This is a genomic window from Streptomyces sp. NPDC001663, assembly GCF_042893105.1.
Classification (GTDB): Bacteria; Actinomycetota; Actinomycetes; order Streptomycetales; family Streptomycetaceae; genus Streptomyces.
In genome coordinates, this window is record NZ_JBIAUR010000010.1 from 1 (window position 1) to 226,521 (window position 226,521).

Sequence of the window (226,521 nt, forward strand, 5' to 3'; positions counted from 1 at the left end):
GTGCAGGTCGTCGTCCTCGACGTGGATGGCCTTGTCCGCGCCCATCGACAGCGCCTTGCGCAGCGCGTCCTTGGCGTCCTCCGGACCCACCGTCAACACGGTGATCTCCACGTCGTCGTCGGAGTTCTCGGAGATCTGCAGCGCCTGCTCGACCGCGTACTCGTCCAGCTCGGAGAGCAGACCGTCCACGTCGTCCCGGTCGACGGTCAGGTCATCGGCGAAGTGCCGGTCGCCAGTGGCGTCGGGCACGTACTTCACAGTGACAACGATCCTCAAGCTCAAGACTCTTTCTCCTTCATCAATCAATGATGATCACTGACCGCTGCGCCGCAGCCGCACGCGGTACGAGTAGTGCTCGGGCAGGAAGTGACTGATGGCCAGCTCCACGAGCTGACCGGCGACCGTCTGGTAGACACGGTCGATGCGCAGCAGCGCGCGGCCCGGTTCACAGCCCAGGTGCTTGGCGATCTCCGGGGTGGCCTCGGCGACGGTGATGCTCTGCTCGGCCTCGGCGATCGGTTCGGGCAGCCGCTGGTCGAGCAGCCCGATCACGGTGAAGGCATTGGGCGTACCGGGCAGCATCAACTCCTCGACCGACTCCAGCAGTTGACCGACGGCGGGCGGCAGCCACACCGACGTGTGGCAGAACGCCATGTCCTCGTGCAGTCGTAGGAAGGCCAGCTTGTGCACTCGATCGGTGTGCAGGCCGAGCCGTCCGGCCGCATCGACGTCGACCCGGCGGTGCAGGGGCGTGACGACGTCCATGCGGGTGTCGATGGACAGCCCCATCAGGTCGTCCACCGAACCGAACTGCCGCAGGTACTGCTCCTCCCGGGGCGTCGCGAACGTGCCGCGCCCCGGAATCCGGTACACCAGCCCCTCCGCGACGAGATCCTGGAACGCCCGCCGCACGGTCTGCCGGCTCACCCCGTACGTCTCGGCCAGCTCGGCCTCGGTGGGCAGCCGGACCCCGTCGGGGTAGTCGTGTCGCAGGATCGCCGCCCGCAGCTCCCGCGCGAGCCGCAAATAGGTGCTCTCCCGCGGGGCTTCCCGCTGCGACTGCCGCTGCTGTGTCTCCTGCTGCGGCTGCTCAGCCATCGAGACCTTCCCTCGCCACCAACTGCGCCGCGATGACGTTGCGTTGGATCTCGTTCGTGCCCTCGCCGACGATCATCAGCGGGGCGTCGCGGAAGTACCGCTCCACGTCGAACTCCGTCGAGTAGCCGTAACCGCCGTGGATCCGCACCGCGTTGAGCGCGATCTCCATGGCCGTCTCGGACGCGAACAGCTTGGCCATGCCCGCCTCCATGTCGACCCGGCGTCCGGCGTCGGCCTCCCGGGCGGCGTACAGCACCAGTTGACGGGCGGCCGTGAGCTTGGTCGCCATGTCGGCCAGGTAGTTGCCGATCGACTGGTGACGCCAGATCGGCTTGCCGAAGCTCTCCCGTTCCTGGGCGTAACGCAGCGAGTCCTCCAGGGCCGCCCGTCCCACGCCGAGCGCCCGCGCCGCGACCTGGAGCCGACCGGTCTCCAGCCCCTTCATCATCTGGCCGAAGCCCTGGCCCTCCGCACCGCCCAGCAGCGCCTCGACCGGCACCCGGTAGTCCTCGAAGGACAACTCGCAGCTCTCCACGCCCTTGTAGCCGAGCTTGGGCAGGTCACGGGAGACGACCAGGCCCGGCCCGTGCTCGGCCAGGAGAATCGAGATACCCCGGTGGCGGGGCTCGGCGGCCGGGTCGGTCTTGCACAGCAGCGCGATCAGGCCGGAGCGGCGGGAGTTGGTGATCCAGGTCTTGGCTCCGTTGACGACGTACTCCCCGCCCTCGCGGCGCGCGACCGTCGTCATCGCCTGCAGATCGGAGCCGCCGCCGGGTTCGGTCAGCGCCATCGTCGCGCGGACCTCTCCCGTGGCCAGGCGGGGCAGATAACGCTGCTTCTGGTCCTGAGTGCCGTACAGGAGAAGGAGTTTGGAGACGACCGTGTGTCCGCCCATCGCTCCGGCCAGGCTCATCCAGCCGCGTGCGAGTTCTTCGGTGACGAGAACGAAGCAGGGCGTGGAGACGGGGTTACCGCCGTACTCCTCGGGGATTGCCAGTCCGTAGATGCCGAGTTCCTTCATCCGCTCAATGAGGTTCTCGGGATAGGTGTTGGAGTGCTCCAGTTCCTGGACGACGGGCTTGACGTCCTTGTCGACGAACTCGCGCACGGTGCGGACGACGAGTTGCTCGTCATCGGGCAGGAGGTCCAGGGCGCTCATCGGAAGGGGCTCCACATCGTCGTGGTCAATCGGCGTGGTCAGATGACGGCGTCGGCGCGCAGCGCCTCGATGTCGTCGCGGGTACGGCCGAGTTCGGCGAGGATCGCGTCGGTGTGCTCGCCCACGTCCGGTACGGGATCCATGCGGGCGGGCAGTCCGGCGAGGTCGGCGGGCGGGAGCAGCGCCTGCATCGTGCCGCCAGGCACGCCCACCTCGGTCCAGCGTTCGCGCGCGGCCAGCACCGGGTGGTCGAGGAACGCGGCGACGTCGTTGACCCCGGCACAGGCGATGCCGATCTCCTCCAGGTCCTTCAGCGCCTCCTCGGCATCGGAGTGGGCGAGGCGTTCGGCGACGATCGCGTTGAGTTCGTCGCGGTGGGCGGCGCGGTCGGAGCCGGTGGCGAACCGCGGATCGTCCGTCAGCGTCGGCCGCTCCAGGAACTCAGCGCACAGGGCGGCCCATTCGCGTTCGTTCTGGATGGAGAAGAGAACCTGCTTCCCGTCGGCGGTCGGGAAGGCGCCGTACGGTGCGATGGTCGCGTGCTGGGTGCCGAGGCGGGCGGGCTGGGTGCCGCCATAGCGCGTGTAGTAGGCGGGTTGGCCCATCCACTCGGCCAGCGCCTCGAACAGGGACACCTCCACGGGATGCGTCCGGCCGGTGGTGGCCCGCGTGTACAGGGCGGTCAGGACACCGGTGTAGGCGTACATCCCGGCGGCGATGTCGGCGACGGAGATCCCGACCCGGGCGGTCTCGTCGGCCGTTCCGGTCAGCGAGACCAGGCCGGTCTGACACTGCACCAGCAGGTCGTACGACTTGCGGTCGGCCCATGGGCCGGTCGTGCCGTAGCCGGAGATCGTGCACGGGATCAGCCGCGGGTAGCGGTCGGCGAGTGCGTCGACGCCGAGGCCCAGGCGGTCGGCGGCGCCCGGCGCGAGATTCTGTACGAACACGTCGGCGCCGTCGAGGAGTTGGTGCAGGATCTCCTGGCCGCGCGGGTCCTTGAGGTCCAGGGTGAGGGACTCCTTGGAGCGGTTGAGCCACACGAAGTAGCTGGAGAGGCCGTGCACCGTCGTGTCGTAGCGGCGCGCGAAGTCGCCCTCGCCCGGCCGCTCCACCTTGATCACCCGGGCGCCGAGGTCGGCGAGCTGCCGGGTGGCATACGGCGCGGCCACGGCCTGCTCCAGGCTGACCACCGTGATGCCCGACAGGGGAAGCTGCTGCACCGTCATGCCTCCTGGTCCTCGTACGGGAAGCCATCGTGCGGGATGTTTTCGTGCGAGTAGTCCTCGTGCGGGAAGTGCTCGCGCAGCACCTCGCCCGCGCCCGCCCACGTCAGCCCCTCCAGCAGCGCCGGCACATCCGCACCGCAGGAGGCGGCCTTGGCACCCAAGTCAGCCTCGGACAAAGGGCGTTGAGGCGCACCCGGCGGCAACTCCAGTTCGGTGTACACCTCGCTGCCGTCGGCGAGATCGACGCGCAACGCGACCCGGCCGTCCAGCAGAGTGCCGGTTTCGCCGGGCAGCAGGTCGGCCCGGACCAGACCGAGGAGCTTCTGTGCTTCGGGCCGCAGCACTGCCGCGTCCGTGAAGCTGTCGAAGCCGGGATAGTCGTCGAGCAGCGCCGTGGCCACCGCGTACGGCAGTGAGAACTTGCTTTCCAGACCGGTTCCCGGACGGTCGTGGATGAGCGGCTGAACGGTTCCGGCAGGCGTCGTAACAGTGACTGCCGTGATCTCGCCGCGGATCTGGTCACGCACCGTGCGCAGGGCGGCGATGGGCCGCTGCATGGCGTAGCAGCAGGGGAAGAGCTTGACGGCCAGTCCGCCCGGGACGGCGGGGGAGGCCGGGAAGTCGCCGGCGGGTGTGCCGCCGACCCGCTGCAGCCAGGCGTCCAGGGCCCGCGGATCCGCGGTCGCACCCGCCCGCGCCAGCCGCGCGGCCCGTACACCCGCATCCGCCGCGAACCCGACCTGCAGCGACTTGCCGTGCGTCCCGAACGCCTCCTGGACACCCCCGGCCGCGGGCACGGCGAGCGCCATCGCGGTGGCGAGCCCCTCCGCGTCCAGGCCGAGCGCGACTCCCGCCGCGACGGCGGCGGCAGGCGCGCCCGCCGTGCACGTGGCGTGCCAGCCGCCCGCGTAGTGCTCCCAGCCGAGCATCGCCCCCAGCCGCGCCATGACCCCCGCGCCCGCCAGATACGCGCGGGCGTCGCCGCCCACCGCCAGCACGGCCGGCACGGTGACCACGGAGATATGGGTGGTGGTGTCGGTGTGCAGGTCGTCGAAGTCCAGGACGTGCGCCATCGCCGCCCACCGGGCCGCGTCCGGCAGCGGAGCGGAGACGGCGCGCAGGGGATGACTGCGGGCGGCCAGCGCCACGGCGACGGTGTCGGCCAACGCCCGCTCGGCGAGCGCCAGGTCGTCCGGCGTCGGACGGTGGTCATGGGCCCACTGGGCGAGGGCCCGGGCGACGGTCAACGGTCCCCCAGGGGTTCGATGCCTGCTCCTCGTACGGCCAAGAGGTTCCCTTCCTCGGATTTGTACGACCGAGAGCGCCTCTCCGCCAGATTTGTACGGCCAAATCCGCGAGCCTGTCAACGGCGAACCCGCCACGGTGACCTGTGTCTTACCGCACTGCCTCGACGTGGCGAAGACGACATCCACACAATGCCGATGCTTTGTACGCAGCTTTGTACGCAACAATCCGTACGCCACCACGCGGCACCTCGTCAGGCACGCCCTCGGGAGTCCCGTTGCCCCACTCCGATTCCGCCCCTGTCTCTTCTACCCCCGCCGACTTCGCCGTCCTCGAAGAGATCGCTCACACCTGGCGGCCCGACGACGCCCGTACGACCGACCCCCTCGACCCGGCCCCGACAGCGGCCCTCTCCGCCGTACTGGACCTGCCCGCCCCCGCGGCGCTCGACGGTGAGCCGCTGCCGCCGCTCTGGCACTGGCTCCACTTCCTGTCCTGGCCGCGGCACACCGAACTCGGCCCCGACGGGCACCCGCGGGACAGCCGCTTCCTGCCGCCGCTCCCGCAGCGGCGGCGGATGTTCGCCGGCGGGCGGCTGGAGGTGTCCGCGCCCCTGACCCTCGGCCGCCCGGCGGAGCAGCACAGCCGGGTGAGCCAGGTGCGGCCGAAACGGGGCCGCAGCGGCAACCTGCTCTTCGTCACCGTACGCAGCGACTACCGGCAGGACGGGCGGCTGTGCCTGACCGAGGAACAGGACCTGGTGTACCGCAGCGGCGGCCAGGCACCCACCCTCGCAGTGCCCCTCCCGGAATCCGAGAACGGGCCTCTCGCCGACGCGTCCCCCTGGCAGCAGACCTGGCGCACCGACCCCACCCTGCTGTTCCGCTTCAGCGCCCTGACCGCGAACGCCCATCGCATCCACTACGACGCCCCGTACACGACCGGCGTCGAGGGCTATCCCGGCCTGGTGGTGCACGGCCCACTGCTGGTGCTCGCCATGCTGGAGCTGGTGCGCCGACAGCAGCCGGATCGGGAGGTCCGCACCCTCTCCTACCGGCTGCTCAAGCCCGTCTTCTGCGGCGAGCAACTCCTGGCCTGCGGCGGCCTGGAGGATGACGGATCGTCGGCACGGCTGCACATCGCGAGCCACCGCGAGGAAGCCCACGCCGGGGCGGATGTGGGCTTCGCCTGAGGGACGGCCTCCAGGACCTCTCAGGACCTCTCAGGATCAGGACACCTCAGGACCCGTCAGGACTCCCGGCTGGGATCGCACAGCACCATCACGGCGCGGGCGACTAGTTCGCCCGCGCCGCCGAGTTCCTTGCGGTAGCGGCCTGTTATGCCTCGTACGGTCTCCGCGAAGGCCGGATCGGCGGCGCGGGCGTGCGCCGGGTGCGGGAGGTCCTGGGTCATTGCGCGCCGGCGTGCCAGCAGCGCGATGATCTCGTCGTCGAGGCGGTCGAGCTGGTCGAGTGACAGGTCCGCCGTCAGGCCGGCTGCGTGGTTCGTCGTCACGGTGGATCTCCGTTCGCCTGCGGGAGTGGCGTCGCGGCTCCCGTCCGTCCTCATCGCAATTGGTCCTTCATCACTTTGCCCGTGGCGTTGAGCGGCAATTCCTCGCGGAACTCCACGGATCGCGGGACTTTGAACCCGGCCACGTGCGTCGGGGCGGCCACGACCGCGGCCTCCGCGACTCCGGACAGTGGGAGGAGCACTTCCTCGACCTCCACCGCGCTGATGTTCTCGCCACCCCGGATGATGACGTCGGCCTTGCGGTCGGTGATGGTCAGGTAGCCGTCCTCGTCCAACTCGCCGATGACGAGGAGATGTTCACGATCAGGCCCCGTCGACCAGGCGGCTCCCGGACAGGCCGGTGATCTCGACGCCGGTGGTGGGGGTGAGTTCGGCAACGGTGACGGGCATTCGCGGGAGACCCTTCTCTCGATTCCGTCAAGCATCTTCTCTGTGAATGAGAATGATGTTTCCGAAGTCAGGCTACTCCGTCGGCGTGCACCTGCGCCATCTCCGCGGCGGGTGTGATGCGGCGCAGGAGGAGAAGCGGCGTGGCCAGGAGAAGGGCACCGGCGATCGCGAGCGCCGTACGCGGTCCGGTGAGGCCGGCCAGCAGCCCCCACAGCGCGGTCAGGGCGGCGGTCGTCGCCTTGCCGGTCACCGACCAGGCCGCGAGGACACGGGACACCCGGCCCGTGTCCGTCTGCTGGAGCCGGTAGGTGGAGTACACCGGGTTGAAGACGGCACAGGAGGTGATCACCCCCAGCTCCACGACCATGACGAGCACCAGCCCCGGGACGCCGGGCCGGACGAAGGCGAGGCCGATCGGCCAGCACGCGCGCACCACCCCGGAGGTGACCAGGACCCGGTGCTGCCCGTACCGCGTCACGAGCCGGCGGGCCAGCCGCGAGCCGGCCAGGCCGCCGAGACAGGGCACCGAGAAGGCGAGCCCGTACTGCCAGGGCGCGAAGCCGAGATCGCCGATCATCAGCACGGCGAGCAGGGGCATCGCCACCATGATCAGGCCGTTGACCAGAAGCACGTTGAAGAACAGCGGGCGCAGCACCGGGTGGGTCAGGATGTACCGCCAGCCTTCGAGCAGGCCACCGGCCGATGCCGGGCCGGTCCGTGCCGGGGGTTTCTCCGTCCCGCCGACCTGCCGGATCCCGAGGGCCGACAGCAGGTAACTGACCGCATCGGCCAGTACGGTCGCCACCGGCCCGAGGACACCGATCGCCGCCCCGCCGAGCGGCGGTCCGAGCACGGTGGCGGTCCATTGAGTCGCCTCGAAGCGCGCGTTCGCGGTGAGCAGGTCGTGCGACGGGAGGAGCGACTTCAGGAAGGCCCCGCTGGCCGCCATGAAGCCGATGTCGGCTGCGGCGACGACCACTGACACAACCAGCAGTTGTACGAAGCTGAGTCCGCCCAGTGCGAAGGCGGCCGGAATGGTCAGCAGCGCCGCGAACCGGATCAGGTCCATCCCGATCATCACGGGCCGTTTGTGGCGGAACTCCACCCACGGCCCGAGCGGCACCGCCACCGCGGCCCCCACCGCTAGCCCCGCGGCCTTCAGCAGCGCCACCTCGGTCGCGCCGGCGTGCAGAACGATCACCGCGATCAGCGAGAACGCGTCGAAGGCGAGCTGAGTACCGAGCGTGCTCACGGTGTACGCCGCCCACAGCCACCCGAACCGCCGCCCCAGTGATCGCCCGGCCCCCATGCCTGCCTCCCCGCACCGCCCGAATACCGACCGGCGACATCAAAGCCGGTCACGAGGCAACGGATCAAACAACCGACGCGCGCGGCACCCCACAACCAGAAGTTGTGAGAGAGGCCGGTGCCGGAGGTTGTAGAAAGGGCCCGTGGATCTCGACGCAGTACGCACCTTCGTGGCCGTCGCGGACGCCGGACAGTTCCGGGAGGCCGCCCTCGCCCTGGCGGTCACGCAGCAGGCCGTCTCCAAGCGCGTCGCCGCGCTGGAGCGGGAGCTCGAGGTACGGCTGTTCACCCGCACGGCACGCGGAGCCCGGCTCACCGTCGACGGGCAGGTCTTCCTGCCGCACGCCCGCGAACTCCTGCGCGCCGAGGAGCGGGCGGCCGCCTCCGTGCGCCCCGGCCGCCGGGCCCTGCGCGTCGACGTCATCGGCCGTCGGCTCGCGCCCGCCGACCTGGTCCGCGACTTCCACCGCGCCCACCCCGAGGTCGCCCTCGACGTCGTAACCCTCTTCGACGCCGACGCGGCCCTCGCCGCCGTACGCACCGGCACCATCGACGCGTCCTTCCGCGCCCTCACCCGGCCCGCACGCCAACTCCCCGACGGCATCGAGGCGGCCCGCGTCCACGACGAACCCGTCGAGCTGCTCACCGGCCCCGCCCACCCGCTCGCCGCCGCCCGCACACTCACCCCGGCCCAGCTGGCCGGACACCGCATCTGGATGCCGGGCAACGTCGCCGGCACCGAGTGGGCCGCCTTCTACGACGACCTGGCCGCGGCCTTCGGGTTCACCATCGAGGTCACCGGCCCCGACTTCGGCACCGAGCCGCTTCTCGACACCATCGCCGACTCCCCGCTGCTCGGGACCTTCGTCGGCGAACAGACCCGCGTGGTCTGGCCCGCCGACCACGACCTGCGCCGCATCCCCCTGCACGATCCGACGCCGGTCTACCCCCACTCGCTGATCTGGCGCGCCGACAACCCGCACCCGGCCCTTACCGCACTGCGCACCCACCTCGGCACGATCCGGCCCGAGCGCGACACCTGGACCCCGAAGTGGGCCCAGCCGTAAGCCTGAAGCGGGTCCAGCCGTAAGAGGGCCATTCCCCAACCGGAGTTACGTCACCGCCCCGGCCGCCTTCAGCGCCAGAATCCGCTCCCAGTCCAGTCCCAGCTCCAGCAGGATCTCCTCGATCGGCGCCGCGAACTCCGGAGCCGCCCCCAACTCCGGTGCGGCGACATCGAACTGCACCGGACTCGCGTGCGGCGACGTCGAACTGCACCGGACCCGCGGCGAGCTCGTCGGCCGTGCGGTACAGCCCGGACAGCGGGTTGGTGGGGGAGCCGTGGGCGCCGAGCGGCGGCGTCACCATCGGCCTGTCCAGGTGCACGGAGAGGGCGATCCCGTGCCCCAGGGCCCACACGCCGCTGCCGAGCAGGGAGACGTCCACCACCGACGCCTCGCCGGTCCGCTCCCGCTGCAGCAGAGCCGCCGCGATGCCTCCGGCTGGGTTCGCGCCGGAGATGGTGCCGGCGCCTGGCCGACCGCGCCCGTACCCACGGGGTGAAGCTGATCGACGCACCGGTCAGCGGAGGCGGTTCGGCGGCGGCCGAGGGGCGGCTGGTGGTGATGGCCGGGGGAGAGCCCGGCACGGTCGCCTACTGCCGGCCGGTCCACGCGACGTACGCCGACCCGGTCGTCCACATGGGCCCGCTCGGCACCGGACAACCGGCCAAGCTCCTCAACAATGTGCTCTTCACCGCCAACTTGGCGACCGCCACGGACACTCTCGCCCTCGGCCGGGACCTCGCGAAGGGAAGCGCCGGGAGCTTCGCGCTGAACCGGGTCGTCTCCGCGGGCGGCACCCTGGAACGCCTCGCCGCCCACGCCGAGCCCCTGCTCCGCAAGGACGTCCGGCTGGTCACCGATGTCGCGGCGGCCGCCGGTGCCGAGCCGGACATCGTCCCGTCGGCCGCCGGCGCCGCGCTCGCCCTCATGAACCACCAACGCTCTGCCGTCAGTTGAGGGTGTCGGGGTCCGGTCCGGTGCGCAGGCCGCGATCCAGGCCCGCGATCGCCGCCATCTCCTCGTCGCCGAGGCCGAAGTCGAAGACGTCGATGTTCGCGCGGATACGGGCGGGCGTCACGGACTTCGGGATCACCACGTTGCCGAGCTGAAGGTGCCAGCGCAGCACGACCTGGGCGGGCGACTTGCCGTAGTGTTCGGCGATTTCGGTGATCGCGGGGTCGGTGAGCACCGCGCCCTGGGCGAGCGGGCTCCAGGCCTCGGTGACGATGCCGAGCTCCGCGTGCAGTGCACGCAACTCGCCCTGCTGCAGGCCGGGATGGAGCTCGATCTGGTTGACGGCCGGTACGAGCGAACTGCCGTCCAGCAGCCGACGTAGATGAGCGGGCTGGAAGTTGGAGACACCGGCGGCACGGATCAGCCCCTCGGCCACCAGCTTCTCGATGGCCTGCCACGACTCGCGGTACAGATCGCGGGCCGGAGTGGGCCAGTGGACGAGATACAGGTCGACGTACTCCAGGCCCAGCTTGGCGAGGCTCGCTTCGAAGGCCCGCAGCGTGGAGTCGTAACCCTGGTCGGCGTTCCACAACTTGGTGGTGACGAACAGTTCGTCGCGGTCGATGCCCGAGGCGGTGAGGGCGGCGCCGACGCCGGCTTCGTTGCCGTAGATCGCGGCGGTGTCGATGCTGCGGTAGCCGGCCTCCAGGGCGGCGGTGACCGCGGCGCCGGTCTCGGTGTCGGGGACCTGGAAGACGCCGAAGCCGAGCTGCGGGATGCGGACGCCGTTGTTGAGCGTGAGGGTGGGGACGGTGGGGGTCATGTGCGGAAGTTCCTTGCGGGGGAGGGAGGTTGGGTCAGTGCCGTGCGGTGACCGGCGAGCTGTCGGCCGGAGCGGACGTGGCAACGACGCGGCCGGCAGCGGACCGGCTGCGGCGGTCGAGGAAGGCGGCCAGGAAGGACAGCAGCAGTGCGGCTCCGGCGAGGAGGGCGCCGATCCAGTTGGGCGAGGTGTAGCCGAGCCCGGCCGAGATGACGACGCCGCCCAGCCACGCGGCCAGCGCGTTGCCGAGGTTGAAGGCGCCGATGTTGGCCGCGGACGCCAGCGTCGGCGCGGCCGAGGCCTGGTCGAGCACCCACTTCTGCAGCGGCGGCACGGTGGCGAAGCCCAGCGCACCGATCAGCGTCAGCGTGATCGCGGCGAGGACCTTGTTGTGGGCGGTTGCCGTGAACAGCAGCAGTGCCAGGGACAGCGCGCCGAGGGCCGTGAACAGCATGGGCATCAGGGCCCGGTCGGCGAACCGGCCGCCGACCAGGTTGCCCAGGAACATCCCGACCCCGAACAGGACCAGCAGCCAGGTGACCGCTCCGGCCGAGTAACCGGCGACCTCGGTCATCATCGGCGTGATGTAGGTGATCGCGGCGAAGACACCGCCGAAGCCGAGGATCGTCATCGCCATCGCGATCCACACCTGGACGTTGCGGAAGGCGGCGAACTCGCTGCGGATGTCATTGCTCTCGGGCCGGCCCGTCTCGGGCACCAGCTTGGCCACCCCCAGGAGGCCGACGATGCCGAGCGCGGCGACGGCCGCGAACGTGACCCGCCAGCCGGCGGCCTGGCCGATGTACGTACCCAGCGGGACGCCGACGATGTTGGCGACGGTCAGCCCCGTGAACATCAGGGAGATCGCGGAGGCCTTCTTCTCCGGAGCGACCAGGCCCGCCGCGACCACGGACCCGATCCCGAAGAACGCACCGTGCGCGAGCGAGGAGATCACCCGGCCGATGAGCATGACGCCGAACGCGGGGGCGAGCGCGGACAGCGTGTTGCCCACGACGAACAGGCCCATCAGGAACATGAGCATCTTCTTGCGGGAGAACCTGGTTCCCAGGACCGTCAGCAGCGGTGCGCCGACGACGACGCCCAGGGCATAGCCGGAGACCAGCCAGCCGGCGGTGGGGATGGAGACGCCGAAGTCTCCCGCGACCTCGGGCAGCACGCCCATGATCACGAACTCGGTGGTGCCGATCCCGAAGGCCCCGATGGCCAGGGCCAGGAGGGCGAGAGGCATGGGAAGTACCTTCCAGCAGATTGCGTGTGACGCTTACGAGCGTCGACAATAGTTGCAGACGCGGGATAAATGCAAGCGGAGTGAGTGTCTGAAGCGGGTAGGCGTCGTGCGCAAGCATTTGGGCATACGGCAGCCCCCGCGACGATCGTGCTCGCGGGGGCTCGGTGTCAGACGGGCACGCTCAGCGTCTCGACCGCCTTGACCAGCGGTGCGAGCTCGGGGTTCCGGGCGGCCTCGTCGAGGGCCTCGCGCAGGGCAGCCTCGTTGGTCGGGCGGGCCTCCTCCAGGAGCTTCAGGCCGGCCTCGGTCACGTTGGTGTAGATGCCGCGCCGGTCCGTGGGGCACAGGTACCGGGTCAGCAGCCCGCGGTCCTCGAGGCGCGTGACCAACCGGGTCGTGGCGCTCTGGCTGAGGACGACCGCGTCGGCGACCTGCTTCATCTGCAGATGGCCGCCGTCCCCGTCGTGCTGCCGGCTCAGCACGTCCAGCAGGGAGTACTCGCGCACGCTCAGGTCGTGCCTGGCCTGCAGGGCGCGCTCGATGTGCGCCTCGATCCGGCCGTGCAGCAGCGAGAGGGCGGACCAGCCCGAGGCGAGCGCGGTGAGCGCCGGGTCCGTCGCGGTCATGGGCTGGGTCCTCCGTCCGGCAGTGGCTGGGATCCAGGATATGGCATCTGTGAAATTGTCGGCGGCTGCAGGTATTCCGCGTATACAAGTGGTGTCCTGTCGCGGACACCGGGCTGCGGCTGGTACACCCGAGGCATGGCAGACGGTGAATCCGATGGTTTTGTGGCAGGGCAGACGGCGCTCGTGGTGCCCGTGCCGGAGGCGGAGCCCGCGGTGCGCATCTGGCGGGACCGCTTCGACCCCGCGGCCCGCGCCGGTGTCCCGGCCCACGTCACCGTGCTCTTCCCCTTCCTGCACGCGTCCCTGGTCGACGCCGGGACCTGCGCCGTCCTGGACGAGATCTTCGGACGTCATGAGTCCTTCGACGTGCGGTTCGAGGAGTGCGGACGGTTTCCCGGCGTCCTCTACCTCGCGCCCGTCCCGGACGCGCCGTTCCGCCGGCTCACCGAGGCGGTCGTCGACCGCTGGCCCGAAGCCCCGCCGTACGGCGGCAAGTACGAACCCCACCCGCATCTGACCGTCGCCCAGGGGCAGGACGAGTCCGTGCTGGACGAACTCGAGGCCGACCTCCGCCCCAGCCTCCCCTTCGCGGCACGCGTGCCGACGATCGACCTCGTCGTCCACAACGGAATCGACTGGCAACACCGGGCGTCCTTCGCCCTCCGGTAGCGGGTTCGGAGCCGCCCGCGCCCTCGAAACCCCTTGGCCGCCACGCCTGTTGGGCCGGTATGGTCCGGACCCCCGATCGACCGCACCGGCGGCCGACTCGCGCGAGAGAGCGATCCCATGACCAGCCCGCGACCGACCACGACACTCTGGCGCCCCACCGGACCCATGGAGCTGGACCTGGTCCGCGAGTTGGAGTGGCGCGCCTGGCCGCCCCGGCTGCCCGAGCAGCCGATCTTCTACCCGGTCCTCAACGAGGACTACGCCGTCAAGATCGCGCGGGACTGGAACGTCAAGCACGACGGCGCAGGCTACGTCACCCGCTTCGAGGTCGACACCGAGTTCCTGAGCCGCTACCCCGTACAGCAGGCGGGCGGGGAGACGATCCTCGAGCTGTGGGTCCCGGCCGAGGACCTCGACGAGTTCAACGCCCACATCGTCGGCGAGATCCAGGTCGTGCACGAGTTCCGGTGACCGCTAGGCCCGCGCCAAGTGCCGCATGGTCAGCGCCAGTTGGAGCCGCAGCCGGCCCTGCGGAGTGCGCAGCGGCCAGCCGAGCAGGTGCTCGGCCTGGGTCAGCCGGTCCTGGAGTGTGGAGTGGTGCACGTTGATCTCGCCGGCCGCCGCCCGCTGACTCGCCGTGTGCGCCACGGCGTGCAGTGTGGCCAGCAGCCCGGGCACCGCAGCGGCAGCCGCTTCGAGGGCGCGGACGTCGGGCGGCGGCTCGGCGCCGGGTGCGACGAGATCGGCGAGGAACGCGATGCCGCCGAGCTCGTCGGCGTACACCACCCGCGAGCCGGGATCCTGCGCAGTGCCCTCAGCCGTGAACCGCAGGGCGGTGCGGGCCTCGGCCCAGGAGCGGGGCAGGCCGAGCACCGGCACGGCGGGGCCCACCCCCAGGCGCCCGGCGGGCAGTTCGGCCGCCGCGGCAGGCGCCACCATGATCCGGGGCCGGCCGTCGCTCGGTGCCAGGGCCCGCATCCGTACGGCAGAGTCGGCGGGGTCGACGCCGAGGCGGCGGGCCGCGTGCAGCCGGGCCGGTTCGGGCACCGTGGCGTCCAACAGCGTCTCCACCAGCGCCGGGTCGTCGGCGGGGGAGGCCGGGGCGCGGCCCCGGGTGCGGTCCAGGACCAGCCGGATGGCACCTGCCGCCCGCTCCAGGATCACCGCGTCGACCACGCTCGGCTCGGACGCGGCACGCTCCAGCCACAGCGCCGGGAGGCCGCCGGGCTCCAGCGCGGCACACGGCCAGTCCGGGTCCGGCGCGGTGTCGGTGTCCTTGCGCGCACCGTCGGGCTCGACCCGCACCCGCACACGCCGGCCGGCATCGACCAGCCGCGCCGGACACCCGGCCAGCACGGCCGCCCCGCGCACCAGGGCCTCCAGACCGGCCCTGCTCTCGGCCAGCCGATCGAAGTAGGAGATGACCTGCACCGCGGCCCCGGCATCCGGATCCAGCGCGGTCAGTCGTCCCGCCAGCTCTTTCATACGCACATGGTGCGGTACGGGTCCCGGGATGGGGAGCCCCCGCCGGACCCCTTCGTTCCGGATCACACCGGGTGGCGGCCGTCGTGGATGGTGAGGACGTGACGCGTGGCACGCGTCAGGCAGTGCAGCCACTCGGCCACGTCTCCAGCAGCGCTGACACCGCCGCCACGCGCCGGGTGTCCTCCGCATCTGCCAAGCCGTCGCCCGCGAAACGACGGACGACGGCTATCCCGGTCCCGGACGAGGATCCGGGCCCGGCTCGTGAACCGCGTACCTCACCCGCCGATAAGCCTGCGCAACCACGCCAGATGTGCCGTCCGGGCCGCCTGCGACAGGGCCGCCTGCGGGGCGAAACCGTCGAAGCCGTGGAAGCCGCCCGGCCAGACGTGCAGTTCGGCCACCCCGCCGGCCTGCCAGATCCGGGAGGCGTAGGCGACGACCTCGTCGCGGAAGGTCTCCGCGGAGCCGACGTCGAGGAAGGCCGGGGGCAGGCCGGTCAGGTCCTCGGCGCGGGCGGGTGCGGCGTAGGGAGAGACGTCCGGGCCGCCGCGCGAGGCGCCGAGCAGCGCCGTCCAGCCGGTCTCGTTGGCCGTACGGTCCCAGACGCCCAGGCCCGCCATCTGGTGGGAGGACGGGGTGTCGTTGCGGTCGTCCAGCATCGGGCACATCAGCACCTGGCCGACGAGCTGCGGGCCCTTGCGGTCCCGGGTGAGCAGGGCCAGCGCCGCGCTCAGCCCGCCGCCGGCGCTGGCGCCCGCGACGACGATCCGCTCCGGGTCCGCGCCGAGCTCCCCCGCGTGCTCCGCCGTCCACACCAGACCGGCGTACACGTCCTCGATCTGCGCCGGATACGGAGCCTCCGGTGCCAGCCGGTACTCCACCGACACGACGACCGCGTCCAGCTCCTTCGCCCACGCCAGCGGCACGTCCACGCCGACCCGGTTGTTCCCGATGATCATGCCGCCGCCGTGCACGTGGTAGACGACGGGCCGCGGACCGGAGTCGGACCGGGCGGCGGGGCGGCAGATCAGCAGCGAGATGTCGGGCGCGCCCTCGGGCCCGGGCACCGTACGGTCCTCGACCTCGAAGAAGCCGCCCACAGTCAGGTCGAGCTGGGCCAGCAGCTCGATGCCGGGCCCCTGACGCACCAGGTCGATCTCGTCGAGGGTGAGGCCGGGGCGTACCACCTCCTTGATCAGCTCCAGGGCGGCGGCGAGCTCGGGGTCGAACGGCGGCGGAACGTGGGTCATGGTCTCTCCTGCGGGGCGCGGCGGCTCTTGTCCGCCATGGTCGCTGCATCTGCCGCCGCCGGGACCGCCGCCGTCCGGCGGAACCTGCCCGCCGAACGGCGGGTAGCCGCTCAATACCAGCTCATGACCTTTTGTTCACCTGTGCGGGGTGGCAGAGATCGCTTTCCACGACAACGCTTTCGAAACCCCCACTCGCACCAGGAGCACCACCCGTGAACGTATCCCTCACCGTCTGGCTGCTGACAGTCGCCGCCCTGTGCGCGCTCGTCGCCGTCGACTTCTTCATCGGCCGCAAGCCGCACGACGTGTCGGTCAAGGAAGCCGGCATCTGGACGATCGTGTGGGTCGTTCTGGCCTGCCTCTTCGGTGTCGGACTGCTCGCCTTCGGCGGTGCCGGGCCCACCGGTGAGTTCTTCGCCGGGTACATCACGGAGAAGTCGCTGAGCGTCGACAACCTCTTCGTCTTCGTCCTGATCATGGGGAAGTTCGCGGTGCCGACGCAGTACCAGCAGCGGGTGCTGATGGTCGGCGTCCTGGTGGCCTTGGTGCTGCGGGCCGTGTTCATCGCCGCGGGTGCCGCGATCATCTCCGCCTTCTCCTGGGTGTTCTACCTCTTCGGCGCCTTCCTGATCTGGACCGCGTGGAAGCTGATCCAGGACGCCCGCAAGGAGGAGCACGAGGAGGAGTACCAGGAGAACAAGCTGCTGAAGGCGGTGGAGAAGCGGTTCGGCGTGGCCGACCGCTACCACGGCACCAAGCTGTGGATCAAGCAGAACGGCAAGCGCGTGATGACGCCGATGCTGGTCGTGATGCTCGCGATCGGCTCCACCGACGTGCTGTTCGCGCTAGACTCGATCCCGGCCATCTACGGGCTGACCCAGGACCCGTACATCGTGTTCACCGCGAACGCCTTCGCCCTGATGGGTCTTCGCCAGCTGTACTTCCTCATCGGTGGACTGCTCAAGAAGCTGGTCCACCTCAGCTACGGCCTGTCGATCATCCTGGGCTTCATCGGCGTCAAGCTCGTGCTGCACGCACTGCACGAGTCCGGGGTCCACGTCCCGGAGATCTCCATCCCGGTCTCCCTCGGCTTCATCGTGCTCGTCCTGACGATCACGACGATCACCAGCCTGCGGGCCTCGAAGAAGCAGGAGACGCAGGAGGGGCAGGCGAAGCAGGAGGCGGCCGAGGCCGCGTAGCGCGGGCTCAGTCCGTCTCGGGGGCGGCCTTCGCGCGCATCATCACGCAGTCGAACTCGACCACCCGTCCGGTGGCCGCCTCGCGTGTCACCGGGTACATGCCGGTGATCTCGAAACCGCTGTCCTCGTACGTCGCCACGGCCTCGCTCATCTTCGGGCTGCCCTCGTACAGCCGCAGCACGGCGACCTCGGACTGCAGGCCCACGAAGTCCCCGACGCGGTCCCCGGCACCGGCGAAGACCTCGAGGTCGTAGCCCTGGGTGTCCATCTTCAGGAACGGGCGCGGCTCGTCGATGCCGTCGAGCGCCTCATCCATCACGTCGTCCAGACGACGGATGCGGATCTCCTCGGTGCGGGTCTTGGTGAACCGCTGGTAGCGGCCGCGGCCGTAATCGCTGGGCGGCAGCAGGGAGTTCATGGTGTTCCAACCCGTGTGGATGGAGCTGACCGTGTCCTCGCGGCCCAGGCCGAGGTGGTGCACCCGCCACTCGGGGTCGTCGGCGGCGGCCTTGGACAGCCGCTCGAAGGCGTCCGCGGTGGGCTCGAAGGAGACGATCCGGCCGGTGTAGCCGAACCGGCGCAGCCTCCTGGCGTACTGCCCGGCGTTCGCCCCGACGTCGAAGACACAGTTCACACCGTAGAAGCCGAGCATCGCGGCGACGTGCTGGGTGCACAGGTACTCGGCGGCCGCCAGCTGCAGCTGGCGCTCGTCCCCTCCGGCCTGCTCGTCGAGCAGCAGCCGTGCGCCGCTGTCGCCGAGCGGGACGCTCTGCCACCGGCCCGGGGCCTTGGTCCGCGCCACCACCCAGGTGTCCTTGCCGGCGCCCGTCACCGCATACCTGCCGTCGTCTCTCGTGAGCAGGTCGGCGCCCGGCCCGAGCGGGGTCCGGGTCCGTCCGCCGCGCCGTGAGACCACCGCGGCACCCGGTCCGAGGTCGGTCACCTGCATGCCCAGTCGGGGCATCAGCTTGAGCAGTCGTCGGTAGAGGGTCTGCATCCGGTCACCCTTCCAGACGTGACCGGAAGTGGTCCTCGCTTTGAACGAACTTGGTCTTGCCTGTGAACTCGCGTTGCCGCCAGGTGCCGGGCGAGCGCCACCGCGGTCAGCGCGGCGACCACCCCGCACACCCCGGACCAGCCGAAACGCGCGTAGGCGCGGGCGCCGAGCCAGGAGCCCGCCGTGCCGCCGAGGTAGGCGCAGGTCATGTACGCCGTGGTGAGCCGGCTGCGGACGTCCGCGCCGAGGCCGTAGATCCGCACCTGGTTGGCGACCATCCCGGACTGCATCCCGACGTCGAGCAGCAGGGTGCCGGCCACCAGCGCGGCCATGCCGCTCACCCCGCCGAGCCCGCCAAACGCCAGGACCGGCGCCGAGACGCCCACCACCGCGAAGCAGACGAGGTTCACCGCATCCGGTCCCCGCCGGTCCACGATCCGCCCGGCGACCGGCGTGCACAGCATGGTCGCCGCATTGACCAGCGCGAGCAGCCCGGCCGACCGCGCACTCAGGCCGTACACCGGACCCGTCAGCAGCAGGGCCACGCCGGTCCACACGGCGGAGAAGCCGGCGAACACCGCGGCCTGGTAGAGGCTGGAGCGGCGCAGCTCGGGTTCGGTGCGCAGCAGGCGCAGCGGCTCGGCGAGCAGGGCCGGGTAGCGGTGCCTGGCGGGCGGGGGAGTGGCGGGCAGCGTGCGGGACAGCAGGGCGGCGACCGTCAGGGAGAGCGCCGCGGACAGGGCGTACGGGGCCCGCCAGCCCAGCCAGTCGCCGAGGGCGGCGCCGAAGGTGCGCGAGAGCAGCATGCCGGCGATGGAGCCGCTCAGCAGGGTGCCGCCGACCACTCCGCGGCGCTCGGCGGGCACCAGACCGGCGGCAAGCGGGCCGGCGAGCGGGGCGACCACCGTCGTCACACCGACCAGGACACTTGCGGCGGCGAGCGGCAGCAGGGCCCGCGCCGCGCCTGCGGCGAGCAGGCCGAAGCCGGTCAGCGTGAGCAGGGTGACGATCAGCCGGCGCGGGGCCAGCCGGTCGCCGAGCGGGACGAGCAGGAAGATCCCCGCCGCGTACCCGAACTGCGTCGCCGTCACCACCGAGGCGGCCGCACCGGGGGAGACGCCGAGACCGGTGGCCACCAACGGGCTGATCGCCTGCGGGAAGTAGACGTTGCCCACGGCGACCCCGCAGGTCAGCGACAGCAGCAGAATCAGCCGATGCCCGGCGGTAGGCTGCCGGGAGTTGTGATCCGTCATGTGCCGAAGTCCACGGCACCGACCGGTAGTTGCCAAAGGATGTAGCCGGAGGCTTAATGATCAGCTTCCTGCTCGAGGTAGAGGACCTCGCGGACACCCGGTTCGCGATCTCCCCGTTGCGCGAGGTCATGGGCAGCCTGCGAGCCCTCCGCGCCCCGGCCCTCTTCCCGCTGCACGTCCCCTGGCGCCGCTCCGTCCTCGCCCGGCTCGACCCGGCCGACGCCCGACTGCTGACGGCCCTGGTCGGCGAGACCCTGGCCCTGCCCGACTTCCTCACGCCCCGCCCGACGACCTTCGCGCCCACGATCGAGGACCAGTTGGCCGTCGTACGCACCACGCCCGAAGAAGTCGTACGACGCGACCTGTATGCGGCACACGCACCGCACCCTCTGCCGCAGGCGCTGCGACAGATCGTCGCACCCGGCGATGCACCCGTTGCCGAGTTGCTGGAGGAGGTGTGCGAACTCCTGTTCCGTTACTGGGAGTTGGCGCTGCTGCCGGACTGGCCGCGGATGCGGCTCGTGCTGGAGGCCGACATCACCCACCGGGCCCGGCAACTGGCCACGGGCGGCGCCCAGTTCCTCTTCTCCGACCTGCACCGCAACGTGCGCTGGCAGGACGGGGTGCTGCGCATCGACCGGATGATCGGCCGGCACCGGGTGGATGCGGCCGGGCGCGGGCTGCGCCTGGTGCCGTCCCTGTTCGCGCACAAGCCCGCGCCCCCGCTCGGCGCCGAAGAACCTCCCATGCTGGCCTACCCGAGCCGCGGCGCCGCCACCTTGTGGGAGGCGGCCCCCGACCCCGAGTCCTCGGCGCTCTCCGCGTTGCTCGGCGCGCCGCGGACCACGGTTTTGCGGCTGCTCGCCGAACCCCTGCCCACCGTCGAGATCGCCCGTCTGCTCGGGGTGACACCCAGCGCCGTGTCCCAGCATCTGAAGGTGCTGCATGCGACGGGGCTCGTCACCCGGGCCCGGGATGGGCGCCGCGTGCTCTATCGGCGCAGCACGCTCGGCGACCAACTGGCCGCCGGCGCTTGACTTCGAGAGCGCTCGAAGATTTAGCGTCACCGGAGACGGTGACAGTGATGGGCCGCGCGGACGGAGACGGGCATGCGAGTGGGCGTACACATCAACCGGTTCGACAACAGCGGCGGAGCGCCCGCACTCGGCGCCGAACTCGCCGCCGCGGGCGCCGCCGCCGAGGCGGCCGGGGTCAGCTGGCTGTCCGTCATGGACCACTACTTCCAGATGGAGTTCAACGGCGGCGCCGAGGACCCCATGCTGGAGGCCTACACAACCCTCGGCTACCTCGCCGCACACACCTCCACGATCCGGCTGGGCGCGCTGGTGACCGGCGTGACCTACCGCCACCCCGGCCTGCTCGCCAAGATCGCCACCACGCTGGACGTGCTGTCCGGCGGCCGCGCCACCCTCGGCATCGGGGCCGCCTGGTACGACCGGGAGCACGAAGGGCTCGGCGTTGCCTTCCCGCCGCTCGCGGAGCGCTTCGAGCGACTGGAGGAAGCGCTGCGGATCTGTCTGCAGATGTGGGACCCGGAGGCGAACGGCCCCTTCGAGGGCAAGCACTACCGGCTGGCCGAGACGCTGTGCGTACCGGCGCCGGTCAGCAGCCCGCACCCCGAGATCATGATCGGCGGCAGCGGCGAGAAGAAGACCCTCCGCCTGGTCGCCAGGTACGGGGACGCGTGCAACCTGTTCGCGACCTCGCCGGAGGAGGTCCGCCACAAGCTCGGCGTGTTGCGCGGGCACTGCGACACCGAGGGGCGCGACTACGACGCGATCCGCAAGACCGTCGCCTACTCCGGCGACCCGGCCACCGAGGGCGACCTCGGCGCCTTCACTCGCGACATCGGCGGCTACACGAAGCTCGGCATCGACACCGTGATCCTGTCGCCGCGGCTCGGCGAGACGTCCGCGTGGATGGAGCGCTTCGTCGCCCCGGCTGTCGAGCGGCTGGCCGAACTGGACTGATTCCGGGGCGAGTTCAGGCCTGGTTCAGGCGGCGGGGCGGCTGCGGGAGACGATGCGCATGCCGCAGCCGTCGACCATCCGGACCTGCAGCGAGCCGCAGGCGCAGCGGGTCCACAGCGTGCTTCCCGCGGCCGTGGCGTGCCGGGACACCACCTGGAAGGGCTCGGCTCCGTCGGGCCAGCCGCAGTGCGGGCAGGCGGTGCCGGTGGTGCTGGTCATGGCGGCAAACTCCTCATGGTCGGGTCCGGTTGACCGTCGCGACACCACCAGGGTGCGGCACAGGATTCGTACACGTCCAGGTTGACTTTCTGGACCTCACCTTGAAGCGTGGGCTTCATGATTGACCTGCGCCGACTGCACGTCCTGAGGGCGGTGGCCCACTACGGCACGGTCACCGCGGCCGCCCGCGCCCTGCATTTCACCCCGTCCGCCGCCTCCCAGCAGATCCGCCAGCTCGCCCGCGACCTGCACGTCGACCTGCTCGAACCGCAGGGCCGCGGGGTCCGGCTCACCCCGGCCGCCGAGAGCCTGCTGGCGCACGCCGACGCGATCGAGGCCCGGTGGCAGCAGGCCGAACTCGACCTGCGGGCCGATCACAGCGACCCGGCCGGACCGCTGCGCGTGAGCGGCTTTCCGGTGGCCGTCTCCGTGCTGCTCGCGCCGATGGCCGCCCGGCTGCAGGAACGTCATCCGCGGCTGTCCGTCCGCATCCAGGAAACCGGGGTGCCGGAGAGCTTCGACCTGCTCTTCGAGAGCGAGACCGACCTGGCCATCGTCGAGGCCACCCCGCACAACCCGCCGCTGAGCGACGCCCGCTTCGACCAACAGCCGCTCATGGACGACCCGTTCGACCTCGTCGTACCGGAGGATCATCCGCTGGCCGGGCGCGAACGGGTCGACCTCTCGGACGCGGCGCACGAGACCTGGATCGCCCCGGTGCCCGACAGCCCCTGCCGCCCGCACGTCATGTCCGCGTGCGGCGAGGCCGGATTCAGCCCGGACGTCGTCCATCACGCGCTGGACTGGAACGTCACCGCCCACCTCGTCGCCAACCGGCTCGGCGTCGCCCTGATCCCACGGCTGGCCCACCTCACCCCGCACCTGCCGATCGCCCGCGTGCGCTGCACGGGCAACCCGCACCGCAAACTGCTCACCTGCACCCGCCGCGGCGGCCGGGAACGCCCCGCGGTCGCGGCCGCGCTGCAGGAACTGCGGGAACTGGCGCCGACTGCGGTCGCCTGACGCACAGGATTTCATGCGGCACCGGCTCCTCAGCAGCCCATACGTGACTAGGGAGCTGTGTTGGCTCCCGAGACGACGACGGTGGCCCCGTCCGGGAAGCGTTCGGGGTGGGCGAGCAGCGCGGCCAGAGCGGTGGCTCCGCCGGGTTCGGCCACGATGCGCAGCCGCTGCCACAGGAGTGCGCGGGCGGCGGCGATGTCCTCGTCTTGGACGGTGAGGGTCTTCATGCCGAGCGAGAGGCCGACCGCGGTGGCTATGCGGCCCGCCCGGCGGGCACCCAAGCTGTCCACGGCGATCCCGCCGACTTCCACGTCCACTGGTTTCCCTGCCTCCAGCGCCGCTGTGAGCGAGGGCGCTGAGCACGGTTCGGCTGCGGTCACGCGGTTGCGTCCATCCAGCGCCAGGGCGACCCCCGCGTACAGGCCTCCTCCACCGCACCCGACCAGCACGGGCTGCCCTTCCGGTACCTGCTCGGCGAGCTCCAGGCCGAGCGTGCCCTGCCCCGCCACCGTCTGCGGGGCGTCGTAGGCGTCGATGTGGAAGGCGCCCTCGTGGCGGGCATGGTCCTGGCTGGCTGCCAGTGCGTCGGCGTAGAAGCCGTCGATGCGGCGCAGGCGTGCGCCGAGCGATTCGATGATGTCGGTCTTGGCCCTGGGTGAGAAGTCGGGCACGAACACGGCGGCGGGCAGGCCCGCTTCGCGCGCCGCCCAGGCCACGGCGGCCCCGTGGTTGCCTCCCGACGCGCAGCAGACGCCCGCGGTCGGGGCGCCGCCTTCCGCGGCGCGCAGGAGGGCGAGGGTGTTGGATGCGCCGCGGACTTTGAAGGAGCCGGTGTGCTGGAGGAATTCCAGCTTCAAAGTGACGGGGATGGGCACGTCCAATTCCCCGGCCGCCAGCTGTATCACGGGAGTGCGGCGCACTACGTTGCGGATCCGTCTGGCTGCAGACGCGATGTCGTTCAAGGAGGGGATGCTGACGGGCTGTGCATTCATGGGCGGTGTCCAAGGGAGCCGGATTACCTCTGAACGAGGATGGACATGACGGTCAATCGTCAGGCGTGGCACGCGACGAGGTGAACGTGTTGGGCAGGTCGGCCGAGGGGGATGCGCTCGGACTGTCGTTGGTCAGACGTCCTCCAGACCTGAACCCGTGGATCCTTCGAGCTCAAACGAGCGGCGGGCGCTGAGCGGTCGGCACCGGAGTACGGTGGCGGTACCGAGCGCACCTCGCACGCCGTCATCCATTTCGGCGTCGCCCTCGGGGAACGGCAAGGCCGGAGCACATCGCGTCCGGTCGGAAATGAGCCGCCCCACATGAGCCTGATGAGCCTCGCAGTACTCGCCTCCTCCCACAAGGAGAACGAGTTCCGACTGCCTCTGCACCCCAGCCACCTCGACCGGATCGCCCCGGAGCTGCGCGAGAGGATCTTCCTCGAACAGGGCTACGGCCGACGCTTCGGCGTCCCCGACGACGCGCTGCGCCCCCTCGTGGCCGGCCTGCGCTCCCGCGAGCGACTCCTCGCCGAGTGCGACGTCGTACTGCTGCCCAAACCGATGCACGACGACATCGCCGCGCTGCGCGAGGGCCAGGTGCTGTGGGGATGGCCGCACTGCGTGCAGGACGAGAAGATGACCCAGATCGGCATCGACCGACGGCTGACCCTGATCGCCTGGGAAGCCATGAACCACTGGACCTCCACGGGCGCCTTCAGCGTCCATGTGTTCCACAAGAACAACGAGCTCGCCGGCTACTGCTCGGTGCTGCACGCCCTGCAGCTCGGCGGGCTGACCGGTAGCTACGGGCGCCGCCTGCGGGCGGTGGTCATCAGCTTCGGCGCCACGGCGCGCGGAGCGGTCACGGGCCTGGGCGCCATGGGGGTCACCGACGTCACCGTGCTCACCCAGCGCGCCGCGGCAGCGGTGGCGTCACCGATGCCCTCGGTGGTGATGGGCCACTTCGAGGAGCAGGAGGACGATCCCTCGCGCCTGCGGGCAGTCACCGCGGCCGGTTCCCAGCCGCTGGCGGAGTACCTGGCCGGGTTCGACATCATCGTCAACTGCGTCCTGCAGGACACCGACGCGCCGCTCATGTTCGTCACCGACGAGGAACTCGCCCTCTTCCGGCCCGGAACGTTCTTCATCGACGTCGCCTGCGACGAGGGTATGGGCTTCGCATGGGCCCACCCGACCACCTTCGGCGAGCCCATGCCCACGGTGGGGTCCGGCTGCCACTACTACGCGGTGGATCACAGCCCGTCCCACCTGTGGAACTCCGCCACCTGGGAAATCAGCGAGGCGCTCCTTCCCTACCTGCGCAAGGTCATGAGCGGCCCCGCGGTCTGGGACACCGATGTCACGATCAGAAAGGCCATCGAGATCCGCGACGGCGTCGTCCAGAACCCGAAGATCCTTTCCTTCCAGCACCGGTCAGCCGCCTACCCCCACGCACCCGAAGTCCCGGCGACTCCGCTGAGCTCAGAGGTCTAGTACGCCGGCGCGTTGAGGATCTCCCACTCCGCACCAGAAAGATCCTTCGAGTAACGGATACGCGGCCCGCGTACCCCAGCCCCCGAAAGCGCGCCACCACCCCGCTACGCAGAAGGGCCGGAGCTGGTCGGCTCCGGCCCTTCAGTGGTGTGTCCGCGCAGGTCAGGCGGCAGCGACCTCGCCCGTGTGGCCGTGCAGGCTCGCGATCACCTCGGTCAGCTGCGCGGCGACCTCGGCGTCGTCGGCCGGGTGGGTCTCGGCGAAGCGGACCACGGAGCCGGGGATGGAGAGCTTGACGTCCTCCAGCACCTTGGCGCCGGCGATGCCGAGGGCCTTGCGGGCCTCGTCCTGCGCCCAGACGCCGCCGAACTGGCCGAACGCGGTGCCGACCACGGCGGCGGGCTTGCCGCCGAAGGCGCCGGCGCCGTACGGGCGGGACAGCCAGTCGATGGCGTTCTTCAGGACGGCCGGGATGGTGCCGTTGTACTCGGGGCTGAAGAGCAGGAAGCCGTCGGCGGCCTGCGCGGCCTCACGGAGCTTGGCGGCGGGGGCCGGGACGCTGCCCTCGACGTCGATGTCCTCGTTGTAGAACGGGATCTCGGCGAGACCCTCGAAGATCTCCACGTTCGCACCCTCGGGCGCGAACTTGACGGCCGCCTCGGCGAGCTGGCGGTTGTGCGAACCGGCGCGGAGGCTGCCGACGAGCGCGAGGATACGAACAGACATGCGAACTCCAAGGGGGCTGAAACATTGCCGTAACGATCCGGACCGAGGTCCGCTTAAACTTTCTAGCACCCTAAGCGGACCGCGGTCCAGTTTTGTTCCCGATGCTTTACGCTGTCTTCATGTCCGCCTCCCTGCCGCCCTTCCCGAAGCCCCAGGAGCCCTTCGACACGCCCCAGTTGCTGGAGGTCGGCCCGGCGGCCCCCGACGAGCCCTGCCTGCGGGCCGACGCGGCCCGTAACCGCGCCCGGCTGCTGGAGGCCGCCACCCGCCTGATCGCGGAGCACGGAGTGGCCGGGGTCACGATGGAGGCCGTGGCCGCGGCGGCGAAGGTGGGCAAGGGGACCGTCTTCCGGCGCTTCGGCGACCGCACCGGACTGCTGACGGCGCTGCTCGACCACTCGGCGAAGAAGCTGCAGGCCGACTTCCTCGGCGGGCCGCCACCGCTGGGTCCCGGCGCGCCGGCGATCGACCGGCTGCGCGCGTTCGGCGTGGCGGTGCTCTATCGCTCGGTCGAGCAGCTGGACCTGCAGCTGGCCGCCCAGCCGGAACCGACCCGCAGGTTCTCCCACCCCTCGCTGCGGGCGCTGCACACGCACGTCCTGGTCCTGCTGCGGCAGATCGTGCCGGACGCGGACTGCGAACTCCTCGCCCAGACGCTGATGGGCTATCTAGACCCCGCCCTGATCCACCACCTGACCAGGCAGTGCGGGATGCCCATGGAGCGCTTGGAGGCCGGCTGGGTCGACCTGGTCGACCGCGTCACCGGCACCCGACCCGGATGCTGACCTCGGCTCAGCCGTGGCTGGCGAACATGTCCAGCAGGGCCTGCGGGGCGTCGGCGCGGAACAGCATCGCGCCGCTGTGCGCCGACTCGGCGGCGAAGATCTCGCTGCGGGGGAACATCTTCTCCTCGTAGGCCGCCAGGGCCGCCTCGGCGTCGCCCGGGTGCGTGGCCAGGGCCAGTCCCAGTTCCGCGCCGTCCAGCAGCGCCAGGTTGGCACCCTCGCCCGCGAACGGGGACATCAGGTGCGCGGCATCCCCGAGCAGCGTGACCCCCGGGACACGCTCCCAGCGATGCCCGACCGGCAGGGCGTGGATGCGCCGCGGGACCAGCGCCCCGTCGGCGTCGTCGACCAGCGCCCGCAGGCTCTTGTCCCAGTCCGTGAAGTGCTCCAGTACGGCCGCCTTGGCCGCCCCGGTGTCGGTGAAGTCGATGCCGTCGAGCCACTCCTCGGCGGCCTCCAGTGCGACGTAGATGTGCAGGCTGCCGTCGGTCTCGCGGTGCGCGAGGAAACCCCGGCCCGCCCCGAGTGCGAACAGCATGCCGCCGCCGACCACTTCGGCGCTCAGCGGATGACGTACGTCCGCGTCGCGCAGGTCCACCTCGACGAACGAGACGCCGGTATACACGGGTTGGGCGTCCGAGAACAGCGGACGGATCCGCGACCAGGCGCCGTCGGCGCCGACCAGCAGGTCCGTGGTGAACACCGTGCCGTCCGCGAGCGCCACCTCGTGCCGACCACCGCCGAGCGGCCGCGCCGCGGTGACCTTCGCGTCCCAGCGGACGGTGCCCTCGGGCAGTGAGCCGAGCAGCAGGTCGCGCAGGTCGCCGCGGTCGATCTCGGGGCGACCGCCGGTGCCGTCGTCGGCCTGCTCCAGGCGGACCACCGCGTCCTTGTCGAGGACCCGCATGGCCTCGCCGCCCGGATGCACCAGCGCCCGGAACTCCTCGTACAGTCCGGCCGCGCGCAGCGCCTCCTGCCCGGACTCCTCGTGGATGTCGAGCATGCCGCCCTGGGTGCGGGCGGCGGGGGAGGCGTCCAGGTCGAAGAGGGCGGCCTCGATGCCGTGCACCTGCAGCACTCGGGCGAGTGCGAGGCCGCCGAGACCGGCGCCGACGACGGCTATGGGGTGATGCGTGGTCATGTCGTACTCCTTCAGGTCGGTCGGGTAGGGCGGTCCGCCGGATCAATCGGGTACGGCGGTCCGCTCGATGCCGGCGATCAGCGCCCGCAGCCCCCACGACAGGCGGGTTTCGGGCGCCCCCGACAGCAGGTCGCCGCGGAGCGCGGCGATGTGCGGATGGGTGCGGTCGGAGATGTCGCGGACGGCGCGGCGCAGGGCGTCCCAGTCCTCCTCGGACTGGCCTTCGCCGGAGTGTTCGGCGGCCGTCGCGGTGGCGTGCTGCAACAGCAGGTCCACGCCCCACGCGGCCTGCGCGGGCGGAACGCCGCCCTCGTCGAGCAGGGCCAGCAGCGTCTCGATCAGGTTCAGGTAGTGAGGGCCGCTCGGCCAGGCCGTCAGCGCGGAACGCGCCAGGCTCGGGTGCTCGAAGAGCATCGCGGTGTACGCCGTGAGCACCTGCTCCAGCCGCTCCCGCCACGAACCCCCGGCCGGGGCCGGCCCGACCGTCCCCAGCAGCTCGTCCAGCACGGCGGCGTGCAGCTCCGCGGTGTTGCGGACGTACACGTACAGCGAGGCCGGGCCGGTGTCGAGCTCCTGGGCCAGGCGCCGCATGGTCACCTTCTGCAGCCCCTCGGCCCGCAGCACCGCAACGGCGGCGGCCACGATGCCCTCCCTGGTCAGAGCGGGCTTGGCGGGGCGCTCACGGCGGCTGCGCGGGGTGTCGGGGCGATCTGTCATGCCTCCACGTTAACGAACATGTTCGCTCCGAACAAGTTCGTGACGAACATGTTCGTAAAATACCCGAAGGGTTGATGCCCGCCACCTGGCCGGAGGCTGCCGCTCGCTACGGCTTGATTGCGAAGTTCCCCCACCCGGAGCCGTCGGCGAAGGTTCTGCAAAGATGCCGTACGTCATGGTGCAGATACCGAAAACGCCCGCGTCCTCGTCGCCCGCACCGAGCTCCGTGCCCACGAGTGCCGATGTGGCCCGCCTGGCCGGCGTCTCGCGCGCGACCGTTTCCTACGTCCTCAACAACACCAGTGCCGTACGGATCAGCGAGCCCACGCGGCGCCGGGTCCACGAGGCCGCGAAGGAACTCGGGTACGTGCCGCACGCGGCCGCCCGCAGTCTGCGTGCCGGGCACAGCCGCATGGTCCTGATGCCCGCGCCGACCTTCCCGGTCGGGCCGCTCTACAGCCAGTTCCTCAGCGATCTGCAGGTCGCGCTCGGCCGCCTGGACTACACGGTCGTGCAGCACGGCAGCGTCGGCCTGCACGGTGACGAGGCCGCCCGCGCCTGGGCCGAGCTGCGCCCGGTCGCCGTCCTGGTGCCCGGCGGTGCCGGCCTGGTGGGCCCGAAGGGCGTGACGGTGCTCAAGCGCTCCGGCGCCCGGGCCGTCGTCACCCTCGGCCCCGACTCCGTCGAGGGCGCCCACGCCCTGCTGATGGACCACGAGGCCGTCGGCCACTGCGCCGGCAGCCACCTCTTCGACCGCGGCCGGCGACGCGTCGGTGTCGTCGTGCCCGAGGAGGAGGGCCTGGAGGCATTCTCCCTGCCCCGTCTCGACGGCGTGCGCCGCGCCCTGCACGGCACCGACGCCACCGTCACCGAACTGCCCCTCGCCTACGAGGAGGAGTCCGCCGCGCGCCTCGCCGCCCGCTGGCGCGAACTCGACCTCGACGCCGTGTTCGCGTACAACGACGAGTACGCGATGCTGCTGATGCGCGCCCTGCAGGACCAGGGTGTGCGCATACCCGAGGACACGGCCGTCATCGGCGCCGACGACCTCATGCTCGGCCGGCTGCTGCGCCCTAGGCTGAGCACGGTCCACATCGAGCTGCCGTCCGGCCGCGACCTCGCCGAACTGGTCGACCGCGCGGTCCGCAACCCCGGCGCCGCGCCCGAGACACACAAGGTGCTGGGAGCCACGATGGTCCACCGCGACTCCAGCTGAACCCCGGGAGGCGGGCATGCGCACGACGGTCGGCATCATCGGCGGCGGCCCCGCCGGACTGCTCCTGGCCCGGCTGCTGCACCGCACGGGCATCGACTGCGTCGTCCTGGAGGCCAGGAACCGGGAGTACGTCGAGCAGCGCCAGCGCGCCGGAATGCTGGAGCAGGGCACGGTTGACGCGCTGCGCGCCTGCGGCGCCGCCGAGCGGCTGGAGGCCGAGGGCCTGGTCCACCAGGGCATCGAGCTGCGCTTCGAGCGCGAACGCCACCACATCGACTTCCCGGCCCTCACCGGCGGCCGTACCGTCACGATCTACGCCCAGACCGAGATCGTGAAGGACCTCGTCGCCCTCCAACTGGCCGACGGGCCACCGCTGTTGTTCGAGGCCGAGGCCCTCGAGATCGAGAAACCGGAGAGCTCCTCACCCGTGGTGCGCTTCCTGCACGAGGGCCGCGAGCAGACCCTGAGCTGCGACTGGGTGATCGGCTGCGACGGCTTCCACGGCATCTCCCGCGACACCTTTCCGCCCGAGGTCGGCCGCTCGTACGCGCACGACTATCCGTACTCCTGGCTCGGGATCCTCGCCGACGTGGCGCCCTCCTGCGACGAGCTGATCTACGCGCGCGGGGAGAACGGCTTCGCCCTGCACAGCATGCGCTCCCCGCATGTCTCCCGCCTCTACCTGCAGGTCCCCAACGGCACCGACCCCGACGACTGGCCCGACGAGCGCATCTGGGACGAGCTCGCCGCCCGCTTCGCCATCGACGCCGACTGGACCCTGCACCGCGGCCCGATCACCGCCAAGGCCGTGACCCCGATGCGCAGCTACGTCCACGAGCCGATGCGGCACGGCCGGCTGCTGCTGGCCGGTGACGCCGCCCACATCGTGCCGCCGACCGGCGCCAAGGGCCTCAATCTCGCCGTCTCCGACATCCGCGTCCTCGGCCGCGCCTTCGCCGAGTGGCACCGCACGGGATCCGAGCAACTCCTCGACACCTATTCGGAGATGTGCCTCGAGCGCGTGTGGCAGGCCACGCGATTCTCGTACGACATGACTAAGATGTTGCACGCTCAACCAGATGGGGATGTGTTCGAGAACCGACTGCAGCTCACACGGCTGCGCCGGATCGCCGCATCCCGCCACGCGGCGGCCGAACTGGCCGCGAACTACTCGGGACTTCCGCTCATGATCTGAGTCCCGCCGGTGACGAAACGGAGAGCCGTCATGCCGTTGCTCGACCCGAAGACCTGGCAGTCCCGTCCCCTGTCGGGACCGGAGTACGCCGTTACGGAGCCCGCCACCGGGGACACCCTCGCCACCGTCACCCTCGCCTCGGCCGCGGACGTCGGCCCGGCCGCCACGGCCGCCCGCGCCGCCCAGGCCGAGTGGGCCCGCCTGCCGCACTTCGTCCGCGCCGGAGTGCTGCGCAAGGCCGGCGACCTGTTCGCCGCGCACGCCGACGAACTGCGCGAATGGCTCGTCCGCGAGCCCGGCAACATCCCCGGCAAGGCCGACTTCGAACTGCACGTCGCCGCCCAGGAGTGCTACGAGGCCGCCGCCCTCGCCTCCCGCCCGGCCGGACAGATCCTGCCCAGCGAGGCACCCCGGCTGTCCTACACCCGGCGCGTCCCGGTCGGCGTGGTCGGCGTGATCTCCCCGTTCAACGCCCCGCTGATCCTCTCGATCCGCTCGGTCGCCCCGGCCCTCGCGCTCGGCAACGCGGTCGTCCTGAAGCCGGACCCGCGCACCGCGGTCTCCGGCGGTCTCCTCATCTCCGCTATCTTCGCCGAGGCGGGCCTGCCCGAAAACCTCCTGCACGTGCTGCCGGGCGGCCCCGACGTCGGTCAGGCCCTGGTCGCCGACCCGCAGATCCCCGTCATCTCCTTCACCGGCTCCACGGCGGCGGGCCGCGCGGTCGGCGAGGCGGCCGGCCGCCACCTCAAGCGCGCACACCTCGAGCTCGGCGGCAACTCCGCCCTGGTCGTACTGGAGGACGCGGACCTGGACGCGGTGATCTCGACGGCTGCCTGGGGTTCGTTCTTCCACCAGGGCCAGATCTGCATGACGACCGGGCGCCACCTCGTCCACCAGTCCCTGTACGAGGAGTACGTCGAGCGGCTCGCCGCCAAGGCCGACTCCCTCGCGGTCGGCGACCCGCACCGCGAGCAGGTCCACCTCGGCCCGATCATCGACGACAACCAGCTCGCCAAGGTGCACGGCCTGGTGCAGGCCAGCACGGCCGGCGGCGCCAAACTGGCCGCGGGCGGCACCCACGAGAAGCTCTTCTACCGGCCGACCGTCCTGGCGGGCGTCGATGACCACACACCCGCCTACGCCGAGGAGGTCTTCGGCCCGGTCGCGCCCGTACGGTCCTTCGCCACCGCCGACGAGGCTGCGGCCCTGGCCTCGGCGGGCGAGTACGGCCTCTCCCTGGGCATCGTCACCCGGGATGCGGCCCGCGGCCTCGACCTCGCCGAGCGCATCCCGACCGGCATCGTCCACATCAACGACCAGACGGTCAACGACGAGGCCGTGGCACCCTTCGGCGGCGTCGCCGCGTCCGGCACCGGCGCCCGCTTCGGCGGCGAGGCCAACCTGGAGGCCTTCACCGACGTGCGCTGGACGACGGTGCGCGGGGACGTGGCGCCGTACCCCTTCTAGATCTTCCGGATCGGGGGGTTTACTGGCCGTTCTGCTCGGCCTGGGCCTGCTGTTCCGCGACCGCCTTGCGGACCTCGTCCATGTCCAGCTTGCGCGCCTGTCCGATGACGTCCGTCAGGGCGGCCTCGGGCAGGGCGCCCGGCTGCGCGAACACGGCGACCTGGTCGCGGACGATCATCAGCGTGGGAATCGACTGGATACCGAAGGCCGCGGCCAGCTCCGGCTGCGCCTCGGTGTCCACCTTGCCGAACACCAGATCGGGATTGTCCTCGGCGGCCTTCTCGTAGACCGGGGCGAACTGACGGCACGGCCCGCACCAGCTCGCCCAGAAGTCGATCAGGACGAACTCGTTGTCCGTGACCGTCTGGTCGAAGTTCTCCTTGGTGAGCTCCACGGTGCTGCTCATGGCGTGTTTCCCTCTTCCTGGTGTCGGGGGCGAAGCCGTCGGCACAACACGGACGGCCGGTCACGTATTCCGCGTCCCTACCCGTGTGGCCACGGAGCACACCACCCACCGGACCGACCGTCGCAGTGCAGGCTCTTTGGCGTTATTGTCCCGCTATGGACGGGCTCCGGTGGTCTGCATGACAGCAGCGGAGGTGCACCGGCAGCAGGCGGCTCGACGCCTGGTGGACCACGTCGTCGTCGACGCGGTCGAGCAGACCGGTGCCCATGCCGGGGGGCTGTGGCTGCTGCCGCCCGGTGAGGTCGTCCTGACTCTGGAGAACATCGTCGGTGTGCCGCCGGAGTTCGCCGCGCCCTGGCATCGGGTTGCCCCGACCCATGCGGTGCCCGTCACCGATGCCATCGCTACTCGGGCCGTGGTGGCAGTGGACAGTCAGCAGGAGATGGCCCGCCGTTACCCGCGCGCCGCCCTCGTCCTGCCGTACAACTTCGCCCTCGCCGCCGCGCCGGTGGTGTACGAGGACACGGTGCTGGGAGCCCTGCTGCTGATGTGGCCCGGCTCCCGGCAACGACCGCTCAGCCCGCCGGTGCGGGACCGGATGGAAGCCGCGTGCTCGCTGCTGGCCACCGTCCTGCACTGCGCCCACAGCGGGCCCGGCACCTTCGAGCCGTCGGACGAGCCACGCGCCCTGGACACCGCGCCGGGCAAGGCGTCCCCCGGTGACGGGGCTGCCGCCGCCTTCTCACGGCGTCTGCCCGAGGGATGTGTCTCCCTTGATCTGCACGGTCGCATCGTCCACCTGAACCCCGCCGCGGCCGACCTGCTGGGCAGTGACGCGTCGGCCCTGATGGAAACCCTGCCCTGGGAGTCCGTGCGCTGGCTCGACGACCCCGTCTACGAAGACCGCTACCGCACGGCGGTCATCAGCAGGCAGAACACGCTCTTCACCGCCCGCCACCCCGACGGGCGGTGGCTCGACTTCCACCTCTACCCCGACGACACCGGAATCAGCGTCCGCATCACCGGGGCCCAACCCGGCGACGACGTCCCGGCACCGCCGGCCTCGGCCCCCGCCGCGGCGACGACCCGAGTCGGATCCCTCTACCACCTGATGCACCTCGCGGGCGCACTCACCGAAGCCGTCAGCGTGAACGACGTGGTCGCCCTGGTCGCGGACACCGTGCTGCCGGCCTTCGGCGCTCAGGCACTCGTGATTCTGGCGGCGGAGGGCGGGCGCCTGCGCATCGTGGGCTACCACGGCTACCCGCCCGAGACCATGCAGCGCTTCGACGGCACGCCCCTGACGTCCGCCACACCCGGCGTGGCGGCGTTGACGAAGGCCACCGCCGGATTCTTCTCCGACCGCGCGGAGCTGGAGGCCACCTACCCGGCGCGCGTCGGCAGGGACGACGGGATGGCCGCCTGGGCCTTCCTGCCCCTGACGGCCTCCGGCCGCCCCGTCGGCACGTGCGTCCTGGCCTACGACCGCCCGCACGTCTTCCCGGCCGAGGAACGTGCGGCCATGACCTCACTGAGCGGCCTGATCGCCCAGGCCCTCGACCGAGCCCGCCTCTACGACACCGAACACGCACTCGCCCAGGGCCTGCAGCAGAGCCTCCTGCCACGCGCTCTGCCCACCGTGCCCGGACTGGACGTGGCCGCCCGCTACCTGCCCGCCACCCACGGCATGGACATCGGCGGAGACTTCTACGACCTCATCCGCCTGGACGAGCACACCGTGGCCGCCGTCATCGGCGACGTGCAAGGGCACAACGTCACCGCCGCCGCCCTCATGGGACAGGTGCGCACCGCCATCCACGCGAACGCCACCGCAGATGTCGCACCGCACGAGGTCCTCGCGCGCACCAACCGCCTGCTGACCGACCTCAACACCGACCTGTTCACCAGCTGCCTGTACGCACGCATCGACCTGGCCGCACACACCGCCACACTGGCCAATGCCGGACACCTGCCACCCGTGCTCACCGCGCCGGACGGTTCGGCGACCACCCTGGACCTCGATGCCGGTCTCCTGCTCGGCATCACCAAGGAAGCGGCCTACTCCTCGCGCGAAGTCCCCCTGCCCCCGCGTTCCCTGCTCGCCCTCTACACCGACGGACTCGTCGAACGCATCGGCACCGACCTCTCCACCGGCATCCAAGCCCTCGTCCACATCCTCGGCACGCACCACGGGCGTCCGGCCGAAGACGCAGCACGTCGCATCACGCAGGAACTCTGCTCCGACAAGGACCGCGCGGACGACGTCGCCCTGATCCTCCTGCGCCCGGACAGCCGGCACTCGAAGGCGTCGCTCGCCGCAAACACCTAGTGGCGCTCGACGAAGGGCCGACGGCAGCCGGACACGCGTACCCAAGCTCGCCAGAACCACGACAGGACACCAGACTGACCCCATGACGGAATCGGAAACCATCGCGTACGACGTCGTGGTGCTCGGGGCGGGACCCGTGGGGGAGAACGTCGCCGACCGCACCCGTGCGGCCGGCCTGTCCACCGCGGTCGTGGAGAGCGAGCTCGTCGGCGGCGAGTGTTCGTACTGGGCCTGCGTTCCCAGCAAGGCCCTGCTGCGCCCGGTCATCGCGCGTGCGGAGGCCCGCCGCGTGCCCGGGCTGCGCCAGTCGGTGCAGGGGCCCCTCGATGCGGCCGCCGTGCTCGCGCACCGCAATTACTACACCTCCGACTGGCACGACGACGGCGCGGCCCAGTGGCTGGACGGCATCGGCGCCGACCTCCACCGCGGCCACGGCCGCCTGACCGGACCGCGCACGGTGACCGTCACGGGCTCGGACGGCGGGCAGAAGGTGCTCACCGCCCGGCATGCCGTGGCCGTCTGCACCGGTACCGACGCCGTGCTGCCCGACCTGCCGGGCTTGGCCGAGGTCAAGCCGTGGACCAGCAGGAACGCGACGAGTGCGCAGGCCGTGCCCGGTCGTCTCGTGGTGGTCGGCGGGGGAGTGGTGGCCACCGAGATGGCCACCGCCTGGCAGGGCCTCGGCGCGCAGGTCACCGTCCTGGTCCGCGGCAAGGGCCTGCTCAACCGCATGGAGCCGTTCGCCGGGGAGCTGGTCGCCGAGGCGCTCACCGAGGCGGGCGCGGACGTCCGGACCGGTACGTCGGTCGAGTCGGTCACCCGCGAGAACGGCACCGTCGTGGTGGTGACCGACCAGGGCGACCGCATCGAGGCCGACGAGATCCTCTTCGCCACCGGCCGCCGCCCGAAGACCGGCGACATCGGCCTGGACACCGTCGGCCTGGAGCCGGGCGGCTGGCTACCGGTCGACGACAGCATGCTGGTGTCCGGCAGCGACTGGCTGTACGCGGTCGGCGACATCAACCACCGCGCGCTCCTGACCCACCAGGGCAAGTACCAGGCCCGGATCGCGGGCGCCGCCATCGCCGCCCGCGCCTCCGGCGTACCGATCCTGGAGTCGGACCCCTGGGGCGCCCACGCCGCCACCGCCGACCATCACGCCGTCCCCCAGGTCGTCTTCACCGACCCGGAGGCAGCCGCCGTCGGCCTCTCCCTCGCGGAGGCGGAACAGGCCGGACACCGGGTGCGGGCCGTTGACGTCGACATGACCTCCGCATCCGGCGCCGGCCTGTACGCCGACGGCTACCGCGGCCGCGCCCGCATGGTCGTGGACCTCGAGAAGGAGATCCTGCGCGGTGTGACCTTCGTCGGTCCCGGTGTCGGCGAGCTCATCCACTCGGCGACGATCGCGGTCGCCGGCCAGGTCCCGATCGCCCGGCTGTGGCACGCGGTGCCGTCGTTCCCGACGATCAGCGAGGTCTGGCTGCGGCTGCTGGAGGCGTACCGCGACAACTGACGCCCTCGCCAACTGAACTCCGCGGCAAGGGACTTCATTGACTGAAGCCTGCTGCGCGGGGATTCACGCGGACACCACCAACTCCAGATAGTCCTCGCTCCACAGGTCCTCCTCGGACTCCGGCAGCAGCAGCACGCGGTCCGGGCGCAGCGCCGCTACGGCGCCCTCGTCGTGGGTGACCATGACGATCGCGCCCGGATACGTGCCCACCGCCGCCAGGACCTCGGCACGGGAGGCCGGGTCCAGGTTGTTGGTGGGCTCGTCCAGCAGCAGCACGTTCGCGCCGGAGTGGACCAGACCCGCCAGGGCGAGGCGGGTCTTCTCCCCGCCGGACAGCACACCAACCTGCTTGTCGGCATCGTCCCCGCCGAACAGGAACGAGCCCAGCACACGCCGCACTTCACCGTCCGTCAGATGCGGGGCGGCGGCCGCGAGATGCCCGGCGACGGTCAACTCGGCGTCCAGCGTGTCGTGTTCCTGCGCGAAGTAGCCAACCCGCAGTCCGTGTCCGGTCACCACCCGGCCGCTGTCGGGCGCGACCTGACCGGCCAGGATCCGCAACAGGGTGGTCTTTCCCGCTCCGTTGGGGCCGAGGACGACCAGGCGGCTGCCGCGGTCGACTGCCAGATCCACCCCGCCGAGGACGCGTTGGCCGCCGTAGGACTTCGTCAGGCTGATCGCACCCAGTGGGATCCGCCCGCACGGCGCCGGTTCGGGCAGCCGGATGCGGGCCACCTTGTCGGCGCGCCGCACCGCTTCGAGGTCGGCGAGCAGGCGGTCGGCGCGGCGGGCCATGTTCTTCGCGGCCACCGCCGTCGACACGCGGGCGCGCATCTTGTCCGCCTGGGCGTGCAGCGACGCAGCCTTGCGCTCGGCGTTCGCCCGCTCCCGCGCCCGCCGCCGCTCGTCGGCCGCGCGCTGGGCGAGGTAGGCGTCCCAGCCGGTGTTGTGGACGTCGATCGTGGCGCGCTGCGGGTCCAGGTGGAAGACCCGGTTGACGGTGTCGGCGAGCAGGGAGGTGTCGTGACTGATGAGGACCATCCCTGCCTGACAGGTCGTCAAGAACGTGCGCAGCCAGGCGATCGAGTCCACGTCCAGGTGGTTCGTCGGCTCGTCGAGGAGCAGCGTGCCGTGGTCGGCGAACAGGATGCGGGCCAGCTCCACGCGGCGGCGCTGCCCGCCGGAGAGGGTGCCCAGCGGACGGCCGAGGAGGTCGTCGGGCAGGCCCAGCCCGGCGGCGATCCGAGCGGCTTCGGCCTCCGCCGCATACCCCCCGCGGGCCTGGAAGTGGGCCTCCGCGCGCACATAGGCGTCCATCGCCCGCTGCGACCCGTCGGCCATCGCGGCCTCGGCACGCCGCAGCGCGTGTACGGCCAGGTCGAGACCGCGCGCGGACAGGATGCGGTCGGTGACGGTGACCGCCGGGTCCGCCGCTCGCGAGTCCTGCGGCAGATGACCGACCTCGCCGGTGCGGGTCACGGTCCCGGCGGCCGGACGCACCGCGCCCGCCAGGGTGTTGAGCAGGGTGGTCTTGCCGGCGCCGTTGCGGCCCACCAGGCCGATGCGGTCGCCGGGGGAGACGTGGAAGGAGATGCCGGACAGCAGCAGACGCGCGCCGACGCGCACGTCGACACCACGAACGGTGATCATGGGAAAACACTCCGAAAATCAGCAAGAGGACACACGGGTGGCGTGGAAGCGGGTCCTCAGCTAAGAAATTCGGGGCGTAGACATGCGGCCAGGCTAGCGAGGGGCGCTGCGCGAGCGCCTCTCATTTACGGCAGCACGAGGCCTACGGGAGTCCTGGGCTTCACAACAGCCCGGCGCTTCAGGGCAGTTCGAAGCCGAGCGCCTTGGCCGCCTCCTCCGGCGTCGGCTGCGTCCACCGCTGCACCATCGCCTCGTTCGACGACAGCGAGCGCAGCTCCGCCCGGTCGAGGTACAGCGTCCCGTCGAGGTGGTCCGTCTCGTGCTGCACGATCCGCGCGGGCCAGCCGCTGAACACCTCGTCCACCGCACGCCCGTGCTCGTCCTCGCCCGTCAGCCGCACCTCGAGCGGCCGCGCCACGACCGCCTGCCAGCCCGGCACGCTCAGACACCCCTCGAAGAACGCGACTTTGGCCGCGCCGACGGGCTCGTAGGACGGGTTGACCAGCACCCGGAACGGCTGCGGCACCCGCCCGCGGGCCAGCCGCACCTCCTCCGGCACCGGTGCCGGGTCCTCGATCACCGCGATCCGCAGCGGCACCCCGACCTGCGGCGCGGCCAGCCCCACACCCGGCGCCTCGTGCATGGTGACGCGCAGTGCCTCGACGAAACGGGCCAGAAGTGCCGGGTCGAGCTGGCCGTCGAAGCGCTCGGTGCCCCGCCGCAGGACCGGGTCGCCGGCCGCGACGATGGGCAACGGGCCGCCGGTGGCGAGGAGTTCCTCGACCTGCTCGGCAAGGGGTGCGTGGTCACGGGGAGTTGCCATCGGGCCAGCATGCCATGACCGTCGGCGACAGACGTCTTGACGTGTGACACACGCCACTTGCGCCCCCGGGAACTCGGCGCCCTCCGCGCCCGACTACTGGACCGCTACGCCCCACCACGTCCCCGTCCCCCGGAGAAGCCCGCCGATGTCCACCGCTCCCTCGACCACCAAGGACGAGGTCCCGCAACCGGCCGCCGCACCGGCGCCGTCCCCCAGCAGATGGGCGCCGCTCCGCCCGCTGATCCTGCGCCTGCACTTCTACGCCGGAGTGCTCGTCGCCCCGTTCCTGCTCATCGCCGCCGTCACCGGTTTCCTGTACGCCGGCGCGTTCCAGGCCGAGAAGCTCGTCTACGCCCACGAGATGACCGTCGCGAAGGTCGGCGACACCAAGCTGCCGATCTCCGAACAGGTCACCGCCGCCCGCAAGGCGCACCCCGAGGGCACGGTCTCGGCCGTACGGCCCTCCCCGGAATCCGACGCCACCACCCGCGTGATGCTGTCCGGCGTCAAGGGCGTCAACCCCGACCACACCCTCGCCGTCTTCGTCGACCCGTACACCGCCAAGGTGCGCGGCGCCCTCGAACAGTACGGCTCGACCGGCGCACTGCCGCTGCGCACCTGGATCGACGAACTCCACCGCGACCTGCACCTCGGCGACACCGGCCGGCTATACAGCGAGTTCGCCGCAAGCTGGCTGTGGGTGATAGCGGGCGGCGGCCTGGTGCTGTGGTTCTCCCGTCGCCGCGCGCTGCGCAAGGTGCGCGGCACCAGCGGCCGGCGCCGCACCCTCGGCCTGCACGGCACCGTCGGCGTGTGGGCGGCCGCCGGGTTCATCTTCCTGTCAGCGACCGGCCTGACCTGGTCGACCTACGCCGGCGCCAACATCGACGAACTGCGCACCTCCCTCGGCCAGGCCACCCCGTCCGTCTCCGCCACGGCCGGCGGCGAGCACGCGGGCCACGGCTCCTCCGCCTCGGCGGGGGCGGGCGAGCACGGCGTCGGCCTCGACAAGGTGCTCGCGGCGGCCCGGGCCAAGGGCCTGTCCGACCCCGTGGAGATCGTGCCGCCCGCCGACGCGAACTCCGCGTACGTCGTCAAGCAGGTGCAGCGCAGCTGGCCCGAGAAGCAGGACTCGGTCGCCGTCGACCCCGCCACCGGCAAGGTCACCGACGAACTGCGCTTCGCCGACTACCCGTTGCTCGCCAAGCTGACCCGCTGGGGCATCGACCTGCACACCGGAGTCCTCTTCGGCCTGGTCAACCAGATCGCCCTGATGGCCCTCGCGCTCGCCCTGATCCTGCTGATCGTCTGGGGCTACCGCATGTGGTGGCAGCGCGGCCGCGGCTCCGCCTTCGGCCGGCCGATCCCGCGCGGCGCCTGGCAGCAGGTGCCGCCGCAGATCCTCGTCCCGGCCGTCGCGGTCATCGCCGTACTCGGCTATTTCGTCCCGCTGCTCGGCATCCCGCTCGCGGCCTTCATCGTCGTGGACGTCGTCCTCGGCGAGATCGCCCACCGGCGGCGACGTACCCCCGAATCCGGCCCGGCCGTGCCGTAGCACATCGGCACGGGACGGCGACACGGCCGGGGCCCGGCTCCTCCACGGAACCGGGCCCCGGCCGTCGTATGCGCGGCCTCGCTCAGACCTGCTCGAAGTCACCCGCGAGCGCGGAGGCGATGCGCAGGTGCGACTCGGCCTCCTCGTGTCGCGCCTGCCGCTGCAGGGTGCGGCCGAGCATCAGCCGGGCGTAGTGCTCCACCGGGTCACGCTCGACGATGAAGCGCAACTCGCTCTCCGCACGCTTCAGTTGGGCCGAGTGGTAGTAGGCACGCGCCAGCAGCAGCCGCGGTCCGGTCTGCTCCGGCACCTCCTCGACCAGCCCGCCCAGCACGCGCGCCGCCGCGGCGTAGTCCTTGGCGTCGAAGAACATCTGCGCGCGCTCCCAGCGCTCCGCCGGTGTCCCGTGGTCGTAGTACGTCATCTCCACTCTTGACCTCCTTCGCTGCACTCAACCGAACGAGGTCGTTGAACATTCCACTACGGCGGGGAGGGGCCCTCAGGCCGTCAGTGCGGCCAGTTCCGCGTCGGCCCGCTCGGCTATCAGGGTCAGCACGCGGCCGGCCGCCGCCAGGTCCTCCGCCGGGATGCCGGCGTAGATGCGGGCGGAGATCGGCGAGGTCTCGCCGGTCACCGTGGCGTGGAACTCCCGCCCGGCGTCGGTGGCGTGGACGCTGGTCCCGTCGGCGGCCACCAGCCCCTTGGCGATCAGTTCATCTATGACGCCCTGCACTTCGGACGTGTCGGCCTTGAGCGCGCCGGCGACCTGCCCGACGAGCGCCTCGCGCTCGACGGGTCCGTCCGCGATCGCGAGCGGGCGCAGGGTGATCTGCTGCTGGAAGGTGGCGCCGTGACGAGCCAGTACGTGCTCCAGGACGGCCCGCCCGGCGTAGTGGGCCAGGGCGATGACGCGGGGGTCTACGGCGGGTGCGCTGCTGTATGTGGGCGTGGGTGCGGTGGTGGTCATCACTGCTCCTTCTCGCTCTCACTGTTCTCGCTGAACGGATCAAGAGGTGCGTCGAGCAGGGTCGCCAGATCGCGGGTGAACTCCCGCGCACGCGGGCCGTCGAGGCCGCCCAGCGGCTGCATCAGCTGCTGAAGAAGTCCCTGTACGACCTTGATCGCGCGCCCGGTGACCTCGCGGCCCTGCTCGGTGAGGGCCAGCTGCACGGCGCGCGGGTCCCGGGGATCCCGGGTGCGCTCGAGAAGGCCGACCGATTCCAGACTGCGGGCCAGCTTGGACACGTACAGCGGCTCGAGCCCGGTGTGGTCGGCGAGGCGGCGCTGGCTCGGGCGCTCCCCGCCGCGCTGCATGCCGTACAGCGAGGCCACCAGCGAGTACTGCGCGTGGGTGAGCCCGAGCGGGGCCACCGCGCGGTCGACGGCGACCCGCCACTTCATCGACAGACGCCACACCAGGAAGCCGGGCGTCGCCTTCTCGGAGCCTCTGCTCATAACGGATACAGTACATGGCTACTATGTACATGGCTACTATTTATTCGAGAGGCCGCGAGACAGGCCGGGCTACGGCCTGACGCGACACCCCCGGCAGGGCTAGGTTGGCGCCATGAGCAATCTTGATCGCGAGGCGGTTCCCGCCGTGTGCGGCGGCCGTGGCTTCGTGGTGGCGGAGCCGGTGCGCGAACTCCTCAGCCCTCGCCGCGTCAAGCTCGGCGAGTCGACCGAAGTCCGCCGCCTGCTGCCCAACCTGGGCCGCCGCATGGTCGGCGCCTGGTGCTTCGTCGATCACTACGGACCCGACGACATCGCCGACGAGCCAGGCATGCAGGTGCCGCCGCACCCGCACATGGGCCTGCAGACGGTGAGCTGGCTGCACCAGGGCGAGGTGCTGCACCGCGACTCGACCGGCAGCCTGCAGACCATCCGCCCGCGCGAACTGGGGCTCATGACCTCCGGCCGGGCCATCAGCCACTCCGAGGAGAGCCCCCGCCCGCACGCCCGCTTCCTGCACGGCGCGCAGCTGTGGGTCGCCCTCCCCGACAGCCACCGCCACACCGACCCGCACTTCGAGCACCACGCCGAACTGCCGCTCGTCACGGCACCGGGCCTGAGGGCCACGCTGATCCTCGGCAACCTCGACGGCGCGACCTCGCCCGGCACGACGTACACCCCGATCGTCGGCGCCGACCTGACCCTCACCCGTGGCGCGGACGTACGCCTGCCGCTGGAGCCGGACTTCGAGTACGCGGTGCTGTCCATGTCCGGCGAGGCCCACGTCGACGGGGTGCCGGTCCTGCCGGGTTCCATGCTCTACCTCGGCTGCGGCCGCACCGAACTCCCGCTGCGCGCCGAGTCGGACGCGGGCCTGATGCTCCTGGGCGGCGAGCCGTTCGATGAGGAGCTGATCATGTTCTGGAACTGGATCGGACGGTCCCAGACGGAGATCGAGCAGGCGCGGCAGGACTGGATGACGGGCTCTCGGTTCGGAGAGGTGAAGGGGTACGACGGGGATCCGCTGCCGGCTCCTGAGCTGCCGCCGCTGCCGTTGAAGCCGCGGGGGAGGGTGCGCTGAACCACTGACATAGGGCCGGCTCGCGGTTGTCGGGTAGCAACAAGACCGAGAATCGTGGTCAGCTGACCCGGCAGCGGTACCTGCTTCGCGCCGACCGGTCTGAGGATCGGGCGGGCATCAGCAGGACATTGGCGGCCGACTGTTTCACTTGCTGTGCCGAGCGGGCGCCAGCGAGGCCAGTCCCGTGTCGATGAGTTGGGCTGCGCGTCGGACGTCGGCGCTGACCATGTCGTGCAGCTGCTCGGGGGTCTGGACGCGGTTCAGGTGCCTGCGTAGCGCCTGGAACTGGATGGGCCACAGGGCGAGCAGGGCGGTTGCGGCGATCTGTGGTTCGGGGTCGTCCGGGCTCATCTCATTGCGCCGAGCCAGGACTTCGGCGGCTACGGCGACCTGCTGGTCGGCCATGTCGCGCTGATAGGCCCGCAGGGACGGGGTGGATCTGATCAGCAGGCCGAAGCGCAGAAGCATGTTCTTTGCCTGGTCCAGGTCGTCCTGTTCGGTCAGCCAGGATGTGATGGCCGCCAACTCGCCGGACAGGATCTCCAGCACGGCCTCGACCGGCGACAGATCCGGATCGGCCAGCGTGGTCCGCAGGGAGCCCAACGTGGCCTCGCCCAGGTCCAGAACGAGGGACTCCTTGGTGGGGAAGTAGTTGAACACCGTCTTCTCCGACACCCCGCAGGCTTCGGCGATCTCGGAGACACGTACGGCGTCAAAGCCCCGTTCCATGAACATCTCGGTGGCCGTGTCCGACAGCTGCCGGCGCAACAGCCTCTTCTTGCGCTCCCGTAGTCCCTCGGCGGCGGGTTCCGCGTCGCGACGGCGCAAGGCCGTCCAGTCCACAGTGCGCATGCTCATTGGTGCAGCGTAGTCCAGTTCCAATAAAAGTTCAGTTGCTGTAAGTTTTCATTGACTGTAAATATGTGCTGCGCTTGACGCCCATGCCCGAGGAGTCCGCCATGAGCATCATCCACATCGTCCGCGACTACCCTCACCCGCCGCAGAAGGTCTGGCGTGCGGTGACCGATCCAGAACTGATCCCGCTGTGGACGGCCACCGGCGCCGGTGCCCGCCCGGAGGGTTTCTCGGCCACGGCCGGCACCACGTTCAAGTTCATCGCGAAGCCGAAGCCGGGGTGGAGCGGCGTCGTGCTGTGCGAGGTGCTGGAGGCATGTGAGCCCTCGCTGCTGCGCTACTCCTGGCAGGACGAGGGCGGCGGCGAGGTGACGGAGGTCGCCTACCAACTCGCAGCGCACGATGGCGGGACGCGTTTCACGTACCACCACACCGGTTTCACCGGCGCCGGAGGATTCTTCATGGCCAAGATCCTCGGCACCGTCCGCACCAGGATGCTCACCAAGGGCCTGCCCGCCGTGCTCGACGACCTCGAGGAGGACGGCACCCTGCGCCCGGACAGCGCCTTGCGCCCCAAGCGGCACTAGCGGTAGGCGGGCGGACATAGGGAGAGCGGCTCTGCTGGAACGACAGGTCGCTCCAGCCGTCCGCGCCTCAGCCCGTGCCACCGGCCTGTCATCCGGCGCTACGAGCATGCCGAGCCAGGTGACTTGGTGTAGCACTGCATGAACGCCCCGCCTGCTGAGGTGAGTTCGGATGGCTCGCGAGGAGTAAGCCTGCGTGGGTGTCTCCGGCCCGTTCGGAGGGGGAGCGGGCAGGCGTTCTGGTGAGGGCGCACGATTGTGGAGCCGATGTGATGACCCGGTCGGGGGCGCACTCGGCGTCTGCCCGCCCGAGCAGAGTGGTGAAGATCCGTTCCCGCGTGCCGGTCGACTGCCCCATGCTCACCGATGAAAATCGGCCGAACAGGGCATGATCACGGCCTAGTTGGCGGCGCCGAAACGCCTCAGGGTTCCCGGTGCGGCGACCCCGAGAACACGCGTTACCACAGGTCACAGGGTGCGCCTTCGTCGCCACGGCACCCGCAGTCGGTCGCCGATCCTTGGCCTCATCTTCAAAACGTAGGCACAAATTCCACACATCCCTCTCTTCAGACGGGGCTTGATGGTCTAGATTGACCGTGCCTCACATGCTGGGACACGAGGCGACAAATGGGGATCTATGGGTCCGCCGCTACGGACAGCCACTAGCTGCGTCTCCGGCGCCTGACGTGGGGGTGATGGATTCTTGGAGCCCGAGAGGGGCTTTGGGTGCGGGAGCACCCGAGGTTTCGACGGGTTCCCACGCAGCTCAAGCGCCTGGCAGGACATGCAAGTCTGCTGCCGCCAGGGTTGGTTGTTCACATAGTTCTGAAAGAGCCGCATGCGCGGGGGGCGGGGGCCTCCCGAGGGGGGAACAGCACGGCGGGAGGCGGGGGCCTCCCGAGGGGTGGACCAGTGCGGGGGGCGGGGGCCTCCCGCAGGGGGCGAAACAGTGTTGGGCGAACACGTCGTACCACTGGGGACCTTGGGGGGTTCTGTGCGGCAGGGGGGAATAGTCGGCCCTTTTCCGTCGGCGCGCGGGCGTCTGGCGAACGGGGCGATCGGCCAGCCAGCGATCGACTGGGAGCATCGGTACCGCCGTACCGTGATCATCAGCGACACCATGGCCACCGCCTTCGTGGTGGCGGCGATCGGCGACTTCTTCGGGGCCCGGGACGCGGCCAACTGGCACGAGAAGTGGGGAATACTCGCCTTCGGCACCCAGCTGCTGGTGCTGGGAGCGCTTGCGGTGAGCCGGTCGTGGTCTCCGGCCGTGCTCGGCCAGGGCGCCGAGGAATTCCGCCGGCTCGGCCGCTCACTGTTCACGGCGACCGTCGTCCTGGCGCTCGGCGGGATCGCCCTGACCTCGCGCAACATCAAGCTCTGGATATTCGTCGCGGTCCCCGCGATCGCGCTCGTCACCATGACCGCGCGGTATCTGCTCCGCCTGTGGCTGCACAAGCAGCGCAAGGAAGGGCGGTGTCTTAGACCGGTGCTCGCTGCCGGGAGCCCGGACACCGTGTCCGACCTGATCACCCGGACCCGCAAGTTCCCGCACATCGGCTGGCGGGTGGACGCGGTGTGCACGACCGACGGTCGCGGGCGCGACGGTGACGAACTCGACGGAGTGCCGGTCGTCGGCCAACTGGCGGACGTCGCCAAGCACGTCCGCCACGACGGCTACCGTGTCGTCGCGGTCACACCGGACCCGCACTGGTCACCGGAGCGGCTGCAGCGGCTGGCGTGGAACCTCGAAGGCAGCGATGCCGAGATGGTCGTGGCCCCCGTGCTGATGGAGGTGGCCGGCCCACGGCTGCACGTCGACGCGGTGCTCGGGATCCCACTGCTGCGGGTCAGCATGCCGACCTTCACCGGGGGCCGCCGGGCGATAAAAGAGGTCGTCGACCGGGTGGGCGCGGCGGTCCTGCTGGTGCTGTTCGCGCCGCTGATGGTGCTCGTCGCGCTGCTCGTACTGGTGGACAGCCGGGGTGGGGCGTTCTACCGCCAGCGCAGGGTCGGCAAGGACGGCCGCGAGTTCACCATTGTCAAGTTCCGCACCATGGTCACCGGCGCCCACGGAGCACGTGCCCAACTGGCCGCCCGCAACGAGGGCGCAGGCCTGCTGTTCAAGCTCCGCCGGGATCCGCGGGTGACCCGCGTGGGAGCAGTGCTGCGCCGGTACTCGCTCGACGAGCTCCCGCAGCTCTTCAACGTGCTGACCGGATCGATGTCGCTCGTCGGACCGCGGCCTCCGCTGCCGGAGGAGTCCGCCGCGTACGGCCCGGACATCCGGCGGCGGCTGCTGGTCAAGCCCGGGCTCACCGGCCTGTGGCAGATCAGCGGACGCAGCGACCTGCCGTGGGAGGAGGCGGTCCGCCTCGACCTGCGGTACGTGGAGGACTGGTCGCTGGCCCTGGACACAGTGATCTTGTGGAAGACGCTGCGTGCCGTGCTGCACGGGCAGGGGGCGTACTGATGCGCGGGGGTCGTCCGACCGGCGCGTGGACCGCAGGCCGAAAGGGCCTGCCTGGGGGGAGAGACGGGGCATGAGAGTCAGCGTTTTCGGGCTCGGCTACGTGGGCTGTGTATCGGCCGCGTGCCTGGCCAGCATGGGGCACGAGGTCATCGGGGTGGACGTCAACCAGGTCAAGGTCGACCTGGTCAACGACGGCAAGGCCCCGGTGGTCGAGGAGCGGATCGGTGAGCTCATCGCCGACGTCGTGCGGACCGGGGCGTTGCGCGCCACCGGCGACGTCCGCGAGGCGATCATGGGCAGCGAGATATCGCTGGTCTGCGTGGGCACACCGTCGGAGCCCAACGGCAGCCTGTGCACCACGTACTTGGAGCGGGTCACCGAGGAGATCGGCGCCGCGCTGGCCGAGCGCGGTGGGCGGCACACCGTCGTGTTCCGCAGCACCATGCTCCCGGGCACCTGCCTGAACCTGCTGGTGCCGATCCTGGAGAAGTACGTCGGCGGCACGGCCGGGGTCGACATCGGGGTCGCGGTCAACCCGGAGTTCCTGCGCGAGGGCACGAGCGTGCGGGACTTCTTCGACCCGCCCAAGACCGTCATCGGCGAGCTCGACCCGGCAAGCGGCGACGCGGTGTCGGCGCTGTACGACGGCCTGCCCGGTGAGGTGTTCCGGGTGCCGGTCCCGACCGCCGAGGCGATCAAGTACGCGGACAACGCGTTCCACGGCCTCAAGATCGGCTTCGCGAACGAGCTGGGCGCGGTGTGCCAGGCGCTCGGGGTGGACTCGCACCAGGTGATGGACGTCTTCCTGGCCGACCGCAAGCTGAACATCAGCCCCGCCTATCTGCGGCCCGGCTTCGCCTTCGGCGGCTCCTGCCTGCCCAAGGACCTGCGCAGCCTGGTCCACGCGGCGCAGCGGGCCGACGTCTCGGTGCCGATCCTCTCCCACGTGCTGGCCTCCAACGCCGACCATCTGCAGCGCGCGGTGGACCTGGTCGAGCGCACCGGCAAGCGTCGGGTGGGCCTGTTCGGCCTGTCCTTCAAACCCGGCACCGACGACCTCCGCGAGAGCCCGCTCGTCGAGCTGGCGGAGCGGCTCTTCGGCAAGGGCTACGACATCAAGATCTACGACGCCAATGTGAGCCTCTCCCGGCTGCTCGGCGCGAACCGCGAGTACATCGAGAGCCGGCTGCCGCACCTCGCGCAGCTGCTCGCGGACTCCGTCGACGAGGTGCTCGAGCACGCCGAGGTGTGCCTGGTCGGGACCAAGGACCCGGCCGTGGTGTCGTCGCTGCCCCATGAGGGCGGACCGGTGATCGTCGACCTCATCCGCCTTCCCGACGCCGATGTGCGCCGGGCCGAACCGGGGTACGTGGGCCTTGCTTGGTAACGCAACAAGCGGCGACGGGCCGGCCCGCCGCGCGCTGATTCTGGTGGAGAACCTGTCGGTGCCGTTCGACCGGCGGGTGTGGCAGGAGTGCACGACGCTGCGCGACGCGGGCTGGGAGGTGCACGTCATCTGTCCGCGGGGGGAGAAGCGGGACACGGAGGCGGAGGCGGTCATCGACGGCGTGCGGATTCACCGCTACCCGTTGCGCGCGGCCACCGGAGGACCGGCCGGCTACCTGCGGGAGTACGGATCGGCCCTGTGGCACACCGCCCGGCTGGCCCGCAAGGTCGGCCCGGTCCACGTGGTCCACGCCTGCAACCCGCCCGACCTGCTGTTCCTGGCGGCACGGTGGCTCAGGCGGCGCGGCGCGCGGTTCGTCTTCGACCAGCACGACCTCGTACCCGAGCTGTACCTCTCCCGCTTCGACCGGGGCAAAGACCTGCTCTACCGCGCCGTGTGCGCGCTGGAACGGCGGACCTACCGGGCCGCGGACATCGTGCTCGCCACTAACGAGAGCTACCGGGACGTCGCGCTGAGCCGTGGCGGCAAGCGGCCGGAGGACGTCTTCGTGGTGCGCAGCGCGCCCCAGGTCGACCGCTTCCAACCGGTGCCGCCCGAGCCGGAGTTAAAGCGCGGCAAGCCTCATCTGCTGTGCTACCTCGGCGTCATGGGCCCGCAGGACGGCGTCGACTACGCCCTGCGCGCCCTTGCGAAGCTGCGCGACGAACTCGGGCGCACCGACTGGCATGCGGTGTTCGTCGGTTCCGGCGACGCCTTCGACGCGATGGTGGAGCTGTCCCGGCAGCTCGGGCTCTCCGAACAGGTGCAGTTCACCGGGCGCATTCCGGACGCCGATCTGGTGCGCTACCTGTCCACCGCGGACGTATGCCTTTCCCCCGACCCGCGCAATCCGCTCAACGACGTGTCGACCATGAACAAGGTCCTGGAGTACATGGCGATGGGCCGGCCGATCGTCTCGTTCGACCTCCGGGAGGCGCGCGTCTCCGCCGGTGACGCCGCCGTCTACGCGCCCGCCAACGACGAGGCCGAGTTCGCGGGGCTCATCGCGCTGCTCCTCGACGATCCGGACCAGCGGGCCCGGATGGGCAAGATCGGCCAGGAGCGGATCGGCGGACCGCTCTCCTGGCAGAACTCGCAAGCGCAACTGCTCGCCGCCTACACCGCTGCCTGCCGGGACCATGCTCCGGTGTCGGCGGGTGGGCCGCTCCGTACGGGGAAGAGGCCGCTCCATTGAGTGAGGACACGATCCGTCTGGTCACGATCGGACGGATTCTCCGTCGACGGTGGCGGCTTCTCGCCGCACTCGCCCTTTTGGGCGCGCTCGTCGGCTACGGCACTTCGGTGCTGGTGTTTCCGCCGCGGTACACGGCGTCGGCATCGGTACTGCTGCCGGGGCTGTGGGAGGAGCGCGAACTGCTGACCCAGGTGGACATCGCGACCAGTTCGGCGGTGGTCGACCGCGCGGCCACCACGCTCGACTGGAAGGGCGTCAGCGGCGTCGAACTGCAGGACCAAGTGAGCGCCAAAGCTGCCGATGGGAACATCATCAAGATCTCAGGTACGGCCGACACCCCGGAGCGCGCGCAGCGGCTCTCCGACCAGGTGGCCCAGCAATTCGTCACCTTCGCCGCGCGGATCGCGGGCGGCAGTGCCGATCCCCAAGTGGCCACGGGGACCGAGGCACTGCGCAAGAAGGTTGCGGAGACCAACCGCCGCATCACCGACCTGGCCAATGCGGCCGATCCGGGGCAGACCGTGGAGAGCGTGCAGGCCCGCACCGAGCTCGAGAAGCTGCGCACCTCGCTGCAGGACGCCATGAAGAAGCTGGACGAGGCCGACCCGGCGACCAACAAGGCCAGCATGGTCGTCATGGGGCCGGCGGCCCGGCCGACCGGCGCGGCAGCACCGACGCGGGTGCAGCTCATCGTCGGCGGGGCGCTGCTGTTCTTCCTGGTCGCGATCATCGGCCATCTCGCCGCCGCACGGGTCAGCCGTCGGCTGCGCACCGAACCGGAGATCGCCGCGGCGCTCGGCTCGGCGCTCCTCGGCACCATCGACGTGCCTGGTGAAGAGCGCTCACACCGGCCGGAAAGCCGTGGCACACGGGCCCGGATCCGCCGGCTTCTCGACGTCGACACCCGGTGGGACATACCGACCCCACTCAGGTCCGGCGACGAGGCCGACAGGCGGATCCGCTACCGGCGGGTGTGCGCCCGCCTCCGGGACCAACTGCCCGCTCCCCGGCGGCTGCTGGCCGTCGTGCCGGAAGGCGACGAGGTCGCCCGCCGGGCCGCCGGGCAGCTCGCCGCCGAGGCCAAGGGCGATCCGCTGCTGCGGGTGGTGGAGGTCTCGGTGGACCGGCCGATCGTGCCGGACCGCGACACCGAGTCCGGTGCCGTGGTCGTCCTCAGCGCGGGCAGCTGGACCGCGGAGGAGCTCGCCGGCATCGCCGAGGCGTGTGCGGACGGCAGGCACGAGATCGTCGGCATCGTCCTCGCCGGCACGGTCCGCACCGGTCCGACGCGGACCGTCGAGCGTCCTTTGGACGATGCCACGTTGACGTTCGCGGTTCGCGGCCATGCGACGGGAGGTTCAGCGTGACGACGAGTACGACGTCGGAGTCGTCGGCCGCCACTCCGCTCATCGACCTGCAGGCGCTGGTGGTCGCGGTCCGCAGGCGCCGCCGTCTCTGGTGCGCCATGGCGCTGCTGGGACTGCTGATCGGCGCGGCGATTGCGGTCCTGCTGCCGCCACCGCCGGCCGCGTCGACAAAGGTGCTGGTCGCGCATGCAGAGGACCAGCCGAACGACACCGGAACGCTGATCCGCACCGACGTCCAACTGCTGGGCACCACACAGATCGCCGACCAGGCCCTGCGGTCCCTCAAGTCCCCGGAAAAACCGGAGGACTTCATGCGGGACTACCGGGGCACCGGATTGTCCAACAACGTGCTCCAGATAGACGTGACAGGTGCCACCGAGAAGGAAGCGGTGGCCCGGGCCAAGGCACTGGCCGATGCGTTCGTCGCGGACCATGCGAAGCGGATACGGGACATCGCCAACGCCGAGGCCAAGGGCCTGCTCGACCAGCGTGACCGCATGCAGGACGAGCTCACCGCGGTCAACAAGGAGATCGGCGGCCGATCGCCGGACAGCGACCCGAAAGCGTCGGCGAGCATCGAGTCGCTCTTCGCCCGCCGGGCCGATCTCACGTCACGGATCGCCGACTTCGGCCAGCGCGCCGAGGAGGCGCGCATCGGCACGCCCCAGCTCATCGCCGCCACGCAGATCGTGGACGCCCCGCGCGCGGTGCGGCACTCCCTGCCCAAGGCCGTCGTCACCGACGCCGTGATCGGACTCGTCCTCGGGCTCTTCCTCGGGCTCGCGCTGGCCGCGGTCGGCGTGGTGGTCGCGGACCGCCCCGTGCTGCGCCGGGACATCGCGGCGAACCTCGGCGCCTCGGTCATCACGGAACTGCCCCGCCGGTCGGGCAGGCTGTGGCAGCGCCGACGGACCCGAGTGAAACGCGAACGGCTCACCGCGACCCTGGCCCGCACCGTGCGCGGCTCCACGGAACCGCTGTCGCTGCTGGAACTGGGCTGTGCGCGCAGCACGAGCGTGATCGCACTGGGCCTCGCCCGGGCACTGGCGGCGGACGGGCCTGCGGTCATCGTCGACGGCCTGCCCGGCCCGCAGCTCGCCAAGCGCCGCCAGAAGCCGGGAGACCCCACCGTGGTCAGCGGTGAACGTGCCGCGACCGTGTCGCCCGAGGAGCGCCGGATCGGCGTCGGCTCGGTGGCGCCCGGCACGGCGTGGACCGACCTCCAGTACCTCGGCACCCAGACCGTGCTCGTCGTGCGGGCCGGGCACGGCAGCGCCGCCTGGCTGCACACCGTGGCGCGGCAGCTCGCGGACCAGCGCATTCCGGTGATCGGTGTGGTGCTGATCGACCCCGATCCGCGTGACCGGACCGACGGCACGCTGTGGGACGGGCTGCACACCGCGCTGCGCGGCCGCAGCGAGATACCGGCCCAGCAGAACGGGACGAGCCAACGGCGCACGGCACGGCTGCCGGTGTGGGCCGCACAGGGTCCGGACAACGACCAGGAGGTGCGGTAGCACATGTGTGGCATCGCAGGCACTTACCGATGGCCGGACGGAAAGGCCGTGACCGACCGGCTCACCGACACCCTCGCCCACCGCGGACCGGACGGCGCGGGCCGCTACGGCCACCCCGTCGGTGACGCCGAAGTACAGCTCGGGCACCGTCGGCTGGCCATCATCGACCTGTCCGAGACCGGCGCCCAGCCGATGGTCTCGGACGGCCTCGCCCTGACGTACAACGGCGAGCTGTACAACGCGCCCGAGCTGCGTGCCGAGCTGGCAGCCGCCGGGGTGCGCTTCCGCGGCACCTCCGACACCGAGGTGCTCCTCGAGGCCTGGCGGCGCTGGGGCACGGACTGCCTGCCCCGGCTGCGCGGCATGTTCGCGTTCGGCATCTTCGACGAGCGCACCGGTGAACTGGTGCTCGCCCGCGACCAGTTGGGCATCAAGCCGCTGTTCCTGCTCCGGCGCGGCGCGGGCCTGGTGTTCGCCTCCGAGCTCAAGGCGCTCGCCGCCGCGACCGGCGGGTCGCTGGAGGTGGACCACGCGGCGCTGGTGGCCTCGCTCCTCTACTACTGGGTGCCGGACTCGCGCTGCGCGTTCCGCGAGGCGGAGAAGCTGCCGCCGGGGAGCTGGCTGCGGATCCGGCCCGACGGCCGGGTGGAGCGCGGCAGTTACTGGAACCTGAAGGACGTCGCCGCCGAGGGCCAGGAGCGGGCCCGGGCAGGCGAGCAGCCGGACCTGGCCGCCATCGTCGAGGAGTCGACCCGGCGCCACCTGCTCTCCGACGTACCCGTGGCGACCTTCCTCTCCGGCGGCCTCGACTCCAGCTATCTGACCGCCCTCGCGGCCCGCCACCAACCCGGGATCTCCGCCTACACGATCGGATTCCGCGCCGAGGACGCCAAGTTCGAGGCGATGCCGGACGACCTGCGCTATGCCCGGCAGGTGGCCGAGCAGTTCGGCGTCGACCTGCACGAGATCGAGATCGCCCCGAACGTGCTCGACCTGCTGCCGCAGATGACGTACAGCCTGGACGAGCCCATCGGCGACCCCGCAGCGATCAACACGTACCTGATCTGCTCGGCCGCCCGGGAGGCCGGGGTCAAGGTGATGCTCTCGGGGATGGGTGCCGACGAGCTGTTCGCGGGCTACCGCAAGCACCTGGCCAACCTGCTCGCGCTGCGCTACCAGCGCGTCCCGCGGCCACTGCGCCGCGGGGTGTCCGGGGCCGTGGACCGGCTGCCGGTCGCCACGTCCCGGCGGGGGTACCGGTCGGTGCGCTTCGCCAAGCGGTTCCTCTCCTTCGCCGATCTGCCGGAGGAGACCGCGTTCCGGCGCAGCTACACCATGTACGACCAGGACGAGCTGCTGGCCCTTCTCGATCCGGACCTGGCCGGGACGGTCGAGGACGTGCTGACCGAACATGCGGACGTCTACCAGGACAACGACCTCGACGACTTCGTCAACCGCATGTGCCTGACCGACGCCCGGATGTTCCTGCCGGGCCTGAACCTCACGTACACGGACCGCTCCAGCATGGCCGCCTCGACCGAGGTGCGGGTGCCGTACGTGGACGTCGAGGTGGTCAAGGCGGCGTTCGCCGTGCCCGGCAATCGCAAGATCGCCGGACGGCAGGGCAAGGCCGTCCTCAAGGAGGCGGCCACCTCGGTCCTGCCCCGGGAGATCGTGTACCGGCCCAAGGGCCTGTTCAGCGCCCCGCTGCGGGCCTGGATGAGCCGGGACCTGGCACCGCTGGTGCGCGAGGTGGTCAACGACGGCGAGCTCGTGCGCTCCGGGTTCCTGCGCCGCGACGCGCTGGCGCGCATGGTCGCCGAGGACGCCGCCGGGCAGCAGGACTTCTCCAAGCATCTCTGGCATGTGCTGACCCTCGAGTACTGGTACCGCGACGCGACCTCCGGGACCGGCCGGAGCGCTCGCTCGGCGGCATAGAAGACGGCGTAGAAACAAGGGGACTTCGGTGAAACAGGTTGTACAGAACTACAAGAGCGGCGAGCTGGCGGTGCTCGACGTTCCGGTGCCGGGATGCAAGCCGGGCGGTGTGCTGGTCCGCAGCGCCTTCTCGCTGATCTCCACCGGCACCGAGCTCATGAAGGTGTCCGAGGCCGGCATGTCGATGCTGGGCAAGGCCCGCTCCCGGCCGGACCAGGTGGCCAAGGTCATGCAGAGCGTGGCCACCAACGGGCTGCCCGCCACCTACCGCAAGGTGATGGGCAAGCTGGACTCCTACACGCCGCTGGGCTACTCGCTGTGCGGGGTCGTCGAGCAGGTCGGCGCCGGCATCGACGACGTGAAGGTCGGCGACCTCGTGGCCTGCGCCGGCAACGAGCACGCCCTGCACGCCGAGCTCAACTGGGTGCCGAAGAACCTCTACGCCCCGGTGCCGGACGGCCTCGCGCCGCAGCACGCGGCCTTCGGCACCGTCGGGTCGATCGCGATGCAGGGCGTCCGCCAAGGAGAGCCACAGCTCGGCGAGGTGGCGCTGGTCATCGGCCTCGGCCTGATCGGGCAGCTGGTGGTGCAGCTCCTCGTCGCCTCGGGCGTCCGCGTCGTCGGGGCCGACCCCGACCCGGTGCGCTGCGAACTCGCCGAGCGGCTGGGCGCCGCGGCCTGCGGCGACCCCGCGTCCCCGGCCGTGGAGGCCGCCGTCGCCGAACTCACCGACGGACACGGCGTGGACCAGGTGTATCTGGCCGCCGGCGGCGGCAGCAACCAGCCCGTCGAGCTGGCCGCCCGGCTCTGCCGGGACCGCGGCCGGGTCGTCGACATCGGCAAGTGCCGCCTGGACCTGCCGTGGAACGCGTACTACGAGAAGGAGCTCGACGTCCGGTTCTCGCGCTCGTACGGCCCAGGGCGCTACGACCCGGAGTACGAGCTCGAGGGCCGCGACTACCCGATCGGCTACGTGCGCTGGACCGAGCGCCGCAACCTGGCGTGCTTCCTCGACCTCGTCGCCCGCGGCCGCGTCGACGTGGAGCCCCTGGTCTCCCACATCGCCGACTTCGACGACGCGGTCGAGACGTACCAGCGCCTGAAGGACGGCGAGTTGAAGGCCGTGGCCGTGCTGTTCCGCTACCCCGAACACGCCGGGGAAGCGGAGGAGGCGGGGGCCCCGGCGGTGGCCGTGCCCGCGGTGAACGTGAAGCCGAGTCCGGCCCGGGCCGCCAAGACGCCAGTGCGCCTCGCGTTCGTCGGCGCGGGAAACTACGCGACGTCGATGCTGCTGCCGCACCTGGCACAGCGTGAGGGCGTCGAGCTGTCGACCGTCGTCACCACGACAGCGCTGTCCGCGGCCAACGCGCAGCGGAAGTTCGGCTTCGCCGAGGCGACCACCGATCTCGACGCCGTGCTCGGCGACAAGTCCATCGACGCGGTGTTCGTGGTCACCCGGCACAGCTCACACGCCGAACTCACCCGCAGGGCACTGCTGGCCGGCAAGACCGTGTTCGTGGAGAAGCCCCTGGCCCTCACCGAGGACGAGCTGGCCGGCGTACTCGCGGCGGTGGAGGAGTCCGGCAACGACCGGCTGCAGGTGGGCTTCAACCGCCGGTTCGCGCCACTGCTGCAGGAGGCCAGGAAGCGGTTCGGCGCCCGGACCGGTCCGGCGAGCCTGCGCTACCTGGTCAACGCGGGCCGGCTGCAGCACGGCAGCTGGTACCTCCAACAGGGCACCGAGGGCTCGCGGTTCGCCGGCGAGGGCGGACACTTCATCGACACGGCGAGCTGGCTGCTCGAGGCCGACCCGGTCTCGGTGTACGCGACCGCCACGTCCGGCAACGAGGACCTGCAGGTCGTCCTGCGCTACCCGGACGGGTCCACCGCCACCATCAGCTACGTCACCACCGGCGCGCCCGGCTTCCCCAAGGAGACGCTGGACCTGGTCGCGGACGGCAAGGTGCTGCGGCTCGACGACTTCGTCCGCGCCTCGGTCTACGGCCCCAAGAAGTGGGTCAGTTCGCGGCTGCCCAAGGCCCGGGACAAGGGACAGAACGCCGAGCTGGCCGCGTTCATCAAGGCCCTGCGGACCGGCGGGCCGATGCCGGTGCCGCTGGAGTCGCTGGTCGCCACCACCGCGGCCACCCTCGCCGTGCAGACCGGCCTGGCCGGCGGCGCGCCCGTGACGCTGGAGCGGGCGCGATGACCATGAGCGCGGGCTGGTACCTGCGCCGGCTGTCCCGGATGGGACCGCAGGAGGTCGCGGGCCGGGTGGGCGACACGGTGCGCAGGCGGCGGTGGCGGTCCGCGCGGCCCAACTGCCCGAGCGTGACCGGCGCCCGGTTCACCGCGGTCCTGCCCGCCGGGACGATCGCCGCGGTACCGCCGGACGCCGCGAAACGCCTCATCGCCGAGGCGGACCGGCTGATGTACGGGCACGCCGAGTTCTTCGGGGTGGTCCGCGACGACCTCGACGACCCGGACTGGTGGTGCGACCCGAAGACCGGGCGCCGGGCTCCGTGGGGCTACGCCTTCGACGTGCCGTACCGCAACGAGGACGCGGTCGGGGACATCAAGCAGATCTGGGAGCTGTCCCGGCACCAGTACCTCACCCAGCTCGCCGCCGCCTACGCGATCACCGGGGACGAGCGGTACGCCGAGCGCGTGGCCGAGCACCTGAGGTCGTGGTGGGCGGCCAACCCGCCGCTGCGCGGCGTGCACTGGATCAGCGGCATCGAGCTCGGCATCCGGCTGCTGTCCTGGGTGTGGATCCGCCGGCTGCTCGAGGGCTGGCCGGGCGCGGCCGAGCTGTTCGAGGGCAACCCGGTGGCGCTGAACCAGATCTGGCACCACCAGCGCTGGCTGGCCGCCTTCCCCAGCCGGGGGTCGTCGGCGAACAACCACATCATCGCCGAGGCCGCCGGGCAGTTCGCCGCGGCCTGCGCGTTCGACTGGTTCCCCTCCTCGGAGCGCTGGCGGGCCGACGCGCTGCGGTCGCTCGAGCGGCATCTGCGCGGCAACACCTTCCTCTCCGGCCTCAACCGTGAGCTGGCCTCCGAGTACCACGGCCTGGTGCTGGAGCTCGGTCTGGCCGCGGTGGCCGAAGCGGATGCCGCGGGTGTGCCGGTCCCCGCGACCCTCCGCCTGGTGCTGCTGCGGATGACCGACGCGCTCGCGGCCGTCGTGGACAACCGGCTGCGGCCGCCGCGCCAGGGCGACGCGGACGACGGGCACGGTCTGGTCGTGGACGGCGCGGGCACCGACCGCTGGGGCTCGCTGCTTGCCACCGGGGACGCCGTGTTCGGCCGACTCGCATGGTGGCCGGCGGTGACCGGCACCGATGTGCGCACCCCGCTGCTGGCCGCGCTCATCAAGCCGTACTCGAAGAAGGAGACCGCACCGGCCGTGACCCGCCCGGCAAGCCGACCGGGCCACTTCGCCGACGCGGGGCTCACCATCCTGCGCGGTCCGGGAGAGATCTGGTGCCGCTGCGACGGTGGTCCGCACGGCTTCCTGTCCATCGCCGCGCACGCCCACGCGGACGCGCTGTCCGTGGAGGTCCGGCACGACGGGGTCGACGTGCTCGCCGACCCGGGGACGTACTGCTACCACGGGCAGCCCGAGTGGCGGCAGTACTTCCGGTCGACCCTCGGCCACAACACCCTGCAACTGGACGGCGCTGACCAGTCCGTCTCCGGCGGCCCGTTCCTGTGGACCCGGCATGCCAACACCCGCGTCCTGGTCGCGGACGCGACCGACGCCTCCGACGGGGGTACGGCCCGCTGGAGTGCGGAGCACGACGGCTACCAGGACTCGGTGCACCGCCGCCGGGTGGAGCTGACGGCCGAAAGCCAGGAGCTGCGGGTGGTCGACGAGGTGCGCGGCCCGCGCCGGGCCGTGCAACTGGCGTTCCACCTCGGCCCGGCGATCACTGCGGACCTGGTCGGCGACCGGGCCGAGCTCACCTGGACCCGGGACGGCGAGGCACGTTCCGCGGTGCTCGACCTGCCAGGGGAGCTGTCGTGGCGGGCGCATCGCGGCGAGACCGACCCGCCGCTGGGCTGGTACTCCGCCGGATTCGGGCGCAAGGAACCCGCCACCACGCTGGTCGGCACCGGCTTCACCGACGGCACGGAGGGCTTCACCACCGTGCTCAGGTTCCGCGGCTAGGGGGGCGAGTGGGGAGCAAGATGCGGCACTGGGCGTTGGCGGCGGCACCGCTGGCGCTGGCCCTGCTGGCGACCGGCTGTGAGAGCGCGTCGGGCGCCGGGGCGGAGCCGAAGGCCAGGTCCACCACGTCCGCCACGTCCGCGAACCGATCCCTGGCCCGGGTGTGCGCCAAGCCCGCGGCCGGGCCGACGAAGGCACCGGCGGGCGCGGTGACGGTCGACCCCGCGAAGGTCGGCGACCTGGCAGCGAAGACCAAGAGCAGCCCCCCGAACACCACGTTCTGGCTTCGACCGGGCAAGCACACGCTCGACCCCGACCGCTACGCCCAGGTCATCCCCAAGAAGGGGGACCGCTACCTCGGCGCGCCGGGCGCGGTGCTCGACGGCCGGAAGAAGAACCAGTACGCGTTCGCCGGCACCGCCGGCAACGTCACCATCCGCTACCTGACCGTGCAGGGTTTCGTGGCGCCGCCGGACGAGGGCGTGGTCAACCACGACTCGGCCGACGGATGGGTGATCGAGCACGCGACGATCCAGAACAACTCCGGCGCCGGGCTGATGGCCGGTGCCCGCCAGCAGGTCCGCGCCAACTGCCTGCGCGACAACGGCCAGTACGGCATGAACGCGTACAAGGCCACCGGCCGTATCAGCGGCCTGGTGGTCGAGGGCAACGAGATCGTGGGCAACAACACCGGCGACTGGGAGCGGCGGCGCAAGGGCTGCGGCTGCACCGGAGGCATCAAGTTCTGGGACGTCAACGGCGCCGACGTGAGCGGCAACTGGGTGCACGACAACCGCGGAACCGGGTTGTGGGCGGACACCAACAACAACGACTTCCTCATCGAGAACAACGTGATCGAGGCCAACGACGGTGCCGCGCTGATCTACGAGATCAGCTACAACGCGGTCATCCGGAACAACACGATCCGGCGGAACAACTGGGTCGAGGGCCGCAAGGCGGCCGAGAGCGGCGACAGCTTCCCGTTCGCGACCATCTACCTGTCCGAGTCCGGCGGCGAACCACGGATCAAAGCCCGCACCGACAAGATCGAGATCTACCGGAACAAGCTGGAGGACAACTGGTCCGGGATCACCCTGTGGGAGAACGCCGACCGGTTCTGCAACAGCCCGGCCAACACCTCGTCCGGTGACTGCACTCTGCTGGTGAAGGACATCAAGCGCTGCGCGAAGCCGGCGATCGCCAAGGCACCGCTCTACTCCGACTGCCGGTGGAAGACCCAGCGGGTGGACATCCACAACAACCGCTTCGTGCTCGACAAGTCCGTCCTCAAGTGCACGGAGAAGTGCGACCGAATGGCGCTCCTCGCCAACTACGGAACCTATCCGGACTGGTCGCCGTACAAGGGCGAGCGGGTGGCCGACGCGATCACCACCAAGCAGCACAACCGCTGGCACGACAACGTCTACATCGGACCATGGAAGTTCATGGCCCAGGACACCAGCCGGGTGCTCGACTTCGGGCAGTGGCAGACCACGCCGTACCAGCAGGACGCGGGCAGCACCCTCGACCTACGGGCCGGTGGTTGAGATGGGCGTGGACCTGACGCGCGGACCGGACACTGCGGGAACGCAGCCCGGCGCCGCCCCGCGTCCTGCCGGCACACCGAGGATCGTCGGGATCGTATGGGGGCTGCTGGTCCTCAACACGCTCGGCTCCGCCGGGGCGAAGACCATCGTCCCGCTGCCCCGCTCCCTCATCCAGATGGTCACCATGGGCGCGCTGGTCGCCGCGTTCACGCTGGCGCTCGCGGTCAATCTCCGGTTGCGCATCCGGGCCAGCGCCTACGTGTTCCTGCTCACCCTGCTGCTGGTGACGAGCGTGATCTCCAGCGCGAACCTGGAGTCCGGGTTCGGCGCGCTGTTCCGCTGCTTCCGGCTGACTCTCTTCGTCGGCACGCTGTGGCTGCTCAGCCGCTGGTGGGACGGCAGCCTGACGTTCGTCCGGCACCACATCCGGATGTACTTCGCGGTGCTCGGATCGGTGGCCGCCGGCCTGGTCGTCTCACCGGGCGCGGCCCTGCCCGACCTCTACGGCGGACGCCTTGTCGGCGCGTTGTGGCCGCTCACCCCGCCGCAGATCGGCCAGTACGCCGCGGTGATCATCGGGCTCACCGTGCTGCTCGTCCTGGGCCGCCGGACCGACCGGGCCAGCGCCGTGCTGGTCATCGTGCCGTCCTTCGTGCTGCTCGCGCTGACCCATACCCGGACGGCCACGCTCGGCCTGTTCATCGGGTTGGCGTTGGCGATCGGCTCGCTCATCCTCACCAGCGCCGCAGCCCGCCGGTTCTTCACCTGGGCGGTGCTGATCGCCGTGGTGGCCGCGGTGGGGTTCGCCTCCGCGCTGCAGTCGTGGTTCCTGCGCGGGCAGAGCAAGGAGAACTTCTCCAGTCTCACCGGCCGGGCCAAGGTCTGGGACGCCCTGCTGGCTGCGCCCCGGTCGACCTCGGAGCAGTTGTTCGGCGTGGGCCTGGGCGACAAGTCGTTCGGCGGGCTGCCGATCGACAACAGCTGGCTGGCCGTCTACAACGAGCAGGGTCTGATCGGCGTCACCCTCGTCGCGTTGATCATCATCGTGCTGGGCGGCGTCGCGTTGCTGCGGCCACCGTCGCTGCAGAGGGCCTGCGCGATCTTCCTGATCAGCTACTGCGCGATCGCGTCGTACACCGAGGCCGGGCTCGGCGACGCCTCGCCGTATCTGCTGCATCTGGCCCTGGCCGCCTCGCTGTTGGCGGCACCCGCCGAGGCCGCGCCTCTCTCGACGCCCGAAGCCCCTCGACGACACATCCCGCGCTGGGCCCGTAGATCGGAGGTGACCTGAGCATGCACATCCTCGTGGTGCACAACCGCTACGCCTCGGCGCAGCCGAGCGGCGAGAACAAGGTCGTCGACCAGGAGGTGGAGCTGCTGCGCGCGGCCGGCCACCGGGTCGAGGTGTTCGAGCGGCGCAGCGACGACATCGCCGCCCGCTCCCTCCTCGGCAAGGCCGCGCTGCCGCTCCTTGTGCCGTGGAACCCGGCGGTGCGCACGGAGCTCGCCGCCAAGCTGCGCACCGAGCGGCCGGACGTGGTGCACGTCCACAACGTCTTCCCGCTCCTGTCGCCCGCGGTGCTGGCCGCCTGCGCCGACGCCGGGGTGCCCGCCGTCGCCACGCTGCACAACTACACCCAGGTCTGCCCGCCCGGCACGCTGCAGCGGGACGGCCGGCCGTGCACCGAGTGCGTCGGCTCGACGCCGCTGCCCGCCGTCCGGCACGGCTGCTACCGCAACTCCCGCCTGGCGACGGTGCCGCTCGCGGTCAGCCTGTCGGTCAACAGGCGGCGGTGGTGGTCCGGCGTGGAGCGGTTCTTCTGCATCTCCGCGGCGCAGCGCGACGTCCTGGTGCGCTCCGGCATGCCCGCCGAACGGCTGGCGGTGAAGCACAACTTCGTGCCGGAGCCGGGCACTTGCCGAACAGGCGGGGGAGAGCATGTGCTCTATCTCGGCCGGCTCGCGGAGGCCAAGGGCGTACGGCTGCTGATGGCCGCGTGGGACGAGATCGCGGCGAGCGGCGGTGTGGGCGTCCCGCTCGTGATCGCCGGCACGGGGCCACTGGAGCGAGAGGTGACCGCCTGGGCGGCCGGCCGGGAGGACGTGCGCTACGTCGGCCTGCTGGACCCGGCGGAGTGCCAAAAGGCCATCGCAGGGTCGGTGGCCGTGGTGGCTCCCTCGACGTGGCTGGAGGCGTTCGGCCTGGTGGTCGTGGAGGCGATGGCGGCCGGGGTGCCGGTCGTCGCCGCCGGCCACGGCGCCTTCGTCGAACTCGTCGAGGACGGGGTGAGCGGGCTGCTGCACCGGCCGGGCGAGGCCACCTCGCTCGCGTCCTGCATACGCCGGATCACGGCAGATCCGGACCGCAACCAGGAGATGGGCCAGGCGGCCCGGCGCCGTTACGAGCAGGGCTTCAGCCCGGCCGTCGGCCTCGAGCGCCTGGTGGAGGGGTACCGCACCGCGATCGCGGGTCGGACGGAAATAATGGGGGGCAGTAAATGACACGATGCCGACTCTGCGGCTCGGCGGCGCTGGCGAGCGTCGTCGATCTGGGGGCGACGCCACCGTGCGAGAGCTTTCTCGCCGCGGACCAACTGGACCAGCCGGAGCCCGCGTACCCGCTGCACCTGCAGGTCTGCACGGACTGCTGGCTGGCGCAGATCCCTCCGCTGATCACGCCGGAGGAGACGTTCAAGGAGTACGCGTACTTCTCCTCGTTCTCGACCTCCTGGGTGGAGCACGCGCGCACGTTCGTCGCCGACGCCGTAGAGCGGGTGGGTCTCGGCCCCGACGCCTTCGTGGTCGAGGTCGCCAGCAACGACGGGTATTTGCTCAAACACGTGGTGGACCGCGGGATCCGCTGCCTCGGCATCGAGCCGTCGGTGAACGTCGGCGCCGCGGCGCGCGACGCGGGCGTGCCCACCCTCACGGAGTTCCTGTCCCCGGACACCGGCTCGGCCGTCCGCGCCGAGCACGGCCCGGCGGACCTGGTCGTGGCCAACAACGTGTACGCGCACATCCCCGACGTGGTCGGGTTCACCCAGGGGCTGCGCGCCCTGGTCGCCGACGACGGCTGGGTCTCCATCGAGGTGCAGCACCTGCTGACCCTGATCGAGGAGAACCAGTACGACACGATCTACCACGAGCACTTCCAGTACTACACGGTCGCGTCCGCGATCCGCGCCCTTGCCAGCGGCGGACTCGCGCTCGTGGACGTCGAGTTGCTGCCCACGCACGGCGGCTCCATCCGGCTGTGGGCCCGGCCGACCGAGGTGGCCGGCGAGCCGACCCAGCGGGTGACCGACGTACTGGCCCGGGAGAAGGCCGCCGGGCTGCAGGAACTGTCCGGGTACACCGAGTTCTCCGCCCGGGTCGCCAAGGTGCGCCGGGACCTGCTGCGGTTCCTCATCGACGCGGCCGAGCGCGGCGAGACGGTCGTCGGCTACGGCGCCCCGGGCAAGGGCAACACCCTGCTCAACCACTGCGGCATCCGACCCGACCTGCTCGCGTACACGGTCGACCGCAACCCGTACAAGCACGGCAGGTTCACCCCGGGTACGCGCATCCCGATCCTGCCGCCCGAGCAGATAGCCGCCGACAAGCCGGACTACGTCCTCGTCCTCCCGTGGAACCTGCGGGCCGAGCTGGTCGAGCAGCTGTCCTTCGTGCACGACTGGGGCGGCCGCCTCGTCTTCCCCATCCCGGAACTGAGCATTGTCGAGGTCAAGCGATGAAGGTCGTACTGTTCTGCGGCGGTTACGGCATGCGGATGCGGAGCGGCGCCGCAGACGACGTACCCAAGCCGATGGCGATGGTCGGCCCGCGCCCGCTGATCTGGCACGTCATGCGCTACTACGCGCACTTCGGGCACACGGAGTTCATCCTGTGCCTCGGGTACGGGGCGCACCACATCAAGAACTTCTTCCTCAACTACGAGGAGACGACGTCCAACGACTTCGTGCTCCGGGGCGGGAAGACCGAGCTGCTGTCCACCGACATCGCCGACTGGACGATCACGTTCGCGCAGACCGGCATCGAGTCACCGATCGGGGAGCGGCTGCGCCGGGTGCGGCACCACCTGGACGGCGACGAGATGTTCCTCGCCAACTACGCCGACGTGCTCACCGACGCCCCGCTGCCGCAGATGATCGAGAACTTCGCCCGGCGCGACGCCGGTGCGTCGATGATGGTGGTGCCGCCGCAGTCCTCGTTCCACTGCGTGGACCTGGGCGAGGACGGCCTGGTGGGGGGCATCACCGCGGTGAGCGACATGCCGCTGTGGGAGAACGGCGGCTACTTCGTGCTCCGCCAGGAGGTCTTCGACCACATACCCGAGAACGGGGACCTGGTCGCCGACGGATGCGCCCAACTGGCCAAGCAGGGACGGCTGGTGGCGCACCAGCACCGCGGCTTCTGGAAGCCGACCGACACCGTCAAGGAGCGGGCCGCGCTCGACGAGGCCTACGCCCGGGGCGACCGTCCGTGGGCCGTGTGGGAGCGCGACACCGCCGGAGCGAGAGCGTGATCCGGCTCGGGGCAGGCCCCCTGGACCGGATCGTCGCGGTGGGCGCGCACTGCGACGACATCGCCATCGGCGCCGGCGGCACGCTGCTGACGCTGTGCCTCGCGCGAGCGGGTATCCGCGTCGATGCGCTGGTGCTCTCCGGCGGCGGCACCGACCGGGAGCAGGAGGAGAAGGCCGCGCTCGCCGCCTTCTGCCCGGGCGCCGACCTGCGGCTGACCGTGCTCAAGCTGCCGGACGGCCGGATGCCCGTGCACTGGGACGAGGCCAAGGCCGCGGTCGAGGAGCTGCGCGGGCAGACCGAGCCGGACCTGATCCTCGCCCCGCGTACCGACGACGCGCACCAGGACCACCGCGGCCTGGCCCAGCTGATACCCACCGCGTTCCGCGACCACATGGTCCTCGGCTACGAGATCGTCAAGTGGGACGGCGATCTCGGCCGTCCGTCGGCGTACCAGCCGCTGTCGCCGGAGATCGCCGAACAGAAGGTGCAACTGCTGCAGGAGCACTACCCCTCGCAGCGGCACCGGCCCTGGTACGACCGGGAGGCCTTCCTCGGCCTTGCCCGGATCCGCGGCATCGAATGCCACGCCCGCTACGCCGAGGCGTTCGCGGTCACCAAACTCACGCTCAACCTGGGGAACTGAACTATGCGCGTACTGCTGACCGGCCACCAGGGCTACCTGGGCACCGTGATGGCCCCGGTCCTCAAGGCCGCCGGGCACGAAGTGGTCGGCCTCGACGCCGGCCTGTTCGCCGACTGCGTGCTGGGCGAGCCGCCCGCGGACCCGTCCGGGCACCGGGTGGACCTGCGCGACGTCACGGCCGAACATGTGGCCGGGGTGGACGCCGTGATCCATCTGGCCGCGCTCTCCAACGACCCGCTGGGATCGCTGGCGCCGGAGCTCACCTACGACATCAACCACCACGCGTCCGTACGGCTGGCCCGGCTGGCCCGCGACGCCGGAGTGCGGCGCTTCCTGTACGCGTCCACCTGCTCGGTCTACGGCGCCGCAGGCGGCGACGACCTGGTGACCGAGGACGCCCCGCTGCGCCCGGTGACGCCTTACGCGGAGTCCAAGGTGCGGGTGGAGGACGACCTGCACGCGCTGGCCGACGACGACTTCACCCCGGTGTTCATGCGCAACGCCACCGCCTTCGGCTACTCGCCCCGACTGCGCGCCGACATCGTGCTGAACAACCTGGTGGGCCACGCCCTCCTGTCCGGCGAGGTGCTGGTGCTCTCCGACGGCACCCCCTGGCGCCCGCTGGTGCACGCCGCCGACATCGCACGGGCCTTCGCGGCCGCGCTGACCGCGCCGCGCGAAGCGGTGCACGACCGGGCGTTCAACATCGGCAGTGAGACCAACAACGTCACGGTTGCCGAGATCGCCGAGCAGGTCGCCGAAGCGGTGACCGGCGCCAAGGTGAGGATCACCGGCGAGAACGGTGCCGATCCGCGCTCGTACCGGGTGGACTTCTCCCGGTTCCGCGCCGCGATCCCCGGCTTCGACTGCGAGTGGTCGGTGAAGCAGGGCGCGCTCGAACTCGCCGACGCCTACCGGAAGTTCGACCTGACCCGGGAGGACTTCGAGCGACGCTTCACCCGCCTCGCCGTGCTGCGCGCGGCGTCCGAGGCCGGCGCCGTCGACGACACCCTGCGGTGGCGCCGATGACCGCAGTCGGCGAAGAGATGCACGCCCTGGTGCAGCGGCTGTACCCGCTATGCCGGAGCATCACCGGCGACGGTGTGCGCGCCACCCTGGACATCGTCGGCGAGTACGTCCCGCTGCAGGTGCACGAGGTGCCGACGGGGACGCAGGTGCTCGACTGGACGGTGCCGCAGGAGTGGAACATCCGCGACGCCTACATCGCCGACACCGCCGGTAACCGGGTCGTCGACTTCGCCGCGTCCAGCCTGCACGTGCTCGGCTACAGCGTGCCGGTGTCGGCCACGATGCCGCTGTCCGAGCTGCGCGAACACCTGCACACCCTGCCGGACCACCCGAGTTGGGTGCCGTACCGCACGAGTTACTACAAGCCGGAATGGGGGTTCTGCCTGGCCCAGGAGACCCTGGACGCGCTGCCGGACGGCGAGTACGAGGTACGCATCGACTCCACGCTCGAAGACGGCCACCTCACCTACGCCGAGCACGTGGTCCCCGGTCAGGTCCCGGACGAGGTGATCGTCTCCTGCCACGTCTGCCACCCGTCGCTGGCCAACGACAACCTGGCCGGCATCGCGGTGGCGACGTTCCTGGCCCGGACGCTGGCACAGGAGACGCCGTACTACACCTACCGGTTCATCTACGCGCCCGGCACCATCGGGGCGATCACCTGGCTGGCCCGCAACGCGGAGCGGGTGGAACGGGTCAAGCACGGCCTCGTGCTGGCCTGCGCCGGAGACTCGGGTCAGCTGACGTACAAGCAGAGCAGGCGCGGCGACGCGGAGATCGACCGGGTGCTGCGGCATGTGCTGGCTGCATCCGAACGCCCGCACCAGGTCAACGAGTTCACCCCGTACGGCTACGACGAGCGGCAGTACTGCTCGCCCGGGTTCAATCTCGGCGTGGGCTCGCTCAGCCGGACCCCGTACGCCGGGTACCCCGAGTACCACACCTCGGCGGACAACCCGGACTTCGTCTCCCCGGAGGCGATGGCGGACACGCTTGACGTCTGCCGCGAGGCGTTCGCTGTCCTCGACCGCAACCGGCGCTACCTCAACCTCAGCCCCTACGGCGAACCACAGCTGGGCCGGCGCGGGTTGTACGACGCGCTCGGCGGCCGCAGCGACACCAAGCAGGCCCAGATGGCCATGCTCTGGGTGCTCAACCTCTCCGACGGCGAGCACAGTCTGCTGGACGTCGCCGAGCGGTCCGGGCTGCCGTTCGACACCGTGGCCGTCGCGGCCGACGCCCTGCACGGCGCCGGCCTGATCAAGGCATGACGCCCATGACCACCCAGGGGGAGAAGACGACGACACCGGCCGGGTCCGCCAAGCGGGCCCTCGTCGGCCGGCTGTCCTGGGGACTGGCCGACCAGGCGGCCTCCAGCATCAGCAACTTCGCGGTGGGCATCTACGTGGCCCGCTCGCTCGGGGTGACCGCGTTCGGCGTGTTCAGCCTGGCCTGGGTGACCTACGGCGTGGTGCTCAACGTCTCCCGCGGCCTTGCCACCGACCCGCTCGTGGTGCGCTTCAGCGGCGTGCCGGAGGCGTCCTGGCGCGGGGCGGTGGCCCGGTCGACGGGTACCGCACTCGGCGTCGGTACCGCCCTCGGCGTGGTGTCCGTGGTGGCCGGGCTCGGCCTCGGCGGCCGCGTGGGGCCCGCGTTCGTCTGCCTCGGCGTCATGCTGCCGGGGCTGCTGCTGCAGGACGCCTGGCGGTTTGCGTTCTTCGCCGCCGGCGCCGGGCGCAAGGCGTTCGTCAACGACGTCGTGTGGGGCATCGCGCTCGTCCCGGCCATGGTGGTGGCGGCTCGCGTGGGCAGCGTGGCCGCCTTCGTGCTCGCCTGGGGCGCGTCCGCCACGGTGGCCGCTGTGTACGGCTACTTCCAGTCCGACATCGGGCCCCGGGTGACCGAGGCGCGCGGGTGGCTTCGCGAGCAGCGTGATCTCGGCTACCGGTACCTGGTCGAGAACGTCAGCCTCAGCGGCGCGAGCCAGCTGCGGGCCTACGGACTCGGCGCGATCGTCGGGCTCGGCGCGGTGGGTGCGGTGCGGGGCGCCGAGCTCCTGATGGGTCCCTTCCTCGCCGTGCTCATGGGTCTCTCGCTGGTCACGGTCCCGGAAGCGGCACGCGTGCTGCGGCAGGCCCCGCACCGCCTCGGCAGGTTCTGCCTCCTCCTCGGTGGCGGGCAGGCCGGTGCCGCGCTTTTGTGGGGCGCGGCGCTGCTGCTGATGCCGGACCGGCTCGGCGAACTCGCCCTCGGAGACGTCTGGCACTCCTCCGCGCAGCTCATCGTGCCGATCACCCTCGGCGTCGCGGGCGCGGGCCTCGGCACCGGCGCGGCGGCCGGGCTGCGCGCGCTCGGCGCGGCCCGACGCAGCCTGCGCTGCCAGCTGTTCGCCTCCGCCTGCTACGTCGGCGGCGGGCTCGGCGGGGCGGTCATGGCCGGCACGGTCGGCTCGGCCTGGGGCGTCGCCGCGGCAACCGTCAGCGGCTCGGCCGTGTGGTGGCTGCAACTGCGGTCCGCCCTGCGCGAGCGCCGCCAGAACTCGATCCCCGAAGTGAGGACCTCATGACCGCCCAACCCAGGCTGAGCATCGGCCTGCCCGTGTACAACGGCGAGGAGTACCTGGCCGAGTCGCTCGACGCCCTGCTCGGCCAGACCTACGAGGACTTCGAGCTGGTCATCTCCGACAACGCCTCGACCGACGGGACCCAGGAGATCTGCCGCAAGTACGCCGCGCGGGACTCGCGCATCCGGTACCTCCGGCTGCCCCGCAACATCGGCGCCACGCCGAACCACAACCATGTGTTCGCCGAGTCCCGCGGCGAGCTGTTCAAGTGGGCCTCGCACGACGACCTCTACGGCCGCGACCTGCTGCAGCGCTGCATTCAGGCGCTGGACGAGCGGCCGGACGTGATCCTCGCGCACGCCGACCAGGCGGTCATCGACGGCGACGGCCAGGTGAAGGTCCCGTACGAGTACACGCTCGCCACCGACTCCCCGCACGCGCCGGAGCGCTTCCGCAGTCTGCTCTTCGAGCCGGGTGGCGACGACTTCTACGGGGTGATCCGGGCCGACGCGCTGCGTCGGGTGAAACCGATGGACAGCTACCACCACGCGGACCGCACCTTCGTCGCCGAGATCACCCTGCACGGGCGCTTCCACCAGGTGCCGGAACTCCTGTACTTCCGCCGCGACCACCCCACCCGCGCCGAGCGGGCGAACCCCTCCAAGCGCTCCCGGTGCGTCAACCTGGACCCGCGCCGGGCGGGCCCGCTGCACCCGACGCCCCGGCTGCTCGCCGAGTACATCTGGGGCTTCGCCTCGGCGATCCGGCGGGCGCCGTTGTCCCCGGCCGACCGGCGCGCCTGCTACCGCCACCTGGCCGCGTGGATGACCAGCCGGGTCCGGCCGGGCGCCGGCGAGCGGGTCGAGGACCGCGCCCCGGTCGACCCGGGCCTGCTCACGGTCTCCGTCGACGCCCTGGTCGCCGGCCGTGAGGGGAGGCAGGTATGACGTCCGCGGACGAAACCCCGGTGCGCGTCGGGGTGTTCGGCCTGCTCGGCTCCGGCAACCTCGGCAACGACGGATCGCTCGAGGCCGTCCTCGGCTACCTCCGCGCCGAGCACCCGGAGGCGGTCGTGGACGCGCTGTGCGGCGGGCCCGAGGCGGTGACGACCCGGTTCGGGATCCCCGCGACGCGGCTGCACTGGAACCGCGCGGAGTACCGGACCGCGTCACGTGCGGGCGCGATCGCGTCGAAGGGGCTGGGCAAACTCGTCGACGTCTTCCGCACCGCTGCCTGGGTGCGCCGGCACGACGTGGTGATCGTGCCGGGCATGGGCGTCCTGGAGGCCACGCTGCCGCTGCGGCCGTGGGGATTCCCGTACTCGCTGTTCCTGCTCTGCGCGAGCGGCCGGCTGCTGGGCACCCGCGTCGCGCTGGTCAGCGTCGGCGCCGCCGAGATCCGCAACCGGCCCACCCGGGCCCTGGTGCGCTGGTCGGCGCGGCTGGCCGCGTACCGCTCGTACCGGGACGCCCAGTCCCGTGACGCGATGCGGGCGATGGGCGTGGACACCGCGCGCGACGAGGTCTACCCGGACCTCGCCTTCTCCCTGCCGACGCCGCCGGCGAGCGCGCCCTCGGACTCGCCCGGCACGGTCTGCGTCGGCGTCATGGACTTCCACGGCGGCAACGACGACCGCGCCCGGGCCGAGGAGATATACCGGCGCTACCTCGACGGGACGATCCGGTTCGTCCGCACGCTGGTCGAGGAGGGCAGGCCGGTCCGGCTGCTCACCGGCGACGAATGCGACGCGTCGGTGGTCGCCGCGATCCTCGACGCGGTGGACTCACCACTGGTCACCGCTGCCGAACCGGCCTCACTGGCCGACCTGATGAAGGAGATGGCGGCTGCCGACACCGTGGTGGCGGTCCGCTACCACAACCTGATCTGCGCGCTGAAGACCGGTACACCGGTGCTCGCTCTCAGCTACGCGGCCAAAAGCGACGCGCTCATGACGGAGATGGGCCTCGGCGCGTACTGCCACCCGGCGCGCGAGGTCGACGCCGACCGGCTGCTCGAGCAGTTCCGAGCGCTGGAGAAGCGATCGGCCGAGCTGCGGCAGACCCTCACCGAGCGGAACCAGGCCGTCGCCCGCCGACTCGACCACCAGTTCAACTCCTTGACCACGGCCCTGTTCCCTGCGGCCGACCACGCCCCCACCTCGCGGAAGGCTCCATGAAAGCGACCGAAGTCCCGGAGATCGCCGGCGTATACCTCTTCGAACCGACGCCGTACGCCGACGAACGCGGCTTCTTCTGCCGCACCTTCGATGCGGACGCGGTCCGCTCGGTGGGCCTCGACCCGAACGCCTTCGTCCAGGACAGCGTCTCCCGCTCGGTCCGGGGCGTGCTGCGCGGCCTGCACCTGCGCTCCGGCGCCGGCGAGGCCAAGCTGGTGCGCTGCTCGTACGGGAAGATCTTCGACGTCGTCGTCGACCTGCGGCCGGACTCGCCGACCTACCTGGGCCGGGCCTTCTTCGAGCTGTCCGGCGACACACAGACGACCCTGTACATCCCGGCGGGGTGCGCACACGGCTTCCAGGCGCTGACCGAAACCGCCGACACCTCGTACCGGATCGACCGCCCGCACAATCCGGCCGAGGACGTGACGATCGCCTTCGACGACCCGGAGCTCGCCATTCCCTGGCCACTGCCGGCCACATCGATGTCCCAGCGGGACCGGGAGGCGCCGAGCCTGGCCCAGGTCCTGAAGCAGAAAGAGAGCTGAAGTCAGCGTGGACACCGAAGAGACCGTAGAAACCGAGGAGTTCCTCCTGCCCCGGTCGCGGGCGGCGAACGAGCGGCTGCACGCCCTGATCCCCGGGGGCGCGCACACCTACGCCAAGGGCGACGACCAGTACCCCGAGAACCTGGCCCCGGTCATCAGCCATGGCCGCGGTGCCCACGTGTGGGACATCGACGGCAACCGCTACATCGAGTACGGCTCCGGCCTGCGATCGGTCAGCCTCGGCCACGCCCATCCGCGCGTGAACGAGGCGGTACGGCGGGAAATCGACCGCGGCAGCAACTTCGCCCGGCCGTCCATCGTGGAGGTCGAGGCCGCGGAACGGTTCCTGGCCACGGTGCCGACCGCCGAGATGGTGAAGTTCGCGAAGAACGGCTCCGACGTCACCACCGCGGCGGTGCGGCTCGCGCGCGCCGTCACCGGGCGGCCGCGGGTCGCCATCTGCGGCGACCATCCGTTCTTCTCCGTGGACGACTGGTTCATCGGCACCACGCCGATGTCCGCGGGTATTCCGGAGGCGACCAACGAGCTCACCGTGGCGTTCCCTTACGGGGACCTGGCCGCCACGGAGGAGTTGCTCACCCGGTACCAGGACGAGGTCGCCTGTCTGATCCTCGAACCCGCCACCCACACCGAGCCACCGCCCGGGTACCTGGCCGGCCTGCGCGAGCTGGCCGACCGGCATGGCTGCGTACTGATCTTCGACGAGATGATCACCGGCCTGCGCTGGTCCGAGGCGGGCGCCCAGGGCCTGTACGGCGTCGTTCCCGACCTCTCCACGTTCGGCAAGGCGCTCGGCAACGGGTTCGCCGTGTCCGCGCTGGCCGGGCGTCGCGAGCTGATGGAGCGCGGCGGGCTGCGTCACTCCGGCGAGCGGGTGTTCCTGCTGTCCACCACCCACGGTGCGGAAACGCACTCCCTGGCAGCCGCGATGGCCGTGCAAACCACCTACGTCGAGGAGGGCATCTCGGCGCGGCTGCACGCCCTCGGCGAGAGGCTGGCCGCCGGTGTCCGCGACGCCGCGGCGAGCATGGACGTCGGCGACCACATCGTCGTCCGGGGCCGGGCCAGCAACCTGGTCTTCGCCACCCTCGACGAGAACGGCCAGCCGTCGCAGGAGTACCGCACCCTGTTCCTGCGCCGGCTCCTCGCGGGCGGGGTGCTGGCCCCGTCGTTCGTGGTGAGCAGCGCGCTCGACGACGCCGACATCGACCACACCGTCGACGTGGTGGCCCAGGCATGTGCGGTGTACCGGAAGGCACTGGACGCCGCCGACCCCACGCCCTGGGTGGGCGGACGGCCGGTGAAGCCCGTGTTCCGCCGCCTGGCGTGACGTCAGCGACGCTCCAGCCGACCGGCGTCCGCCGTCCGACGGACCAGCCGGTCGGCTGTCCGGTCGACCAGCCATGCGGTCGCCGGTATCACCGCCAGGGCGGTGCACCAGCCGCCGAGGACGTCGGTCGGATAGTGCGCGCCCAGGGCGACCTGCGCCCAGCCCATGGCGGCGCCGGCAACCAGCGCCGCGCCGAGCACGAGTGACGTGCCGGCCGTCCTGCCCAGGCCGAGTCGGCCGGTCGCGAGCAGCGCCACCATGAGGGCGAGCGCGGTGAGGAAGGCGGTGTGCCCGCTCGGGTAGGACAGGTTGCCGGGGCCGTGGATGGTGCGTCCCACCAGGTGTTTGAGCACCGTCGCCGTCCCCACGGTCACCACGACGCCGGCAACGACGAGCACCGCCGCGCGAGGAGGCCGAAGCAGCAGGCAGCCGCCCACGACGGCCACGACCAACATCACCGATCCGGCGGGATTCCCCAAGAAGTCCCAGAACAGAGCGACGCCCCGCCACGGAGGCCGCACACTGTCCGCCGTCGGCGAGACGATCCACCTGTCCACCCTGCCGGGCTCGCTGTGGCCGGCGTACAGGACCCCGAGCACGACGACCACCAGCGCGGCGAGGGCCGCGATCAGCCCGAGCCACGGGCGCAGCGACGGGGGCAGCACCGCGGGCGCCGGTCGGCCGGTCACACGTTCACCGCGTCCGGTCGACCTGCGGAGGTGACCTGACGGTGACCGCGTTGGCGGAGCCGATGATCGCGCACGGCTTCAGCGAAAGCCCGCACTACATCGCCGAACTGTGCTTTGCCGACTTCCAGGCCCGCTCCTACCAGGCGATCCAACGCGAGCCCCTCCGTCGTGTCCGACCCACCCTCCAGCGACCATAACCGGCTGAAGCCATATCTATCATCTTGGCTTACAAAAACACGAGCAGTGTCGAAACAACTCCGCAAGGAAACAGTGGAGTTGAAGCAGGCCTACAAGATCTTGGCGAGGGCCGAGCAGCCCGGCAGCCATCTCGGCAATGCGGAGTGCCGTCATCGTCGGCGTCGCAGACGTCCCACGGTCGAAATCGCCCCGGAACCCCGTGACTTCGCCGTGCGCAGGATCTTGACCCAAGCCTGCCGGCCGCGTAGGTTCCCCGCGTCGGAAAGCGGTTACTACCGCATTACATCGACCCGTGCAGCGCGTCGGGCACGAACCTCGAGGGAGAGGTCCCAGCACCATGAGAGCTTCGGAACACCCGGAAGAGCACGCCGTCGCCCCGACCGACCGCTCGGGCACGATGTCCCGCCGCGGGATACTCAGGGGCGCCGTCGTCACCGCAGGCATGGCGGCGGCGGGGCTCGGCAGCTCCCGGGCGGTCTACGCGGCGACACCCGGCCGCTGCCCCGAGGCCACCGCACGGCTGGGCGGCACGTCCGTCACCGTGTCGGTGGTGGACGGAGCGCTGCGCTGGTCCGCCGCCCGCGACGGCCGGACAGTGATCGGCGCCTCGGCCCTGGGCCTCGCGCTGGCCGACGGGTCCGTCCTCGGCAGCCGCGTGGACGTGCTGGACGAGCGGCGCCGTACCGTCCGTACCCAGTGGTCGCCGCCGTACGGCCGCAACGCGAAAGTCACCGACCACTTCCAGGAGCAGAGCTGGCTGCTCAGGGACACCGCCTCGGGCCTCCGCTTCGGCGTCCAGATCCGCGCCTACAAGACCGGCGTCGCCCTGCGCCACGTCCTGCCCGACCCGCAAACGGCCGCCGTGGCCGCCGAGTTGACGACGTTCGTCTTCCCCGACGACACCACCGTGTACAGCGCCCGCGACGAAGACCCGTACGTCCCGGTCGCCCCCGGCGCGATCCCCGTCACGGGCGCGGCCGGCACGGACTCCGGCCCCCTGACCGACCTGCCGCTGGCCGCCACCCTCCCGGACGGGCTCATCGCCTGCATCTGCGAGTCCGCCCGGCTGGACTTCCCGCGTCTGATGCTGAGTTCGGTCGACGGGCAGCCGAACACCCTGTCCGCCTTTCTGATGGAGCACACCGCGCGCGGCACCGCTCCGGTCGAGACGACCGCCGCGGTCACCACCCCGTTCGCCACGCCGTGGCGCGCCGTGGTGATCGGGTCCACGCACGCCGAACTCGTCGACAACGCCGAGCTGGTGCTCAACCTGGCCCCCGCGAACGAGCTCGACGACACCTCGTGGATCAAGCCCGGCAAGGTGTTCCGCTGCGAACTCACCACCGCCGCCGGCCTCGCGGGCGCCGACTTCGCCGTGGCCCGGGGCCTGGAGTTCATCGAGTACGACGCCGGCTGGTACGGCCCCGAGTTCAGCACCCTCGACGCGACGAAGCCGATCGCTGCCATCGACCTGCCGTCGGTCGTCTCGTACGCCACCGGCAAGGGCCTCGGTGTCTTCCTCTACGTCAACCAACTCGCCCTGTCCGACCCGGACTCGCTGTTCGCCCTCTACAAGAGCTGGGGCGTCACCGGTATCAAGCTCGGCTTCATCAACGACGGCACCCAGTCGATGACGAACCTGATCACCCACTGGGCGCAGACGGCGGCCAAGCACAAACTGCTGATCGACATGCACGACGACATCCGGCCGTTCGGCTACGAGCGCACCTACCCGAACTGGATCAACATGGAGGGCGTGCGCGGCAACGAGCAGTTCCCGACCGCCACCCACAACGTGACGCTGCCCTTCGCCCGCAACATCGGCGGCCCCATGGACTACACGATCTGCTACGGCCAGTCGCGCAACAAGACGACGAACGCGCACCAGATGGCGATGGCCGCGGTCTACTACCAGCCCCTCAACTTCCTTTTCTGGTACGACAAGAACCTGTCCAAGTACGACAACGCCGCCAACTGGCCCGGCCTGCCCTGGTTCAACTCCGTGCCCACCGTCTGGGACGAGAGCAGGACGCTGGCCGCGTCGATCGGCGAGTACATCGCGGTCGCCCGCCGCAGCGGTTCGAGCTGGTACCTCGGGGCGATGACGAACGAGACGGCCCGCACGCTGTCGCTCCCGTTGACCTTCCTGGACGACGGGGTCACCTACACGGCGACGGTCTACGCCGACGGCACCCCGGGCACCAGCCCCTACCGGACCCCGGTCGTGGTCGGCACACAGACGGTGACCTCGGCGACGACTCTGGACGTCGCCATGGCCACGGCGGGCGGCCAGGCCGTCGTCCTGACACCGAGCTGACCGGGGTGCAAGGGGGCGCAGTGGCGGGAGATGCCGGAAGAGTGCGAGCCCTGGCCGACCGTCCATGGACGCTTCCGGGTCTGGTGCAACGGCCGGTGTTTTCACCAGCATGCCGGAGGGGCTGATCGCCGAAGACCTGGGGCTCGCCGACCGACCGTCCGTGGCCCGGCCTGCAAGTCGAGAACAGGAGGCTCAGCGGGCCAGCAGGCCCTGGATCGCCGCCGCGATCTCGTCGGGTGCCTCCTCGGCCATGAAATGCCCCGCTCGGGTCAGCCGGTGGTCCAGGTCCGGCGCCCACGCCTTCCACACCGCGGCAGCGTCGTAGCCCAGCTGCGCGCCCCAGTCCTGCTGGACGACCGTCACGGGCATGGCCAGCTGCGACCCTGCGTCGAGGTCCGCCTGGTCGTGCATGACGTCGATCCCCGCCGAGGCCCGGTAGTCCGCGACGATCGACGTCACGGCCTCGGCGCTCGCCCGCAGGTATTCGGCACGCACATCCTCCGGCAGGGCGGTCGCGTCGTTGGCCCAAGCGTCGAGGAACGAGCCGAAGAACATGTCCGCACTGTTGGCGATCAACGCCTCCGGCAGGCCCGGCGGCTGCGCCATCAGGAAGAGGTGGTAGCCGACCGCCGCCGAGGCGCCGTGCAGGACGTTCCACATGTCGAGCGTTGGCACGATGTCGAGGATGCCCAGGTGCGTGATGGTCTCAGGGTGGTCCAACCCCGCCCGGAAGGCGACCAGGGCGCCCCGGTCGTGGCCGACGAGGGCAAAGCGCTCGTGGCCGAGCGCCGCCGCCAGGATCACGACGTCGGCGGCCATGGTGCGCTTGGCGTACACATCGGAGTCGGTGGCCGCCGGCTTGTCGCTGGCGCCGTAGCCCCGCAGGTCAGGGCAGATCACCGTGTGCTCGGCGGCGAGCCGCTCGGCAACGTGTCGCCACATCAGGTGGGTTTGGGGGAAACCGTGCAACAGCACGACCGGGCTGCCGCTGCCGCCGACAGCGGCGGTCAGCTCCACACCGTCCGCGCCGGGCAGGCGGATGTGATCGAAGCCGGGAATGGTGAGCGTCATGAAGGGCCGTCCTTTCGGGTCGGGGACTGACCGGATCAGCCTGTGCGACGGCGATCAGCAGCCGATCAGTACGGTTGGGCGCAGCCGACCCCTGGCCCAGAGGATGAGGGCATGCGAATCGACGTGCTCGGTGCCGTGCGGGCCCTCCGCGACGACGGCAGCCCGGTTGACCTGGGCGGACCCCGCCATCGTGAGGTACTCGCCCGGCTCGTCGCGGCGGAGGGACGGATGGTTACCACCGACACCCTCGTCGACGACCTGTGGACCGATCCACCGGCCCGCGCCGTGGGCGCTTTGCGTACGTTCGTCGCCGCGCTGCGCCGCGCCCTCGAACCCGACCGGCCGCCCCGCAATCCGCCCCGCGTAATCGTCACCGAAGGTCCCGGCTACGCGCTGCGCCTGCCGCGCGAGGACGTGGACGTCCATCGGTTCCAGGACACCCTGGCCCGCGCCCGGCGCAACCCCGACGCGGTGGCCGACCTCGGCGCGGCACTCACGGCCTGGTGCGGACCCGCCTACGCCGATGTGCCCGGCTCCGCATGGGCGCAGCGCGAGCGGACCCGGCTGGAGGAATTGAGGTTGGAGGCGGTGGAACTGCGCGCCCGCATCCTCCTCGACTCCGGGGAAGGGGCCGATCTCGTCGCCGAACTGGGGGCCCACGTCGCCGAACATCCGTGGCGCGAGCCGGCTTGGGGGCTGCTTGCCCGCGCCCTGTACCGCGCGGGTCGCCGGGCCGACGCGCTGGCCACCCTCCGCCGCGCCCGCGCGATGCTCGTTGATCAACTCGGACTCGACCCTGGTGCCGAACTCCAGCGTCTGGAGACGGACATCCTCAACAGGTCCGCGCCCCTCGAAGGCGCACGTATCACGTGGAGCGGCCCTGGTGTCCGGCTCGGCCCGCGCACCACCGTGGATCTGGCCCGAACCCTCGCACTGGCGGGTGGCGACGCCCTCGTCCACTCCCGGCGCGACCGCCTCGCCGCAGTCCAGGCGGCGGAACGCACGGGAGACCTCTCCCTGACCGCCCGGGTCATCGGTGCCTACGACGTGCCCGCCATCTGGAGCCGGGCCGACGACCCCGAGCAGTCCCGCGCCGTCGTCGCGGCCGCCGAGCGCACGCTCACCGCGCTCGGCCCCGACGTCCCCGCCGACGTGTCCGCCCGCCTCCTGGCCACGATCGCCGTCGAGAGCCGCAGCGCCGATCTGACCGGGACCGAGCTGAGTCGCGCGCAGCAGGCGGCACGGCAGGCCGAGGCGCTGGCACGGGATCTGGCCGATCCCGCCCTGCTGGCCTTCGCCCTCAACGGGGTGTTCCTGCAGTCCTTCAGCCGCCCCGGGCTCGCGGCGGTACGGGACCGGATCGGCGCCGAGATCCTCGACCTGGCCACCCGGCACGAGCTGCCGAACTTCGCCGTACTCGGCCGACTCGCCCGCCTGCAATCCGCCTCGGCCCTCGGCGACCTCGACGCCGCAACCTCGCACGCCAAGGCTGCCGAACACCTCGCCGCCACCACCGAGGCGCCCCTTGTCTCCGTCCTCACCGGGTGGTTCCGGGCCCGGGCCACGGCCGCCCGCAGCACCGAACCCGGCGGACCGACCGCCGCCACGGCCGCAGCGCACTACCGCGCTGCCGAGAACGCCCTCCGGACGGCCGGAATGCCGGGGCTGCACCGCGGCCTGTTCCCGCTCGCCCTACTGGGACTGCGCCTGCTGCACGACCGGCCCGCGCCCACTGACCCGCACCTCGACTGGGGCCCGTACCGGCCTTGGGCGCGCCCCCTCGTGCTGCTCGCCCAGGACCGGAGCGAGCAGGCCCGTGCCGCCCTCGCCGCAGTGCCCGAACCACCGCGTGACCACATGCAGGAGGCCATGTGGTGCCTGACCGCCCGCGCCGCCGTACGCCTCGCCGAGCGCGGAATCGCCGCACACGCCGAGGCTGCCCTGCGCAATGCCTGTGCAGAACACGCCGGCGCCGCCAGCGGAATGCTGACCCTGGGCCCGGTGGCGCGGTACCTGGCAGAGGCGGAGGCATGTGCCGGAGCGGGGTAGGCGACAGCAATCCGCAGGGCGCCGTGGCAACCTGGGCGACAGCCCTGGTAGTCCCTGCTGTGGACGGCATCGTGGGGGTCGGCGGGCCGTCTGCAACTGCTTGGTGACAGGCGTGACGCCTGGTGATTCGCATTAAACCCCTGCCGACGCGGGCGGGGTCAGGCTGCTCGGCGGAGCCTGCTTCCCCCAGGGGCGCCGGAGATCGGTGACCAGCGGCCGGGCGAGCCGGAGTTGGGCACAGGCGGCGATCACCAGCCACGTCCACCGGTCGGCTGCCTCCGAACCCCTCGCGGGTCCCCTACGAAGAGATGCCCGGCCTTCTGGTCCGTCCGCCGTGCTCTTCCGCGTCCTTCGCGCCGGCGCCGTCGGGGAGTGTCGCGCGATAGCCACTCTGGGCCATCTCGGCCACCATTGCGGCGAGATGCCCGCAGGCCCGCGCGATCTCCTTCTGGGTCTGGGTTCGCTCACTGACGGTCGCCGCGACGAGCAGGGCGGTCAGCGAGGAGGAACCGTTGAACGCCTGCAGGGTGATCATGTTGGTGAGCAGGTCGTGACCGGCGAACGGGCCGGACTCCTGCGCGGCGGCGATGACCGCGAAGGTCGACACGGCCAGGGCGCAGGGTGCTGCCCCGGCCAGTTGGAAGCGGAAGGCCGCCCAGATCAGCAACGGGAAGCCGAGGAACATGAGGGGTGCGTGGCTGGTCTCCAGGAAGCCGACGCAGACTGTGGCTGCGAGGAGCAGCAGCCCCTCCACCCAGCGGGCAGGCGGAACGTCCTTCGGCAGGCGCGCCGAGCGCAGAACGAGCAGGACCGGCGTCACCACCAGCACGCCCATCGCGTCGCCGGTCCACCAGACCGACCACGTGGGCCAGAACTGGTCGGCACTCAGCACACCGGCGAGGGCCAGGGTCCCGCTGCCTGTCGTCGCGCTGACCAGCATCCCGGTGAACGCACCGAGAAAGATCAGTGCGAGGGCATCCCGTAGACGGTCCAGTTCGACGCGGAATCCCGTACGGCGGAGCAGTAGGTACGAGCAGAAGGGCGCGAGGGTGTTTCCGGACACGATCAGGAGCACGGCCCAGACCGACGGCCCGAGGGAGGCGTTGACCAGGAGGGCGCCGAGCGCGATCCCGGGCCAGACCCGCGGGCCGCGCAGCAGCAGGCTCGCCAGGGCGATACCGGTCGGCGGCCACAGTGGGGTGACCTGGCCGCGCACCAGTTGCTGAAGGAGCCCCAACTTGGCGGAGCCGTAATACAGCGCGGCAACGACGCAGATGTCCAGGGCAGCCGCACCACCGCGCCGGAGCTGTTCACGCCGTGCGCGAGTCATCGGGCGACCTCCGCATCGACACCGTGCAGAGGTCCATCATCCGCCGGTTCCTCGAAATCCTCCACGGTGCCGTTGTGCTGGTCGTTCGGCAGGGCCGCCGGCGGAGGCGGGGTGCGCAGGGCGAGGACGGCCATGTCGTCGTGACCGTCGCTGGGGTGGTGGTCGGCCAGAGCCTGAACGAACTCCTCCAGGGGAAGTGCTGCGTATGCGGTGGCGAGACTGGTGAGTTCGTCGAGACTCGCGTCGATGGGCCGGTCAGGGCGCTCGATGAGCCCGTCCGTGAAGAAGACCAGCGTGGCGTCCGGGGGCACGAAGCGGGAGTGGTCGGGGCGGGGTTGTTCGGCGTCGACCCCGAGCGGCAGCCCGGGCTCGGCGAACAGATATTCCGCTGGGTGCCCAGGGACGATCAGCAGGGGTGGGACGTGGCCTGCGCTGCTCCAGTGCAGGCGCCAACCCGGTCCGTCCGGTTCGATGCGCGCCAGGGTTGTGGTGGTGACGGGATTGTTCGTGATGGCCTGCAGAGTGCGGTCGAGCTGGGTGAGAACGGCGCCGGGCGGGCCGACCTGTGCGAACAGCAGTGCGCGCAGCATGTTGCGGATGGAGGCCATGGCGGCCGCGGCTCGCAGATCGTGACCGACCACGTCGCCGATGACGACCGCGACGACGTTGCCGGGCAGCGGGATGGCGTCGTACCAGTCCCCGCCGAGGCGACTGGGCTCGGCAGCGGGCCGGTAGACGGCGGCTGCGCTGAAAGGCCGCAGGTCGGGCAGCGTAGGCAGCAGAAGGCGCTGGAACTGCTCGGCCCCGACGCGCACCCGTTCGAACAGGCGGACGTTCTCGATCGCGATGCCGGCTGCGCTCGCCAGGGCGACGACGACACTCTCGTCGTGGGCGTCGAAGGGCTGTCCGTCGTGCCGCTCGGAGAGGTAGAGGTCACCGTAGATTTCGCCGCGGACGCTGATGCCGACGCCGAGCAGGGTGCGCAGGCGCGGGTGGTCGGGCGGAAATCCGGCGGACGCCGGATGGGTCGCGATGTGATCCACCCGCAGGGGCTCGGGGTGGCGGATCAGGTGCCCGAGAACCCCCAGACCGCGAGGGAATTCGGTCCCGGCCAGATCGGCGCGTTCCCGTTCGGACAGACCGGCCGCGATGAACTGCTCCAAGTGGTCGCCCGACTCGTCGAGTACTCCCAGGGCCCCGTAGCGGGCGCCCACCAGGTCCATGGCGGTGGTCACGATGCGGTGCAGCACCGCGGGCAGCTCAACCTCCCGGCTGATGGCCACCACCGCATCCAGCAGACCCTGCAGCCGGTCCATGGCGGCCAGCAGAGCACGCAACTGCTCGTCGATCCGGCCCAACTCGGTGCGCAGGCGTACATGCAGGTCGGGAAGGTGAGGCTGCCTCGGAGATTCACCCTCCCCGATTCCTGACATCACGAGCATCCGACGGCGGGAGGCCCAGTCCGGGTCACCTTCAACCGGCAGTCATCGCTCCGCATCGACGGCGTCGAGTCCGCCCACACGGTTGAGCGGTCCATTCCGGCCTCCTGGCACGTCCCTGATCCCATCGCGGCCACAGCATGGAATGACGAAACGGGCTAATCGGTATTTTCTCGGAGATTAGGATGGCACACTCGTGCAGATCGAGTGGCTTTCGAGGCGGAGTACGGAGCGTCAGGGAACCGGTGGCCCTGGTGTCGGCCTCAGGAGGAATGGCCCTGGGCCGCCGTCAGCCGGAGCCGCCCGGCCGCGCCGCCGACGCCAGGCTCGGTTGGAGGCGCCGCGCCGCGTTGAGGTGGTCGTCGGTCCAGATGATGCGTACCGCCGTGTCGGAGGCGCGGCCGTCGGATTCACGGAGGTCGCGGCGGAGGGAGTCGACCAGGCTCGCCTCGGCCGTGGGGTTGCGTGGCAGTGGGTCACGGATGGGGGAGTGGCCGGTGAGGCTTACGGCCAGGTCCTGGTACCAGCCGGTCACCCGGCCCGCCGCGCCCAGCAGTACCAGGCGTGCTTCGGCGCGGTCCGTGCCCTCGTGCCGTTCGCCCGCCCGCTGCCACAGTCCCAGTACCGCGTCGGCGGCGAGGCGCAGGCCCACGATGCCGGTGACCAGCGTGGTCATGCCTGCCAGCGACATGGGCTTGGCGCCGCGTTCGGCGAGGAAGCTGCGGAAGGCGTCGTCCAGTCTGCGCGCGGCGGCCGCCGCCTCGATGCCCTCGTCCAGTGGCGGGTCCGCCGGGGACGGGTGGGCGCCGCAGCGTCCCACGGCGTACTCGACGGCCCCGGCGAGGTAGCGGGCGCTGTCGGTGTACGCCTCGGCGAGGGCCCGGTGGACGGCGGCTGCGGCGCCGCGCGGCCAGAAGAACAGGCCCACGAGCACGCTCACACCGCAGCCGAGCGCGATGTCCTGGATCCGCAACAGCACGATGTGCCAGTCGGGGTGCCGGTCGATGTTGAAGAGGATGACCAGCGTGATGGTGAAGGCCGCCTGACCGGCGGCGAACGACACCGCGGCCGGTGCGATGCCGGCGATCAGCACGGCGACCGGCAGCAGGAACCACAGCACGGTGCCGTGCGGGCCGATCAGCTGCAGCAGCCCGGCGCCGATGACGGACCCCACGAGCGTGCCGCCGAGCGCACGCAGTGCGTTCTGTCCGGTGTTGAGGGCGTTGGAGCGCAGTACGGACAGGGTGCCCAGGAGGATCCAGAAGGAGTGCTGTACACCGGTCACCGTCGCCAGGGTGACCGCGATGCCCAGGCCGGTCGCGCCGCGCAGGCTGTTGTGCAGCCAGACCGACTGGAGACGCAGATGCGCGACGGCCCGTTCCCGGGCCGAGGCCAGCGGCTGGGCCGCGCCGCCGGGTTCGAGGCCCAGCAGCCGCTCCGGCCAACTGCGTCGTTCCGCCGCCGACGCCAGGTCGACGTTGCCCGCGATCTGGAGCGTGGCGAAGCCCAACTCCTGGGCGCGGAACGACAGATCCAGGGCTTCGAGGAAGGCCCGCACCTCCGGCTCCGTGTGAGGGCGGGGCAGCTGCACCGGCAGCAGATCGGTGGCGCCGCGCTCCATGCTCTCCATGGCCGTGCGCAACTCCTCCATCGCCGTACGCAGCGCCTCGGGCGATCCGTGCGGTGCGTCCAGCAGGTCGGCGGTCCGCTCCAGGACCGCGGCGGCCGCCAGCCGTACCGTGCGGGCGGCGGGATCGCACAGCAGGCGGCCGTCCGGCGAGGGCGCGCTGTCGGACACGATCGTGCTCAGCCACGTCAGCTCGTCGACCAGCCGCACCAGGGCCCGTGAGCTGGTGGACAGGCCGGTGGGCCGGTAGGGGGTGGCGTCGAAGGCGCTGCGCAGGTCGGTCGCCGCGGCGGCGGCCTCGTCGGCGGATTCCTTGCAGGCGCGGACGGCATCCGTGTCCGAGGTGTCCGCGAGGCGGGTCGCGTCCGTGCGCAGTTGTGCCGCCGCGGCTCGGCAGACCCGGGCGGCGGGTGCGCTGAGCGGGTCCGCGGCGGGGCGCGGCCACAGCAGGGAGATCGCGAGCAAGGAGGCGGCCGAGGCGAGGCCGGCGCCGGCCAGCCGCTCGGGCAGTTCGGACAGCGGCGCGGGCGTGGTCACCGGGAGGACGAAGGCGAGCAGCAGCGCGGTCGACGCCCCGGCGAGCACGGAGCTGACCACCCCCGAGAACAGCACCACGAAGCCGATCAGCACGGTGACGGTGATCGCACTCCAGGTCGCGCGAGCCGCGAGCGTACCGAGACAGATGAGCACCAACCAGGCCACCGCCAGGCCCAGATGGGCCCGCAGCCGCTGCACCATCGGGCCGGTGAACTCCACCAGCAGCAGCATCGAGAAGGTGCCGAACGCCGCGAAGGTCGCCATGGCCGGCGCATGGAACGCCTGACTGCACAGGGCGAACAGCGCGGGCATGACCAGGGCGGTGCGCCCGGCCCGGCGCGTCGCGGCCAGCTCCGGGTCGTGCGCCCGCAGCCATGCAAGGACGCGCCCGAGCAGATGGAGGCCAGGTGCCTGCATACGCTGCGACCTTCCGTCGGCGGTGCGCCCGCGTGGTGCGTCGATGTGCCGAGTATGCGTCGCCCACACGGTGATCACGAGCCTGCCGCGAGGATGGCCCGACTCCAGGTGGCGTATCGCGGTGGCGCTGACCGCACCCGCCTCGGCGAGTTCCGTGAGCGTCACCAGGTCCTGCCGCCGCATGGCCACGATCACCGGGCGGAGCTTCTGTCCGACGTAGACGGACAGCAGCAGGCCGCGCATCCACCGGTCCGTGCGGCCGCCTGCTCGAAGGTCAGGCCCGCCGGCTTCGGAGCGAGCTGCTCGGCCTTGCCGCACGCGTACTCGGCGAAGGAACCGTCGCACCGGCCGAAGACCTCGTCCCCGGGCTTCAGCCAGGTCACCCCCGCACCGACCGCCTCCACGACCCCCGCGCGCGGTGGGCGGGCCGGCGCAGGCCGGTCTGCCGGTTGAGGCGGGCGAAGTACGGCCGCCCGGTCATCAGGTGCCAGACACTCGGGTCGACGCCCGCCGCGCCCACCCGGACGAGCACCTCGTCGTCGCGGGGGATTGGCAGATCGATGTCCCGCAGGTGCAGCCGGTCGGGAAGCAGTCAGGATGTCCAGTGTCACGGCCATCAACTGGCCCTCCAGAACCTGCTGTTCCGGCAGGGAGGCGACAGCGCCGGTTCGGCCGGAGGCGGTGGTGACACGGGCGTGGGCCGCGCCCCATGATGGGTGGCGATGGGGGGTTCGGTGCAGGTGTCCCGTGTGCGCCGCCGCGGCCGGGTGCCGCGCGTGGTGCCGGTGGCGGCTGCCCGCGCGGGGCTGTTCTCCGTGCTCGGTACCGCGGTCGCGGCCACGGTTCATCATCTGGCGTTCGACTCCAACCCCTCGTGGCCGGTGCGAGGCCTCTCCGCCTGTCTGCTCTTCGGCGTCGCACTGCCCGGCGCGGGTCATGACAAGCCGCTGGTACGGCAGTTGGTGCTGGCGGCCGGCTCGCAGGCTGCCGTGGGCTACTGGTTCGTACGGTCCGACGACTCGATCTCCGTTCCGGCGCACGCGCTGTGGCCGTCCTCCGTGCACGCGGGATGGCCGGTCGTGATCGCGCACGTGCTGCTGACGGTGCTGTGTGCGGTGCTGCTGCACGGAGTGGACACCTGCCGCCGGCAGGTGCTGCGTGTCGCCGGGCGCGAGTGGGAGAACCTGCGCGAGCTGCTGTCCAGGCTGTTCACCCCGGCCCATACTCCCGCCGATCTGACCACGACCTCCGGCGCCGGGCGGCGCGCCTACGCGGGATCCGCGCCCGGAGTCCCGCGTCAGGTCCTCCTCGCTGACACGGTCGTCCGGCGCGGCCCGCCCGTCTTCTCCCCGCTGCCGCGCACGCGGCGGCATTCGGTGTGCATCTGAAGTTCTGACCTGATCTGACCAGGCCTTTCACGCCATGCCGCGGCGCGGGCTGCCCAACAGCGCCGCGCCAGGGGGGATTTCCCATCATGTCCAAGACCAACTTGCCCAAGACTGTCGTTGTCATCGGGGCGGGCCCGTACGGCCTGTCCACCGCCGCGCATCTGAAGGCGCGCGGTGTGAGTGTCAGGGTGTTCGGTTCGCCGATGGCGAGCTGGGCCGAGAACATGCCCGCGGGCATGCTGCTGAAGTCACCGCCGAGTGCGTCGATGCTGTCCGCGCCGCGTCCGGGGTACACGCTGGACGACTACGCCCGGCAGACGGGCGAGACCCGGCTGACCGGCCACGACCAGGTGCCGGTCGAGATGTTCGTACGGTACGGGCGCTGGTTCGCCGAGGAACTGGTGCCCGAGGTGGAGCGGGTCCGGGTCCTCGGCGTCGACCGGCAGTCCGACGGCTTCCGCCTCAAGCTCGCCTCAGGAGAGGAGCTGCGGGCGGCGGCCGTGGTCGTGGCCAGCGGGATGGACGGCTTCGCCCACATCCCGGAGCCGCTCGCCGAGTTCGTGCCCGAGGGACTCGTCTCCCACAGCTCGCAGCACGCCGACCTCAAGGCGTTCGCCGGGAGCGACGTGGTCGTGGTGGGCGCCGGGCAGTCCGCGCAGGAGAGCGCCGCGCTGCTGCACGAGGCCGGGGCGCAGGTCCAACTGCTGGTGCGGGCACGGAAGTTGGTGTTCGGCGCGGCGCCGACCCCGCCGCCGCACTGGCAGCCCGACACCCCGCTGGGCCGGTCCTGGGGGCTGTACGCGGTCGTCCACCAGGCGGCCGCCTTCAGGTTCCTTCCGGCGGCCACGCGGCTGCGGCTGGTGAAACGGGTGCTCGGTCCGTTTGGGTCGTGGTGGCTGAAGCCGCGTCTCGACGGAGTTGTTCCGGTACGGCTGGGGGAGCACATCACCGGTGCGCGGCGCCACGGCGGCGGCATCCTCGTCACCACCCGGGACGAGGAGGGCCGTACACACACTCTCGAGGCGGACCACGTCCTGGCCGCGACCGGCTACCGGGTCCGCCTGGACGGCCTGGACTTCCTGGCTCCCGAACTGCGCGCCCGCCTCGCCCGCACCGCGGGCTTCCCGCATCTCGACGCGGGACTGCAGTCCTCCGTGCCGGGCCTGTACTTCACCGGCATCCAGGCCGCGGCCACCTTCGGGCCGCTCATGCGGTTCACCTGCGGGACGGCGTTCGCGGCACCGCGGCTCGCTGCGGCGGTCGCGGGGAGGGTGGGGGCGAAGTAGCCGCGGCCCGCGGAAACGGGCCGTGCCCTGCGGAAAGTGGCCGCACTCTGCGGGATGGCCCGCGCTATACGGGGATGGCCCGCGTTCCGCGAAGATAGGCCGCACCCAGCGGGGGACGAGGCCGCGCCCTGCGGGGAGGCGCTTTGTCCGCACGGGACGAGCCGCGCCCTGCGGGGACGACCTTGCACTACCGGGGACGGGCCGTGCCCTGCGAGAAGGGGCCGCGCCCTGAGGAGACGGGCCACGCTCTACGGGGATGTTCCGCGCCCTACCGAGACGGCCCGCGCCCTACGAGAACGACGAGGCCGGCAGCTCCAGCCGCAGTTCATAGCCGCCCTCGTCCGTAGGGCGGGCGGTGACGCTGCCGCCGAGGACTTCGGCGCGCTGGCGCAGACCGGCCAGACCGTGGTGGGCGCCGGGGAGAGGGAGGGCGGGGCGGTCGGGGGCCGAGTTGGTGACCACCACCTGCATGGTCCCGTCCGTCTGACCGATCCGGATCGCGGCCCGGGCACCGGGGGCGTGCTTGCGCACGTTGGTCAGGGCTTCCTGGACGGTGCGGTAGACGGCGCGCTGCACCGCGGGCGGCAGGTCCTCGGGCAGGTCGGCCCGCAGTTCGGCCTCGATGCCGCTGCCGTCGACCAGGTGCGGCAGGTCGGCCAGGGACGGCTGCGGGGTCAGTTCGGTGGGGCGACTGCCGGCGGCGCGCAGCACGCCGACCATGTGCCGCAGCTCGTCCAGCGTCTGCACGGCGAGCCGCCGGATGTCGGCCGCGGCCTGTTTCGCCTCCGGGTCCCGGCCACCCACCTGGAGTGCTCCCGCCCGTACCGCGATCAGGCTGACCTGATGGGAGACGACGTCGTGCATCTCCCGGGCCAGCTGGGCGCGTTCCTTCGCCAGCACGCTCTGGGCGAGCAACTGCCGCTCGCTCTCCCGCGCTTGGGATATCTCGGCCAGCCGCGCCGCGAGTTCGCGCCGGGCCTGGACGAGCTGTCCGAGGAAGACAGGCGCGGTCGCGGTCGCCAGGCTGTAGGTGACCTTGACCAACTCCCCGGGGTCCGTCAGATCGGCGGGCTCCGGCGAGGGCCACGACCACACGGTGGTGTCGCTGACCGTGAACACCAGCGCGCAGCCGGCCAGCAGGACCCGATGGCGGGTGAGCGAGGCCAGCGTGTACAGCGCGGCCAGGGTGGCGAACACCGCGTCCGTGACGAGGGTGGCCGGCAGGGCGAGGAGGAAGGTGAGCAGCGGGAGGCGGCGACGCAGCACCAGGGCGACGGCGGCCAGCAGGGCGCAGGCCATGGCCTCCGGGTCGTGCATGTGGACATGGACCTTGACGTCCAGCAGGGCGACCGCGACGAGAACGGCGTCGAGCAGGACGGCGGGCGGGCGACGGGGATTCATCGGCCCTGCGCCTTTGGGGGCGGTTCCTTGAGCAGGCCGGCGCGCTCGGCGAGCAGAGCGGCCTGGACGCGGCTGCCCACCTCCAACTTGGTGAGCACGGCGCTCACATGGTCCTTCACCGTCGCGGTGCTGAGGTACATGCGCTCGGCGATCCCGGAGTTGGACAGCCCCTCGGCGACGAGGACGAGCACGGTCCGCTCGCGGTCGGTCAGCCGGTCGACGACGAGGGCGGCCGGGTTGTGGGGGTCGGCGTCCAGATAGCCGTCGACGACGGTCCGGGTCACCTTGGCCGAGAGTACGACCCCGCCGTCGGCCAACGAACGTATGAGGTACGGCAGTTGCTCCGGGTCGGTGTCCTTCAGCAGAAAGCCGGCCGCACCGGAGCGCAGGGCGGCTGCCACGTACTCGTCCATGTCGAAGGTCGTGAGTATTGCGACCACCGGCGGATCCTGGATACGGCGCAGCTCGGCCAGGACGGTGAGCCCGTCCACGTCCGGCATTCGTATGTCGAGCAGTACGACGTCCGGACGGGCCTCCCGTACGGTACGGACCGCTGCGCCGCCGGACACGGCCGCCACCACCTCGATGCCGTCCGCGGTGTCGAGGATGTGCCGGAAGCCCGTACGGACCATGGCCTCGTCGTCGACCACCAGAACCCGGATCATGTGTGCTCCGCTCGCCGCCGGACCACTGTGGGACCGCTACGACGTCGGGGGCGGCCCACTGGTTCCTCGAGGTTTCACTTGTCCCACCGGAGGGTTGTACTCCGCCGGTCGGCGGGGGTGACTCCGGCCGGTTGCCGGATGGGCTCGGACCCCTGCCGCACCCAACCCTGAAGGGCATGACACAACACGCGCCGTCGGCCCCGCCCCATCCGCCCCTGGAACAGCCCTCGCACCAGCCGGACGCGCCGCCCGCCGTCCGCGCACCGTCGACGGGACGGCTCGTGGGCATCGATCTGGCCCGCGGACTCGCCGTGTTGGGCATGTACGCCGCCCATGTCGGACCCGACCCCACCATGGGCGGCCCGCTCGGCTTCGTCCTGGAGCTGGCACGCGGCCGTGCGTCCGCGCTCTTCGCGCTGCTCGCCGGGTTCTCCCTGATCCTCATCACTGGCCGTCCGGAGCCCCGTACCGGACGAGCGGGCCGGCAGGCGGTGGGCAGGATCGTCATCCGCTCGATCGTCCTGATGGCGCTGGGCTTCGCCCTGACGGCGCTGGACACCGACGTCGACGTGATCCTCTCCTTCTATGGCCTGCTCTTCCTCCTCGTCCTGCCGCTGCACCGGCTGAGCGCGCGCACGCTGGCGGCCATCGCCGTCGCGGGCGCGCTGATCATGCCCCAAGTGCTGTACGTGATACGGCAGTCCATTGAGGGCGGCGACTGGGCGGACACCGTCATCGCCGGGGATCCGCTGGCCCGGATCACCGGCACGGACGGCTTCCTGGAGCTGCTCTTCACCGGCGAATACCCGGTGCTGACCTGGATGTCGTTCATGGTCGCGGGCATGGCGTTGGCCCGGCTGGACCTCACCCGGGCCAGGACGCTCGCCCGACTCTCCTACGCAGGCGGCGCGTTGGCGGTGCTCGGATACGGCGGCTCCTGGCTCGCCCTGCACCTCGTCCCGCACGCTTGGGGCACCGTCGCGGCCGCCACCGACGGCGCCTCGCCGGCCTCCGCCTGGTGGTCCGACACCGTCGGAGACATCGACGACGGCACCCCGGCCGCCTGGCTGCTGGTCGGCGCACCGCACAGCCAGACGACGTTCTCCATCCTCGGCAACACGGGCGTCGCGCTGATCGTGGTGGCCGCCTGCATCTGGGCGACGGCCCGGCTGCCTCGCCTCACCCGCCTGGCCACGCCCGTCATCGCGGTAGGCATGATCTCGCTGACCACTTACGTGCTGCACATCCTCGCCATACGGGTGGTCGGCATGGAGGAGGAGACGGCTCCGGCTCTGCTGGCACTGTTCCTCTTCTCCGCCACCGCCATGGTCCTGGCGGTCGTGTGGACCCGGCGATTCCGCCGCGGCCCGCTGGAACACCTGCTGCATGCCACGACCCGCCTCGCCGACCGCGTCACTTGACGCCGGAGTGCGCGTCCACGCCTGACGAAGTCGAGCCGGACGTGCTGCCCCTCCTCGCCCAGGTGCGGGTGCGTGGTCGGGTCCTTCATTGGGCGGCAGACGGGGAGCCGGGCATGGCCCGCATCGCGGCGGCGGACATCGTGGTGACCGGCGCGTCGGGCAGCCCATGGTGCGGCAGTACGGCGAGCACGGCGCACAGCGTGACGAGCAGGGCGCCGACCCGGCGGACGTTACCGCCGGGCTGCGATCCAGGGATCCTGCCTGCCGTCCTGGTGAGTGCCCGTGCCGAGGCCGTCCGGCGGCGCGCACCCGCCCCTACGGCGTACCGTCGTGAGGGTGGACGTCAGTGCCGACCGTCTCATGTCCCGCGTCGCGCATGAGCTCGGTTCGAGAGCGGACGAGCTGATCGCCGAGGTGGAACGGTGCCTGCGGTCCGAGCTTCCCGAACTGTGGGAGGACCCGGACCTGGGCCGCCTCACCTCGAAGAACGTCGCCGATCACATCGTCGCCGCGTTGTTCGGCCTCGAGCGCGGGGTCGAGCCGAGCCAGCTCGAACCGCCGCCCGCCGACGAGGATCGCGCGCGTCGGCTGGCCCGGCACGGTATTCCCTTCAGCATCATGCTGCGGGCGTTCCGGCTCGGCGAGGGCATCTTCCTCGACCGGATGCTCGCGGAGATGCCCCGGTTCACCGACGACGGCGAGCTGATCAGTGCGGCGGCGCGCCGGTTGGTCGCGACGGCGACCGGGTACGTGGACCGCACCTCCGAGGAGGGTGTCGCGGCGTTCCAGGAGGAGCGGGACCGTCGGCTGCAATGGCGGCTGTCGATGGTGAACGCGGCGAGCATCCGCATCGGGACCACCCTGGACATCGCCCGTACCACGCAGGAGCTGGCGGACCTCGCCATCGAGGACTTCGCCGACCTCGTCACCGTCGACCTGCTGGACTCCGCGCTCGACGGACACGACACCCTGCTGGACGACACGCCGGCGCAGGGCCCGCTCGTGCTGCGCCGGATCGCTCAGGAACCGGCCGAGGACGGCCCGGAACCGACGATCGCACCGCAGCAGCTGCACACCTGCCCGGCCGGCTCACCGTCGGCCCGTGCCCTGGTCACCGGGCAGCCCACGCGACACCACGCCAATGGCCCTGGAGCCGTCCAGGAAATGCACTCGACACTGGTCGTACCGCTCCGCGCCCGCGGCACCACCCTGGGCGTCGCGCAGTTCTGCCGGCACCGCAACCCCGACCGCTTCGACGACGAGGATCTGCTCCTCGCCCAGGGGATCGCCACCCGGGCGGCGATGGCCGTCGACAACGCCCGCCGCTACACGAACGCGCGTGCCACCGCCCTCACCCTCCAGCGCAGCCTGCTCCCGCAGCACACCGCGGAGCAGTCGGCCGTGGAGGTCGCCTGCCGCTATCTGCCCGCCGGCGCCCGGGCGGGGGTGGGCGGCGACTGGTACGACGTCATCCCGCTGTCCGGTGCCCGGGTCGCCCTGGTGGTGGGCGACGTGGTCGGGCACGGCATCCACGCGGCCGCCACCATGGGACGCCTGCGGACCGCCGTACGCACTCTCGCCGACATCGACCTGCCGCCCGACGAACTCCTCACGCACCTGGACGACGTCGTGCTGCGGCTGGCCGCCGAAGCCACCGCAGAACCGGTCGGCGAGACCGACGGGGAGATCGGCGCCACCTGCCTGTACGCCGTCTACGACCCCGTCTCCCGCCACTGCACCCTGGCCCGCGCCGGGCATGTGCTGCCCGCCGTGATGACCCGGGACGGAAACGTCGACCTCCTCGATCTGCCGCCCGGACCGCCGCTGGGCCTGGGCGGACTGCCCTTCGAGGCCGCCGAGGTCGACCTGCCCGAAGGCAGCCTGATCGCCCTGTACACCGACGGCCTGATCGAGGCACTCGACCATGACGTCGACGCCGGGCTCAGCAGGCTGCGCCAGGCCCTGGCGAAGTCCGTCCCGTCCCTGGAGGCCACCTGCGACACGGTGCTCGAAGCCCTGCTGCCCGCTCGCCCGGACGACGACGTCGCCCTGCTGCTGGCCCGGACCCATGCGCTCGGCGCCCGCCAGGTCGCCACCTGGGACCTCGCCGCCGCCCCGTCCGCCGTCGCCCGCGCCCGGACGAGCGTCTCCGAGCAGCTGAACGCATGGGGGCTGGAGGAACTCGACTTCACCACCGAGCTGGTGGTCAGCGAACTGGTCACCAACGCCATCCGCTACGGCCGTCCACCCATCCAACTGCGCCTCATCCACGACCGTGCCCTGCTGTGCGAGGTCTCCGACGGCGGCAGCACCACCCCCCACATGCGCCGGGCCCGCACCTTCGACGAGGGCGGGCGCGGCCTGCTCCTGGTCGCCCAGCTCGCCGAGCACTGGGGAACGCGCCACGCCCGGCAGGGCAAGACGGTCTGGGCCGAGTTGAACGAGTCGGGCGCGTTTCCGGAACTGGCCTTCGCGTAGGGCGAGTTCGGCGAAACGCTCAGAGGGTGTGCGGCCGCCCCGGCAGCCGTGCGAGTTCCTCGTCCGAAGCCGGCTCCCCGGAGGCGGGCAGCAGCTGCGGGATGCCGTCGACCACGGGATAGCGGCGGCGCAGCCGCGGGTTGTAGAGCGCGCAGCCAGGCTCGTCCAGGACCAGCGGGCCCTTGTCGAGCGGACAGACGAGGAGCCTGAGCAGCGGGTCGTCGGACTTCATCATCAGCGATTCCCTTCAACGGCGTGCGTCGTGACGCGGCAGGGTGAGCAGTACGGCCAGGGCGAGCGCGGTACCGCCCAGACGCAGGGCGAGTCGCACGGGGTCCTCGGGGAGCGGTTCACCGAAGGCGACCGTGCCGCTCGCCACGCTGAACACGCAGGTCACGGTGGTGCACACGGGCACGATCAGTGAGGCCCGGCAGCGCTGCAGCGCCGTCTGCGACAGCACGAGGCCGAAGGCTCCGGTGAGCAGCAGGAGGTAGGGGTAGGGCGAGGCGAGCAGGAGCGGTACGGCACCGACGAGGTCCGGGGCCTGCGCCAGACGTCCCGACATTCCCTTGATCGCGAGCGAACTCACCCCGTACAGCAGCCCGATCGCCACGCCGTATGCCACACCCGCCGGCGGCGGCCGGTGCTGTCGCCGGGCCCGCCGCTCGGCCGCGCCGTACACCACCAGGCCGAGGACGAGCGCCGGTGCGCACAGAGCGAGGAGGGTGCCGACCGAAGCCGTACGGCCGATCGGTGAGCTGTCGGCGTGCAGCGAGGCCGCCACCATCAGCAGCGCCAGGCCGATGACGGCGACACCGCGCCGTTCGCCGGCCGTGAGGCGCTCGCCGAGCACCGCCGAAGAGAGCAGGAGCAGCAGCACCAGCCCGGACACGAACAGCCCCTGAGCGGCCGCGATCGGCAGGACGCGGTACACGGCGAGCTGCGCGGCGAACCCGAGGGTCAGGGCCGACGCGCCGCCGACCCACAGCGGGCTCGAGGCGAGCAGCCGCACCGCCCGGCCCGGCTGTCCGGCCGACAGCGGCGGCAGGCCGGCCAACGCCCGCTTCTCCAGCACGAACCCGGTGCTGTAGAGGACGTTCGCCAGCAGCGCCGCGGCCACTCCCCACACCATCGCTGCTACCTCCTGATCGCGTGCACGAGGAGGATGGACGAGAGGGACGGCAGCCGGCAGGCCAGGCGGTCGAGTGGGCGCAGCGGACGCGGAACCCCGTGGAAGGGAGCCCCCTCCAGCTGTACGACCTCGAAGCCCGACGCGGCCACGAACTCCCGCAGGGCCCGCGCCGTGAACAGCCGCAGATGGCCTACGACTTGGCTGCCCGGTCTGCCGTGCACCCGGCGCAGGCTCACCTCCGAGAAGACGGGCTGGACGCCGGCGAGCAACAGCGCCCGGTTGTACCAGGCGGCGAGGTTGGGCGTGGAGAGCATCAGATGCCCGCCCGGCCGCAGTACCCGGTGCAGCTCGTCGAGGGCGCCGTCGGGGTCGACGAGATGCTCGACGACCTCACTGAACAGCACCGCGTCCGCGCTGCCGGACGCGAACGGAAGCCCGCCGCCGGAAAGTTCGCCCCGCACCACCCGCGGCAGCCGCCGCGCCGCCCGGCGCAACGCGTCCTGCGACCAGTCGACGCCCACGATGCGATGCCCGGCCAGCACACCCGCGGCGACGGCAGCCGCCGAACCGTCCCCGCAGCCGACGTCGAGCACCGTGGCGGGCGGAAGCCCCGGCCGCACGGGCCCCAGCGCGCGGGCCAGCATCCGGGCCTGCCGCAGGCTGCGGTCCGCGCCGGAGGCGACCGGGACGGCCGGATCCTCGTAGAAGTCCCGCAACCCGGGGGCCTTGGCGGTAGAGGTGGTCATGGCGCGCTCCGGGGGCCGTACGTCAGGGAGAGGCACTCCTCGAAGAGACGAGCCAGGGTGTTGGCGGCGTCGTCGTCGAGGAGGCCGCGCGACCAGCGCAGCGTCAACTGCAGGCGCCCGCCGGTGGAGGCCGCCGCCACGCTCAGTCCGCGGGGCATGCGCGCGGGCGCCGAGAACCACACGGCCTGGGCCCGCCCGGCCTCGCCGAAGTCCAGCGGATACGGCACGCGCCCGATGTTGCTGAGCAGCAGGGTCGACGTCCAAGGGGCGACGGCCCGCCGCACCCCGCGGGTGAGCGCGCCGCGCACGCCGACCGGAAGCAGCGGAGCCGTCAGGAGAGCCGCCCCCGGTCCCAGCGGTGCGCGCTGCAGCGACTTGAGCGCCCGGGTGCGCTGCGCGGTGGTGTGCAGCAGCCGGGCCACGGCGGCCGGATCGGGTCGCGGTGCCAGGAGCAGCCGTTCCTCTTCGCGGTTCGCGGGCGACACCGGGACTTCGACCAGGCGGGTCCCGTTCCCGATGGGCATCGCGATGTCCAGGGAACGGTCGTCCACGGGCATCGTGATCCGGACCGGTCCGTAGCGCCTGCCCCGGGAGTGGTTCCAGCGGCCGGCCATCAGCGAGGCGGCGACCAGGAGTTGGTCGTTGACGGTCCAGGGAGCGGCCAAGTCCGGGGCGGAGTCCGGACGTTGGGGCAGCGGTAGTTCCCTCAGCAGCATGCCGTTGCTGCGCGCGACGGACCCGGCCGCCAGGGACCCCGCGGCAGCCAGCCGTGCGGGTCGGGCCCATCCGGTACGGCGCAGGATGCCGCCCCCGTGGTGTTCGGGGCGCGCCCGGCGGACGGGAGCGGGCACGCCCGTGACGGGGCCCTTGCCGCCGTAGAGCGCCGCGGTCGTGGCGAGCAGGCGCAGGCCGGCCGGTGCGTCGAGGGCGGTGTGGTGGAGGGTGAGGAGCAGGACGGTTCGTCTGGCGCTCGGGTTGATCACCTCCAGGCGCACGGGCGGCGACTGGGACAGTGGCGGGCACAGCGCGAGCGCCCGGGAGCGGGCCCGGGCCAGGGCGTCGGTCCCACTCCCGGCGAAGCTCACCGGATCCACGTCCGGCGTGCCGGTCAGCTCCCACTCGTAGGACCGCCGGTACCAACGGTGCGGCGCCTGGCGTACGAGGCTGCGCGGGTGGAGCAGCAGCGCCCGGTGGAAGGCGTCCCGCAGCTGCCGGGGGTCGAGGCGGCCGGGCAGATGGACCTCGATGTGGACGGTCTCCGGCTCGACCTCGCTGAGACAGTGCCGGGACACCTCGTCGACGGTGGGGAACGCCAGCCGTTGCGGAGCCGGCCATCTGCCGTGCCCGGTGCGGGGGTCGGTCCCGAGGGCAGTCATCGCGCACCACCCTGCTCGCCGCGCCGCGGTCTGCCGCTACCGACCGTGACGGCGGCCGCGGACAGCGCCACGAGCGCCAACACCTGGGCGAGCGCGCCGAATGCACCGCGATCCGCGGAGACCGGCATGCCCGCCCCCGTGGCCGCGGCGATGCCCGCCCCCGCCATGGCCACCGCCGCGACGGGGACCAGGACACCGGGCCGCCACCAGGCCACCAGCGCGAGCGCGGGCACGATCAGGGCGAGGGGCCCCGCCACGAGCGCCATGACGGCGGTCAGTGCCACCGTGCCGAGGAACAGCCCTGGGGGAACTTCCGTGTCCCCGGCGGAAGTTGGAGCCTTACGTCGCCGCCCCACAAAGGCGAGTGCCACGAGTGCCGCGACACCGACCGCCCCACCGGCCAGCCCGGCCTTGTACAGTCCGGCGGGCTCGTACTCCATGTGCACGGTGCCGGACTGGCCGGCCGGGATCAGCCAGGCCTGCTGCCAGCCGTCGAGCCGGACCGGCGTGAGCTTCTTGCCGTTCAGCGTGGCCCGCCAGCCGTCGTTGACGTTCTCGTAGGTGCGCAGGTACGACGCCTCGCCCGACCCGGTGGACACGGAGACGGTGCGGCTGTCGCCGGTCCACTTGTCCACGGTGACCGCGCGGCGCGCCGTGCCGGAGACGGCTCGCGGCTCGCCCTGGGACAGCGTGACGTCCGTGATGGCCAGCGGTCCGGTGTCACCGGCCTCCAACCGGTGCTTGCCGGAGGCCAGTTCCAGGCGGCCGTCCTTCGCCGCGCCCGCGCACAGCTCCACCGTCACCGGCCGGCGCTGTGTCAGGTCGCGGACCAGGCCGGATGCCTTCGTCGGATGCAGGGTGCCGTCGACGTCGAGCGCCGGGCCCTGCCCGCAGGGCAGCGAGAACCGCGCGCCCGGCTTCGGCTGCGGCACCCGCAGATCGGCCAGCGCCGGCACGTACAACTCGCTCAGTCCCACCGGCAGTTGGAGCCGCCCGTCGGCCACGGGGTTGTAGAGCGTGAGCGGTGCGGTTTTGGTGATCGTGATGTCGAGGCGGTCCGTGGTGATGGCCGGGAACCTGGCGAGTCCGTCGGCGTCGACGCCGGCCGTCGCGGCGCCGTACGGCGAGCTGATCCGTATCTGCTCGGGACGGGCGGACAGACCGCCCGCGGCCCCGAGGACCATCTCGTCGATCTTCTTCTTGCCCGGCCAGCGCAGATGGATCACGGGCCGGTCCCCGGCTATCCAGGCTGTCGTCAGGTCCCCGTCGACCAGGTTGCGTGGCCTGAGCGAGAGGCCGGTGCGGCTGGTCGAGTCGGCGGAGACGGTGATCCTGTTGCGCTGTCCCGGTGCGATCCGGTCCAGCAGCCGGTCCAGGGCAACGCCGGGCACGGGTACGGCCTGTGCCGAGACGGCGTACGCGGCCGGGTCCGAGGTGTCGAACTGCCGGTGCAGGCCTGCTTCTTCCGTGGCCGCCGCAAGACCGCCGGGGTCGGTTCCGCGGTGCATCGAGTACACCTGATCGTCGGCCTCGGTGTGCTTGGCGTCGTTCGGGAGCGCCAGGAGCCGGGTCACCCGCACGCCTGGAACCGACACCTCGGAGAAACCGGCGCCGGACAGCCCCGGGTGGGCCGATTTCGCGGCCAGGATCTCGATCTTCAGCCACTGCGCCCTGCCCTCGGGCGCGCGGACCGACTGCCGGGTCCCGTCCGGGCGCAGGGTGCTGACGGCCGAACCCCGGTCCGTCTCGATCCGCACCCGTGTGGGCGCGGGCCGCGTTGCGTCCGCGGCCAGCGGAGTCAGCCGGATCGACGACGGCACCTCGGTCGGCTCGGCGAAGTCGACCCGCAGCCACTGCCCGGCCGCCCTGCCCGGGCTGCCTTCGGCCCAGGCGGTGTCCGGGTCGCCGTCGAAGGCGTTCACCGGGTCGTACTGCGGCAGTTGGAACAACCAGTTGCCGCTGCTGGAGGCGGTCACCGACGCCGCGCCGCGCAGCACGGCCGTCGTCTGGTGGTCGGCGCCGCGCACCGGCAGGATCTGCTTCGGCAGCTCGCCCGGGTCCTGCAGAGTGCCCGACGGGTTCTGCTCGGTCGGGGTGTACGTGTACGAGGTGTTGGAGTTGACCAGGCCGAAGCGGGTGTCCGCGCGGCGCATCCCGTCGGCCACGGCCTTGACCGCGGGTACGCCGACTCCCGGGTGCGCGTCCCCTGCCAGCACGGCAGGGCGGTCACGCAACGCCGGGTCGGCGGACAGCTGGAGCAGCGCCTCCGGCCCGCCGCTCACGACGGCCGTGTCGCCGGCCGCGCTGATACCGACGCGGCCGGGCTGCCCGGCGGCGCCTGCGGGCTCGTAGATCTCGACCGCCTGCAGGCGCGGGTAGAGGCCCTGCACCTGGACGGGGGTCTCGGAGGGGATGCGTCCGGCGGTCACAAGCGGGCCGAAACCGACCGCCTTGCGGTAGCCGGAGGCCTCCAGAGTGCGCCGGACGGTCTGCGGCGGGACGTAGCCGATCTGGTCGGGGTCGAGATCATTGCGTACGACGACGTCGTACAGTCCCGCCCGGGCCAGATACGACCTGAGGCCCGGCACCTCACCGCCGGACGTCAGCGCCTGCTCGACCGCGTCCAGCGCACGGCGCGAACCGGGGGTGTCGAAGGGCACGAAGTCGCGTTGCTCCCAAGGGGACTTGGCCAGTACGTCGAAGGGCTGGTCGATGGGGGAGCCCCAGGTGTAAACGCCGTGCGCGGTGGCCGGGACGACGAGTGCACGGCTGTCCGCCGAGTGCGCGTCCAGCCAGTCGGCGGCCTGCTGCCAGTGAGCGGGCAGCTTGGTGAAGCCGCCGGGCTGGAGGATGCTGCCGTTCACATACGGCCACGCCAGGCCCGGCAGGACGAGCAGTGCGGCGATCGCGGGCGCGTACCGGCGGGCACGCTGCGCCCGCGTACCCCGGCGTTCGGTGACGACCGCCGTGAGGTGGGTCAGGCCGAGGGCCAGCGCGAGGGCGAGGCCGGGCTGGAACTTGTAGATGTTGCGGAACGGCCGGAGCCAGCCGTCCAGCCACGCCTGCACGGTGTGATGGAAGGGCGCGCCGAGGGAGCCGCCGTAGCCGGCGAGGGCGATCAGGGCGACGGCCAGCACGGTCAGCAGCAGCCAGCGCCGCTCCGGCAGGTCCCGGCGGGCCAGCCCCGCAAGGCCCAGCGCGGCCGCGAACGCCGAGCCGAGCACGGTGACGACGGAGGCGGCGACGGTCCAGCCGGCCGGCAGCCAGGCCTCGCCGAAGTTGAGGTACGCCACCCAGTTGCCCGCCCCGCGCAGCAGTTCCGTCGCGGACATCGTGGCGGTCGTGGTGTCCGCCTGCTCGACGTACGGCATGAAGTCCACGCCGTAGACGCGCAGAAGCAGCAGCGGCACGGTCCACCATGCGGTGGCCAGCAGCACCCCCGGCAGCCACCAGGCGAGCAGCGCGCGGCGCCGCGGGCCCTTCGGCCGGCTGAGCAGATACAGCCCAACCGGCAGGAGCGAGGCGAGAGTTGAGGCGGCGTTGACCCCGCCCATGAAGGGGATGAGGAGGGCCGAGCGAGCGGCGGCGATCCGCGGGCTCGCCGTCGCGGAGGTCAGCGGGAGCAGCACCCAGGGCAGCAGGGCCCCGGGCAGCGCGGCCGCGGACGTGGAACCGACGACGATGGTGAAGGTGGGCCACAGCGCGTACGCCACCGCGCCCAGCAGCCGGGTCGCGGGCGTGCCCACCCGCAGCCGCTCGGCCAGCCGCAGCGCACCCCAGAACGCGGCGGTCACGACGACCGACAGCCACAGCCGCTCCGCGAGCCACACGGGCATGTGGATCAGATGCATCAGCGTGTAGTACGGCAGCATCGGGAAGGCGTAGCCGACGTTCTGGTCGGCGATTCCGCCGAACCCGGCGCGGTCGTGCCAGAGTTGGCCGAGATCGCCGAGGAACCGCAGCGGGTCCACGGCCACGGCGAGCTTCGTCTCGAAGGTCGTCTTGCCGGGGGACACCGCGAGGAAGGCCGTCAGTACGGCTGCCCAGAACCCGAACAGCAGGCGTCGTCCGCGCGGCGGGACGGGTGGGGCCGTCGGCGCGGGTGCGGGGGCCGGGTGTGCGGGTGCCTGGACCGTGGTGCTCATGAACGTGCCTCGCTGGAGCGTGACTTGCGCAGGATCAGCAGGAGATTCCAGGTGGCGATCTCCCTCAGCCCGGGGATGCGGGTGATCGCGCTCGGGAAGAACGGCCAGTAGCGGGAGCGCGCCGAGACGACCCGCACGTCCTCGCGGCCGCGGACATGGCGCAGGGTGGGGCCGATGTGCAGGGGGAAGAGGTTCTCGCCGACGGTGTGCTTGGCCTCGCGCCCGGTGCGCCGCCGGTAGCGCTCGCGCGCCCGGTGCGCTCCGAAGTAGTGCCAGGGCGCGGTCTCGTGACCGCCCCACGGGGAGAGCCAGTTGGTGAAGGAGAGGTAGATGAGCCCGTCCGGCCTGGTCACCCGGACCATCTCGCTGAGGAAGGTCTCCGGGTCCGCCACGTGCTCCAGGACGTTGGAGGAGAAGCACACGTCCGCCACGCCGTCGGGCAGCGGCAGCAGATAGCCGTCGGCGACCACCGCGCCCTCCGGCGGCTGGCCACGCGAGGACAGCTCGCGCAGATCGGGCTCGAAGAGAAAGCCGTGAGCACCCCGGCGCCGGAACTCCTCGGTGAAGTGCCCACCCGCACCGCCGACGTCGAGAACGATCCGGCCGTCCAGCTCCGCGTGCCGCGCCACCTGGGCGACCGCGTCGCGTGCAAGCAGGGTGTAGCAGCGATCGGGGTCGGACTGCTCCCGCATGAAGGCCCGGAACAGCGCGAGCGAACGGCGCAGTGAGGGGTCCCGCAGCGGGCGTTCGGCGAGCTCAGTCATGGCGGCCCGCCTGGCGCGGGGAGGGGATGGTCGGGAGGAGCGGGCCTGTGGCCGGGGCGGGGAGGGCTGGATCGGGCGCGGTTGGCGGGCCGGTCAGCTCGGCCGGATCGGACGGTATCGGTGGGCGGGACGGGATGGGCGGGCCAGGGGTTGTCGCCGGATCGGACGGTATGGGCGATCCCGGTGATACGGGTGACTCGGCGGGCGTGGACAGGGCCGTGCGCCAGGCCTCGGCGGGGGTCGGTCGGCCCGTGGCGTCGGCTTCCGCGGGCTTGGACAGGGCGGTCCGGCAGGGTTCCGTGGGTGTCGAGCGGCTCGTGCCGTAGGTCTGCGCGGGTGTGGAGCGAGTCGTGTCGTGGTCCTCTGGGGGCGTGGACAGGGCGGTCCGGTAGGCCTCCGTGGGTGTGGAGCGGCTCGTGCCGTAGGCCTCCGTGGGTGTGGAGCGGCCCGTGCCGTAGATCTCCGCAGGTGTCGAGCGAGTCGTGTCGTAGTCCTCTGGGGGCGTGGACAGGGCGGTTCGGTAGGCCTCCGCGGGCGTCGAGCGGCTCGTGCCGTAGATCTCCGCAGGTGTCGAGCGACTTGTGCCGTAGCCCTCCGCGGGCTCGGACACCGCGGTACGGCAGGCCTCCGCGCGCATCGACCGGGCTTTGCCGATGGCCTCCGCCAGCGTCGGCCCGCCCATGCCGCATGCCTCCGCCGCCACCTCGCCGAACTGCCGGACCGTGCTGCTCCAGCGGAACTGTTCCGCACGTGCCTGGGCCGCGCGGCCCATGATCGAGCGGCGTTCCTGGCTGAGGGCGAGGCTGCACCAGGCGGCGGCGAAGGAGCTTTCGCCGCCGGCCAGGACGCCCGTCACCCCGTCCACGACGGAGTCGCGGAGCCCCGGGATGTCGAAGCCGACGGCCGGGGTCGCCCGTGCGGCGGCCTCGGTGACCACGAGGCCCCAGCCCTCCACCAGGGACGGATGCAGCAGCAGCCATGCCTCGCACAGCAGCCGGTGCTTCTCGGCCTCCGAGACCCGGCCGGTGAACACCACATCGGGCCCGGCCATGGCCTCAAGCCGCTCCCGCTCGGGGCCGTCACCGACGATCACGAGCCGGCCGCCGGTCACCGGACGCACCCGCTCCCACAGCCGCAGCAGCAGGTCGATGCGCTTGTACTCGACCAGCCGCCCCACGGCCACGAACAGCGGCTCGGCGGACTTGGGCAGCAGCGGTCCGGGGTCCTCGACGCCGTTGTGGACCACTCTGATCCGCTCCGGTGCCACGCCGATGCCGCGCAGCGCCGCCGCGGTGGAGTCGGACACGGCGACCATCAGGCTGTCGCGGTGCGAGCCCGACAGCGCCCAGTGCTCCAGCCTGCGGCCGAGGCGGGCGACCGGGCCCGGGTAGCGCATGTCCCACAGGTCGGTGTGCACGTGGTTGACCAGGCACAACGTCGGGCCCTTGTGCCACAGCGGAGCCAGGTACGGCATGCCGTTGCACACCTCCACCAGCAGATCGCAGTCGCCGACCTGACGGGCGTACGCCCGCCTGGCGCGCAGGAAGTGACCGGCGTCCCCGCCCGCCGACACCACGCGGTAGTCGCGGTACGCGGCCGGCCCGCCGCACAGCAGGGTGACCTGGTGGCCGGCCGCGGTCAGCCCGCCGGCGACGCGGTCGACGAGCAGTTCCGAGCCGCCGGCGGCCGGGTTGCCCAGGTCACGGCGGGCAAGGAAGACGATCCGGCGGGGGAACGGGGACGGGTCGGCGGCGGTGACGTCGGCGCCGGGACGAGCGGTACGGGGATGAGCGGGGGCGAAGTGCTCCTGGCCGGGGACCAGGGAAGGAGCGTGCTGGGGCATCGGTGCTCCAACTCGTCGGTGGGGGATCTACGGGGCGGCTCAAGGGGAAGCCGGGCGTCCGGGAAGACACGCTGGGTGGTGACGTTGTGTGACGGTTGGGCCGGTCCGGGAGAACGCTGGCTTACCGGTAGGTAACGTCAGTTTTCGGAAAGGCAGTTCGATCTGGCTACGCACGTACGTGACAATTTCCGGCCGTCCGTGGGCCCGGATCAGTCATCTGTGTGAGTCCTGTCGACGGCCTGTGAGGCGCCGCCCACCGCGGGACGCCGCCGCCCGCGGACCAGCAGGATCACCCCCGCGGCCGCGAGCACACCGCCCGCGACCGTGCCGAGCGCGGGCGCCGTCTCCCCGAGGACCTCCAGCCGCCGACTGTCCCGGGACGTCTGCGCCACCTGGGCGCGCCGGGTCGCATCGGTGAACTCCAGCCGGTCGCTGGCCAGCAGCGTGACCGCGTCGTGCCGGGCGCCGGGAGCCCGAAGCGTGACCTTCGGTGCGATCCGCGCGTTCATGATCCGGCCCGTACGGCGCTCCACCGCCAGCTCGATCCCGGCGTCGGCGTACCACTCCTCGGCCCGCACCTGGTCCTGTCGCGGCCGCCCCACCAGCGTTCCGGGCACCTGGCGGAAAACGCCCGTCGGCTTCGGTGCCACGGTGCCGGCGAAGACGTAGCCCTCCTGGCCGAGAACCGTCGTGGTGCCGGTGAACTTCAGCGGTACGGCCGCGCCCAGCACGTCGTCCCACCAGGTGTACGTACGTCGCCGCACGTCGAAGGGGAACTTCAGGTACGCGTCGCCCCGGAACGACGGCTGCTCGCCGCAGCAGTGCACCGGCAGGTTGGTGCGCCGGTCGGTGACCCAGCGCTCCGTGGTCCACTGCAGTGACCTGCGCGGATCCCGCAGCGGCAGGGTCTTCGGGGTGTCGATCTGCGTGGACACGTTCCACACCGCGTTCCCACTGCGCTCGCCGGCGGCCACATCGCCCACGATCCGGCGGGTGATCGTGATCTGCTTCCCGTCCACCGTGGCCAGGGCCGATGCGTCGAAGTAGCTGCCCGTCCCGGTGAGGACCGAGGTCGTGTCGACGTCCACCGGCGTGCGTTTCGCGCGCGGCTCCACGTACTGGCCCAGCAGCTGGCCGAAGACCAGCACGAACACACCCAAACCGAGCAGAGCGAGCGGCAGAACGGAAGCTGTACGGCGCATGAGGGCACTCCGGTGGCAGCGGAAAGATGCGAACCGTGCGACAGTGCGGGGGACGGTCCGGCTCACCCGGGGCGAAAGCGGCCTACCGGGGAGTAAGTAGTTATGACCGGCGAAATTAAGCCGCTATTGACTCACTGTCAACACCGACTTAATACTGATCGTGCCGGACCGGGCCGGAACGCTGGGTGACAACCTCATCGACCGAGAGGCTCCTCGTCCCCATGCAAAGAATCTTCGCCGCCCTCCTGACGTGCGTACTCTCCGCCGCTCTGGCCGCGGCCGCCGCCGTCGGCCTCGTCTCCGCCCTGAACGCCACTCCCGAGCAGCCGAACGTGCCGCTCGTCACCTTCCCCGACCTGGCGGGCGACCGGGCGGCGCCCGCACCCTTCGATGCACGCCACTGATCGCCAGGAGGTGCTGCCCGTGCCCGCGCCCCCCGCCTGGCACAAGGTGCCGCCGGAACAGGTGCAGCGGTTCGCCGCTCTGGCCATGCAGCAGGTCCCGGCCATCGCGCAGGACATACTGCGCGCCATGCGTGAGGAGTACCCGGGGCTGGAGCTCACCACCGACGAAAAGGGCGAGCCGAAGGCGCTCCTGGCGATCCGGCTGGCCCTCGAGAACTTCGTGGCCCGGCTGACGGCCGACATCGAACGGCCCCGTGAACTCCCAGAAGTTTTCCGGGAGTTCGGCCGCACCCAGGCCGAGCGGGGACGGCGCTTCGACTCCCTCCAGGCGATCTACCGGCTGAACGTACGACTGGCCTGGCGCAGCCTCGCCGAGCTCGGGCAGAAGGTCGACATGCCCCCGCCCGCGATGTACGAACTCGCCGAGTCCGCGTTCGAGTACCTCGACGAGCTCGTGTCCCATTCGCTGGACGGCTACGCCGAGGTCGCCGCGGGCCAGGCCGGGGAGCGCCTGCGCCGCCGGCGACTGCTGATCGACCTCCTGCTCACCGAGCACCGCACCGACCCGACCCCGGCCCTCGCCGAACGCGCCGCCGCCCTCGACTGGCCCCTGCCGGACGAGGTCGCCGTGGTTGTGCTGCTCCGTCCCGCCCAGCAGCTCGTCACCCCCGCCCTCGGCGAGGAGGTCCTGCAGGACATGGAGGGCGAACACCCCCGCCTGGTGCTCCCCGACCCCGACGCACCCGGCCGCATCGAGCGGCTGCACCGCGCCATGGGCGGCTGGTCGGGCGCCATCGGCCCCAGCGTGCCCGTCACGCGGGCCGCCACCTCACTGCGCTGGGCGGCGGCGGCCGTCGACATGATCCAGAAGGGGCTGCTTCCCCAGGACCGGCTGCTGCGCTGCAGCGACCACACCGAAGCGCTCGTCCTGCTCCCCGCCGAGGAACTGATCGACGACCTCGCCCGCCGCCGGCTGGCCCAACTGACCGAAGCCGGACCGGAACACGCCCGCCGCCTGGCCGAGACACTGCTCGCCTGGCTGGAGACCCAGGGCGGCGCACCCGAGGTGGCCGCCCGGCTCGGCGTCCACCCTCAGACCGTACGCAACCGTCTGCGCCAGATCCGGGACCTGTGGGGCGAGGACCTGGACGACCCCGACCGCCGCTTCGAACTCGAACTGGCGCTGCGGACACGGCGGTTGCGGGGGGACCTGTCCGCCCCGGGCGACTGACCGGCACGGCTCCGGCTCGCCGAGCCTGCACGACTGCCGGTTCACCGCCGGCTCCTGGTGCCCGGGCCCGCTGTGCGGTGGTGGGTGCTGACACCGCCGCCCGAGACGACCGAGAAGAACACCGAACTCCCGGACGATCGCGCCCAGTTCGCGTCGGTCTCTCCGCTGGATGTTCATCGACACGCCCGGTGCCGGGAACCGAGCCGTCCGGCATCGATGACCGGGATCAGGCGGCGGCCGCGGCCTCCGCCCGCGCCACCAGGTCCAGGGCGATGTCGGTGATCATGTCCTCCTGGCCGCCGACCATGCCACGGCGGCCGACCTCGACCAGGATGGTCCGCGTGTCGAGACCGTGGCGGGCGGCAGCGGTCTCCGCGTGGCGCAGGAAGCTCGAGTACACGCCCGCGTAGCCGAGGCTGAGCGTCTCGCGGTCCACTCGCACCTCGCGGTCCTGCAGCGGTCGTACGACATCGTCGGCCGCGTCCATCAGCGGGAACAGGTCGCAGGCGTGCTCCCAGCCCATCAGGTCGGCGACCGCGACGAACGCCTCCAGCGGGCAGTTGCCCGCGCCCGCGCCCTGTCCCGCGAGGGAGGCGTCGACGCGTACGGCGCCGTTCTCGACGGCGACCACGCTGTTGGCGACGCCGAGGCCGAGGTTGTGGTGGGCGTGGATGCCCAACTCCGTTGCGGGGTCGAGGACTTCGCGGTAGGCGCGGAAGCGGTCGCGGACGCCGTCCATCGTCAACCGGCCGCCTGAGTCGGTGACGTACACGCAGTGGGCGCCGTAGGACTCCATCAGCTTGGCCTGGCGGGCGAGTTCGGCGGGCTCGGCCATGTGGGACATCATCAGGAACCCGGCCACGTCCATGCCCAACTCGCGGGCGGCGGCGATGTGCTGGGCGGCGATGTCGGCCTCGGTGCAGTGGGTGGCGATGCGCACTGAGCGGATGCCCAGGGTGTGCGCCTGCCGCAGATCGTGCAGGGTGCCGATGCCGGGCAGCAGCAGTGTGGTGGGCACCGCGTGCTGCGTGACGTCGGTGACGGCCTCGATCCACTCCCAGTCGGTGTGGGCGCCGACGCCGTAGTTGATGCTGGAGCCGGACAGCCCGTCGCCGTGCGCGATCTCGATCGCGGCCACCCCGGCGGCGTCGAGTGCGGCGGCGATGGTGCGGGCCTGCTCGACCGTGTAGCGGTGGCGGACGGCGTGCATGCCGTCCCGCAGGGTCACGTCCTGGACGTAAAGACGGGTCATCGGGAGGCCACCTCCGTGGCGACGGGGAGGGCGGACATGCGCTCGGCGGTGCGCAGCGCGGCCGAGGTCATGATGTCGAGGTTGCCGGCGTAGGCCGGGAGGTAGTGGGCGGCGCCCTCGACCTCCAGGAAGACGGACACCTTCAGGGCGTCGCCCGCGCCGGGCGCGAGGGTGCGCAGCGGGTCGTCGGACGCCACCCGCTCGAACTGCACCTTCTGCTTGAGCCGGTAGCCGGGCACATACGTCTGCACCCGGCCGACCATCTCCTCGACGGACGCGGCGACGGCCTCGGTGGCGCATTCGGAGACCAGACAGTGCACGGTGTCCCGCATGATCAGCGGGGGTTCGGCCGGGTTGAGCACGATGATCGCCTTGCCGCGCGCGGCGCCGCCGACCTGCTCGATGGCGGAGGACGTGGTCTCGGTGAACTCGTCGATGTTCGCCCGGGTTCCGGGGCCGGCCGAGCGTGAGGCGATGGAGGCGACGATCTCGCCGTAGTGCACCGGGCTCACGGAGTTGACGGCCGCGACGATCGGGATCGTGGCCTGGCCGCCGCAGGTGACCATGTTGACGTTCGCCGCGTCGAGATGGGCGTCGCCGTTGACGGGCGGGACGACGTACGGGCCGATGGCGGCGGGGGTGAGGTCGACGAGGGTGCGGCCGAGCGGGCGCAGTACGTCGTCGTGGTGGCGGTGGGCGCCGGCCGAGGTGGCGTCGAAGACGATGTCGACGTCCGCGAACTCGTCCAGTTTCACCAGCCCTTCGACTCCCTCGTGGGTGGTGGCGACCTTCAGGCGGCGGGCGCGGGCCAGGCCGTCGGAGTCCGGGTCGATCCCGGCCATCGCGGCGATCTCCAGGCTCTCCGACAACCGCAGGATCTTGATCATGAGGTCGGTGCCGATGTTGCCCGACCCGATGACGGCGACTTTGGTCCTGCTCACTGCTGGTCTCCTTCCGGGGCGAACCCGACTCGCACGGAGCCCAGGTCGAGGATGTGCGCCTCGAACACGTCACCGGGGGCGGCCGGAGCCATCGGGCCCAGGGCGCCGGTCAGCACGAGGTCGCCGGCGCGCAGCGGGTCGCCGCGCTCCGCGAGGGCGGAGGCCAGCCAGACCGCCGCGTTCAGGGGACTGCCCAGGCAGGCGGCGCCGGTGCCCTCGGAGGCGGTCCCGCCGTTGCGGGTCATGGTCATCGTCACGGCGCGCAGGTCGACGGCGGTGAGCGGCACGGGCGTGGCGCCGAGGACGTACAGGCCGCAGGAGGCGTTGTCGGCGACCGTGTCGACGAGGGAGATGTCCCAGCCGGCGATACGGCTGTCGACGATCTCCAGCGCGGGCAGGGCGAAGTCGACGGCACGCAGCACGTCGACGATCGTGCACTCCCGGTGCGGCAGATCGCGGCCGAGCACCAGCGCGACCTCGGCCTCCACCTTGGGCTGCAGCAGCCGCCCGCCGGGCACCTCACCGCCGTCGGGCACGGCCATGTCGGCGAACAGCGCGCCGAAGTCGGGCTGGTCCACGCCGAGTTGGCGCTGCACGGCCGGAGAGGTCAGGCCGATCTTGCGGCCGACGATGCGGCGCCCGGCGTCCAGCCCGCGCCGGACGTTCAGCTGCTGCACGGCGTACGCGGCCTCGAGATCGCCGGAGTCGAGGAGACCGCGCACCGGAGCGCAGGCGACCTGGGTGCGGGTGGCCTCCTCCAGCAGGTCGGCGGCCTTGACCACGGCCGGTGGGGCGGGGTTCGACACGGGATGCCTCCAAGGGGCAGGAGAAGCGGCGGCTCGGAATCGATATAGACAGTCGGCTCGTGAACACACAAACTTTGTTCCGTGACACGGAACAGTGCGAGCGGCAGCATGCTGGAGAAGGCGACGATCATCCTCGATGCCTTCAGGCCGAGCGGCGGTCCGTTCCGCCTGTCGGAACTCTCGGAGCGCACGGGCATCCCCAAGCCGACGGTCCACCGGCTGGCGGCGGACCTCGTCCGGCTGGGCTGGCTGGAGCGCTCGGGGCCGCAGTACCGGCTCGGCGCGAAACTGTTCGAGCTCGGCTCGCTCGTCCCGCACCGGCTCGACCTCCGCGAGACGGCTCTGCCCTTCCTGCAGGACCTTTTCGAGGCCACCCGTGAGACGGTCCACCTCGGAGTCCGCGAGGGCATGGACGTCGTCTACCTGGAGCGCATGCACGGCCACGAGGCGCTGCAACTGCCCTCCCGCATCGGCGGCAGCCTGCCCCTGAGCTGCACCGGGGTGGGCAAGGCGCTGCTCGCCTTCTCAGGCCCGGAGCTGACCGAGGAGCTGCTGTCCGGGCCACTGCCGAGCCTGACGCCTTACTCCATCACCGACCCGGCGCGTCTGCGGATGACCCTGGAGAAGATCCAGGTCTCGGGTCTCGCCTACGAGGAGCAGGAGGCCGCCCTGGGTGTGAGCTGCATCGCGGCTCCGGTCTTCGCCGGCGGCACCACGGTCGCCGCCCTCTCGGTGGCCGTCCCCCGCGCACGCTTCAGCCCGGCCCAACTCGCGCCCGCGGTACGGACGGCGGCGCTGGGGCTGTCGCGGGTGCTGCGTGGGGGTGGCTGACAGGTCGTCGATCGGCCGGGTGCCCCTAACCGCAATACGGGCCACTGCTCGCCGCCATGCGGGTGGCGGCATCGAACACGAGCCGCGCGTGCAGCTCGAACATCCCCACCAGGTCGACGGCGTCACCGTTGACCTCCCGGTGCACGAACAGGCCGTCGGCACCGGCCACGGCGTAGGCCGTGAGAGTGCGGACGTCCTCCTCGTTCAAGCCGGGGAACAGCCCGCGGGTCACTTCGGCGATCCTCCGGCCGGCGATCTCGCGGACCTCGAGGAACACCGTCCGCCCGCGCGGCTCCGTCGGCCGCCGCTCCAGCGCCAGCATGAGGCCGAGGCGCAGGAAGTCCGGCGCGTCGACCAGTGAATTCGCCACGTTCGCCGCCATGGCGGTCACCCGCTCCAGTGGAGTGCCGGTCTCCTCGCCCGGCAACTCCACGGCCGCGAGCCAGCTTTCGAAGCTGCGCTCGATGACCGCGGCGATCAGATCGTCCTTGTCCTGGAAGTGCCAGTAGATCGAGCTCGCGGGCAGTCCGCACTTGGCGCTGACCGCCGCGATCGACGTGCCCTCGTACCCGCGCTCGCCCGCGATCTCGACCGTCGCGTCGAGAATCCGCTGCCGCGACTCCACCCCGTTGGCCCGCTTCCTGCGCGCCGTCTGCGGCCTGGTCATGCGATGCGCCCTCCCGTCGTGCCGGCACTTGACCGTCTCCGGGAGCGAGCTTACCGTATCGACCATTCCAATTGGAGTAAGCGCTACAGCAAGAGCCGATGATGAGCGGGACGACAGTGAGGTGGCCTGGTGAGCGAAGTCAGCGCCAAGGACAGAGCCGACGACAGCGCGTACGACGTGGCGGTGATCGGCTACGGGCCCACGGGGGTGACCGCCGCGAACCTGCTCGGCGGGCTGGGCCTGCGGGTCGTGGTGATCGAGCGCGACGCGGAGGTCTTCTCCCGGGCCCGGGCGATCTCCACCGATGAGGAGGTCGTACGGATCTGGCAGCGCATCGGCCTGGCCGACCGGCTCAAGCGGGACATGCTGGCCGAGCGGCCGCTCGACTTCGTCGACGCCCGCGGCCGGACCTTCGTCAGCGCACATCCCTCGCCGCGCGGCCACGGCCACCCGCCGCAGATGTTCATCTACCAGCCCGCCCTCGAGCAGGTCCTGCGCGACGGCGTCGACCGCTACCCGAACGTGGAGATCCTGCTCCGGCACGAGTGCCTGCGGCTGCGCCAGGACGCCGACGGCGTCGAGCTCACCGTGGTCTCCGCAGTCGACGATTCCGTGCGACGCCTGCGTGCGCAGTACGTCATCGCCGCCGACGGCGGCTCCAGCCTCACCCGTGCGCAGCTCAACGTGGGCTACGAGGGCCGCACTTACGAGGACCGCTGGGTGGTCATCGACACCGAGATGCTCAAGCCGTGGCCGGACCACGACCGGCTGCGCTTCCGCTGCGACCCGGCCCGCCCGGCGGTCGACTGCCCGACCCCGCTCGGCCACCACCGGTGGGAGTTCCCGATCCTGCCCGGTGACGACGAGACGTACCTGACCACCGACGACGCGATCCACTCCATGGTCGCCAAGTACGGCATAGGCCGGGACCAGATCAAGATCCTGCGCGCCACCGTCTACAGCCATCACGTCCGCTTCGCCGCCCGCTTCCGTGTCGGCCGGGTCTTCCTGGCCGGTGACGCCGCCCACGCCATGCCGCCGTGGATCGGCCAGGGCATGGCGGCCGGCGTCCGGGACGCGGCCAACCTGTGCTGGAAGCTCGACGCCGTGCTGCGCGGGCAGCTGCCCGAGTCGGTCCTCGACTCCTACGAGGCCGAGCGCAAACCGCACGTCAAGGAGGTCACCAAGCGGGCGGTGTTCGTCGGCCGGATCATCACCGAGCGGCGGCGCGCGGTCACCCGGGTCCGCGACTCCGTGCTGCCGGTCCTGAACCGTGTGGCGGGCTTCAGCGACTGGCTGCAGGACTCCAACTGGATCCCCGTCGCCCACTACGCCGACGGCTTCCAGGCCCGGCCGCGCACCAAGGCCTCCGGCCACCAGATCCCGCAGCCCTGGGTGACCGGCCCCGACGGCGAACGCGTACGGCTGGACGACGTGCTCGGCGGCCGCTGGCTGCTCCTGCACCTCGGGCTGCCCACCCCGCAGCCGGCCTGGGAGCGCCTGGGCGTCGAGTCGTTGGCCGTCCTGCCGGTGGGCTCCCGGCCGGCCGAGGGCGCGGTCGTCGACAGCGACGGCGTCCTGCTGCCCTGGCTGACCGAGCACCGCGCGGCCACCCTCGCCCTGCGACCGGACGCCTACGTCTACGCCGCCGCACCCGCCGGAGCCCAACTCCCGCCGCCGCCCGCCGGATTCGCCCCGGCACCGCACCCGACCGCGACCACCACCGCCTGAGGACACCATGACCACGTACGCCGCACCGCCGTCGATGCAGGAGTCGCTGCTCGACGTCGCAGGCAAGAAGATCTTCGTCGCCGAGACGGGCGACGGCCCGCCCGTCCTGCTCCTGCACGGCGGCGGCCCCGGCGCCTCCGGCGTCTCCAACTACGCCCGGAACATAGGGGCGTTGGCCAAGGAGTACCGAGTCATCGTGCCCGACCTGCTCGGCTACGGCCGCAGCACCAAAGGAGTCGACGGCGCCGACCCGTTCGGTCACCTCGCCGACGGAGTACGCGGCCTGATGGACCAACTCGGCCTGCAGCGCGCCCACTTGGTGGGCAACTCCTACGGCGGCGCCGCCGCGCTGCGCCTCGCCCTGGACGCCCCCGACCGCGTCGACCGTATGGTCCTGATGGGCCCCGGCGGCATCGGCACCACCCGCGCCCTGCCCACCCCGGGACTCAACAGCCTGCTCAACTACTACTCCGGCGACGGTCCTTCGCGTCTGAAGCTGGAGAAGTTCATCCGCAACTACCTGGTCTTCAACGCCGCCGACGTCCCCGACTCCGTGATCGACGCACGCTACGAGGCCAGCATCGACCCCGAGGTCGTCGCGGCCCCACCGCTGCGCCGCCCGTCCGGCCCGAACGCCCTGCGCACCCTGTGGAAGATGGACTTCACCCGCGACAGGCGCCTCGACCGGCTGCCGGTGCCGACCCTGGTGCTGTGGGGCGCCGCGGACAAGGTCAACCGGCCCGCCGGCGGCCGGATGCTGGCCGACCGCATGCCCGACTGCGACCTGTACGAGGTGGCCAACACCGGCCACTGGGTGCAGTTCGAACGCGCCGAGCTGTTCAACCGCCTGTGCGCCGACTTCCTGGCAGGCCGCCGATGAACGCGGACGTCTTCGGCTCGGTCCACCTCGGCTACATCGTCATCGAGACCAACCGCTTCACCGACTGGCGCCGCTTCGGCACCGACGCCGTCGGCATGCACCGCGACGACCTCGACACCGACGTCGTACGCTTCCGCCTCGACGACCAGGAGTGCCGCTTCCTGCTCAGGCGCGGCCCGGCCGAGGACGTCGTGGCCACCGGCTGGCACATCGACGACCACGCCACCTTCGAGCAGATCGAGGCCCGCATACGGGCCCACGGCGTGCCGGTGCTCGAAGGCACCAAGGAGGAGGCGGAGTTGCGCGGCGTCGAACGCCTGCTGCGCTTCCCCGGCCCCAAGGGCATCACCCAGGAGATCTACACCACGCCCAGGACATCGGCGGAGCCCCTGCGGATGCTCGCCTCCGGCTGGGTCACCGGCGACTCGGGCATGGGCCACGTCGCCATCACCTCCGTCAAACCGGCCCTGATGCGCGGCTACTTCAACACCGTCTTCGACGCCCGCCTCACCGACTACATCGACGAGACCATCAGCGGCATCAAGCTCAAGATCCGCTTCCTGCGGGTCAACGAACGCCATCACTCCATCGCGATCGCCGCCGTCCGCGGCCTGCCGATCGACCCGATCCGCACCCGCGTCCAGCACCTCAACATCCAGGCGGCGAGCCTCGACGACCTCGCCCGCAGCTACGAGCGCGTGCACGAACTCGGCTTCGACATGGCCCTGTCCGTCGGCCGGCACACCAACGACAAGGAACTCTCCTACTACGCCCGCACCCCCTCGGGCTTCGAATGGGAGGTCGGCTGGAACCCGATCGTCATCGACGAGACCACCTGGCAGCCCAGCACCCACCAGGGCATCAGCATCTGGGGCCACACCCCCGTGGGCCAGACCATCATCGACAAACTCGACCAGTTCCGCCTCGGCGCCCGCTCCCTGGCCCGCCCGGAGAAGACGGTCCCGGCGCTCAGCGGGGCGGGCATTCCCGACGACTGACAGGTCCTACGACCGCCAGTAAGTCGGATCAGTCGGCGTCGGAGTCCGAGTCGGCGACGAGGTGGGTGAGGCGGTGCAGGAGGGTGACGAGCTGGGTGCGTTCGGCAGGTGTGAACGCCTCGTAGGCGCGGCTCTGGCGCTCCCGCAGCCGGGCCCGGAGCGCGGCGAGCAGCTCGGCTCCTTCCTCGGTGAGGTTGACCAGGACCCGGCGTTCGTCCTGGGGCGACCGGCGTCGCAGCACGATGCCCTTCGCCTCCAGCTGCTGCAGCATGCGAGTGGCGGTGGGGACGCTCACGTCGGCGGCGCCGGCCAGTCGGCTCACCGGGATGTCCGCTTCCGCGGCGAGCGGTTCGAGCAGTGCGACCTGGGCCAGGGAGAGCCCGCCGAAGCGCTCGGCGCCGGCCGAACGGGCCCGCCGCATGGCGACGAAGAGCGCGTCGGCCGCCCGCGCGAGCTCCTCCGCGCCGGCGTCGACGTCCGCTGTGACCTGCTCGACATTGTCCTTCTTGCTCATGAGGGGGTAACTTACCAGAGCAATGGTTAGCCACCTAAATATTAGGAGGCGAGGGAACGTATGTCCTCTCCGTATCGCATCGATGTCCACCAGCACCTCATCCCGCCGGCCTACCGCGAGGTGATGGACCGGCACGGCGCGACGGCCGCCGGCTGGCCCACCCCCGCCTGGGACGCGGCGAGCGCGATCGCGACGATGGACCGCCGGTCGATCGCCACCGGCATCCTCTCGATCAGCTCGCCCGGCACGCACTTCGGTGACGACACCGAGGCCCGCGCGGTCGCCCGCAGCGTCAACGAGTACGCCGCGGAGCTGGCCAAGGACCGGCCCGACCGCTTCGGCTTCTTCGCCTCGCTTCCGCTGCCGGACGTCGACGGCGCGCTCGCCGAGGCCGCGTACGCGCTGGACGAACTGCACGCCGACGGTGTGGTGCTGCTGTCCAACGTCCGCGGCCGCTACCTCGGCGACAAGGCGTACGAGCCGCTGTGGGAGGAGCTCGACGCCCGCGGCGCAGTGGTCTTCATCCACCCCGACGCGCCACCGCTGCCCATGCTGGAGGGCATGCCAGGCCCCCTGCTGGACTTCCCCTTCGACACCACCCGCACCGCCGTGCACATGACGCTCAACGGCGTGATGAGCCGGCACACCCGGATGAAGGTGATCCTCTCCCACGCCGGAGGCTTCCTGCCGTACGCCGCCTGGCGGTTCACCGGCGGCGCCCAGTTCAACCCCGGCACCACACCTCTCGGCATCCTCACCGATCTGCAGCGCTTCTACTTCGACACCGCCCTGTCCAGCACGCCGGCGGCCCTGCCCTCCCTGCTGGCCTTCGCCGCCCCCGGACACATCCTCTACGGCAGCGACTTCCCCTTCGCCCCGGAGGAGTCCGGCGTCCTGCTCGACTCGATGCTCGACGGCCACGAGGGCTTCGAACCCGGCCAACTCGACGCGATCAACCGCGGCAGCGCGGAAGTTCTCTTCCCGCGCCTTGTGGGAGCCTGATCGGGCGGGTGTAATTCCGGCGCGGGCCGAGCAGTGCAATGGGGCGAATTCCAGAGGCCTTTCGCGATCGCCTGAATTCACGATGAAACGATCACGGCAGAGGTGTGCTCGGCGGCCGCCAACTGCGCTCACGATCATTGCCGGGACCGATTGTCAGTGGCGCGTCCTACTCTCGCCGTATGACCTACAGCGTCTGGCACAGGGGCCTCGGCATCACGCTCGACCTGACCGAGGCGGATCTCGGGCACCCCGAATACCCACGGCTGCTCGACGAGATCTACGGCAATTACCAACCGGATCTTCTGTACTGCCTGGAAGCCCATGAGGACGAAGGGTTCATCTGCCCCGGCTTCATGGCCATCCGCAAGGTCAACGGCCGCCCGCACGCCATGCATGTGGCAAAAGGGGAACGCCCCGAGACGAAGGCCGAAAGCGATCTCCACAAGGCGCTCGGGGAATACACCGCCCAGGTCGCCACGGGGGAGGGTTTCCGGGTGAGTCGTCAGGAAGGCGCGGCGCAGGGCAAACACCGCACAGACCTGACCGTCCAGGGCGCCGACAGTCACCGGCTCGGCTACGAGATACAACTCGCCGCCATAGCGGGCGGTTCCGTCGACGAGCGCACCCGCGTCGCGCTCCGGGCCGGCGTCACCCCGCTGTGGCTCGTCAACAACGAGAACGCGATCCCGATCGACCGCGCGCCCTGGGCCCGCCTGAACGTGCAGAGCTGGCGGGACGTCACCGACCGCGCGGCCCTGCCGGTGCGCGGCGGCGTCAAGCAACTGCACATGTCCCGCTGCGACTGGAGCAACCCCGTCCCCTGCCCGCAGCAGGGCGCCGGTCGGTGCGGCGGCAGGCACGGCCTCTGGGAGCCCGTGCGCGGTCTCTACTACGACGACGTCATCCGCCGCACCGCCACCGGCGAACTCGTCTCGCTGTACATGCCGCACCCGGCCGGCCGCCGCGGCTGGCACATGTGGGTCACCCCGACGGACAAGGAGGAGTTCCTCGAAGGCCGCCCGGAACCCCTGCCGGGGCAACCGGTCGCGCCCCGGCTCGGCGAGAAGGATCTCAAGTCCGTTCTCCGGCAGCCCGATTGGGCCGCCGGCGATGTCCTGGAGGCGGGCATACGGACCGAGCTCACCCGCGCGCGTGACGACGAACGGCCCATCGACGCCTCGCTGTGGCACACCGAGCCGGGCCCGTCCGAGTTCTCCCGGCCCTTCACCGTGGGCGAGTTCGTCATCCCCGGCGACCTGGTCGCCGCCCGGCGCACCTTCACCAGGGCGCTCGAGCACTGCGCGGACATCGCCGCGCGCCTGCCGAGCGGTGCGGACATCGCGGCGGGACGCGCCGAGATCGCCGACGACCAGCGTGAACGCCTGGCCGACGCGCGCGAGCGGTGCCGGCGTCTCGCCGAGGAGATGCACACCCATCCCTGGTGGGAGACGGTCGGCGACCGGCACGCGGCGCGGGAGGCACTGACACACGCGGCGACTCACGATCACGTGGCATAGACGTTTCGTCCAAGTGCTGGACTTGTGGCCTAATGGAGGGAAGGGTGGATCAGCGCTGGATCGTGCAAGGACGGGGGCTTGATCGTGCGGGGACCAGGAGTGCGTCATGGCGGCTGAAGCGGGCCTCGATGCCGAGCGGGATGCGATCATCGCCGCGCTCAGACCCGTCGTCGACGGGATCGTCGCGACCTTCGGGCCGGTGTGCGAGGTGGTGCTGCACGACTACCGGCGGCCGGACAAGTCGGTCGTCGCCGTCGCCGGCTCGGTGACCGGGCGGGACGTGGGCGGCGCGATGAGCGAGATCGGAATGCGCGTCCTCGCCCGCGGCGACCAGGCGGCCGACGAGCTGAACTACGCCACCCGCACCCGGGCCGGCAAGCCGGTCAAGTCGTCCACGATCGTGCTGCGCGACTCCACGGGATCCGTGTTCGGCGCCCTGTGCGTCAACGTGGACCTCGGCGCGGTCGGCGAGGCGCACGCCCTGCTCGGCGCACTGGCCGGCCTCGGCCCCGCGGTCGCCGAGGCGCCGGTCACCACCTTCGGCAACGACATCGACTCCGTCGTGGACGCCATCCTCGACGGCCACCGGCTCAGGGAGCACCAGTCCTGGGCGGGGATGGACCGCACCGAGCGCCTCGAGCTGTTCCGCAGCCTCGACGACCAGGGCGTCTTCGCCGTGCGCCGCGCAGTGGAGCAGGTCGCCGCCCGGCTCGGCATCTCCCGCGCCTCCGCCTACAGCTACCTCTCGCAGGCCCGCGCCGCCACCGACCCGACCACCGCAGGAGGACACGCGTGAGCACCACCACCCCGCCGGTCACCCTCGACGACATCCGCGACGCCGCCGACCGGCTCAAGGGCGTCGCGCACCGTACCCCGGTGCTGCGCTCGCGGACCCTCGACGCGCTCGTCGGCGCCGAGGTCTTCCTCAAGTGCGAGAACTTCCAGCGCATGGGCGCCTTCAAGTTCCGCGGCGCCTACAACGCGGCCTCCCGGCTCACCCCCGAGCAGCTGGCCCGCGGCATTGCCGCCTACTCGTCCGGCAACCACGCCCAGGCCGTCGCCCTCGCCGCCCGCGAGCTCGGCACCACCGCCGTCATCGTCATGCCCGAGGACGCCCCCCGCTCGAAGGTCGACGCCACCCTCGGCTACGGCGCCGAGATCGTGACGTACGACCGCTACACCGAGGACCGTGTCGCCGTCGGCGAGGCCCTGGCCGCCGAGCGGGGCCTCGCGCTCATCCCGCCCTACGAGCACCCGCACGTCATGGCCGGGCAGGGCACGGCGGCGCTCGAACTCCTGGAGGAAACAGGGGAGTTGGACGCGCTGATCGTGCCCGTCGGCGGCGGCGGGCTGATCGCCGGGTCCGCCACCGTGGCCAAGGGCCTGCACCCAGGGATCCGTGTGCTCGGCGTCGAACCGGAGGCCGGTGACGACACCAAGCGGTCCCTGGAGGCGGGCCGGCGGGTCAGTATCCCCGTGCCGCGCACCATCGCCGACGGGCAGGCCCTGCACACGCCCGGCGAGCTGACCTTCTCCGTCAACCGGCGGCTCGTCGACGGGATCGCCCTCGTGTCCGACGAGGAGATCCGTGACGCCATGCGGTTCGCCTTCGAGCGGCTGAAGATCGTCGTGGAGCCGAGCGGGGCCACCCCGCTGGCCGCGCTGCTCGCCGGGCGTGCGGGTGCGCTGCCGCGCCGGATCGGGGTCATCGTCTCCGGCGGCAATGTGGATGCGGACCGCTTCGCCCGGCTGTGCGGCAGGGACGCCGAGCAGACGGGCTAGAGGGCCGTCAGGACCAGAACTCGTTGCCCTTGTCGATGTCCTCGACGCACTCGTCGAGGTCGCTGATCTTGTCCCCGACGATCCGGAAGACGATGCCTCCGTTCTCGTCGATCCGCTTGTCGCCCCGCTGGGCGGTGAAGCGGTGCATGGAGACGGCATGGCCACGGCCGTCCACGAGGATGGTGCGCAGCTCGACCTTCATGGTCCCGCCCGTCTCCTCGAAGAGCCGGCGGTAGTAGTCGAGGGCCGCGTCGACTCCCTTGAAGTCGCCGGACAGCGGGTGGCTGCCGGGGACGTGGTGCGTGGCGTCACTGGTCATCAGCGAGCGCAGGGTGTCCATGTCACCGCGCGAGAAGGCTTCGTAGCCCTTGCGGACGAGTTGAGCGTGGGGGTGTTCAGCCACGATGATCGCCACCTTTCTGGTGGTTCGGCGATGGCGGCCTCCGCGCCCCATTCTCCGCTCGTTCGACCGACTTGTCCGCTCAACGGCGTTTTACGCCTTCTCTCGGATGGCGGCGCCGACTGGACGGGCGGACGATGGTGTGGTGGGCGGGGCTCGCAAGGAAGGGAGCCGTCATGCTTGAGATCAAGGCCGTCGACAAGCCCGACGAGCGGCGCGACTTCCCGCGCGGACACCTCGAAGCGTGCCATATGACCGGGCTCGACTTCGCCGTGGGAACCTTCGAACCGGGCTGGAAGTGGTCCGAGTCCGTGGGTCCGATCGCCGGGACGGAAACCTGCCAGGTCCACCACAACGGGTACTGCGTCTCGGGGCGCATGCGCGTACACATGGACGACGGCGCCGAGCAGGAGGTCGGACCGGGCGACGTGTTCGTGATATCGCCGGGGCACGACGCCTGGGTGGTCAGCGAAGAACCCTGCGTGGTCTACGACTTCGCAGGCCAGATGGCGACGGAGTACGCCAAGGCGAAGGGCTAGGACGACATCCCTGCTGCCGGTCCGCTCAGACCGGCAGCAGGTGTGCGATCAACGCGCTGAGCTGGCGGGCGTTGCGGCACTCGTGCATCTCGACCAGTTCGGCGTACTCGGGTGCGGCGGAGTCGCCCGTGCCCCACTGCGCGTGGGGCTCGGGGTTCAACCAGTAGACGCGGCGCGCGCGTTCACCGATGTGCCGTACGGCCGCCAGGTTCGGGTCGCTCATGTTCGTACGGGCGTCGCCCAGCACGAACACCGTGGTGCGCGGGCTCACCGCGTCGCCGTAGCGCTCCGCGAACTCGCCCAGCGCCACGCCGTAGTCGCTGCTGCCGTGCCAGCCCGTGAGGGTCGCCTCCGTGCGGATGCGGGCGCCGAGCCCCTCCGGATCGGCCGTGCCGTGCTCGAGCAGCCCGGTCACCTCGTCGATCCGGTTGACGAAGGCGAACACCCGGATCTTGCTGAACTGGTCGTGCAGCGCCTGCACCAGCAGCATCGTGAAGTCCGAGAACCCGGACACCGAGCCCGACACATCGCACAGCAGGACCAGTTCGGGCCGGACCGGACGGCGCCTGCGCAGCACCGGCTTCATCGGCACCCCGCCCGTCGACAGCGAACCGCGCAGCGTGCGCCGCAGGTCGATGCTGCCGCGCGAGGCACGGCGCCGGCGCGCCGCGAGCCGGGTGGCGAGCTTGCGGGCCAGCGGCTGAACCGTCCTGCGCAACTCGGCGAGTTGGAGCTTGCCGGCGTAGAGGAAATCGACCCGGTCGGGGGTCGTGGCCACCGCACGGCGGGCGAGCTCGTCCCGGTCGCGCCGCTCGGCGACCCGGCGCCGCGCCTCCACGGCCACCTGCCTGCGGAAGGTCTCGATACGCCGCCGGATCTCGTCGTCGAGCAGCCGGTCGCCGAACCCGGAACTCCCGTTCCGCGCCCGGACGTCGTCGCGGACGCGGGCGAACAGCGTCTGCGGACGGAGCCGGTCGAGCGTCTGGTGCGACGACCAGCCGTCCGACCCGGGCGAACCGTAGCCGCCGAACCCGTCGACCGCCTCCGCCGCCAACTGCCCCATCAGGACGGTGTCGCCCGCGGCCAGCGCTGCGGCGAGCCGGTCGCGCAGGTCGTCCCGGTCCCCGGGCCCGGTGTCGGGACCACCGACGCCCCGCGGAAAGTACAGGTCGAAGACCGGGTCGAACACCTGCCGTTGCGCGGGGCCGTGCAGCAGCGTCGCGGCCAGCCCCTCCCGCAGCAGCTCACGGTCCGCGAGCCCCAGCTCGGCCACCGCCTGCGCCGCATCCACGGTCTCGCCGGTGCCGATCCGCATGCCGTGCGCGCGCAACGCGCCGACCAGGGACGTGAGCCGATCCGCGACACCGGGCGCGGTCATACGGCGTCCAGGTCCAGCTTGGCTGATGCCTTCAGGACGTCGTCCTGGTGCTTGAGCAGGACGCCCAGGCTGTCCCGTACGACGGTCTCGTCGAGCGTGTCGGCGCCGAGCGCGAGCAGCGTGCGCGCCCAGTCGATCGTCTCCGCGACCGACGGCACCTTGCGCAGGTCCATCGCCCGCAGCGCACCCACCACCCGGACCACGGAAGTGGCCAGCGCCTCGTCGAGCCCCGGCACCTTCAGCCGTACGATGCGACGCTCCAACTCCTCGTCGGGGAAGCCGATGTGCAGGAAGAGGCAGCGGCGGCGCAGCGCCTCGGACAGCTCGCGGCTGGCGTTGGAGGTCAGCACGACGAAGGGGCGGCGGGCCGCGGTGATCGTGCCCAGCTCCGGGACGGTGACCTGGAAGTCGCTGAGCACCTCGAGGAGCAGGCCCTCCACCTCGACGTCCGCCTTGTCGGTCTCGTCGATCAGCAGCACCTTGGGGTCGTCGCCGCGGATGGCGGTCAGCAGCGGGCGCGGCAGCAGGAACTCCTCGCTGAAGATGTCCGTGCGCGTCTCGTCCCACGTCTCGTCACGGCCGGCGCTGATGCGCAGCAGCTGCTTGGCGTGGTTCCACTCGTACAGCGCCCGGGACTCGTCGACGCCCTCATAGCACTGCAGCCGCACCAGCCGCGCCCCCGCGACCTCGGCCACGGCCTTGGCGAGCTCCGTCTTGCCGACCCCGGCGGGGCCCTCCACCAGCAGCGGCTTGCCCAGGCGGTCGGCGAGGAAGACGGTCGTGGCGACCGCGGGCGAGGCGAGGTAGCCGGTGGCGGCGAGACGCGCGGAGACGTCGTCGACGGAAGTGAACAACGGGACCTCCCAGGTGGGCGACGATGTCTGGCCACCTATCTAAGCGCTTGTTCAGCGTCCTTGTCACCCCGGGATCCGGGAGCCCACCCCGGGTATACCGATCGGTTTCCGCACCTGACCTGGCGCGGTACCCTCGCCGTATGGCCACGACAGACAAGGCGTCCCCCAGGGACCGGCTGCTCGACGCGGCGGCCGAGCTCTTCTACCGCGACGGCGTCTCCATCGGCGTAGAAGCGCTGTGCAGGACGGCCGGAGTCTCGAAGCGGTCGATGTACCAGCTCTTCGAGAGCAAGGACGAGGTGCTCGCGGCGAGCCTGGAGCGGCGCGCGCCCGGATACGCGGCGCAGCTCACGGCCGGTGCGGACGAGGCCGACACACCGCGGGAGCGGATCCTGTACGTCTTCGAGCGGGCCGAGAAGCTCTCGGCCGAGCCCGAGTACCAGGGCTGTCCCTACCTGGCCGCACTCGTCGAGCTGAAGAACCCCGAACACCAGGCGAGCCTCGTCGCCCGCGCGGCCAAGCAGCAGCTGCAGGACTCCCTCCGCGCCCAGGCGGAACTCGGCGGAGCCCGGGATCCCGAGCTCCTCGCCCGTCAGCTGATGCTGATCTTCGACGGCGCGAGCGCCCGCGCCGGCGCCCGCATCGAGACGCTCGACGGGCTCACCACCACGACCGTGACGACGCTGCTGGACGCGGCGGGCGTGCAGTAACGGAAGGGCGGCCGCCGAAGCAGCCGCCCTCCCCGAAGCAGATCGTGCTCATGCGGCCAGCGCCACCGCCTCCACCGCCGGAGCCCGCAGCACCCGCCGGGCCGTGACCAGGCTCGTCCCCAGGGTCACCGCCACGGAGACCGCGATGACCGCCAGGTAGATGCCGATGCCCTGGTGCGGCAGCACCGAGTCGGCGCGGACGACGGTGAACGGGACGATCCCCGCCAGCGCCGCCACGGTCCCGAGGAGCGCGCCCGTCACGGTCACGATCACGCCCTCGGCGGCCACCGTGCGCAGCACCTGCCCCGGCGTCGCCCCCGCCAGGCGCTGCTGCCCGAACTCACGGCTGCGGTAGGTCGTCGCCGCGTACAGCGAGTTGACCAGCATGACGCAGACGAAGACCACGATGATGCCGACGACCGTGAGGTTCAGGGTCTCGAGGTTCTTGGTCTCGACGGACTTCTTCAGCCCCGAGGCCTCGATGGCGTCGCTCTCCACCGCCTGCATGTACAGCGTGGCCGTGGCCATCGCCGTGAACAGGATCAACGGCATGAGGATCCCCGCGAGTTGGTGGACCCGCTCACGCAGATTCCGCACCGCCAGCCAGCCGCTTGCACCGGTCGGCTGCAGCCGGTCCAGCACGCCCGTCAGCAGCCGAGGCGACAGCAGAGCGAACCCGACGGACAGCAGGATCGCCCCGTACGCCGGCGGCGCCATCAGCGCCGCGTCCTTCGCGGAGAACGCGAACGTCGAGGTCACCGCCGTACCGCCCACGCCCAGAGCGGCGTACGCGAGCAACGTCCGCGCCCGGCCGCGCTGTTCACGCCGGCGCGTGGCCCGCCGTACGGCCAGGAACGCGGCACCCGCCGCGGCGAGCAGGGTGACGCCGACGCCGGAGTCCAGCGCGAACACACCGAAGGAGTAGTCCACGGACCGCGCCACCTGCCCGCTGTCGTGGAACGCCCCCAGCAGCGCGTGCCCGCCGAGCATCGCCGGACCGATCGCCAGCACCGCGCCGATGAGCGCCACGGCCACCGCCTCACCGACGACCATCCGCTTGATCTGCGCCGGAGTCGCCCCCGAGCAGCGCAGCAGCTCCAACTCCCCGGTCCGTTGCCGCACGTTGACCGTGAGCGTCGAGGCGACCGCGAAGAAGACCAGCAGGGTGCCGTAACCGCCGACCACGCTGGCCGAGGTGGTCAGGGTGTCGCGGCTGACCGCGTCCACGCCGGGCTGCCCCGCCGTGTCCTGCAGCGAGTTGAACATCATGATGATCACCGCGCCCAGGAACGCCGACAGCAGCGTCGAAAGGAACCGCCCGGGCCGTTGCCGTATCGAACGCATCGCCAGAACGAACATCCCTCACACCCCCGCCGTCACGTCGTCGCCCAGGTGCGCCAGCCGCTCGGCCACCGCGTCCGGGGTCGGCGCGTCCATCCGGCCCACCAGCCGGCCGTCCGCCAGGAACAGCACGGAATCGGCGTACGAGGCGGCGACCGGGTCGTGCGTCACCATCACCACCGTCCGGCCGTGCACCCGCACCGCCGACTGCAGCAGCCGCAGCACGTCCCGCGCGCTGCGCGTGTCCAGCGCACCCGTCGGCTCGTCCGCGAAGATCACCCGGGGTTCGGCGACCAGCGCACGGGCGATCGCCACACGCTGTCGCTGACCGCCGGAGAGCTGATCGGGACGGTGCCCGAGGCGGTCGCCGAGACCGACCTGGTCGAGGATCTCGCGGGCCCGCTTCCGGTCGACACGCTGCCCGGCGAGCTTCAGCGGCAGCACCGTGTTCTGGGCGACGGTCAGGGTCTCCAGCAGGTTGTACTGCTGGAACACGAACCCGATCCGACCGCGCCGGAACCTCGTCAACTCGGCCTCGCTGCCGCCCGTCAGCTCCGTGCCGTCCACCCGCACGATGCCGCTGTCCGGCCGGTCCAGACCGGCCGCGCACTGCAGCAGCGTGGACTTGCCCGAACCCGACGGCCCCATCACCGCGGTGAACGTGCCGCGGCCCAGCCCCAGCGTGACCCCGTCCAGAGCGGTCACGGCACTGCCGTCCGACCCGTACGTCTTGCTGACCTTGACCAGCCGCAGCGCCTCGGCGGCGGGTCCCGTGTCCTGCGTGCGCCGCGCATCTGCCCGAAACATCGTCATCACTCTCCGTCCCGTCCGGCACCCCCTGTGCCCTGCCCAAGAAGCTACGGAGACGACGGGCGCCGCACATTGGGCGCAGAACCCGTATCGCGGGGTGTACCCAGCGACACCTGCGCACTCGCCGACACCCCCGTACGGGCCACCACAACGCGCCGACCCGACCACCCGCCCGGTGCAATGGACCCGTGACCGCGCCCCCGGACGACTGCCTCGCGCGCAACGAGTGGATCTGCGGTGAATACCTGACCACCCGCCGCCAGATCCTCCTCGACGCGGTCCTCCAGCACCTGCAACTGACCATGGTCTCGGTGCTCATCGGACTCGTCCTCGCCGTCCCGCTGGCCGTGCTGGCGCGCCGCTGGCGCTGGTCGGCCGGACCCGTCCTCGGCGTCACGACGATCCTCTACACCATCCCGTCCCTGGCGATGTTCTCGCTGCTCCTGCCCCTCTACGGCCTCTCGGCGGGCCTCGTCGTCGCCGGACTCGTCCTGTACTCGCTGACCCTGCTCGTCCGCAACATCCTCGCCGGCCTGCGCGCCGTCCCCGAGGAGACCCGGCAGGCCGCCCGCGGCATGGGCTACGGCCCCATCCGCCTCCTCCTCACGGTCGAGCTGCCGCTCGCCGTGCCCGCCGCGATGGCCGGACTGCGCATCGCCACGGTCTCGGCGGTCTCCCTGGTCACGGTCGGCGCGATCGTCGGCTTCGGAGGACTCGGCAACCTCATCTACGCCGGCATGAACACCTACTTCAAGGCACAGGTGCTCACCGCGTCCGTGCTGTGCGTGGTGATCGCGATCGCGGCCGACGTGCTGCTCCTCGGCGTGCAGCGCCTGATCACCCCGTGGACCAGGGCGGCCCGCGCATGACGACCCTGACCGACGCCTGGCACTGGCTCACCGACCCCGCACACTGGTCCGGCGACGCCGGCATCTGGCACCGGCTCGCGCAGCACCTCGTCCTCACCGTCGTCTGTCTGGCCATCAGCTGCCTGATCGCCCTGCCGGTCGCGCTCGTGCTGGGCCACCTCGGCAAAGGCGGGGCGCTCGCGGTCAACATCTCCAACATCGGCCGCGCGATCCCCACCTTCGCCGTCCTCGTTCTCCTCCTCCTGACCCCCGTCGGCAACTGGGGCGAGGGCCCGACGGTCGTCGCGCTCGTGCTGTTCGCCGTACCGCCCCTGCTCACCAACGCCTACGTCGGCATGCGCGAGGTCGACCGCAGCGTCGTCCAGGCCGCGCGCGGCATGGGGATGACGGGCCGGCAAATGCTGTTCCAGGTGGAGCTCCCCCTTGCCCTCCCGATGGTCCTGAACGGCGTCCGCATCGCCGCGGTCCAGCTCGTGGCGACCGCGACCATCGCCGCGCTGGCGGGCGGCGGAGGACTCGGCCGGATCATCACGGCCGGCTTCAACCTGGCCAGTACGCCCCAGGTGGTGGCGGGCGCCTTCCTCGTCGCCGTGTTCGCGCTGATCGTCGAGGGGATCTTCGAGGTGGCCGAGCGGCTGGCACCCCGCTGGGCCGGGGGAGCGCGATGAGACGGCGCCGCGCCCTGGCCGCCGTACTGCTGCTGCTCACCGGCTGCTCCACCGGGCCGTCCCTGGAGACCCGCAGCGAGGTCACCGCACCACCCGGCGACAGCCGCCACCTCACCATCGGCTCGGCCGGGTTCACCGAGAGCGATCTGCTCGCCCAGATGTACGCCCTGCTGCTGAACCAGGCCGGCTACAAAACCTCCCTGCTCACGGTCGCCAACCGCGAACTGTACGAACCCGCCCTGGAGTCGGGCCAGATCGACGTCGTCGCCGAGTACGCGGCCACCTTCGCCGACTGGCTCAACGCCAAGACCCACGGGGCCGACGCGCCGCCGGTCGGCTCGCCCGACCACGACGCGACGATGACGGCGCTGCGGCGACTGGCCACGCCGCGCGGTCTCACGGTTCTCGACGCGGGCCGGGCCGTCGACCAGAACGCCTTCGCCGTGAGCGCGTCGTACGCCCGGCAGCATGGGCTGAAGACCCTCAGCGACCTCGGCGCGTCGGGGCAGAGTGTGCGGCTCGCGGCGGGCGACGAGTGCGTCCAACGGCCGTACTGCGAACCGGGGTTGAAGAAGACCTACGGCATCGACGTCACCGCCGTGGACCCCAAGGGCGTAGGCACGACGCAGGCCAAGCGGGCCGTGCAGAACGGCCAGGACCAGATGGTCCTCACCACCACGACCGACGCCACCCTCGACGACTTCGGACTCGTCCTCCTCGCCGACGACAAGCACCTGCAGAACGCCGACTACGTCGTCCCGGTCGTCAACCGCGCCCGAGCGGGTGGCCAGGGGGCCACCAAGGCGCTCGACGGCCTCAACACCGTCCTCACGACCGCCGACCTGGCCTCCATGAACCAACAGGTCGACAGCTGGCGGCGGTTGGCGACGGATGTGGCGCGGACGTATCTGCAGGACAAGGGCCTGTTGAAGTGAATTGTCAGTGGGGCCTTGTACGTTGCGGTCATGGGGATCTATCTGGTCAGTGTCGATGCGCGGGAGTGGTCCAGTGACGACGAGGAGGAGGGTGGGAAGGGGGCGATCGCCTCGGCGCTCAACGCGGAGTTGGGGCGGCGCGGGCTGCCGCCCTACGAGTCCGTAGCGCGGGAAGAACCGGCCGGGTGGTTCGAGGAGAAGCTCAGCCCTCCCATGGACGGGTTCGCCGCGCTGTGCCGAGCCCATCTGACACCGCGGGAACAGGAGACACTCGGCGACTGGTCGGTGCTGGTGCCCGTGTCGCTGGACGAGGAGATACGGCTGCCCATTGGCTCCGCCTACACGGACACGACGGTGATCGCGGGAGCACCACAGGTGCTCGCCCTTGCCGAGCGGTTGGCGGATGTCATCGAGCTCCCGGCGGACGTGCCCGAGACGTCCCAGAACCTCGGTCTGACGTTCTGGTTTCTCGAAGGGGAGGCGAAGGAATTGGCTGCCGCCCGGCCCGGGCCGTGGAGCGAGGACCTGGACACCGCCTTCTACGTCGCGCTGTATCTGCGGGCGGCGCAGTACTCGCTGCGGCGCGGCTGCCCAATGGTTTACTGCTGACGGATTGGTGAGGTGACGGGTCCGTTACGTCGGTGACCGTACTGGTGCGGTGGGGTGGGTTCCCGGGACGGCGGCGGATCGGTACACCCGGTACATGCGGGACAAAAACGGGGGACTCCGCCTGTGGTGGAGCCGATGCAGAGAAGTGTGGGACGGGGCCGAGGTCGAGAAGCGGCCCAAGGGGCTGGCGGACCTCGTCCGGCCCGAGGACGACGTCAACTACAAGGTGTTCTGCGAGACGTATCCCGAACAGCACCTGGAGATGCAACTGGCGCTCGGCGCCTCGCAACGCGTCTTCGACCGGGCCACGGGCGAGACCGTCCAGCGCGTGCTGAAGGGTGCCCTGAGGAACGTCCTGGACGACACCTGCCCGAAGGGGAAGTCCGACGACTATGTGCGGGACTACCTCCAGCGGGAGCTCGCCGAGATACGCGGCTGGCTGGACCAGGACTGCGTGACCGCCGTCAGCCGGGGGCTCAACATCGGTCTGGCGATGGGGGCCGGGGCCGGCGTGCTGCTGCTGGCCGCGCCCCTGCTCTGGGGGCTGCGCGCGCTGAACCACCTGGGCATCACCCTGGACTGCGACGACCGCTGGGGGCTGCTGGGCGTGTTCGTCGCGGGTGGGGTCGGTGCCTTCGGGGCGGTGCTCAGTGTCCTGGTGCGGCTGCGGGGCAGTGTCGAGCAACTGGCACGCCGTCAGGCCGTCGGGAAGGGGAGGGCACCGGTCCCGCCCCGGCAGCTGGCCCGCCGTCTGCGTCATGAGGGCGTCTATCGCGTGGGCGTCGGATGGATCCTCGCGATGGCCCTCTATTTCCTGCTCAGCGGCGGCATCGTGCCCGTCTTCACGGTGCCCGCGACGGCGGCGGACGTCTGCGCCTCCGCGGGGGCCTCGGGTCCGGCGGTCGACGGCACCCAGTTCTGGGGCTTCTGGTGCGCCATCGGATTCGTCGCCGGTTTCAACGAGCGCTGGGCCTTCGGCATCCTGCGGCGCGACACGGCGAGCAGGACCAACAAGGCGACGACCTGATCAGGCGTCCGCCACCGAGTCGAACACCACCTGACCCCGCGGCACACCGAGCGCGTCCGCGTCCACCGACCGCCGCAGCGCCTCGTGCAGCTTCGCCGGGGTCAGCACACCCAGGAAGCGCGAGCCTTCCAGCACGGCGACCCACCCGGCGTCATGCTGAAGCATCACACCGAACGCCTGCTTCAGAGGCGCACCCACCGGCACCCAGGCATTCATCCGGCGCGCACGGTCCCCGACCGAGGCGCCCGCGCTGCCTGAGGCGCCCGTGTTGCCCGAGCCGGCCGTGCTGCCCGACTCGGCCGAGCCGTCCGAGCCGGCCATCCGGCCCGTGCTGCCTGACTCGTCCGGTCCGGCCAACCCGCCCGAGCTGCCGGTGCCACCCGAAGTGGCCAAGCCGCCTGAGCCGCCCGTGCTGGCTGAGTCGGCCGAGCTGTCCGAGCCGGCCAACCCGCCCGAGCTGCCGGTGCCACCAGAAGTGGCGGCCAACTCGTCTGAGCTGTCCGAGCCACCTGCGCCGCCCGAACTGGCCGAGCCGCTCATGCTGGCCAACTCGCCCGAGGCGCCCGTACCACCCGTACCACCCGAGCTGTCCGAGCCGCCCGCGCCGCCCGAACTGGCCGAGCCGCCCGTGCCGCCCGAACTGGCCGAGCCGCTCATGCTGGCCAACTCGCCCGTACCGCCCGTACCGCCCGTACCGCCCGTACCGCCCGTACCGCCCGTACCGCCCGTACCGCCCGTACCGCCCGTGCCGCCCGAACGGGCCGAGCCCCCCGCCCCAAGGTCGTCAATGCCCACCCACCCGTGCAGATCCCCCTGCGTATCGAGCACCACCGCCCACCGCGCTCCCTCCGTCCGCAGCCGCTCCGCCGCCGCCCCGGCCGTCTCGTCAAGCCGCGCGACCGGCGGCTGCTCCAGGTCGTCGGCCTCGATCTCGGTCACCGACAGCCGCTTCAACCCCCGGTCCGCGCCCACGAATTCGGCGACGTACGGCGTCGCCGGCCTACCCAGCACCGCCCCGGGCGTGTCGAACTGCTCGATCCGTCCCTGTCCGTACACGGCGATCCGGTCACCCAGCCGCACGGCCTCCTCGATGTCATGGGTGACCAGGAGCACCGTCTTGCGCACGGCGGCCTGCATCCGCAGGAACTCGTCCTGCAACTGCTCCCGTACGACGGGGTCGACCGCCCCGAACGGCTCGTCCATCAGCAGCACCGGCGGATCGGCGGCCAGCGCCCGCGCCACACCGACCCGCTGCCGTTGACCGCCGGAGAGCTGGTTCGGGTAGCGCGGCCCGTACCGCTTCGGGTCCAGGCCCACCAGTTCGAGCAGCTCGGCGGCCCGCGCCCGGGCCTTCGCCCGCTTCCAGCCGATCAGCGCCGGCACGGTCGCCGTGTTGTCGAGGATCGTCCGGTGCGGAAACAGCCCCACCTGCTGGATGACGTACCCGATACCGCGGCGCAGCCGCACCGGGTCGACGGCCGCGATGTCCTCGCCGTTCACGAGGATCCGCCCCGCGGACGGCTCGATGAGCCGGTTGACCATCATCATCGTGGTCGTCTTGCCGCAGCCGGAGGGGCCGACGAGCGTGACTAGCTCGCCCTCGGACACTTCGAAGCTCAGGTCGTCCACGGCCGTCGTACCGTCCGGATACCGCTTGGTGACCTGCTCGAACCGGATCATGTCCTCACGCTAACCGCGGTGCCCGCACGCCGCTCATCCTCACCGCCCGGCCTCCGGCGAATGGCTTACTCCGTTTTTGAACGGTTTCAATCCGGCGAACAGTCAACTCTCTTGCTGGGTGGTTCTGTTGGAATCTGCTGACTATTCATGCTGCTGGAGTGGTGGACACGTTTCACAGCCGCCACTAGCTTCAACGGCCGACCGGACTGAATCGATACAACTCCGAGCGAGCCGAAGGGACACGGCATGACCGACGGAGTCGACAGCACGAACGGCAGGACAGTGCGCCGCAGAACGGTTCTCACCACCGCGCTGGGCGCCGTGCCCGTCGCGATGGTGGGCGGGATCGGCGGCGCGGGAACGGCGTCGGCCGCACCGACAGGCGACCGCGGCGCCGTGGAGGGACTGACGGTCGAGCACCGCACGAACCCCTTGGGCGTGGACGCCGACCACCCCAGATTCGGCTGGCGCACCGCATCCGCGACCCGCGGCCGACGCCAGACCGCGTACCGCATCCTGGTGGCCTCCTCACCCGAGCGCCTGACCGCGGGCCGCGCGGACGTGTGGGACAGCGGCCGGGTCGCGTCCGCCGACTCGGTGGCGGTGCGTCATGCGGGCGGCCCGCTGAGCCCCTCGACCCGCTACCACTGGACGGTGCGCGTGTGGGACGAGGACGGCCGGGCCCTGCCCGCGGCGCCGACCGCCCACTTCGAGACCGGCCTGCTCAGCACGGACGGCACCGACGGCTGGGACGGTGCGAAGTGGATAACCATGAAGGGCAAGGCCCCGAACAGCCCTGGCTCACCTCTCCTGCGACGCCAGGCGGCACTCGACAAGGGACAGGTGCGCGAGGCCCGCCTCTACATCTCCGCCCTCGGCGTGTACGACGCCTACGTCAACGGCCGCCGGGTGACCGTGCCGCAGGGCAGAGGCACCACGCAGGAACTGCTCACGCCCGGCTGGACGAACTACGACAGCCACGTCAGCTACCTGACCTACGACGTCACCGAGTCGGTCGTGGGGGAGCGGCAGGTCACGCTCGCCGCGGTGCTGGGCAACGGCTGGTACAACGGCCGCGTCTCCGAGAACAGCACCTACTACTCCAAGGACGGCAACCGTCTGGCCCTCAAGGCCAAACTGCTGATCCGCTACGCCGACGGCTCGACGCAGAGCATCGTGACGGCACCCGGCGACGACTGGCGGGCCACGGACACCGGCCCGTACCGCGCCGACGACATCTACGACGGCCAGACCTACGACGCCCGCAAGGAGCTGCCGGGCTGGACGGCGAGCGGCTTCGACGCCTCGGCCTGGTCCGGCTCCGAGGAACACCCGTTCACGACGAAGTTCCCGGACACCAAGCTGGTCGCCTACCCCGGCGAGAGCGCCCGCCTGATGCCCGAGTGGGACCGCACACCGCACTCGATCACCGTCTGCACCGGAGTGACCGGCCAGTCGGGCAGCCCCAACGGCAGGGGCCGCATCGTCGTCGACCTGGACCGCACGGTCACCGACCCGGCCAAGGCGGCCACCGCCCGCGTCACCCTCCGCCCCGGCGACACCGCCGTCATCGACCTCGCCCAGAACATGGTCGGCGTCCCCCGCTACATGCTCCGCGGCCCGGCCGGCGCCCAAGTCACCTTCAAATTCGGCGAGATGCTCAACGACACCAGCGCCGGCGCCGACGGCCCCGAGGGCTCCGTCTACCGCGCCAACCTGCGCAGCGCGAAGGCCACCAGCACCTACACCCTCAAGGGCGACCCGGCCGGCGAGACCCACCAGGACTCGCTCACCTTCTACGGCTTCCGCTACGCCTCCGTCACCACGACCGACACCGTCACCCTCACCGGCTTCACCGGCAAGGTCGCCACCTCCGCGATCCGCGACATCGGCACCATCACCACCGACGACACCGACGTCAACCAGCTGATCAGCAACGTCCACTGGGGCCAGCGCGGCAACTACCTCTGGGTGCCCACCGACTGCCCGCAACGCGACGAACGCCTCGGCTGGACCGGCGACACTCAGCTCTTCTCCAACACCGGCCTCTACAACGCCGACGCGGTCAACTTCCTCAGCCACTTCGAGGACATCCTGATCGACTCGCAGCAGACCTACGGCCAGGACAAGGCCCAGTTCACCTGGGTCGCGCCCGGCTCCCGCTACAACCAGCCCATTCCGGCGAGCGGTTGGGCGGACTGCGGGGTCGTCGTTCCGTGGACGGTGTGGCAGATGTCCGGCGACACGACGATCATCGACCGCAGTTGGGCGGCGATGACCAAGTACCTGGACTGGATCCACAGCCGCACCGGCGACACCTACGCCGGCCAGGGAGCCATCTTCGGCGACTGGCTCGCCTTCCAGGACACCAGCACCCAGATGATCAGCGACCTCTACTACGGCTACAGCGCCCGCCTCATGACGGACATGGCCCGCGCCACCGGCCGCACCGCCGAAACCCACGCCTACGAGGACCTCTTCGCCCACATCAAACGGGCGTTCATCACCAAGTACCTGAGCACCGAGGGCGGTCGGATCAGGGTCAGGTCCAGCCTCGGCGACGCACCCCCGACCGGCGGCAAGACCGAGGACAACAGCCAGACCGCCCTGCTGTGGGTCCTCAAACTCGGCTTCTACGACACCGAGGCCCAACGCCGGTCCCTGGTCGGCCTGTTGGCGGACAACATCGGCAACGACGCCGCCTACAAGTCCGCCCACCCCGACAGCACCCGGGTGAAATACGTGGAGAACACCCTGTCCGTCGGCTTCCTCGGCGTGAACGTCCTCGCCCCCGTCCTCACCGACGAAGGGCACGCCGATCTCGCGTACAGACTGCTCCACCAGGACGCGATGCCCTCCTGGCTGTTCTCGGTGAAGAACGGCGCCACCACGGTCTGGGAGCGCTGGAACTCGTACTCGAAGCAGGACGGCTTCGGCCCGGTCGACATGAACTCCTTCAACCACTACTCCTACGGCGCGATCATGGAGTGGATGTACGAGAGCATGGCCGGCATCGCCAAGGACCCGGCGCACCCGGGCTTCAGGCACTTCTTCCTACGTCCGCACCTCGACCCCACCGGGAAGATCACCCGGGTCTCCGGCTCGCACCTCTCCCCGTACGGCGAGATCGTCAGCGCATGGACGGCGAGCGACCGCAAGCTGGACTACCGGGCCACCGTGCCCGCCAACAGCACGGCGACCCTGCGCATCCCCACGACCGACCCGGACACCGTCCGCGAGGGCCGGACGCCTCTCTCCCGTGTCCCGGGCGTCAAGTACACCGGCTTCGCGGACGGCATCGCGTCCTACGAACTGCCCTCCGGCCGCTACGAGTTGACCTCGTCGCTCGGCTGACCGCTCACCAGCACCACCTCCAGGGTGCGCGGACCGTGCACCCCCTCGACCCGGTCCAGCTCGATGTCGCTGGTCGCCGACGGACCGGAGATCCACGTCAACGGGCGGGCCGGGTCGAGGCGTTCGAGTCCCTGGGGCACCGAGGAGACGACCTGCTCCGGGACCCGTACGACACAGATGTGGTGGTCGGGCACGAGGGTGATGCGGCGGCGGCCCTGGTCGGGGGAGCCGTCGAGGACGATGGTGCCGGTCTCGGCGATGGCCACCGCGCAGGCCGTGACCACGCTGTCGATCCGGTCGAGCTCGTGCGGAGTGCTCTCGGCCAGGTCGGGCGACTGCTCGGCATCGGTCGCCGTCAGCCAGCTCGGATCCAACCCCGGCGGCACGACCACCGTCTTCGAACCCCGCTCGGCGAGCAACCGGCCGACCACAGCCGCCAGTTCGTCCGCGCCGCACCGATGCACGATCGCCCGGTAGTCCGCCAGATTCTCGGCCAGCAGATCCACCGTCTGCTCGACACTCCGCTCGCCGTGCTCCCGCAGATAGGGCCGCTCGATGGCCTGCTCATACGGCGTGTCGTCCTGCGCTACGTCGGCCAGCGCGCGCCGCACCCGGCCCAGGATCCGTTCCCTGCTGCTCACTTCGCGCCTCCCTTGCCGCCCTGCGTGCGCTGCCACCAGTCGCGGAACGGCTCCGCCGGTACCGACGGCAGATCCCGGCTGCCGCTCCACGCCTTGCCCGGCCCCGGCAGGGACCTCGGATGGAGCCGGCGGGTGCGCGAGGCGAGCCGCTGCCCGGTGCGCAGGGCGCCCGGATGCGTGAACGCCCAACGGGCCGCCCGCATGGCCGCCCGCTCGGCGGCGTGCCCCTTCGCGGGCTGCAGCACCACCTTGTTGCCCTCCCGGGTCACCTGACCGCCCTCCACGACCCGTTCCCGCAGATGCACCAGCACCTCCGGGATGTCGATCGCAACCGGGCACACCTCGTAGCAGGCACCGCACAGCGTCGAGGCGTACGGCAGCGAGGCGTCGATCTCGCTTGCCGTGCCCCGGAGTTGGGGGCTGAGGATGGCGCCGATCGGGCCCGGGTAGACCGACCCGTAGGCATGGCCGCCGGCCCGCTCGTACACCGGGCAGACGTTGAGGCAGGCCGAGCAGCGGATACAGCGCAGGGCCTGGCGGCCGACCTCGTCGGCGAGGGTGTCGGTACGGCCGTTGTCGAGCAGGACCAGATGGAAGGTCTGCGGACCGTCCTCGTCCGTAGTGCCCGTCCACATGCTCGTGTACGGGTTCATGCGCTCGGCCGTGGAGGAGCGGGGGAGGGTCTGCAGGAACACCTCCAGGTCCTGCCAGGTCGGCAGGATCTTCTCGATGCCGACGACCGAGATCAGCGTCTCGGGCAGGGTCAGGCACATCCGCCCGTTGCCCTCGGACTCGACGACCACCAGCGTGCCGGTCTCGGCGATCATGAAGTTGGCGCCGGAGATGCCGACCTTGGCGCGCAGGAACTTCTCGCGCAGGTGCAGGCGGGCGGCCTCGGCGAGCTCGGCGGGCGTGTCCGTCAGACCTTCGGGAGCCGGGCGGCCCCACTCGCTCATCTCGCGGGCGAAGATGTCGCGGATCTCGCCGCGGTTGCGGTGGATCGCCGGCACCAGGATGTGCGAGGGCCGGTCCTTGCCCAACTGCACGATCAGCTCGGCGAGGTCGGTCTCGTAGGCACGGATGCCCTCGGCCTCCAGCGCCTCGTTGAGCCCGATCTCCTGCGTGGCCATCGACTTGACCTTGACGACCTCCGACTCACCGGTCGCCTTGACCAGATCGGCCACGATCCGGTTGGCCTCGTCGGCGTCGGCGGCCCAGTGCACGGTGCCGCCCGCGGCCGTGACCGACTCCTCCAACTGCTCGAGATAGCGGTCGAGATGACGGAGCGTATGGTCCTTGATCCGCTTGCCCGCCTCCCGCAGCGCCGCCCAGTCGGACACCTCCGCGACGGCCTTCGCCCGCTTGGCGCGGATGGTGTGCGTGGCGTGCCGGAGATTGCCCCGCAGGGTCTCGTTCCGCACGGCCTCGTGTGCGGCCTTCGGAAAGGCCGGCATCCCTACGAACGTCCCGCTCATACGGTCGGGTCCTCCTCCGTGCTCGCCAGGATCTCCGCGATGTGCACGGGTCGCATGTCCGTGCTCAGCCGCGCCATCGTGCCGCCGATGTGCATCAGACAGGAGTTGTCGGCCGCGCACAGCACCTCGGCACCCGTCGACTCGGCGTTGCGCACCTTGTCCGCGCCCATCGCCGCCGAGACATCGGCGTTCTTCAGCGCGAAGGTGCCGCCGAAGCCGCAGCACTCCTCCGCCCCCGGCAACTCGACCAGCTCCAGCCCCTTCACGGCCTGCAGCAGCCGCCGCGGCCGGTCACCCAGACCGAGACCGCGCAGGCCGTGACAGGTCGGGTGGTAGGTCACCTTGTGCGGGTAGTACGCGCCGACGTCCGTCACCCCCAGCACGTCCACCAGGAACTCCGTCAGCTCGTACGTCTTCGGTACGACGGGTGCCAGGGTCGCGGAGAGGGTGTCCCCGCGCCCCTCGGCGCGGGCCCGCTCACCCATCCGCGGATACAGCTCCCGCACCATCGCCCCGCACGACCCGGAAGGCGTCACGATCGCCTCGTACTCCCCGAAGACATCGGAGAAATGCCGGGCCAGCGGCTCCGCCTCATGTCGGTACCCGGTGTTGTAGTGCGCCTGCCCGCAGCAGGTCTGCGCCATCGGGAAATCGACCTCGACGCCCAGCCTGGTCAGCAGTTTCACCACGGCGCGCCCGGTATCCGGATAGAGCGTGTCGTTGACACAGGTCAAGAACAGGGCGACACGCATCGCGGCTCCTTGAGATCGATCATCGGATGAGTGCAGCGTAGTCGGCGGACGCGGCCCAGGGGGAGACCCTGCTCACCGAGTGGCGAGCCGGGCCTCCGCCGCGCGCCAGCGCGCCACGTCGCCGCGCGGTTCGTATCGTGTCAGCGGTTGCGTCCGGGCGAGCAGTCGCCGCATGTCGGCACGATCGCCGACGAGGCCGTCGGCGCGGGCCTGCACGAGGACGTTCCCGAAGGCCGCCGCCTCGGCGGGGCCCGCCACGACCGGCAGTCCGCAGGCGTCGGCGGTGAGCTGGCACAGCAAGGCGTTGCGAGCACCGCCGCCCACGATGTGCACGACGTCCACCGACCGGTCCGCGAGCAGCTGTGCGTCTCGGACGGCCCGGCTGTGCGCCAGGGCGAGGGAGTCGAGGATGCAGCGCGTGGCCTCGGCGACGGTGCGAGGAGCCGGTTGGCCCGAGGCCCGGCATGCCTCGCTGATCCGCTCCGGCATCCGGCCGGGCGCCAGAAAAGCCGGGTCGCCCGCGTCCACGACCGACCGCAGCCCCGGCACCTCGGCGGCCGCGGGCAACAGAACGTCCAGACCCGGCTCGCCCCAGTACCGTCTGGACTCCTCGAGCAGCCACAGTCCCATGATGTTGCGCAAATAACGGACCGTGCCGTCCAGCCCCAGCTCGTTGGTGAAGTTGGCGGCCCTGCTCTCCTCGGTCAGCACCGGCGCGTCCAGTTCCAGGCCCGCCAGCGACCAGGTGCCGGTGCAGATGTAGGCGAACCGCTCGTCCACGGCGGGAACGGCGGCCACCGCGGACGCCGTGTCGTGCGACCCGACCGCGGTCACCGGGACCGGACCGCTCAGCCCCGTCTCCTCCAGCGCCTCCGGCCGCAGCACACCCGCCGGATCGCCCGGCTGCCGCAGCGGCGCGAACAGCTTCAGGTCGATGCCCAGCCGCGTGGCGACGTCATACGACCAGTCGCGCGTCCGGGGATCGATCAGCTGGGTGGTGGAGGCGTTGGTGAGCTCGGTGCCCTCCTCGCCGGTCAGCCAGTACGTCAGCAGGTCCGGGATCAGCAGCAGGCGCCTGGCCGCGGCGAGTTGGGCCGTGGAGCGGGCCGCGGTCAACTGGTACAGGGTGTTGAAGGGCGCGTACTGGAGCCCGGTCGCCGCATACAGCTCGTCGGCGGGCACGGTTTCCCACACCCTCTCCGCGACGCCCTCGGTACGCGAGTCGCGGTAGTGCACGGGATTCCCGAGCAGCGCCCCGTCCACATCCAGCAGGCCGTAGTCCACGGCCCAGCTGTCGATGCCGACCGAGTCGAGCCGCCCACCGCAGTGGGCACCCGCCGCCCGCAATCCGTTCAGGACACCGCCGTACAGAGCGAGGACGTCCCAGCGCAGCCCCTCGGGCACCCGGACCGGACGATTCAGGAACCGGTGCGCCTCCGTCAGCTCCAGGCTGTCGGGACCGACGCGGCCGACCATGACGCGCCCGCTGGACGCGCCGAGGTCGACAGCGGCGTACGACTTCACAGTGCCGCTCACCGCAGGAAGGCGGCCGCGACGCCGGCGTCGACCGGGACGTGCAGCCCCGTGGTGTGGGTCAGCTCCCCGCCGGCCAGGGCGAAGACGGCATTGGCGACATGCTCCGGCAGCACCTCACGCTTCAGGATGGTCCGCTGGGCGTAGAACTCGCCCAGCTTCTCCTCCGGCACCCCGTACACGGCCGCCCGCTGCGCACCCCAGCCGCCCGCGAAGATCCCGGAACCGCGCACCACACCGTCCGGGTTGACCCCGTTGACACGGATGCCGTGCTCGCCCAACTCGGCCGCCAGCAGACGCACTTGATGGGCCTGGTCGGCCTTGGTCGCCGAGTAGGCGATGTTGTTGGGCCCGGCGAACACGGCGTTCTTCGAGGCGATGTAGACGATGTCGCCGCCCAGCCCCTGCGCGATCATCGCCCGGGCCGCCTCCCGCGACACGAGGAAGGAACCGCGGGCCATGATGTCGTGCTGCAGATCCCAGTCACGCGCCGAAGTCTCCAGCAGCGGCTTGGAGATGGAGATACCGGCGTTGTTGACCACCAGGTCGACCCCGCCGAAGGCAAGCACGGCCGCCTTGAAGGCCGCGGCGATCTGCTCCTCGTCCGTCACGTCCACCGTCACGGCGACGGCCTTGTCCGGACCGCCCAACTCCTCCGCCACAGCAGCCGCGTTCTCCGCGTTGAGATCGGCGACGACGACACACGCCCCCTCACCGACCAGGCGCTGCGCAATGGCCTTGCCGATACCGCTGCCCGCGCCGGTGACCAGGGCGATGCGCGTGGCCAGCGGCTTGGGCTTCGGCATCCGCTGAAGCTTGGCCTCCTCCAGCGCCCAGTACTCGATGCGGAACTTCTCCGACTCCTCGATCGGCGCGTACGTCGACACGGCCTCGGACCCGCGCATCACGTTGATGGCGTTGACGTAGAACTCACCGGCCACGCGCGCGGTCTGCTTGTCCTTGCCGAAGGAGAACATGCCGACACCGGGCACCAGCACGATCGCCGGGTCGGCGCCGCGCATCGCGGGGGAGTCGGGCAGGGCGTGCCGCTGGTAGTAGGCGGCGTACTCCTCGCGGTACTCAGCGTGCAGCTCCTTGAGCCGAGCAATCGCCTCGTCGAGCGGGGCGGACGGCGGGAGGTCGAGGACGAGAGGCCGGACCTTCGTCCGCAGGAAGTGGTCGGGACAGGAGGTGCCCAGCGCGGCGAGCCGGGGGTGCTCGGCGGCGGCGAGGAAGTCGAGGACGACCTCGGACTCGGTGAAGTGCCCGACCTGCGGCTTGTCCTGGGAGGCGATCGCACGGATGTACGGCGCGAGGGCAGCCGCGCGCTCCCGCCGCTCCGAGGCCTCCAGGGCCGTGTACCCGTCGATCACGGGCCCGAACGGCTCGGGCTTCCCCCGCTCGGCGAGGAAGGCCTCGGCGGTGCGGATGATGTGCAGCGAGTTCCGCTCGCACTCCTCGGAGGTGTCACCCCAGGCGGTGATCCCGTGCCCACCGAGAATGCACCCGATGGCCTGCGGATTGGCCTCCTTGACCGCGGCGATGTCCAGCCCCAACTGGAACCCGGGCCGCCGCCACGGCACCCACACCACCGTGTCCCCGAAACACTCGGCGGTCAGCTTCTCCCCGTCGGCGGCGCAGGCGAGCGCGATCCCGGAGTCGGGGTGCAGATGATCGACGTGCGCGGCGTCCACCAAACCGTGCATCGCGGTGTCGATGGAGGGAGCGGCACCCCCCTTGCCATGCAGGCAGTAGTCGAACGCGGCGACCATCTCGTCCTCGCGCTCCACCCCCGGATAGACCCTCTGCAGGGCCCGCAACCGATCCAGCCGCAACACGGCGAGCCCGGCCTCGGTGAGCGTGCCGAGGTCACCACCGGACCCCTTCACCCACATCAAATCGACGTCACCACCGGTCACGGGATCGACATCGGCCCCCTTCGCGGAGGCGTTCCCCCCGGCGTAGTTGGTGTTCCGCGGATCGGAGCCGAGCCGATGGGATCGGGCGAGGAGGGCGGCGGCTTCGGGGTGGGGTGCCATGATCGGGTCTCTTCCTTGGGTAGTGGGGACGTTGCGGGTGTGCGGGGGCGGGGGAGTCAGGCGCCCCAGCCGGCCTGGGTGCCGCCGACACGTTCGGCGATGATGCGCTCCTGCCATCCGGAGCGGCGGTAGGCGGCGATCGGGTCGGGGTCGAGGCCCAGCTCCTGGCGGACTTCGGCGAGCAGGGGTCGTACGTCGGTGTTGTAGGCGTCCATGATCACGGCGTTGGCTTCCAGGACGTCGCCGGAGCGCTGTGCGGCGGTGAGCGCGTCGCGGTCCACGAGCAGTGCTTTCGCGGTGGCTTCCTGGACGTTCATGACGGAGCGGATGATGGCGGGGATTTTGGCTTCGATGTTGTGGCACTGGTCGAGCATGAAGGCGACGTCGGGGGTGTAGCCGCCGCCGCGGATGACCTCGTACATGATGCGGAAGAGCTGGAAGGGGTCGGCGGCGCCGACCATGAGGTCGTCGTCGGCGTAGAAGCGGGAGTTGAAGTCGAAGCCGCCGAGTTTGTCCTCGCGCAGCAGGGTGGCGACGATGAATTCGATGTTGGTGCCGGGTGCGTGGTGTCCGGTGTCGACCACGACCTGTGCCTTCTCGCCGAGCTTGAGGCAGTGGGCGTAGGCGGTGCCCCAGTCGGGGACGTCGGTGGAGTAGAAGGCGGGTTCGAAGAACTTGTACTCCAGCAGCATCCGCTGCCCGTCCCGGAGCCGGGCGTAGACCTGGGCCAGGCCTTCGGCGAGCCGGTCCTGCCGGGCCCGGAGGTCGTCCTGTCCGGGATAGTTCGTGCCGTCGGCGAACCACAGCTTCAGATCGGTGGACCCGGTGGCGTCCATGATGTCGACGCACTCCAGCAGGTGATCCAGGGCCTTGCGCCGGACCGCCGCATCCGGATGGCAGATGCTGCCCAGCTTGTAGTCGTCGTCCTGGAAGGTGTTCGAGTTGATCGCCCCGAGTGAGACCCCCAACTCCCGTGCGAAGGCCGCGAGTTTGCCGTAGTCGTCCACCTTGTCCCACGGAATGTGCAGCGCAACCGTCGGCGCCACCCCGGTGACCGCATGCACCTGCGCCGCATCGGCCAGCTTCTCCCAGGGATCGCGCGGGACGCCCGGTTGGGCAAACACCTTGAATCGCGTGCCGGAGTTGCCGTAGGCCCACGAAGGGGTCTCGATCTTCTGGGTCGCGAGTGCTGCCTTGACGGCGGACGGGTCTGGCATGACCACCTCTGAACGCTGTTTGAATCGTTTCAGGGAACCTAGCTCCAGCGCCACGACGGCGTCAAGGTGTCGGGGTACCCGCCTCCGTGTCAGTCCGTGAGAAGTGACGCCAGCCGCGCCCGAACCCTTGACGGAGCGCCGAGCCGGCCTCACGATGCCGTGAAACGTTTCACGGTCCATTCGGGAGCTGGTTACACGTGTCACCTTTGACGCGTCACTCAGCCCCTCCGTCCCCAATCTCCGCTCCGAAAGGCCGCCTTGATGAGCAACGACGCCATCTCCAGCAGGCCCGCCAAGCCCCGAGTGACCCGCGCCCAGTGGCGCCTGGCCGTCCTGTCCGGCATGGCTTCCTACCTGGACTCGGGCATCATCGTCTCCTCCGGTCTGTCCCTGGGCCTGTGGCAGAGCCGCTTCCACCTGTCGTCCTGGGGGCTCGGCACGCTCAGCGCGTCGCTGACCTTCTCCATCGCCATCGGCTCACTCGTCGGCGGCCGCCTCGCCGACCGGTTCGGCCGCAAGCGCGTCTACGGGATCGACATCCTCGTCTACGCCATCGGCGCCGCGGTGCTGGTCTTCGCCCCGAACAGCGCCTTCCTCTTCGTCGGCATGATCATCGGCGGTCTCGCGGCCGGTGCCGACCTGCCGACCTCGCTCGCCATGGTCTCCGAGCACTCCCCGCGCTCGGTGCGTGGCCGGCTGATCGGCGCGACGCAGACCATGTGGGTCGTCGGCATCACGGCCGCGATCGTGATCGGCTTCGGCACCTCCACGCTCGGCTATCTCTCCGCCCAGCTCCTCTTCGCGCACCTCGCCGTCGTCGCCCTGGTCAGCTGGGTGCTGCGCAACCGCATGCGGCTCTCCCCTGTCCTGGAGGAGGCCGAGCGCGGCGGCAGTGGCGAGGGCATCGACGGGCGGGTGCTGCGCCGCCTCGGCGCGAAGCCGATCCTCGTCCCGCTCCTCGCGACGGGCGGTTTCTACCTCGCCTGGAACCTCGCCGCCAACACCATGGGCCAGTACGGCACCTACTTCCTGACCACCGTCAGCGGCGCCTCCCAGACGCTGGCCACGGGCATCGGCCTGGTCGGCCTCCCCATCGGCCTGGTCGGCTCACTGGCCTTCGTGCGCCTCGCCGACACCCCCTGGCGCGACCGGCTGTTCTACATCTGCGCGGCGCTCCAGGTCGTGGCCTTCGCGGTGGCCGCAGCCACCGGCGGCGCCGTGATCGCGGCGATGATCTTCTTCATGCTCCTCTACAACGTCGTCAACCAGTTCGCCGGCGAGGCCAACTACAAGGTGTGGTCGCAGGAGGCGTTCCCCGAGGAACTGCGCGCCACCACACAGGGGTTGACCTACGGCCTGAGCCGCGCGCTCTGCGGTCTCGCCGGCCTCGCGACCCCCGCCCTCATGGCGGCCAGCGGCTCGGCCGTGCTGTGGATCACCACGGCATGCGTGGCGGTGTCCGGTCTCATCGGTGTGTGGATCGTCCGCAGCATCGCCCCGCAAGGTCGTGCCGTGACCGATTCCGTCGCCCTGGAGAAGGAGTCCGTCCGATGAAGGTCACCGCACCTGTCCTGGAACACCACCGCGAACCGCTCGGCATCGGTGAGCCCAGCCCCCGCCTGAGCTGGCGCACCGAGACGGACACGCCGGGCTGGGCGCAGGAGGCGTACCGGATCGAGATCACCGACCCCGACGGCACCGTCCTCGCCGACACCGGGCGCGTCGAGAGCGCCGACTCGGTGCTGGTGGCCTGGCCGGGGGAGTCGCTCGGGTCCCGCAGCCGGGTCGGGGTCCGTGTCCGCGTGTGGGGCGAGGACGCCGAGCCGTCCGCCTGGTCGCCGGTGACCTGGGCGGAGACGGGACTGCTCGCCCGTACCGACTGGACCGCCCGACCTGTCACCCCCGACCGCCAACTCGCTGACGCGCCGCTCCCGGTGGCCCTGCTGCAGCGCACCTTCACCCTCGGCAAGGCGGTCACCTCGGCCCGCCTGTACATCACCGCGTACGGCGTCTACGAGGCCGAGATCAACGGCAGCCGGGTCGGCGACCACGTCCTCGCCCCGGGCTGGACCTCGTACCACCACCGCCTGCGCTACCAGACCTTCGACGTCACCGGCCTGCTCCGCGAGGGCGACAACTCGATCGGTGCGCTGCTCGGCGAGGGTTGGTACACCGGCCGGCTCGGATTCGGCGGCGGCCGGCGCAACCTCTACGGCGAACACCGCGCTCTGCTCGCCCAGTTGGAGGCCACCCACCCCGACGGCACCGTCACCACTGTCGGCACCGACGAGGCGTGGCGCACCACGACCGGCCCGATCCTGCGCTCCGAGCTCTACGACGGCGAGGCGTACGACGCCCGGCTGGCCCGCCCCGGCTGGTCCGAACCGGGCCACGACACCTCCGATTGGTCACCCGTCACCCAACTCCCAGCCCCTGAGGCCGAGTTGGTGGCACCGACCGGCCCGCCCGTGCGCCGCACCCAGACCCTGGCCCCCGTCGAGGTCATCACCACACCCTCCGGCAGAACCGTCCTCGACTTCGGCCAGAACCTGGTCGGACGCCTGCGCATCCGCGTGTCGGGCCCGGCCGGACACACCATCACCCTGCGGCACGCGGAGGTGCTGGAGAACGGCGAACTCGGCATCCGGCCCCTGCGCCACGCCGCCGCCACCGACACGTACACGCTCGCCGGGCAGGGCGTGGAGACGTACGAACCCCGCTTCACCTTCCACGGCTTTCGGTACGCCGAAGTCGCCGACTGGCCGGGCGAGTTGGATCCGTCCGCGGTCGAAGCCGTCGTCCTGCACACCGACATGACCCGTACGGGATGGTTCGAGTCCTCGCACGAGCTCGTCAACCGGCTGCACGAGAACGTCGTCTGGGGCATGCGCGGCAACTTCCTCGACATCCCCACCGACTGCCCCCAGCGCGACGAACGCCTCGGCTGGACCGGCGACATCCAGGTCTTCGCCCCCACCGCCTCCTTCCTCTACGACTGCTCCGGCATGCTCGGCGGCTGGCTGCGCGATCTCGCCGCAGAACAGATGGCCCGCGCCGACCGCGTGCCGCCCCTGGTCGTGCCCGACGTCCTGCCCTTCGACTTCGGCGGTACCCCGCACGCCGTGTGGGCGGACGTCGCGGTGCTGCTGCCGTGGACGCTGTACCAACGCTTCGGTGACACCGAGGTGTTGCGCGCCCAGTACCCGAGCATGCGCGCCTGGGTGGAGGTCGCCGCCGAGCTCACCAAGGAGGGCGGCGGCCTGTGGCGGCAGGACTTCCAGCTCGGCGACTGGCTCGACCCGGCCGCCCCGCCCGAGGACCCGGGCGCCGCCCGCACCGACGGCGACCTGGTGGCCAACGCCTACGTCGCCCGCTCGGCCGACGTACTCGCCGAAACGGCAAGGCTGCTGGGGGAGAAGGACGACGCCGTACGGTACGAGGAGCTCGCGCGGTCCGTACGGGCGGCGTTCGCCGACGAGTTCGTCACCCCGGGCGGGCGGATGGCGAGCGATGCGCAGACCGCGTACGCACTGGCGCTGTGCTTCGCCCTGCTCCCGACGGAGCGTCAACGGCGGGGTGCCGCCGAGCGGTTGGCGTTCATCGTGCGCAAGGCCCGCTTCCGGATCGCCACCGGATTCGCCGGCACCCCGCTGATCTGCGACGCCCTGTGCGCGGGTGGGGAACCGCAACTGGCGTACCGGATGCTGCTGGAGCAGGGCTGCCCGTCCTGGCTGTATCCGGTGAGCATGGGGGCGACGACGGTGTGGGAGCGCTGGGACTCGATGCTGCCCGACGGGAGCATCAACCCGGGCGAGATGACGTCCTTCAACCACTACGCCCTCGGCGCCGTCGCCGACTGGCTGCACCGCACGGTCGCCGGCCTCGAAGCCGCCGAACCGGGCTGGCGCCGACTGCGCATCGCGCCCGTGCCCGGCGGTGACCTGACGTATGCCAAGGCCGCGCACGACACGCCGTACGGCCGTGCCGAGGCCGGCTGGCGGATCGAGGGCGACACGCTCGTGGTGGAGGTACTCGTCCCGCCGAACACCCGGGCCGAGGTCCAACTCCCGGGCGACGGCGAGCCGTTCGAGGTCGGCTCGGGCCGCCGTACGTTCCGCCGGCCGTACACCGCGCCCGCCTGGCCGCCTGCCGCGATCCGGCATCCGTTCGCCGCCGCCGAGTAGCCGGCCGAGGGAGGTGCTCAGGCCAGGACGGCCGGCCTGAGCACCTCCTCGCACCACTGGCGGAAACCGGTCGGCGTGGGCTTCGACGAGCGGTGCTGCTCGTCGTAGGCCCCGGCGTTCTGGGCGACGGCCATGTCGATCAGACCCTGCGCCCACGCCTCGCTCGCCCCGTACTGCAGCGCCGTCGCCCGGTACGCCTCGAGACCGGCCTGCCGGTAGGTGACCGGCCTCTCCAGCACCTCGGAGACGACCTGCGCCATTCCGTCGGGGGTCAGAGCGTCGGGGCTCACGACCGGCACACCGCCCTGCCCGCTCCACGAGTCGTCGAGCAGCAGCTCGGTGGCCTTCGCCGCGATGTCGCGGGTGGCGACGCTCGCGAGCACGCGATCCCCCGGGCACGGCCAGGAGAACACGCCCTGGTTCCTGATCGCCTCGACCTGCCGGAGCAGGTTCTCCATGAAGGCGGGCGGCTGCAGCGCCCGGAAGCTCACCCCCGTGTCCTGGAGCATCCTGTCCTTGGTCACCGACGCCGACAGGTGCCCGGCGTTCTTCTCGATCCCGCTGCCCATGGTCGAGACGGCGACGACCCGCTGGACGCCGTGGCTGACGATCGCCTGGCACGCTGCCCGGGTGTAGTCCACGTAGTGGCCTTCGACGCTCTGTGCGTTCGGGTCCGGCGGCACCACCCAGAACACGGCATCCGCACCCGCGAACGCCTCATTGACGACATCGAGGTCACGGTGCGAACCCCGGACGACCTCGACACGCTCGCGCACAGCCGGGGACAGCCGCGACGGGTCGCGCACGATCACCCGGACCGGCACATCCCCGTCGAGAAGACCGTCGACGACCTGCCGTCCGATCTGACCGGTGGGCGTGGTGATGACAAACATGGAAACGCTCCAAGAGGGTTCGCTGGAAAGGCGGTTGAGACTCCTCGGCCGCTGGTGGGCGGACCGGGGAACCGCGTGCTTCGATCCTGCGTTGCGCCCCCGGAAGACGGAAGGATCACCGAGATCCCGCTTGTTACCCTCTGGGTAATACCGAACGGAGGTGCCGGGTCGTGGAATCCCGATCACTGCGCTACTTCGTCGCCGTCGCCGAAGAACTCAACTTCGCCCGCGCCGCCGAACGGCTGGGCATCTCCGCCCCGCCCCTCTCCCGCGCCATCCGCACACTCGAAGCGGAACTGGGCGTCACCCTCTTCGAGCGCACCACCCACAGCGTCCGGCTGACCCCCGCCGGCACGGTCCTGCTCGGGGAGGCACGGATCGCGCTCGACGCCCTGCGCGCGGCCGGACGCCGAGCACAGCGTGCGGCCGCCCCCGAGGCGAAACTGGTCCTGGTCATCAAGGCCGACGGCGACGGGGGACTGCTGGACCCCATCCTGGCCCGCTACGCGACCGAGCCCGCGGCCCTCCCCGTCACGATCCGCCTGTCCGGCTGGGGCGACCAGGCACGCCTGCTGCGCCAGGGCGAGGCGGACGCCGCCCTGATCTACGAACCGTTCGACCGCACGGGCCTGGACGCCGAGACGGTGACCGTCGAACCCCGCCTGGCCGCCTTCCCGGCCAGCCACCCCCTGGCCGCCCGCGACCACCTCACCCTCGCCGACCTGGGCATCCCCGGCGTGGAGCCCGGCCGCCTCGACGGCCTGTCCCCCTACCTCGAGACGATGGTCGAGCGCCACGGAATCGCCGACCTGGCCCAGGTGCTCACCCTCATCGAACTGGGCGAGATCGTGACACTCCTGCCCGAATCCGTCACCGCCCGCTATCCCCGCCCGGGCGTCGTCTACCGAGCACTCCCTGACACCCCACCGGCGACCCTGTCGATCGCCTGGCCCCAGCAGTCCCGGTCGACGGCCACGGCCGCGCTGGTCCGCGCGGCGACGTCGCTGATGCCCGCCACCGAGGCGATCGCATGAAGAACATGGTGTTGATGTACGCCGATCCCACGGCGACGCGGAGCAGGTCTGGGCCACCCGTGGGACACGACGACCCTGCGGTGGCACAAGACCGGCTCGACCGCGACGATTCGTTCGGCATGGGCGAAGCCTGATCGAACGGGACGACATCCGCGAAGCCGCTCTGCAAACTGAACCGCGCGACCCTGAGGCGCTTCGCATACTGGCTGGCATGGCCATCTACGACACGCTCGGTACGACGTACGGCCGCAGCCGGCAACCGGACCCGCGGATCGCCGCGCAGATCCACGCCGCGCTGGGAAATGCCACGGACGTCATCAACGTAGGCGCGGGCACCGGCTCCTACGAGCCAGGGCAGACGGTCCTCGCCGTAGAACCCAGCCAGGTCATGATCGCGCAGCGCCCACCCGGGTCAGCGCCCGCCGTGTGCGCGGTCGCCGAACACCTTCCCGTGCGCGACAACGCCGCCGACGCCGTCATGGCGCTGCTGACCATTCATCACTGGACCGACCTGAGGGCCGGAATCGCCGAACTCCGCCGGGTCGCCCGCCGCCGCATCGTGATCCTGACCTGGGACCAGCAGATCTTCCGCGACCAGTTCTGGCTCGTACGCGAGTATCTCCCGCAGGCCGCCGCCTTCGACGACACGCGCGCCCTGCCGATGGACCGGCTGGCCGGCATGCTCGGCGGGGCGCGCCAGGAGCCCGTCCCCGTCCCGCACGACTGCACGGACGGCTTCGCCGCCGCGTACTGGTGCCGCCCCCACGCCTACCTGGACCTCCGGGTACGGTCCGGTATCTCCCTGCTCGCCCAGACCGGAGAAGCCGCCCTCGCACCAGGCCTGGCAGCCCTCACCGAGGACCTGGCAACCGGCCGCTGGCACACTCGGCACGCCGACCTGCTCACACGCGACACGATCGACGTCGGTTACCGACTATTGGTGGCGGACAGCTCATGACAACCGAATCCGGCAGATGAGAAGCAGCTATGCCCCCCATCCGGCCTGCTGGCCGCCGACCCGCTCTTCGACGATCTTCTCGGCCCATCCGGAGCGGCGGTAGGCGGCGATCGGGTCGGGGTCGAGGCCCAGCTCCTGGCGGACTTCGGCGAGCAGGGGTCGTACGTCGGTGTTGTAGGCGTCCATGATCACGGCGTTGGCTTCCAGGACGTCGCCGGAGCGCTGTGCGGCGGTGAGCGCGTCGCGGTCCACGAGCAGTGCTTTCGCGGTGGCTTCCTGGACGTTCATGACGGAGCGGATGATGGCGGGGATTTTGGCTTCGATGTTGTGGCACTGGTCGAGCATGAAGGCGACGTCGGGGGTGTAGCCGCCGCCGCGGATGACCTCGTACATGATGCGGAAGAGCTGGAAGGGGTCGGCGGCGCCGACCATGAGGTCGTCGTCGGCGTAGAAGCGGGAGTTGAAGTCGAAGCCGCCGAGTTTGTCCTCGCGCAGCAGGGTGGCGACGATGAATTCGATGTTGGTGCCGGGTGCGTGGTGTCCGGTGTCGACCACGACCTGTGCCTTCTCGCCGAGCTTGAGGCAGTGGGCGTAGGCGGTGCCCCAGTCGGGGACGTCGGTGGAGTAGAAGGCGGGTTCGAAGAACTTGTACTCCAGCAGCATCCGCTGCCCGTCCCGGAGCCGGGCGTAGACCTGGGCCAGGCCTTCGGCGAGCCGGTCCTGCCGGGCCCGGAGGTCGTCCTGTCCGGGATAGTTCGTGCCGTCGGCGAACCACAGCTTCAGATCGGTGGACCCGGTGGCGTCCATGATGTCGACGCACTCCAGCAGGTGATCCAGGGCCTTGCGCCGGACCGCCGCATCCGGATGGCAGATGCTGCCCAGCTTGTAGTCGTCGTCCTGGAACGTGTTCGAGTTGATCGCCCCGAGCTTCAGACCATGATCCTCGGCGAACTTCGCCAACGCCCCGTAGTCGTCGACCTTGTCCCACGGAATGTGCAGCGCAACCGTCGGCGCCACCCCGGTGACCGCATGCACCTGCGCCGCATCGGCCAGCTTCTCCCGCGGCGTACGGGGAACACCCTGCTGGGCGAACACCTTGAACCGGGTCCCCGAGTTCCCGTACGCCCATGACGGCGTCTCGACTGCCTGGGTCTTCAGCGCGGTCTTCACCGCGGCGAGCTCGGTCACTTCAGGGCTCCTGTGACGTCGGGCCGGAACGGCATATGGATGAATCGATTCAGGACGGGAAGCTTAGAGCTCCCCGTAGGGGTGTCAAGCGTTCCGGCAAACCCTGTTGCCCGTGGCCTGACCGTGACCTTTGGCTCTCGAAGGGTTCTCGAAATTTTTTCGGGGCCCACCCATTGACGTGACATGGCCGCCGCGCCTAACGTCCCGGCAACCAAGTTGAAACCTTTCACGACGTCGTGAGCCTCTGCTCGGCGTCGTCGAGGAGCCCCTCATGACCCACCCGTCCGACACGGGTCCGGCCCCGGTGCTGGCGCTCGAGGACATCTCGAAGTCCTTCGGCGCGGTGCGCGCCCTGCGGGACGTTTCCCTGGAGCTGTTCCCCGGCGAGGTGCACGCGCTCGCCGGGGAGAACGGCGCGGGCAAGTCGACCCTGATCAAGACCCTTGCCGGTGTGCACCGGCCCGACGCCGGCCGGGTGCTGCTCGACGGTGAGCCCGTCGTCTTCCACGGGCCCGGCGACGCCCGCGACGCCGGCATCGCCGTCATCTACCAGGAGCCCACGCTCTTCCCCGACCTTTCGATCGCCGAGAACATCTTCATGGGCCGCCAGCCCCGGCGCGCCCTCGGCCGTATCGACCACAAGGCCACCCATGCCGCGACCCTGGCCCTGATGCAGCGCCTCGGCGTCGAGCTCGACCCCGACCGTCCGGCCCGCGGCCTGTCCATCGCCGACCAGCAGATCGTCGAGATCGCCAAGGCCCTCTCCTTCGAGGCCCGAGTCCTGATCATGGACGAGCCGACCGCCGCCCTCACCGGCAGCGAGGTCGCCCGCCTCTTCGGCGTCGTCCGCGCGCTGCGCGAACAGGGCGCCGCGGTGCTGTTCATCTCCCACCGGCTGGAGGAGATCTTCGAGATCTGCCAGCGGGTGACCACCCTGCGCGACGGCGCCTGGATCTCCAGCGAGCCGATCGAGGGCATGACCGAGGACGATCTCGTACGGCGCATGGTCGGCCGCGACCTCGACGAGCTGTATCCCAAGCAGGACGTCAAGCCCGGTCAAGTGGCCCTGAGCGTACGGAGGTTGACCCGCGAGGGCGTCTTCACCGACGTCTCCTTCGAGGTACGGCACGGGGAGATCGTCGGCCTGGCCGGGCTCGTCGGCGCCGGCCGAACGGAGGTCGCCCGGGCCGTCTTCGGCATCGACCGCTGGGACGCCGGCGAGGTCGAGGTCCAGGGACGCAGGCTCACCAACGGCGCCCCGTCCACCGCCATGGCCGCCGGTCTCGCCCTCGTCCCCGAGGACCGCCGCGCCCAGGGCCTGGTGATGGGCATGTCGATCGAGCGCAACATCGGCCTCACCGGCCTGCGTACGACCGTCAAGGCGGGACTGATGGACCGCGGCGCCGAACGCAGCCGCTCCCTCGACTGGGCCGTCAAGCTCCAGGTCAAGTACGCCAGGATCGCCGACACGGTGAACACCCTGTCCGGTGGCAATCAGCAGAAGGTCGTCCTCGCCAAGTGGCTCGCCACCGGCCCGAGGGTGCTGATCGTCGACGAGCCCACCCGCGGCATCGACGTCGGCACCAAGGCCGAAGTGCACCGGCTGCTCAGCGAGTTGGCCGCCGACGGCGTGGCCGTCCTGATGATCTCCTCCGACCTGCCCGAGATCCTCGGCATGGCCGACCGCGTGCTCGTGATGCACGAGGGCCGCCTCACCGCCGAGATCCCACGCGCCGAAGCCACCGAGGAAACCGTGATGGCCGCAGCCACCGGGAGGGCCGCCGCATGACGGTGACCACCCCCAACGAAACCTCCGTCGCCGAGGTGCCCAAGTCCAGCGGCACCCGGCTCGTCGACCGCGTCTTCAAGATGCGCGAACTCGCCATCCTGGTCGTCTTCCTGGTGATGATCGGCATCACGCAGGCGGGCAACAGCGAGTTCCTGTCCGAGCAGGGCATCAAGGACCTGCTCCTCAACGCGACCATCCTGGTGCTGGTCGCCACCGGCCAGTCCCTGGTGGTGATCACGCGGAACGTCGACCTGTCGGTCGGCTCGACCCTCGGCATCAGCGCCTTCGCCGCGGGCGACTATCTGCACGGTGGCGGAAACGGGGTCGTGGCCGTCGTGCTGGCGGTGCTGATGGGCATCGGCTTCGGTCTGCTCAACGGCCTGCTCGTCAGCCTCGGCCAGGTGCCCGCGCTCGTCGTCACCCTCGGCACGCTGTACATCATCCGCGGCATCGACTCCATCTGGGTCGGCTCCCGCCAGATCACCGCGGCCGATCTCCCGGGCGGCTTCGTGGACTTCGGGTCCGGCGGCATCTCGGCGGTGCCGTGGCTGGCGATGATCGCGCTGGCGGTGCTGGTGGCGACGGCGTACTACCTCAAACACTTCGGCAGCGGGCGGGAGTTGTACGCGCTCGGCTCCAACCCGGAGGCCGCCCGGCTCGCCGGCATCCCCGTCCGCAAGCGGATCCTGGCCGCGTACACCTTCTGCGGCGGCCTCGCCGGCCTCGCCGGTGCGATGTACCTGGCCCGGTTCGGCAACGTCGACTCCGGGACCGGCAACGGCTACGAACTCACCGTCGTCAGCGCGGTCGTGGTCGGCGGTGTGGTCTTCACCGGCGGCTCCGGCAGCGTCTACGGTGCGGCTCTCGGCGCCCTGCTGCTGACGTCCATCAACAGCGTGCTGCCCGCCCTCGGCGTCAGCTCCGTGTGGGTGCTCGCCATCAACGGCATCCTGCTCATCCTCGCCATCGCGGTCGACCGGATCGTCGCACTGCGAGTGGCTTCCGCTCTGAAGAAATCGGCCGCGAAGAACTCGGCTGTGAAGAACTCGGCCCCGACGAAGGGGAACGCCCGCCATGCCTGAGTCCTTGACGCGCGCGGTCCGCTGGGACACGGTCGTCGGCGCGCTCCTGGTCGTCCTTCTGCTGCTGTCGTTCAGTACGGTCGACGGCTTCGGGAACGCCCTCAACCTGTCCTTCCTCATCGGCAACACCCTGCCGATCGCCCTGATCGCCCTGCCGATGACGCTGCTCGTCGTCTCCGGCGAGATCGACCTGTCCGTCGCCTCGACGGCCGGCCTCTCCGGCGCGGTCATGGGCAAGCTGTGGAACGACGGCATGGCCATCGAGACGATCATCCCGATCTGCCTGCTGCTGGGCATCGTCTGCGGGCTGGTCAACGGCCTGCTGGTCACCCGGCTCGGACTGCCCTCCCTCGCCGTCACCATCGGCACCCTCGCCGCCTACCGGGGCATCGCACAGATCGTGCTCGGCTCCAACGCGGTGACCGACTTCCCCACGCAGTACCTGGACTTCGCGGCGGGGCGGATGGGGGAAAGCTTCCTTCCGCAGGCCTTCCTTCCCTTCCTCGTGCTGCTCGCCATTGCCGTCGTGGTGCTGCATGCCACCCCGTTCGGGCGGTCGTTGTTCGCGATCGGTGCGAACGAGGAGGCTGCGCGGTTCGCCGGGATCCGGGTCAAGCGACACAAGCTGATCCTGTTCACGGTGACGGGGCTGATGGCCTCGCTCACTGGGATCTTCTGGGCCCTGCACTACGCCAGTGCGCGGTACGACAACGCCACGGGCCTTGAACTCTCCGTCGTCGCGGCCGTGTTGCTCGGTGGCATCGACTTCGACGGCGGCAAGGGGACGCTCGGTGGCGCCATCGCCGGAGTGTTCCTGCTCGGTGCGCTGCAGAACGTCATGAGTCTGCTCAATGTCTCGGCGCAGTCGCAGATCGTCGTCACTGGTGTGCTGCTTGTCGTCTCCGTGCTCGGGCCTCGGGTCGCACGCCAGATCTCAGTGGCCAGGGCCGCGCGCTCAGCCGGATAGGTCGTTTGTTGGCTGCGGGCCGGATGTGGCTGGTCGCGCCCACGCGGTGGAACCGCAAATTCAACACAGTCCCGCGTCCCTGTTGGGGCGCTCATGCTCACCCTCCCATCAAAGGACCCCATGCCATGCGTAAGTCATCCCTCCGTCGTACCTGTGCGGCCCTCGCCGCCGTGACCTCCCTCGCCCTCGCCGCGACCGCCTGCGGCGGCACGACCAAGAACGACGTCAAGGACGACAACGCCTCAGCCGCCTCCGCCGGCAAGGCGAACCCCAACGCCGAGCTCAAGAAGGGGCTGACCGTCGGGTTCCTGCCCAAGCAGGTCAACAACCCGTACTTCACCTCCTCCGACAAGGGCGGCGAGAAGGCGCTCACCGAACTGGGCAGCAAGTACAAGGAAGTCGGCCCGTCCAGCGCCACCGACACCGCCGGGCAGGTCTCCTACGTCAACACGCTCACCCAGCAGCAGGTGAACGCGATGGCCGTCTCCGCGCAGGACCCGGGAGCCCTGTGCACCGCGCTCAAGCAGGCCATGAAGAACGGCATCAAGGTCGTCACCTACGACTCCGACACCAAGGCCGACTGCCGCAACGCCTTCGTCTCGCAGGCCAGCGCGGAGGACCTCGGCCGCACCGAAGTCCAGCTGCTCGCCGAGCAGATCGGCTACAAGGGCCAGATCGCGATCCTGTCCGCCGCCCAGACGGCCACGAACCAGAACACCTGGATCGACTACATGAAGGACGAGCTGAAGGACCCCAAGTACAAGAACATCAAGCTGGTCAAGACCGCCTTCGGCAACGACGACGCCCAGCAGTCCTTCCAGCAGACCCAGGGCCTGCTCCAGCAGTACCCGAACCTGAAGGGGATCATCTCCCCGACCACCGTCGGCATCAAGGCGGCCGCCCAGTACCTGTCCGGCTCCAAGTACAAGGGCAAGGTCAAGCTGACCGGCCTCGGCACCCCCAACGACATGCGCAAGTACGTCAAGAACGGCACCGTCGAGGCCTTCGAGCTGTGGGACCCGGCCAAGCTCGGCGACCTCGCCGCCCGCACCGCCGTCGCGCTGGTCTCCGGTCAGATCACCGGCAAGGAGGGCGAGACCTTCAAGGCCGGCGGCACCGAGTACACGATCGGCAAGGACGGCGTGATCAACCTGGGCAAGCCGACCGTCTTCAACGCGAAGAACATCGACCAGTTCAACTTCTAGCCAGGGGGCGGTACTCCATGCAGCGCGTCTGTTTCCTTCTCAAGGTCCGCGAGGACCGGCTCGCCGAGTACCGCGAACGCCATGCCGCCGTGTGGCCGGAGATGCTCCAAGCGCTCTCCGCCACCGGCTGGCGCAACTACTCGCTCTTCCTGCGCGACGACGGCCTGCTCGTGGGCTACCTGGAGACCGAGGACTTCGAGGCCGCACTCGCCGGCATGGAAGCCACCGACGTCAACGCCCGCTGGCAGGCGGCGATGGGCTCGTTCTTCGAGTCCCTGGACGGCGCCCGGCCCGACGAGGCCATGAAACCGCTCACCGAAGTGTTCCACCTCGCCTGACACCCCCGTATCCGTCCCCCGGAGCCCCCATGAGAAGACGTACCGTGCTCGCGACCGCCATACTTGCGGCCGTGGCAACGCCGGGCATCGCACGGGCCGCCGATCCCGGCCCCTCCGTCAGCAAGAAGAGCACGACCCAACTCGACGGTCAGGCCGTCTTCTTCGTCTCCTACGACGGTCTGGTCAACAACAACTCGTTCCAGAAGAACGGCCTGTTGACCTACAAGGGCTACCAGTACGCCGCCTGGTACACCTCGACGAAGAACGCCGTCATCGCCCGCCGAGTCCTCGGCGGCTCCAGCTGGTCGACGGCCACGCTCTCCCACACCCTCAAGAGCAGCGACTCCCACAACGTCATCTCCATGGGCGTCTCCAAGGTCGACGGCCGCCTGCACATCAACATGGACTCCCACAGCGACGGCTACTTCTACGTGAAGTCGATCGCCGGACTCCTCGACAACCCGGGCTCCACGTCCTGGACTTCGTCCGTCTTCGGCTCGGTGCAGACCTCGCTGGACGGCCTGGCGCTCACCTCCCAGTTCACCTACCCGCAGTTCGTCTCGACCCCCGAGGGCAAGCTGCAGCTCAGCTACCGGGTCGGCATCTCCGGCAACGGCCGCAACGCCCTTGCCGAGTACGACGGTTCGGGCTGGACGGCCCTGGGGGAGTGGTCCGGCTCCACGGGGACGTACACCAGCTCGCACGGCTCCTCGACCGCCCGCAACATGTACCTGCACGGCATCGACTACGACGTCAACGGCCGACTGCACTCCTTCTTCACCTGGCGCGAGCAGAACGCCGCCGTGATGTGCAACAGCGGCGGCATCACCAACCACGACACCGGCTACGTCTACTCGACCGACCGCGGCCGCACCTGGCGCAACGACGCGGGCACCGTCGTAGGGACGACGGGCAGCTCCGACACGGTGGCCGTCACGGACAGCGGCCTGGTCGTCGACTCGCTCAACCCCGACCACTCGCTGATGAACCAGGAGAGTCAGGGCACCGACTCCTCCGGCCTCCCGCACGCGATCATCAGCTACGTCCCCGGCCGCTTCGGCCAGTGCACCACCAACTACGTCAGCGACCGCACCGCCAACGGCCGCGCCTTCCACCTGCGCAAGAACTCCTCCGGCAGCTGGACGAAGACGGAGATCCCCGTCGCGCTGGGTTCCAGCCAGCGCACCAAGCTGGTCCTGGACAAGTACGACAACGCGTACGCGATCTTCCCCTACGGGCGGATCGCAGCCGCCTCGAAGTCCTCCGGGTACACCGACTGGACGCTGCTGTACGACGGCAGCGACCTGAACGCCTTCGGCGAGGTCGTGATCGACGAGCTGCGGGTGAAGGCGGACAACGTCCTGTCGTTCATGTACCAGGAGAAGTCGAGCGGTACGACCCCCTCGGCGCTCCATGTCGTGGACTTCGCACTGCCCGCGTGACCGGGCATGATGCGTCCGATGTTGACGGTAATGTGAAGGCCTTCCGGCCGTCCCGTGTCCCCCTGGAGGTCCCTGCCTGATGTCCCAGTCGGTGGGTATCAAGGACGTCGCCCGCGCCGCCGGAGTCTCCGTCGGCACGGTGTCGAACGTGATCAACCGTCCGGACACGGTCGCCACGGAGACCCGGGCGCGGGTGCAGTCCGCCATAGACCGGCTCGGCTATGTCCGCAGCGAGTCCGCGCGCCAGCTGCGCGCGGGCCGCAGCCGGATCATGGGGCTGCTCGTGCTGGACATGGGCAACCCGTTCTTCGTCGACGTCGCGCGCGGTGCCGAGCGTGCCGCACGCGACGCCGGGCTCGGCGTCATGGTCTGCAACAGCGCCCAGAGCGCGAGCGAGGAGGCCGACTACCTGTCGCTCTTCGCCGAGCAGCGGGTGCGGGGCGTGCTGCTGACCCCCGCGGACGCGACCGGCCGGAACATCGAGACGTTCCGCCGGCACAACATCCCCTTCGTCCTCGTCGACCGGGTCGCCGAGGGCACCACCGAGTGCTCCGTCTCCGTCGACGACGTGGCGGGCGGCGCGCTGGCCGTGCGCCACCTCGTCGACGCCGGGCACCGGACCATCGCGTACGTCAGCGGTCCGCCCGGCCTCAACCAGGTCCGCGACCGCCGTACCGGCGCCCTCAACGCCCTCGCCGAGGCCGGCCTCGGACCGGACTGTCTGCGCGAACTGCCCACCGAGCGGCTCGACGTGGCCGCCGGCCGCGACGCCGGCGCCCGCCTCCTCGGCCTCGCCGACCGCCCCACCGCGGTCTTCTGCGCCAACGACCTCCTCGCCCTCGGCGTCCTGCAGGCCATGTACGCGGCCGGCATCACGGTCCCGGACGACCTCGCCATCGTCGGCTACGACGACATCGAGTTCGCGGCGGCCGCGGCCGTCCCGCTCACCTCGGTCCGCCAGCCCGCCGTCACCATGGGCGCCCTGGCCGCCGAGCTCCTGCTGGAGGAGACAGAGGCGGAGACCGGGACGACACGCCACGAACACCGGCGTGTCGTCCTCCAGCCGGAGCTGGTCGTACGGCGCTCCAGCCTGGCCGCCCGCTGATCGGCCGATCAGTAGGTTTTCATGATCCAGGGGGTCGGCCGCCGGACGAACATGTGGTGAAGTGGGACGCGGCCCGAAATCCGTCCGTCCCAGGAGACCTGTTGACCGCCACGTACCGCCAGCCCGGCGTCGTCCTCACCGACCGCCACTTCACCGTGCCCCTCGACCACGACGACCCGGCGGGGGAGACGATCGAGCTCTACGCCCGTGAGGTCGTCGCGAGCGACAAGGCACAGCAGAACCTGCCGTGGCTGGTCTATCTCCAGGGCGGTCCCGGCTTCGGCGCGAACCGCTTCGTGGGCAGGCAGTCCTGGCTGGGCCGTGCCCTCAAGGAGTACCGGGTCCTCCTCCTCGACCAGCGCGGCACCGGTCACTCCACCCCCGCCAACCGCCAGACCCTCCCGCTGCGCGGCGGCCCCGCCCAACAGGCCGACTACCTTGCGCACTTCAGGGCCGACGCGATCGTCCGCGACTGCGAGGCGATCCGCGCCCGGGTCACCGGCGGCGCCCGCTGGACCGTCCTCGGCCAGAGCTTCGGCGGCTTCTGCACCGTGCACTACCTCTCCAGCGCGCCCGAGGCCCTGACCGCGGCCGTGATCACCGGCGGCCTGCCCTCCCTCGACGCGCATGCCGACGAGGTCTACCGCGCCGCCTACCCCCGCATCGAACGCAAGGTCACCGCCCACTACGCCCGCTACCCGCAGGACGTCGAGCGTGCCCGCCGTATCGCCGACCACCTCCTCACGCACGAGGTGACCCTGCCGAACGGCTACCGCCTCACCGTCGAGGCGTTCCAGTCGCTGGGCATCATCCTCGGCGGCGGCGAGGGCAGCCACCGCCTGCACTACCTCCTGGAGGACGCCTTCGTCCGCACCCCGCAGGGCCCGGCACTCTCCGACGCGTTCCAGGAGCAGGCCCAGGGCCTTCTGTCGTACGCGAGCCATCCCCTCTACGCCCTCGTCCACGAGGCGATCTACGGCCAGGACGGACGCCCCACCGACTGGTCGGCCGAACGCGTCCGCGCCGAGTTCCCGCAGTTCGACGCCGCGAAGACCCTCACGGGCGACGGTCCCCTCCTCTTCACCGGCGAGTCCATCCACCCCTGGATGTTCGACGTCGACCCCGCCCTGCGCCCCCTGCGCGAGACCGCCGAACTCCTCGCCGCCCGCACCGACTGGCAGCCCCTCTACGACCCCGCCCGTCTCGCCGCCAACGAGGTTCCGGTCGCCGCGGCCGTCTACCACGACGACATGTACGTCGACACGACCCACGCCCTCGAGACCGCCCGCTCCATCCGCGGCCTGCGCACCTGGGTGACCGACGAGTTCGAGCACGACGGCGTCAGGGCGGGCGGACCGCGGGTGCTGGACCGGCTGCTGGCGCTGACACGTGACGAGGCGTGAAGTCACCGGGAGTGATGTCGGTGTCACGGGCTAGTCTGCGTCCATGACCGAGCCGAAGATCACCGAGCTGCAGCCCATGCCCGCCGACTGGCAGCGCGCCCTTGCCGTCGTCGCGCACCCGGACGACCTCGAGTACGGGTGCTCGGCGGCCGTCGCCGCCTGGACCGACGAGGGCCGCGAGGTCGTCTATGTGCTGGCGAGCCGCGGTGAGGCGGGCATCGACACACTGGAGCCCGCCAAGTGCGCTCCGCAGCGCGAGCGGGAGCAGCGGGCGAGCGCGGCCGTGGTGGGGGTGTCGCAGGTGGAGTTCCTCGACCACAAGGACGGCGTGATCGAGTACGGCACCGCGCTGCGACGTGACATCTCCGCCGCGATCCGCCGCCACCGGCCCGAGCTGGTGATCACTCTCAACCACCGCGACACCTGGGGCGGCGTCGCCTGGAACACCCCGGACCATGTGGCCGTGGGGCGCGCGACCTTGGATGCGGCGGGCGACGCCGGCAACCGGTGGATCTTCCCCGAGTTGGTCGAACAGGGCCTCGAGCCCTGGAACGGCGTCCGCTGGGTCGCCGTCGCCGGTTCCGCCGAGCCCACGCACGCCGTGGAGGCGACACCGGGCCTGGAGCGCGCGGTGCAGTCGCTGCTCGAACACCGCAGCTACATCGAGGCGTTGACCGACGAGGACCCGGAGACATACGTCCGCGGGTTCCTGACCGCGAACGCCACGGCGACGGGGGAGCGGTTCGGGGGCAGGCCGGCGGTGGCGTTCGAGGTCTTCAGCCGATAGACGTAGGCGACAACCATGGGGGAGCACATGAACGGCACGGAAGTACTGGCCGACCGGTTCGAGGCGCACCGGGGCCATCTGAAGGCGGTCGCCTACCGCATGCTCGGCTCGATCGCCGAGGCGGAGGACGCCGTCCAGGAGACCTGGCTGAAGCTGAGCCGCAGTGACACGGACGGGATCCAGAACCTCGGCGGCTGGCTGACCACCGTGGTCGGGCGGGTCTGTCTCGACATGCTGCGGTCCCGGGCCTCGCGTCGCGAGGATCCCATCGACGAGACGTTCGTGCCCGATCCGGTGATCAGGCCCCTGTCGCAGATCGATCCGGAGCAGGAGGTGCTCCAGGCCGACTCGGTGGGGCTGGCCCTGCTGGTGGTCCTGGAGACGCTCGAGCCCGCCGAGCGACTGGCGTTCGTGCTGCACGACATGTTCGCGGTGCCGTTCGACGACATCGCGCCGATCGTGGAGCGCAGTTCGGCGGCGACCAGACAGCTGGCCAGCCGGGCCCGGCGCCGGGTGCGCGGGGCCACGCCGTCCTCGGAGCCCGACCTCGGCAGACAGCGGGAGGTCGTCGACGCCTTCATGGCGGCCGCCCGCGCCGGTGACTTCGAGGCGCTGGTCGCGGTTCTGCATCCCGATGTCGTGCTGCGGGCCGACTCGGGTGCGCTGGTCGGGGGTGCCGCCGCGTCCAAGCTGGTGCGCGGTGCGAAGCCGGTGGCCGAACAGGCGCTGCTGTTCCGGCAGTTCGCGCAGTTCGCACGGGTGGTGCTGGTCAACGGGGAGATCGGGGTCGTCAACGCGCCCGAGGGACGACCGCTGTCGGTCATGGGCGTCACCATCGTCGACGGCAGGATCGTCGCCCTGCACATCCTGGCCGACCCGGAGCGGCTCGCCCGCCTGGACCTCGGGGCCTTCGACTGAGGGTCAGGCGGCCACGGCCAGCGGACCGAGGGTGCGGTGCGGGTCCACGACCCGCCCGTCAGGCAGCAGTTCACCGGTGTCGTCGAAGACGATCGTGCCGTTGCACAGCAGGCTCCAGCCCTGTTCGGGATGGGCCGACACGATCACGGCGGTGTGGTGGTCCGGGCTGTCTGCGGTGGGGCACGGTGGCCGGTGGCTGCACATGGTCTCTCTCCTCGATCCGTCTGGCTCCCGCCTGAAACTGGGCTCGTATCTGTGGTATCCGAGCTTGTTTTCCGTTGTATGAGGAGACCCCCACAGCGCAGGAAATTCATCGGTGAGGTTCGGTTTCCGGCAGGGCGACTTCGGCGGGATCCGCGGCGGACGCGATGTCAGACCCGCGTGGCAGCGTGGGAGATGGAGGAGCGGTGCGCGTCGAGGCGAAGGGGGCGCGTCATGACCGACGTCGATTCGCAGTTCCTGCGTGGCTTGTTCGACGAGGAGGGCAGCCTGCACACCGCGGGCCGGACGGCGCTGTACCGGCTGTACGGCCTGGAAGGCCTGCTGTACGTCGGCATCTCGGTGTGCCCGCTCACACGCGTGCGCACGCACCTGCGGGAACAGCCGTGGGGACCCCACGTCATCGGGATACAGATCGACTACCCGGACGACGCGGAGGCCGCCGAACGCGAGACGGTCTGGACCGAGCGCCCCAAGCACAACGTGATCTTCAACGGCCGGACCCCGCCCACCCCTCCCGACCGCGCGGCGCGCCTCAGGGCCGAACTCGCCCTGGAGCAACGCCGGTTGGAGGAGTTCGAGACGGCCGTGCCCGAGTCGTCGACGCACCTACGGCTCATAGCTCGCGGGATCAAGGCGAAGCGGGCGAGGATCGCGAAGCTGACGAAGGAGGTGAAGGACGCGGAAGCCGCACCGCGCGAGGTACCGGAGCGGCCCAAGCGGGTGAGGTCATGAGCCCCACGGCTGCTCGACAGACGTCACAGGGCGAGCCGGTAGGGAAGTTCCCGAAGCCGGCGACGCGTTAATTGGGTGATCGCCAAGGGCAGTTCCGACACACTGACTGCGTGGAGCACGAAGTCGAACAACCACTGTCCGGTGGCAACGTCAGCGACGGCGTAGTCCGTATCGGCGACACCGTCCGTCGTCCCGCAGGGCCCTGGACGCCGGCGGTGCACGCACTGCTCACGCACCTGCACGAGGTCGGATTCCGTGCCGCCCCGCGACCGCTCGGGATCGACGAGCAGGGGCGTGAGGTGCTGAGCTTCGTGGTGGGTGAGGTGATCTGGCCCGATCGGTTCGCCCTGGTGGAGCCGGAGCGGCAGTTGGCGCGGGTGGCCCGGCTGATCCGGGACTTCCATGACGCCGCGCAGGGCTTCACGCCGCCGGCCGACGCCCGCTGGCAGGTGCTCGTTCCCGCGGAGGGTGCCGACATCATCGCCCATCAGGACCTGGCCCCGTGGAACCTCGTGGTTGGCGGCGACGACGAGTGGGCTTTCATCGACTGGGACACGGCGGCCCCCGGCTCCCGCCTGTGGGACGTCGCCTACGCCATCCGCGGCTTTGTGCCCCTGTCCGCGCATCCCGCCTGGCAGACCCCCGACGCCGCCCACCGGCTGCGCCTCTTCGCCGACGCCTACGGACTCGACGAGGCCGAACGGCGTGCCCTCGTACCGATGTTGGGCCGCCGCACCCGTGCCATGCACGACTTCCTGCGCGACCAGTCCGCACGCGGAAATCAGCCGTGGGCGAGGCTCTGGGCTGAGGGCCACGGCGACGCATGGCGCGGGGACGCCGAGTACATCGAGGAGCGCGAGGAGAAGTGGGAGAAAGCCTTGCTGTCCGGCTGACCGCCGCCGTCCGAGCTCCCCGGCCGATCACGCCGCTTCACCCGGCCGCGCCCAAATCCGTGCCGAGCCAGTGCTCCGGCCGCATCCGGACCACGATGTGATCGGCGAGTTCGACCTCGGCCCAGGCCACGAACTCGTCGAGTGCCGCGCCCGAGAGGTAGCGGCCGGCCATCTCCCGATGGAGCCCGGCGCTCCCCTCGGCCACTTCGGCGACCGGCCCCTCGACCGAGACGTACCGCGTCGTCGGCTCCGTGCGCTGGACCATCAGGCTGAAGCGGCCCGCCGCCCTGATCAGCTTCATCTTCCGGGAACCCGCGCCGGTGAGAACCCACGGCAGACCCCCGGGCTCATAGGCGTACCAGATCGGAACCACCAGCGGACCGCGGTCGTCACCGGCGGCGACGCCCAGCGCGGCCACGTGCGGCTCGGCGAGGAATCCTTCCCGTTCTTCGCGTGAAAGTGCCATACGCCGACTGTAGGTCCGGCCACTGACAACCGAACGGCACTCAGGTCCGCACCGCCTCGTACAGGGCCTACCGATCGGTTCGACGACGGGCCGGAGTGGCGGCCCGATCTCGACAAGACCAGGTCTCGATAAACTGTGCGATATGCAAGATCAGACAGTCGGCCGGGCCGACCTGCGCGGCGACTGCGGGCAGTGCTTCGGGCTCTGCTGTGTCGCCCTGCCCTTCGCCGCCTCCGCCGACTTCGCGATCGACAAGCAGGCCGGCAAGCCCTGCCCCAATCTGCAGGGTGACCACCGGTGCGGCATCCACGCCACCCTGCGGCAGAAGGGCTTCACCGGCTGCACGGTCTACGACTGCTTCGGCGCCGGACAGAAGGTCTCGCAGGTCACCTTCCGCGGACAGGACTGGCGTACCGCCTCGCGCGAGCACGCCCGCCGCATGTTCGACGTGTTCCCGGTCGTCCGGCAGCTGCACGAACTGCTCTGGTACCTCAACGAGGCGCTCGCCCTGTCCGCCGCCCGCCCCGTTCACGCCGACCTGCGCCGGGCCCTGACGGAGACCGAGGAGCTCACCCGCCAACTCCCCGAGGAACTGGCCGCGTTGGACGTCGGCGCGCACCGGCAGACGGTCAACGTGCTCCTGCTGAAGACCAGCGAACTGGTGCGCGCGGGCACCCGCGGCCGCAAGAAGGACCGCCGCGGCGCCGACCTGATCGGCGCCCGCCTCAAGGGCGCCGACCTGCGCGGCGCGAACCTCCGCGGCGCCTACCTGATAGCCGCCGACCTGACCGGCGCCGACCTGCGGGGCGCGGATCTGATCGGCGCCGACCTGCGCGACGCGGACCTCACCGACGCCGACCTGACCGGCGCCTTCTTCCTCACCCAGCCCCAGCTCAACGCCGCCCGCGGCAGCGCGGGCACCCGTCTGCCGGACTCAGTCACCCGCCCCGTGCACTGGGCAGCGCAGCTCTGACGGCGCCTCGTCCGGGGCCGGCGCGGGGGAGACCCCGGCGCTGACCGTGCGCCGCTCCAGATGCAGCCGCAGCCCCTCCGGCATCAGCGTCAGCCGCTCCGTCACCCGCAGCCGGTAGTCGGGGTCGGGCCGCAGGTCGTAGCGGCGCAGCAGCAGGCCGAGCACCAGCGTCGCCTCGTGCAGCGCGAACTGCCGCCCGATGCACGCTCGCGCGCCCGTACCGAACGGCTTGAACGTGTGCTTGGCCCGGGACCGTACGGCCTTCGGGTCGAAGCGGTCCGGGTCGAAGCGCTCCGCGTCGGCGCCCCACACCTCCGGGTCGCGGTGCAGCATCGACGTGAGCACCAGCGCCCACCCACCCCGCCGCATCGGATGGTCGCCCGCCAGCACCGTGTCCAGGCGGGCCTCCCGGGCGAAGGCCGGTGCCGTCGGCCACAGCCGCAGCGCCTCGTCCAGCACCCGGCGCACATACCGCAGCTTGGCCACCTGGTCGTAGCCGGGCACCTCCGCATCGCCCCAGACGGCGTCCACCTCGGCCCGTGCGCGGGCCGCGATCTCGGGGTGCCGGGAGAGGTAGTGCAGGGCGAAGGAGAGCGCACCCGAGGTCGTCTCGTGACCGGCCACCAGGAAGGTGATGACCTGACGGCGCACGTTCTCCGCGGACAGCCGCTCCCCGGTCTCCGGGTGGGCCGTCTCCAGCATCCGGTCCAGCAGGTCGCCACCCCCGCCCTCGCCCGACTCGCGACGGGCGCGGACCAGGTCGTCGACCGTGCGGTTGAGATACGCGATGTCGGCCTCGTTGCGGCGCGAGGCGCCGCGCAGAAGGAGCGGGGCCAGCGGTGCCGGCACGCTGTTCAGCCGCTGGGCATAGGTGAGCGTGCCGACCATCGCGTTCACGAAGGGGTGCAGCCGGGGCCGCTCGAAGGAACCGAAGTCGTGGCCGAAACCGGTGCGCGCGATCGTCTCCAGCGTCAGCTTGGTCATGTCGCCGGGCACGTCCACCGCCCGGCCGGCCGCCAGCTCGCGGTCCCAGTGGTCGGTGAGCCGCCCGGCCACCGCCAGCATCATCGGGTGGTAGCCCTCCATGGCCTCCCGGCTGAAGCCCGGGGCGAGCACGTCGTGCGCCAGCTGCCAGTTCGGCTCGTGGTTGTACGCCGTGAACAGCCCGTCCCCGGCGACCGGCCGCAGATTGGCGACCCCGAGGCCCACATGCTTGGCGAACCGCGACTCGTCCGCCATGTCCGCCGCGAGCTCCGCGCCCCACACGAACACGAACTCCTTGCCGAAGGCCATCCGCCGGAAGATCGGACCCAGCTGCCGCGCATAGCGCATGGAGTCCTGCACGGGCGTGCGCCGGTCGGCGCCGAGGACGTCACCGAGCAGGGGGAGCCGGCGCGGGGGATGCGGAATGCGGTGCAGCTCGGGCCAGCCCTGCTCCGCCCCGCGGAACCCCTTCGGCAGTCCTGTTTCCGTCGTCGGCGCGACCCCTGTCGTCGTCTCCGCCATGACGCGATCTCCCTTGCTGCAGCGGCACGTTGTAGGGCAGACAGTGCGTGTTGTACGTGGGTTCAATAACGCGTCCAGTCTGATCCTGCTGTTGAACCGGCGTCAAGTAAAGTGCGGGCATGGCCGCGAACCCGGGCGAGCGCACCCGCCGCCGACTCAGCACCGAGGAGCGGCGGGAGCAGTTGCTGTCGGTGGGGGCGCGGCTGTTCTCGGAGAGCCCGTACGACGACGTGTGGATCGAGCAGGTCGCCGAGATCGCCGGGGTCTCGCGCGGGCTGCTGTACCACTACTTCCCGACCAAGCGGGACTTCTTCCTGGCGGTCGTCGAGCGCGAGAGCGAGCGGATGCTGCAGATGACCGCGGCGGTGCCGGGCGTCCCCGCGCGCGAGCAGCTCACCGCGGGACTGGACGTCTTCCTGGAGTACGTCCACACCCACGCCCACGGCTTCCGCGCCTTCCACCGCGCCGACGCGGCCGGCGACCAGGCCGTCCGCAGGGTCTACCGGCGGGCGCTCGCCGCGCAGGAGCAGCAGATCCTGGCGACGCTCGCCGGGGACCCCGAACTCGGCCCGGCCGCCCAGCGGTTGCCCGACCTCAAGATCGCCGTCCGGGGCTGGCTGGCCTTCACCACGGCCGTCTGCCTGGAGTGGCTGCGGGGCTCGGACCTGAACCGGGAACAGGTGCGCGACCTGTGTGCCCGGGCGCTGCTGGGCGTCATCGCACCCTGATCCGCCGCGGCTTCGGCCGTCCCATGGTTGGCGTACACCTCGATCTTCGATAGGTTAGGCAAGGCTTACCTAAGGAGGTCCTGGGATGGGTGACAGCCAAAGCTGGGCGGCCGCGCCTGCCGCGGCGGAACGGGCGCGCTCGGTGCTCGCCGCCGCGTGGTCCTGCGCGGTGACCGCGGAGAGCGGTCGCGAGGAGTTCGTCGGGGCGCACAGCGTGGACGAGGACGGCCGGGTGCTGCTGCACGTGCCCGAGGACAGCGCCCTGCTCGCGGCCGCGATCTGCGCGCCCCGGGGCGAGCCCTCGGCCGTGCTGGAGTTCGCCGACGTCGCGCCCGTCCCGGTTCGGGGCCGCATCCGCACCCGGCTCTGGCTCGCGGGGTACTTCGTGCCCGAGGACGGCCATCTGGCGTTCACGCCGACGCGGATCGTACTGCGTCCGCCGTCCGGTGCGGTGGTCGTCGACCTCGACGAGTTCGCCGCCGCCGCGCCCGACCCGCTGGCCCTCGCCGAGGCCCATCTGCTGACCCACCTCGCCGACTGCCACCCGGACGCGGTCGAGCGGCTCACCCGCCTCGTCGACCACGCCAGCCTGCACGGCGCGGTCCGCGTCCAGCCCCTCGCCGTCGACCGGCACGGACTGACGCTGCGCATCGAGCGCAACCGCGCCCACGGCGACGTACGACTGCCGTTCCACGCACCGGCCGACGACGTCGGTGAGCTCACCGAACGCATGCACGCCCTGCTCACGCAGGCCAGTGCCGCTTCCTGCCCGCGCGCCCTACAGCGGCAGCGCACAGACGGCGACCGGTGAGGCGAACGGCTTGCCCGCGAGCCGCAATTCACCGTTCTTGTCGTTCACGTGGAAGACGCTGACGGTGCCGGACTTCTGGTTCGCCGCGAACAGCAGCGTCCCGTCCGGCGAGAAGGCGATCTGCCGCGGGAAGTCACCGGACACCGGCACCGTGTCCAGCAGCCGCAGCCGGGCGCCGTCCGCCTCGACGGCGTAGCGCGCGAGGCTGTTGTCACCGCGGTTGGCGAGATAGGCGAACCTGCCATTGGCGGTCACCAGGATCTGCGCCGGGTAATTGGTGCCGGAGCCGGAGCCCGTGGACTGCGGCTCGCCGATCGTCAGACGGCCCGAGTCCGGGGCGTAGGCGCACACCGCGACCGTGTCGTCGACCTCGTTGGCCAGATAGGCGTGCCGTCCGCCGGGGTGGAACGTGAGGTGGCGCGGACCGGCGCCCGGCCTGGTCTGCGCCCGCGACACCTCGGTGAGAGTGCCGCGGCGCTCGTCGAGGCGGTACGTGTAGACGGTGTCCGTGCCCAGGTCGACGGCGAGCACATGGCCGCCGTCCGGGCTCGTCACGAACTGGTGGGCGTGCGGGCCCTCCTGACCCGGGCCGGGCGCCGGGGACGAGTGCTTGACCAGGTCGGTGCGCTCGCCCAGCGCGCCCGAGTCGCCGATCGGGTGCACGGCCACACTGCCCGACCCGTAGTTGGCGCTCAGCAGCCAGCGGCCGGTGGGATGCACGGAGAGGTGGCAGGGGCCCGCGCCGCCGGTACTGCGGCTGCCCAGGATCTTGCGGTCGGAGCGGCGTACGGCGGTCACGGCGCCGTCGTCCTGCTCGTTCACGGCGTACAGAGTGCCGCCGTCCGGGTGCAGTGCGAGGTAGGACGGGTTGGCGATGCCGGTGAGGGTTCCGGTGCCGGTGATGCCGCCGGTCTCGGGGTCGTAGGTGGCCAGGCCGATGCCCGTGCCGCCGCCCTCGACCGTGGTGTACGTGCCGAGGTAGAGCGGGTGGGGGCCGGACGGCTTGCTCGACGGCTGCGGTGCGGAAGGGTCTGCGGACGGCTGCTCGGGGGCGGCCACGGCCGTCTCGGGGGCCGTGGGAGTGCGCCCGGACGAGGACGACGAGGACCTGGGTGGCGCGGGCGCCGGCAGCGCTGTCGCCGCGGCCGTCCCCGCGAGCGCGCCGACGAAACGGCGCCTGCTCCAGGCACCGCCCGCCGCTCCTGCCCCACTTCCCATGTCCGCACCTCAGGTGATCGTCCGTCCCGCTCGTGACAAACCACCTTGACGCGGACCACCCGGTCCGTGCAACAACGGCAGCGGCCGTTGCGCACTGTGCAATGGCTGGGCTCTGTTACCAGTCGCCGTCCTCGACCGGCTTGCCCGGCGCGTCCTTCAGCGGCTTCACCTGGTGCGGGGAGGGGTCCGCCCAGGGCTCGTGGTCGTCGCCGAGCCAGTCGCCGACCGGCTGCACGCCCTCCAGTGTGTCCGTGGGCGCGAGGTCCTCCGCGTCCTGGTCGTAGTAGTCGTACCAGGGCAGTCCCGCCCGGGTGTACGCCGCGCGGTCCACCGGCGACGGCGGGGGAGCCTCGCCGGTGATGCGGCGCCACTCCGGAGGCGTCACCAGGTGCACGAACACGCGCCCGGCGGGTTCCTTCGCCCAGTCCTCGAGCGGCCGGTCGTCGCGGTAGACCTCCTGCCGCATCGAACCGCCGACGCCCAATCCCATGGCCGCTGCCGCCCGCCGCCGGCCCGCCGGAGCCGCGGCCGGTGCCGGCATCGCGCCCGGCGGGGGCGCCGCCATCGGCATCGCCGCGCCGTAACCCCCGGCCGAGAGCGTCGTCCGACTGCGCTCCGTCCGGCGCCGCTCCTCGTCGCGCCACTCGGCCAGGCGGCCGGCCTTGAGCGGGAAGGACTGCAGCTGTACGCCGCCCCAGGTCTCCTCGCCCGTGACCTGCCCTTCGACGGTCGCGCCGAGGCCCAGCGGCACCGCCACGAACTGGCGGACCGTGCCCTTGCCGGAGTTGATGCCGTCCAGCCACGGCTGGCGGGGCAGCACGACGTAGTTCTGCGGCTTGCGGGTCAGACGGTCGCTCCACGGCTTGCCCGACACCGCACACACCTTGCCGACCCCGACCTGCAGCGCGGCCGGTTCCGTGGTCCCCGAGAAGCTCAGCCACATCGCCTCCCGCAGATACACCGGCAGCATCACACCGCCCCGCGCCCTCCACTGCTCGGGCACCGTGTCCGGGAAGTCGGCCACCCTGCGGACCGGGAACTCGCCCAGGCCCGGCGGCAGCGGATGGGTGCCCGTCTCGGGCAGCCGCAGGGTGCGCACGAACCGCACCGCCGCACCGCCCGGCAGCCGCAAGGTGTTCCCGTCGATCCGCACGGTCGTGTCCGTCATCCGCCCGCCCCCTGGTTCCGGCCCCGGAATCGCGCGTCCCGGTGACTACGTCACTTAGAACGACGCCCGCTGCCGCCATGGTTCCTGCGCAGCACCTCCGGAACCCGCAGCCGCTCGGAGTCGCGCAGATCGCGCAGACTCTCACGCAGCCGGGTCAGTCGCGGCATCCGCTCGCGCTGCTCCTGCGAGGTGCGGTCCAGCTCCTCCAGCAGCCGGCGCGAGCGGTGCTCGGTGTCCATCTCGTCGAGGATGCGGTTGACCTCGGTCAGCACGGCGCCGTACAGCTGCCAGGTGCGGGCGTCGCGCTGGACCTCCTCCAGGAGCAGCTGGGCCAGCTTGTCGCGGCTGGCCGAGGCCTGCCGCAACTCGGCGGCCAGCCGGGACTCCGCGGACTCGGCGCTGACACTCACATGGGTGGTGACCAGCACCGCGAAGCTGACCACGGCGTCGGCGATCTCCGACAGCAGCCGCTCCACGGCGGCGCCCGTCTCGGGGTTGAACAGCGGCTCGGGATCGCGTTCCTTGGCGAGGTCGGTGAACGTGCGCGCGAGTACCCGCATCACGACCGTGCAGATCTCCAGGGTGTCCAGTCCCGTACGCAGCACCACCCGGTGCAGCAGCCCTTCACGCACGCGTGGGTTGAGCCGCAGGCTGTCCTCCGCCTGCCGCAGGGCGGCGTCCACCTCGACGATGTCGTGGTCGAGGCGGCGCGCCTCGTGCAGCCGCTGTGCCGCCTGCTCGACGGGGGTGCGGCCCGCGGCCTCCTCGCCGATGCGGAGAATTAGCTGCCGCAGCCGGCGGGCCAGCCCGTCGATCGACTCGCCGGCCTCCTCCACCCACACGGGCGGAGCGAGCAGCAGATTGCAGCCGAGCCCGACGACCGCGCCGATCAGCGTCTCCACCACCCGCGCCCAGGCGGTGTCGGAGACGGTCGTGACGCCGAGCACCAGCATCGCGCTGATCGCCACCTCGGGCACGTACTCCTCGACCCGCACCAGCCGTCCGACCGCCAGCGAAGCCACGATCAGCAGGGCCAGACTCCACCAGGTCAGACCCACCAGCAGACTGAAGGCGACGGCGACCAGCACGCCCGCCACCACCGAGTTGACCCGGCGGAAGCCATTGGTGAGCGTGGCGTACAGGGTGACCTGGACGACCAGCAGCGCGGTCAGCGGGGCGGTGAGCGGCGCTGGCTCGGGGCTGAGGTGCAGTGCGACGACGTACGCGACCGTCGCCGCCACGGCCGACCGCAGCGTCTGTACGACGACGGGGTCCCGGCGCCGCTTCACGAACCGGACGACGGACGCCGTCCACGCACGTACATCTCGCACCTAGGGTCGTTCCCCTTTCACAGACACATTCGACGCTCATTGCGGACCGTAACTGTCCGCAAGCAGACCTAGATTGTTGGCAACGGCCGACGGACGGCAAGAGGGGAGAACGGTGATGGCGGACACCCGGGACTTCGAGGTTCTCACACACGCTCACGCCTATCTCGGTGAGGTGGTCGCCGCGGTTCCGGAGCCGGCGTGGGGAGTGCCGACGCCGTGCGCCGAATGGACGGTCCGGCAGGTCCTCAACCACGCCCGCATCGACCAGCAGGGATACGGCCTCGCGATCACCGGCGGCCGCCCGGACTCCGACCCGTTCCACCCTGCCGACGCCCTCGACGGGGACCCGGCGGCCGAGCTCGACAAGGTGCTCCGGGCGGTGGCGGACGCGTACGCCGGACTGCCCCCCGGCGCCGAGCAGGTGCCCACACCGCTCGGCCCGCTGCCCCTGCCGCTGGCCGCGGCGGCGGCCGCCATGGACGCGGCCGTGCACGCCTGGGACATCGCGGTCGCCACGGGCCAGGACCGGCCGCTGACCGTCGAACTGGCCGAGGGCATCTGGCCGGTGGCGGAGCGCCTCGTCGATCATCTCCGCGACGCCTACCAGGTGTTCGCGCCCGCACGGGAGGTCAGGCAGGACTACGACAGGGCCGAGGCGCTGCTCGCCTTCCTCGGCCGCGAGCCGCACTGGACCGTCACCGAGTAGTGGCGGCCCGGCTCCGGGATCGGTACCCGGCGACCTTCGCAAGATTTCCACACCGTTCCATGGAGCACCAACGACGGCGGCGGGCCTGGGAGTCGTCCAGGAACAGCAGCGAACAGTCCGGGTTCTCGCACTCCTTGACCCGTTCCAGCTGAGGACTGCTCACCAGGAGTACGGCGTCCCGGGCCACCGTCGCCAGAGCCGCCCGGGCCGGCTGTCGAGCCGTCCAGCGCACGGGACCCAGCTGGGGTGCGAGGTCGGGACGGGCGGCCGCCTCGTTGATCAACTGCTGGTCGGCCGCCTCCGGTTCCCGCCCGGCCATCGACGCGCGTACGACGCGGTAGAGGGCCTCGCGCAGGACGCGGGCGTCCGCCAGCTCCCGGGCGGTGACCCGCACCGGCTCGCCGTCCGCGGCCAGCTCCGCCTCCGCGAACCAGCGGGCCAGCGCGGCCGCGTCCGGGATCCGCTCCAGGGGAGTGTCGGCGTGTCGCCGACCGAGCGTCGCGGCGAAGTCCAGGCACGGGCGGCCGCCGATGAACGGGAACGCGAGCGCCGGGTCGGCGGGGGCGGGAGTGCCGGTCATACGTCGAGCGTACACCGGTTCATGGGGTGTCGTATCTGTGCTCAACCCTCTTGACACCGGTTGAAGTGGTGTTCGATGGTGACACCACTTCAACCGGTGTCAGTCGTGTGGGCGGCTGTGGCAGGAAGCAGGTGCGGTATGCGTGCGGTACGGATCGACGAGTTCGGCGGCCCCGAGGTGCTGGTGCCGGTCGAGGTGCCCGACCCCGTGGTGGGACCGGGCCAGGTGCTGGTGCGGATCGCGGCGGCGGGCGTGAACCGCGCCGACGCGCTGATCAGGTCCGGCGTCTACCATCGCGCCGGGCGGCCGCCGCTGATCCCCGGCGTGGAGGCGGCGGGCGTGATCGCGGCGGTGGGGGAGGGGGTGAGCGGTCTCGAGGTCGGGCAGCGGGTCATGGCCCTGGACGGGGTGAACGCCCCTGGTTTCTACGCCGAGTTGGCGGCCGTACCGGCTACTCGGGTCACCGCCCTGCCGCACGGCATGGGCCTGACCGAGGCGGCCACGCTGCCCGTCGCCTGGCTCTCCGCCTGGTACTGCCTGCGCCATCTCGCCCGCGTCACCAAGGGGGACACGGTGGTGGTGAAGGCCGCCGCGAGCGGAGTGGGCAGCGCGGCCGTACAGATCGCCGCCGAGGCGGGCGCGCGGGTCATCGCCCTCGCCGGATCGGCCGAAAAGGCGTCCTGGGCAGGGGAGTTCGGGGCCCAGGTCACCGTCGACACCTCCGTCCATCCGGACGACGCCGAGGTCGAAGAGGTCCTGCGGCTGACCGACGGGCGCGGCGCCGACGTCGTCCTCGACACCGTCGGCGGCGGGGCGTTCGGGCGCAGTCTGCGCGAGGTCGGCCACGGCGGCCGGGTCGTCGCCCTCGCCAACGTCGCCCTGGAGCCGAGCACCGTCGACACCCGCGACTTCTACCCGAAGAACGTCGCGATCCTCGGCTTCCAGCTCACCAACCTCCAGATCCACGGCTACGACCCCCGCCCGGACCTGCGCGAACTGGCCGAGCGGGTCGCCGCCGGGGCGTACCGGGTGCCGGTCGAAACCGTCGTACCCCTCGAACAGGCGCGTACCGCCCACGAGTTGCTGGAGCGACGCAGCAACCGTGGAAAGATCGTCCTGGCGGTGGCCGACCTCTGAGTGATCTCATGGGGGGAGGCCTCTGGGGGCCCTGGGGCGACAGGGTTGGGCTGAGAAGGGAAGCGCGTGGACTTCGGGAACGTGGATTCACCGCGGGCGCGCCAGGCGCTGCGCCATGTCGCCGCCCACTCGACGGGACCGGCCGTCGTCCCCGACCTGCGGATCACGCTCAACTTCCACCCCGACCGGCTCGTCGGCGGACTGCCCATCCTCCAGGCGCTGGCCCAGGACGGCGCCTATCACTCGCAGTTCGTCACCGGCACCAGCAACGGCGGGCTCACCGCCCACCCCGGCGGCGACCGCTGGCGCTGGGAGAGCCGGATCTTCGGCGGTGCCTACGACGACGCGGACCCGCACGACCGGCCCGTGTACGGCGCGCTGAACTTCCGGCGCCAAGTGGTCGGCGCCGCACCGCGGTTCGGCTCCTCGTACTTCCGGCTCACCGAAGACGCCCTCGCCCGCACCACCTTCTGCTATCCCGACAGCGCCGCCGAGCCGACCGACTTCGGGGTCGCCGCCGGCATGTCGCTGATCGCGCTCGCCGAGGCCGACGAACAGGACGCCCTCAACGACTACATCGAGGCGCAGGTCCACGGGGGCATCCTGCTCGCCCGGCACATGGAGGCGCTCGTCCTGGACGAGAGCTACCGCGGCACGCCCGTCGAGGCCGCCGCCCGCCTGCTGCCCTGCCCCGTCGAGTGGCACCCCGGCTACCGGCTCAGCGTGGCGCAGCTGCGGGAGCACGCGGACTACCGGGGGCCGGAGTACGCGGAGTTGGGCGCAAGGATCGCCCAGGACGGCCACGTCGACCCGCGGATCATCGGAGACGCCGCCCGCACCGGCCGCCACGAACTGCAGCACCTGAAGATGGTCTGGCACACCCTCGCCCGGTTCGGCGCCCCCGAGGGCGCGGGCACCGCCTATGCGCCCGGCGGCCACGCCCCGGGAGTGAGCACGCCGAGCGCGTAGGCGCGCGCCACCAGTTCGGTGCGGTTCGACGCGTCCCAGCGTGCGGACAGCCGTCGTAGGTGATAGGTGACGCCGTCCGTGCTGAGGCCGGTCTCCTTCGCGGCCTTCGCGGTGGTGGCGCCCCCGGCCAGCAGGGCCAGGATGCGGGCCTCGACGGGGGCGACACGGGCGGGCTGCCGGGCGGTCGGCTCGCGTTCGCCCAGCACCCGCAGCATCACCAGCAGCGCGGGCGTCTCCTCCACCGTGTCGCTGACCGGATCGGCGGTCAGTTCCCCGAACCGCTCGCCCGCGCCCGGCGCCTCCCAGCGCACCGACACCTGATACCGCGACCGGTGCCGCAGCCGCAGCGCCTGCGCGATCCGCTCCACCTGCGTGGCCTCCTGCGGCCGGAACAGCTCCAGCACGTCACGGCCGCGCAGCCTTCCCGGCGTCGTACCGCACTCGGCCGCCATGGCGGGGTTGGCCAGCAGGACGGCACCGTACGCATCGCACACCGCGACCGGCACGGAGACCCGGTCGAAGAGCGTCAGGGCACGATTGCGCCACACCACGGCCTCACGACGAGCCCCTTCCACCGACACCTCCCGCATGCTCTTCACTTCCAGTTGCCGCGCACTGCGTGCACTACACAATCATGCGGGCGGACGGAGGTGAAAGTGCAGGTGGGGAGGCCCGGCGGCAACTCCTCCGGACCTCCCCACGGTCGGCGGCTACACAGCGAGCCAGGCCGCCTGGTCCGATGCCAGCAGCCCCTCCTCCAGCGGCCCGCCGGCCAGAAGCACCGAGGTGTGCTCGGGCAGCCGGTAGGACTCCGCCGAAAGGTTCACCACGCACACGAACCCGGGATCACGGCTGAAGGCGAGCACCCCCGCGGGCGCGTCGAGCCAGGTCAGGCTGCCGTCGCCGAGGGCCGGGTGTTCGCGGCGCAGGCGCAGTGCGGCGCGGTACAGCTCCAGCATCGAGGTCTCGTCGCCGGTCTGCGCGGCCACACCGAGGTCCGCCCAGCCGGCCGGCTGCGGCAGCCAGGGCTCGGCCGCCGTGCCCTGCGGGCTGAAGCCGTACGGCGCACTCCGCCCCGACCAGGGGATCGGCACCCGGCAGCCGTCGCGCCCGCGGTCGGTGTGCCCGGAGCGTTCCCAGACCGGGTCCTGCAGCACCGCCTCGGGCAGGTCCTCGACCTCCGGCAGCCCGAGCTCCTCGCCCTGGTAGACGTAGGCGCCGCCGGGCAGGGCGAGCATCAGCAGGGCGGCGGCGCGGGCCCGCCGCGTGCCCAGTTCCAGGTCCAGGGGGCCTTCGGGGCGGTAGGGCTCGTTGGCCGTCCACCGCTTGACCACCTTGCGGCCGTAGCGGCTGGGGTGGCGCACGACGTCGTGGTTGGAGAGGACCCAGGTGGCCGGGGCGCCCACCGCGCCGAGCATGGCGAGGGAGTCGTCGATGACGGCACGCAGGTCCTTGGCGTCCCAACTGGACATCAGGAAGTCGAAGTTGAACGCCGTGTGCAGTCCGTCCCGGCGGACGTAGGCGGCGAGCCGCTCCGGGGTGTCCGCCCAGGCCTCGGCGACGAACGACCGGTCACCGGGGAACTCGTCGGCCACCCGGCGCCACGCGCGGTAGATGTCGTGCACCTCGTCCCGGTCCCAGTGCGGATGGTCGAGGTGCCGGCGCGGCCCCTCGGCCGCCGCTTCCGGACGGGGCGGCAGGTCGGGCAGTTCGGGGTGCTTGATCAGCCCGTGCGCCACGTCGATCCGGAAGCCGTCCACGCCCCGGCCGAACCAGAAGCGCAGGATCGACTCGAACTCCGCCCGCACTTCCGGGTGTTCCCAGTTGAGGTCCGGCTGCTGCGGGGCGAACAGGTGCAGGTACCACTCCCCGTCGGGCAGCCGGGTCCAGGCCGGGCCGCCGAAGGAGGACACCCAGTCGTTGGGCGGTTCGCCGCCGTCGGGGCCGCGGCCGGCCCGGAAGACGTAGCGCTCCCGCTCGGGACTGCCGGGCCCGGCAGCCAACGCGGCCTGGAACCAGGCGTGTTGGTCGGAGGTGTGGTTGGGCACGATGTCGGGGATCACCCGGATCCCGTGCCCGTGCGCCTCCTCGATGAGCTGCTCCGCCTCGGCGACCGTGCCGAACAGCGGATCGATCTGTCGGAAGTCGGCGACGTCGTAACCGTGGTCGGCCATCGGCGACTTGTACCAGGGGTTGATCCAGATCGCGTCCACGCCGAGCGACTTCAGATACGGCAGCCGTGAGCGGATGCCGGCGATGTCGCCGACGCCGTCGCCGTTCCCGTCGGCGAAACTGCGGATGTAGACCTGGTAGATGACGGCGTCGCGCCACCAAGGGGCGGTGCTGGTGGTCATGTCGGTGCGTACTCCTCGGAGATCGGTGAGGGGAGAAGGACAGGACTACTTCGCCGCGCCCGCCGTGAGGCCGGCCACGATCCGGCGCTGGAACAGCAGCACCACGACCACGAGCGGAACGGTGACCAGGACTCCGGCCGCCATCTGGCTGCCGAACGGCGTCTCGAACTGGGTGGCGCCTGCGAACTTGGAGATCGCGACGGGCGCGGTCTGGATCTCGGGCTTGTTCGTCATCGACAATGCGATGAGGAACTCGTTCCAGGCGGCGATGAACGTGATGATCGCGGTGGTGAAGATGCCGGGCGCCGCCAGCGGGACGATGACCTTGCGGAACGCCAGGCCGCGGGTGCAGCCGTCGATCATGGCCGCGTGCTCCAGCTCGTCCGGCATCTGCCGGAAGAACGCCGTCAGATTCCACACCGCGAGCGGCAGCGTGAACGACATGCTGGGCACGATCATCGCCTGATAGGTGTTGATCCAGCCGAAGCCGACGAACATCTTCAGCAGCGGAACCACGATCGACACCACCGGGAACATCGACGTCGCGATGATCAGCGTCAGCACGAACCGCTTGAAGCGGAACTCCAGCCGCGCCGTCGCGTACGCCGTGAAGGTCGCCAGCAGCAGCGCGCAGACGGTGGTGATCCCGGCCACGACAAGGCTGTTGAGCAGCGCCCGGCCGAATTCCTGGGACGGGTCCAGCACGGCCCGGTAGTTCTCGAAGGAGATCCGGGACGGGAACAGGGAGTTGTCGAAGATGTCCGAGGTGCGGCGCAGGCTGGAGACCAGCATCCAGTAGAAGGGGGCCAGGCAGTAGGCGACGACCGCGGCGACCCCGAGCCAGAGAAGCGCCTTCCGCACGGCCGGGTGCAACGTGGTGGGGGTCATGCGGTCACTTCCTTACGACGACGCGGCACAAGGTCCGTACCCAGCAAGCGGACGAACGCCAGCGCGATGAGGAAGACGTAGACGAAGAGGATCACCGCGTAGGCGGCGGCCGGTCCGAACCGCACGTTCGCGGCCTGGTCCTGGGCCAGCATGGACAGCGTCTCCACGGACGTCTTCTGCGCGCCGATCAGGATGTACGGCAGGTCGAACATGCGCAGCGCGTCGAGCGTGCGGAACAGCACGGCCACCAGCAGCGAGGGTTTGACGAGGGGCAGCGTGATGCTCCAGAACTGGCGCAGAACGCCCGCCCCGTCCATCCTGGCCGCCTCGTACACCTCCTTGGAGATCACCTGCAGGCCGGCCAGCACGAGCAGCCCGATGAAGGGGGCCGTCTTCCAGACGTCGGCGATGATGACCGCGGCCTTGGCATGGAACCCCTCGGTGGTCCACAGAATCTGACGGCCGATCAGGGCGTTGGCCACTCCGTCGCTGTTGAAGATCCAGCGCCACAGCAGGCCGGTGACGGCGGTGGGAATGGCCCACGGCACGAGGATGGACGCGCGGACGACCGCCCGGCCGCGCAGCGCCCGGTGCATGATCAGCGCCATCGCGATGCCGAGCACCGTCTCCAGGGTGACCGTGGTGACGGTGAGGAAGGTCGTGTTCCAGAAGGCGTTCCAGAAGCGGTCGCCCGCCGCTCCGAAGATCGCGGTGTAGTTGTCGGCGCCGACGAACGGGTCGTGATCGCGGACGAACCCGGTCTTCGGGTCGAGGCCCGGGGTGCCGTAGAACGAGTCCTTCAGCGCCACGATCGTCGGGTAGAGCACCACGATCGCCAGGACCAGCAGCGTCGGCGAGACGAGGAGCGCGGCGAGCCTGGCCTCGCCGGAGGTGGCCTTGCGGCGGCGGCCCGGGAGGGCCCGGCCTCTCGCGTTTCCGCGCGGCTTCGCTGCCGGCCGGTCGAGGCGGTCGGGCGGGTTGTGGGTGGTCACCATGTCGTGTCTCCTCACTTCCCGGCCGCTTGTTGCCGCAGGTCCTGCTGGAGATTGCGCAGCGCGCTCGCGCTGCTCTCGGCCCCGGTCAGCGCGGCGAACGCCTCCCGCTGGACGGCGGCGGTGACATCGCCGTAGCCGAAGACGCGCGGCCGCGGCACCGCGTGGAGGATCGACTGCTTGAGGACGGGCAGGTACGGATACTTCTTCACCAGGCGGGGGTCCGCGTACAGCGCCTTGTACGTGGGTGCGGCCGGGGCGTAGGCCAGCGCGAACCGCTGGGTCTCCTGGCTGGTGAAGAACCGGATGAAGTCCAGCGCCGTGGCCTTGTTCTTCGCCGAGGCGGACAGGGCGAGGTTGTGGCCGCCCAGGCTGGAGGCGCCGGGGCCGTCGAGGCCGGGCAGCGGTGCGACGGCGAACTTCCCGGCGACCTTGCTGGCGCCGTCCTTCTTGTTCACCAGCGGATACATGTACGGCCACTGCCGCTCGAAGACCAGCTTGCCGGACTGGAAGGCGCGGCGGGCGTCCTCCTCCTGGTAGGTGGCGGCCTCCTTCGGAATGGTGCCGTCCCGGAAGGAGCGGACCAGGAAGTCCAGGCCCTTCCTGGCCTGCGGGGTGTCGAGGTGCGGGCGCCCCCTGGCATCGGTGACGACCCCGCCCGCGGAGTTCACCGCCTCGGCGAAGTTCACGGTCAGGCCTTCGTACTTCTGGAACTGGCCCGCGTAACAGGACACGCCCCTGGCCGCGGGCAGCTTCCGCACCTTGGCGCAGTCGTCCTTCAACTCGGCCCAGGTGACGGGCGGTTGGTCGATGCCGGCCTGCTCGAGCAGATCGGTGCGGTAGTACAGCATGCCGCCGTCCGAGCTGGCCGGGACGGAGTAGAGGCCGCCCCGGTACATTCCGGTCGCGACGATCGGCTTCAGCATCTCGTCCAGTGGGAAGCGGTCCCCGGGCAGCCGGTCCACCCAGCGGTGCGCCGCGAACTCCGAGGTCCACACCACGTCGAGGGACAGCACCGTGAAGGCGTCCGACCTCGTCGCCGCGTTCTGGATCATCTGCTGCCGCTGCGCGTCGGGATCGGTGGGCAGCTGGACGAAGGTGACCTTCTCCCTCGGGTGCGCCTTGTTCCAGCGGTCGAGCACCGCCGCCACCGTGCCGGTGTTGTCGGCACCGGCGACGTAGGTGATGGGGCCCCGTCCCGTGCTCGACACCGAGCCGCCATCGGCACCGCACGCGGCGAGGGCGGCCAGCCCCGCGCACAGTGCACCGGAGCGTTGCAGCGCTCTGGTCGTCCTGTTCCTCAATGTTTCTCCCGGGCAGCGATTGCAAGAAGGATCACGCAGTTCAGGGCATGTGAAGACTACTTTCTGAGGTCTCGTGCACTCTCTGTGAGACAACGCTTGCAAGCTAGGAGGGTCATGGCTGGCACGTCAATGCGTTACGCGCAAGTAATTGGATGACAGCGCTGTCACGGGGCGCGGCGGATTCGTGCACGCTTGTGCTAACGTCCGCCCATGCCTGCAGCTCAACGGCACCCCACGATGGCCGATGTCGCCGAACGGGCCGGGGTCTCCGTATCCACCGTCTCCCGCACGCTGCGGGGGCTGTCGAGCGTGTCGCCGGACGTCCGCGCCCGGGTCGAGAAGGCCGCGCGCGAGCTGAACTTCGCGGTCTCACGGCAGGCCTCGAGCCTGGTGACCGGCAGGACCGGCGTCGTCGCGGTGCTGGTGCCCACGCTCAACTCGTGGTTCATGGGCTCGGCCCTGTCCAGCCTGGGCCCGCTGCTGCGCGCGGCGGACATGGAGCTGACCGTCTATGTGATACCCGACCTGGCCGAACGCGCCTCGTTCTTCGAGCAGTTGCCGGCCCGGCGCAACGCCGACGCGCTGCTGGTCCACTGCTTCGACCTCACCGAGGAGGAGGGCGCACGGCTGGACGACCTCGGGATGCCCGTCCTCTATGTCAGCCAGCACGCCGAGGGGCGCCCGAGCGTGTACGTCGACGACGCGGCCGGGGCCCGGCACGGAACCCGGCACCTGCTGAACCTGGGGCACCGCCGCATCGCCTTCATGCAGAGCCCCGGCGCCAGCGGCTTCTCCTTCAGCTCGCACGAGAGACTGCTCGGCTACCAGCAGGCGCTCACCGAGGCGGGCATTGCCCTGGACGACTCCCTCGTGGTGGCCGCTCCGGCCGCGGACAAGCGCGCCGTCGCCGAGGCGCTCGGACAGCTGCTCAGCCTCCGCGAGCCGCCCACCGCGGTCTTCGCCGAACAGGACGAGCTCGCCGCCGCCCTCATCTGGACCCTGCGCCGGGCCAGGATCGAAGTGCCCGAGCAGATGTCCGTCCTCGGCTTCGACGACCAGCCCCTGGCCGAGTGGTTCGACCTGACCACGGTGGCCCAGTCGCCCTCCGAGATGGGCCGGGTGGCCGGCGAACTGGTCCTGCAGCTGATCAACGACCCCGAGGCGGACGGCAAACGGCACATCGTCCTGCCGACCCATGTGATCCCGAGGGGCACCACCGCCCGGCCGCCCGGTCCCGCGACGGAGGTCGAGAACCCGTCCTGAGGGCTTCCGCAAGCCCCCGGAGGCGTTCTTGACTACACGATCATGTAGTCATGTGGCGCGGACGACCGGATCCGCTCGACCAACCTTGATCGCAGTACTCCCGTACCGCGAAAGGCAGTTGTCGCGCCATGCCCCCCACCGCCTTGCACCCCCACACCGCGGACACCCTTCCCGGCGTCCCCGTCGTCGACATCACCGCCACCGGACCCGGCCGCACACCCGTCCAGCAGGCCATGGACCTCATGCGCGAGCACGGCCCGGCCTTCGTACGGCGGCTGCACGGGCGGGACACGCTGTTCGTCGGCGACCTCGACCTGGTGGCCGACCTCGCCGAAGAGCAGCGGTTCGCCAAGCATGTCGGGCCCGCACTGCAGAACGTCCGCGAGTTCGCCGCCGACGGCCTGTTCACCGCGTACAACGACGAGCCCAACTGGGCCAAGGCGCACGACATCCTGATGCCCGCCTTCGCGCTCGGCTCGATGCGCACCTACCACCCGGTGATGGTCAAGGTCGCCCAGCGGCTCATCGCGTCCTGGGACCGGGCCGCCCGCGAGGGACAGCCGGTCAACGTCCCCGACGACATGACCCGGATGACCCTCGACACCATCGGACTGGCCGGATTCGGCTACGACTTCGGGTCCTTCGGGCGCGACGAACCCCACCCCTTCGTCGAGTCCATGGTCCGCTGCCTGGAATGGAGCATGACCCGGCTCGCCCGCACCCCGGGCGGGGACTACTCGGCGGCCGACGCGGCCTTCCGGGACGACTCCGCCTACCTCGCCCAGGTCGTCGACGACGTCATCGCCGCCCGCACCGGCACCGACCAGACCGGCGCCGAGGACCTCCTCGGCCTCATGCTCACCGCCGAGCACCCGGCCGACGGCACCACCCTCGACACCGCCAACATCCGCAACCAGGTCATCACCTTCCTGATCGCGGGCCACGAGACGACCTCCGGCGCGATGTCCTTCGCCCTGTACTACCTCGCCAAGCACCCCACCGCCCTCCGGCTGGTCCAGCGCGAGGCCGACGCGCTGTGGGGCGACCGGGCCGACCCCGAGCCGACGTACGACGAGGTCGGCAGGCTGACGTACACCCGCCAGGTCCTCAACGAGGCGCTGCGGCTGTGGCCGACGGCCGCCGCCTTCAGCCGGCACGCGCTCCAGGACACGCTGCTCGGCGGGCGGATCCCGCTGCGCGCCGGGCAGGCCGTCACCGTGCTCGCCCCGATGCTGCACCGCCAGTCCGTCTGGGGCGACAACCCCGAGCTGTTCGACCCCTCCCGCTTCACCGCCGAGGCGGAGGCGGCACGGCCGGTGCACGCCTTCAAGCCGTTCGGAACCGGTGAACGCGCCTGCATCGGGCGGCAGTTCGCGCTGCACGAGGCGACCATGCTGCTGGCGATGCTCGTCCACCGCTACCGCCTGCACGACCACGCCGACTACGCGCTCCACGTCAAGGAGACCCTCACCCTCAAGCCCGAGGGCTTCACCCTGACCCTCACCCCGCGCACCCCCGTCGACCGCGAGCACGGTGTCCTTCCCGGCACCCAGCCCGTAGAGACCGCGCAGAGCCTCGACCCGCGCACCCTCCCCGCCCGCGTCCGCCCCGGCACCGGCCTTCTCTTCCTGCACGGCAGCAACTACGGCACCTGTCGCGAGTTCGCCGCCCAACTCGCCGACGAGGCAGCCGAGTTCGGCTGCGAGACCCAGGTCGCACCCCTGGACGCCTACGCGGGCGGCCTGCCCACCGACCGGCCCGTCGTCATCACCGCCGCCTCCTACAACGGCCGCCCCACCGACGACGCCACCGCCTTCGCCGCCTGGCTGGAGGACACCCACGACCTGACGGACGTCACCTACGCCGCCCTCGGCGTCGGCGACCGCAACTGGGCCGCCACCTACCAGCACGTCCCGACCCGCCTCGACGACCGTCTCGCCGCACTCGGCGCCACCCGCCTCGTCGACCGCGGCGCCGCAGACGCCTCCGGCGATCTGAGCGGCGCGGTAAGGGACTTCACGGCCCGGTTGCGCACGGCCGTCCTGGAGCGGTACGGCGACCCGGACGCCACCGCCACGGCCGACGACGCCCCCGGCACGGCGTACGAGGTCCGCACCCTCACCGGCGGCCCCCTGCACGCGCTCGCCGAGCGGCACGGCCTCGTCCCCATGACCGTCACCGAGGCGTACGACCTCACCGCCCCCGGCCACCCGCGCCGCAAGCGGTTCGTCCGCGTCGCCCTCCCGGACGGCACCGCCTACCGCACCGCCGACCACCTCACCGTGCTGCCCGTCAACGCCCCAGCCCTCGTCGACCGCGCCGCCACCGCACTCGGCATCGACCCCGACACCGTCCTCGACTTCCGCGCCCCCCGCCCGCGCCGCGACGGCCTCGCGATCGACCGGCCCTTGACGGTACGTCAACTCTTCGCGCACCACGTCGAGTTGCAGGAGCGGCCCACGCCCACCCAGCTGGCCGCCCTCGCCGCCGCCAACCCCTGCCCGCCCGAGCGCACGGCCCTGGCCGCCCTCACCGGCGACGACCCGCGCACCCTCGTCGAGCTGATCGAGGACCACCCCGCCCTGCGCGGCGCCCTCGACTGGCCGCAGCTCCTGGAGATCCTCACCCCGCTGCGCCCCCGCCACTACTCCATCTCCTCCTCGCCCGCCGTGGACCCCGGCCACGCGGACCTGATGGTCTCCCTGCTGGAAGCCCCCGCCCGCTCGGGCAAGGGCGTGTACCGGGGAGTCGGCTCCGGCCATCTCGCCGCCGTCGAACCCGGCGACACGGTGTACGCCCGTGTCCAGCCGTGCCGCGAGGCGTTCAGGATCAACGGCACGACCCCGGTGATCATGATCGCGGCCGGCACGGGCCTCGCCCCCTTCCGCGGAGCCGTCGCCGACCGCACGTCCGCTCTCGCCGCGGGAGCCGAACTCGCCCCCGCCCTCTGCTACTTCGGCTGCGACGCCCCCGACGCCGACTTCCTGCACGCCGAGGAGCTGCGCGCAGCCGAGGCCGCCGGAGCCGTCTCGCTCCGACCTGCCTTCAGCGCGGGACCCGACGGGGCTTTCGTGCAGCACCGCATCGCCGCCGAGGCCGACGAGGTCCGGGAACTGCTCGACGCCGGGGCCCGGGTGTACGTCTGCGGTGACGGTTCACGAATGGCACCTGGTGTGCGGGACGCGTTCCGTACCCTGTACCGGGACCGCACGCCGGACGCGGACGCCGCGGCAGCCGAGGAATGGCTGGACGGACTGATCGCAAACGGGCGCTACGTCGAGGACGTGTACGCGGCCGGCTGACCGCAGGGGAGGGGTGGGCGCACGGTGGTGGACTCCTGGGAGAGGGCCCGAGGCATCCTGGAGGGCTCGAAGATCCCTCCCGGTCGGCTCGCCGATCTGCGCCCCCTGTCCGGCGGTACCTACAACACCGTCGAGGAACTCCGGCTCACCGACGGCAGCCGCTATGTGCTGAAGGTCGCCCCGGACGCCCCGGGACTGAGCCACGAGAAACAACTCCTCGTCTCCGAAGCCGAGTTCTACCGCGGCGCCGCCGAGGTCGACGTGCCCGCCCCGCACGTCGTGGCCCTCGGCGGCGACACCGGGGCGGGCCATCTGCTGATGACGGCCTGTCCCGGCGATCCCTGGGACGATTCCCTCACCGAGACCGAACAGACACTCCTGCGAACGGAGTTGGGCCGCCAGACCGCCCGTCTGCACCGGGTCACCGGTCCGGGGTACGGCTATCCGTCGGGCGCGCTCGGCCCTCTCGCCGCCGACTGGCGGACCGCCTTCACCGGGATGCTCGACGCCGTCCTCGACGACGCCCGCCACTACCGGGCCCGGCTGCCCCGCCCGGCCGACGAGGTGGCCCGCACCGCCCGCACCGCCTACGCCGCGCTCGACGAGGTCACCGTGCCGGCCCTCGTCCACTTCGATCTGTGGTCCGGCAACATCCTGCTGGACCGCTCGACGGGGGCGCCGCGCATCGGTGGACTGATCGACGGGGAGCGCATGTTCTGGGGCGACCCGCTCGCCGACTTCGTCTCCCTGGCGCTGCTCGGGGACATCAAGAAGGACGAGGCGTTCCTGGCGGGCTACCGGGAGGCCGGCGGGCGGGCCGAATTCGACACCCCGGCCCTGCTTCGGCTCGCCCTCTACCGCGCCTACCTCTACTTGATCATGCTCACGGAGGTCGTCCCGAGGGCCTTGGACGAGGGGCATCAGCAGTGGAGACAGGACGTGGTCGCCCCCGAACTCGTGGCCGCCCTGGACGAAATCGAGGAGCTGGTCTCCTAGCAGCTCGAAGCACCTCGGCGGACTCCTCTTAGCTCACATCGTGAACTAAGGGTTGGAGGAAATTCGCGCCGAGCCCGTCCGCGGCGGTATCTTGCAGGTCGGACAGGGTTCGGAGGGAGTCACATGGCGGGGCGGAACGGGCGCACGGTGCGCGACCTCAGGCGGGCCAACCGCGCGGCCGTGCTGCAGCGTCTCTACTTCGACGGTCCCCTCAGCCGCTTCGAGCTCGGCCCGGTGACCGGGCTCAGCTCCGGCTCGATCAGCAACGTCGTCGCGGACCTGGTCGCCGACGGCCTGGTCGAGGAGGCCGGCAGCGTCGACTCCGACGGCGGCCGTCCCCGCACCCTGCTGCGCGTGGCTCCCGGCGCGGGCCACATGATCGGCGTCGACGTCGGTGAGACCCGGGTGCGCGTGGAGCTGTTCGACCTCACCCTCACGGAACTCGCCCGTGCGGAGCGGCCCTTGGAGCAGCAGCGCTACGAGGTCGACGTCATCGTCGGCCACATCCGTGACGGGGTTGCAGAGGTGCTCGCCGACGCGGGTATCGCCCCCGAACAGCTCCTCGGTGTCGGCATCGGAGTCCCCGGCATCGTGGAACACACCCCGGACAGCGGCGCCGTCGTACACGGGCAGACCATCGGCTGGGACGCGGTCCCGCTGGAGGCCCTGCTCCGCTCGACCTCTCAACTCCCGGACGGCGTCCGGTACTTCATCGACAACGGCGCCAAGACCCTCGGCCAGGCCGAAATGTGGTTCGGCGCGGGCCGCGGCGCACACAACGCGATCGTCGTCCTGTTCGGCTCCGGTGTCGGCGCGTGTCTGGTGACGCCCGAGGTGGAGCACGGGCGGGCGGTGGAGTGGGGGCATCTGACCGTACGGGTCAGGGGGCGCCGCTGCCGGTGCGGTGCGCTCGGGTGCCTGGAGGCGTACGCGGGCGCGGAGTCCCTGCTGGACCGTTGGCGCGAGGAGGGCGGACGGCCGCCGGAGGGCGCCGACGAGGAGACGGCGCTGAGCGCGATGCTGGCCGCGGCGTATCCCTCCGGGGGTGAGGCCGATCCGGTGGCGCTGGGGGTTTTGGAGGAGACCGCCGAGTATCTGGGTGCCGGGCTGTCGGATCTGATCAATCTGTTCCAGCCCGAGCGGATTCTCATCGGCGGGTGGGCGGGGCTTCAGTTGGGTGCGCGGTTCCTGCCTGCCGTGCGGCGGTACGCGGCGTCGTACGCGCTGCGTCATCCGGCCGAGAAGGTGACCATTGAGCTCGGGCGGCTCGGGCCGGATGCGGTGACCGTGGGTGCGGCGATTCTGCCGCTGGCCGACTTCTTCGCCCGGGGCGGGCGGCGGCTGGAGCCGGTGCCGGAGGGGCCGGTGCCCGTGTGGCGGGCGGCGTTGGAGGAGCGCGGTCACTGAGTGCCGCGAGCGGCCCTTCAGGGCGGTGCACAACCCCCATGTTTTGCATGTCACCGGTGGAGGTACTCGCGTCTCGCCCGACGACGCGAAGGGAGTGCGCCGTGGCCGATCGGCGTCATACAGGCCAGGACGAGCCCGTGCCGAGGGATCTGCCGGACCAGCAGGTGCGCGAGGGCGAGGACCCGCTGGACATTCCGATCCCTTCCGATGACGAGGACGAGTCCGGCACCGAAGTTCCCGACACCGACGAGGCCGGCACCGGCCGCCAGGACGGTCCGCGCTCGGCCACCGTCCACCCCGAGCATCCCGATCCGGACGAGTCCTCCGCCTGACCGCGACAGGGAGCCACCATGGGTATCGGCGACCGGGTCCGCGCCTGGCCCGTCTACCGCCAGCTCACCGGCACCGACCGCACAGGCCGCGGGAGTGCCGCGAAGTCCCCGTACACCGAGAGCCTGCGCCCGCGTACCGACAGTGCCCACCGCGTGGTGCAGTCCGTCTGTCCCTACTGTGCGGTCGGCTGCGGGCAGCAGGTCTATGTGGAGGGCGAGAAAGTCGTCCAGATCGAGGGTGACCCCGCCTCCCCGGTCAGCCGCGGGCGGCTGTGTCCCAAGGGCTCGGCCACGCTCCAACTGACCACCGGACCGGCCCGCGAACACCGGGTCCTCCACCGACGCCCGCACGGCACCGACTGGGAGCCCCTCGACCTCGACACGGCCATGGACATGGTCGCCGACCGGGTCATCCGCACCCGGCGCGAGACCTGGGAGTGGGAGCACGACGGGATGCGCACCGCCCGCACCATGGGCATCGCCAGTCTGGGCGGCGCCACCCTCGACAACGAGGAGAACTACCTCATCAAGAAACTGCTGACCGGCCTCGGCGTGGTGCAGGTGGAGAACCAGGCCCGGGTGTGTCACTCGTCCACCGTCGCCGGGCTCGGCACCTCCTTCGGCCGCGGCGGTGCCACCACGTTCATGCAGGACCTGCAGTACTCCGACTGCATCGTCATCGAGGGCTCCAACTTCGCCGAGTGCCACCCGGTCGGCTTCCAGTGGGTGATGGAGGCCAAGAAGCGCGGCGCCCGCATCATCCATGTCGACCCGCGCTTCAACCGCACCAGCGCCCTCGCCGACCTGTACGTGCCGATCCGCGCGGGCACCGACATCGCCTTCCTCGGCGGGATCATCAACCACGTCCTCACCGAGGAGAAGGACTTCCGTGAGTACGTCCTCAACTACACCAACGCCGCCACCCTGGTGAGCGAGGACTTCCGCGACACCGAGGACCTCGACGGTGTCTTCTCCGGTCTTGACGAGGAGAAGGCCCACTACGACCCGGCCAGTTGGCAGTACGAGGGCGTGAGCGTGCAGCAACCCGCCGGTGAGGCCGACGAGTTGTACGAGGAGCGCACCCGGAAGTCCGCCGGCGCCGAGGCCCACGGCTCGGGCGGCGCCCGCACCGGACACCGCGCGCCCACGGACGAGACCCTCCAACACCCGCGCTGCGTCTACCAGATCCTCAAACGGCACTACGCCCGCTACACCCCGGAGATGGTCGAGGACGTCTGCGGCATCCCGCGCGAGACCTTCCGGCAGGTCTGCGACGCCCTGACCACCAACTCCGGCCCCGACCGCACCAGCGCCTTCTGCTACGCCGTCGGCTGGACCCAGCACACCACCGGCGCCCAGTACATCCGCGCCGCGAGCATCCTCCAGCTCCTGCTCGGCAACATCGGCCGCACCGGCGGCGGCATCCAGGCCCTGCGCGGCCACGCCTCCATCCAGGGCTCCAGCGACATCCCCACGCTGTTCAATCTGCTGCCCGGCTACATCCCCATGCCGCACGCCCACGCCGAAATGAACCTCGACAACTTCGTCGAGACGACCCGCACGGTCAAGGGATTCTGGTCCGACATGCGGGCCTACGCCGTCAGCCTGCTCAAGGCCTACTACGGCGACGCCGCCACCGCCGACAACGACTTCTGCTTCGACCACATCCCACGCCTCACCGGCTCCCACTCCACCTACGACACGGTCATGGCGCAGCTCGACGGTGACTGCAAGGGCTACTTCCTGCTCGGCGAGAACCCGGCCGTCGGCTCCGCCAACACCCGTCTGCAGCGCCTCGGTATGGCCGAACTGGACTGGCTCGTCGTACGGGACTTCTCCCTCATCGAGTCGGCGACCTGGTGGAAGGACGGCCCCGAGATCGAGACCGGCGAGCTGCGCACCGAGGACATCGGCACCGAGGTGTTCTTCTTCCCGGCCGCCGCCCACACCGAGAAGTCCGGCTCCTTCACCAACACCAACCGCTGGGTGCAGTGGCACCACCAGGCCGTCGAACCCGAGGGCGACGCCCGCAGCGACCTGTGGTTCATGTACCACCTGGGCCGCCGCATCCGGGAGAAACTGGCCGGCTCGACCGACCCCATGGACCGGCCGGTCCTCGACCTGGCCTGGGACTACCCGGTGACCGGGGAGCTGGAGGAACCCGTCGCCGACGCCGTGCTCGCCGAGATCAGCGGCCACGGTCCCGACGGCGGCCCCCTGAGCGCGTACACCGAACTCAAGGACGACGGATCGACCCGCTGTGGCTGCTGGATCTACTGCGGCGTCTACGCGGACGGCGTCAACCAGTCGGCCCGCAAGAAGCCCGAGTGGGAGCAGGACTGGGTGGCCGCCGAGTGGGCCTGGGCCTGGCCCGCCAACCGCCGCATCCTCTACAACCGCGCCTCCGCAGCCCCCGACGGCACACCCTGGAGCGAACGCAAGAAGTACGTCTGGTGGGACGCGGAGGAGGGCAGGTGGACCGGCCGCGACGTCCCGGACTTCGTGCCCGACCGCGCCCCGGACTTCGAACCCGACGAGGACGCGACCGGCCCCGACGCGCTGCGCGGCGACGACCCGTTCATCATGCAGGCCGACGGCAAGGGCTGGCTCTACACCCCCGCAGGCCTCGAGGACGGCCCGCTGCCCACCCACTACGAGCCGCAGGACTCCCCGTTCCCCAACGCCCTCCACCCGTCCACCCCGCGCAACCCGGTGCGCCAGTTGCTGCCCCGCGAGGGCAACCGCTACCACCCCAGCGGCGACGACAAGGGCGCCGACGTCTTCCCGTACGTCGTCACCACACACCGCCTGACCGAGCACTTCACCGCGGGCGGCATGACCCGCTGGTCGACCCATCTCTCCGAACTGCAACCGGAGTTCTTCTGCGAGGTCTCGCCCGCGCTGGCCCGCGAACGCGGCCTGGCGAACGGCGGCTGGGCCACCATCGTCACCGCCCGCAACGCCGTCGAGGCGCGCGTGCTCGTGACCGACCGCATCCGCCCGCTGCGGGTGCAGGGCCGCATCGTCCACCAGATCGGCCTGCCCTTCCACTGGGGCCCCAACGGCGTCGCGAAGGGCGACGCGGCCAACGAGCTGATGGCCATCGCCCTCGACCCCAACGCCCACATCCAGGAGGACAAGGCCCTCACCGCCGACATCCGCCCGGGCCGCCGCCCCCGCGGACCGGACCTGCCGAGGCTGGTCGCCGAGTACCGCAGGCGGGCCGGCATCACCGCGGCCACCGGAACGGAGGCACGCAAGTGAGCGAAGAACGCGTCGGGTTCTTCACCGACACCTCCGTCTGCATCGGCTGCAAGGCCTGCGAGGTGGCCTGCAAGGAGTGGAACGCCATCCCCGAGGACGGCCTCTCCCTGACCGGCATGTCCTACGACAACACGCAGGCGCTCGGCGCCTCGACATGGCGGCACGTCGCCTTCATCGAGCAGCCGCGCCCCGAAGGCCGTACCCAACTCCCCCTGATCGAGGGCGAGTCGACCGCCCAGGACACGGCGGTCGACGGCGACGGCGAACTGCGCTGGCTGATGTCCTCCGACGTGTGCAAGCACTGCACCCACGCCGCCTGCCTCGACGTCTGCCCCACCGGCTCGCTGTTCCGCACCGAGTTCGGCACGGTCGTCGTCCAGGAAGACATCTGCAACGGCTGCGGCTACTGCGTACCCGCCTGCCCGTACGGCGTCATCGAGCAACGCCCGCACGACGGACGGGCGTTCAAGTGCACCCTGTGCTACGACCGCCTTGGCGCAGGACAGGAACCGGCCTGCGCCAAGGCCTGCCCGACCGAGTCCATCCAGTTCGGCCCGCTCGACGAACTCCGCGAACGCGCCGCCCTGCGCGTCGACCAACTGCACGAGGCCGGAGTCACCGACGCCCGGCTCTACGGCCACGACCCGGACGACGGAGTAGGCGGCGACGGCGCCTTCTTCCTGCTGCTGGACGAGCCCGAGGTGTACGGGCTGCCACCGGACCCGGTGGTCACCACCCGGGATCTGCCGACCATGTGGAAACACGCGGGCGCGGCGGCCCTGTCCCTGCTGGGCGGCCTCGCGGCCTGCTTCGCGGTCGCGGGAAAGGGCAAGCCGGGAGGAGGCCGGCGATGAGCCTGACCGAGCGCGCCGGCCGCAAGCGGCGCCGACGAGGAGAGCAACCCGTCGTTCCCCGGGCCGAGTTCGAGTCGTACTACGGCCGCCCGGTCATCAAGGCGCCGTCCTGGGCCGCCCCCGACATCGCCGGGTACTTCTTCCTCGGCGGGCTCGCGGGCGCGGGGTCGGTGCTCGCGGCGGGCGCGCACCTGACCGGCCGTACGACGACCGCGACGGCGCTGAAAGTGTCCTCGCTGGCCGCTGTTTCCCTGTCGGCCGCCGCCCTGATCCACGATCTCGGCAAACCCAGCCGGTTCGCGAACATGCTGCGGGTGTTCAAACCGACCTCGCCCATGAGCATGGGGTCGTGGCTGCTCGGCGCCTACGGCCCCGCAGCGGGTGCGGCCGCCGCGAGTGCCGTGACCGGCCGGCTGCCGCGACTCGGGGGAGCCGCGACCGGCGCCGCCGCGCTGCTGGGCCCGGCGGTCGCCACGTACACCGGCGTGCTGGCCGCCGACACCGCCGTACCGGCCTGGCACGGCGTACATCGAGAACTGCCGTACCTGTTCGCCGCGTCCGCGACGGCGGCGGCGTCCGGCATGGCCCTCGTCGTCGGGCCCACGGACGAGAACGCCCCGGCCCGCTGTGCAGCCGCAGCGGCGGCACTGGCCGACGCGGCGGTGACGAAGGCGGCGGAACGGCGTCTGGGCATGGTCGCCGAGACCTGGCAGGAAGGCCGGGCCGGCGCGCTGCTGCGGGCGGCCCGCGCACTCACCGTCGGCGGCGCGGTCACCGGCGCGCTCCTCGGCAACCGGCGCGGGGCCGCGGTCGCCTCCGGGCTCGCCCTGCTCGCGGGCTCGGCCTGCACCCGCTTCGGCGTGTTCGCGGCGGGCATCGCCTCGGCGGAGGATCCCAGGTACACGGTGGTGCCGCAGCGCGAACGGCTCGACCAGCCGGACGAGCCGCAATAGGTACCGTCAGCCCACCTTGCGCCCCCGCATCGGCTCGGTTCGCGCCCCCGCGCCGTGCTGCAGGCCCTGCAGGAACTCCTCCAACACCTCCGTCGACGTGTGCTCCGGGTGCCAGTCCAGTTCGGTACGCGCGCGCGTGCAGTCCATGAACGGCAGCCGCAGGACCGCGTCGAACAGATGCGGCGAGGCGGGCAGCAGATGCAGCCCCCACGCGGCGGCGATCGCCGAGCGCGCCGCGATCCGCGGGAGCCGGACCGGGCGGGTGCCGAGCATCTCGCCGAGCAGCTCCGCGTCGACCGGGGGGTCGGCCGCCAGGTTGAAGGCGCCGCGGACCTCGGGGCCGAGCGCGAGCACGTACGCCCTGGCCGCGTCGTCGGTGTGCAGCGCCTGTACCCGCAGACCGTGGACGTCGGGCAGGAAGGGCAGCAGCTCCGGACGGGCCAGCTGACCCGGCAGGAAGCGGCCGCCGAAGATCCGGCGCTGCTCGCTGGCCGACTCGCGCTTGAAGAGGAAGGCGGGCCGCATCCGGACCACCCGCACCTCGGGATGGTCGCGCTCGAAGGTGTCCAGGGCACGCTCCAGATACGCCTTCTCCCGGCAGTACGCGGCATCCGGCCAGCCGTGCGTCGGCCACGACTCGTCCACCGCGTAATCCTTCGGCCCCGGAGAGTAGGCACCCACCGACGACGCATGCACCAGCGTCGGCACACCGGCCGCCGCGACCGCCTCGAACACCCGGATGCCGCCGAGCACGTTCGTGCGCCAGGTCGCCGCCGGATCATGCGTCGGCTGGAACGCCCACGCCAGATGGACGACCGCATCGGCGTCCGCGAACTCCTTGGCCAGGTCCGCCTGTTGGGACGCCACATCGACGGCGGCCCACTCCGTCCGGGCCGGCGACCAGTCGGGAATCCGCCGGGCCAGACCCAGCACGGACCCGACCCGCGCATCCTCCGAGAGGAGGCGCACCACACTGGTGCCGACATTCCCGGTGGCCCCCGTGACCACGATTCTGCTGCCCATTGTGCTGCTCACCGTCGACTCCTTCCGGGAAGGGAGAGGAGTGACCGAGTACCCGGTCGACGCGCACACACGCGGCCGCCCTGCAATCCACCACCGCATGACCTCGGAGGTAATCGACGCCCGTATCGGTCCCCGGAACCATGAAGGGCACACCTACCCACCGGATCGCAGGAGGACGTCCCATGCCGTACTTCGCCAGCCCCGCCGACGGTGCACAGCTGCACTACGTCGACTACGGACCGGCCGACGGACCCGTGGCCGTCTTCGTCGACAGCGCCTACCTCGGCACCGAGATGTGGGAGTTCCAGATGCTGCCGCTGGCCGTTGCTCGTCCTGCACGGCACACACGACGTCTCGGCACCCCTGGAGACGACCGGCCGGCGCGCCTCCGCACTCGCACCCGACGCCACGCTCAAGGTCTACGAGAACGCCGGTCACGGTCTGTTCGTCACCCATGCCGAGCAACTCACCGCGGATCTGCGGGAGTTCGTGACTCGCTGAGCCCGGCTGACCCCCGGGGGCGGACGCCCGCGGGATGATCAAGGCATGAGCGAGCTCATCCTGATGTCCGACCCCCGGGTCGCCGCCGTACCCGTGGTGGAGAACGGCGAACCCCTCGTCGACGTACGAGAGTTGCTTCTGGTCGACGACCGCAAGCACAAGGACTCGCACGGTGCCGAGATCCACCTGCGCCGGGGCGTCCTCGACCGCCTTCTCGCCGCGCAGGCCCTGCTGCCCGACGGCCTGGGCCTGCTGTTCGTGGAGGGATACCGGCCGCCGGCCCTCCAGCGTCACTACTTCGAGCGGTACGCCGACGAACTGCGGTCCGCCCACCCCGACTGGTCGGCGGACCGCATCCGCACCGCCGCCAGCCGCTACGTCTCCCCGCCCGAGATCGCCCCGCACAGCGCGGGCGCGGCGGTCGACCTGACCCTCGTCGACGCCGACGGCCGCGAACTCGACCTGGGCACGGCCATGAACGCCAGCCCCGAGCGGAGCGACGGCGCCTGCTACACGGACGCCGCGAACATCACGGACGAGGCTCGCGCCAACCGTGCCCTGCTCGGCAGCGCACTGATGGCAGCCGGACTCGTCAACTACCCCACCGAGTGGTGGCATTGGTCGTACGGCGACCGCTACTGGGCCCTGGCGGTCGGCGCACCCGCCGCCCTGTACGGGCCCAGGGAGCTGGAGAGCTCCTGAGCGGTTATGCGGCGAAGGCGTTCACGCCCGTCAGTTCCGCCGACAACTCCCAGAGGCGCGCGGCCTGTTCGGGATCGATGGCCCAGTCCTTGACGCCGCTGATCTCGCCCTCCACGGCCTGCTCGGCGATGTCGCAGTCCTCCAGGTAGACACCGCCGAGGCCGTCCAGGTGCGGGGAGGTCGCCGCCCACACCTGGGTGGCCGCGCCCTGCGGCGGGGTCTTGAAGCCCTCGGGGTTGAGGATGTTGCCGTCCTCGTCGATCCAGCCGCGCTCGACCATCTCCTCCTTGGGGATGTGCCGTTGGAGCGGGGTGAGGATGCCGCCGGGGTGCAGCGAGAAGGCGCGGACGCCGGACTCGCGGCCGAGCCGGTCGAGGTGGACGGCGAACAGGACGTTCGCGGTCTTTGCCTGCCCGTAGGCCTGCCACTTGTCGTAGCCGTGCGTCCACTGGACGTCGTCCCAGCGCATGCCCGAGAAGTGGTGGGCGCGCGAGGAGACGGAGACGACGCGGGCGCCGCCGGGCGCGATCGCCGGCCACAGGCGGTTGACCAGGGCGAAGTGGCCCAGGTGGTTCGTGGCGAACTGGGCCTCCCAGCCGGGCCCGACCCGCGTCTCCGGGCACGCCATGATCCCGGCGTTGTCGATCATGAAGTCGATGGTCCGCCCGGAAGCGAGGAACCGCTCGGCGAAGCCGCGCACGCTCTCCAGGTCGCCGAGGTCCAGCTCGTCCACCTCGACGCCGCCGATCCCGGCCAGCGCCTCCTCGGCGGTGGCCCGGCGGCGGGCCGGGACGACGACCCGGGCGCCCGCCTTGGTCAGCGCGCGGGTGGTCTCGAGGCCGAGCCCCGAGTAGCCGCCGGTGACAACGGCGAGCCTGCCGGTCAGGTCGATGCCCTGCAGGACGTCGTCGGCGGTGCTCGTGGCGCCGTAACCGGATCCGATCTTGTGCTGTGCAGTGCCAGTGCTCATACCGGAACGCTACGAATTGGAGTGCTCTCGAAGTCAAGCGCAGACATGTGCAGGCAGGTGCGGGCAGTAAAGAGCCCCGACCGGACGGGGGATCACGGTCGGGGCTCGTCAAGCGGTGGGCACGGATGGCGGTCGCCTCTCGGCGAAAGGCTCCACAGGGCTTCAGCCGAACGATCTTCCCTGTGGGCGAATGGTGAGGCCCGGGGACACTGTCCCATCCGCACCCACGTGTTGTTCAACGGGCAACCTCTTGCCGGTGTTCCTTTTCCCGCTCCGTTTCCAGGTGATGTGCATCACCCTGCGTCACCGGTGCCCGAGGGGCTCTGCGCCGCCGGCGTCCGCCGGTCCTGCGCCCAGGCCAGCAGGTCGTCCAGGGACCAGGTGGTCACCACGCGCTCTGCGGGCACCCCGCACTCCTCGGCCCGGGCGCAGCCGTGGATCTGCCAGTCCAGCTGGCCCGGCGCGTGTGCGTCCGTGTCGATCGAGAACAGGACGCCCGCGTCCACCGCCTCGCGCAGCAGCCGCCGTGGTGGGTCCAGCCGCTCCGGTCGGCTGTTGATCTCCAGTGCCGTGCCCGTCTCGGCACACGCGGCGAACACCTCGTCGGCGTCGAACTCCGACTCGGGCCGCCCCCGCCCGGTCACCAGCCGCCCGGTGCAGTGCCCGAGCACATCGGAATGCGGATCGCGTACGGCGGCCACCATCCGGCGGGTCATCGAGCGGGCGTCCATGCGCAGCTTGGAGTGCACGGACACCACCACGACATCGAGCCGCTCGAGCAACTCGGGCTCCTGGTCGAGCGAGCCGTCGTCGAGGATGTCGCACTCGATGCCGGTGAGCAGCCGGAACGGCGCCCATGTCGCGTTGAGCTCCGCCACCACCTCCAGCTGTTCCCGCAGCCGCTCGGGTGACAGTCCGCGCGCGACGGTCAGTCGCGGCGAGTGGTCGGTCAGCACCGCCCACTCGTGCCCGAGCGCGGCCGCGGCCCGGCCCATTTCGTCGATCGGGCTGCCGCCGTCGGACCAGTCGGAGTGCAGATGACAGTCCCCGCGCAGCAGCGACCGCAGCTCCTCGCCGCCCCGGACCTGCGGCGCCTGGGCCGCCTCGCCCTCCAGCGTCTCCAGATACCCGGGCACCCGCCCCGCGAGTGCCTCCCGCACCACCTGCGCCGTCTTCGGCCCGACGCCCTTGAGCGCCTCCAGCGACCCGTCGGCCGCCCGCTCGCGCACCTCCTGCTCGGGCAGCGCCGCCAGGACGCGGGAGGCCGTACGGAAGGCGCGGACGCGGTACGTCGGCGCCAGCGACCGCTCCAGCAGGAAGGCGATCCGGTCCAGAGCCTCGAGGGGATCCATGGCGACCTCCTCCACATCACCGGGTGACCGGGACCAACGGGGCGAATGCGTCCTACGCTCTATTGCATGACCGAAATCGCGAGCCCGCACATCTCCAATCCGCGGATCATGGTGCTCGGCGTCCAGCCCTGCATCCCGCCCTTCCGGATCGTGGAGATCGACGGAGAAATGGTCGGTGAGGCGAAGTCCGTCACCGACGTCCTCGAGGCCGCCGCCGCGTTCGGCATCACGGTCCACGACCTGGACGATCCCGACGTGGTGCGCTGGGTGGGCGGGGACAAGTTCACCTGGACGCGGCACTGAGGCCGACCCGGCTCAGCCGACCGTCCACTTCTGGTTGGCGCCGCCCGTGCAGGTCCAGATCTGCAGCCGCGTGCCGTTGGCCGAGCTGTTTCCGGTCACATCGAGGCACTTGTCGGCCTGCGGGTTGACGATGTCGTGCGCCGCGGTGACCGTCCACTTCTGGTTCGGGCCGCCGGTGCAGTCCCAGAGCTGGGCGGTCGAACCGTCCGCGGTGCCGTTGCCGGTCACGTCCAGGCACTTGCCGAGCGCGCGCAGTGAGCCGTCGGAGCCGACGGTCCACTGCTGGGCGGCGGTGCCGTTGCAGTCGTAGAGCTGTACGGGTGTGCCGTTGGCGGGGTTCGCCCCCGCCACGTCGACGCACTTGCCGGCCAGGCCCCTGATCGCCGCTCCGGTCGCCGTGTCACCGGTCGTGACCGACACCGAGTCCACCACCAGTTGCTGCGGGAAGACCGTGGAGCCGTCCGGGTCGCCGGGCCAGTAGCCGCCCACCGCCAGGTTGAGGATCAGGAAGAACGGCTTGTTGAACACCCAGGTCTTCCCGCCCAGGTCGGCGGGCGTGCGCCGCTGGTAGACGTTGCCGTCCACGGACCAGGTGATCGAGTCGGGCGCCCAGTCGACGGCGAAGGTGTGGAAGGCGTCCGCGAAGGCCTGGCCATTCGGGAGGGAGTAGGCCGCGCCGATTCCGCCCGAACCCGAATAACCCGGCCCGTGGATGGTGCCGTGCACGGTCGACGGCTCGAAACCGACGTTCTCCATGACGTCGATCTCGCCCGAGTCCGGCCAGTTGACCGGCGTGCCGAGCATCCAGAACGCGGGCCACATGCCCTGCCCGCGCGGGATCTTCATCCGCGCCTCGATGTGTCCGTACTGGGCGTTGAACTTCCCCGAGGTGTTCAGCCGCGCCGAGGTGTACTGGCAAGTGCCGTACCAGCACTGGTAGTTGGCCGGATTCTCTCGCCGGGCGGTGATCACCAGATGGCCCTGGCCGTCCAGCGCCGCGTTCTTGTTTCCCGAGGTGTAGTACTGCCGCTCGTGGTTGTTGACGTTGTCGCCGGTCTCGACCTGCCACTTGGAGGAGTCGACCGCGGCCCCGGCGGGCCCGTCGAAGTTGTCGGAGAACGCCACCGCGGCGGCGCTCGCCCGGGGCGGATCCGCCTGCGCCGCACCGGTCGCGGCGGACGCGACCAGCACGGCGGACAGGGCGGCGAACAGACATCTGCGCAGCAGTCGTGGGGAGGCCACGGCACTTCCTTCCGTACGGCGGCCGGGCGCACGGGCGCGTCGGCCGGGGTGGGGGGTGAAGGCGTCGCCTCTTGATTTAAGAAGTGAGATAAGGGTCCGTCAATACTTTGGTACGGACCAGTAGTTGAAGGCGCCGGTTCGGACCGCCGGCCCGGCTACGCGTCCCTCGCCTTCTTCGCCGCCCGCCGCGGGAGCCGCTCCCGCGCGTGCACCGCCCGGCCCAGTCGCCGCCCCAGCAGGACGTAACCGACCAGCGCGCCGCTCGTGTTGAGGATGACGTCGTCGATGTCGAAGGCGCGCCCCTCCACCAGCGCACCCTGCGCGAACTCCACCAGCAGCATCACCACGGCGGTCAGCAGCAGCACCCGCAGCAGCCCGCGGGCCCGCGGCGCGACCACCGGTACGAGGATGCCGAACGGGACGCCCAGCAGCACATTGCCGCCGATCTGCTTCACGGCGTCCCGCAGTGCCGGCTGATCCAGATAGGCCCTTAGCGTGCTGCCCGGATGCAGATTCGTGTGTGCCATCGCGACCGACGCGGGGGAGGGCTCCAGCGTCAGCCGGGCCAGCACCACGGCGAACGCCACCATGAACCCGAAGGCGCACAGCATCGCCAGCAGTCGGATCGGGAAAGGCAGGACATGCCGCTCACGAGGGGCCGGCCGCGACTTGCCCTCGGGCTTCTTCGGCTGCCTGGCCTTCTTCGGCTTCTTCTCGGACGTGCCGGACTTGTTCTTCTCGGACGTGCCGGACTTGGTGGTACGCAGGCGCAACGCTGAACGTGGTCGTAAGGCTGCACGGGCCATTCGGTCCTCCAGTCTTCAACTTCCCTGCGTTGCAGGGCGGTTACCCGCTGTCCGGCCGACCATGCTGCCTCGCTCCCGCCATGCTGTGGCTCGTCCTCATCGGCATCGGCGTCCTCAAGCCCGAGTCCGACGACGGGGTCGCGCTGTACGTCCTGGGCCACGCCGGCGTGAAGGCCGTCCCGCCCTTCGCTACCTCGCTCGGCAAGTCCGTCACCGAGGAGGCCGTGGGCGGCCCGCTCACCGTGCTGTACGTCGCCGCGAGCGCGGTGACCGCGGCGACAGTGCTGCCGCTCGCCGCCCCGGACTGGGCGCTGCCGCTGCGGCGCCTGCAGTCCGGGCACGTCGGGGACTACGTGGCCTGGGTGCTGGTCGGCGCCGCAGTGCTCGGCGCGCTGGCCCTCCCTGGAGTGCTCGGTGCCTGATCAGCTGCCGTAGCTGACATGTACCTCCTTGAAGCCGAGGGACCGCAGCAGGCCGTCGAGCATGTCGGTGGTGTTGGTCTCCGCGCGCTTGGTCAGCCCGCTGTCCTTGGCGGCCTCGCCGATGTGCCTGACCGCGAGCTTCTGCACGGCCTGCTCGCTGTTGGGGTTGTCCGAGAAGAGGTCGCCGAGGCGGTCCAGGAGACCGCGCTGCTTGGAGACGGCGTAGGAGCGGTCGGGGTCGAGCGCCGGCTTGCCGAGTGCCGCATGCGGCAGCCGGAGCGTCGCGGACGTGCGGTCGTCGTTGACCGTCACGTCGTCCTTGCCGACCTTGCCGAGGTCGACATACGCGTCGACGGTGCCCGCACCGATGTACAGCGTGCGGGAGCCGCGGATCGCGTCGGGCAGGTACTTGGTGTCCTTTTCCAGGTCGACGACGACCTGGAAGTTGCCGGAGGCGGCGTCGTAACGGCTCATGTCCTGGATGGACTGGAGCAGTGCGGGTCCCGAGCGGTCGTGCGTTTCGGTGCCGAACAGGTCCTTGAGGCCAGGGAGCACACTCAGCCGGATCCCGGCGAAGAACACCACGAGCACCAGCACGACGGCGCTCACCGCCTTCGCCCAGCCGGGCATGCGCCTGGACATGCGCCTGATGGGAGTCGTCATGGCGACGGCCCTCCTTCCTACTGTTCCGAATGCCCCCCAAACCCCTTGGCAGACCGCCGCGTTGGCCGATTGGCGCCCCTGACGGAAGCAGGGAGGGCGCACTAGCGTGGAGAACCGTCCGTACCGGCGCGCCTGGAGTCCCGGATGAGTACAGACAGCACGCCCCGGCCCCTCTGCCCCATGCACCGCATCGACGTCCCCGAGTCCGGGCCGCCCCGCCCGGGCACCCTCGCCACGGGCACCCCGGTGTGGCTCGTGACGCGGTACGCCGACGTACGTCAGGTGCTCATGGACCCCCGCTTCAACAGGAGTTCCCTGCACACCCCCGGCGCCCCGCCGCTGCTCGTCGTACCGAACCTGCTCGACGATCCGAACGGGCTCCTCAACCAGGACGGCGAGGCCCACCAGCGGCTGCGCGGCACCGTGCAGCGGGCGTTCACGCCCCGCGCGATCGCCCGCTGGCGCCCCTGGGTGGCCTCGGTCGTCGAGACACTCCTCGACGACTTCGCGGCGCGGGAGCAACCCGCGGACATCATCGAGGGATTCACCCGCCCCCTGCCCGTCTCCGTCATCTCCCGGCTCATGGGACTCGACCACGTGGACCGCGAACGCATCCGCCACTGGGCCGACCACGCCCTCTCGGGCGGCGCGCACACCCGGGAACAAGTCGTCGCGGCCATGCTCGAGTTCGGCGCCTTCGCCGCCGACCTGATCGCCCAGCGGCGCAAGTCGCCCGGCGACGACCTGGTCAGCGGCCTGGTGGCGGCGGGCGACAACCTGGGCATCGAGGAACGGCAGCTGGTGACCCTGGTGTGCGGGCTGGTGGTCGCCGGGCACGAGACCACCATGACGGCGCTCGGCAACATCGTCGTCTACCTCCTCACCGACCGGCAGGACGCCTGGCCGGACCTCGCCGAGGACGAGGAGGCGGCGGCCGTCGCGGCCGAACAGCTGCTGCGCGCCGTCCCGCTCAGCGAGGGGCGCGTGCTGCCCGGCCTGATCCGCCGCGCCGTCGAGGACACCGAGGTCGGCGGCGTGACCATCCCGGCGGGCGGCGTGGTAGCCGTCCAGACCAACTCCGCGAGCCGCGACCCCGACGTGTTCCCGCCCGGCCCACCCGAGCTCTTCACCCCGCTCACCTCACCCAGCGTGATCTTCGGCGCCGGCCCCCACCACTGCCTCGGCGCCTGGCTCGCCCGCCTGGAACTCGCCCTCGCCCTTAACCGCCTCACCGCCCGCTTCCCGGACCTGCGCGCCGAGTTCACACCCGAGACGATCGAGTGGCGGGAGGGCCAGATGACGCGGAGTCCACGGTGGCTGCCGGTGTCCTGGTGAGCGAAGGGTCCTGTGATCCGCCCGTAGTGCAGGCACTACTCTGATCCCCCTGAACAAACGTGTGACACAGGGGATTTCGGGGAGGGCGACCGGCGATGCCGACGAGCACCGGGGGATCGGACTCCATCGGCTCCATGGGATCCATGGGCTCCATAGGCGGCTACGAACTCGTCGACCGGCTCGGCAGCGGCGGCATGGGCATCGTCTACCTGGGCCGCGCGGCCTCGGGCCGCCAGGTCGCGGTGAAGGTCGTGCACGCGCAGTACGCCCTGGACGAGGAGTTCCGGGCCCGGTTCCGCCATGAGGTGGCGGCGGCCCGCCGGGTGAGCGGGGCCTACACCGCCCCCGTCGTGGACGCCGACCCGGACGCCGAGGTGCCGTGGATGGCGACCTTGTACGTACCGGGGCGAACCCTGTCGGACATCGTTGCCAAGGAAGGCCCGCTGGGCGGGCGTGAGTTGCGCGTCCTCGCCCTGGGCCTCGTCGAGGCGTTGCGGGACATCCACCAGGCGGGTGTCGTGCACCGGGACCTGAAGCCCAGCAACGTCCTGATCGCCGAGGACGGGCCGCGCGTCATCGACTTCGGCATCTCGCGGGCCGCCGACAACCAGACCCTGACGGTGACCGGGCGGCTGATCGGCACCCCGCCCTTCATGTCGCCGGAGCAGTTCGCCTCGCCCCGGGACGTGACCGCGGCCTCGGACGTCTTCTCGCTGGGCTCCCTGCTGGTGTACGCCGCCACCGGCAACCGTCCCTTCGACGGCGGCAGCCCGTACACGACCGGCTATCAGGTGATGTACGAGCCGCCGACGCTGCACGGCACCGCTGACCCCCTGCGCAGCATCGTCGAACGCTGTCTGGACAAGGACCCGGCCGCCCGGCCCCAACTCGCCGAACTGCACGATCTGTTCAGGACCCTCCCGGATGTCGCCGTCCCCGGCCCGCCGGCCCTCCCGAAACACCGGAGGTCCGGTGACACGACAGCTGTGCCCCGACCCGACGGCCGCCGACGCCGGATGCGCCGCCGCGTCGTCCTCGGTGCGGCCCTGGCGGTCACCGCGGTGTCCGTTTCGACGTACGCCGTGATGTCGACCCCGAAGCCCGCCGAGAACACACCCGCCGCTTCCAACTCCCCTTCCCCGGCGCTCCCTGCGGGCTGGCAGCCCTGGGAAACGAAACTCACCCGGGCCGTGAAGTCCGAGAGCGTGGTCGTCAACGTGGACAGCGCCGACTCCGGCTGTCTGTCCGGCGGATCCGCGGTGTACTGCGCGGGCACGACCGGCTTCACGGTCGCCCGGATCGACGCCGCCTCGGGCCGTGTCGCCTGGCGGTACGGCGGCAACACGGCGGCCGCCGACCGGCCCCTCGGCATCCGGAACGGTCTCGTGTACACGACCGAGGTGCCGGACGAGAACGAGGTGTACTCGGCCATACGGCTGATCGCTCTCGACGCCGACAACGGCAAACCGGCGTGGACCCGCATGATCTCAGCGGGCCATCCCGCCGCCCTGTTCCAGGGCGGAGCCCTCGCCATGTCGGACAAGGGCAACGAGTTCGTCGCGCTCGACCTGAAGACCGGCAAGAACCTGTGGCGCACCCCGGCCAAGGCCTCGGCGGGCACCGGCTGCGCCCCGATGGTCCTCGGTGGTGCTCCCTACGGCGTGTGCACCGACGCGAACGACCCCTACAAAGGCCAGGCAAGCCTCCTGCGCCTCGACCCTGCCGACGGCACGGCGCACGAGCTCGCCTCCCTGCCACTGGCCGCGGAGCCGCTCGCCGCCGTGGGCGGGCAGCCGGTGTTCGCGGTGCGGTCGAGCACGGAGAGCGAGTCGAACGACGGCCGCGACGAGCCGTACAAGGCCCTGCTCCGGGTGAACCCGACGAGCGGCGCCGTCATCCGGATCCCGCTGTCGGGCACCCCGCGCGGCACGGGCACCGTGATCGACGGGGTGGTGTACTTCGTCCGCCCCGACGGCACGGTCACCGCGCTGCGCGTGAGCGACGGCAAGCGACTGTGGCAGCGCGGCACCCAGGTGGAGAACCTGTCGGAGCCGGTGCGCTCGAAGAAGTACGGCGCGCTCTACCTCGTCAACCGCTACGGCCGCCTTCTCGCCCTCGACCGCGGGACCGGCGCGGTGCGGTGGACCACGGACAAGCTGGACGATCCGGGGAACGCGGCCGAGGAGACGATCCCGAGCCTGCTCCTCGTCAAGGACGCGATCGTGGCCGCGGCGGGCGACAAGGCCTTCTCCGTGCGCCCGGACCGCGCCGACGCCGGCTAGTGCGGCTTGAGTTCACGGTCGCCCGACGGCCGTGACCACCACACGCCCTCCCCGTGAGTGAGCCCCGGCAGCCGCAGCTCGATCTCGCGCACCCGGCGGGCCGGTAGCTCGCCGGTGATCAGCCAAGTCGCCGAGCCGCCCGTTGTGCCCGTGAACTCCGCGCCGCACGAGGCGAGTTGGGCCGTCACCGGGGCGAGGGCGTCGAGCGGGATCTCCGTTTCGAACGCGTGGTACGGCTCGTACAGCAGGGTCCGCGCCCGCTCCAAAGCCGTCCGCAGCACGATCGGGGTGAGCCCCCGGAAGTCGGCGGCGGTGCTGATCGGGGCGCAGTAGCCGGACCGGGTCAGCGTGACCCGGTAGTCCGTCACGGGCGCACCGGACAGTCCGCTGAGCATGCCGGTGTGCACGGTGTCCTCGATCGCCTGGTGGAAGGCGCGGGGGAGGGCGCCGAGTTCGGTCTCGTATGTGAAGACACCGCCCGAGCCGCGCGGGCCCGGTTCGACGCGCAGTCCGATCGTCGCCCAGTAGCGGGTGCCCAGGTGCCACGGCATCTCCCGGGACGCCTCACCGATGCCCCGCGGACGCTCCAGGAACCGCACCCGGCCCGGCTCGAACTCGGCCTCGACGCCGAAGTCCTGCGCGAGCGTCGCCGCGAGCACCTCCATCTGGACCTCTCCGTACAGGAGCAGCGCGGTCGCGCCGTCGGCCGCCGGCCGGGCGTGGATCAACGGGTCCTGGTCGGCGAGGGAGAGCAGGGCCGTGCGCAGGGACGCCGCCTGCTCGGGGCGGTGGGCCCGGGCCAGCGTCTCCAGCGTCGGCGGCGCGAACTGTTGGGTGCGGTCGGTGAGTTGGCCGAGGCGGTCGCCGACGCGGACGCCGCCGACGCCGGTGAGCGCCGCGATGTTCCCGGCGGTGAGCGGCCCTTCGCGGCCGATCACCTCGAGGCGGTTCGCGCGCCCGGCGACCTGTGTGGTGCGGCCGTCGGCCTCGCGCCGCACGAACGTCAGCCGCTGACGGGACGTCACCTCGCCCTCGTACAGACGGAGATACGCCGTGCGCTCGCCGCCGGGTCCGGGCCGTACGGCGAACACCGTGCCGCGCGGGCCCGTGCCCTCGGCCGCCGGGGCCGGCGGGATCAGCCCGATGACGCCCTCGACGAGCTCGGCGACGCCCTGTCCGCCGAGGGCCGAGCCGAAGAAGACGGGGTGGAACGAGCCGTCGGCGGTCCGTGCCGCCAGGGCCTTGCGCAGGTCGTCCGGCGTGGGCTCGGGGCCGTCCACGACCGCCGCGAGGATCTCCGGGTCGACCTCCGCGAGGGCCTCGGCCAGCCGCGGGTCCCCGGGCGGGCGGGGCGTCACGCGGGCGTCGGCGGTGCCGATGTCCGTCACATCCGTGAGGGGTGCGACGTACGGCGTCAGACGGCGCCGGATGTCGGCGAGCAGGCCGTCGGAGCGGGCCCCCGCACGGTCGACCTTGTTGACGAAGACCAGCGTGGGCAGCCGGAGCCGGCGCAGGGTCCGCATCAGCACCCTCGTCTGGGCCTGTACGCCCTCCACGGCGGACAGCAGCAGCACCGCGCCGTCGAGGACCTCCAGGGCGCGCTCCACCTCGGCGATGAAGTCGGAGTGGCCGGGGGTGTCGATGAGGTTGATCTGGGTGTCGCCGACGGTGAGCGCGGCCACGGCGGAGCGGATGGTGATGCCGCGCTGCCGCTCGATCTCGCCGTCGTCCGTACGGGTGTCGCCGCCGTCGACGCTGCCGAGCCGGTCGATCGCTCCGTGGTCGAACAGCAGCCGCTCGGTGAGGCTGGTCTTACCGGCGTCGACGTGGGCCAGAATTCCGATGTTCAGGGTGTGCATGCGGGGTCGAGTCCTCGAGAACCGTGGGCCAGTAGGGGCGCTGGTTGATTCCGAGGAGTCGGCGCATGCGAGGGATCCTGACGTGAGGGAGCACGGGCACCGCCATGATGGCGTGCGGACGGTGGCGCACCGCAACCGAATTTTCGCGGCCCGTAGCATGAGGCCGACCCCCGGTCATGATCATGCAAGGAGCGGTTCGTGCGAGACATCTCCGTGTTCAGCGGCAGTGCCCATCCCGACCTGGCGGCGGAGGTCTGTGCGCATCTCGGCGTACCGCTCAGCCCCACCCGGGTCAGCCGGTTCGCCAACGACTGTCTGGAGGTGCAGCTGCAGGCCAACTGCCGCGAGCGGGACGTCTTCCTGATCCAGCCGCTGGTCAAGCCGGTCCAGGAGAACCTGGTCGAGCTGCTGCTGATGTGCGACGCGGCGCGCGGGGCGTCGGCTGCGCGGATCAGCGTGGTGATGCCGCACTACTCCTACGCCCGCTCCGACAAGAAGGACGCGCCCCGCATCTCCCTCGGCGGGCGGCTGGTCGCGGACCTGCTGGTGGCCGCGGGTGCGAGCCGTGTGCTGGCGATGACGCTGCACTCGCCGCAGGTGCACGGCTTCTTCTCGGTACCGGTCGACCACCTGCACGCACTGCGCGAACTGGCCGCGCACTTCCGCCAGTACGACCTCTCCCGTACCACCGTCGTCTCGCCGGACCTGGGCAACGCCAAGGAGGCGGCCGCGTTCGCCCGGATGATCGGCGCCCAGGTCGCCGCCGGCGCCAAGCAGCGCTTCGCGGACGACAAGGTCGCCATCAGCTCGGTCATCGGCGAGGTCACGGACCGGGACGTGATCATCCTGGACGACGAGATCGCCAAGGGCAGCACTGTCCTCGAACTCCTCCAGCGGCTGCGGGAGCTGGGGCCGCGCTCGATCCGGGTCGCCTGCACGCACGGCCTGTTCGCGGACGGTGCGCTCAAGCGGATCGGCGAGCAGCCGGACGTACTGGAGATCGTCTGCACCAACACCGTGCCGGTCCTGGAGGAGGAGCGCACCGGGAAACTGCGGATACTGACCGTCGCACCTGCGCTCGCCGAGGCCGTACGCCGCATTCACAACGGCGAGTCCGTCAGCGCCCTGTTCGACGCGCCGCGAAGCGAATAGACATGACGTAGCGGAGCAACGCTCGGCATCACGAGATGCTCAGGAGGGGTTGCAGTGGCGAAGGCGAAGTTCGAGCGGACCAAGCCGCACGTGAACATCGGGACCATCGGTCACATCGACCACGGCAAGACGACGCTCACGGCGGCCATCACGAAGGTGCTGCACGACAGGTTTCCCGACCTGAACCCGTACACGCCCTTCGACCAGATCGACAAGGCGCCCGAGGAGCGGCAACGCGGCATCACGATCTCGATCGCCCACGTCGAGTACCAGACCGAGCGCCGGCACTACGCGCACGTCGACTGCCCCGGGCACGCGGACTACATCAAGAACATGATCACGGGCGCGGCCCAGATGGACGGCGCGATCCTGGTCGTCGCGGCCACGGACGGACCCATGCCGCAGACCAAGGAGCATGTGCTGCTGGCCCGGCAGGTGGGCGTGCCGTACATCGTCGTCGCCCTCAACAAGACGGACATGGTGGACGACGAGGAGATCCTGGAGCTCGTCGAGCTGGAAGTGCGCGAGCTGCTGACCGAGTACGAGTTCCCCGGCGACGACGTCCCGGTCGTCAAGGTCTCCGCGCTCAAGGCCCTCGAAGGCGACCCGCAGTGGTCCCAGTCGGTCCTCGACCTCCTCGAGGCGGTCGACACGGCGGTCCCGGAACCGCAGCGCGACGTGGACAAGCCGTTCCTGATGCCGATCGAGGACGTCTTCACCATCACCGGCCGCGGCACCGTCGTCACCGGCCGGATCGAGCGCGGGGTGCTGCACGTCAACCACGAGGTCGAGATCATCGGCATCCACGAACAGAAGACCAAGACGACCGTCACCGGCATCGAGATGTTCCGCAAGCTGCTCGACGAGGGCCGGGCCGGCGAGAACGTCGGACTGCTGCTGCGCGGCATCAAGCGCGAGGACGTGGAGCGCGGGCAGGTCGTCATCAAGCCCGGCACGGTCACCCCGCACACCGAGTTCGAGGGGCAGGCGTACATCCTGTCCAAGGACGAGGGCGGCCGGCACACCCCGTTCTTCGACAACTACCGCCCGCAGTTCTACTTCCGCACCACGGATGTGACGGGCGTGGTGACGCTGCCCAAGGGCACCGAGATGGTCATGCCGGGCGACAACACCAGCATCCACGTCGTGCTGATCCAGCCCATCGCCATGGAGGAGGGCCTGAAGTTCGCCATCCGCGAGGGCGGCCGGACGGTCGGCGCGGGACAGGTGACGAAGATCCTCAAGTAGCGGTGCTCAGAACGACCCGGACGTGGCCTCGGGCTGGCCCAGGGCCGCGTCCAGCGTCGGATGCGGAGGCAGCAGCCGGGACAGCCCGGTGACCCGCATGATGCGCAGGGTCAGCGGGTGCGTGCACACCAGGCGCAGCTCCCCGTCCTGGTCGAGCACCCGGCTGCGCGCCCGGTACAGCAGGCGCAGCCCGGAGCAGTCGAAGAACTCGACGTGCCTGAGGTCGATCACCAGCCGGGCGTCGGGATGCGCCGTCACCCGGTCCAGATACGGGGCGATCTCCACAGCCGCGGCGATGTCGATCTCGCCCCGGAACTCCAGCACCGTATGGCCCCTGTCCCGCCGGACGCGCAGGTGCCGGGTCAGCGGCGCGGGTTCCTGCTGCACGACGACATCCCCCTCCAACCGGCTCCGTCCGCGGCGGGATTGCAGGTCACCGGGGGCCGGGGTGACATCGTGCAGCGAGCGTACGAGCGCAGGAGTGCCCCCGGGGCCCCGAGTGAGCGCAAAACCGTTCCCCGCCCTGCAAGTTACCCTCGATGGAGTGAATTTGAGCATGTTCGATTGACATATGTCTTTGAATTCCGACAGAGCTCCCTGAGGAGTTCTCACGGTGCGGTGGCGCGGCGGGACTACGACAGGGCGTGCCAGGCCTTGGAGAGTGCCTGGCGGAACTGCTCGGTCTGGTGCGCCGTGAGGTCGCCGACCATCCGCTCCTCCAGCTCCCGCACGGGCCCCGCGTGCTGCTCGAGGAGCTCGCGGCCGGCGTCGGTGAGCAGGATCAGCAGCTCCCGGCGGCTGTTCGGATTGCGCTCCCGGCGCACCAGCCCGCGGTTCTCCAGCGACCGTACGAGATCCGCGATGGACTGGGCGGTGACGAACGAGTCGCGGGCCAGCTGGGCGGCCGACAGCCCGTCGTGGCGCTCCAGCACGGTGAGCGCGGTGTACTGCAGGGCGGTGATCCCGGACGGCTTGACCAGCTCGTCCAGGTGGGATCGCACCACCAGCTCCACCTGCTTCACCATGTACAGCAGGGACGGAGATGTCTTGGTCGCCTGGGAGTCCAGCATGAATCCAGCGTAGAGCATTGACAGGAAACCTGTCTGTAATGAAACTGCGAACCAACAGGAATCCTGTTTGTTGAAATCTTGGCGATGAGGCTGAGGAGTGGTGATGACCACCTTCGAGATGGAACCCGGACAGCTGTTCATCGGGGGGCAGTGGCGCGAGGCCGCCGACGGAGCGCGCACCGAGGTGGTCGACCCGTCCCGGGGCGCGGTCGTCACCACCGTCGCGGAGGCGGGCGCCGCCGACGTGGACGCGGCCGTGCGCGCCGCGCGGGAGGCCTTCGACGGCGGCACCTGGTCCGGGCTGAGCGGCCGCGAGCGCGGCCGGATCCTGCACCGGGTGGCCGAACTGATCCGCGAGAACGCCGACGAGCTCGCCCGGCTGGAGAGCCTGGACGTCGGCAAGCCGATCTCGCTGTGCCACGCCGTCGACGTGACGAACGCGGCCAACGACTACGAGCACTTCGCGGCCCTCGCCTACTCCCTGGACGGCGCAATCCGCGACACCCCCATGAACGCGCTCGCCTACACCAAGCGCGAACCGATCGGCGTGGTCGCCGCGATCACGCCCTTCAACTTCCCGCTGATCCTGGCCGGCTCGAAGATCGGCCCCGCGCTCGCCGCCGGCAACACCGTGGTGCACAAGCCGGCCGACGAGACCCCGCTCAGCGCCCTCTACATGGCCGGGCTGCTCAAGGAGGCGGGCGTCCCGGACGGCGTCGTCAACGTCGTCACCGGCACCGGCCCGGTGGCCGGCGAGGCGCTGCTGCGCCACCGCGGCGTCGACAAGGTCGCCTTCACCGGTTCCACCGCCATCGGCCGCCATGTGGCGAGCACCGCCGGCGAGGCCCTCAAGCCGGTCACCATGGAGCTCGGCGGCAACGCCGCCCACATCGTCTTCGAGGACGCCGACCTGGAGAAGGCCGTCGGTGCGGTCATCAAGGCCTTCGTCTTCAACACCGGCCAGTTCTGCATGGGCGGCCCGCGCCTGCTCGTCGCTCGCCCGGTCTACAGCACCCTCCTGGGCATCCTCTCCGAAGCCGTCCCCGGCGTCCCGGTCGGCGACCCGCGCAACCCCGAGACCGTCGTCGGCCCGATGGCGGGGGAGAAGCACCTGAAGAAGGTCGAGGAATACGTCGACATCGCCCGCAAGGAGGGCGGCCGCATCGTCTGCGGCGGCGAGCGGCTCGACCTCGACGGCGGCTACTACTACAAGCCCACCGTCATCGCCGACCTGTCGAACGACTCCCGGGTCGTCCAGGAGGAGATCTTCGGCCCGGTCCTCACCGTGCAGCCCTTCGACACCGAGGACGAGGCCGTCGAGCTCGCCAACTCCACGCCGTACGGCCTGGCTTCGGGCATCCAGACCCAGAACCTGGCCCGCGCGCACCGCATCGCCGACCGCCTCCAGGCGGGCATCGTGTGGATCAACGACTGGGCCATGCTCGACCCCGCCGTGCCCTTCGGCGGCGTCAAGGACTCCGGCTTCGGCCGCGAGTACGGCCCCGAGGCGCTCACCGCCTACACCAAGGTCAAGTCCGTCGTCGTCTCGCTCGACTAGGGCGCGTCCGGCGGATCAGGTCGGCTGCAACATGCAGCGCTTCTTGGCCGCCCCGAGCGGGGTCTGGTGCGTGCAGCTGCAAGGCGGAGGAGGGAGTCGACGCGGAGCGTCGGCGACCGACGACAACGCGGCAGACGCGCGTGCCAGGGCCCGCGACGCCGACCTGATCCGCCGGGCAGGCCCTAGCCCGCCTCAACGCGCCCCAGAACCCAGGGAGTTCGTACGATGTCCATCACCACCCGCGCCGCGGTCGTCGAGTCCGGCGGAGCGCCCTTCACCCTCGCCGACGTCGAGCTCGACGAGCCGGGGCCGCACGAGGCGGTCGTCCGCATGGTGGCCACCGGCCTGTGCCACACCGACCTCGGCGTCGCGAGCGGCGGCCTGCCCTTCCCGCTGCCCGGAGTCCTCGGCCACGAAGGGGCCGGTGTCGTCGAGGCCGTCGGCCCGGCCGTCACCGGCATCGCGCCCGGCGACCACGTCGTGCTGTCCTTCACCTCCTGCGGCGAGTGCCGCAACTGCCACGGCGGCCACCCCGCGTACTGCGCGACCTGGCTGCCGCTGAACCTGATCGGCGGCCGCCGCGCCGACGGCACCAGCACCGTCAGCCGGGACGGCGAGCCCCTCGGCGGCCACTTCTTCGGTCAGTCGTCCTTCGCCGAGCGGGCGTTGGTGGACGAGCGCAGCCTCGTCAAGGTCGACGCGGACGTACCCCTGGAGTCCATCGCACCACTGGGCTGCGGTGTGCAGACCGGAGTGGGCGCCGTCTGGAACGTGCTGAAGCCGGCGACGGGCAGCACCGTCGTCGTCCTCGGCGCCGGCGCCGTCGGCCTGTCCGCCGTGATGGCCGCCGCCCTCACCCCCGCCACCCGGATCGTCGCCGTCGACAAGGTCGGCGAACGCCTGTCCCTCGCCAAGGAGTTGGGCGCCACCCACACGGTCAACGTGGGTGAGGCCGACCTGGCCGAGTCACTCGCCGAGATCACCGGCGGGCAGGGCGCCGACGGCATCGTCGAGACCACCGGCAGCGTCGCCGTACTGCGTCAGGGCGTCGACGCGCTCGCCGCCCGCGGCACCCTGGTCGTCGTGGGCGCCCCGCCGTTCGGCACCGAAGTCGCCCTGGACGTCAACGGGTTGCTCGGCGGCAAGCAGGTCGTCGGCCTCACTCTCGGCGACGCCGAGACGCAGACCTTCATCCCGGCGCTCGTCCAGCTGGTCAAGGAGGGGCGGCTCCCGCTGCACCGCCTGATCAGCACCTATCCGTTCGCGGACATCGACCAGGCGGTGCGGGACATGGGCGCGGGCAAGGCGATCAAGCCCGTGCTGACCTTCTGACCCGGATCAGTCCATCAGCAGGACCAGCTTCCCCGTGGTCCGGCCGGTGTCGCCGAGTGCGTGTGCCTCGGCGGCATCGGCCAGCGGGAAGGTGCCGGCGATCGTGGCGCTCAGCTTCCCCGCCTCCACCAGCGCCGCGATCGCCTCCAGCCCGGAGTGGGAGGCGTCCACGAGCATCCGCAGCGACCGGACACCCAGCCGCACGGCCTCCTCGTGGAACTCGTCCGAACCGACCGGCAGGATCGAGACGACGAGCCCGCCCGGGCGCAGCACGCGCAGCGAGCGCGTCGAGGTCTCGCCGCCGAGCGTGTCCAGGACGACGTCCACGTCCTTCACGGCCTCGGCGAAGTCCGTCTCCCGGTAGTCGATCGTCTCGTCCACGCCGAGCCCGCGCAGGAAGTCGTGCTTGCCCGCGCTCGCCGTGCCGATCACATACGCGCCGCGCGCCTTGGCGATCTGCACGGCCACATGCCCGACCCCGCCGGCCGCCGCGTGGATCAGCACCCGTTGCCCCGGCTGCAGGTCGGCGTACTCCACCAGCGCCTGCCAGGCGGTCAGGGAGACCAGCGGCAGGGCGCCCGCCTGCGTGTGGTCGATCGAGGCCGGCTTGTGCGCGAACCAGCGCGCCGGGACGCTGACGTACTCGGCGTGCGAGCCGTGGCCGAACGGGTACGACAGCATCCCGAAGACCTCGTCCCCGGGCTTGAAGCGGGCCACACCGATGCCCACCGCCTCCACCACGCCGGAGACGTCCCAGCCCAGGACGAAGGGCGGCTTGCCCAGGAAGCCGCCGGTCGCGCGGTGCTTCCAGTCGGTCGGGTTGACGCCGGCGGCGCGGACCCGGACCAGTACCTCGTTCGTACGCGGCTCGGGCCGCTCCAGCTCCACGACCTTCAGGACCTCGGGACCGCCGAGGACGTCCTGGCTGATGGCTCGCATCGTGTTCACATCGCTCATGGTCACCCAGCCTGCCGGGAACCGCCCGACAGGAAAATGGCATGATTGCCAAGGTTCGATAGGATCGTGCCATGAGCTGTGCTGAAGGACATGTGGAAGCCGAAGGGCATGTGGAACGGGTCGTGGTGCTGGCCCTGGACGGCGTCTATCCCTTCGAGCTGGGCATCCCCAGCCGGATCTTCGGTGCCGCCGACGGCCGGTACGAGGTGCTGACCTGTACGGTCGACGGCCAACCGGTGCGCACCAACGCGGACTTCACGATCGGGGTCGAGCACGGTCCGGAGATCCTGGCCACGGCCGACACCGTGGTGGTCGCCTCCATGGCCGTCCCGCACATCCCCACCGAGCTCCCGCCCGAGGTCGCCGCCGCGCTCGCGCGGATCCGTCCGGACGCGCGGATCGTCTCCATCTGCACCGCCGCCTTCGTCCTCGCCGCGGCGGGCCTGCTGGACGGCCGCAGGGCCACCACGCACTGGCAGGTGGCCGACTTCTTTCGGCGCCGCTACCCACACGTCGACCTGGACCCGGACGTCCTCTTCGTGCACGACGGCCGCATCCTCACCTCCGCCGGCGCCGCCTCCGGCGTCGACGTCTGCCTGCACATCGTCCGCACCGACCACGGCAGCGAACTGGCCAACTCGGTCGCCCGCCGCTGCGTCGTGCCCCCGTTCCGGGACGGCGGCCAGGCCCAGTACATCGAGCAGCCCATCCCGCAGAGCGGAGCCGCGAGCACCGCCGCCACCCGGGCCTGGGCCCTCGAACGCCTCGACGAACCGCTCGCCCTGTCCGACCTCGCCGCCCATGCCCGCATGAGCCTGCGCACCTTCGCCCGCCGCTTCAACGAAGAGGTCGGCCTCAGCCCCGGCCGCTGGATCGTCCAGCAACGCCTCGCCCGCGCCCGGCACCTGCTGGAGTCCAGCGACCTGTCCGTCGACCAGATCGCCGGCCACGTCGGCTTCGCGACGGGCGCCTCGCTCCGCCAGCACCTGCACGCGGCGATCGGGGTGTCGCCACAGGCCTATCGGCGTACGTTCCAGACGGCCACCCGGTAGCCGCGAACGTTCCGCACCGCCCTCGCGTCGGAGGACCGTAGGACAGTGCGCGGAACAAGGGGTGGGGGATGCGCGGAAGACTTGCGGCGACGACAGTGCTGGTCGCGTCGGCGGCCGTGGCGTGCGGCAGTGAGAAGGCTCAGGACCTCGTCGTCGCCGGGACGCCGCCGGTCGCGCCCTACAGCGGACCGCTGCATGTGCCCGTCAAGAACCTCGACGAGGACAGCGCCCGCGCCACCCGGATCGAGTCGGGCGCCGCGGGCCGGGCGCTGGAGTGCGACGGGGAGATCTACTCCGGCGGCGGCAGCGAGCCCTGGAGCAAGGGCGACGGCGGCGCGACACCGGAGGAGGGGCTCGAGGCGTACTTCGAGATCGAGCAGCCCGACGTCCCGCGCCAGGGCTACCGCGTGGAGCGCGAGGAGAACGACCGCGTCCTGTACTCCTTCGACGTGGGCGGCAGGACCAAGGTCGCCGTCATCGTGGCCAAGGACCAGAAGAACCGGCCGGGTTGGGGTCCGGAGACCAGCGCGTCCTGTGACCCGTCCGAACTTCCGGCGAGCTTCACCGACAAGCAGTGGTACGAGATCTGGACCGACCGGCACGGCAAGCGGGTGCCGATCACCAAGCTGAACAGCAGCGTCGGCCCGGAACACTGTGACTGGCAGAAGGCGCACTTCCTGTCGCTGGGGGAGGGCAGGAACGGCAGGCTGTACGCCCGCGACCCGGACCGGGTGCTCCCGCAGGACATGCTTGCCTCCCCATACGACGGAGACGTCCGGATGCCCGCCGGCGCCCACGACACCGGATACCGCTTCCACGACTGGCAGTTGTGGCTGACCGACGACCCGTCCAAGGCCTACGTCCGCACGCCCGACGGCGTCGAGGCCTGGCCGCGGGTGCAGGACGGCTTCGGCTGCGCGTGAGCCGCCGTCACCGGCTCGCGTGCAAAGCGACCAGCAACTGCCAGACCTCGTCGGCGATTTGACCGGCGCCGCCGTCCAGGAGCCCGTGCAGCCAGTCGGCCAGCACCCCGGCGAAGGTCGCGGCCACGGCGGAGGCGACCAGCGGTGCGTCCGCCGCGCCCGCCCGTTCGCGCTCACGCAGGCTGTAGGCCCGCAGGTCCCGGTGCAGCACCCGGCCGAGCGGGCCACCGCCGCCCGGGGCCAGCAGTTCGCGATACAGGCCGGTGTGCGGGGCCAGCGAGGCGAAGAACTCGGCGAGCTCGGGCGGCGCGTGCACCGGATCGGGCCGCCCCGTCCAGGAGTGCAGCGCCTCCACGGCCTCCCGTACGACGTCCGCGCAGGCGTCGACCGCCAGCGCCTCCAGGTCGGCGTAGTGCACGTAGAAGGTGGCCCGGCCGACCCCGGCCCGGCGCACCAGCGCGGCCACCCCGACCTCCGCCAGCGGCCGCTCGGCGCACTCCGCGAGCAGAGCCTCCCGCAGCCGCGCCCGGGTGCGCGCGGCCCGCGGGTCCTCCGGCGCGGGGCGGGTCACTGCGCGATGAGGACGGCGGCCAGGGCGAGCGCGCCGGGCAGGGCCTGCGCGAACAGGATGCGGCGGTTGGCCGTCGCGGCGCCGTAGACACCCGCGACCACGACGCAGCACAGGAAGAAGACCTGGGCGCGGAAGCCGGTCGGATCGGCCGCGATCAGACCCCAGACCAGACCGGCCGCCAGAAAGCCGTTGTACAGCCCCTGGTTGGCGGCCATCGGCGCGGTCGCCCGCGCCATCTCCCGGTCGAACCCGTGCAGCGCCCGCCCGGGCTTCTTCTGCCACAGGAACATCTCCATCACCAGGATGTAGGCGTGCAGGGCGGCCACCAGACCGACCAGCACGTTCGCGACCGTCTCCATTGCAGGACTCCGTACTCTGAGAAAAGTTCTTGGACAGGTGTCCACTATAGCTGGACAGGTGTCCAGGAAATTCCACTGTCAGTGCCCGCCGATAGCCTGCGCGCATGACTGGTCAGCAGGTGATCGTGCGACGTGCCCGCGCCGAGGACCTACCGGGTCTCGTCGCCTCCAGTGAAGGGTTGTTCGCCGAGGACGGCGGTACGCGGGACAGCAGCGTGAACATCCACTGGCCGCGCGAACACGGCGCGCAGTCGTTCGCCGCCGCACTCGAGGACCCGACGCGACTCGTCCTCGCGGTGGAGCACGACGGACGGGTCGTCGGACACCTGATGGGGTCCGTCACCGGGCCCACGGCGAAGCGGACGGTCACCTCCGCGACCCTGATCAGCATCTACGTCCGCCCCGAGCACCGGAGGGCGCGTGCCGGAGACAGGCTGGTGGAGGAGTTCCTGGACTGGGCCCGGCGGCAGGGAGCCGAGCATGCCGAGGTGACCGCCTACGCGGCGAACACGGACGCCATCCGGTTCTACGAGCGGGGCGGCTTCGCAGCCATGACCGTCACTTTGCGGCAGCCCCTGTAGCACCCCGGCGCAGCTCCAGCGCGCGCAGTGCCAGCTGCATCTCGAACTGGGCCGCCGGATCGTGCAGTTGGGCGCCGAACAGGTCGTCCAGCTGGCGCATGCGGTAGCGCACCGTCTGGGCGTGCACGGCCAGGCGTACGGCGACCTCGCTCGCGTTGCGGCCGCACTGCAGCCAGCTCAGCAGGGTCTCCGCCAGGCGCTCGCGCTGCGGTGGCCGCACCTGCTGCAGCGGGCCCAGCCGGTGCGCGGCCATGGCGTCGACCAGGGCGTCGTCGCGCAGCAGGAGCAGGGTGGCCAAGTGCTCCTGGCAGCGCACCATTTCGGTGTCCGCGAGGACGCCCCGCCGCACCAGATCCAGCGCCTCGGACGCCCAGCGCAGCGACCGCGCACCCTCCTGCAGCGCCACGGTCGGGCCCATCGCGGCCCGCAGCCCGTGCAGCGCCCCGGCCACGGCGCGCGCCCGGCCGGGACCCTCGGGATCCGGCACGACCAGCACGGCCGGCTGGACGTCGAAGCGGGCGAGGAACTCCGGCGCCACGATCGGCTGCGCGCCCGCCTGCGGACAGTGGTCGACCGCGACCACGGCAAGCGCCCGCGGCACCGGCCAGCGTGCGCTGTGCGCGAGTTCCGCGATGGCTTCGGCGGAGGCCGGCGGATCCGCGGTGAGCAGGTCGATCAGGCGCGTACGCCGCTGCTGCAGCTCACCGGCCGCGTGCAGCCGCGCCTCCGTGTAGCCCGCCGTCGTCGCGGCCGCCATCTCGTCCAGGTGCAGGAACAGCGCCTCGCCGAACGCCGCCAGCACATTGCGCGGCAGCAGGTCCGCGTCGACCAGCGCGTTCACCCGCCGCCACGTCACCCGCGCGCCCAGCCGCAGTGCCGACTGGAACGAGTCGAGACTGCGCCCCTCCTCCGCCTCCCCGCGCCCGATGCGCTGATACGTCGCCTTCACCGGCTCCCAGTCCGTGTCCGGCTTGGCCATCCGCTCCAGAAACCCCTGCAGCGCGTGGTCCACGCCCCGGTGCACACCCTGCATGTACGTGTCGTCGGCGGGGCGTGCGTACTCGGGGATCTCGGTCCTGATCGCCCGTACGACCTCCTCGGTGATGTCCGCGAAGAACGGTCTGAGATGGTGGTGCAGGCCCGTCGGCAACGCGTTGAACGGACCGCCCGGGTCGTCGTCCGATAAAGCGGCTCTCTTCGGCACGGCGGCGACGATACCCGTCGGTAATCCGCCAGGGCTTATCAACGGCGGACAGGCGTGGGCGAGTCGATTGTCCTCCGCTGACAAAACCCGGGTCCGTAAAGACATTTGTCGATGTGTAGGCCGCTGGCTGAGAGTGACGGAACCCTCACTTCCGCCAGACGTTCGAGGTTGATCCTTTGGGGTTCAAACCCGATAAGCTCCCGTTCGGCGCTGCGAGTTGACTCGGTCGCGATCGGTCATCTCGTGGTGCGTCATGCATCAGTGCGCTCCCCCCTTGCACACCCCCCTGTTCGAACGTGTTGCTTGTTAAGGATGCAGATGGAACTCGCCACTCCGCCGCCGGCGGCGCGGGCCCCTGTCGCCTGGTACAGCTGGTGGTTGATGCCGCTGGCCTTAGGAGGTGGGACGGTTGCCGCCACGTTCATGAGCTCCGAGCGAATAACCGCCGGAGTCGCGGGTGTCGCGGCCACCGCCGCAAGCGCCGTCTGTGTACGGCTGCTGATCCGCACCCGCACCCAGCTGAGCCGCTCCGAGGGCTCCTTCCGCACCACGCAGGCCGAGCACTCGCAGCAGTGGCAGCAGCATGTGGCGGGCCTGGAGCGGAAGTTCACCGCGGAGCGCGCCTCGCTGGAGGCACAGCTCACCGAGCAGTCCGGCGCGTACGAGGCGCAGCTCGCCGAGCAGGGTTCGACGTACGAGGCCCAACTGGGCGAGCAGGCACGCGCCTTCGAGGAGCGTCTCGCCGCCCAGGTGAAGTCGTACGAGGCCCAGCTCGCCGACCAGGCCGAGGTCTGGCAGGAGCAACTCGAGCACCAGCAGGGCGCGGTCGCCCGGCTGGCGAACGAGCAGCTGCCCGACGCGCTGAAGCAGCTGCGCGCCGGTGACGCCATCGACGACCTGCTGCCCGAGGCCAATCAGTGCGCCAAGGTCAGCGCGGACCTGCAGGCCGAACTGCGCAAGGTGCTGCGCACCGCGCTGATCGGCGTGGAGGAGGAGTTCAACCGCTCGACCTCCGCCGAGCAGGCCGTCATCAGCATCGGCAACCGAATCCACGTGCTGACCAGCAAGCTCCGTGGCCGCCTGCACGAGATGCAGGGCGAGCACGGCCGGCTGCCGGCCGTGGCCCGCGGTCTGATGGAGCTCGACCAGGAGCTCGGCCCCGCCGACTCGCTCGCCGCGAGCATCGGTGTGCTCGGCGGCTCGGACCGTCCGGGCCGGCAGTGGCAGGAGCCGCAGCGTCTGCTCAGCGTGGTGCGCGGCGGTGTCGGCCGGATCAAGGACTTCCACCGCATCGAGATCCGCCATCTGCCCGAACTCGGCGTCGACGGCGGCCTGGTGGACCACCTCACGCTGATCTTCGCGCAGCTGCTGGACAACGCCGCTCGCTACTCGCCGCCGAGCGAGCCCGTGCTCGTCTCCGGCAAGGAGGTACCCAACGGCGTCGGCATCGAGATCCAGGACTCCGGCAAGGGCCTGAGCGAGGAGAAGAAGCGCGAGGCCGAGGAGGCCCTGACCGGCACCGCGGCCGGACCGGGCATCGGCGGCATCTCCGAGGACGCCAACATCGGTCTGCGCGTCGTCGGCGCCCTCGCCCGTCGCTACGGCATCCGCGTCACCTTCGCGGACTCGCCCTGGCTCGGTACCTCAGTGGTGATCGTGGTTCCGCACAAGTACTTCAGCCCGCTGCCCGCCGCCACCCCGGCCACCGCCACGCCCCCGGCGGCCCAGCCCGCCACGGCCGCCCCGGTGCGCACGGCGGCCGCCGCCGAATCGGTGGCCGAGCCCGGCGAGGCCGTGGACACCACGCCCGGCGGACTGCCCCGGCGCCGCAGCAAGCGGAACGAGGCGGAGCCGACGGTGCGGCACCAGCCGGTCGAGCGCCCGGAGCGAACGGAGGAGACGGCGGTCTCCGCCGTGCCACCGGACGCCTCGTTCGCCGGCCTGGCCGCCTTCGCCACCGCCGGCCGCGAGTTCGGCGAGGAGTCCACCACGGAGGACGCGGCGCCTGCCGGGCGCGAGTCCACCGAGCACCGCACTGAAGAGAGCGACTAGTCCACATGACGCAACAGGGAACCGACGTGAGCTGGGCGCTCCGCGATCTGGTGGAGTCCATCCCGGAGATCCTCTTCGCCCTCGTGGCCTCCAGCGATGGCAAGGCCATCACCTCCTTTGGTGCCGAAGACCCCGACGACGTGGACCGGTTCGCTGCAGTGGTGGCCGGGCTGCAGGCGCTGGCCCAGCCGGTCGCCGAGCAGTTCCCCAAGTACGCGGGGCAGCTGCGGCTGGCGATGATCGAGGTCGACGGCGGCCATCTCTTCGTCGTTCGGGCCGGTGTGGAGACGTATCTCGGTGTCCTCGCCCGCGAGGGCCTCGACCAGGGGCTGCTCGGACACCAGATGAGGGATCTGGCCCGCAGGATGGGTGAGCTCCTGGGCACCACTCCGCGGCTGGAGGAGCACTCTGGATGAGTGCTCCCCGCCGGCCCACGGACCCGTCCGGTCTCGAGCGCTACTACGTCCTCACCGGGGGGCGCAGCGGACCGGGCGGTTCGGCGTCGAGTCTCGACGTGGCTACCCTCATCGTCTCTCTGGCCGCCCCGGTGCCGGGCATGCAGCACGAGCACGAGGACATCCTCCGGCGCTGCCGCGATCCGTTGTCGGTGGCCGAACTCGGCGCCCACCTCGGACTGCCCTTCAACATTCTCGCGGTGCTGCTGGCGGATCTGCTCGAGGCAGGCCGCGTCGAAGCCCGTGACCCCATCCCGGCGCACGGCGCCGGCCGCGGGCCCGACCTCGCGCTCCTTGAGGAGGTACTCAGTGGACTTGAACGGCTTTGACCATCCCGGCCGGCCCGGCGGGGGCGGCCCCCGCTCGGTGAAGGTGATGATCGCCGGCGGCTTCGGCACCGGGAAGACCACCATGGTCCGCTCGGTCAGCGACATCAAGCCGCTGACCACCGAGGAGACGCTCACCCAGGCCAGCGCCGACGTCGACCACCTCGTCGGCGTCGCCGACAAGACGGAGACCACCGTCAGCCTGGACTTCGGCAAGATCAGCCTCAACGACAGCCTGATGCTGTACCTGTTCGGCACACCCGGGCAGGAGCGGTTCTGGTTCCTGTGGAACGGCCTGTTCAAGGGCGCGCTCGGCGCGGTGGTCCTCGTCGACACCCGGCGTCTGGCCTCCAGCTTCCGGGCGATCGAGGAGATGGAGCGGCAGAACGTCCCGTTCGTCGTCGCCCTGAACGTCTTCCCCGACTCCAAGGACTATCCGGTCGAGGAGATCCGGGACGCGCTGGACATCCCCGAGCACATCCCGGTCGTGGCCTGCGACGCCCGCGACCGGGCCTCCAGCCGTGACGTGCTCGTCGCGCTGATACGTCACTTGAAGGATCGCTCCCCCGTCGCACTGGAGCCCCGATGAACGACCAGACTTTAAACGGTCCCGACGCGCCCCGCGGGTGCCCCGTCGCGCACGGCGGGGCAGAACTCACGCGGCTGTACGGCCCGGACGCGGCCACCGACCCGCAGGCCATCTACGAGCGGCTGCGCAAGGAGCACGGCACCGTCGCACCGGTGCTGCTGGAGGGTGACGTTCCCGCCTGGCTGGTGCTCGGCTATCGCGACAACCGGCGGGTGCTGGACAACCCTCGTCAGTTCAGCCGGGACGCCCGCATCTGGCGGGACTGGCGGGAGGGCCGGATAGCGGAGTCCCATCCGCTGGTGCCGATGGTGGGCTGGCGGCCCGACTGCGTCTCCCAGGACGGAGAGCCGCACCGCAGGCTGCGCGGCGCCGTCACCGACGGACTGCTGGCCGCCTCGAGCCGCGGCATCCGGCGGCACGCCACGTACTTCGCGAACAAGCAGATCGACGCGTTCGCCGACGCCGGGCGCGCCGACCTGGTGGCCGACTACGCGGAGCACCTGCCGATGCTCGTGCTCAGCCGGATCCTGGGCCTTCCCAAGGCGGACGGGCTACGCCTGGTCGAGTCGTGCGCCCAGATCTTCAAGGGCGGCGAGGACGCCCTCGTACACAACGACCGCATCATGCAGATCCTGGGCGAACTCGCGCAGCGCAAGCGGTCCGAACCCGGCGCGGACTTCACCACCGCCCTGCTGGAGCACCCGGCGGCGCTGGACGAGGACGAGGTCGTGAGTCATCTGCGCCTGGTGCTGATCGCCGCCCACACCACGACCAGCAACCTGCTGGCCCGGGTGCTGCAGCTGCTCCTGACCGACACGGCGCGGCTGTCCGGGCTGATCAGCGGTCGGCTGACCGTGTCCGCGGTGGTGGAGGAGGTCATGTGGAACACCCCGCCGCTGGCTGTCCTGCCGGCGCGGTTCGCCACCAGCGAGCTGGATCTCGGCGGGCACGACATAGCGGAGGGTGACCTGCTCCTCCTCGGCCTCGCCGCAGGCAACGTCGACCCGGAGATCCGGCCCGACGAGGGCGTGGCGGTCCAGGGCAACCAGGCGCACCTGGCCTTCAGCGCCGGTCCGCACGAGTGCCCCGGGCAGAGCATCGGCCAGTCCATCATCGAGGTCGGTGTGGACGTCCTGCTGCACCGGCTGACGGGCCTGCGCCTGGCCGTACCGTCGGAGGAACTCGGCTCGACCGCCTCCACGTGGGAGTCCCGACTGGACAGCCTGCCGGTCGAGTTCACCGTCTAGCCCACACCAGAGAATCGCTGCCCGGCCGGCTTCCGGCCGGGCAGCGCCGTCGGAGTCAGCCGTCGAGCCAGTCGCCTTCGACGCCCGTGGGACGGTATCCCGTGGCGTTCCAGAGGAAATGCGGGTGGGCGCCGGCGAACATGTAGGCGAGCAGCGCGATGTCTTCCCTCCCGGTTTGAGGGTCGTGCAGGGTGTAGAACTTTTCGGATCCCACTACGCCGGCGTCTTGTTGGACCTGACGAGCGCGGGCCGGGGACGGTGCGGCGCTGGATGCCTCCACGGCGGCGATGTAGGTGCGGCGCAAGATCTCCCATGTGCTCTCGATGTTGCCGTACCAGGGGCCGTGCAGTGCTTCGAAGGCATGGAGCTCGGCGTCGAAGAGGGGCCATGTCTGGGGGTGTTGGGCTCGGCACAGTGCGGACAGCTCGGCGGTCCGGGTGCTCAGTGCCGGTGCGGTGGGCCGCGGGGCGACGGTGAGGGTGGTGCCGTGGGTGAGGATGCCGGCGCATCCGTTGGGCTGCAGGTCGCACAGCGGGCACGCCTCGGCCGGGGGGAGGCCCTGGGTGATGCCGTCGAACCACAGGGCGTGGCGGCCCGTGAGCCCCATCCAGACGATGGTGGTGGTCATCAGCCAGGTGTTCCACATCGGGGTGTGCGCCTCGGGCATGCAGCCGTACTTGACGATGGCTATGGCGCAGGCGGCGTAGAGGGCCTTGGTGTGGGAGGGCATTTCGGCGAGCCAGAAGTTGCTGATCTCGCCGGTGAGGGCGTCGGCTCGTACGTCGGCCATGTCGTCGATGACGCGGCACAGCAGCAGGGAGGCGAGGTTTTCCTCCTGCCAGAGTTCGGTGTCGGGTGCGACGTGCCAGAACAGACAGTCCAGCATCTGCAGGATTGAGTAGGTGCTCTGGCTGAGTGGGCTGCTCTGGGGGAGTGTGACGTTGCCCGCGCGATGCTGTTGGAGCCAGTACTCGTCGACGGATCGTTTGTGCGCCGAGAAGAGTCCGCTGACCAGGGCCCGTGCGCTGTTGGTGCTGAAATTCTCGGCCAGGCGGCCTTCGACGTGTTGGGTGAGGTGCGTCGTATCGATGGTCTCGATCACGCGTTTGTATTCGTGGAAGACGAGGATGTCGTCCTCGTATCGGTGGCGGTGCCCGAGGTCTCGTTCGAGGTCGTTCATCTGCCGGGTCCAGGACCATCCCCCGGTGAGGACGCTGTCGAGTTCCCGGCGGTACGGCCAGGTCTTGACGGTGAGGGGACGACCGGCGCTCTGCCGCCAACGGTAGTCGTCCAGCGTGCGTGCGGGGGGTGTGGGCAGTTGACGGCACAGAAGGCAGGCGCAGGCGCTTGTCTGCTCCTCCTCGCGCGGCGGGGTGAGTGCCCGGCTCCGCCAAGCCCCCTCCAGCATCATGCAGGTCAGTCGGCAGACCTCAATATCGGTGCTGACTTGGGGGAAGGCTGCTTCGATCATGCGCAGGCTGGTGTCGAGGTGTTTCAACCTGGCGTAGCCCTCTTCGTCGGGCGGGAGGAATGCGGGCTGCGCCAGATGGAGGGCTCCCTCCACATGCAGTGTGGTGCCGGAGTGGGGGGAGCCGAGTTCGTCCAGCCGTTGCCGAGCGGCGTTCTGGCTCCTTCGGTACTGCTCCGTGCTCCCATTGATGCGTTTCACCAAGAGGCGGGCCAGGGTGTTCCCCGCCTCCGTGGGCTGTAGCTGGGCGCTTGGCTGCGTCGGGAGCAAGCTGTCGGCGGACGCGTTCGGAACTGCACCTGCGACTCGGGATTTCACACCGGTCTCCCATCAAACAGTGGTCCTGGCAACGGAATCGATCGACCGTGTTTGTCGGCCCGGTCGGGTCGAGGAGTCGTCTGTGCCTTCCGCGACGGCCTCGCCGAACAGCCGGACTCAGGTGATCGGCTCCGGCTTCTGCTGCGAACGACCGCGCGGGGCCGGACTGCTGCGTCGACGGCCGAGGAGGTGGAGCAGACAGCCCACCTGCCCTCCGAGGACGAACCGCCCGGGGCCCGCGCGGTTCTCGGGCGCGGCGGTGATGGGCTCACGCGCCACCTCGGCTGTGTCGGCCGAGGCGCGTGGGTGGGTGAGGGCGCTCCTGGGCGTACTCCACCTGTCTGCTGACGGGGGTGTCGAAGGGGAGGGCGAACGTGACGTCCTCGGGCATGCGCTTCCTTCCGGGCGACGGCGATGCAGGGTCCCCCGAACCTGCGAACGGGCGGCCGAAATGGCCACCCGTGCACTCGAACTCAGCCTCTATGGCCGAAAGTTGAATCGAGAAGCGGTATGAGGCTGCCCGGGGCGTAAATGATCTACGCGTGACCTCACCGTGATGTCCGTTACTGCTCAAGCCTCATGAGCTGCGTACACTGCCTCCCCTCCCAAATACGTCAGGGCCACACCCGTCTCCGCGATCGCCTCGGTCGGCCCGTCGAACGGATCGCGGTCCAGGACCACGAGATCCGCCAGGGCACCCACCTGGATCAAGCCGGTGTCGTCGAGGTGGTTCACATGGGCCGATCCCGCGGTGTACGCGGTCAACGCCTCGGTGAGGCCGATGCGTTCGCCGGGCAGGAACACCGGGGCGCCGTCGCTCTCGGGCGCCACGCGGTTGACCGCGACATGGATGCCCTGGAGCGGGTCGGGGCTGCTGACCGGCCAGTCGCTGCCCGCCGCGAGCCGGGCGCCGGAGCGCAGCAAGGCCCCGAACGGGTACTGCCACGCGGCCCGTTCGGCCCCCAGGAAGGGAATGGTCAGCTCGTCCATCTGCGGTTCGTGCGCGGCCCACAGCGGCTGGATGTTCGCGGTGGCGCCCAACTCGGCGAAGCGCGGCACGTCGTCGGGGTGCACGACCTGAAGGTGCGCCAGATGCGGCCGGGTGTCGCTCGGCCCGTTCGCGGTACGCGCGGCCTCGACCGCGTCCAGGGCGTCGCGTACGGCCCGGTCGCCCAGCGCGTGGAAGTGGCACTGGAAGCCGAGCGCATCCAACTCGGTGACGTACTTGGGGAGTTGACCGCGATCGATGAAGCTTGTGCCCCGATTTGCCGTCGCGCAGCCGCACTTGTCCAGATACGGGTCGAGCAGCGCCGCCGTGCCGTTCTCGGCGACCCCGTCCAGCATCAGCTTGACGCTGGTCGCCCGGAACCGGCCGTGGCTCAACGCGGCCCGCTTCTCGACGAGTTCGGGAATCTGCTCGGCCCCGCGCTCCCGGTCCCACCACAGCGCTCCGACCACCCGCGCGGTCAGCGAGCCGTCGCGGGCGGCCGCCAGATACGCCCCGGCCGGGTCGTCCATGCCGAGGAAGTCCCCGACGAGCGCGTCCTGCCAGGCCGTGATGCCGAGCGCGTGCAGATGACGCTGCGCGTGCAGCAGCGCAGCCAGCCGGTCGGCCGCGGTGGCCGGGGGAGTGAGCCGCCCGACGAGCTGCATCGCCCCCTCCTGCAGCGTGCCGCTCGGCGCGCCCGACGTGTCCCGCTCGATGCGCCCGTCGGCCGGATCCGGAGTGTCGCGGCCGATGCCCGCGAGCTCCAGGGCACGGCTGTTGACCCAGGCGCCGTGATGGTCCCGGTTGGGCAGGTAGACGG

Annotated in this window: 200 protein-coding genes and 5 pseudogenes (1 of these 205 only partly in view); 113 read left to right on the forward strand and 92 right to left on the reverse strand. The window is 71.1% G+C overall.

Annotation, left to right across the window (positions count from 1 at the left end; translation table 11 throughout):
* The 5 genes from ACFY1L_RS30175 to ACFY1L_RS30195 all read right to left on the reverse strand — a co-directional run.
* Nucleotides 1-282, reverse strand: a 282-nt coding sequence (locus ACFY1L_RS30175) for an electron transfer flavoprotein subunit beta/FixA family protein (RefSeq protein ID WP_388831110.1), incomplete at its 3' end; no start/stop codon positions are given.
* Nucleotides 283-312: 30 nt separating this feature from the next.
* Entirely contained in the window at nt 313-1,098 is a 786-nt protein-coding gene (locus tag ACFY1L_RS30180) for a GntR family transcriptional regulator (protein WP_388831112.1), read from the reverse strand.
* Entirely contained in the window at nt 1,091-2,257 is a 1,167-nt protein-coding gene (locus ACFY1L_RS30185; RefSeq protein WP_388831114.1) for an acyl-CoA dehydrogenase family protein, read from the reverse strand. The genes ACFY1L_RS30180 and ACFY1L_RS30185 overlap by 8 nt, the downstream gene beginning before the upstream one ends.
* A 38-nt stretch (nt 2,258-2,295) precedes the next feature.
* Nucleotides 2,296-3,486, reverse strand: a complete 1,191-nt coding sequence (locus ACFY1L_RS30190) for a CaiB/BaiF CoA transferase family protein (RefSeq protein WP_388831116.1) — start codon at nt 3,484-3,486, stop codon at nt 2,296-2,298.
* Entirely contained in the window at nt 3,483-4,733 is a 1,251-nt protein-coding gene (locus ACFY1L_RS30195) for an MmgE/PrpD family protein (RefSeq protein WP_388831118.1), read from the reverse strand. Before ACFY1L_RS30195 ends, ACFY1L_RS30190 begins: the two co-directional genes overlap by 4 nt.
* Nucleotides 4,734-5,008: 275 nt before the next feature.
* Between ACFY1L_RS30195 and ACFY1L_RS30200 the strand changes: the two genes are divergently transcribed.
* Nucleotides 5,009-5,923: a hypothetical protein gene (locus tag ACFY1L_RS30200; protein WP_388831120.1), complete on the forward strand. Its 915-nt coding sequence runs from the start codon at nt 5,009-5,011 to the stop codon at nt 5,921-5,923.
* A 56-nt stretch (nt 5,924-5,979) separates the two neighbouring features.
* Here ACFY1L_RS30200 and ACFY1L_RS30205 read toward each other — a convergent pair whose 3' ends face one another.
* The 3 genes from ACFY1L_RS30205 to ACFY1L_RS30215 all read right to left on the reverse strand — a co-directional run bounded on the left by ACFY1L_RS30205 (nt 5,980) and on the right by ACFY1L_RS30215 (nt 7,963).
* Nucleotides 5,980-6,246 (reverse strand): hypothetical protein, encoded by a 267-nt coding sequence (locus ACFY1L_RS30205; RefSeq protein WP_388831122.1) that lies wholly within the window; start codon nt 6,244-6,246, stop codon nt 5,980-5,982.
* A gap of 50 nt (nt 6,247-6,296) precedes the next feature.
* Entirely contained in the window at nt 6,297-6,539 is a 243-nt protein-coding gene (locus tag ACFY1L_RS30210) for a hypothetical protein (protein WP_388831124.1), read from the reverse strand.
* A 182-nt stretch (nt 6,540-6,721) separates the two neighbouring features.
* On the reverse strand, nt 6,722-7,963 hold the full coding sequence (locus ACFY1L_RS30215; RefSeq protein WP_388831126.1) for an MFS transporter: 1,242 nt from the start codon (nt 7,961-7,963) through the stop codon (nt 6,722-6,724).
* Between the two features lie 142 nt (nt 7,964-8,105).
* Here ACFY1L_RS30215 and ACFY1L_RS30220 point away from each other — a divergent pair, with 142 nt between their 5' ends.
* Entirely contained in the window at nt 8,106-9,029 is a 924-nt protein-coding gene (locus tag ACFY1L_RS30220; RefSeq protein ID WP_388831128.1) for a LysR family transcriptional regulator, read from the forward strand.
* 45 nt (nt 9,030-9,074) lie between these two features.
* Here the strand turns inward: ACFY1L_RS30220 and ACFY1L_RS30225 are convergent, their stop codons facing one another.
* Together ACFY1L_RS30225 and ACFY1L_RS30230 are read right to left on the reverse strand one after the other, a co-directional pair.
* Complete coding sequence (locus ACFY1L_RS30225) at nt 9,075-9,209, reverse strand: hypothetical protein (RefSeq protein ID WP_388831130.1); 135 nt, start codon at nt 9,207-9,209, stop codon at nt 9,075-9,077.
* Nucleotides 9,210-9,312: 103 nt separating this feature from the next.
* Nucleotides 9,313-9,540: pseudogene (locus tag ACFY1L_RS30230) on the reverse strand (CoA transferase); the annotation flags it as partial.
* On the opposite strand from ACFY1L_RS30230, the gene ACFY1L_RS30235 reads away from it, so the two are divergent.
* Nucleotides 9,495-9,983, forward strand: a complete 489-nt coding sequence (locus ACFY1L_RS30235; RefSeq protein ID WP_388831874.1) for an NAD(P)-binding domain-containing protein — start codon at nt 9,495-9,497, stop codon at nt 9,981-9,983. The pseudogene ACFY1L_RS30230 and the gene ACFY1L_RS30235 overlap by 46 nt on opposite strands.
* Here the strand turns inward: ACFY1L_RS30235 and ACFY1L_RS30240 are convergent.
* The 3 genes from ACFY1L_RS30240 to ACFY1L_RS30250 all read right to left on the reverse strand — a co-directional run bounded on the left by ACFY1L_RS30240 (nt 9,976) and on the right by ACFY1L_RS30250 (nt 12,678).
* Nucleotides 9,976-10,803, reverse strand: coding sequence for an aldo/keto reductase (locus ACFY1L_RS30240; protein ID WP_388831132.1), 828 nt, complete (start codon nt 10,801-10,803; stop codon nt 9,976-9,978). The genes ACFY1L_RS30235 and ACFY1L_RS30240 overlap by 8 nt on opposite strands.
* A gap of 34 nt (nt 10,804-10,837) precedes the next feature.
* Nucleotides 10,838-12,052: an MFS transporter gene (locus ACFY1L_RS30245; protein ID WP_388831134.1), complete on the reverse strand. Its 1,215-nt coding sequence runs from the start codon at nt 12,050-12,052 to the stop codon at nt 10,838-10,840.
* Between the two features lie 167 nt (nt 12,053-12,219).
* Nucleotides 12,220-12,678: a MarR family winged helix-turn-helix transcriptional regulator gene (locus tag ACFY1L_RS30250; RefSeq protein WP_388831136.1), complete on the reverse strand. Its 459-nt coding sequence runs from the start codon at nt 12,676-12,678 to the stop codon at nt 12,220-12,222.
* Nucleotides 12,679-12,813: 135 nt separating this feature from the next.
* On the opposite strand from ACFY1L_RS30250, the gene ACFY1L_RS30255 reads away from it, so the two are divergent.
* Together ACFY1L_RS30255 and ACFY1L_RS30260 are read left to right on the forward strand one after the other, a co-directional pair.
* Entirely contained in the window at nt 12,814-13,347 is a 534-nt protein-coding gene (locus ACFY1L_RS30255; protein ID WP_388831138.1) for a 2'-5' RNA ligase family protein, read from the forward strand.
* A gap of 117 nt (nt 13,348-13,464) precedes the next feature.
* The gene (locus ACFY1L_RS30260; protein ID WP_388831140.1) at nt 13,465-13,818 is read left to right on the forward strand and encodes a hypothetical protein; all 354 of its coding nucleotides are present in this window, start codon (nt 13,465-13,467) and stop codon (nt 13,816-13,818) included.
* Between the two features lie 3 nt (nt 13,819-13,821).
* Here the strand turns inward: ACFY1L_RS30260 and ACFY1L_RS30265 are convergent, their stop codons facing one another.
* Complete coding sequence (locus ACFY1L_RS30265; protein WP_388831142.1) at nt 13,822-14,832, reverse strand: helix-turn-helix domain-containing protein; 1,011 nt, start codon at nt 14,830-14,832, stop codon at nt 13,822-13,824.
* Nucleotides 14,833-15,107: 275 nt separating this feature from the next.
* The gene (locus ACFY1L_RS30270; RefSeq protein ID WP_388831144.1) at nt 15,108-16,082 is read right to left on the reverse strand and encodes an alpha/beta hydrolase; all 975 of its coding nucleotides are present in this window, start codon (nt 16,080-16,082) and stop codon (nt 15,108-15,110) included.
* A gap of 212 nt (nt 16,083-16,294) precedes the next feature.
* Between ACFY1L_RS30270 and ACFY1L_RS30275 the strand changes: the two genes are divergently transcribed.
* Nucleotides 16,295-17,281 carry a TerC family protein gene (locus tag ACFY1L_RS30275; protein ID WP_388831146.1) on the forward strand — a complete coding sequence of 329 codons (987 nt, stop codon included), beginning with the start codon at nt 16,295-16,297 and terminating at the stop codon, nt 17,279-17,281.
* 7 nt (nt 17,282-17,288) lie between these two features.
* On the opposite strand, the gene ACFY1L_RS30280 is transcribed toward ACFY1L_RS30275, so the two are convergent.
* Together ACFY1L_RS30280 and ACFY1L_RS30285 are read right to left on the reverse strand one after the other, a co-directional pair.
* Complete coding sequence (locus ACFY1L_RS30280) at nt 17,289-18,278, reverse strand: FkbM family methyltransferase (RefSeq protein ID WP_388831147.1); 990 nt, start codon at nt 18,276-18,278, stop codon at nt 17,289-17,291.
* A complete protein-coding gene (locus ACFY1L_RS30285; RefSeq protein WP_388831149.1) occupies nt 18,245-19,531 on the reverse strand; it encodes an MFS transporter in 1,287 nt (428 codons plus the stop codon). Before ACFY1L_RS30285 ends, ACFY1L_RS30280 begins: the two co-directional genes overlap by 34 nt.
* A 56-nt stretch (nt 19,532-19,587) precedes the next feature.
* Between ACFY1L_RS30285 and ACFY1L_RS30290 the strand changes: the two genes are divergently transcribed.
* Together ACFY1L_RS30290 and ACFY1L_RS30295 are read left to right on the forward strand one after the other, a co-directional pair.
* Nucleotides 19,588-20,568 carry a metalloregulator ArsR/SmtB family transcription factor gene (locus ACFY1L_RS30290; protein WP_388831150.1) on the forward strand — a complete coding sequence of 327 codons (981 nt, stop codon included), beginning with the start codon at nt 19,588-19,590 and terminating at the stop codon, nt 20,566-20,568.
* A gap of 72 nt (nt 20,569-20,640) precedes the next feature.
* A complete protein-coding gene (locus ACFY1L_RS30295; RefSeq protein ID WP_388831152.1) occupies nt 20,641-21,522 on the forward strand; it encodes an LLM class F420-dependent oxidoreductase in 882 nt (293 codons plus the stop codon).
* A 24-nt stretch (nt 21,523-21,546) separates the two neighbouring features.
* Here ACFY1L_RS30295 and ACFY1L_RS30300 read toward each other — a convergent pair whose 3' ends face one another.
* A complete protein-coding gene (locus tag ACFY1L_RS30300; RefSeq protein WP_388831154.1) occupies nt 21,547-21,741 on the reverse strand; it encodes a hypothetical protein in 195 nt (64 codons plus the stop codon).
* A gap of 117 nt (nt 21,742-21,858) precedes the next feature.
* Here ACFY1L_RS30300 and ACFY1L_RS30305 point away from each other — a divergent pair, with 117 nt between their 5' ends.
* On the forward strand, nt 21,859-22,764 hold the full coding sequence (locus ACFY1L_RS30305) for a LysR family transcriptional regulator (RefSeq protein ID WP_388831156.1): 906 nt from the start codon (nt 21,859-21,861) through the stop codon (nt 22,762-22,764).
* A gap of 47 nt (nt 22,765-22,811) precedes the next feature.
* Here the strand turns inward: ACFY1L_RS30305 and ACFY1L_RS30310 are convergent, their stop codons facing one another.
* Nucleotides 22,812-23,756 (reverse strand): serine/threonine dehydratase, encoded by a 945-nt coding sequence (locus ACFY1L_RS30310; RefSeq protein WP_388831158.1) that lies wholly within the window; start codon nt 23,754-23,756, stop codon nt 22,812-22,814.
* 321 nt (nt 23,757-24,077) lie between these two features.
* On the opposite strand from ACFY1L_RS30310, the gene ACFY1L_RS30315 reads away from it, so the two are divergent.
* Nucleotides 24,078-25,250: a N(5)-(carboxyethyl)ornithine synthase gene (locus tag ACFY1L_RS30315; RefSeq protein ID WP_388831160.1), complete on the forward strand. Its 1,173-nt coding sequence runs from the start codon at nt 24,078-24,080 to the stop codon at nt 25,248-25,250.
* A gap of 162 nt (nt 25,251-25,412) precedes the next feature.
* Here the strand turns inward: ACFY1L_RS30315 and ACFY1L_RS30320 are convergent, their stop codons facing one another.
* Nucleotides 25,413-25,976, reverse strand: a complete 564-nt coding sequence (locus ACFY1L_RS30320; RefSeq protein WP_388831162.1) for an NAD(P)H-dependent oxidoreductase — start codon at nt 25,974-25,976, stop codon at nt 25,413-25,415.
* A 101-nt stretch (nt 25,977-26,077) separates the two neighbouring features.
* Here ACFY1L_RS30320 and ACFY1L_RS30325 point away from each other — a divergent pair, with 101 nt between their 5' ends.
* Nucleotides 26,078-26,761, forward strand: coding sequence for a TetR/AcrR family transcriptional regulator (locus ACFY1L_RS30325; RefSeq protein ID WP_388831164.1), 684 nt, complete (start codon nt 26,078-26,080; stop codon nt 26,759-26,761).
* Between the two features lie 7 nt (nt 26,762-26,768).
* On the opposite strand, the gene ACFY1L_RS30330 is transcribed toward ACFY1L_RS30325, so the two are convergent.
* Nucleotides 26,769-27,902: an FAD-dependent oxidoreductase gene (locus ACFY1L_RS30330; RefSeq protein ID WP_388831166.1), complete on the reverse strand. Its 1,134-nt coding sequence runs from the start codon at nt 27,900-27,902 to the stop codon at nt 26,769-26,771.
* A gap of 42 nt (nt 27,903-27,944) precedes the next feature.
* Nucleotides 27,945-28,619, reverse strand: coding sequence for a TetR/AcrR family transcriptional regulator (locus ACFY1L_RS30335; protein WP_388831168.1), 675 nt, complete (start codon nt 28,617-28,619; stop codon nt 27,945-27,947).
* 163 nt (nt 28,620-28,782) lie between these two features.
* On the opposite strand from ACFY1L_RS30335, the gene ACFY1L_RS30340 reads away from it, so the two are divergent.
* The 3 genes from ACFY1L_RS30340 to ACFY1L_RS30350 are packed head-to-tail and all read left to right on the forward strand — an operon-like array spanning nt 28,783 to nt 32,497.
* Nucleotides 28,783-29,835: a LacI family DNA-binding transcriptional regulator gene (locus ACFY1L_RS30340; RefSeq protein WP_388831170.1), complete on the forward strand. Its 1,053-nt coding sequence runs from the start codon at nt 28,783-28,785 to the stop codon at nt 29,833-29,835.
* A 16-nt stretch (nt 29,836-29,851) separates the two neighbouring features.
* Nucleotides 29,852-31,030 (forward strand): 4-hydroxybenzoate 3-monooxygenase, encoded by a 1,179-nt coding sequence (locus ACFY1L_RS30345; protein ID WP_388831172.1) that lies wholly within the window; start codon nt 29,852-29,854, stop codon nt 31,028-31,030.
* A 30-nt stretch (nt 31,031-31,060) separates the two neighbouring features.
* Nucleotides 31,061-32,497, forward strand: a complete 1,437-nt coding sequence (locus ACFY1L_RS30350; RefSeq protein ID WP_388831174.1) for an aldehyde dehydrogenase family protein — start codon at nt 31,061-31,063, stop codon at nt 32,495-32,497.
* Nucleotides 32,498-32,516: 19 nt separating this feature from the next.
* Here the strand turns inward: ACFY1L_RS30350 and trxA are convergent, their stop codons facing one another.
* Nucleotides 32,517-32,903, reverse strand: a complete 387-nt coding sequence (gene trxA, locus ACFY1L_RS30355) for a thioredoxin (protein WP_388831176.1) — start codon at nt 32,901-32,903, stop codon at nt 32,517-32,519.
* A gap of 178 nt (nt 32,904-33,081) precedes the next feature.
* Between trxA and ACFY1L_RS30360 the strand changes: the two genes are divergently transcribed.
* Together ACFY1L_RS30360 and ACFY1L_RS30365 are read left to right on the forward strand one after the other, a co-directional pair.
* Nucleotides 33,082-35,232: a SpoIIE family protein phosphatase gene (locus ACFY1L_RS30360; protein ID WP_388831178.1), complete on the forward strand. Its 2,151-nt coding sequence runs from the start codon at nt 33,082-33,084 to the stop codon at nt 35,230-35,232.
* An 82-nt stretch (nt 35,233-35,314) separates the two neighbouring features.
* A complete protein-coding gene (locus ACFY1L_RS30365; RefSeq protein WP_388831180.1) occupies nt 35,315-36,748 on the forward strand; it encodes a dihydrolipoyl dehydrogenase family protein in 1,434 nt (477 codons plus the stop codon).
* Between the two features lie 63 nt (nt 36,749-36,811).
* On the opposite strand, the gene ACFY1L_RS30370 is transcribed toward ACFY1L_RS30365, so the two are convergent.
* Together ACFY1L_RS30370 and ACFY1L_RS30375 are read right to left on the reverse strand one after the other, a co-directional pair.
* Nucleotides 36,812-38,398, reverse strand: a complete 1,587-nt coding sequence (locus tag ACFY1L_RS30370; protein ID WP_388831182.1) for an ABC-F family ATP-binding cassette domain-containing protein — start codon at nt 38,396-38,398, stop codon at nt 36,812-36,814.
* 178 nt (nt 38,399-38,576) lie between these two features.
* Complete coding sequence (locus ACFY1L_RS30375; protein WP_388831184.1) at nt 38,577-39,221, reverse strand: peptide deformylase; 645 nt, start codon at nt 39,219-39,221, stop codon at nt 38,577-38,579.
* Between the two features lie 145 nt (nt 39,222-39,366).
* Between ACFY1L_RS30375 and ACFY1L_RS30380 the strand changes: the two genes are divergently transcribed.
* Nucleotides 39,367-40,776, forward strand: coding sequence for a PepSY-associated TM helix domain-containing protein (locus tag ACFY1L_RS30380; RefSeq protein WP_388831186.1), 1,410 nt, complete (start codon nt 39,367-39,369; stop codon nt 40,774-40,776).
* Between the two features lie 82 nt (nt 40,777-40,858).
* Here ACFY1L_RS30380 and ACFY1L_RS30385 read toward each other — a convergent pair whose 3' ends face one another.
* The 3 genes from ACFY1L_RS30385 to ACFY1L_RS30395 all read right to left on the reverse strand — a co-directional run bounded on the left by ACFY1L_RS30385 (nt 40,859) and on the right by ACFY1L_RS30395 (nt 42,231).
* Complete coding sequence (locus ACFY1L_RS30385) at nt 40,859-41,206, reverse strand: tetratricopeptide repeat protein (RefSeq protein WP_388831188.1); 348 nt, start codon at nt 41,204-41,206, stop codon at nt 40,859-40,861.
* A gap of 69 nt (nt 41,207-41,275) precedes the next feature.
* Nucleotides 41,276-41,743, reverse strand: coding sequence for a MarR family winged helix-turn-helix transcriptional regulator (locus tag ACFY1L_RS30390; RefSeq protein ID WP_388831190.1), 468 nt, complete (start codon nt 41,741-41,743; stop codon nt 41,276-41,278).
* Nucleotides 41,743-42,231, reverse strand: coding sequence for a MarR family winged helix-turn-helix transcriptional regulator (locus ACFY1L_RS30395; RefSeq protein ID WP_388831192.1), 489 nt, complete (start codon nt 42,229-42,231; stop codon nt 41,743-41,745). The genes ACFY1L_RS30390 and ACFY1L_RS30395 overlap by 1 nt, the downstream gene beginning before the upstream one ends.
* A 112-nt stretch (nt 42,232-42,343) precedes the next feature.
* Between ACFY1L_RS30395 and ACFY1L_RS30400 the strand changes: the two genes are divergently transcribed.
* Nucleotides 42,344-43,309, forward strand: a complete 966-nt coding sequence (locus tag ACFY1L_RS30400; protein WP_388831194.1) for a pirin family protein — start codon at nt 42,344-42,346, stop codon at nt 43,307-43,309.
* A 144-nt stretch (nt 43,310-43,453) separates the two neighbouring features.
* On the opposite strand, the gene ACFY1L_RS30405 is transcribed toward ACFY1L_RS30400, so the two are convergent.
* A complete protein-coding gene (locus ACFY1L_RS30405) occupies nt 43,454-44,167 on the reverse strand; it encodes a TetR family transcriptional regulator (RefSeq protein ID WP_388831196.1) in 714 nt (237 codons plus the stop codon).
* A gap of 101 nt (nt 44,168-44,268) precedes the next feature.
* On the opposite strand from ACFY1L_RS30405, the gene ACFY1L_RS30410 reads away from it, so the two are divergent.
* The 22 genes from ACFY1L_RS30410 to ACFY1L_RS30515 all read left to right on the forward strand — a co-directional run bounded on the left by ACFY1L_RS30410 (nt 44,269) and on the right by ACFY1L_RS30515 (nt 73,241).
* Nucleotides 44,269-44,751 (forward strand): SRPBCC domain-containing protein, encoded by a 483-nt coding sequence (locus ACFY1L_RS30410; protein WP_388831198.1) that lies wholly within the window; start codon nt 44,269-44,271, stop codon nt 44,749-44,751.
* 991 nt (nt 44,752-45,742) lie between these two features.
* Nucleotides 45,743-47,221: a sugar transferase gene (locus ACFY1L_RS30415; RefSeq protein WP_388831200.1), complete on the forward strand. Its 1,479-nt coding sequence runs from the start codon at nt 45,743-45,745 to the stop codon at nt 47,219-47,221.
* Between the two features lie 70 nt (nt 47,222-47,291).
* Nucleotides 47,292-48,608, forward strand: coding sequence for a nucleotide sugar dehydrogenase (locus tag ACFY1L_RS30420; RefSeq protein ID WP_388831202.1), 1,317 nt, complete (start codon nt 47,292-47,294; stop codon nt 48,606-48,608).
* On the forward strand, nt 48,565-49,863 hold the full coding sequence (locus ACFY1L_RS30425; RefSeq protein ID WP_388831204.1) for a glycosyltransferase family 4 protein: 1,299 nt from the start codon (nt 48,565-48,567) through the stop codon (nt 49,861-49,863). The genes ACFY1L_RS30420 and ACFY1L_RS30425 overlap by 44 nt, the downstream gene beginning before the upstream one ends.
* On the forward strand, nt 49,860-51,230 hold the full coding sequence (locus ACFY1L_RS30430; RefSeq protein WP_388831206.1) for a Wzz/FepE/Etk N-terminal domain-containing protein: 1,371 nt from the start codon (nt 49,860-49,862) through the stop codon (nt 51,228-51,230). Before ACFY1L_RS30425 ends, ACFY1L_RS30430 begins: the two co-directional genes overlap by 4 nt.
* Entirely contained in the window at nt 51,227-52,747 is a 1,521-nt protein-coding gene (locus ACFY1L_RS30435) for a Wzz/FepE/Etk N-terminal domain-containing protein (protein WP_388831208.1), read from the forward strand. The genes ACFY1L_RS30430 and ACFY1L_RS30435 overlap by 4 nt, the downstream gene beginning before the upstream one ends.
* Nucleotides 52,748-52,750: 3 nt before the next feature.
* Entirely contained in the window at nt 52,751-54,685 is a 1,935-nt protein-coding gene (gene asnB / locus ACFY1L_RS30440; protein ID WP_388831210.1) for an asparagine synthase (glutamine-hydrolyzing), read from the forward strand.
* Between the two features lie 28 nt (nt 54,686-54,713).
* The gene (locus tag ACFY1L_RS30445) at nt 54,714-56,894 is read left to right on the forward strand and encodes a bi-domain-containing oxidoreductase (protein WP_388831212.1); all 2,181 of its coding nucleotides are present in this window, start codon (nt 54,714-54,716) and stop codon (nt 56,892-56,894) included.
* Nucleotides 56,891-58,858: an alginate lyase family protein gene (locus tag ACFY1L_RS30450; protein WP_388831214.1), complete on the forward strand. Its 1,968-nt coding sequence runs from the start codon at nt 56,891-56,893 to the stop codon at nt 58,856-58,858. The genes ACFY1L_RS30445 and ACFY1L_RS30450 overlap by 4 nt, the downstream gene beginning before the upstream one ends.
* An 8-nt stretch (nt 58,859-58,866) precedes the next feature.
* A complete protein-coding gene (locus tag ACFY1L_RS30455; protein ID WP_388831216.1) occupies nt 58,867-60,405 on the forward strand; it encodes a right-handed parallel beta-helix repeat-containing protein in 1,539 nt (512 codons plus the stop codon).
* 1 nt (nt 60,406) lies between these two features.
* Nucleotides 60,407-61,696, forward strand: coding sequence for an O-antigen ligase domain-containing protein (locus tag ACFY1L_RS30460; RefSeq protein ID WP_388831218.1), 1,290 nt, complete (start codon nt 60,407-60,409; stop codon nt 61,694-61,696).
* A 2-nt stretch (nt 61,697-61,698) separates the two neighbouring features.
* A complete protein-coding gene (locus tag ACFY1L_RS30465; protein WP_388831220.1) occupies nt 61,699-62,907 on the forward strand; it encodes a glycosyltransferase in 1,209 nt (402 codons plus the stop codon).
* Nucleotides 62,904-64,139 carry a class I SAM-dependent methyltransferase gene (locus tag ACFY1L_RS30470; protein WP_388831222.1) on the forward strand — a complete coding sequence of 412 codons (1,236 nt, stop codon included), beginning with the start codon at nt 62,904-62,906 and terminating at the stop codon, nt 64,137-64,139. The genes ACFY1L_RS30465 and ACFY1L_RS30470 overlap by 4 nt, the downstream gene beginning before the upstream one ends.
* Nucleotides 64,136-64,930, forward strand: coding sequence for a glucose-1-phosphate cytidylyltransferase (locus ACFY1L_RS30475; protein WP_388831224.1), 795 nt, complete (start codon nt 64,136-64,138; stop codon nt 64,928-64,930). The genes ACFY1L_RS30470 and ACFY1L_RS30475 overlap by 4 nt, the downstream gene beginning before the upstream one ends.
* Complete coding sequence (locus tag ACFY1L_RS30480; RefSeq protein WP_388831226.1) at nt 64,927-65,574, forward strand: PIG-L deacetylase family protein; 648 nt, start codon at nt 64,927-64,929, stop codon at nt 65,572-65,574. Before ACFY1L_RS30475 ends, ACFY1L_RS30480 begins: the two co-directional genes overlap by 4 nt.
* 3 nt (nt 65,575-65,577) lie before the next feature.
* Nucleotides 65,578-66,603, forward strand: coding sequence for an NAD-dependent epimerase/dehydratase family protein (locus ACFY1L_RS30485; protein WP_388831227.1), 1,026 nt, complete (start codon nt 65,578-65,580; stop codon nt 66,601-66,603).
* On the forward strand, nt 66,600-67,874 hold the full coding sequence (locus ACFY1L_RS30490) for a DUF4910 domain-containing protein (protein ID WP_388831229.1): 1,275 nt from the start codon (nt 66,600-66,602) through the stop codon (nt 67,872-67,874). The genes ACFY1L_RS30485 and ACFY1L_RS30490 overlap by 4 nt, the downstream gene beginning before the upstream one ends.
* A complete protein-coding gene (locus tag ACFY1L_RS30495; protein WP_388831231.1) occupies nt 67,871-69,169 on the forward strand; it encodes a hypothetical protein in 1,299 nt (432 codons plus the stop codon). The genes ACFY1L_RS30490 and ACFY1L_RS30495 overlap by 4 nt, the downstream gene beginning before the upstream one ends.
* Nucleotides 69,166-70,113: a glycosyltransferase family 2 protein gene (locus ACFY1L_RS30500; protein WP_388831233.1), complete on the forward strand. Its 948-nt coding sequence runs from the start codon at nt 69,166-69,168 to the stop codon at nt 70,111-70,113. Before ACFY1L_RS30495 ends, ACFY1L_RS30500 begins: the two co-directional genes overlap by 4 nt.
* Nucleotides 70,110-71,342: a polysaccharide pyruvyl transferase family protein gene (locus ACFY1L_RS30505; RefSeq protein WP_388831235.1), complete on the forward strand. Its 1,233-nt coding sequence runs from the start codon at nt 70,110-70,112 to the stop codon at nt 71,340-71,342. The genes ACFY1L_RS30500 and ACFY1L_RS30505 overlap by 4 nt, the downstream gene beginning before the upstream one ends.
* Nucleotides 71,339-71,890: a dTDP-4-dehydrorhamnose 3,5-epimerase gene (gene rfbC / locus ACFY1L_RS30510; RefSeq protein ID WP_388831237.1), complete on the forward strand. Its 552-nt coding sequence runs from the start codon at nt 71,339-71,341 to the stop codon at nt 71,888-71,890. The genes ACFY1L_RS30505 and rfbC overlap by 4 nt, the downstream gene beginning before the upstream one ends.
* Before the next feature lie 7 nt (nt 71,891-71,897).
* Nucleotides 71,898-73,241, forward strand: a complete 1,344-nt coding sequence (locus ACFY1L_RS30515) for a glutamate-1-semialdehyde 2,1-aminomutase (RefSeq protein WP_388831239.1) — start codon at nt 71,898-71,900, stop codon at nt 73,239-73,241.
* A gap of 2 nt (nt 73,242-73,243) precedes the next feature.
* Here ACFY1L_RS30515 and ACFY1L_RS30520 read toward each other — a convergent pair whose 3' ends face one another.
* Entirely contained in the window at nt 73,244-73,930 is a 687-nt protein-coding gene (locus tag ACFY1L_RS30520) for a phosphatase PAP2 family protein (protein WP_388831241.1), read from the reverse strand.
* 41 nt (nt 73,931-73,971) lie between these two features.
* Between ACFY1L_RS30520 and ACFY1L_RS30525 the strand changes: the two genes are divergently transcribed.
* Together ACFY1L_RS30525 and ACFY1L_RS30530 are read left to right on the forward strand one after the other, a co-directional pair.
* Nucleotides 73,972-74,127, forward strand: coding sequence for a hypothetical protein (locus ACFY1L_RS30525; RefSeq protein WP_388831243.1), 156 nt, complete (start codon nt 73,972-73,974; stop codon nt 74,125-74,127).
* 338 nt (nt 74,128-74,465) lie between these two features.
* On the forward strand, nt 74,466-76,445 hold the full coding sequence (locus tag ACFY1L_RS30530) for a glycoside hydrolase family 97 catalytic domain-containing protein (protein WP_388831245.1): 1,980 nt from the start codon (nt 74,466-74,468) through the stop codon (nt 76,443-76,445).
* Between the two features lie 192 nt (nt 76,446-76,637).
* Here ACFY1L_RS30530 and ACFY1L_RS30535 read toward each other — a convergent pair whose 3' ends face one another.
* The gene (locus ACFY1L_RS30535; RefSeq protein ID WP_388831247.1) at nt 76,638-77,516 is read right to left on the reverse strand and encodes an alpha/beta fold hydrolase; all 879 of its coding nucleotides are present in this window, start codon (nt 77,514-77,516) and stop codon (nt 76,638-76,640) included.
* A gap of 111 nt (nt 77,517-77,627) precedes the next feature.
* Here ACFY1L_RS30535 and ACFY1L_RS30540 point away from each other — a divergent pair, with 111 nt between their 5' ends.
* Nucleotides 77,628-79,565 carry a BTAD domain-containing putative transcriptional regulator gene (locus tag ACFY1L_RS30540; protein ID WP_388831249.1) on the forward strand — a complete coding sequence of 646 codons (1,938 nt, stop codon included), beginning with the start codon at nt 77,628-77,630 and terminating at the stop codon, nt 79,563-79,565.
* A gap of 298 nt (nt 79,566-79,863) precedes the next feature.
* On the opposite strand, the gene ACFY1L_RS30545 is transcribed toward ACFY1L_RS30540, so the two are convergent.
* From ACFY1L_RS30545 to ACFY1L_RS30555, 3 genes are all read right to left on the reverse strand, one after another.
* The gene (locus ACFY1L_RS30545; RefSeq protein ID WP_388831251.1) at nt 79,864-80,895 is read right to left on the reverse strand and encodes an MASE1 domain-containing protein; all 1,032 of its coding nucleotides are present in this window, start codon (nt 80,893-80,895) and stop codon (nt 79,864-79,866) included.
* A complete protein-coding gene (locus tag ACFY1L_RS30550) occupies nt 80,892-82,328 on the reverse strand; it encodes a PP2C family protein-serine/threonine phosphatase (protein ID WP_388831253.1) in 1,437 nt (478 codons plus the stop codon). The genes ACFY1L_RS30545 and ACFY1L_RS30550 overlap by 4 nt, the downstream gene beginning before the upstream one ends.
* 295 nt (nt 82,329-82,623) lie before the next feature.
* On the reverse strand, nt 82,624-85,158 hold the full coding sequence (locus ACFY1L_RS30555; protein ID WP_388831255.1) for an FUSC family protein: 2,535 nt from the start codon (nt 85,156-85,158) through the stop codon (nt 82,624-82,626).
* A gap of 479 nt (nt 85,159-85,637) precedes the next feature.
* Here ACFY1L_RS30555 and ACFY1L_RS30560 point away from each other — a divergent pair, with 479 nt between their 5' ends.
* Nucleotides 85,638-86,303: a hypothetical protein gene (locus tag ACFY1L_RS30560; RefSeq protein WP_388831257.1), complete on the forward strand. Its 666-nt coding sequence runs from the start codon at nt 85,638-85,640 to the stop codon at nt 86,301-86,303.
* Between the two features lie 86 nt (nt 86,304-86,389).
* Nucleotides 86,390-87,589 carry an FAD-dependent oxidoreductase gene (locus ACFY1L_RS30565; protein WP_388831259.1) on the forward strand — a complete coding sequence of 400 codons (1,200 nt, stop codon included), beginning with the start codon at nt 86,390-86,392 and terminating at the stop codon, nt 87,587-87,589.
* 288 nt (nt 87,590-87,877) lie between these two features.
* Here ACFY1L_RS30565 and ACFY1L_RS30570 read toward each other — a convergent pair whose 3' ends face one another.
* Nucleotides 87,878-88,990, reverse strand: coding sequence for a sensor histidine kinase (locus tag ACFY1L_RS30570; protein ID WP_388831261.1), 1,113 nt, complete (start codon nt 88,988-88,990; stop codon nt 87,878-87,880).
* Nucleotides 88,987-89,655: a response regulator gene (locus tag ACFY1L_RS30575; protein ID WP_388831263.1), complete on the reverse strand. Its 669-nt coding sequence runs from the start codon at nt 89,653-89,655 to the stop codon at nt 88,987-88,989. Before ACFY1L_RS30575 ends, ACFY1L_RS30570 begins: the two co-directional genes overlap by 4 nt.
* Before the next feature lie 176 nt (nt 89,656-89,831).
* Between ACFY1L_RS30575 and ACFY1L_RS30580 the strand changes: the two genes are divergently transcribed.
* The gene (locus ACFY1L_RS30580) at nt 89,832-91,076 is read left to right on the forward strand and encodes a DUF418 domain-containing protein (RefSeq protein ID WP_388831265.1); all 1,245 of its coding nucleotides are present in this window, start codon (nt 89,832-89,834) and stop codon (nt 91,074-91,076) included.
* A 360-nt stretch (nt 91,077-91,436) separates the two neighbouring features.
* Nucleotides 91,437-93,554: a SpoIIE family protein phosphatase gene (locus tag ACFY1L_RS30585; protein WP_388831876.1), complete on the forward strand. Its 2,118-nt coding sequence runs from the start codon at nt 91,437-91,439 to the stop codon at nt 93,552-93,554.
* A 19-nt stretch (nt 93,555-93,573) separates the two neighbouring features.
* Here ACFY1L_RS30585 and ACFY1L_RS30590 read toward each other — a convergent pair whose 3' ends face one another.
* From ACFY1L_RS30590 to ACFY1L_RS30625, 8 genes and pseudogenes are all read right to left on the reverse strand, one after another.
* Nucleotides 93,574-93,786, reverse strand: coding sequence for a Trm112 family protein (locus ACFY1L_RS30590; protein WP_388831878.1), 213 nt, complete (start codon nt 93,784-93,786; stop codon nt 93,574-93,576).
* 15 nt (nt 93,787-93,801) lie between these two features.
* Nucleotides 93,802-94,686 carry a hypothetical protein gene (locus ACFY1L_RS30595; protein ID WP_388831267.1) on the reverse strand — a complete coding sequence of 295 codons (885 nt, stop codon included), beginning with the start codon at nt 94,684-94,686 and terminating at the stop codon, nt 93,802-93,804.
* Between the two features lie 5 nt (nt 94,687-94,691).
* Nucleotides 94,692-95,432 carry a methyltransferase domain-containing protein gene (locus tag ACFY1L_RS30600; RefSeq protein WP_388831269.1) on the reverse strand — a complete coding sequence of 247 codons (741 nt, stop codon included), beginning with the start codon at nt 95,430-95,432 and terminating at the stop codon, nt 94,692-94,694.
* Complete coding sequence (locus ACFY1L_RS30605) at nt 95,429-96,808, reverse strand: condensation protein (protein ID WP_388831271.1); 1,380 nt, start codon at nt 96,806-96,808, stop codon at nt 95,429-95,431. Before ACFY1L_RS30605 ends, ACFY1L_RS30600 begins: the two co-directional genes overlap by 4 nt.
* A complete protein-coding gene (locus ACFY1L_RS30610; RefSeq protein WP_388831273.1) occupies nt 96,805-100,953 on the reverse strand; it encodes an alpha-(1->3)-arabinofuranosyltransferase family protein in 4,149 nt (1,382 codons plus the stop codon). Before ACFY1L_RS30610 ends, ACFY1L_RS30605 begins: the two co-directional genes overlap by 4 nt.
* Nucleotides 100,950-101,717 (reverse strand): class I SAM-dependent methyltransferase, encoded by a 768-nt coding sequence (locus tag ACFY1L_RS30615; RefSeq protein WP_388831275.1) that lies wholly within the window; start codon nt 101,715-101,717, stop codon nt 100,950-100,952. Before ACFY1L_RS30615 ends, ACFY1L_RS30610 begins: the two co-directional genes overlap by 4 nt.
* A 682-nt stretch (nt 101,718-102,399) precedes the next feature.
* Nucleotides 102,400-103,560, reverse strand: a pseudogene (locus ACFY1L_RS30620) (glycosyltransferase family 4 protein); the annotation flags it as partial.
* Nucleotides 103,561-103,769: 209 nt separating this feature from the next.
* Nucleotides 103,770-104,762: a DUF3068 domain-containing protein gene (locus ACFY1L_RS30625; protein WP_388831277.1), complete on the reverse strand. Its 993-nt coding sequence runs from the start codon at nt 104,760-104,762 to the stop codon at nt 103,770-103,772.
* Nucleotides 104,763-104,983: 221 nt separating this feature from the next.
* On the opposite strand from ACFY1L_RS30625, the gene ACFY1L_RS30630 reads away from it, so the two are divergent.
* Entirely contained in the window at nt 104,984-105,166 is a 183-nt protein-coding gene (locus tag ACFY1L_RS30630; RefSeq protein ID WP_388831279.1) for a hypothetical protein, read from the forward strand.
* A complete protein-coding gene (locus tag ACFY1L_RS30635; RefSeq protein ID WP_388831281.1) occupies nt 105,153-106,397 on the forward strand; it encodes a helix-turn-helix domain-containing protein in 1,245 nt (414 codons plus the stop codon). The genes ACFY1L_RS30630 and ACFY1L_RS30635 overlap by 14 nt, the downstream gene beginning before the upstream one ends.
* A gap of 226 nt (nt 106,398-106,623) precedes the next feature.
* On the opposite strand, the gene dmpG is transcribed toward ACFY1L_RS30635, so the two are convergent.
* From dmpG to mhpD, 3 genes are read right to left on the reverse strand one after another with little or no spacing between them, the layout of a single operon-like run.
* Complete coding sequence (gene dmpG, locus ACFY1L_RS30640) at nt 106,624-107,649, reverse strand: 4-hydroxy-2-oxovalerate aldolase (protein WP_388831283.1); 1,026 nt, start codon at nt 107,647-107,649, stop codon at nt 106,624-106,626.
* Nucleotides 107,646-108,590 (reverse strand): acetaldehyde dehydrogenase (acetylating), encoded by a 945-nt coding sequence (locus ACFY1L_RS30645; protein WP_388831285.1) that lies wholly within the window; start codon nt 108,588-108,590, stop codon nt 107,646-107,648. Before ACFY1L_RS30645 ends, dmpG begins: the two co-directional genes overlap by 4 nt.
* Nucleotides 108,587-109,396 carry a 2-keto-4-pentenoate hydratase gene (gene mhpD / locus ACFY1L_RS30650; RefSeq protein ID WP_388831287.1) on the reverse strand — a complete coding sequence of 270 codons (810 nt, stop codon included), beginning with the start codon at nt 109,394-109,396 and terminating at the stop codon, nt 108,587-108,589. Before mhpD ends, ACFY1L_RS30645 begins: the two co-directional genes overlap by 4 nt.
* A 108-nt stretch (nt 109,397-109,504) precedes the next feature.
* Between mhpD and ACFY1L_RS30655 the strand changes: the two genes are divergently transcribed.
* Nucleotides 109,505-110,227, forward strand: coding sequence for an IclR family transcriptional regulator (locus tag ACFY1L_RS30655; RefSeq protein WP_388831880.1), 723 nt, complete (start codon nt 109,505-109,507; stop codon nt 110,225-110,227).
* 25 nt (nt 110,228-110,252) lie between these two features.
* On the opposite strand, the gene ACFY1L_RS30660 is transcribed toward ACFY1L_RS30655, so the two are convergent.
* The gene (locus ACFY1L_RS30660; RefSeq protein WP_388831289.1) at nt 110,253-110,894 is read right to left on the reverse strand and encodes a TetR/AcrR family transcriptional regulator; all 642 of its coding nucleotides are present in this window, start codon (nt 110,892-110,894) and stop codon (nt 110,253-110,255) included.
* 129 nt (nt 110,895-111,023) lie between these two features.
* On the opposite strand from ACFY1L_RS30660, the gene ACFY1L_RS30665 reads away from it, so the two are divergent.
* The 3 genes from ACFY1L_RS30665 to ACFY1L_RS30675 are packed head-to-tail and all read left to right on the forward strand — an operon-like array spanning nt 111,024 to nt 114,503.
* Nucleotides 111,024-112,625 (forward strand): bifunctional 3-(3-hydroxy-phenyl)propionate/3-hydroxycinnamic acid hydroxylase, encoded by a 1,602-nt coding sequence (locus tag ACFY1L_RS30665; protein WP_388831291.1) that lies wholly within the window; start codon nt 111,024-111,026, stop codon nt 112,623-112,625.
* Between the two features lie 7 nt (nt 112,626-112,632).
* A complete protein-coding gene (locus tag ACFY1L_RS30670; protein ID WP_388831293.1) occupies nt 112,633-113,505 on the forward strand; it encodes an alpha/beta fold hydrolase in 873 nt (290 codons plus the stop codon).
* The gene (locus ACFY1L_RS30675) at nt 113,502-114,503 is read left to right on the forward strand and encodes a VOC family protein (protein ID WP_388831295.1); all 1,002 of its coding nucleotides are present in this window, start codon (nt 113,502-113,504) and stop codon (nt 114,501-114,503) included. The genes ACFY1L_RS30670 and ACFY1L_RS30675 overlap by 4 nt, the downstream gene beginning before the upstream one ends.
* Nucleotides 114,504-114,531: 28 nt before the next feature.
* Here ACFY1L_RS30675 and ACFY1L_RS30680 read toward each other — a convergent pair whose 3' ends face one another.
* A complete protein-coding gene (locus ACFY1L_RS30680) occupies nt 114,532-115,017 on the reverse strand; it encodes a MarR family winged helix-turn-helix transcriptional regulator (RefSeq protein ID WP_388831297.1) in 486 nt (161 codons plus the stop codon).
* Nucleotides 115,018-115,077: 60 nt separating this feature from the next.
* Here ACFY1L_RS30680 and ACFY1L_RS30685 point away from each other — a divergent pair, with 60 nt between their 5' ends.
* From ACFY1L_RS30685 to ACFY1L_RS30700, 4 genes are all read left to right on the forward strand, one after another.
* Nucleotides 115,078-116,019: an amidohydrolase family protein gene (locus tag ACFY1L_RS30685; protein WP_388831299.1), complete on the forward strand. Its 942-nt coding sequence runs from the start codon at nt 115,078-115,080 to the stop codon at nt 116,017-116,019.
* A gap of 179 nt (nt 116,020-116,198) precedes the next feature.
* The gene (locus ACFY1L_RS30690) at nt 116,199-117,536 is read left to right on the forward strand and encodes a hypothetical protein (RefSeq protein WP_388831301.1); all 1,338 of its coding nucleotides are present in this window, start codon (nt 116,199-116,201) and stop codon (nt 117,534-117,536) included.
* Nucleotides 117,537-117,642: 106 nt separating this feature from the next.
* On the forward strand, nt 117,643-118,332 hold the full coding sequence (locus ACFY1L_RS30695) for a transcriptional regulator (RefSeq protein ID WP_388831303.1): 690 nt from the start codon (nt 117,643-117,645) through the stop codon (nt 118,330-118,332).
* Nucleotides 118,329-119,318: a threo-3-hydroxy-L-aspartate ammonia-lyase gene (locus ACFY1L_RS30700; protein ID WP_388831305.1), complete on the forward strand. Its 990-nt coding sequence runs from the start codon at nt 118,329-118,331 to the stop codon at nt 119,316-119,318. Before ACFY1L_RS30695 ends, ACFY1L_RS30700 begins: the two co-directional genes overlap by 4 nt.
* A 7-nt stretch (nt 119,319-119,325) precedes the next feature.
* Here ACFY1L_RS30700 and ACFY1L_RS30705 read toward each other — a convergent pair whose 3' ends face one another.
* On the reverse strand, nt 119,326-119,721 hold the full coding sequence (locus ACFY1L_RS30705) for a nuclear transport factor 2 family protein (RefSeq protein WP_388831307.1): 396 nt from the start codon (nt 119,719-119,721) through the stop codon (nt 119,326-119,328).
* 173 nt (nt 119,722-119,894) lie between these two features.
* Here ACFY1L_RS30705 and ACFY1L_RS30710 point away from each other — a divergent pair, with 173 nt between their 5' ends.
* Entirely contained in the window at nt 119,895-120,257 is a 363-nt protein-coding gene (locus ACFY1L_RS30710) for a cupin domain-containing protein (RefSeq protein WP_388831309.1), read from the forward strand.
* A 25-nt stretch (nt 120,258-120,282) separates the two neighbouring features.
* Here ACFY1L_RS30710 and ACFY1L_RS30715 read toward each other — a convergent pair whose 3' ends face one another.
* Both ACFY1L_RS30715 and ACFY1L_RS30720 read right to left on the reverse strand, forming a co-directional pair.
* On the reverse strand, nt 120,283-121,635 hold the full coding sequence (locus ACFY1L_RS30715) for a VWA domain-containing protein (protein ID WP_388831311.1): 1,353 nt from the start codon (nt 121,633-121,635) through the stop codon (nt 120,283-120,285).
* Complete coding sequence (locus tag ACFY1L_RS30720) at nt 121,632-122,489, reverse strand: AAA family ATPase (RefSeq protein ID WP_388831313.1); 858 nt, start codon at nt 122,487-122,489, stop codon at nt 121,632-121,634. Before ACFY1L_RS30720 ends, ACFY1L_RS30715 begins: the two co-directional genes overlap by 4 nt.
* A gap of 140 nt (nt 122,490-122,629) precedes the next feature.
* On the opposite strand from ACFY1L_RS30720, the gene ACFY1L_RS30725 reads away from it, so the two are divergent.
* Entirely contained in the window at nt 122,630-123,199 is a 570-nt protein-coding gene (locus ACFY1L_RS30725; RefSeq protein ID WP_388831315.1) for a TetR/AcrR family transcriptional regulator, read from the forward strand.
* Between the two features lie 48 nt (nt 123,200-123,247).
* Here the strand turns inward: ACFY1L_RS30725 and ACFY1L_RS30730 are convergent, their stop codons facing one another.
* Both ACFY1L_RS30730 and ACFY1L_RS30735 read right to left on the reverse strand, forming a co-directional pair.
* Complete coding sequence (locus ACFY1L_RS30730) at nt 123,248-124,558, reverse strand: FtsX-like permease family protein (protein WP_388831317.1); 1,311 nt, start codon at nt 124,556-124,558, stop codon at nt 123,248-123,250.
* A 3-nt stretch (nt 124,559-124,561) separates the two neighbouring features.
* Nucleotides 124,562-125,353 (reverse strand): ABC transporter ATP-binding protein, encoded by a 792-nt coding sequence (locus ACFY1L_RS30735; protein WP_388831319.1) that lies wholly within the window; start codon nt 125,351-125,353, stop codon nt 124,562-124,564.
* Nucleotides 125,354-125,538: 185 nt separating this feature from the next.
* Between ACFY1L_RS30735 and ACFY1L_RS30740 the strand changes: the two genes are divergently transcribed.
* The 5 genes from ACFY1L_RS30740 (at nt 125,539) to ACFY1L_RS30760 (ending at nt 129,458) form a co-directional block, all read left to right on the forward strand.
* On the forward strand, nt 125,539-126,219 hold the full coding sequence (locus tag ACFY1L_RS30740) for an ABC transporter permease (RefSeq protein ID WP_388831321.1): 681 nt from the start codon (nt 125,539-125,541) through the stop codon (nt 126,217-126,219).
* Nucleotides 126,216-126,887: an ABC transporter permease gene (locus ACFY1L_RS30745; RefSeq protein ID WP_388831323.1), complete on the forward strand. Its 672-nt coding sequence runs from the start codon at nt 126,216-126,218 to the stop codon at nt 126,885-126,887. Before ACFY1L_RS30740 ends, ACFY1L_RS30745 begins: the two co-directional genes overlap by 4 nt.
* On the forward strand, nt 126,884-127,822 hold the full coding sequence (locus ACFY1L_RS30750; RefSeq protein WP_388831325.1) for an ABC transporter substrate-binding protein: 939 nt from the start codon (nt 126,884-126,886) through the stop codon (nt 127,820-127,822). Before ACFY1L_RS30745 ends, ACFY1L_RS30750 begins: the two co-directional genes overlap by 4 nt.
* Before the next feature lie 30 nt (nt 127,823-127,852).
* Complete coding sequence (locus ACFY1L_RS30755; RefSeq protein ID WP_388831326.1) at nt 127,853-128,431, forward strand: hypothetical protein; 579 nt, start codon at nt 127,853-127,855, stop codon at nt 128,429-128,431.
* A gap of 145 nt (nt 128,432-128,576) precedes the next feature.
* Complete coding sequence (locus ACFY1L_RS30760) at nt 128,577-129,458, forward strand: hypothetical protein (RefSeq protein WP_388831328.1); 882 nt, start codon at nt 128,577-128,579, stop codon at nt 129,456-129,458.
* On the opposite strand, the pseudogene ACFY1L_RS30765 reads toward ACFY1L_RS30760, so the two are convergent.
* Both ACFY1L_RS30765 and ACFY1L_RS30770 read right to left on the reverse strand, forming a co-directional pair.
* A pseudogene (locus tag ACFY1L_RS30765) lies at nt 129,459-129,707 on the reverse strand (ABC transporter ATP-binding protein); the annotation flags it as partial.
* Nucleotides 129,708-130,208: 501 nt separating this feature from the next.
* Nucleotides 130,209-131,138 (reverse strand): annotated as a pseudogene (locus tag ACFY1L_RS30770) (ABC transporter ATP-binding protein); the annotation flags it as partial.
* Nucleotides 131,139-131,384: 246 nt separating this feature from the next.
* Here ACFY1L_RS30770 and ACFY1L_RS30775 point away from each other — a divergent pair.
* Nucleotides 131,385-134,492, forward strand: a complete 3,108-nt coding sequence (locus ACFY1L_RS30775; RefSeq protein WP_388831330.1) for a family 78 glycoside hydrolase catalytic domain — start codon at nt 131,385-131,387, stop codon at nt 134,490-134,492.
* Here the strand turns inward: ACFY1L_RS30775 and ACFY1L_RS30780 are convergent.
* The 6 genes from ACFY1L_RS30780 to rhaI (ACFY1L_RS30805) form a co-directional block, all read right to left on the reverse strand.
* Complete coding sequence (locus ACFY1L_RS30780) at nt 134,465-135,133, reverse strand: lactate utilization protein C (protein WP_388831332.1); 669 nt, start codon at nt 135,131-135,133, stop codon at nt 134,465-134,467. The two genes, ACFY1L_RS30775 and ACFY1L_RS30780, sit on opposite strands and share 28 nt — an antisense overlap.
* Complete coding sequence (locus tag ACFY1L_RS30785; RefSeq protein ID WP_388831334.1) at nt 135,130-136,608, reverse strand: LutB/LldF family L-lactate oxidation iron-sulfur protein; 1,479 nt, start codon at nt 136,606-136,608, stop codon at nt 135,130-135,132. Before ACFY1L_RS30785 ends, ACFY1L_RS30780 begins: the two co-directional genes overlap by 4 nt.
* Nucleotides 136,605-137,360 carry a (Fe-S)-binding protein gene (locus tag ACFY1L_RS30790; protein ID WP_388831336.1) on the reverse strand — a complete coding sequence of 252 codons (756 nt, stop codon included), beginning with the start codon at nt 137,358-137,360 and terminating at the stop codon, nt 136,605-136,607. Before ACFY1L_RS30790 ends, ACFY1L_RS30785 begins: the two co-directional genes overlap by 4 nt.
* A gap of 72 nt (nt 137,361-137,432) precedes the next feature.
* Nucleotides 137,433-138,896: a rhamnulokinase family protein gene (locus ACFY1L_RS30795; RefSeq protein ID WP_388831338.1), complete on the reverse strand. Its 1,464-nt coding sequence runs from the start codon at nt 138,894-138,896 to the stop codon at nt 137,433-137,435.
* Entirely contained in the window at nt 138,893-140,932 is a 2,040-nt protein-coding gene (locus ACFY1L_RS30800; protein WP_388831340.1) for a bifunctional aldolase/short-chain dehydrogenase, read from the reverse strand. The genes ACFY1L_RS30795 and ACFY1L_RS30800 overlap by 4 nt, the downstream gene beginning before the upstream one ends.
* A 56-nt stretch (nt 140,933-140,988) precedes the next feature.
* Nucleotides 140,989-142,149 (reverse strand): L-rhamnose isomerase, encoded by a 1,161-nt coding sequence (gene rhaI, locus ACFY1L_RS30805; RefSeq protein ID WP_388831342.1) that lies wholly within the window; start codon nt 142,147-142,149, stop codon nt 140,989-140,991.
* A gap of 261 nt (nt 142,150-142,410) precedes the next feature.
* On the opposite strand from rhaI (ACFY1L_RS30805), the gene ACFY1L_RS30810 reads away from it, so the two are divergent.
* Complete coding sequence (locus tag ACFY1L_RS30810) at nt 142,411-143,703, forward strand: MFS transporter (protein WP_388831344.1); 1,293 nt, start codon at nt 142,411-142,413, stop codon at nt 143,701-143,703.
* Nucleotides 143,700-146,333 carry a family 78 glycoside hydrolase catalytic domain gene (locus ACFY1L_RS30815; RefSeq protein WP_388831346.1) on the forward strand — a complete coding sequence of 878 codons (2,634 nt, stop codon included), beginning with the start codon at nt 143,700-143,702 and terminating at the stop codon, nt 146,331-146,333. The genes ACFY1L_RS30810 and ACFY1L_RS30815 overlap by 4 nt, the downstream gene beginning before the upstream one ends.
* A 17-nt stretch (nt 146,334-146,350) precedes the next feature.
* On the opposite strand, the gene ACFY1L_RS30820 is transcribed toward ACFY1L_RS30815, so the two are convergent.
* A complete protein-coding gene (locus ACFY1L_RS30820) occupies nt 146,351-147,226 on the reverse strand; it encodes an NAD(P)H-binding protein (RefSeq protein ID WP_388831348.1) in 876 nt (291 codons plus the stop codon).
* Between the two features lie 170 nt (nt 147,227-147,396).
* Here ACFY1L_RS30820 and ACFY1L_RS30825 point away from each other — a divergent pair, with 170 nt between their 5' ends.
* Both ACFY1L_RS30825 and ACFY1L_RS30830 read left to right on the forward strand, forming a co-directional pair.
* Nucleotides 147,397-148,260: a LysR family transcriptional regulator gene (locus tag ACFY1L_RS30825; protein ID WP_388831350.1), complete on the forward strand. Its 864-nt coding sequence runs from the start codon at nt 147,397-147,399 to the stop codon at nt 148,258-148,260.
* Between the two features lie 211 nt (nt 148,261-148,471).
* A complete protein-coding gene (locus tag ACFY1L_RS30830) occupies nt 148,472-149,218 on the forward strand; it encodes a class I SAM-dependent methyltransferase (RefSeq protein ID WP_388831352.1) in 747 nt (248 codons plus the stop codon).
* Between the two features lie 27 nt (nt 149,219-149,245).
* On the opposite strand, the gene rhaI (ACFY1L_RS30835) is transcribed toward ACFY1L_RS30830, so the two are convergent.
* Nucleotides 149,246-150,406: an L-rhamnose isomerase gene (gene rhaI / locus ACFY1L_RS30835; RefSeq protein ID WP_388831354.1), complete on the reverse strand. Its 1,161-nt coding sequence runs from the start codon at nt 150,404-150,406 to the stop codon at nt 149,246-149,248.
* Between the two features lie 271 nt (nt 150,407-150,677).
* Here rhaI (ACFY1L_RS30835) and ACFY1L_RS30840 point away from each other — a divergent pair, with 271 nt between their 5' ends.
* The 10 genes from ACFY1L_RS30840 to sigJ all read left to right on the forward strand — a co-directional run bounded on the left by ACFY1L_RS30840 (nt 150,678) and on the right by sigJ (nt 161,442).
* Nucleotides 150,678-152,195 (forward strand): sugar ABC transporter ATP-binding protein, encoded by a 1,518-nt coding sequence (locus tag ACFY1L_RS30840; RefSeq protein WP_388831356.1) that lies wholly within the window; start codon nt 150,678-150,680, stop codon nt 152,193-152,195.
* Entirely contained in the window at nt 152,192-153,277 is a 1,086-nt protein-coding gene (locus ACFY1L_RS30845; protein ID WP_388831358.1) for an ABC transporter permease, read from the forward strand. Before ACFY1L_RS30840 ends, ACFY1L_RS30845 begins: the two co-directional genes overlap by 4 nt.
* The gene (locus tag ACFY1L_RS30850; protein WP_388831360.1) at nt 153,270-154,244 is read left to right on the forward strand and encodes an ABC transporter permease; all 975 of its coding nucleotides are present in this window, start codon (nt 153,270-153,272) and stop codon (nt 154,242-154,244) included. Before ACFY1L_RS30845 ends, ACFY1L_RS30850 begins: the two co-directional genes overlap by 8 nt.
* Before the next feature lie 125 nt (nt 154,245-154,369).
* Nucleotides 154,370-155,449 (forward strand): rhamnose ABC transporter substrate-binding protein, encoded by a 1,080-nt coding sequence (gene rhaS / locus ACFY1L_RS30855; protein WP_388831362.1) that lies wholly within the window; start codon nt 154,370-154,372, stop codon nt 155,447-155,449.
* A 17-nt stretch (nt 155,450-155,466) separates the two neighbouring features.
* A complete protein-coding gene (locus tag ACFY1L_RS30860; RefSeq protein WP_388831364.1) occupies nt 155,467-155,787 on the forward strand; it encodes an L-rhamnose mutarotase in 321 nt (106 codons plus the stop codon).
* Nucleotides 155,788-155,816: 29 nt separating this feature from the next.
* Nucleotides 155,817-157,229 (forward strand): BNR repeat-containing protein, encoded by a 1,413-nt coding sequence (locus ACFY1L_RS30865; protein ID WP_388831366.1) that lies wholly within the window; start codon nt 155,817-155,819, stop codon nt 157,227-157,229.
* Nucleotides 157,230-157,308: 79 nt separating this feature from the next.
* Complete coding sequence (locus tag ACFY1L_RS30870) at nt 157,309-158,334, forward strand: LacI family DNA-binding transcriptional regulator (RefSeq protein ID WP_388831368.1); 1,026 nt, start codon at nt 157,309-157,311, stop codon at nt 158,332-158,334.
* A 101-nt stretch (nt 158,335-158,435) separates the two neighbouring features.
* The gene (locus tag ACFY1L_RS30875; protein ID WP_388831372.1) at nt 158,436-159,737 is read left to right on the forward strand and encodes an alpha/beta fold hydrolase; all 1,302 of its coding nucleotides are present in this window, start codon (nt 158,436-158,438) and stop codon (nt 159,735-159,737) included.
* A 43-nt stretch (nt 159,738-159,780) separates the two neighbouring features.
* A complete protein-coding gene (locus ACFY1L_RS30880) occupies nt 159,781-160,524 on the forward strand; it encodes a PIG-L deacetylase family protein (protein ID WP_388831374.1) in 744 nt (247 codons plus the stop codon).
* A gap of 27 nt (nt 160,525-160,551) precedes the next feature.
* Complete coding sequence (gene sigJ / locus ACFY1L_RS30885; protein ID WP_388831375.1) at nt 160,552-161,442, forward strand: RNA polymerase sigma factor SigJ; 891 nt, start codon at nt 160,552-160,554, stop codon at nt 161,440-161,442.
* 3 nt (nt 161,443-161,445) lie between these two features.
* Here the strand turns inward: sigJ and ACFY1L_RS30890 are convergent, their stop codons facing one another.
* Entirely contained in the window at nt 161,446-161,646 is a 201-nt protein-coding gene (locus ACFY1L_RS30890) for a DUF5999 family protein (protein WP_388831377.1), read from the reverse strand.
* A gap of 231 nt (nt 161,647-161,877) precedes the next feature.
* On the opposite strand from ACFY1L_RS30890, the gene ACFY1L_RS30895 reads away from it, so the two are divergent.
* Entirely contained in the window at nt 161,878-162,396 is a 519-nt protein-coding gene (locus tag ACFY1L_RS30895; protein WP_388831379.1) for a GIY-YIG nuclease family protein, read from the forward strand.
* A 110-nt stretch (nt 162,397-162,506) separates the two neighbouring features.
* The gene (locus ACFY1L_RS30900; protein WP_388831381.1) at nt 162,507-163,289 is read left to right on the forward strand and encodes a phosphotransferase enzyme family protein; all 783 of its coding nucleotides are present in this window, start codon (nt 162,507-162,509) and stop codon (nt 163,287-163,289) included.
* 37 nt (nt 163,290-163,326) lie between these two features.
* On the opposite strand, the gene ACFY1L_RS30905 is transcribed toward ACFY1L_RS30900, so the two are convergent.
* On the reverse strand, nt 163,327-163,755 hold the full coding sequence (locus ACFY1L_RS30905) for a pyridoxamine 5'-phosphate oxidase family protein (RefSeq protein ID WP_388831382.1): 429 nt from the start codon (nt 163,753-163,755) through the stop codon (nt 163,327-163,329).
* A gap of 142 nt (nt 163,756-163,897) precedes the next feature.
* Between ACFY1L_RS30905 and ACFY1L_RS30910 the strand changes: the two genes are divergently transcribed.
* Nucleotides 163,898-164,728 (forward strand): pentapeptide repeat-containing protein, encoded by an 831-nt coding sequence (locus ACFY1L_RS30910; RefSeq protein ID WP_388831384.1) that lies wholly within the window; start codon nt 163,898-163,900, stop codon nt 164,726-164,728.
* Here ACFY1L_RS30910 and ACFY1L_RS30915 read toward each other — a convergent pair.
* Nucleotides 164,690-166,234 carry a cytochrome P450 gene (locus tag ACFY1L_RS30915; protein WP_388831386.1) on the reverse strand — a complete coding sequence of 515 codons (1,545 nt, stop codon included), beginning with the start codon at nt 166,232-166,234 and terminating at the stop codon, nt 164,690-164,692. The genes ACFY1L_RS30910 and ACFY1L_RS30915 overlap by 39 nt on opposite strands.
* A 119-nt stretch (nt 166,235-166,353) precedes the next feature.
* On the opposite strand from ACFY1L_RS30915, the gene ACFY1L_RS30920 reads away from it, so the two are divergent.
* Together ACFY1L_RS30920 and ACFY1L_RS30925 are read left to right on the forward strand one after the other, a co-directional pair.
* Nucleotides 166,354-166,962 (forward strand): TetR/AcrR family transcriptional regulator, encoded by a 609-nt coding sequence (locus ACFY1L_RS30920; protein WP_388831387.1) that lies wholly within the window; start codon nt 166,354-166,356, stop codon nt 166,960-166,962.
* An 85-nt stretch (nt 166,963-167,047) separates the two neighbouring features.
* Nucleotides 167,048-167,773 carry a DUF2470 domain-containing protein gene (locus tag ACFY1L_RS30925; RefSeq protein WP_388831388.1) on the forward strand — a complete coding sequence of 242 codons (726 nt, stop codon included), beginning with the start codon at nt 167,048-167,050 and terminating at the stop codon, nt 167,771-167,773.
* On the opposite strand, the gene ACFY1L_RS30930 is transcribed toward ACFY1L_RS30925, so the two are convergent.
* The 3 genes from ACFY1L_RS30930 to ACFY1L_RS30940 form a co-directional block, all read right to left on the reverse strand.
* Complete coding sequence (locus ACFY1L_RS30930) at nt 167,741-168,991, reverse strand: lactonase family protein (RefSeq protein ID WP_388831389.1); 1,251 nt, start codon at nt 168,989-168,991, stop codon at nt 167,741-167,743. The two genes, ACFY1L_RS30925 and ACFY1L_RS30930, sit on opposite strands and share 33 nt — an antisense overlap.
* Nucleotides 168,992-169,106: 115 nt before the next feature.
* Nucleotides 169,107-170,159, reverse strand: a complete 1,053-nt coding sequence (locus tag ACFY1L_RS30935; protein ID WP_388831390.1) for a hypothetical protein — start codon at nt 170,157-170,159, stop codon at nt 169,107-169,109.
* Between the two features lie 50 nt (nt 170,160-170,209).
* Nucleotides 170,210-171,490, reverse strand: coding sequence for an aromatic acid exporter family protein (locus tag ACFY1L_RS30940; protein ID WP_388831391.1), 1,281 nt, complete (start codon nt 171,488-171,490; stop codon nt 170,210-170,212).
* A gap of 115 nt (nt 171,491-171,605) precedes the next feature.
* Between ACFY1L_RS30940 and ACFY1L_RS30945 the strand changes: the two genes are divergently transcribed.
* Nucleotides 171,606-172,196 carry a TIGR03086 family metal-binding protein gene (locus ACFY1L_RS30945; protein WP_388831392.1) on the forward strand — a complete coding sequence of 197 codons (591 nt, stop codon included), beginning with the start codon at nt 171,606-171,608 and terminating at the stop codon, nt 172,194-172,196.
* Here the strand turns inward: ACFY1L_RS30945 and ACFY1L_RS30950 are convergent.
* Entirely contained in the window at nt 172,186-172,776 is a 591-nt protein-coding gene (locus ACFY1L_RS30950) for a CGNR zinc finger domain-containing protein (RefSeq protein ID WP_388831393.1), read from the reverse strand. The genes ACFY1L_RS30945 and ACFY1L_RS30950 overlap by 11 nt on opposite strands.
* A 138-nt stretch (nt 172,777-172,914) precedes the next feature.
* Here ACFY1L_RS30950 and ACFY1L_RS30955 point away from each other — a divergent pair, with 138 nt between their 5' ends.
* Both ACFY1L_RS30955 and ACFY1L_RS30960 read left to right on the forward strand, forming a co-directional pair.
* The gene (locus tag ACFY1L_RS30955; protein WP_388831395.1) at nt 172,915-173,913 is read left to right on the forward strand and encodes a zinc-binding alcohol dehydrogenase family protein; all 999 of its coding nucleotides are present in this window, start codon (nt 172,915-172,917) and stop codon (nt 173,911-173,913) included.
* A gap of 66 nt (nt 173,914-173,979) precedes the next feature.
* Nucleotides 173,980-174,882 (forward strand): DUF3626 domain-containing protein, encoded by a 903-nt coding sequence (locus ACFY1L_RS30960; RefSeq protein ID WP_388831397.1) that lies wholly within the window; start codon nt 173,980-173,982, stop codon nt 174,880-174,882.
* On the opposite strand, the gene ACFY1L_RS30965 is transcribed toward ACFY1L_RS30960, so the two are convergent.
* The 5 genes from ACFY1L_RS30965 to ACFY1L_RS30985 all read right to left on the reverse strand — a co-directional run bounded on the left by ACFY1L_RS30965 (nt 174,834) and on the right by ACFY1L_RS30985 (nt 180,420).
* Nucleotides 174,834-175,472 (reverse strand): PAS domain-containing protein, encoded by a 639-nt coding sequence (locus ACFY1L_RS30965; protein WP_388831399.1) that lies wholly within the window; start codon nt 175,470-175,472, stop codon nt 174,834-174,836. The two genes, ACFY1L_RS30960 and ACFY1L_RS30965, sit on opposite strands and share 49 nt — an antisense overlap.
* 120 nt (nt 175,473-175,592) lie before the next feature.
* Nucleotides 175,593-177,236, reverse strand: coding sequence for a glycoside hydrolase family 13 protein (locus tag ACFY1L_RS30970; RefSeq protein WP_388831401.1), 1,644 nt, complete (start codon nt 177,234-177,236; stop codon nt 175,593-175,595).
* Nucleotides 177,237-177,281: 45 nt separating this feature from the next.
* Nucleotides 177,282-178,124, reverse strand: coding sequence for a carbohydrate ABC transporter permease (locus ACFY1L_RS30975; protein WP_388831403.1), 843 nt, complete (start codon nt 178,122-178,124; stop codon nt 177,282-177,284).
* A complete protein-coding gene (locus tag ACFY1L_RS30980) occupies nt 178,121-179,119 on the reverse strand; it encodes a carbohydrate ABC transporter permease (protein ID WP_388831405.1) in 999 nt (332 codons plus the stop codon). The genes ACFY1L_RS30975 and ACFY1L_RS30980 overlap by 4 nt, the downstream gene beginning before the upstream one ends.
* Nucleotides 179,120-179,130: 11 nt before the next feature.
* Nucleotides 179,131-180,420, reverse strand: a complete 1,290-nt coding sequence (locus tag ACFY1L_RS30985) for an ABC transporter substrate-binding protein (protein ID WP_388831407.1) — start codon at nt 180,418-180,420, stop codon at nt 179,131-179,133.
* 210 nt (nt 180,421-180,630) lie between these two features.
* Between ACFY1L_RS30985 and ACFY1L_RS30990 the strand changes: the two genes are divergently transcribed.
* The 8 genes from ACFY1L_RS30990 (at nt 180,631) to nrfD (ending at nt 192,791) form a co-directional block, all read left to right on the forward strand.
* Nucleotides 180,631-181,683 (forward strand): LacI family DNA-binding transcriptional regulator, encoded by a 1,053-nt coding sequence (locus ACFY1L_RS30990; RefSeq protein WP_388831409.1) that lies wholly within the window; start codon nt 180,631-180,633, stop codon nt 181,681-181,683.
* Between the two features lie 128 nt (nt 181,684-181,811).
* On the forward strand, nt 181,812-184,985 hold the full coding sequence (locus ACFY1L_RS30995; protein ID WP_388831411.1) for a cytochrome P450: 3,174 nt from the start codon (nt 181,812-181,814) through the stop codon (nt 184,983-184,985).
* Between the two features lie 24 nt (nt 184,986-185,009).
* Nucleotides 185,010-185,981 (forward strand): phosphotransferase family protein, encoded by a 972-nt coding sequence (locus tag ACFY1L_RS31000; RefSeq protein WP_388831413.1) that lies wholly within the window; start codon nt 185,010-185,012, stop codon nt 185,979-185,981.
* A 123-nt stretch (nt 185,982-186,104) separates the two neighbouring features.
* Nucleotides 186,105-187,388 (forward strand): ROK family protein, encoded by a 1,284-nt coding sequence (locus tag ACFY1L_RS31005; RefSeq protein WP_388831414.1) that lies wholly within the window; start codon nt 186,105-186,107, stop codon nt 187,386-187,388.
* A gap of 101 nt (nt 187,389-187,489) precedes the next feature.
* On the forward strand, nt 187,490-187,720 hold the full coding sequence (locus ACFY1L_RS31010) for a hypothetical protein (RefSeq protein ID WP_388831415.1): 231 nt from the start codon (nt 187,490-187,492) through the stop codon (nt 187,718-187,720).
* 18 nt (nt 187,721-187,738) lie between these two features.
* Nucleotides 187,739-190,984, forward strand: a complete 3,246-nt coding sequence (gene fdh, locus ACFY1L_RS31015) for a formate dehydrogenase (RefSeq protein ID WP_388831417.1) — start codon at nt 187,739-187,741, stop codon at nt 190,982-190,984.
* On the forward strand, nt 190,981-191,838 hold the full coding sequence (locus ACFY1L_RS31020) for a 4Fe-4S dicluster domain-containing protein (protein ID WP_388831419.1): 858 nt from the start codon (nt 190,981-190,983) through the stop codon (nt 191,836-191,838). The genes fdh and ACFY1L_RS31020 overlap by 4 nt, the downstream gene beginning before the upstream one ends.
* On the forward strand, nt 191,835-192,791 hold the full coding sequence (nrfD, locus tag ACFY1L_RS31025; RefSeq protein ID WP_388831420.1) for an NrfD/PsrC family molybdoenzyme membrane anchor subunit: 957 nt from the start codon (nt 191,835-191,837) through the stop codon (nt 192,789-192,791). Before ACFY1L_RS31020 ends, nrfD begins: the two co-directional genes overlap by 4 nt.
* Before the next feature lie 6 nt (nt 192,792-192,797).
* Here nrfD and ACFY1L_RS31030 read toward each other — a convergent pair whose 3' ends face one another.
* Entirely contained in the window at nt 192,798-193,826 is a 1,029-nt protein-coding gene (locus ACFY1L_RS31030) for an SDR family oxidoreductase (RefSeq protein ID WP_388831422.1), read from the reverse strand.
* 198 nt (nt 193,827-194,024) lie between these two features.
* Between ACFY1L_RS31030 and ACFY1L_RS31035 the strand changes: the two genes are divergently transcribed.
* Both ACFY1L_RS31035 and ACFY1L_RS31040 read left to right on the forward strand, forming a co-directional pair.
* Nucleotides 194,025-194,315 (forward strand): alpha/beta fold hydrolase, encoded by a 291-nt coding sequence (locus ACFY1L_RS31035; RefSeq protein WP_388831423.1) that lies wholly within the window; start codon nt 194,025-194,027, stop codon nt 194,313-194,315.
* Between the two features lie 45 nt (nt 194,316-194,360).
* Nucleotides 194,361-195,017, forward strand: coding sequence for a M15 family metallopeptidase (locus tag ACFY1L_RS31040; RefSeq protein WP_388831425.1), 657 nt, complete (start codon nt 194,361-194,363; stop codon nt 195,015-195,017).
* A gap of 4 nt (nt 195,018-195,021) precedes the next feature.
* Here the strand turns inward: ACFY1L_RS31040 and ACFY1L_RS31045 are convergent, their stop codons facing one another.
* Both ACFY1L_RS31045 and ACFY1L_RS31050 read right to left on the reverse strand, forming a co-directional pair.
* Nucleotides 195,022-195,987: an SDR family NAD(P)-dependent oxidoreductase gene (locus ACFY1L_RS31045; RefSeq protein WP_388831427.1), complete on the reverse strand. Its 966-nt coding sequence runs from the start codon at nt 195,985-195,987 to the stop codon at nt 195,022-195,024.
* 293 nt (nt 195,988-196,280) lie between these two features.
* Entirely contained in the window at nt 196,281-197,339 is a 1,059-nt protein-coding gene (locus ACFY1L_RS31050; protein ID WP_388831429.1) for a PHP domain-containing protein, read from the reverse strand.
* A gap of 66 nt (nt 197,340-197,405) precedes the next feature.
* On the opposite strand from ACFY1L_RS31050, the gene ACFY1L_RS31055 reads away from it, so the two are divergent.
* Complete coding sequence (locus ACFY1L_RS31055) at nt 197,406-197,642, forward strand: hypothetical protein (RefSeq protein WP_388831431.1); 237 nt, start codon at nt 197,406-197,408, stop codon at nt 197,640-197,642.
* 12 nt (nt 197,643-197,654) lie between these two features.
* Here ACFY1L_RS31055 and ACFY1L_RS31060 read toward each other — a convergent pair whose 3' ends face one another.
* On the reverse strand, nt 197,655-198,884 hold the full coding sequence (locus tag ACFY1L_RS31060) for a ricin-type beta-trefoil lectin domain protein (protein ID WP_388831433.1): 1,230 nt from the start codon (nt 198,882-198,884) through the stop codon (nt 197,655-197,657).
* Between the two features lie 155 nt (nt 198,885-199,039).
* Nucleotides 199,040-199,690: a VanZ family protein gene (locus tag ACFY1L_RS31065; protein WP_388831435.1), complete on the reverse strand. Its 651-nt coding sequence runs from the start codon at nt 199,688-199,690 to the stop codon at nt 199,040-199,042.
* An 89-nt stretch (nt 199,691-199,779) separates the two neighbouring features.
* On the opposite strand from ACFY1L_RS31065, the pseudogene ACFY1L_RS31070 reads away from it, so the two are divergent.
* Nucleotides 199,780-200,112, forward strand: a pseudogene (locus ACFY1L_RS31070) (hypothetical protein); the annotation flags it as partial.
* On the opposite strand, the gene ACFY1L_RS31075 reads toward ACFY1L_RS31070, so the two are convergent.
* A complete protein-coding gene (locus ACFY1L_RS31075; protein ID WP_388831437.1) occupies nt 200,113-200,775 on the reverse strand; it encodes a DUF4230 domain-containing protein in 663 nt (220 codons plus the stop codon). It abuts the pseudogene before it with no gap.
* 144 nt (nt 200,776-200,919) lie between these two features.
* Between ACFY1L_RS31075 and ACFY1L_RS31080 the strand changes: the two genes are divergently transcribed.
* Both ACFY1L_RS31080 and ACFY1L_RS31085 read left to right on the forward strand, forming a co-directional pair.
* Nucleotides 200,920-202,110, forward strand: coding sequence for a cytochrome P450 (locus tag ACFY1L_RS31080; protein ID WP_388831439.1), 1,191 nt, complete (start codon nt 200,920-200,922; stop codon nt 202,108-202,110).
* Between the two features lie 95 nt (nt 202,111-202,205).
* Nucleotides 202,206-204,392: a PQQ-binding-like beta-propeller repeat protein gene (locus ACFY1L_RS31085; RefSeq protein WP_388831441.1), complete on the forward strand. Its 2,187-nt coding sequence runs from the start codon at nt 202,206-202,208 to the stop codon at nt 204,390-204,392.
* On the opposite strand, the gene otr(A) is transcribed toward ACFY1L_RS31085, so the two are convergent.
* On the reverse strand, nt 204,389-206,251 hold the full coding sequence (gene otr(A) / locus ACFY1L_RS31090; RefSeq protein ID WP_388831443.1) for a tetracycline resistance ribosomal protection protein Otr(A): 1,863 nt from the start codon (nt 206,249-206,251) through the stop codon (nt 204,389-204,391). The genes ACFY1L_RS31085 and otr(A) overlap by 4 nt on opposite strands.
* A 198-nt stretch (nt 206,252-206,449) precedes the next feature.
* Between otr(A) and ACFY1L_RS31095 the strand changes: the two genes are divergently transcribed.
* Together ACFY1L_RS31095 and tuf are read left to right on the forward strand one after the other, a co-directional pair.
* A complete protein-coding gene (locus ACFY1L_RS31095) occupies nt 206,450-207,403 on the forward strand; it encodes a ribose-phosphate diphosphokinase (protein WP_388831445.1) in 954 nt (317 codons plus the stop codon).
* 54 nt (nt 207,404-207,457) lie between these two features.
* On the forward strand, nt 207,458-208,651 hold the full coding sequence (gene tuf, locus ACFY1L_RS31100) for an elongation factor Tu (RefSeq protein ID WP_388831447.1): 1,194 nt from the start codon (nt 207,458-207,460) through the stop codon (nt 208,649-208,651).
* A 6-nt stretch (nt 208,652-208,657) separates the two neighbouring features.
* Here tuf and ACFY1L_RS31105 read toward each other — a convergent pair whose 3' ends face one another.
* Together ACFY1L_RS31105 and ACFY1L_RS31110 are read right to left on the reverse strand one after the other, a co-directional pair.
* A complete protein-coding gene (locus tag ACFY1L_RS31105) occupies nt 208,658-209,038 on the reverse strand; it encodes an anti-sigma factor antagonist (RefSeq protein WP_388831449.1) in 381 nt (126 codons plus the stop codon).
* Nucleotides 209,039-209,283: 245 nt separating this feature from the next.
* Nucleotides 209,284-209,721 carry a MarR family winged helix-turn-helix transcriptional regulator gene (locus ACFY1L_RS31110; RefSeq protein WP_388831451.1) on the reverse strand — a complete coding sequence of 146 codons (438 nt, stop codon included), beginning with the start codon at nt 209,719-209,721 and terminating at the stop codon, nt 209,284-209,286.
* Nucleotides 209,722-209,824: 103 nt separating this feature from the next.
* Here ACFY1L_RS31110 and ACFY1L_RS31115 point away from each other — a divergent pair, with 103 nt between their 5' ends.
* Together ACFY1L_RS31115 and ACFY1L_RS31120 are read left to right on the forward strand one after the other, a co-directional pair.
* Nucleotides 209,825-211,279, forward strand: a complete 1,455-nt coding sequence (locus ACFY1L_RS31115) for an aldehyde dehydrogenase family protein (RefSeq protein WP_388831453.1) — start codon at nt 209,825-209,827, stop codon at nt 211,277-211,279.
* Nucleotides 211,280-211,504: 225 nt separating this feature from the next.
* Nucleotides 211,505-212,611, forward strand: coding sequence for an NAD(P)-dependent alcohol dehydrogenase (locus ACFY1L_RS31120; protein WP_388831455.1), 1,107 nt, complete (start codon nt 211,505-211,507; stop codon nt 212,609-212,611).
* 6 nt (nt 212,612-212,617) lie between these two features.
* Here ACFY1L_RS31120 and ACFY1L_RS31125 read toward each other — a convergent pair whose 3' ends face one another.
* On the reverse strand, nt 212,618-213,568 hold the full coding sequence (locus ACFY1L_RS31125; RefSeq protein WP_388831457.1) for an NADP-dependent oxidoreductase: 951 nt from the start codon (nt 213,566-213,568) through the stop codon (nt 212,618-212,620).
* 71 nt (nt 213,569-213,639) lie between these two features.
* On the opposite strand from ACFY1L_RS31125, the gene ACFY1L_RS31130 reads away from it, so the two are divergent.
* Together ACFY1L_RS31130 and ACFY1L_RS31135 are read left to right on the forward strand one after the other, a co-directional pair.
* On the forward strand, nt 213,640-214,620 hold the full coding sequence (locus ACFY1L_RS31130; protein WP_388831459.1) for a GlxA family transcriptional regulator: 981 nt from the start codon (nt 213,640-213,642) through the stop codon (nt 214,618-214,620).
* Between the two features lie 68 nt (nt 214,621-214,688).
* Nucleotides 214,689-215,543 (forward strand): hypothetical protein, encoded by an 855-nt coding sequence (locus ACFY1L_RS31135; protein WP_388831460.1) that lies wholly within the window; start codon nt 214,689-214,691, stop codon nt 215,541-215,543.
* 7 nt (nt 215,544-215,550) lie between these two features.
* Here the strand turns inward: ACFY1L_RS31135 and ACFY1L_RS31140 are convergent, their stop codons facing one another.
* Both ACFY1L_RS31140 and ACFY1L_RS31145 read right to left on the reverse strand, forming a co-directional pair.
* The gene (locus ACFY1L_RS31140) at nt 215,551-216,114 is read right to left on the reverse strand and encodes a TetR/AcrR family transcriptional regulator (protein ID WP_388831462.1); all 564 of its coding nucleotides are present in this window, start codon (nt 216,112-216,114) and stop codon (nt 215,551-215,553) included.
* A complete protein-coding gene (locus ACFY1L_RS31145; protein ID WP_388831464.1) occupies nt 216,111-216,473 on the reverse strand; it encodes a DUF1304 domain-containing protein in 363 nt (120 codons plus the stop codon). Before ACFY1L_RS31145 ends, ACFY1L_RS31140 begins: the two co-directional genes overlap by 4 nt.
* 104 nt (nt 216,474-216,577) lie before the next feature.
* Between ACFY1L_RS31145 and ACFY1L_RS31150 the strand changes: the two genes are divergently transcribed.
* Nucleotides 216,578-217,054, forward strand: coding sequence for a GNAT family N-acetyltransferase (locus ACFY1L_RS31150; protein ID WP_388831466.1), 477 nt, complete (start codon nt 216,578-216,580; stop codon nt 217,052-217,054).
* Here the strand turns inward: ACFY1L_RS31150 and ACFY1L_RS31155 are convergent.
* Complete coding sequence (locus tag ACFY1L_RS31155) at nt 217,032-218,258, reverse strand: PucR family transcriptional regulator (RefSeq protein ID WP_388831468.1); 1,227 nt, start codon at nt 218,256-218,258, stop codon at nt 217,032-217,034. The genes ACFY1L_RS31150 and ACFY1L_RS31155 overlap by 23 nt on opposite strands.
* 318 nt (nt 218,259-218,576) lie before the next feature.
* Here ACFY1L_RS31155 and ACFY1L_RS31160 point away from each other — a divergent pair, with 318 nt between their 5' ends.
* The 5 genes from ACFY1L_RS31160 to ACFY1L_RS31180 are packed head-to-tail and all read left to right on the forward strand — an operon-like array spanning nt 218,577 to nt 222,927.
* Nucleotides 218,577-220,310 carry an ATP-binding protein gene (locus ACFY1L_RS31160; protein ID WP_388831470.1) on the forward strand — a complete coding sequence of 578 codons (1,734 nt, stop codon included), beginning with the start codon at nt 218,577-218,579 and terminating at the stop codon, nt 220,308-220,310.
* Between the two features lie 5 nt (nt 220,311-220,315).
* Nucleotides 220,316-220,726 carry a roadblock/LC7 domain-containing protein gene (locus ACFY1L_RS31165; RefSeq protein ID WP_356357887.1) on the forward strand — a complete coding sequence of 137 codons (411 nt, stop codon included), beginning with the start codon at nt 220,316-220,318 and terminating at the stop codon, nt 220,724-220,726.
* The gene (locus tag ACFY1L_RS31170; protein ID WP_388831473.1) at nt 220,723-221,094 is read left to right on the forward strand and encodes a DUF742 domain-containing protein; all 372 of its coding nucleotides are present in this window, start codon (nt 220,723-220,725) and stop codon (nt 221,092-221,094) included. The genes ACFY1L_RS31165 and ACFY1L_RS31170 overlap by 4 nt, the downstream gene beginning before the upstream one ends.
* Nucleotides 221,075-221,680 carry an ATP/GTP-binding protein gene (locus ACFY1L_RS31175; protein ID WP_388831475.1) on the forward strand — a complete coding sequence of 202 codons (606 nt, stop codon included), beginning with the start codon at nt 221,075-221,077 and terminating at the stop codon, nt 221,678-221,680. Before ACFY1L_RS31170 ends, ACFY1L_RS31175 begins: the two co-directional genes overlap by 20 nt.
* Entirely contained in the window at nt 221,677-222,927 is a 1,251-nt protein-coding gene (locus tag ACFY1L_RS31180) for a cytochrome P450 (protein ID WP_388831477.1), read from the forward strand. Before ACFY1L_RS31175 ends, ACFY1L_RS31180 begins: the two co-directional genes overlap by 4 nt.
* A 55-nt stretch (nt 222,928-222,982) precedes the next feature.
* Here ACFY1L_RS31180 and ACFY1L_RS31185 read toward each other — a convergent pair whose 3' ends face one another.
* From ACFY1L_RS31185 to ACFY1L_RS31195, 3 genes are all read right to left on the reverse strand, one after another.
* A complete protein-coding gene (locus ACFY1L_RS31185) occupies nt 222,983-224,596 on the reverse strand; it encodes a hypothetical protein (RefSeq protein WP_388831479.1) in 1,614 nt (537 codons plus the stop codon).
* A gap of 234 nt (nt 224,597-224,830) precedes the next feature.
* Entirely contained in the window at nt 224,831-224,992 is a 162-nt protein-coding gene (locus tag ACFY1L_RS31190; protein WP_388831481.1) for a hypothetical protein, read from the reverse strand.
* 291 nt (nt 224,993-225,283) lie between these two features.
* On the reverse strand, nt 225,284-226,521 hold the 3' portion of the coding sequence (locus tag ACFY1L_RS31195) for an amidohydrolase (protein ID WP_388831483.1). 397 nt of this gene lie beyond the right edge of the window; 1,238 of the gene's 1,635 nt are visible here — the last part of the coding sequence; its start codon lies off the right edge, out of view; the stop codon is at nt 225,284-225,286.

Excerpts from the sequence above, each read along its gene's own strand:
- ACFY1L_RS30180 (WP_388831112.1), bottom strand. The coding sequence starts at position 1,098 with ATGGCTGAGCAGCCGCAGCAGGAGACACAGCAGCGGCAGTCGCAGCGG.
- ACFY1L_RS30185 (WP_388831114.1), bottom strand. The coding sequence starts at position 2,257 with ATGAGCGCCCTGGACCTCCTGCCCGATGACGAGCAACTCGTCGTCCGC.
- ACFY1L_RS30190 (WP_388831116.1), bottom strand. The coding sequence starts at position 3,486 with ATGACGGTGCAGCAGCTTCCCCTGTCGGGCATCACGGTGGTCAGCCTG.
- ACFY1L_RS30215 (WP_388831126.1), bottom strand. The coding sequence starts at position 7,963 with ATGGGGGCCGGGCGATCACTGGGGCGGCGGTTCGGGTGGCTGTGGGCG.
- ACFY1L_RS30240 (WP_388831132.1), bottom strand. The coding sequence starts at position 10,803 with ATGACCCCCACCGTCCCCACCCTCACGCTCAACAACGGCGTCCGCATC.
- ACFY1L_RS30245 (WP_388831134.1), bottom strand. The coding sequence starts at position 12,052 with ATGCCTCTCGCCCTCCTGGCCCTGGCCATCGGGGCCTTCGGGATCGGC.
- ACFY1L_RS30250 (WP_388831136.1), bottom strand. The coding sequence starts at position 12,678 with ATGACCGCGACGGACCCGGCGCTCACCGCGCTCGCCTCGGGCTGGTCC.
- ACFY1L_RS30255 (WP_388831138.1), top strand. The coding sequence starts at position 12,814 with ATGGCAGACGGTGAATCCGATGGTTTTGTGGCAGGGCAGACGGCGCTC.
- ACFY1L_RS30260 (WP_388831140.1), top strand. The coding sequence starts at position 13,465 with ATGACCAGCCCGCGACCGACCACGACACTCTGGCGCCCCACCGGACCC.
- ACFY1L_RS30265 (WP_388831142.1), bottom strand. The coding sequence starts at position 14,832 with ATGAAAGAGCTGGCGGGACGACTGACCGCGCTGGATCCGGATGCCGGG.
- ACFY1L_RS30270 (WP_388831144.1), bottom strand. The coding sequence starts at position 16,082 with ATGACCCACGTTCCGCCGCCGTTCGACCCCGAGCTCGCCGCCGCCCTG.
- ACFY1L_RS30280 (WP_388831147.1), bottom strand. The coding sequence starts at position 18,278 with ATGCAGACCCTCTACCGACGACTGCTCAAGCTGATGCCCCGACTGGGC.
- ACFY1L_RS30285 (WP_388831149.1), bottom strand. The coding sequence starts at position 19,531 with ATGACGGATCACAACTCCCGGCAGCCTACCGCCGGGCATCGGCTGATT.
- ACFY1L_RS30290 (WP_388831150.1), top strand. The coding sequence starts at position 19,588 with ATGATCAGCTTCCTGCTCGAGGTAGAGGACCTCGCGGACACCCGGTTC.
- ACFY1L_RS30295 (WP_388831152.1), top strand. The coding sequence starts at position 20,641 with ATGCGAGTGGGCGTACACATCAACCGGTTCGACAACAGCGGCGGAGCG.
- ACFY1L_RS30300 (WP_388831154.1), bottom strand. The coding sequence starts at position 21,741 with ATGACCAGCACCACCGGCACCGCCTGCCCGCACTGCGGCTGGCCCGAC.
- ACFY1L_RS30305 (WP_388831156.1), top strand. The coding sequence starts at position 21,859 with ATGATTGACCTGCGCCGACTGCACGTCCTGAGGGCGGTGGCCCACTAC.
- ACFY1L_RS30310 (WP_388831158.1), bottom strand. The coding sequence starts at position 23,756 with ATGAATGCACAGCCCGTCAGCATCCCCTCCTTGAACGACATCGCGTCT.
- ACFY1L_RS30315 (WP_388831160.1), top strand. The coding sequence starts at position 24,078 with ATGAGCCTGATGAGCCTCGCAGTACTCGCCTCCTCCCACAAGGAGAAC.
- ACFY1L_RS30320 (WP_388831162.1), bottom strand. The coding sequence starts at position 25,976 with ATGTCTGTTCGTATCCTCGCGCTCGTCGGCAGCCTCCGCGCCGGTTCG.
- ACFY1L_RS30325 (WP_388831164.1), top strand. The coding sequence starts at position 26,078 with ATGCTTTACGCTGTCTTCATGTCCGCCTCCCTGCCGCCCTTCCCGAAG.
- ACFY1L_RS30330 (WP_388831166.1), bottom strand. The coding sequence starts at position 27,902 with ATGACCACGCATCACCCCATAGCCGTCGTCGGCGCCGGTCTCGGCGGC.
- ACFY1L_RS30335 (WP_388831168.1), bottom strand. The coding sequence starts at position 28,619 with ATGACAGATCGCCCCGACACCCCGCGCAGCCGCCGTGAGCGCCCCGCC.
- ACFY1L_RS30340 (WP_388831170.1), top strand. The coding sequence starts at position 28,783 with ATGCCGTACGTCATGGTGCAGATACCGAAAACGCCCGCGTCCTCGTCG.
- ACFY1L_RS30345 (WP_388831172.1), top strand. The coding sequence starts at position 29,852 with ATGCGCACGACGGTCGGCATCATCGGCGGCGGCCCCGCCGGACTGCTC.
- ACFY1L_RS30350 (WP_388831174.1), top strand. The coding sequence starts at position 31,061 with ATGCCGTTGCTCGACCCGAAGACCTGGCAGTCCCGTCCCCTGTCGGGA.
- trxA (WP_388831176.1), bottom strand. The coding sequence starts at position 32,903 with ATGAGCAGCACCGTGGAGCTCACCAAGGAGAACTTCGACCAGACGGTC.
- ACFY1L_RS30360 (WP_388831178.1), top strand. The coding sequence starts at position 33,082 with ATGACAGCAGCGGAGGTGCACCGGCAGCAGGCGGCTCGACGCCTGGTG.
- ACFY1L_RS30365 (WP_388831180.1), top strand. The coding sequence starts at position 35,315 with ATGACGGAATCGGAAACCATCGCGTACGACGTCGTGGTGCTCGGGGCG.
- ACFY1L_RS30370 (WP_388831182.1), bottom strand. The coding sequence starts at position 38,398 with ATGATCACCGTTCGTGGTGTCGACGTGCGCGTCGGCGCGCGTCTGCTG.
- ACFY1L_RS30375 (WP_388831184.1), bottom strand. The coding sequence starts at position 39,221 with ATGGCAACTCCCCGTGACCACGCACCCCTTGCCGAGCAGGTCGAGGAA.
- ACFY1L_RS30380 (WP_388831186.1), top strand. The coding sequence starts at position 39,367 with ATGTCCACCGCTCCCTCGACCACCAAGGACGAGGTCCCGCAACCGGCC.
- ACFY1L_RS30390 (WP_388831190.1), bottom strand. The coding sequence starts at position 41,743 with ATGACCACCACCGCACCCACGCCCACATACAGCAGCGCACCCGCCGTA.
- ACFY1L_RS30395 (WP_388831192.1), bottom strand. The coding sequence starts at position 42,231 with ATGAGCAGAGGCTCCGAGAAGGCGACGCCCGGCTTCCTGGTGTGGCGT.
- ACFY1L_RS30400 (WP_388831194.1), top strand. The coding sequence starts at position 42,344 with ATGAGCAATCTTGATCGCGAGGCGGTTCCCGCCGTGTGCGGCGGCCGT.
- ACFY1L_RS30405 (WP_388831196.1), bottom strand. The coding sequence starts at position 44,167 with ATGAGCATGCGCACTGTGGACTGGACGGCCTTGCGCCGTCGCGACGCG.
- ACFY1L_RS30410 (WP_388831198.1), top strand. The coding sequence starts at position 44,269 with ATGAGCATCATCCACATCGTCCGCGACTACCCTCACCCGCCGCAGAAG.
- ACFY1L_RS30420 (WP_388831202.1), top strand. The coding sequence starts at position 47,292 with ATGAGAGTCAGCGTTTTCGGGCTCGGCTACGTGGGCTGTGTATCGGCC.
- ACFY1L_RS30425 (WP_388831204.1), top strand. The coding sequence starts at position 48,565 with ATGTGCGCCGGGCCGAACCGGGGTACGTGGGCCTTGCTTGGTAACGCA.
- asnB (WP_388831210.1), top strand. The coding sequence starts at position 52,751 with ATGTGTGGCATCGCAGGCACTTACCGATGGCCGGACGGAAAGGCCGTG.
- ACFY1L_RS30450 (WP_388831214.1), top strand. The coding sequence starts at position 56,891 with ATGACCATGAGCGCGGGCTGGTACCTGCGCCGGCTGTCCCGGATGGGA.
- ACFY1L_RS30460 (WP_388831218.1), top strand. The coding sequence starts at position 60,407 with ATGGGCGTGGACCTGACGCGCGGACCGGACACTGCGGGAACGCAGCCC.
- ACFY1L_RS30465 (WP_388831220.1), top strand. The coding sequence starts at position 61,699 with ATGCACATCCTCGTGGTGCACAACCGCTACGCCTCGGCGCAGCCGAGC.
- ACFY1L_RS30470 (WP_388831222.1), top strand. The coding sequence starts at position 62,904 with ATGACACGATGCCGACTCTGCGGCTCGGCGGCGCTGGCGAGCGTCGTC.
- ACFY1L_RS30475 (WP_388831224.1), top strand. The coding sequence starts at position 64,136 with ATGAAGGTCGTACTGTTCTGCGGCGGTTACGGCATGCGGATGCGGAGC.
- ACFY1L_RS30485 (WP_388831227.1), top strand. The coding sequence starts at position 65,578 with ATGCGCGTACTGCTGACCGGCCACCAGGGCTACCTGGGCACCGTGATG.
- ACFY1L_RS30490 (WP_388831229.1), top strand. The coding sequence starts at position 66,600 with ATGACCGCAGTCGGCGAAGAGATGCACGCCCTGGTGCAGCGGCTGTAC.
- ACFY1L_RS30495 (WP_388831231.1), top strand. The coding sequence starts at position 67,871 with ATGACGCCCATGACCACCCAGGGGGAGAAGACGACGACACCGGCCGGG.
- ACFY1L_RS30500 (WP_388831233.1), top strand. The coding sequence starts at position 69,166 with ATGACCGCCCAACCCAGGCTGAGCATCGGCCTGCCCGTGTACAACGGC.
- ACFY1L_RS30505 (WP_388831235.1), top strand. The coding sequence starts at position 70,110 with ATGACGTCCGCGGACGAAACCCCGGTGCGCGTCGGGGTGTTCGGCCTG.
- rfbC (WP_388831237.1), top strand. The coding sequence starts at position 71,339 with ATGAAAGCGACCGAAGTCCCGGAGATCGCCGGCGTATACCTCTTCGAA.
- ACFY1L_RS30530 (WP_388831245.1), top strand. The coding sequence starts at position 74,466 with ATGAGAGCTTCGGAACACCCGGAAGAGCACGCCGTCGCCCCGACCGAC.
- ACFY1L_RS30535 (WP_388831247.1), bottom strand. The coding sequence starts at position 77,516 with ATGACGCTCACCATTCCCGGCTTCGATCACATCCGCCTGCCCGGCGCG.
- ACFY1L_RS30540 (WP_388831249.1), top strand. The coding sequence starts at position 77,628 with ATGCGAATCGACGTGCTCGGTGCCGTGCGGGCCCTCCGCGACGACGGC.
- ACFY1L_RS30545 (WP_388831251.1), bottom strand. The coding sequence starts at position 80,895 with ATGACTCGCGCACGGCGTGAACAGCTCCGGCGCGGTGGTGCGGCTGCC.
- ACFY1L_RS30550 (WP_388831253.1), bottom strand. The coding sequence starts at position 82,328 with ATGTCAGGAATCGGGGAGGGTGAATCTCCGAGGCAGCCTCACCTTCCC.
- ACFY1L_RS30555 (WP_388831255.1), bottom strand. The coding sequence starts at position 85,158 with ATGCGCGGCCTGCTGCTGTCCGTCTACGTCGGACAGAAGCTCCGCCCG.
- ACFY1L_RS30560 (WP_388831257.1), top strand. The coding sequence starts at position 85,638 with ATGGGGGGTTCGGTGCAGGTGTCCCGTGTGCGCCGCCGCGGCCGGGTG.
- ACFY1L_RS30565 (WP_388831259.1), top strand. The coding sequence starts at position 86,390 with ATGTCCAAGACCAACTTGCCCAAGACTGTCGTTGTCATCGGGGCGGGC.
- ACFY1L_RS30570 (WP_388831261.1), bottom strand. The coding sequence starts at position 88,990 with ATGAATCCCCGTCGCCCGCCCGCCGTCCTGCTCGACGCCGTTCTCGTC.
- ACFY1L_RS30575 (WP_388831263.1), bottom strand. The coding sequence starts at position 89,655 with ATGATCCGGGTTCTGGTGGTCGACGACGAGGCCATGGTCCGTACGGGC.
- ACFY1L_RS30580 (WP_388831265.1), top strand. The coding sequence starts at position 89,832 with ATGACACAACACGCGCCGTCGGCCCCGCCCCATCCGCCCCTGGAACAG.
- ACFY1L_RS30585 (WP_388831876.1), top strand. The coding sequence starts at position 91,437 with ATGTCCCGCGTCGCGCATGAGCTCGGTTCGAGAGCGGACGAGCTGATC.
- ACFY1L_RS30590 (WP_388831878.1), bottom strand. The coding sequence starts at position 93,786 with ATGAAGTCCGACGACCCGCTGCTCAGGCTCCTCGTCTGTCCGCTCGAC.
- ACFY1L_RS30595 (WP_388831267.1), bottom strand. The coding sequence starts at position 94,686 with ATGGTGTGGGGAGTGGCCGCGGCGCTGCTGGCGAACGTCCTCTACAGC.
- ACFY1L_RS30600 (WP_388831269.1), bottom strand. The coding sequence starts at position 95,432 with ATGACCACCTCTACCGCCAAGGCCCCCGGGTTGCGGGACTTCTACGAG.
- ACFY1L_RS30605 (WP_388831271.1), bottom strand. The coding sequence starts at position 96,808 with ATGACTGCCCTCGGGACCGACCCCCGCACCGGGCACGGCAGATGGCCG.
- ACFY1L_RS30610 (WP_388831273.1), bottom strand. The coding sequence starts at position 100,953 with ATGAGCACCACGGTCCAGGCACCCGCACACCCGGCCCCCGCACCCGCG.
- ACFY1L_RS30615 (WP_388831275.1), bottom strand. The coding sequence starts at position 101,717 with ATGACTGAGCTCGCCGAACGCCCGCTGCGGGACCCCTCACTGCGCCGT.
- ACFY1L_RS30625 (WP_388831277.1), bottom strand. The coding sequence starts at position 104,762 with ATGCGCCGTACAGCTTCCGTTCTGCCGCTCGCTCTGCTCGGTTTGGGT.
- ACFY1L_RS30630 (WP_388831279.1), top strand. The coding sequence starts at position 104,984 with ATGCAAAGAATCTTCGCCGCCCTCCTGACGTGCGTACTCTCCGCCGCT.
- ACFY1L_RS30635 (WP_388831281.1), top strand. The coding sequence starts at position 105,153 with ATGCACGCCACTGATCGCCAGGAGGTGCTGCCCGTGCCCGCGCCCCCC.
- dmpG (WP_388831283.1), bottom strand. The coding sequence starts at position 107,649 with ATGACCCGTCTTTACGTCCAGGACGTGACCCTGCGGGACGGCATGCAC.
- ACFY1L_RS30655 (WP_388831880.1), top strand. The coding sequence starts at position 109,505 with ATGCTGGAGAAGGCGACGATCATCCTCGATGCCTTCAGGCCGAGCGGC.
- ACFY1L_RS30660 (WP_388831289.1), bottom strand. The coding sequence starts at position 110,894 with ATGACCAGGCCGCAGACGGCGCGCAGGAAGCGGGCCAACGGGGTGGAG.
- ACFY1L_RS30670 (WP_388831293.1), top strand. The coding sequence starts at position 112,633 with ATGACCACGTACGCCGCACCGCCGTCGATGCAGGAGTCGCTGCTCGAC.
- ACFY1L_RS30675 (WP_388831295.1), top strand. The coding sequence starts at position 113,502 with ATGAACGCGGACGTCTTCGGCTCGGTCCACCTCGGCTACATCGTCATC.
- ACFY1L_RS30680 (WP_388831297.1), bottom strand. The coding sequence starts at position 115,017 with ATGAGCAAGAAGGACAATGTCGAGCAGGTCACAGCGGACGTCGACGCC.
- ACFY1L_RS30685 (WP_388831299.1), top strand. The coding sequence starts at position 115,078 with ATGTCCTCTCCGTATCGCATCGATGTCCACCAGCACCTCATCCCGCCG.
- ACFY1L_RS30690 (WP_388831301.1), top strand. The coding sequence starts at position 116,199 with ATGACCTACAGCGTCTGGCACAGGGGCCTCGGCATCACGCTCGACCTG.
- ACFY1L_RS30695 (WP_388831303.1), top strand. The coding sequence starts at position 117,643 with ATGGCGGCTGAAGCGGGCCTCGATGCCGAGCGGGATGCGATCATCGCC.
- ACFY1L_RS30710 (WP_388831309.1), top strand. The coding sequence starts at position 119,895 with ATGCTTGAGATCAAGGCCGTCGACAAGCCCGACGAGCGGCGCGACTTC.
- ACFY1L_RS30715 (WP_388831311.1), bottom strand. The coding sequence starts at position 121,635 with ATGACCGCGCCCGGTGTCGCGGATCGGCTCACGTCCCTGGTCGGCGCG.
- ACFY1L_RS30725 (WP_388831315.1), top strand. The coding sequence starts at position 122,630 with ATGGCCACGACAGACAAGGCGTCCCCCAGGGACCGGCTGCTCGACGCG.
- ACFY1L_RS30730 (WP_388831317.1), bottom strand. The coding sequence starts at position 124,558 with ATGTTCGTTCTGGCGATGCGTTCGATACGGCAACGGCCCGGGCGGTTC.
- ACFY1L_RS30735 (WP_388831319.1), bottom strand. The coding sequence starts at position 125,353 with ATGACGATGTTTCGGGCAGATGCGCGGCGCACGCAGGACACGGGACCC.
- ACFY1L_RS30745 (WP_388831323.1), top strand. The coding sequence starts at position 126,216 with ATGACGACCCTGACCGACGCCTGGCACTGGCTCACCGACCCCGCACAC.
- ACFY1L_RS30750 (WP_388831325.1), top strand. The coding sequence starts at position 126,884 with ATGAGACGGCGCCGCGCCCTGGCCGCCGTACTGCTGCTGCTCACCGGC.
- ACFY1L_RS30755 (WP_388831326.1), top strand. The coding sequence starts at position 127,853 with ATGGGGATCTATCTGGTCAGTGTCGATGCGCGGGAGTGGTCCAGTGAC.
- ACFY1L_RS30775 (WP_388831330.1), top strand. The coding sequence starts at position 131,385 with ATGACCGACGGAGTCGACAGCACGAACGGCAGGACAGTGCGCCGCAGA.
- ACFY1L_RS30785 (WP_388831334.1), bottom strand. The coding sequence starts at position 136,608 with ATGAGCGGGACGTTCGTAGGGATGCCGGCCTTTCCGAAGGCCGCACAC.
- ACFY1L_RS30790 (WP_388831336.1), bottom strand. The coding sequence starts at position 137,360 with ATGCGTGTCGCCCTGTTCTTGACCTGTGTCAACGACACGCTCTATCCG.
- ACFY1L_RS30800 (WP_388831340.1), bottom strand. The coding sequence starts at position 140,932 with ATGGCACCCCACCCCGAAGCCGCCGCCCTCCTCGCCCGATCCCATCGG.
- rhaI (WP_388831342.1), bottom strand. The coding sequence starts at position 142,149 with ATGCCAGACCCGTCCGCCGTCAAGGCAGCACTCGCGACCCAGAAGATC.
- ACFY1L_RS30810 (WP_388831344.1), top strand. The coding sequence starts at position 142,411 with ATGAGCAACGACGCCATCTCCAGCAGGCCCGCCAAGCCCCGAGTGACC.
- ACFY1L_RS30815 (WP_388831346.1), top strand. The coding sequence starts at position 143,700 with ATGAAGGTCACCGCACCTGTCCTGGAACACCACCGCGAACCGCTCGGC.
- ACFY1L_RS30820 (WP_388831348.1), bottom strand. The coding sequence starts at position 147,226 with ATGTTTGTCATCACCACGCCCACCGGTCAGATCGGACGGCAGGTCGTC.
- ACFY1L_RS30830 (WP_388831352.1), top strand. The coding sequence starts at position 148,472 with ATGGCCATCTACGACACGCTCGGTACGACGTACGGCCGCAGCCGGCAA.
- ACFY1L_RS30840 (WP_388831356.1), top strand. The coding sequence starts at position 150,678 with ATGACCCACCCGTCCGACACGGGTCCGGCCCCGGTGCTGGCGCTCGAG.
- ACFY1L_RS30845 (WP_388831358.1), top strand. The coding sequence starts at position 152,192 with ATGACGGTGACCACCCCCAACGAAACCTCCGTCGCCGAGGTGCCCAAG.
- ACFY1L_RS30850 (WP_388831360.1), top strand. The coding sequence starts at position 153,270 with ATGCCTGAGTCCTTGACGCGCGCGGTCCGCTGGGACACGGTCGTCGGC.
- rhaS (WP_388831362.1), top strand. The coding sequence starts at position 154,370 with ATGCGTAAGTCATCCCTCCGTCGTACCTGTGCGGCCCTCGCCGCCGTG.
- ACFY1L_RS30860 (WP_388831364.1), top strand. The coding sequence starts at position 155,467 with ATGCAGCGCGTCTGTTTCCTTCTCAAGGTCCGCGAGGACCGGCTCGCC.
- ACFY1L_RS30865 (WP_388831366.1), top strand. The coding sequence starts at position 155,817 with ATGAGAAGACGTACCGTGCTCGCGACCGCCATACTTGCGGCCGTGGCA.
- ACFY1L_RS30870 (WP_388831368.1), top strand. The coding sequence starts at position 157,309 with ATGTCCCAGTCGGTGGGTATCAAGGACGTCGCCCGCGCCGCCGGAGTC.
- ACFY1L_RS30880 (WP_388831374.1), top strand. The coding sequence starts at position 159,781 with ATGACCGAGCCGAAGATCACCGAGCTGCAGCCCATGCCCGCCGACTGG.
- sigJ (WP_388831375.1), top strand. The coding sequence starts at position 160,552 with ATGAACGGCACGGAAGTACTGGCCGACCGGTTCGAGGCGCACCGGGGC.
- ACFY1L_RS30890 (WP_388831377.1), bottom strand. The coding sequence starts at position 161,646 with ATGTGCAGCCACCGGCCACCGTGCCCCACCGCAGACAGCCCGGACCAC.
- ACFY1L_RS30895 (WP_388831379.1), top strand. The coding sequence starts at position 161,878 with ATGACCGACGTCGATTCGCAGTTCCTGCGTGGCTTGTTCGACGAGGAG.
- ACFY1L_RS30905 (WP_388831382.1), bottom strand. The coding sequence starts at position 163,755 with ATGGCACTTTCACGCGAAGAACGGGAAGGATTCCTCGCCGAGCCGCAC.
- ACFY1L_RS30910 (WP_388831384.1), top strand. The coding sequence starts at position 163,898 with ATGCAAGATCAGACAGTCGGCCGGGCCGACCTGCGCGGCGACTGCGGG.
- ACFY1L_RS30915 (WP_388831386.1), bottom strand. The coding sequence starts at position 166,234 with ATGGCGGAGACGACGACAGGGGTCGCGCCGACGACGGAAACAGGACTG.
- ACFY1L_RS30920 (WP_388831387.1), top strand. The coding sequence starts at position 166,354 with ATGGCCGCGAACCCGGGCGAGCGCACCCGCCGCCGACTCAGCACCGAG.
- ACFY1L_RS30925 (WP_388831388.1), top strand. The coding sequence starts at position 167,048 with ATGGGTGACAGCCAAAGCTGGGCGGCCGCGCCTGCCGCGGCGGAACGG.
- ACFY1L_RS30930 (WP_388831389.1), bottom strand. The coding sequence starts at position 168,991 with ATGGGAAGTGGGGCAGGAGCGGCGGGCGGTGCCTGGAGCAGGCGCCGT.
- ACFY1L_RS30935 (WP_388831390.1), bottom strand. The coding sequence starts at position 170,159 with ATGACGGACACGACCGTGCGGATCGACGGGAACACCTTGCGGCTGCCG.
- ACFY1L_RS30945 (WP_388831392.1), top strand. The coding sequence starts at position 171,606 with ATGGCGGACACCCGGGACTTCGAGGTTCTCACACACGCTCACGCCTAT.
- ACFY1L_RS30950 (WP_388831393.1), bottom strand. The coding sequence starts at position 172,776 with ATGACCGGCACTCCCGCCCCCGCCGACCCGGCGCTCGCGTTCCCGTTC.
- ACFY1L_RS30955 (WP_388831395.1), top strand. The coding sequence starts at position 172,915 with ATGCGTGCGGTACGGATCGACGAGTTCGGCGGCCCCGAGGTGCTGGTG.
- ACFY1L_RS30965 (WP_388831399.1), bottom strand. The coding sequence starts at position 175,472 with ATGCGGGAGGTGTCGGTGGAAGGGGCTCGTCGTGAGGCCGTGGTGTGG.
- ACFY1L_RS30970 (WP_388831401.1), bottom strand. The coding sequence starts at position 177,236 with ATGACCACCAGCACCGCCCCTTGGTGGCGCGACGCCGTCATCTACCAG.
- ACFY1L_RS30975 (WP_388831403.1), bottom strand. The coding sequence starts at position 178,124 with ATGACCCCCACCACGTTGCACCCGGCCGTGCGGAAGGCGCTTCTCTGG.
- ACFY1L_RS30980 (WP_388831405.1), bottom strand. The coding sequence starts at position 179,119 with ATGGTGACCACCCACAACCCGCCCGACCGCCTCGACCGGCCGGCAGCG.
- ACFY1L_RS30990 (WP_388831409.1), top strand. The coding sequence starts at position 180,631 with ATGCCTGCAGCTCAACGGCACCCCACGATGGCCGATGTCGCCGAACGG.
- ACFY1L_RS30995 (WP_388831411.1), top strand. The coding sequence starts at position 181,812 with ATGCCCCCCACCGCCTTGCACCCCCACACCGCGGACACCCTTCCCGGC.
- ACFY1L_RS31005 (WP_388831414.1), top strand. The coding sequence starts at position 186,105 with ATGGCGGGGCGGAACGGGCGCACGGTGCGCGACCTCAGGCGGGCCAAC.
- fdh (WP_388831417.1), top strand. The coding sequence starts at position 187,739 with ATGGGTATCGGCGACCGGGTCCGCGCCTGGCCCGTCTACCGCCAGCTC.
- nrfD (WP_388831420.1), top strand. The coding sequence starts at position 191,835 with ATGAGCCTGACCGAGCGCGCCGGCCGCAAGCGGCGCCGACGAGGAGAG.
- ACFY1L_RS31040 (WP_388831425.1), top strand. The coding sequence starts at position 194,361 with ATGAGCGAGCTCATCCTGATGTCCGACCCCCGGGTCGCCGCCGTACCC.
- ACFY1L_RS31045 (WP_388831427.1), bottom strand. The coding sequence starts at position 195,987 with ATGAGCACTGGCACTGCACAGCACAAGATCGGATCCGGTTACGGCGCC.
- ACFY1L_RS31050 (WP_388831429.1), bottom strand. The coding sequence starts at position 197,339 with ATGGATCCCCTCGAGGCTCTGGACCGGATCGCCTTCCTGCTGGAGCGG.
- ACFY1L_RS31055 (WP_388831431.1), top strand. The coding sequence starts at position 197,406 with ATGACCGAAATCGCGAGCCCGCACATCTCCAATCCGCGGATCATGGTG.
- ACFY1L_RS31065 (WP_388831435.1), bottom strand. The coding sequence starts at position 199,690 with ATGGCCCGTGCAGCCTTACGACCACGTTCAGCGTTGCGCCTGCGTACC.
- ACFY1L_RS31075 (WP_388831437.1), bottom strand. The coding sequence starts at position 200,775 with ATGACGACTCCCATCAGGCGCATGTCCAGGCGCATGCCCGGCTGGGCG.
- ACFY1L_RS31080 (WP_388831439.1), top strand. The coding sequence starts at position 200,920 with ATGAGTACAGACAGCACGCCCCGGCCCCTCTGCCCCATGCACCGCATC.
- ACFY1L_RS31085 (WP_388831441.1), top strand. The coding sequence starts at position 202,206 with ATGCCGACGAGCACCGGGGGATCGGACTCCATCGGCTCCATGGGATCC.
- ACFY1L_RS31110 (WP_388831451.1), bottom strand. The coding sequence starts at position 209,721 with ATGCTGGACTCCCAGGCGACCAAGACATCTCCGTCCCTGCTGTACATG.
- ACFY1L_RS31115 (WP_388831453.1), top strand. The coding sequence starts at position 209,825 with ATGACCACCTTCGAGATGGAACCCGGACAGCTGTTCATCGGGGGGCAG.
- ACFY1L_RS31120 (WP_388831455.1), top strand. The coding sequence starts at position 211,505 with ATGTCCATCACCACCCGCGCCGCGGTCGTCGAGTCCGGCGGAGCGCCC.
- ACFY1L_RS31125 (WP_388831457.1), bottom strand. The coding sequence starts at position 213,568 with ATGAGCGATGTGAACACGATGCGAGCCATCAGCCAGGACGTCCTCGGC.
- ACFY1L_RS31130 (WP_388831459.1), top strand. The coding sequence starts at position 213,640 with ATGAGCTGTGCTGAAGGACATGTGGAAGCCGAAGGGCATGTGGAACGG.
- ACFY1L_RS31135 (WP_388831460.1), top strand. The coding sequence starts at position 214,689 with ATGCGCGGAAGACTTGCGGCGACGACAGTGCTGGTCGCGTCGGCGGCC.
- ACFY1L_RS31145 (WP_388831464.1), bottom strand. The coding sequence starts at position 216,473 with ATGGAGACGGTCGCGAACGTGCTGGTCGGTCTGGTGGCCGCCCTGCAC.
- ACFY1L_RS31150 (WP_388831466.1), top strand. The coding sequence starts at position 216,578 with ATGACTGGTCAGCAGGTGATCGTGCGACGTGCCCGCGCCGAGGACCTA.
- ACFY1L_RS31160 (WP_388831470.1), top strand. The coding sequence starts at position 218,577 with ATGGAACTCGCCACTCCGCCGCCGGCGGCGCGGGCCCCTGTCGCCTGG.
- ACFY1L_RS31165 (WP_356357887.1), top strand. The coding sequence starts at position 220,316 with ATGACGCAACAGGGAACCGACGTGAGCTGGGCGCTCCGCGATCTGGTG.
- ACFY1L_RS31170 (WP_388831473.1), top strand. The coding sequence starts at position 220,723 with ATGAGTGCTCCCCGCCGGCCCACGGACCCGTCCGGTCTCGAGCGCTAC.
- ACFY1L_RS31180 (WP_388831477.1), top strand. The coding sequence starts at position 221,677 with ATGAACGACCAGACTTTAAACGGTCCCGACGCGCCCCGCGGGTGCCCC.